The organism is Micromonospora matsumotoense (assembly GCF_050951065.1).
Taxonomy (GTDB): Bacteria; Actinomycetota; Actinomycetes; order Mycobacteriales; family Micromonosporaceae; genus Micromonospora; species Micromonospora matsumotoensis.
Genome location: NZ_CP192025.1, coordinates 6578062 through 6804960, shown reverse-complemented (window position 1 = coordinate 6804960; position 226899 = coordinate 6578062). Strand labels below are relative to the sequence as shown.

Below are 226899 nucleotides of genomic sequence, written 5' to 3'. Positions count from 1 at the left end.
GGCGTAGCCACCGCCGGGCATCGCGGAGAGGATCTCCGCCCCGGGGGCGACCAGGTCCGGCTTGGCGGCCCCGCCGGTGGCGGGACCCCGACTGGAGAATTCGGTGACGCGCCGGTCCCGGCCCACCGCGCCCACCGTCAGCACGTCCGGGTACGGCGCTGGCGGGTCGACGATCGACCCGCAGTCCGGGCCGGTGTTCCCGGCGGCGGCCACCACCAGAATGCCTGCGGCCGTCAGCGCGGCGGTCGCCGGGCGCAGCGCACCCGGGTCGCAGCCCTCGACCGGCGGACATCCCCACGAGTTCGTGAGCACGTCCGGGGCCCGCTCCGGCCGACCGTCGGTGAACGGGTCACCGCCGGCCGGGAACGGGGCCAACATGAACTGGAGGCAGTCCAGGTAGTGCGCCGGACTGCCCAGGTTGCGGTCGAGGTTGACGCAGCCCACCCACTGCGCGCCGGGGGCCACCCCGATGCCGTCGCGCCCCACCGCGCTGGCCGTGGTGTGGGTGCCGTGGCCGCCGGAGTCGGTCGGGGAGCGGGTGTGGTCCCACGGGTCGTACCAGGAGTCGTCGCCGCCCCGGAAGCCGGCGGCCAGCGTCGGATGGGTGCCGTCGACCCCGGAGTCCGAGCTGCCGATCACCACCCCGGACCCGGTGACGTCCAGCTCCGACCAGACCCGGTCGGCGCCCAGCATCCGGATGTTCCACTCCGGGCCGGTCGGTGCAGGCCGGTCACCCCCGCTGACCGGTGCCGGTGCGGGCAACGGTCGGAGCCGCTGGCTGACCAGCACCCGGGCCACCTCCGGCCGAGCGGAGAGCCAGGCCCGCACCGCCGGCCCGCCGTCGGTCTCGATCGCGTTGACCAGGTAGTACGGCGTCGGATCGAGACGTAGTCGGGTCAGGTCCCGGCGCAACGCGCCCTGGGTGCGCTCGGCGGTGGCCACCAGCCGGCGGTAGACCTCGGCGGTCCGGGCGTCCCGGCCGGCCCGACCGGGCGTACCGGCGGGGATGCCGGAGAGGTCGGCCTGCTCGCGGAGCACCACCAGCAGCCGCTCGCCGTACAGGCCGGGTTGGCCGGCGGCCACGTCCACCACGCCGACGGTGAGCAGCAGGACGGCCGCGCTGGACGCGGCGACCAGCCGGCTCGGGGTGCGCCCGCGTGGCCGGCCGAGCAGCACCCCGTACCCGATGGCCAGGACGACAGCGACGGCGAGCCCGACGCCGGACGCGACCGCGACCCAGTACGGGACGTCGCGGGTGGTGGCCAGCAGGATCGAGATCTCCTCCGGGTCGGTGAGGGCCAACGGGCCGAACACCGCCAGGCCGACCAGCCAGCGGACCGGCGCGGAGCCGGCCGGTGCGCCGGCCCGGCGGGCCGCCACCTGGCACGCGCCCAGCACGAAACCGACCGGCGGGACGAACAGCAACGCGGGGAGCTGGGCACCGGAGTAGCCGGCGCCCGCGACGACCAGCAGCAGGACCACCCCGGCGACCAGGCCGCCGACCAGCACGGTACGGGCGGCCCGGGGTGGCCCGTCGCCGGTGAAGGGAGACCAGAACCGGTCGCCCAACAGCGCCCCGGCCAGCAGGCCGACCGCCGTCGCGGCGAGCGCGGCGAGCACCGTTTCCAGCAGGCCGCCCAGCGCGCCGAACCGGACCCACGGCAGCAGCAGGGCCAGTCCGGCCGCGATCGCCAGCAGGGTGACCGCCCGGGGCCGACGGGCACCGTCCGCCGCTGCGGGCGGGGTTGTGGTGGTGGCGGGCGGGGATGTGGTGGCGGTGGCGGGCGGGCCGGACAGCCGGGTGGTCAGCAGCGCGAGCAGGGTCGCCGTGCCGGCCAGCGCGGCGAGGTACAGCTCGTGGTGCACCTGGGGAAGCGCCCGTAGGGAACCGAGGGCGATCAGGGCGAGCGCGGCACCGAGCCAACCCCGGCCGGTGGCCCGCACCCGGGGCGAGCGGGGAAGCAGGGCCAGCAACAGCGCGGGAAGACCGACCGTCACGGCAGTGGCCAGGCTGAGCGCCGGCCAGAGCCACGCCTGCCGGTCCCATCCCGCGGCCACCTGCAACTGCTCGACCGACCAGCCGACCGCCTGGAGCAGCACGGCCAGCACGACCGTCCAGCCGCCGGCCAGCGCGGCGGCCACCACCGGCCATGGGCTCGACGGGCGGCCGGCGCTCGGCGGGAAGCCGTAGCCCGGCGGAGGTGGTGTGTCGGCCAGCATCCGGAAACAGTACGACGCAGCCGGCCAGCTCGATGCAGGTGCCGGTCCGACGGCCCGCCGCGCCCTGTCGTCCTCGCCCCGTCGTGTCCTGCCCTGCCCTGTCTGCCCTGCCCCGCTCCCGGGAACGGTGACGTGCGCTTGCCTTCCTCCTCGCGCCAGCTGGCTCCCGCCACCGCCACCGCCACCGCTGCCCTGCTGCCCCTCATGAGCCCGCCGCGCCGTAGCGGAGAGTGATGGCGGCGGGGGTATGGGCTTACCCCTTCGGAGCCTTTGCTCTGCTGCCATGGGCGCGACGGTTACTGATCGTGCGTGGTGCGTGGAGAGCAGCAGAGCAAAGGCTCCGTGGGGGGGATATGGAGAGCGGGTGGGGATACGGAATTCGGGCTGGTGGAAGGGGTGGAGGGTGGGATGGGAGGTCGCAGGCCCGGTCGGGGACCTGATTACGGAGGGTCATTGTCCCGCTGCGGATGCCCGTTGCGGAGCGTTGCCGGATGGGCGGTGCGGATCTCGGCGGGCTCCGGGCTTGCTGCCGGTGGGACCGGGCGGGTTACGGTGGACGGGTGCGTGACCCCAATGTGACCCGATCCGCCGCCGGTCAACTCTCGCCGGAGCGCCGTGCTGCGGACCTGCGCCGGCTCCGGGCCGAGCGGTTCGACGTGCTGGTCATCGGCGGTGGGGCTACCGGTGCCGGTGCCGCGCTGGACGCCGCCTCCCGAGGCCTCAAGGTCGCCCTGGTCGAGGCCCGCGACTTCGCCGCCGGCACCTCCAGCCGATCCAGCAAGCTGATCCACGGCGGCCTGCGCTACCTGGAGCAGTTGGAGTTCCACCTGGTCCACGAGGCGCTGACCGAGCGGGGGTTGCTCGCCACCCGGCTCGCCCCGCACCTGGTGCGGCCGGTCCCGTTCCTGATTCCGCTCCCCGCCGGCCGGGGACTGCGCGACCTGCCGGCCCGGCTGTTCCGCCGCTCCTACTACGGGGCCGGGGTGGCCGCCTACGACGCCTTCGCCGGGCTCTTCGGCACCGGCCGGGGGATGCCGCTGCACCGGCACCTGACCCGTGAGGGCGCCCGCCGGATCTTCCCCAGCCTGCGGGCCGACGCGCTGGCCGGGGCGATCCGCTACTACGACGGCCAGGTCGACGACGCCCGACTGGTGGTGACCCTGGCCCGCACCGCCGCCAGCCTCGGTGCCACCGTGGTGAGCAGCGCCCGCGCCGTCGGGCTGGTGCGGCAGGCCCGGGAGGTCACCGGGGTCCGGGTCCGCGACCTGGAGGCGCCCCCCGGCTCCCCGGACGCCGAGTTCGAGGTACGCGCCCGCACCGTCATCGCCGCCACCGGCGTGTGGAGCGACGACATGTCCCGGATGCTCAACGACGTCGGGCTGCGCCCCGGCATCCGGGTCCGGGCGTCCAAGGGGGTGCACCTGGTGGTGCCCCGCTCGGCGATCACCGGCGAGACCGGGCTGATCGTGCGTACCGCGACCAGTGTGCTCTTCGTCATCCCTTGGGGCGGGCACTGGATCATCGGGACCACCGACACCGACTGGCGGCTGGACCGCTCCCACCCGGCCGCCTCCGCCCGCGACATCCAGTACCTGCTCGACCAGGTCAACCTGGTGCTGGACCGGCCGCTGTCCGGTGCGGACATCGAGGGCGTCTATGCCGGGCTGCGCCCGCTGCTGGCCGGCGAGGCCGACTCCACCTCCAAGCTCTCCCGGGAGCACGCGGTCTTCGAACCGATGCTCGGACTGCTGCTGGTGGCGGGCGGCAAGTACACGACCTACCGGGTGATGGCCACCGACGTGGTCGACCGGGCCGCCCACCGGCTCGGGGGCGTACGCCCCTCGCGCACTGCCGACCTGCCACTGCTCGGCGCCGACGGGTACGCCTCGATGTGGCGGGACCGGGCCGACCTGGCCCGCCGGCACGGGGTGCCGGTCGGCGTGGTCGAGCACCTGCTGGAGCGGTACGGCACGCTCACCCTGGAGTTGCTGGCGCTGATCGCCGCCGACCCGCTGCTCGCCTCACCACTGGCCGGCGCACCCGAGTACCTGGCGGCCGAGGTGACCTACGCCACCCGGGCCGAGGGGGCGCTGCACCTGGAGGACGTGCTGACCCGGCGTACCCGGATCTCCTTCGAGACGACCCACCGGGGCCTCGACTCGGCCGGGCACACGGCGGAGTTGATGGGCGCGGTGCTCGGCTGGGACGCGGCCACCCGGGACCGGGAGATCGCGCACTACCGGGCCCGGGTCGAGGCGGAGCGGGAGTCTCAGCTGATGCCGGACGACGCGACCGCCGACGCGGCCCGGTTGGGTGCGCCCGACGTCCGGGGTTTCGCCGCCGACCGGGGCGTCGACGGCGTCGAGGGTGGCCACGTCGAACTCCCGACGTCCACCCGCTGACCGATCCCGGGCGGCGACACCCGTCGATCGCGGGCCGGCGGTGGGCGGTCCCACCCGCTGGCGGCGGGCCGGTCGGCCGGTTCCGGGCGGCACCCGGGTGGGATAGGTTCCGGCGCGTGGTTCCCCCTCAGTGGTCACGTGCGCTCATCGTCCCCGCCGTTGCCGCCCTGACGGTTAGCCTGGCCGGCTGCGCGATGGTCGACCGGGACGGCGGGTCCACAGCGGACGGCAGGGGCGGGACGACATCCCCGGGGGTGACCGCCAACCGGGTCAGCCTGGTGCAGAAGCTCGGCGACGACGGTCCACTGCGGTCCCTCACCGTCGAGCCGGACGGCCGGTGGGAGTGCGACGACTGCGCCGGTGACGGGGTCACCTCGACCGGTTCCCTGGACGCCGAGCAGGTGCAGCGGTTGCAGAGGCTGCTCGCCGACCCCCGGCTGGCCCAGGAGACCGACCAGGTCCGCAAATACCGGGCGACCTGCATCGACGCGCTGACGTCCAGCCTGCTCACCACGACCGGCCTGATCACCTCGCAGGACTGCCCCGGTGAGGAGCGACCGGCGGTGGCCGGGGAGATCCTGCTCCTGCTCACCCAGGCCACCCCGGCCGAACCCACCCGCTGACCCGCCTCCGCCTCCGCCTCCGCCCCCGACCCCGCCGCGCCGCCCGGTCCGCCGCCGGCCGGCCCGGCGGGTCGGTTCAGAGCACCTTGCCCGGGTTGAGCAGCCCGGTCGGGTCGAGCGCCGTCTTGATCGCCTGGTGCACCCGGACGCCGACCGGGCCGATCTCCCAGGCCAGCCAGTCCCGCTTGAGCAGCCCGACCCCGTGCTCACCGGTGCAGGTGCCGCCCAGGTCCAGGCCGAGCCGGATGATCTCGTCGAAGGCCCGTCGGCCCCGCTCCAGGCTCGCCGGGTCGGCCCGGTCCACCACGATGTTCGGGTGCAGGTTGCCGTCACCGGCGTGGCCGACCACCCCGATCGGCACCTCGCACTCGGCGGCGATCCGGGCCACCCCGTCCAGCAGGGTGGCGAGCGCCCCCCGGGGCACCGCCACGTCGTCGATGATCAGGCCGCCGTTGCCGTCCGGGTAGGTGTCGGCGGCGAACTTCTCCATCGCCGGGTGGGCCAGCCGACGGGCCTGGAGCAGCGCCGCCGCCTCCACCGCGTCGGTGGCCGCGTAGACCTCCTCGGCGCCGGCCGCCGTGCAGACCTCGGCGATCCGGTCCAGGTCCGCCGCCGCCCGGGCGCCGGTGTCGGCGGCGGCGAGCAGCAGCGCCTGGGCGTCGGTGCGCAACCCCATCGGCCGGTACGCCTCGATCGCCCGCAGGTGTGTCCGGTCGAGCAACTCCAGCAGGCTCGGGGTGAGCCCCCGGGCGGCGATCCCGGCCACTGCCGTACCCGCCTCGGCGGTCGAGCCGAAGACCGCCACCATGGTCAGCGACTCCTCGGGCACCGGCCGCAGCGACACGGTGACCTCGGTGATCACACCGAGGGTGCCCTCCGCGCCGACGAAGAGCCGGGTCAGGTCGTACCCGGCCACCCCCTTGGCGGTACGCCGGCCGGTGCGCAGCACCTCGCCGGAGGCGAGCACCACCTCCAGCCCGAGGACGTACTCGGTGGTCACCCCGTACTTGACGCAGCACATGCCGCCGGCGTTGGTGGAGACGTTGCCGCCGATCGTGGAGGACTCCCAGGAACCCGGGTCCGGCGGGTAGTACAGACCCTGCGCCCGGACCGCCCCGGCCAACGTGGCGTTCACCACGCCCGGCTGCACCACGGCGATCCGGGCCACCGGGTCGATCTCCCGGATCGCGGTCATCGCCACGGTGCTCAGCACCACCGCGCCGTCCACCGCGTTCGCCGCGCCGGCCAGCCCGGTCCGCGCCCCCTGCGGCACCACCGGTACGCCGTGCCGGGCCGCCGCCCGGACCACCGCCACCACCTGCGCCGTGTCCCGGGGGCGGACGACCACCAGTGGCGTACCGGCGGCGCAGAGGTCCGCCTCGTCGCGCCGGTGCAACCGGAGCAGATCCGGATCGGTGAGGACGGCCTCGTCGCCGAGGGCCGCCCGCAGGTCGTCGAGGAGGGGGGAGCCAGCCATGCGGCCGAGGCTAACCCCCGGCTAGATTGGCCGCCATGCTCTACCTGGACCGGCCCGCCTGGCCGTGGCGCGGTCGGCTCTGGTCACACCTGATCAGCGACGTCTCCCCGGCCGAACTGCACGCCTTCGCGGAGACGCTCGGGGTGCCCCGGCGGGGTTTCGACCGGGACCACTACGACATCCCCGCCGACCGGTTCCCCGCAGCCGTGTGGCTCGGTGCCCGGGTGGTGTCCAGCCGGGAGATCGTCCGCCTGCTGCACGCCTCCGGCCTGCGCCGCCCCAAACACCTCGCCCGCCCCTGATCCGGGACGGGCGGCAGTCAGCGCAGGGACGCCAACTCCCGGGTGAGGTTGGCGCGGGCGGGCGACTCCCAGCGGGCGGCCAGCGGGGGCAGCCGGAACAGGGCGGGCAGGGCGAGCAGCCCGTCGAGGACCCTCGCCCGGCCGGTGCGGAAGTCCGGCTCGGGCACGTGCGCGTACTCGGCGCGGATCGCGGCGGCGTACCCGTCGTACACCTCGGGGGGTGTGGCCAGGATCGCCAGGTCGGCGTCGCAGAGCAGCGCGCCGTCGCGGTCGCCGGGGACGACCCGGTGCCCGGCGGTGAGCAGCACCAGCCGACGGACCTCGGCCACCGTGGCGGCCGGCACCCCGAGCCCGGTGAGCAGGGTGCCGGCCAGCGTGGCGCTGGCCCGTTCGTTGGCGTCCCCGGCGGCGCGCGGGTCATAGACGGCGTCGTGCGTCCAAGCGGCGAGCGCGACCCGCTCCGGCCGGTCGGCGAGGTCAGCGTGCCGTTCCACCAGGTCCAGCACCGTCCGCAGGTGGCGTTCCGTGTGGTAGCGCCGGTGCGGTTCCCGCCAGCGGGCCAGCAGGTCGCCTCCGGCGGCGGTCAGCGCCGGGCCGTCGGTGGCCCCGGCGACCCGCGCCGCCGTCCGCCAGCGGTCGATCAGCTCGGTCACCCGGACGATTCTGCCGCACCTGGGCAGGGGATGAACCGGCGCGGCGTGGGTAGTCCCCGCCATGGCCGTGGCCCGGGACCGACGACCGTCGCTGCTGCGTCGCGCCGGGCTACGCGACGGCGGGACCGACGTCGACTCCATCCGGATCGCCGAGGCGATGGACTACCTGCGCCACCGGGGCCGGGCGACCCTGCACGACCGGCTGCACCAGGTGCACCTGGCGTTGGGCCTGGCCGTGCAGGCGGGCCTCGCCGCCGCCCTGGCCTGGATCGTGTCGCACCACCTGCTGGACAACCCGCAACCGGTCTTCGCACCGATCTCGGCGGTCGGCACCCTGGCCGCCTCGGTCGGCCAGCGGCTGCGCCGGACCGTGGAGCTGATCGCCGGGGTGGCGGTCGGGGTGTTCCTCGGTGACGGGCTGATCTATTTCCTCGGCACCGGCGGTTGGCAGCTCGGGCTGGTGGTGACCTCGGCCATCCTGCTCACCACGTTCTTCGGGGCGAGCGTGGCGGTGGTGATCCAGGCCGCCGCGACCGCCGTGCTGATCGTCACCCTCAGCCCGTCCACCGAGGATCTGGAGCTGCCCCGGTTCGTCGACGCGTTCGTCGGCGGCGGCGTCGCGCTGCTGGTCACGGCGATCCTGTTGCCGCTCAACCCGCTCCGGGTGATCAACCGGGCGGCCCGGCCTGCGCTGGACCTGCTCTCCGGCCAGCTCGACGTCTGCGCCGAGGCACTGCGGGACCGGGACCGGGCCGCCGCCCAGCGGGCGCTGGACCGGCTCCGGGAGAACAAGCAGGAGTTGGCCACCTTCACCGAGGCGATCGAGGGGGCGAAGGAGACCAGCACGCTCTCCCCGGCCCGATGGCACCGGCGCAGCGAACTGACCCACTACGCCGAGGCGGCCGACCCGATCGACCGGGCGATGCGCAACAGCGGCACCCTGATCCGGCGTTCGGTCACCATGATCGAGGACGACGAGCCGGTGCCGGAGCCGATGCCGGACGCGGTGGCCCACCTGGCCGAGGCGGTGCGGCTGCTGCGGCACGAGTTCGCCGTCGGCGCGGAGCCGGAACAGGCGCGTGAGCGATCGCTGCGCGCGGTCAGCGAGGCCGGCCGGGCGTACGCCCAGGGGGTCGGCTTCTCCGGCAGCGTGGTGATCGCGCAGGTGCGCACCACAGCGAGTGATCTGATGGTCGCCTCCGGCATCGAGCAGGAGGAGGCCAACCGGCTGGTCCGGCAGGCCTTCGGCGAGCAGGACAGATCCGACGGGAGCCCGGCCGAGCAGGATGTCGCCCCGAAACCCCCGACCGCCCCACCGCTCGGCTGACCCGGCCGGGGAGCGCGGCGGCCCGTCGGGGGGACGCGGATCAGCCGGCCCGTCCGCCCCCGGAGAGAGCCCGGCCGAACAGGCCGGGGATGACTACGCTGATCCACATGGCCGACACCCCGCCCGGCGGGCCCCCGCCGCCGCCCGCGCCCGCCGTACCGTCGTCGGACGCCGCCGCGCCCCGGATGCCGCTGCGCCGCCTCGGCTGGCGGCGGGTGCTGGCGCTGGCCGGGGTGGTGCTGCTGATCGCGGCGTGCGCGGTCTACATGCTCTACACGCTCGGCTCCAACCTGGGTCTGGACGCGCTGTTGGTCGGGGTGACCGCGGCGATCCTGCCGGTGCCGGTGCTGGTGGCCTGCTTCCTCTGGCTCGACCGGTACGAGCCCGAACCGCTGAAATACCTGATCTTCTGCTTCGCCTGGGGCGCGTTCGTCTCGACCGCCGCGTCGCTGACCGTCAACAACACCTTCGCCGCCCTGTTCAAGGACTGGGGGGTGTCGTCGTCGCTGACCGGGGTGCTGGTGGCCCCGTTCATCGAGGAGTTGACCAAGGCGCTCGGCCCGATCCTGCTGTTGATCTTCCGCCGCCGGGAGTGGTCCGGGATCACCGACGGCCTGGTCTACTGCGGGCTCTCCGCGGTCGGGTTCGCCATGGTGGAGAACATCCTCTATCTGGGCGGCCTCGGCTACGCCTCGGGTGTCGACCAGTGGGGGCCGGCCACCGGCGTCCGCAACGTCATCGTCATCTTCATCTCGCGGATCCTCTTCTTCGGCTTCGCCCACCCGTTGTTCACCTCGATGACCGGGGTGGGGCTGGGCATCGCCGCCCGGACCGCCGACCGGCGGATCCGGGTGCTCGCCCCGGTCGCCGGCTTGCTGCTGGCGATGATGCTGCACGGCACCTGGAACCTGATCCCGACGCTGGTGCAGGCCACCGGCCAGGCGGTGATCTTCTTCTACGGCATGGTCGCGGTGATGGTGCCGATCTTCTTCGGCATGGTCGGCTTCGCGGTCTGGTTGCGGGCCTGGGAGGGGCGGCTCACCGAGCGGACCCTGCCGGACTACGTCCGGGCCGGCTGGCTGAGCCCACCCGAGGTGGCCGCCCTGGGCAGCCTGGGCCGCCGGCACGCCGCCCGGACCTGGGCCCGGCGGGTCGGCGGGGACGCCGGGCTGCGCGCGATGCGTGGCTACCAGTTCGCCGCGACCCGGCTGGCCCTGCTGCGCGACGGGATGCGGCGTGGGCTGGACCGCAAGCCGGCGGAGCGGGAGCGCACCCTGCGGGAGGAGCGGCAGTTGCTGGACACGATCGCGGCGTACCGGTCCTTCTTCGTCGGCCGGGACCCGCAGACGCCGGTGGGCGTCTGGGACGGTGAGCGCTACCACCTGCGGTTCCCGGACGGCACCCAGCGGGTGGTCGACGCCCCGGACTCGCCGGTGGTGCCGATCCCGGTGGTGCTGGCCCCACCGCCGCCCCCGGCCTACCCGGCCGGCTACGGCCCGCCCGGTTGGTACGGCCCCCGACCGGCCGCCCCGTGGCCGCCCGGCCGGCACTGATCGGCGAACTCCGGTCGCGTCCGACCGGCAGATCCCGCCAGCGCTGAGGTTCCGGATGGACGATTTCCCGGGCTGAGAGAGGCATCCGGTAGGCCGCCCTCGCGACCACGGTGACGGGGCGATGCGCCCTGACCGTGGAGAGACGGGCGTGCTCTGCGGTCGGCAGATGCACCGCCGCGCCGGTGCATCTGCCGACCCCGCCGCGACCGGGTGCGTGCGGGTGCGGCGGGGTCGCAGATGGTGAAGGAATCTGCATTTCGCTGAATGCCCTCGGCTGTTACGAAAACCCACCACACCGGATGAATCGGTCGAATACGCTACAACTCGCCCGTAGGTGACCTTGTGTCACTGATAGGTGGCTCTAGGTATTCGGGCGGCTCTCTGGAGGGGTTCATGAGTAACAACCGACGGCTGCGGCGAGGACTGAAGCGTGGCCGCGCCGCTTCAGGGCTGAGTTCTGCCCTGATGGTGGTCGGGATGACGGGCGGACCCGCAGTCGCGGCGCCACCCACGGAGACCACATCGTCCGCGCAGGGTGTACTCATCGGCACGGCCGGTCCGCTAGGGCAGCACGGCGGGTGGCCGTCGTCCCGGTCGGCGGTCCGCCTGGACGGTGGCGGACCCGATGATTCGTGGGACAGCTACCCGAGCGGGCCACCGGACTGCGGTCCGCAGGGCTGGCAGGGTCCGTGGGGTGGGCACGACGGCGGCAAGGGGCACTACCCACCTGGCCCCAAGAAGGGCCCCCAGGGGCCACAGGGTGCCCAAGGCCCCCAGGGCGATGCGGGTGCCCCAGGCACGCAGGGCGCGACCGGCGCGCAGGGTGCCCAGGGGGTGACCGGTGCCCAGGGCGCTACCGGGGCGCAGGGTTTCCAGGGTGCGCCGGGCGTGCAAGGCGCGCAGGGTGACACCGGTGCTCAGGGAGTTCAGGGTGAGACCGGTGCCCAAGGGGCACAGGGCACGCAGGGTCAGACGGGCGCTCAGGGACTCCAGGGTGCTCAGGGCGACGCAGGCGCGCAGGGTTCGACCGGTGCCCAGGGGCCTCAAGGCGCGCAGGGTGACGTAGGGGCGCAGGGTGTGCAAGGCGACACCGGGGCGCAGGGTGCGCAGGGTGCGACCGGCGCGCAGGGCGTGCAGGGTTTCCAGGGTGCTCAGGGCGACGCGGGTACGCAGGGTGCGCAGGGTGTTCCCGGCGAGACGGGTACTCAGGGGCCGCAGGGTGTCCCGGGTGCGACCGGTGCGCAGGGTTTCCAGGGTGCTCAGGGCGACGCGGGCGCGCAGGGCACGCAGGGTGCGCAGGGCGATGCCGGCGTGCAGGGTGCGCAGGGCGATGCGGGCGTGCAGGGGCCGCAGGGTGCGCAGGGCGATGCGGGCGTGCAGGGGCCGCAGGGTGTCGCGGGTGCGGCAGGCGTTCAGGGTGCGCAGGGTTTCCAGGGTGCTCAGGGTGACGCGGGCGCGCAGGGTGCCGCAGGCGTGCAGGGGCCGCAGGGCACGCAGGGCGATGCGGGCGTGCAGGGTGCGCAGGGCGATGCGGGCGTGCAGGGGCCGCAGGGTGTCGCGGGTGCGGCAGGCGTTCAGGGTGCGCAGGGTTTCCAGGGTGCGCAGGGCGATGCGGGCGCGCAGGGTGCCGCAGGCGTGCAGGGGCCGCAGGGCGCGCAGGGCGATGCTGGCGTGCAGGGGCCGCAGGGTGTCGCGGGTGCGGCAGGCGTTCAGGGTGCGCAGGGTTTCCAGGGTGCTCAGGGTGACGCGGGCGCGCAGGGTGCCGCAGGCGTGCAGGGGCCGCAGGGCACGCAGGGCGATGCGGGCGTGCAGGGTGCGCAGGGCGATGCGGGCGTGCAGGGGCCGCAGGGTGTCGCGGGTGCGGCAGGCGTTCAGGGTGCGCAGGGTTTCCAGGGTGCGCAGGGCGATGCGGGCGCGCAGGGCGCCGCAGGCGTGCAGGGGCCGCAGGGCACGCAGGGCGATGCTGGCGTGCAGGGTGCGCAGGGTGCGCAGGGCGATGCTGGCGTGCAGGGGCCGCAGGGTGTCGCGGGTGCGGCAGGCGTTCAGGGCGCGCAGGGTTTCCAGGGTGCGCAGGGCGACGCCGGCGCGCAGGGTGCCATCGGTCCACAGGGCATTCAGGGCGTACAAGGTGCCCAGGGTGACGTGGGACCTCAGGGACCTCAGGGACCTCAGGGCGCGGGCGTGCAGGGTGCTCAGGGCGCTCAGGGCGCGCAGGGAACGGCGGGCAACGGAATCCAGGCGGCCTACATTCAGGGCCCGCTGACCGTGATCGCGGACACCCCCGTTGATTTCGGGTGTGTGCCCGGAGACATCGCTGTCGGCACCGGATACCAGCTCTCGGGTGCGGGCGTGAATCCGGTGCTGATCCAGCCGCTCTCGATCAGCGGCTACCAGTTCACTTTCACCGGCGGTGGTGCCGACATCTGGGTGTCCTGCATCTCGCCCGCCACGCCGTTGGCGTTCGCCCCTGCGGCCGACAGGTCGGATCGGGCAACGGCGAAGAACAGTGGCCGTACCAGCCGGCCGAACCGCCCCAGTACCGTCAAGGAGGAGAAATGAGCACGCGTCAGATACTCGGTTCACTTGCCTGTGGTGCGGTCTTGCTTGTCGGAGTCCCGGCGTGCAGCGCTAAACCCGCCGACAAGCCGCAGGCCAGCAGTTCCGGCAGCAGCGACAGTACGAACGGCGGTTCCCACACCGGATCCACGCCGGCGGATCTCCTGAAGCTCGGTGTCGAGCAGGGCCAGGCCGGTGACTACGACACGGCGAAGGCCAGCTTCGAGAAGGTGCTGGCCGACGAGGCCGACAACAAGTTCGCCTGGTTCAACCTCGGCTTCATCGCACAGTCGCGCAACCAGGCCGACGAGGCGATCAGCAACTACGACAAGGCGTTGGCGGCCGACGGCGACTACAAGCCGGCCCTCTACAACAAGGCCATCGTTCTGGAGGGCAAGGCGCCGACGACGTCGATGGAGATCTACCGCAAGGTCGTGTCCATCGACGACAAGGCGTCGACCGCCTACCTCCGACTGGGCTTGCTGCTGTCCAAGTCCGGTGACGAAGCGGCGGCGCGGGACGCCTTCAAGGCGGCCATCCGGCTGGACAAGGGACTCACCTCTGCCGTCCCGGCGAAGTACCGGCCCGCCCCGACGGGCAGGTGACCGACCCGATGCACACACCGCGTGTAACGGTCTTCACCGGAAGCAACCGCACCCGCTTCATCGACGAGTGCTTCCGGTCACTGGTGGCGCAGACCTTCACCGACTGGGAATGGGTGGTCATTCTCAACCAGGGGTCCCGGTGGCGGCCCGAGGCGCACGACGATCGCATCCGGCTCGTCGTCCAGGACGACCTCAACGGTGTGGGTGCCGTGAAGGCATTCGCCTGCGCCGAGGCTGCCGGGGACATCCTGGTCGAACTCGACGACGACGATCTGCTCAGCAGCGACTGCCTGCAGGAAATCGTCGACGCCTTCGACTCCCACCCGGAGGTGGGGTTCGTCTACAGCGACACCGCCCAGATCCAGGAGGACGGTGGCCGCTGCGAGGACCGTTTCGCGAGTTCGTTCGGCTGGCGGCACTACGACGAGAAGGTGGACGGCCGCGAGGTGCTGGTCTGTCGGGCGTTGCCGCCGACGCCACACAACGTGAGCTACATCTGGTACGCACCGAACCACGTGCGGGCCTTCCGCCGGGACATCTACGAGAAGGTCGGCGGATACGACGAGTCGCTCGACGTCGCGGACGACGCCGACCTCATGGCGCGGATCTACCAGGTGAGCGAGTTCCACCACATTCAGAAATGCCTCTACCTGCAGCGCATGCACGCCAAGAACACGCAGCGTATTCCGGAGTTCAACGCCCGCATTCAGCAGCGGACGGTGGAGATCTACGACCGGAACATCCAACAGAACGCGTTGGCCTGGTCGCGGCGGCAGGGACTTATGGCGCTCGACCTGGGTGCCGCGCACAACAAGCCGGAGGGCTATCTCGGTCTGGACTACCACGACGGGCCGGGCGTCGACCTGGTCTGCGATGTGACGAAGGGAGTCGATCTGCCGGACGGCAGCGTCGGGGTCATCAGGGCCGTGGACTTCCTGGAGCACATTCCGGACAAGATCGCACTCTTCAACGAGTTGTACCGGCTGCTCGCTCCGAACGGGATGCTGTTGTCGCTGACCCCCAGCACCGACGGGCGAGGCGCCTACCAGGACCCGACGCACGTGGCGTTCTACAACGAGAACTCTTTCTGGTATTTCACGGACGCCAACTACTCTCGTTTCGTGCCGGAGATCCGGTGCCGATTCCAGGCGTCGCGGTTGGTCACGTACTTCCCCAGCGAATGGCACCAGACGCACCACATCCCGTACGTCTCGGCGAATCTCATCGCGATCAAGGACGATGTGCTGCGCAATGGCGGGCTGCTGAACATCTGACCAGTGCGAGGCGCAGCCGCGTCCCGCGTGGGCGTTCGGATCGTGCCCGGCCGGGACCGGTCAGGTCATCAGGGTGGTGAGGAAGTCACCGAGGCCCTGGGCCATCGCCATCAGGGCCGCCCCGATCCCCTTGAACAGTTGCGCCGCCCCGTCCGGGCGGAACGCCATGAAGTAGATCAGGAAGGCGACACTGCCCCAGAGCAGCACCTTCTTCACGAGAATCGGCATCGTCCCTCCCCAGGGCACCTGGACGTGCCTGGCTTCCCGCCAGGAAGCCGGACAAACCGGGAGGCTGGACAAACCGGGGGGCCGGGTAGGTTGGCGGGCCAGGGGCCGGGCAAACCCGCGGACGGGGATGCGTGCCGGACGCCGGGTGAACCAGCGGGACAGGCGGGTGATGCCCGACGGCGAGTACGCCTACAGGTAGAGGCCGGTGCTGCCGGTGGGCTCGCTCTCCACCCGCTCGGCGGCGACAGCGTGCACGTCGCGCTCGCGCAACAGCACGTACCCCCGACCGTGCAGTTCGACCTCGGAGCGGTCGTCGGGGTCGAAGAGCACCCGGTCGCCGGCCACCACGGCGCGGACGTGCGGGCCGACTCCCACGGCGGTGGCCCAGGCCAGTCTCTTGCCGACGGCGGCGGTGGCCGGGATGACGATGCCGGCGGTGGAACGGCGTTCGCCCTCGCTGCCGTCCACCTTCACCAGCACCCGGTCGTGCAGCAGGCGGATCGGCAGGCCGGTGTCGAGGTTCGGGTCGACGGTCACGCCAAGACGCTACCGTGTGCTCCGGTGGCGTCCACCCGGTGGTTGAGCCGATGCGGCACGGGCGGGTTGAGCTGGTGCCGCGCGGGGCATTGAGTGGCGGAACTGTCCTACGCTGGCGGGTTCCCGGACGTACCCTGTCCGGGCCGTCGCCCCGGGCAACCCGGTGTGTCGTTCTTCAGCAGGAGGTGCGCTTGAGCCGCTTCGAGCGGGTACGCGGCCGGCTCCGTCGCGCGTACGAGTCCGGGCGGGAGTCGGTCCGCGCGGGGCGTGCCGATCCGGCCGATGCGCCCGAGGGAACCGGAGTGGCCACCCCCGCGTCGCCCGGCCCGGTGGCGGCCCCGTCGGCGACGGTGGTCGGCGCCGAGCCTCCGGCGGCCCTGTACCACTCCACCTCCAGCCGCGATGACGCCGACGTGCCGCACGCCCTGCGGATCGCTGCCGCCTGGTCGTGGCGGTTGATCGTGATCGGTGCGGTCACCTGGACGCTGTTGAAGATCGTCGGGGCGATCAGCATCGTGATCATCCCGCTGCTGGTGGCGCTGCTGCTCTCCGCGCTGCTCGCCCCGGCGGTGGGCTGGCTGCTGCGCGTCCGGGCCCCCCGCTCGCTGGCCACCGCCGTGGTGATGGTCGGCGGCCTGGTCGCGGTGTTCGGCACGCTGACCCTGGTGGTCAACGAGTTCATCCAGGGGGTGCCGGAGCTGAGCGAGAAGTCGTCGCAGGGGGTACGGCAGATCCAGGACTGGCTCAAGACCGGCCCGTTGCACCTGTCCGACAGCCAGCTCAACCGGTACATCGAAGAGGCGCAGGGCTGGATCAACGGCAACACCGAGAAGTTCACCAGCGGTGCCCTCGCCACCGCCACCACCCTGGCCGAGCTGCTCACCGGCGCGGTCCTGGTGCTCTTCGCCACCTTCTTCTTCCTGCGTGACGGCAACCGGATCTGGCGGTTCCTGGTCCGCCTGCTGCCGGTCGCCGCCCGGTGGAAGGTCGACGACGCCGGTCGGGCCTCCTGGGCCACGCTCGGCGCCTATGTGCGGGCCACCGTGCTGGTGGCGTTCATCGATGCGGTGGGCATCGGCATCTTCCTGGTCGTCTTCGACGTCCCGTTCGCCTTCCCGCTGGCCGCCCTGGTGTTCCTCGGCGCGTTCATCCCGATCGTCGGCGCGTTCCTCTCCGGGGTGGTGGCGGTGCTGGTGGCGCTGGTCGACAGCGGCCCGGTGACCGCCCTGATCATCCTGGGCGTGGTGATCGGTGTGCAGCAGGTCGAGGGACACCTGCTCCAGCCGTTGATCATGGGTCGGGCGGTGGCCATCCACCCGCTCGCGGTGATCATCGGAATCGCCGCCGGTGTGGTGCTCGCCGGCATCACCGGCGCGCTGGTCGCGGTGCCGCTGATCGCCGTGCTCAACACCGCCGTACGCCGGCTGGCCGCCCGCAGCGTGCCGGACACCCCACCGGACGCCGTGGTGGTCGCCTCCGAGGCCCCCTGACCGGGGCCGGTCCGATCCGACCCCTGGTCAGGCCGGTCGTCCGACAGCCGAGAAGCCGCCCGTTCCCCCTCCGGGAGCGGGCGGCTTCCGCGTGGTCAGACCTTGGCGAGGCGTTCCAGGGCGCCCTGGGCCACCTCGGGCCGGGTGGTGTACCAGAACGGCGGCAGCGAGCGGCGCAGGAACGGGCCGTAGCCGCGCGCCGTCTCCAGCCGCGAGTCGAGGACCGCCACCACCCCCCGGTCGCCGGTGGCCCGGATCAGCCGACCCACGCCCTGGGCCAGCCGGACCGCGGCGATCGGCACGCTGACCGCCGAGAAGCCGGAACCACCGCCCGCGTCCACCGCCGCCGCCCGCGCCGCCGCCAGCGGCTCGTCGGGACGCGGGAAGGGCAGCCGGTCGATCACCACGAGTTGGCACGAGTCACCCGGCACGTCCACCCCCTGCCAGAGCGACATCACCCCGAACAGGCAGCTCGACCGCTCCTCCCGGAACCGGCGTACCAGCAGCGGCAGCGCCTCCTCGCCCTGGAGCAGCACCGGCAGGTCGGTGCGGGCCCGGACCAGCTCCGCGGCCTGCTGCGCGGCCCGTCGGGAGGAGAACAGCCCGAGGGTACGACCACCGAGTGCGCCGACCAGGGTCAGCAACTCCTCGCCGGCCGCCTCGGGCAGCCCGGAGACGCTGGGGCGGGGCAGGTGCGCGGCGACGTACAGGATGCCCTGCCGTGCGTAGTCGAACGGTGAGCCGACGTCGAGGGACGACCAGCCCGGCCCCGAGGTGGCCGGTACGACGCCGGTGGCCGCCCGGCTGCCCGGTGCGGTCGCCACCGGACCGGCACCCGGTGCCCCGCCCGGTACGACGCCGGTCGACCGGCCGGCGGCGGCGGTGGCCAACGCGGCGGCGGCCGGGGACGGCGGGGCGGGCGGCGGCGCGTCCAGACCGAGGGCCCGGGCCACCGTGTCGAACCGGCCGCCCAGCGCCAGGGTCGCCGAGGTGGCGACCACGGTGCGCTCGTCGTACAGGTGGGTGGACAGGGTGCCGGCGACCGACAGCGGCGCGACCACCAGCGCCCGGCGGCTGCCGTTGTCCGGCTTCTCCACCCAGGCCACGTCGTGGTCGGCCTCCTCCAGCAGCCGCTGCGCGGTGGTCGACAGCTCGTCCAGCGCCGCCTTGGCCTGCTGCTTGCGGACCGGGTCCGGGTCGTCGGCCTTGACGTCGCCGATCGCGTCGAGCGCGGCCCGGGTGGCCGCGTCGAGCAGGGTGCACGCCTCGCGCAACGGGCCGGGCAGACCGCCGGTGAGCCGACCGGCCGGGGCCTCGGCCAGCCCGACGGCGAGCGCGTCACCGGCCTCGGTGAGCCGGTCGGCGACGTCCGGCCGCAGCAGCGGCCGGGCCCGCCGGGCGGACCGGTCGATCAGCTCCGGGACCAGCTCGGCCTGCGCGGCCGAGGAGACCCGGTCGGCCAGCTCGTGCGCCTCGTCGACGATCAGCAGCTTGTGCGGCGGGACGATGTGCCGGCCGGCCAGCATGTCCACCGCGAGCAGACTGTGGTTGGTGACCACCACGTCGGCCTCCCGGGCGCGGGCCCGGGACGCCTCGGCGAAGCACTCCTGGCCGAACGGGCAGCGGGACGCCCCCACGCACTCGCGGGCGGGCATCGACACCAGCCGCCATGCCTGGTCGTCGACGCCCGGGTCCAGCTCGTCCCGGTCGCCGGTGTCGGTCTTCTCGGCCCAGTCGCGCAGCCGTTGGATCTGCTTGCCCATCCGGCCGGCCTCACCGAGCCACTTCGTCCCGCCGCCCGGCCGGGCGGCAGGGGCGTCGAAGAGGGTGTCCTCCGGCTCGTCCTCGGTGGAGTTGTCCAACCGGGCCAGGCAGAGGTAGTGGTGCCGACCCTTGAGCACGGCGAAGGTGGGGCGGCGGCCGAGCAGCGGCTCGACCGCGTCGGCGAGCCGGGGCAGGTCATGCTCGACCAGCTGGGACTGCAACGCCAGGGTGGCAGTGGAGACCACCACCGGCCCGTCCACGGTCAACGCCGGGGCCAGGTAGGCAAGCGACTTGCCGGTGCCGGTGCCCGCCTGCACCAGCAGGTGCTCGCGGGCGGCGACGCTGTGCTCGATCGCCTCGGTCATCTGCTGCTGGCCCGGCCGGGTCGCGCCGCCGGGGACCGCGCCGACCGCCGCCGCGAGCAGGTCGGTGCCGCTCGGCCGGCCACCGCGCCGTCGGCCGGAGCGGGCCGACGGGGTGCTGGGGCCGGCGGCGGTACGGGGCGGAGTCACCGTGCGACGGTACCCGCAGCCGCCGACAGTGGACGCGCCGCTGCCCCCCGCGTGGCGCGGTCACCGTCCGGATTGTCGCCACCCCGGACCGTTCAACTCCCTGCGGCGACGAGTGGGCGGAATCGGCTAGGGTGCGACTCATGCCGAGCGACGTGGTCCGTGTGATCTACCGCAAGTACGACGGCAGCGCCCATCGCGACTACCCGGCCCGTCGGTTGGCCGAGGACGACCTCGGGGTGTGGCTGGGGGTGACCGAGGGCACCGCGTCGGTCTACCACGGCCGGCCCTCGGTGGAGCAGATTCCCTTCGTCCTGCTGGTGCCGCACCGGGCCTGGTGGACGGGCATGTTCAACCCGCCGCCGCGGACCAGCGAGGTCTACTGCGACATCGCCACCCCGGCCCGCTGGGAGGGTGACGACACCGTGCACTTGATCGACCTCGACCTGGACGTGGTGCGCCGCCGGAGCACCGGCCTGGTGGAGTTGCGCGACGAGGACGAGTTCGCCGAGCACCGGGTCCGGTTCGGCTATCCGGACGAGGTGGTGGCGCAGGCGCAGGCGGCGGCGGCTCGGCTGCTCACCGCCCTCGGCGACGGCACCGAGCCGTTCGCCTCCGCCTACCGCAAGTGGTTGGCCCTGGTGGTCTGACCCGGCGGCCGGTGGTGACCCGGCTGGTCCGACCGACGGGAGCGGCCCGGCCCCGGTAGGCGTGGTGCGGCCTGGGCGGGTCGGCGTGGTCCGGCCGGTGGGTGCGGTCGCGGCGGGGCGGGACCGGTCACCAGCGGGGCGGCCAGGTGGCGTCGGGGGCGAGGTCGGGCAGCAGGTGGAGCTTGTCCGGGTTGAGCTGGTGGAACAGCCCGCTGATCCGGCCGTCGTGCACGGCGAACCCGGTGACCATCCGCAGCAGCCGGCCGTCGGGTGCGGCGGTCTCCAGGTGCAGGCCGAGCACCCCGTCCACCAGCACCGGTGCGGCCCGCAGGTGCTGGCCGTACCGGCCGGCCCGGGTGAAGAGGCCGAGCAGGAAGCGGGCCACCGGGTCGACGCCGACGATCGGTCGCCGGGCCGTCGGGAAGTGCCCGCCGCCGTCGCCGATCAGCACCACGTCCGGGGCGAGCACCCGGACCAGCGCGTCGAGGTCGCCGGACTCGGTCGCGGCGGCGAACGCGGCCAGCACCCTGCGCTGCTCGGCCGGGTCGGCGGTATGCCGGGGCACGTCGGTGGCGGTGACCACCCGGCGGGCCCGGGAGGCGTGCTGGCGGGCCGCCTCGGGGGTGCTCGCCAGCACCTCGGCGATCCGGGCGAACGGCACCGCGAACACGTCGTGCAGGACGAAGGCGACCCGTTGCTCGGGGCTGAGCCGTTCCAGGACGACCAGCAGGGCGGTGCCGAGCAGGTCGCGCCGGACCGCCCGGTCGGCCGGGTCGGGGGCGAAGCCGTCCGGTGCCGGCACGCCGCCGTCCCACGGCGTGACCACCGGCTCCGGCAGCCACTGCCCCGGGTACGTCTCGCGACGGACCCGGGCCGAGCGGAGCACGTCGAGGCAGATCCGGGCGCAGGTGGTGGTGAGCCAGCCGCCCAGGTGCCGGATTTCGGCCCGGCGCTGCGGATCGGCGAGCGCCCCGGCGTAGCGCAGCCAGGTCTCCTGGACGGCGTCCTCCGCCTCGCTGCGGCTGCCGAGCATCCGGTGGGCCACCGCGGTCAGCCGCCCGCGTTCCGCCTCGAACTCCGCCACCAGGTCCACCGTCACCACAAACCTCCCCGGGGTACGACCGGATTCTCCCCACCCACCGGACGTCCCGCCACCGGCAAAGGTGACAGCCCGGTGCCGGCTCGGCGGGCGGGCGGTGCGGCGGTGGGCGAGGATCGGGGGATGCGCACAGACGAGGAGACGGAGATCGTCGTACCCGAGGGTGCGACGGTGCGGGAGTTGTTGCGGGTGTCCCCGGGTGGTAAGCCGATCGACCTGGGGGCGGTCGATCCCCGGTCCACCCCGGGACTGCCGGCGGCGGCGGGCGGCGGGAAGGACCGCAAGCCGTGGGCCCGCCGGCAGGTCGAGCTGATCGGTGCGGGGTTGGCCCGGCAGCAGGAGATGCTCTTCGCCACCGCCAAGGCGGCCGGTGGGCCGGACGCGCCCACCTCGGCCCCGACCGGTGGCGGGTCGAAGCTGCGGCCGGGGCGGCCGGGGCGGCTGCTGCTGGTGCTCCAGGCGATGGACTGCGGGGGCAAGGACGGCACCGTGAAGCGGGTGGCCGGCGCGATGAACCCGCTCGGCCTGCACATCCGCTCGTTCGGCCCGCCGACCCGGCAGGAGTTGCGGCACGACTTCCTGTGGCGGATCCGCCGGGCGTTGCCCCCACCCGGGTACGTCGGGGTCTTCAACCGTTCGCACTACGAGGACGTGCTGGTGGCCCGGGTCGACGCGCTGGTGCCGGAGGAGACCTGGCGGGCCCGGTACGACCGGATCAACGCGTTCGAGCGGGAGCTGACCGACGGGGGCGTGACCCTGGTGAAGGTGATGCTGCACATCTCCCCGGACGAGCAGGCGCGGCGGTTGTCGGAGCGGTTGACCGACCCGACGAAGCACTGGAAGTACCAGCCGAGCGATCTCGACTCCCGGGCCCGCTGGGACGACTACCAGGCCGCGTACGCGGAGGCGCTGGGGCGGTGCGACACGGACGCCGCGCCCTGGTTCCTGGTGCCGGCGGACCGCAAGTGGTACCGGGACTGGGCGGTGGCGCACCTGCTGCGGGAGACGTTCGAGGGTCTTGATCTCGGGTATCCGGCTGCCGGTTTCGACGTGGAACGGGAGCGCCAGCGGTTGTCGAGTGGCGGCGGTGACGGCCGAGGTTAACAACAGATGAACGACCGGTGAATCGGGTCTGACCAGGGGTGGGCCGGCGGAGACCCACTCCGGTGCGGTACCTAGCATGCATCAGCGGACGCCCCCTGGGGCGGCGGCCACCCTTCCACCGACACGACGAGGTCCGTGCTGTGAAGTTTTCCTTCCGTCCCACCGAGGGCGCTTTCTACGAGCTCTTCACCAGGGCCGCGCAGAACCTGGTGAAGGGCACGGAGCTGCTCAACGAGCTGGCCCTGCCCGGCGTCGACGTCCAGTCGGTCAGCGAGCGGCTGACCGAGGTCGAGCACGACAGCGACCAGATCACCCACGATCTCTACAAGAAGATCAACTCCACCTTCATCACCCCGTTCGACCGGGAGGACATCTACCGGCTGGGCTCGCTGCTCGACGACGTGATGGACCACCTGGAGGCGGTCGGCAACCTGCTCTACCTCTACGGCCTCACCAAGCTCCCGTCGCTCCCGCGCGAGCTGCACGAGCTGGTCAACGTGCTCGACCTCCAGGCGAAGCTGACGGCGGAGGCGATGCCCCGGCTGAAGTCGATGAAGGATCTCGAGGACTACTGGATCGAGTGCAACCGGCTGGAGAACGACGGTGACCAGGCGTACCGGATGCTGCTGGTCCGGCTCTTCTCCGGCGAGTACGACGCGCTGACCGTGCTGAAGATGAAGGAGGTCGCCGACGAGCTGGAGGCCGCCTGCGACGCCTTCGAGCACGTGGCGAACACCGTCGAGACCATCGCGGTCAAGGAGTCCTGAGCCTGTGAGTCCCGAACTCATCGCCGTGCTGGCGGTGATCGCGGTGGCCCTGGCGTTCGACTACACCAACGGCTTCCACGACGCCGCCAACGCGATCGCGACAAGCGTCTCCACCCGGGCGCTGACCCCCCGGATCGCCCTGGGCCTCGCCGCGGTCGGCAACTTCGTCGGCGCGCACTTCGGCGCCGGCGTGGCCAAGACCGTCGGCGACGGCCTGGTCACCCTGCCCACCGGGGTGGGCAGCCTCGGAGTGGTCTTCGCCGGGGTGCTCGGCGCGATCGCCTGGAACCTGATCACCTGGTACTTCGGCCTGCCGTCGTCGTCCTCGCACGCCCTCTTCGGTGGGCTGGTCGGGGCGACCCTGCTCTCCGCCGGCGGCGTCGTGCAGTGGGTCACCATCGGCGAGAAGGTCATCCTGCCGATGATCCTGTCGCCGATCGTCGGCCTCACCCTCGGCTATCTGCTGATGCTGGCCATCCTGTGGGCGTTCCGTAAGGGGCAGCCGGGCAGGCTCAACCGGGGCTTCCGCTGGGCGCAGACCGCCTCGGCGGCGGCCATGTCGGTCGGCCACGGCATGCAGGACGCCGCGAAGACCATGGGCATCGTGGTGCTGGCCCTCTACACCGGCGGTTTCCAGGACGACAAGACGCACATCCCGGGCTGGGTCTTCTGGACCTCGGCGACCATGCTGGCGCTCGGCACGTACGCCGGTGGATGGCGGATCATCCGGACCCTCGGTCGAAAGATCATCGATCTGGGGCCGCCGGAGGGCTTCGCCGCCGAGACCGTGGCCAGCGCGGTGCTCTACTTCAACGCCCTGGTGCTCAAGGCCCCGATCTCCACCACCCACACGATCACCTCGGCGATCATGGGGGTGGGCGCCACCAAGCGGCTCTCCGCGGTCCGCTGGAACGTGGCCGGCAACATCGTGCTCGCCTGGGTCATCACCTTCCCGGCCGCCGCGCTGATCGCCTGCCTGACCTACCTGGTGGTCCGTCCGCTGTTCTGACCGTTGCGGGAAGGTGACCCGAGGGGTACCTGACCTGGTCGGGAGGGGCACCCCGTCACCGCACCGCGCGGTGCCGGGGTGCCCCTCCCGCTGTCTGTTCAGGCGTAGTCGACTCCGATCCGGGCCCGGATGTCGTCCAGCAGGGCCATCACCTCCAGGGTGACGGCGTGCGGCACGAGCGGGCTCTCGGTCAGCCCGGCCGCCAGACAGCGCTGCACCTCGGCGGCCTCGTACTGGTAACCGCCGCCGGCCGGGTCGTCGGTGAGCGTCTCCGGCTCGGCGTCGGTGCGGTGCAGCACCGCGGAGCCGGGGCGGAAGAACGGCTCGGGCAGCTCGATCCGGCCGGTGGTGCCGGTGATCGCGGCGGTCAGCGGGGTCGCCCCGACCATGCCGCAGCCCAGCGTGGCGACCGCGCCCGAGTCGTACCCGAGGACGATGCCGGTGTTCTCGTCCACCCCCTCCGGGCTCAGCTTGGCCCAGGCCTGCACGTGCTGCGGCACACCGAGCAGCAGGTGGGCCAGGCTCACCGGATAGACGCCCAGGTCCAGCAGCGCGCCGCCGCCCAGGGCCGGATTACGCATCCGGTGCTCCGGCGGGAACGGCCCGGCCACCCCGAAGTCCGCCCGGACGCTGGTCACCTCGCCGATCGCCCCGCCCCGGACCAGCTCCACCAGGCGCAGGATCAGCGGGTTGCACCGCATCCACATGGCCTCCATCAGGAAGACCCCCCGGGCCCGCGCCAGCTCGACCAGCTCGGTGCTGGTGGCCAGGTCGAGGGTGAACGGCTTCTCCAACAGCACCGCCCGGCCGGCCTCCAGGCAGACCCGGGCGGCCTCGTGGTGGGCGGCGTGCGGGGTGGCCACGTAGATCGCGTCCAGCCCGTCGTCGGCGGACAGCTCGGCCCAGGAGCCGTACGCCCGCTCGGCACCGTACCGGGTGGCGAACGCCTCGGCGCTCTCCGTCGTACGTGAGCCGACCGCGACCAGTTCGGCCCCCGGCACCAGCCGTAGGTCCTCGGCGAACCGGCCGGCGATGTGGCCGGTGGACAGAATCCCCCAACGTGTCATGCGCTCACGCTAACCCGCCGCCCCCTGTTCCCTGCCCACGTGCCCCGCCACCCCCGCTGCCCGCCCCCTGCCCACCGCCCGCTGCCTGTCCCCTGCCCACCGCCCGTTGCCCGTCACCTGCTCTGCCCACCGCCCGCTGCCCGTCCGCTTCCTGCCGGCCGCCTGCCGGCGGTTGTCGGCGGAGGGGGTGGGTCCGTCCGGCGGGACTAGGCTCGGCGCATGACGATCGACAGTTCCGGTTTCCCCGCCCCGCCGGCGCTGGTCGAGCACGCCCGCCGGTTCCACGCCGAGGGCGGCACCCCAGCCCCGCCCCGGGTCGCGGCCACCGTGCTGCTGCTCCGCCCGGCCGGCACCGACTTCGAGGTGTACGTCATCCGCCGGGTCGCCGCGATGGCCTTCGGCGGGGTGTACGCCTTCCCCGGCGGTGGTGTCGATCCGTCGGACTCGGAGGCGCACCTGGACTGGGCCGGTCCCGACCCGGCGGCCTGGGCGGGACGGCTGGGTGTCACGCCCGACGCCGCCCAGGCGGTGGTGTGCGCCGCCGCACGGGAGGTCTTCGAGGAGGCCGGCGTGCTGCTGGCCGGCCCCGGCGGCGGCACGGTGGGGGATGCTGTCGGCGGCGCGGTGGTGGGTGACGTCAGCGGCGACGACTGGGAAAGTGCACGGCAGGATCTGGAGGCACGTCGTCGGGGTTTCGCCGGGCTGCTCGCCGAGCGGCAGCTCACCCTCCGGTCCGACCTGCTGCTGCCGTGGAGCCGGTGGATCACCCCGGAGTTCGAGCCGCGCCGCTTCGACACGTACTTCTTCGTCGCCCTGCTGCCGGAGGGGCAGCGGACCCGGGACGTGTCCGGCGAGGCCGACCACACCATGTGGGTCCGCCCGGTGGACGCGCTGGCCCGCGCGCGGGCCGGTGAGCTGACCATGCTCCCGCCCACCCTGGTCACCCTGACCGAGGTGGCCGCCGCCGGTGACCTGGCCGGTGCCGGTGCGCTGGCTGCGGTGGCCCGCGCCTCGGCCACCCGGGACGCGGCCACCCCGGTGACCCCCCGCCTGCACGTTCCGGAGAACGGCACCCCCCACTTCACCCTCACCTGACCCGCGTTCACGCGGCCCGCCCCGGCCCGCGCAGGGGCGGGGCAGGGGTCAGCCGAAGCGGCCGGTGATGTAGTCCTCGGTCTTCTTCTGGCTGGGGTTGCTGAAGATCTTCTGGGTGTTGTCGTACTCGATGAGCCGGCCGGGGTCGCCGGTCTTCTCGATCGAGAAGAAGGCGGTGCGGTCGGAGACCCGGGCGGCCTGCTGCATGTTGTGGGTGACGATGATGATGGTGAACTTGTCCTTGAGCTGGAACATCAGGTCCTCGATGGCGAGCGTCGAGATCGGGTCCAGCGCCGAGCAGGGCTCGTCCATCAGCACCACCTGCGGCTCGACGGCGATGGTCCGGGCGATGCAGAGCCGCTGCTGCTGACCGCCGGACAGACCCGCGCCGGGCTTGCCGAGGCGGTCCTTGACCTCGTCCCACAGGTTCGCCGAGCGCAGCGCACGCTCGGCCGCCTCGTCCAGGATGGACTTCTTGCGGACCCCGTTGAGCCGCAGCCCGGCCACCACGTTCTCGAAGATGCTCATGGTGGGGAACGGGTTGGGGCGCTGGAAGACCATGCCGATCATGCGGCGGACGGCGGTCACGTCGACGTCCCGGTGGTAGACGTCCTGGCCGTCGATGGTCAGGCTGCCCTCGACCCGGGCGCCCGGCAGCACCTCGTGCATCCGGTTGATCGAGCGCAGGAAGGTCGACTTGCCGCAGCCGGACGGGCCGATCAGGGCGGTGACCGTCTTCGGCTCGACCGTCAGGTTGATGTTCTCGATCGCCTTGAAACCGCCGTAGTAGGCGGTCACGTCGGTGGCGTCGATGCGCTTGGCCATGGTGGTACCTCCGGGGTTCATCGGCCGAGCCGGTTGCGGCGGGCCAGCAGCTTCGCGGCGACGGTGAGGACGAGCACGAGGACGACCAGGGTCAACGCCGCCGTCCAGGCCCGTGCCGGCGAGTACTTCGAGGCCTCGCCGGCCTGCTGGTAGACGAAGAGGGCCAGCGAGGACTGGTTGTTCTCGAACGGGTTGAAGTTGATCGCCGCACCACCGCCGGCGACGAGCAGCACCGGGGCGGTCTCCCCGGCGGCTCGCGCGATGGAGAGCATGATGCCGGTGACGATGCCGGGCAGCGCGGTGGGCAGCACCACCCGCAGGATGGTCTTCCACTTCGGTACGCCCAGGGCGTACGCCCCCTCGCGCAGCGGCGGGGGGACCAGGCGCAGCATCTCCTCGGTGGAGCGGACCACCGTCGGCAGCATCAGCACGCTCAACGCGAGCGCGGCGGCGAAGCCGGAGAAGCTGGGCCGGCCGTCGTTGAACCACGGCGACACGATCAGCACCCAGAAGGCCAGCACGAACAGGCCGGTGACGATGGACGGGATGCCGGTCATCACGTCGACGAAGAACCGGATGGCGAAGGCGAACCGGCCGCGCCCGTACTCGACGATGTAGATCGCGCAGAGCACGCCGAGCGGGACGGTGATCGCGGTGGCGATGCCGACCTGCTGCAGGGTGCCGACGATGGCGTGGTACGCGCCGCCGTTGGCGTCGCGGGCCCCGATGTTGTTCATCGAGCTGCCGAAGAAGTCGCCGTCGAGCCGGGCGGTGCCCTTGCTGGCCAGCGTCCACACCACCGAGGCCAGCGGCAGCACGGCCAGCACCAGGGCGGAGTGGATCAGGGCGCTCCAGACCCGGTTACGGGCCGACCGGCGGCCCTCCACCGCGTTGGCGGCGGTGAACAGCCCGGCCAGATAGAGCAGTACGCCGAACACCACGACCAGGACCGGGCCGCCGAGGTCGACGCCGTAGACGATGCCGGCGGAGACCAGCAGGGCCAGCACCGCCAGGGCGGGGGCGGCGTACCCGGGTAGTCGCCTGGCCCGCAGGCTGTCCGGCTGGGCCGGCGGGCGGGAACGGCGGGGGGTGAGCGTCGTGGTCATGCGGCCGACTCCGTGAACTCGCGGCGGCGGTAGATGATCGCCCGCGCGGTGATGTTGACGATCAGCGTGATCGCAAAGAGCACCAGGCCGGAGGCGATGAGCGCGCCCCGACCGGTCTCGTTGGCCTCCGCGAACCGGTTGGCGATGTTCGCGGCGATGCTGTTGCCGCCGTTGGCGAGGATGTTGAACGAGATAGCGTACGTCGAGCCGAGGGTCAGCGCGAGCGCGATGGTCTCGCCGAGCGCCCGCCCGAGGCCGAGCATGACGGCGGCGATGATGCCCGGCCGGCCGTACGGCAGCACCGCCGTACGCAGCATCTCCCAGCGGGTGGCCCCCAGCGCGATGGCGGCCTCCTCGTTGGCGGTCGGGGTTTGGAGGAACACCTCGCGGGAGAGCGAGGTGATGATCGGCAGCACCATGATCGCCAGGACCAGCGAGCCGAGCAGGATCGAGTTGCCGTACGGGCCGTCGCCGAAGATCGGGATCCAGCCGAAGTACGTGTGCAGCCAGGCCGACAGGTCGGCGACCGGCCCGACGAAGTAGTCCCGCCCCCACAGGCCGAACACCACGCTCGGCACGGCGGCCAGCAGGTCGATCACGAAGCCCAGGGCGGTGCCGAGCCGACGCGGCGCGTAGTGGGACAGGTAGAGGGCGATGCCCAGCGCCACCGGCACCGCGATCAGCAGCGCCAACAGGGCGGTGAGCAGGGTGCCGAAGGCGAGCGCGCCGATGCCGAACGTGGCGGGATCGTCGTTGGGGAACCAGCCCTCGAAGGTCCAGAAGTTCGCACTGTTGGCCCGCAGCGCCGGGACGGCCTTGGCGATCAGGAAGACCGCGATGGCCGCGATGATGACCAGCACGGTGACGCCGGCGGCCAGGGTCAGGCCACGGAACGCCCGTTCCGCGCCGAACGCGCGGGCCCGGGGCAGCCCGCCGCCTCCGCCCAGGCCATGGTCGTCATCGGGGGTACGGAGGCTGACTGGTGCCTCGGCAACACGCGCCGAGGCACCGGCGGACCGCTCGTGACCCTGGGTCACGGGATGCCCGCCGGTGCCGGCGTGTGCCGAGCGGTGAGGGGTTTCACCCATCTGCTCGCTCGCTTCGACTTGAGGAGGTGTTGTCGCTCGGACGGTCAGCCGAGGTTCTTGACCGCAGCCTCGACCTTGGTACGGACCGAGTCGGGCAGCGGGGCGTAGCCCAGCTCCACCAGCTCGGCCTGGCCCTCGGTGCTGGCGGCGTGGCCCAGCAGGCCCTTGATCAGCGGCAGCTTGTCGGCGGCGGTGCCCTTGCTGCACACGATCTCGTAGGTCACCAGGACGATCGGGTACGCCCCGGCCTCCTTGGTGGCGTAGTCGATCGACATCTTGAGGTCGTCGCCCTGGCCCTCGATCTTGGCCCCGGCGATGGTCTTGCCGGCCGACTCGGCGGTCAGCTCGGTGTACTCGCCGGCGCCGTTCTGCACCTTGGCCTTCTTCAGACCGGAGTTCTCGGCGTACGACCACTCGACGTAGCTGATCGTGCCCTCGGTGCTCTTGACCTTGGCGGCGACGCCGTCGGACTTGGGGGCGCCGAGCCCGCCGGGGGCCTTCCACGCCTTGTTGTTGCCGAAGGTCCAGTCCGTCGCGGCGGTCTTGGACAGGTACTTGGTGAAGTTGTCGGTGGTGCCCGACTCGTCCGAGCGGTGCACCGTCTGGATCGCGGCGGCGGGCAGCTTGGCGTCCGGGTTGTCGGCCTTGATGGCCGGGTCGTCCCACTTGGTGACCTTGCCGGCGAAGATCTGCGCCAGGGTGGCCGGCTTGAGCTGGAGGTTGTCCAGGCCGCCGACGTTGTAGACGACCGAGACCGGGCCGATCACCATCGGCAGGTTGAGCGCCGCGCCACCGGTGCACTTGGCGTCGGCCTGCGGCTGCTCCTCCGGCTTGAGGGCGGAGTCGGAGCCGGCGAAGTCGGCGGTGCCGGCGATGAACGCCTGGACGCCCGCGCCCGAACCGGTGGACTCGTAGTTGATCGTGGTGCCGCCGCACTTCTGCTGGTAGGCCTTGATCCACTCAGCCATGGCGTTCTTCTGCGCGGAGGATCCCTGCGCGTTCAGGGTGCCCTTGCCACAGTCGGCCGCGCTGGCCGAACCGGAGGCGGAGGCGCTGGCCGGCTCGTTGTTGTCCGAGCCGCAGGCGCTGAGGCCGAGGACCGCGGTAAGAGCGAGGCAGGCAATGGCGCCGTGCCGCTGGAGCTTCACCTGAGGGGTTTCCCTTCACGTCTTTGGTCAGGTCGCCCGGATTGGGGCCCGAGTGCCGGCGCTGACCGGCTGACACGAAAGCTAGAAGTGCCAGGTAGACGGTTCGCCGGTCGGAAGTGAACGGGGCATGAACAGCCCCGGCCGGAAAGGTGACCGCTGCCTGAGGGAGGGTTGTCCGTTAGGTGAACTGCCGTCCCAGTATCCGCATTGATGCGATATATCCGGGCAGCCGTTATCCTGGCGTGGCCCCGCCGTTACCGCACGGAGACCGCCGGTCGCCCCGGCGGAGCCGGCCGGCCGGTAGGTCGGGGCGGAGCAGGGTCACGGCCCGTCGTGATCAGTCCGGCCGTTGCCGGGGGAGTCGATCAGCCCGGCCATGGCCGGGGGAGTCTCAGCCCAGGTGGTAGTTGACGTGCCCGCACCAGCGGGCGAAGCCGAGCCGTTCATAGAGCGAAACGGCGGCGGTGTTCGACTCGTCGACATAGAGCATCACCCGGTCCAGCCCGCGCTGGTCCCGCAGGTACGCCAGCCCGGCGGTGGTGAGGGCCCGCCCCAGACCGCCACCGTGCGCGTCCGGGTCCACCCCCACCACGTAGACCTCGCCGATCCGGGCCGCGCCCGGCCGTTCGTGCACCTTGGTCCAGTGGAAACCGCGCAGCCGTCCGCCCGGGGAGTCGACGGCGAGCAGGAAACCGGCCGGGTCGAACCACGGCTCGGCCAGTCGGGCCCGCAGGTCGTCGGCGGTCCACCGGCCCTGCTCCGGGTGCTCGGCGAAGGCGCGGGCGTTGACGGCGAGCCAGGCGTCGTCGTCCTCGCCGGGGCGGAAGGAGCGCAGCGTCACCCCGTCGGGCAGGCGGGGCGGCGAGACCGGGTCGGTCAGCGACCGACGCAACTGCCAGAGCACCCGGGCCCGCGTGAGGCCCAGGTCGACCGCGAGCGCCGCGGCGGACGGGTGATCACCGTGCGCCCAGGCCCGCACCGGGCCGGGAGCCGCCGCGAGTACGCCCCGGGCCAGCGCCCGTCCGGTGCCCCGCCGCCGGAAACCCGGGCGCACCACCAACTCCACCCCGACGCCGGACGTCGGGTCGGTGGTGTCCAGGTGGGCGTACCCGGTCAGGGTGCCGTCGGTGGCGCGGGCCGTCAGGTGCCGGGCCGACGCCTGCGGGTCGCGCAGCCGCAGCAGGGTGTGCTCGTCGAAGGGGTCGGCACCGTCGGTGTCGCCCGCGAACCGGGCCAGGGCCAGCACCTCGGTCACCTCGGCCGGGGTGAGCCGGTCGCTCTGGGCCAACCGGTCGGTCGTCGACTCGCCGCTGCTCATCCCGTCACCGTAGTCGGCTCCGCGCGCTCGTCCAGCCCGCCCGGTCCTGTCCGCCCCCGACCTGCCCGGTTCTGTCGGCCCTCCGACCTGCCCGGTCCTGTTCGTCCCCGGCCCGTCCGGTCTGCCGGCCGGCGACGGCGCTGCGGGCCCCGGTCGGCTCAGTTGGCCCCGTTGACCGGCAACGCCTCCAGCCGGAATCGGCTGACGAGTTCGGGCAGGAGCCGGCGCAGCGCGTCCACGGTGCCCTGCCGGTCGCCACCGGCGTCGTGCATGAGCACGATCGCGCCCGGCCCGGTGTCCCGGGTGACCGTCGTGGTGATCTTCGCGGCACCGGGGACCTGCCAGTCGTTGGGATCGACGGTCCAGTGCAGCGGGGTCATCCCCAGCCCCTCGGCGACCGACACCACCGGGTACGTCCAAGCCCCGCCGGGCTGCCGGAAGTAGCTGATCCGGGCGTCCGGCACGGCGGCGTGGATGGCGTCGTTGGTCCGGATCAGGTCGGCCCGGATCAGGGCGGGGGAGCGCTTGCCGAGCAGCACGTCGTGGTGCCACGAGTGGTTGCAGAGGGTGTGCCCGTCGGCCACGATCGCCTGGACCAGGTCCGGGTGGTCCTGGGCGTTCTCGCCGACCACGCAGAACGTCGCCTTGACCCCGTACGCGCGCAGCACCTCCAGCACCTGCGGGGTGTACGTCGGGTCGGGTCCGTCGTCGAAGGTCAGCGCGACCTCGGGAGTACCGGTGCTGGCGTGGCTGCCGAACGGGCCGTCACCGTCGCTGGCCGGCTGCGGGGCGTCCGGGTCGGCCCCGGTGGTGGGGGTGCCCCCGTCGGGGCGGGTGCCGTCCGGATCGGTGTGCGGGGCGGCCGGGTCGGCGGGTTGCTCGCCGTACTGGGCGCCGTCGATCTGCGCCGACGCGCCGATCGGTTGCCGGGGTGTGGCCGGGGTCATGCTGCGCCCGAGCGCGTACGCGGACCCGAGCAGGGCGGCCAGCACCAGGGTGACGACGCCGACGGTCCCGCTGGTCGACCGGGTGCGCATCAGCGTCCCCACCGGTCCGGATCGCGGGACGGCCCTCTCGTCGCCCCCGTGGTCAGTGCACGCACCGTCGCCCCTTTCACGCCTGCTGATTCCGGCAGTAAGACTAAAGCCGGCAACAGGTGCAAAAGGGGCGTATCGGAAATAGTCCTTCTAGGGTGCGGTGCTGTCGATCGGGATCAGACCGGCAGCGGCGCGGGCTCGGACTCCGGCAGCGACCGGGACGACGGCGGGACCACGAACTTGTAGCCCACCTGGCGGACCGTACCGATCATCGACTCGTACTCCGAGCCGAGCTTGGCCCGCAGCCGTCGGACGTGCACGTCCACCGTGCGGGTGCCGCCGAAGTAGTCGTAGCCCCAGACCTCGCGGAGCAACTGGTCCCGGGTGAACACCCGGCCCGGGTGCTGGGCCAGGAACTTCAGCAGCTCGAACTCCTTGTAGGTGAGGTCGAGCGGCCGGCCCTTGAGCTTGGCCGCGTAGGTGTCCGGGTCGATGTTCAGTTCGCCGGCCCGGATCGAACCGCCGGCCCCGGAGGTGGCGTTGCTCAGCCGGCCCACCGCGAGCCGCAGCCGGGCCTCCACCTCGGCGGGGCCCGCTCCGGCCAGGATCACGTCGTCCACGCCCCAGTCGGCGTTCAGGGCGATCAGGCCGGCCTCGGTGACCACCGCGACCAGCGGCACGCCCAGGCCGGTGGCGTGCAGCATCCGACAGGTGGCCCTGGCCTCACTCAACTCAGACCGGGCGTCGACCAGCACCGCGTCCGGGCTGGGCCCGGAAACCAGGGTGCGGACGTCACGCGGCGCGGTACGCACCGAATGCGGCAACAGGTCGAGTGCCGGCAGCACCGCCGAGGGCTCACCTGCACGCGCGGTCACCAGCAGCAGGAGCTCCACACGATCACCTCCGTCCCGGCGGCTCAATGGCCGCACGCGACCAGCTGCCCCGCCGGTGGGCGGGGCGCTGAGAACTTGCGTGGGTCCCGGCGTCGCTGACGGGCGGGTAACGGCTTGAGCGTAACCGATTGCTCCGTCGTCACCTCGGCGTCCTTTCCTGTTTGTCGGATCTGCCCGTGATCACCACCCAGGTTTTAACGTGACCGAAACCGTGATCCCCGCCGGGAGCCCACGTGATCCCCGCCGAAGCCCGTCGGTCTGGCACGATCGGGGCGTGTTTCCCTCCACCTCGCCCGAGACCGGCCGTGACCCGTGGGCCGACGGCGCCCCCGACGGGCCCGCCGGCCCGGCAGGCGGACCCGCACCCGAGCCCCGCCCCGCCCCGGCCGACGACGCCGGGAACCGACGCGAGCGCGGCCCGCGCCGGTTCCGCAAGGGCGGTCAGCCGCGCCGCAGCGAGGATGACGACGTCGAGCCGGACGAGGAGCCGATCGAGCCGGTCGAGGTGCGCCGGCCGCTCTCGCTGACCGTCGCCGGCTTCGCCGCGCTACTCGGCGTCGGCCTGGTGCTCGGTGCGCAGACCGCCGGCCCCGGACACCGGCTGCCGTTCGCGATCATCGTGTTCGGCGTCCAACTGCTCTTCGTGCTGGCCTGGACGATGGCCATGCGCCCGCCCGCGCTGCTGCTGGTCGCGCTGACCAGCGGCGTGGTCGCCGCGGCGGCGGACGTCGCCGCCGTGCAGACCGACGTCGCCGGGTTGGCCCCGCTCGGGTTCGTGGCGCTGGGCGGCTTCCTGCTCGGCGTGCTCGGTCAGCTCGTCCGCCGGGTGGACCGGGTCCGGGTGACCGACTCGCTCGGCACCACGTTGCTGATCGTGGTGGGCGTGGTGGCGTTCGCCACCCTGATTACGCTCAGCCGGATTCCCGCCGGCACCCAGGCGATCACCGTCTGCCTGGTCGCCACCGGCGTCGCGCTCACCGTGGCCCGGCTCACCGACGCCGTGCTGGCCTGGCCCCGGCTGGCGCCGCAGGTGCCCCGGGGCGCCGCCGGGGTGGTCGTCGGCGCGATGGTCGGCACCCTCACCAGCGCCCTGCTCGGCAGCTACCTGGTGGGCTTCACGCCGACCAGCGCCGCGCTGATCGGGCTGGTCACCGCGGCCACCGCCGTGCTGGCCGACCTCGCCGTCGGCTACGCCGAGGCAGGCCGGTTGATGGCCGGCGAACCGCCCACCATGTGGATCGCCCGGCACATGCAGGGTCCGCTGGGCGGCTTCGCGTTGGCCGCTCCGGCGGCGTACGCCATGTGTGTGCTCTTCCTCTGACGGCGGCGGGACGCGCGACGGCGATTGGGCGCGACGGCGCTCGGGTAGTAGCGGTGCGCCGCGACGGCGGCATCGATGACGGCACGTCGCGTGACCGCGACGGCGACGGATGGAGACGGGCGTGGCGCAGACGTACGAGGAGCGGCCCCGGCGGCGCGGGCGCAGGTGGCTCGTCGTACTGGTCGTCCTGGTGCTGATCCTGGGCGGGCTGCTGGTGGTGGCCGACCGGGTGGCGGCCGGCCTGGCCGAGCGGGCCATTGCCGACCAGGTGCAGCAGGAGGTCGCCAAGCAGAATGCCAGCTCCGCCCCACCCCAGGTGGACGTGGGTGGCTTCCCGTTCCTCACCCAGGTGGTCGACGGCCGGTACGAGCGGATCTCCATCGTGCTGACCGACGTGCAGGGTTCCGTGGAGGGCAACGCGGTCAGCCTGCCCCGGCTCGACGTGGACGCCCGCAACGTGCGCGCCTCGCTGGACACCATCCGCTCGGGGCAGGGTGAGGTGGTGGCCGAGACGGTGGCCGGCACCGGCACGGTCACCTACGACAGCCTGGCCAAGCTGCTGGACCGGCCGGGGCTCAAGCTCGGCGAGCAGAACGGCAAGCTGGCCGTCACCGCGCCGGTCGACATCCTCGGCCAGAAGCTCACCGTCACCGGCACCGCCGACGTGACGGTGGCCGACAACGGCAAGGTGGCCCTGAAGTTCAGCGACCTGAACGCCCAGGGGCTGCCGGCGGTGCCGCTGGCCCGGACCCTGCTGAACAACTACGCCCGGGGCATCTCGGTCGACGTGCCCCTGCCGGCGCTGCCGTTCCAGCTCAACGTGCGCAAGGTCGAGCCGCGCCCGGAGGGGCTGACGGTGACCGCCGACGCGAAGGACGTCCCGATCAACTCGGCGAGCTGACTCGCCGCTCAGTTCTGGGCGCGGCCCGGCCCCGGGGCTCCCCGGCAGGCCGGGCGGTGTCCCGTATGTTGGTCGGCCCCTGGCACTCTCCGGGACGGCTGGTAGGCTCCGACACCATGGGGACGCACCTCACCAAACGGCGCGCGGTCGACCTGTGCCGCGTGGCCACCTGCCTGTGTCGCTCCGTCATCTGACGGCGGGGCTGTCTCCGGCCGCCCAGCGGCCATTGCGCCCGGGGTTCCACTGACCTCCGGTGCCCACCCTCCGAAACGCCCGGCAGCGGCGCCGTCGCTCAAACCCGTGATCCGTTCCTCTATGGGTCCCGCGCGTGGTGCGACATCACCGGTCTCCACCAACGCGCTGGCTCACCACCCATCATCACCAGGGAGTGATCTGATGAGTCGCGACACCGCACTCGTCTCGGCCGAATGGGCCGAGAAGAACCTCGACGCTCCGGGCGTCGTCTTCGTCGAGGTCGACGAGGACACCTCGGCCTATGACACCGGCCACATCGCCGGCGCCATCAAGCTCGACTGGAAGACCGACCTCCAGGACCAGGTCCGCCGGGACTTCGTCAACAAGACCCAGTTCGAGGCGCTGCTCTCCGAGCGGGGCATCGGCAACGACGACGTCGTGGTCCTCTACGGCGGCAACAACAACTGGTTCGCCGCCTACGCGTACTGGTACTTCAAGCTCTACGGCCACCGCGACGTGAAGCTGCTCGACGGCGGTCGCAAGAAGTGGGAGCTGGACGCCCGCCCGCTGGTCAACGACGCGGTGACCCGCCCGGCCACCCAGTACGTCGCGAGCGAGCCGGACACCTCGATCCGGGCGTTCCGCGACGAGGTCGTCGCCGCCATCGGCACCAAGAACCTGGTCGACGTGCGCAGCCCCGACGAGTTCGCCGGCCGGTTGCTGGCCCCCGCCCACCTGCCGCAGGAGCAGGCGCAGCGGGCCGGGCACATCCCGACCGCGATCAGCGTGCCGTGGTCCAAGGCGGCCAACGAGGACGGCACCTTCAAGTCCGACGACGAGCTGCGCAAGATCTACGCCGACGCCGGGCTGGACGACGGCAAGGAGACCATCGCCTACTGCCGGATCGGCGAGCGCTCCTCGCACAGCTGGTTCGTCCTGCAGGAGCTGCTCGGCCACCCCAACGTCAAGAACTACGACGGTTCCTGGACCGAGTACGGCTCGCTGGTCGGCGTGCCGGTGGCGCTCGGCGACGAGCCCGGGGAGGCCTGAGCCATGACTGCTCCCACCGCCGCCGGTTGCGCCGCGCCGGACCAGTCCGCGCCCCTGCCGGCCAGCCTGGACCTGGAGAAGGAAACCGTCATCACCGGCCAGGTGCTGGCCGAGTCGGGCGAGCCCGTAGCAGGCGCGTACGTCCGGCTGCTCGACTCGACCGGTGAGTTCACCGCCGAGGTGGTCACCTCCCCGACCGGGCAGTTCCGGTTCTTCGCCGCGCCGGGCAACTGGACCCTGCGGGCGCTGTCCCGGCACGGCAACGGCGACACCGCCGTGACCGCCAACCGGGGCATCAACGAGGTCTCCGTCACGGTGGCCTGACCCACGCATCGATCGGCCCGGGGCCGGTCACCCCACCCAGGGTGACCGGCCCCGAGCCGTCGCACCCGCTCTCGTCCCCGTCGCACCCGCTCGGCCGGCAAGCCCGGCCGCCCGGCCGCTCGCCGCCTGCGGCCTGCGGCCCGCAGCGAGGAGTGTGCGCCTACAGCAGGCGGAGTAGCGACCCTCTGGTTGACCGGTGCTGACCGGGTCCGGCCAAAGTGCCATGATCAACTCATTGTCAGCGATGTAGCGGTATCTGCCCGCTCTGATGCCGCTACTTAGCCGAAAATGGCGAGCCCCAGCTGTTGGGCCCATCGAGTCCCCACCGGCCGAGCCCTGCGGAGCCCCAGCTGCCGATCCCGGCCGGGCCCTGTGGACACGACGGGGGTTGCCACCCGGCGGGACCCGGTGGGGACTGTTTCCTCGGCGACGGGTATGCCTGTCCGTCATGAATATGACGGGCAGGCATACAGCGTTCGGGACATAGTGTGTGCCCCCGAGGCAGCCGAGAGAGGAGCACGGCTCCCCGGACTCCTGCCGGCCGACCCGCCATGAGACAGCCGAAAGGGGGCAGCGCGCCCCGGGCGGGTGCCGGGTCAGGAATGACTCCGGGTCAGTCCGCTGACCTGCGGACACGGCCATGTGGGCGCGGCGGTCCGCGGACACGGTCGTGTATGGGCGCCGGTCGGTGGGCGCACGGCGGTGGGTGGGCGCGCGGCGGTGGGTGGGCGCGACGGTGGGTGGGCGCGACGGTGGGTGGGCGCGACGGTGGCCGCCGACCCGGGCGGGGTCGACGGCCACCGTCGGTGCTGCTATCCGGTCAGAGGCCGGATGCCCGTGCGCCCGCACAGGTCGACGTCGGGGCCAGGCGGAAGTCGAGCGTGCCGACGATGCCTGCTTCCACGACGGCCCGCTGGACCTGAGGAACCCAGCTGTCCTTCGCCACGATCACCTCGTACTTGCCCTTCGGCAGCCACCAGGCGTAGCGGCCCTGGCCGTCGGCGGTGAGCGTGGTGCCGGTGGTCGAGCCGACCAGGTTCAGCCGGATCGTGGCCGGGACGCCGACGGTCTGACCGCCGCAGGTCACCCCGGTCACCGTGCCCTGGATCTTGCCCCAGTTGTTCGGCGGCGAGACGTTCATCTCGACCCCGACCGACGACACCGGGTACGGGGTGTCGGAGGTGATCCCCAGCTCACCCGAGTATGCCCCGGGCTGGAGCACCCCGGCCGCCGCCGTGGCGGTCAGCGTGACGGTGACCGTCTGGGACGCGCCCGGCGCCAGCGTGAAGCTGGTCGGTGCGGTGGACAGCCACGGCAGGTCACTGGCGTCCGCGCAGCCTTCCAGCCCGCCGAGCCGCTCGCTGTCCGCCGAGCCGACGAACGAACTGGGCGAACCACCGATCTTGTACGCCCCACAGGCGGCGGCACCCCGGTACCGGTTGAACTGGGCGTTCGGCAGGTTCCGCCAGGCCCCGGCGACCGGGTCGAAGCCGACCGTCCGGTTGGTCACCGACGTCGAGCCGCCGGTCACGCCGCCGGCCAGCACCAGCATGCCGCCGGCCGACGCGTACTGGGAGCCCCACAGGTCGACCGGGAGGTTCGGCAGCGGGCTCCAGGTGTCCGAAGCCGGGTCGTACCGCCAGGCGTCGGTGTACTCGTCGTCGGCGACGCCGCCGGCGCAGTACACCTGTGCACCGATCCCGCCGCAGGACAGCCAGGAGACCGGGTGCGGGTAGGCCGCGCCGGTGCGGAACGTCCCGGTACGCGGGTCGAACACCACCAGCTTGTTGGACTCCGTGCAGGTGCCGTCGACGCAGCCGCCGACCAGGTACACCTTGCCGCCCGCCACAGCGGTGCCGGCTGCGGCGGCAGGGGCCGGGTTGACCGCCCCGGCCAGGGTGCTCCACGAACCGCTGGCCGGGTCGAAGACGTCCACCGAGGGCTCGGTGCCCTCGCTGGCGCCCCAGCCGCCGATCACGTACAGCTTGCCGCTGATGCCCACGGCGGACGGCTTGGACCGGGCGTGCGGCAGGTCGGGCAGCGCGGTCCAGACGCCGGTGGCCGGCTCGAACACCCAGGCCTTGCGCTCGTTGCCGGTGTCGCCACCGCCGCCGACCGAGTAGACCTTGCCGTCCAGGTTGGCCGCCGCGTTGTCATAGATCGCGGCGGGCAGGTTGGTGATCCGGGTCCAGGCGTCGTCGGCCTGCGGCGCGGCGTCGGAGTTCCCGCCGCCGTAACGGGCACCGGTACGGGCGGTGCTGATCCCCTTGACCACCTGCTCCCGCAGCGGAGCGCCGCCGGTGGCGAGCACCTCGAACCCGCCACCGCGTTCCAGCAGCTCCACGGTGGCCGGGGCGGTGCCGGTGTTGCGTACCGTCACCTTGGCGTTGCGGGTGCTGCCGTACGGCTGGTGGGCCTCGATCGTGGTGGTGCTGACGGTGAGCCGCCCCGCGGTCAGGGCGAAGTCGGCCCGGCGGGTGCTGTCCGCCACCACCGTCACCGGCTGGGTGACCGCCGAGTACGGCGGCCGGGAAGCGGTGAACGGGTGGGCGCCGGTCAGCCCCGAGAAGAGGTGGTAGAAGCCGTCCGGCAGGTTCGGGTCGTCCGGAGTGGCCGCCGAGACGGTCGTGTCGGTGGGCCGGTCGACGCTGGTGACCGTCACCCCGTTGACCGCCGCGCCGGTGTTGCGGTCGGTGGTGTTGCCGACCACCAGCCCACCCGGGACGGGCGTGCAGTCCCGGTTGACCAGCTGGACGTCGTCCACCTGCCACCACCAGGCGTAGGTCCCCTTGAACCGGAAGCGCACCAGCGCCCCGGTCGCGCCGGCCGCCGGGGTCAGCGGCACCTCCTCGACCCGGGGGCCCCGCCGGCTGGCGGTCTGGTGCCAGACGTTCGTCCAGCTCGCCCCGGCGTCGGTGGAGACGTCCACGTCGGCGGTGTCACTGATCCCGACCGCCCGCCAGTCACTGCGGAACCGCAGCAGCGGCGCGGCGGAGGCGGACAGGTCGACCGGCGGGGCGATCAGGTCGGTGTCCTGGGTGTTGCCGGTGCCGAGCTTGTCGCTGTCGACGATCGCGAACCCGCCGGTGCCGCCGGTCAGGTTGCCCCGCGCGCCCGGGTCGTTGAAGACCCAGCCGCCCTTCTCGGTGCGGTTGCGCACCGACCAGCCCTCCGGCGCGGTGGTGCCGTCGAAACTCTGCGTCAGCAGCGGCGCGCTGAGGCTGCCGGTGTAACCGGCGGCGACACAGGCCGCCTCGACCGGGACCGGAATGTCCGCGGTGGTGGCCGTCGACCCGACGGTCAGGTCCTTGGTCACCGTGCGGTAGCCCGGGTACTTCGCGGTGACGGTGAGCTTGTAGTCGGTGTTGCCGGCCACGGTGAAGGAGTACCGGCCGGTCACCGGGTCGGTGAAGACCGGAGCGCCGGGGCGGCCGGCGACCTCGATGCTGGCGTACAACGGCCAGCCGTGCCCGGAGCCGTCGGTGACCCGGCCGGAGACGGTGACCGTCGGCGTCGCCGTCAGGGCGAAGTCACGGGTGACCGCGCCGTCCTCCGGGACGGTTACGGTGCCGGTCGCGGTGCGGAAGCCGTACGCGGACACGGTCAGGGTGATCTCGCCCGCCGGCACGGTCAGCGTGTAACGGCCGTCCGTGCCGGTGGTGACGCTGCGCTCGCCGTCGGAGACGGTGGCACCGGCGACGGGGCCGCCACCCGCCGCGTCGGTGACCAGGCCGCTGACCCGGCCGACCGGCCCGCGTGGGGCCTGCCGCACCGCCTCGTACGCGTTGAGCCGCCCCTCGCCGAAGACGTTGTTGTCGGCGGCGGTGCCCCCGCAGGTGGTCGCGTTGACGTCCGTCGCGGTCCGGTCGAGCAGCGTCTCGGTGGCGGCGACGTTCCCGCGCAGGCTGGGCGCGGCCGACCAGACCAGGGCGACCGTGCCGGCCACGTGCGGGGCGGCCATCGAGGTGCCGCTGAACGACGCGTACCCGTTGCCCGGCACGCTGGAACGCACGTTGCTGCCGGGCGCGGCGATGTTCGGCTTCAGCCCGGAGGGGTCGGTGGCGTTGCCCCGACCGGAGAAGTCGGAGATGGTGTTGTTCACGTCGTACGAGCCGACCGCGTACGCGTTGGGGTTGTCGCCGGGGGAACCGGCGCTGCCACAGGCCGGGCCGTCGTTGCCGGAGGAGAAGACCGGGAACATCCCGGCGGCCCGCCAGGCCGCCACGGTCTGCTGGTACCAGGGGTCGCCGCCGTCGCCGCCCCAGGAGTTGTTGACGATGTCGGGGCGCAGGTCGGGGCGGGGATTCTGTCCGTTGAGGTCGGTCGGGGCGAGCACCCACTGACCGGCGGCCAACAGCGAGGCGTCCGAGCAGTTGTTGGACTCGCAGCCCTTGGCGGCGATCCACTTCGCACCGGGGGCGACACCCACCTGGTTGCTGGCCCCGTCGGTGCCGACCATCGTGCCCATGGTGTGGGTGCCGTGGTCGTTGTTGTCGCAGGGCACGTCCTGCGGGCAGATCCCGGCCGGGTCGTACCAGTCGTAGTTGTGGTCGAAGGTGCCGCCACCGAGGTTGCCCCGGTACGACCCGACCAGCGCGGGGTGGTCGAACTGCACACCGCTGTCGATGTTGGCGACCACCAGGCCCTCCCCCCGGTCGCCGAACTCGTCCCAGACCCGGGGGGCACCGATGTTGGTCAGCCCCCACTCGGCGGCGTTGGTGCCGGCGCGGGCGGCGGTGCTGCGGACCGGGCGGACCAGCGGGTAGCTGCGGGTCGGGGCGATCCGGGCGACCTCCGGGCGGGCGGCGACGACGTCCAGCAGCGCCCGGTCCCCGGTCACCCGCAGCGCGTTGGCGATCCAGTACGCGGTGTAGGTGGCCTTCCGCTCGTCGAGCACCGTGCGCAGCTCGCGCTGGGTCCGCTCGGCGGTGGTGGTGAGCAACCGGTGCACCTCGTCGGCGCGGGCGTCCGCGCTGCGCAGCCGGGCCGCCTCGGCGAGCGGGGCCTGCTCACGCAGGTAGACCAGGAAGGTCTCGGTGCCGTCGGCGAGCCCGTCGAGGACCTGCTGGTCCACGGTGGCCCGGGGCGCGGCCGGCGCGGCCGCGGCGGGCAGTGCGGGCTGGATGGTGAGCCCCAACAGTCCGGCCGCGAGCGCGGCCACCAATCGCCACCGGGACGGTCGTCCGGTCGGTCGTCTGCGCACAGTTCCTCCCCACGTCTTCGGGCCCGATCGGTTCGGACCCGGCCGCGTGTGCCGGGGTCGCGGCCACGCGGAGCGGCTGAGGAGGTGGCCGGTGGTGGGTGCTGGTGGGCCGGCCCCCCACGGCCGCTGTGCATCATGCTCAGCCGGGGAACCAAGCTGATCAATGGATCGGGTCGGTCAGTATTCGGTCAGTAACCAGGCGCCACGCTGACCATTAGGCTGACACCAGCCGCGCCGGCACCTGTCGTGGGCAGACGGGACCGCCGGGAGCGGGCGGCAGGTGCGGTCCTGGGGAGGACGTGTGACCGGTGTCGACATCCCGTTCGTGGTCTGTGTCAGCGCCGACGTCTCGGTCCGGGAGCGGGTGGTCCGGCAGCTCGACGACGTGGGGCCGGTGGTGATCTGCGCGGACCTGGCCGAGCTGCGCGCGATGCTCTTCCCGACCCCGGCGGCGCCCGCCGCGCCGCCCACCGGGGCGACCCCGGTGCGCTGCGGCGACCTGGTCGTCGACCCGGCCGGTCACCTGGTCACCTGGCAGGGGGAGCCGTTGGCGCTGACCCGGCTGGAGCGGGAGCTGCTGGCCCGGCTGGCCGGCGACCCGGGGGCGGTGTGGAGCTACGAACGGATCTTCGGCTCGGTCTGGGGCGGGGCCTGGCTGGGCGACGCGGCGATCCTGCACTCGGCGGTCAAGCGGCTGCGCCGCAAGCTGGGCGCGGTGCCGGGCTGCCCGCAGGTGCAGACCGTGCGCGGCGTCGGCTACCGGCTCGCCGTACCGCCCGGCCAGCCGGCGGTGGGGCCGTGACACGATGATCCGGTGAGTGGTGCCGTCCATCCGGGGTACGCCCCACCGTCCGGTCCGTCCGCGCCGCGCCGCCGGTGGCGTTGGCTGCTGGCGGTGACCGTGGCCTGGGCGGTGCTGTTGGGCGTGCTCACCTGGTGGTCGGCCCGGCACGACGCGCCGACCGTGCGGGAGCAGCGCACCGTCGCCGAGGCCGGTCCGGTCGTGGACCGGGCCCTCGGTCAACTCGTCGCGGCGGTCGGGGACGGCGCCTGGGCGCTGACCGGGCCGCAGGTCGAACGGGGTTGCCGGATCACCCCGATGTCCGCCGGGGCGACCCTGAGCCGGGGGTTGGACGTGCTGGTCGCCGAGGGCGGCGAGCGGGCGTTGCTGGACCGGGTCGCCGACCGGCTGCCGGCCGACTGGCGGGCCGGCGTGCGGTCCGGCTCGTCGGGGCCCCGGCTACGGGCCGACGCGGGGGAGTTCATCACCGTGCAGGGCCGGGTCACCAGCGGCGGACGGGTCCGGTTGACCGCCGACACCGGTTGCCGCCCGATCGGCGCCGGCTACCCGCAACCCCCGGCCGCCCCGGCCGATCCGACGCTGGACGCCGCGCTGAGGGCCCTGGGCCGTGCGGCGCAGTCCGCCCCGCAGCCGGTCACCGCCCCCTGCCCGGGTGGCGGCACCGCCCGTACCGTCGCCGTCTCGGCCGGGGCCGTGCCGGTCGCGCTGACCGGCCTGCGCCCGTTGGCCGCCGGCCCCCCGGTGGTCGACCTCCCCGAGGTGTACGCCTACCGCAGCGGCCCGACCACCGTGCTGGCCGACGGTACCGGCGCGCAGCTCCGCCTCTCCGCCTCCACCGGCTGCCCCGCCTGACCTGCCCTGCCCTGCTCTGCTGCCCCCTGCCCCGCCTGACCCGCCCTGCTCTGCTGCCCCCTGCTCTGTGCCTGCCCGGCTGCCCCGCCTGATCCAGCTGGCGTTGCGTCCGCCTGGCCCGCCGGCCCGCCCGGTTGCCGGGTCAGTGGTGGTGTTCGTGGTCGTGCGGGGTGCGGCTGCGGCCCAGGGCGTCGACCCGACCCCACCGGCCCGGGATGTCCAGCAGCTCGACCCGGCCCATCCCCTCCGGCACCAGCGGGTCGATGATCAGGTGTTCGCCCTGCGGTTCCAGGCCGAGCATCACCCGCAACAGCAGCAGGGGCGTGCCGGCCGACCAGGCCTGCGGGCTGCACGCCGTCGGGTACTGCACCGGATAGTCGGTGAGGTGGCGTTCGAAGCCGGCGAACGCCTCGGGCAGCCGCCCGTCGAAGTAACGGGAGGCGCTGATCATCGACTCGCAGATCCGTCCGGCCTCCTCGCGGAAGCCGTAGCGGCTCAGGCCCCAGGCGATGAAGGCGTTGTCGAACGGCCACACCGTGCCGACGTGGTATCCGATCGGGTTGTAGCGGCCCTCGTCGGTGGCCAGGGTGCGGACCCCCCAGCCGGAGAAGAGCCGGGGGCCGAGCAGGTGCTCGGCGACCAGGGCGGCGCGGGGCTCGTCGACGATGCCGCTCCACAGCAGGTGGCCGATGTTGGAGGCGAGCGAGTCGACGTGCCGGCCGTCCGGGTCCAGGGCGAGGGCGAAGTGGTTCTTCTCGGGAATCCAGAAATCCCGGTTGAAGCGCTCCTTGAGCGCCGCCGCCTCCCGCTCCAACCGGTCGGCGTACTCCGGGTCGTTCCAGAACAGCCGGGCCATCCGCGCGCCGCGCCGCTTGGCGTCGTAGGCGTACCCCTGGATCTCGCAGGTGGCGCGGGGGAAGCCGGGCAGCCGGCCGTCGGCGTAGGAGATGGCGTCCCACGAGTCCTTCCAGCACTGGTTCTCCAGACCGGTCTCCGGATTGCGGCTGCGGTACCAGACGTAGCCGGTGCCGAGCAGGTCGCCATAGGTGTCGATCCAGTGCAGCGCGGCCCGGACGGGCAACTCCAGCTGCTTGACCAGCGCGACGTCCCCGGTCCAGCGCTCGTACTCGTCGAGCAGGATGACGAAGAGCGGGGTCGAGTCGGCCGCCCCGTAGTAGGGGGAGTGCGGCTGCTCCTCGAAGCCGGCGGTCTCGCCGTACCGCAGCTCGTGCAGGATCTTGCCGGGTTCCTCGTCGCGGAAGTCGTCGAGCCGGTAACCCTGGAGCCCGGCCAGCATCAGGATCGTCGGCGGGACCAGTTCCGGCAGGAAGGGCAGCACCTGCAACGAGGTGAGCATGCTGTCCCGCCCGAACAGGGTCATGAACCACGGCAGCCCGGCGGCCAGCAGCCGGACGCCCAGCGTGATCGACTCGTACCGGAGCGCCGCCAGGTCGTGCAGACTCTGCCGGTACGCCCCGGCGAGCGGCTCGCAGTCGCAGCCGAGTTGCGGGGCCCGACCGACCAGGTCCTCCTGCTCGTCACGGATGACGGCCGGGCCGCGCGCGGCGCCCAACGCGGTGATCGCCCGGACGTCCTCGCCCCGGGCGCCGTGGATGATCGGCGTCGCGGTCACGCAGGTGCTCCACTCGGAGTGCGGCGCGACGGTGATCGACCAGGTCATCCCGTTCGGGTCGACGTGGGCGTCGGCGCTGCTGGTGATCATCGCTTCCCGGTGGAAGGCCTCCCGGCGGTAGGTCAGCCGCAGCTCGTTCTCGCCGGCCTGGGCGCTGGTCCGACCCTTCTTGGGCCGCTGGTGCTTGATCTCGAAGAGATCGGCGAAGTCGGAGCCCATCTCCAGCCGCAACTGGAACCGCATCTCCCGGCCGGAGTGGTTGAGCACGGTGAGGTCCTCGGTGAAGGTGCCGCCGATCGACCGGCTCCGGATGATCGACACCTTGGCGTCGAGGTAGTGCGTCGGCTCACCGGGGACGAGGAAGAACCGGGTCTGGTAGGAGTGCGCGTCGTCGACCGAGAGGGCGTGCAGGCGTTCGCCGTCGAGGGTGAGCAGCCAGGTGGAGAGGAACCGGGTGTCGAAGGAGAACATCCCGGTGGGGAAGTCGAACGAGGGTTCGACGTCCCCGCTGCGGTCGCAGACCAGGAAGGTGTTGCCGTCGAGGATGCTCACCCGCTGCTGCATCAGGCCCGCCCGGTCTGCTCACGGGCGGTCTCCCGGGGGTCGCGTACGCCGGGCGGGGTGGGGAAGAACTGCCGGAAGACCAGGAACAGCATCACGTTCCCGCTGAACGTGGATTCGTTGCGCAGCACCGCCGAGATGCTCTGGGCGGTGCCGGTGGCCAGCCGTTCGAAGAGGTCGGCGCTGCTGCTCCACACCGCGTCCGCCGGGCCCCGGGCCCGGTCCACCACGGCCCTGCCGGGGCTGAGCCGTACCAGCCAGTGGTCGGTGCGGTGGTCGGTGGTCAGATCGATCTGGAGCGTGCCGGTGACGGGGGCGCGCAGGATCGCCGGGGCGCGCGCCGGCAGGGATGCGAAGAACTCCTCCGTCGCCTGGCTCACCCTCGAATGGTAGGCAGCAAAACGACAATTAGGTTCAGGATCGGCAGCGCGCGCACCACGGGCGAACCGCGTCGGCCGAACGGTGGACAGCCGGGGCGGTCGGCAGACCGGGTGGGGGTCAGCAGGCCGGCGGATCGGTGATCCGGTGCGGTCGGCAGGCCGGTGGCCTCGCGGGGCCGGTCCGGGGTGTGGCGCGCGGCGCGGGTGGGCCGGTGGGGCCAGCAGGCGGGGTGGTCAGTAGACCAGCGCCTGGGCACCCTCGGCCATCGCCTCCTCGACGAAGACGGCCGCGCCGGCGATCCGGACGCCGGGCAGCACGTCGTCCGGGCCGATGTCCCGGCGGGCGACGCACTGCGTGCAGGCGGTGACCTGGCCGGTGGACAGGATGATGCCCAGCAGGTCGGCCAGCGGCGCGGAGTGCGGCAGCGCGAACTGCTCGGCCCGGCCGGGCACGGCGAACCAGGCGGACTCGCCGGTCAGCCAGAGCGACACCGGTACCCCGGCGGCGGCGGCCGTGGCAGCCACCGTGAACGCCTGCGCGCACCGCTCCGGGGCGTCCGCTCCGGCGGTGGCCTTGACGACGAGAGTGCGGCCCATGGGACCCAGCATAGGATGACCATGATGGTTACCGAGATCGGGTTCGTCAGCCTGCTGGTCGCCGGCCTGGGCGCGCTCGCCGGTGGCCTGGTCTACCTGGCCGTACGCCTGTCGAGAGGTAAATGGTGAGCGCGAGGAGTGAGCCGGTCTTGCGAGCCCCGCAGTCGCGAACGAAGGTGGCCCGGTGAGCGCGAGGAGTGAGCCGGTCTTGCGAGCCCCGCAGTCGCGAACGAAGGTGGCCCGGTGAGCGCGAGGAGTGAGCCGGGGTTGCGAGCCCCGCAGTCGCGAACGAAGGTGGCCCGGTGAGCGAGAATCCCCTTCAGCCGCCGTGGTTGAATGCGCCGCCGGTCGAGGAGTACCCGTACCAGGAGAGCCACGACCTGCGGGTCGGCCCGAAACTGCACCCGGCGCTGGACGGCCTGCTGCCGTACGTCGGGGTGTGGCGGGGGCGCGGTCGGGGCGGGTTCCCCACCATCGAGGACTTCGACTACGCCCAGGAGATCCGGATCAGCCACGACGGCCGGCCGTTCCTGTTCTACGAGTCCCGGGCCTGGCTGCTCGACGAGGAGAGCCGTCCGATCCGTCCGGCCGGGCGTGAGGTGGGCTGGTGGCGTCCGGTGCTGGACGGCGAGCGGGTCACCGACGAGCTGGAAGCCCTGATGACCACCCCGACCGGGATCATGGAGCTGCACATCGGCAAGCGCACGGGTACCCAGATCGAGTTCGCCACCGACGCGGTGGTGCGGACCGCCACCGCCAAGGAGGTGACGGCGGGCGCCCGGCTCTTCGGCATCGTCGAGGGGGCGCTGCTCTATGCCCAGGAGATGGCCGGCGTGGGCCACAGTCTCTCCCCGCACCTGTCGGCCCGCCTGATCCGGGTCGCCGGCTGACCCCCGCCGGGCTGAGCCGTCCGGGTGCCGGGCCGATCCGGCCCGCCGCCGGCTGAGCCGTCGGGCGGCTGGTTGATCGACTCCGTTGAGCCGATGTTGCGGTGTCCGCTCGTGGGGGATACCGCAACGTCGGCCCCATCGTGTCGATCATGCGTGGTCCTGTCGGTCCTGCGGGGCCGTGTCGGTCAGGCGAAGCCCAGCAGCTCCTGGAGGCGGGGGGTGTGCGGGGCGGGTGGGCGGGGGGTGGCGTCCAACGACCTGACCTCGACCAGACCGCGTACCGACGAGGTCAGCCAGACTCCGGTGGCGGCGTGCAATCCGGCCGGGGTGACCATCCGTTCGGCCCGCTCCAGGCCCAGCTCGGCGGCGTGGTCGAGCAGCCAGCCGCAGGTGGTGCCGGGCAGGATGCCGGTACGCGCGGCCGGGACGGTGCACAGGGTGTCGCCGTCGGACCAGACGACGTTCGCGCCGGGCGCCTCCAGCACGTAGCCGTCGGTGGAGACCCAGAGCACGTCGTCCACCCCGTTGCGCGCGGCCCAGCGGCGGGCGGCGCTGTTGGTCGCGTACGAGATCGATTTGATGCCGACCGGGAGCCAGGGCAGTTCGGGGCGACCCGTCGCCGGCACCCCGAGGGGCAGGGTGGCGACGGTGACCCCGTCGCGGCGGAGCCGCTTCGCGGCGGTCGGCACCTCGGCCAGGGTGGCGTACACGCTGGGCAGCCCGCCCCCCTCCGGCCCCCGCGTGCAGACCAGCCGCAACGCGCCCTCGACCTCGGTGGGCCACCCGGCGGCGATGCCGTCCAGCAGCTCCACCAGCGCCTCGTCCGGGGGGAGCGGGAGTTCCAGGGCGGCGGCCCCGACCCGCAGCCGGGCCAGGTGGGCGGCGGGCAGCCAGGGGCGTCCGCCGCGCAGGTGCATGGTCTCGAAGAGCCCGTCCCCGCGCAGCACACCCAGGTCGTTCCCGCGCAGCACCGGCTCGGCCGCAGGGACGACACCCCGGCCGAGCACGGCGACCCTCGATGCCACCATGACCGCCGAGCCTAGCGGCGCGTCCCGGAACCGACGGCGGCGCGACGCGGGCGGGCGGTGATCGGCGGCGGCCGAACTATGATCGGACGGTGTCCGAATCCTCCCTGGCGGAAATGCTCCGCTCGCGTGGGCTGCGACTGACGGCGCAGCGCCAACTGGTCCTGCAGGCCGTGCTCGACCTCGGGCACGCCACACCGGAACAGGTGCACACGGCCGTCCGGGAGGTCGCCGCCGGGGTCAACATCACCACCATCTACCGGACGTTGGAGCTGCTGGAACGGCTCGGTCTGGTGACCCACACCCACCTGTCGCACGGCTCGCCGACCTATCACGCGGCGGGGGAGCACCAGCACATCCACCTGGTCTGTCGGGAGTGCGGCGCGGTGGACGAGATCGACCCGGAGCTGATGCGCCCACTGGCCGACCGGCTCGCCACGGAGCGCAGCTTCCAGGTGGACATCGGGCACGTGGCGCTCTTCGGCGTCTGCGGCAACTGTGAGGACGGGGAACCGACATGATCGACATCGCGGGAGCGGTGGCCGTCGAGGCGATCGACGAGGCCAGCCGGGACCAGCCGGACGCCGAGCACCGGGCGGCCGGGGTCCGGGGTGTCGCCGCGCACTACGGCGACCCGATGCGCGAGCAGCGCACCCTGGCCACCGGGGTCGGCCTGGTGGACCGCTCGCACCGGGGCGTCATCGCCGTCACCGGCCCGGAGCGGATCGGCTGGCTGCACACCCTGACCAGCCAGCACCTTGCCGCGCTCGGCCCCGGCCAGGGCACCGAGCTGCTGGTGCTCAGCCCGCACGGGCACGTCGAGCAGCACGCGATGGTCGCCGAGGACGGCGTGACCACCTGGCTGGACACCGAGCCGGGGATGACCGCCGGCCTGCTGACGTACCTGGAGAAGATGCGGTTCTTCAGCCAGGTCGAACCGCGCGACGCCACCGCCGACCACGCGCTGCTGTCGCTGGTCGGGCCGCAGGCCACCGACGCCGTCGCGGCGCTCGGCGTCACCGGTCTGACCGCACCCGAGGTGCTCGCGGTGCCGGGTCCGAAGTTCCGCTCCGGCGAGCTGCCCCCCCGCCCCACCGTCGGGTACGACGTGCAGCCGCTGACCGGTGGCGGATGGGCCCGACGGGTGCCGCTCGGGGTGGACCTGCTGGTGCCCCGGTCGGCCCTGGACCAGGTCGTCGCCGCGCTGCGCGACCACGGGGTCCCCCCGGCCGGGCTGTGGGCGTACGAGGCGGTGCGGGTGGCCGCCCGGCAGGCCCGGGTCGGGGTGGACACCGACCACCGGACGATCCCCGCCGAGGCGGGTCTGATCGCCCCGGCGGTGCACCTGGACAAGGGTTGCTACCGGGGGCAGGAGACCGTCGCCCGGGTGCACAACCTGGGTAGGCCGCCGCGTCGGCTCGTCCTGCTGCACCTGGACGGGGTGACCACCGACCACCTGCCGGCGGCCGGCACCCCGGTCACCCTGGACGGCCGGACGGTCGGCTTCGTCGGCACCGCCGTGCACCATTTCGAGCTGGGTCAGGTCGCGCTGGCCGTGGTCAAGCGCAACCTCGCCGACGACGCCCGGCTGTCGGTGGGCGACAGCGCCGCCGCAATCGACCCGGAGTAGCCGGGCCGGAAGCAAGGATGGCTCATCATCGCCCGGTGGGCGGGAATTTCTTCGCGCTTTCCTCTTTCAGCGTGCGGTTCTTCCTGCCATGGCGGGGCCGCGCCATCGACCTCGGGCGGTCGGGGCGGCTACCATCGCCGGCATGACGACAGGGACGTTGATCACGGTGGCCCCGACCGGCGCGGAGTCGGCCAAGGCGCAGGTGCCGGCGTTGCCGGTCACCCTCGACGAGTTGCTGCTCACCGCCAAGGAGTGCGAGGCGCTCGGTGCCTCCGTGATCCACGTCCACATCCGCGACGACCAGGCCCGGCCCACCCTCGACCAGGGGCGGCTGCGGGAGACCGTGGCGGCGCTGCGCGACGGCACCGACCTGATCGTGCAGCTCTCCTCCGGCGGGGCGGTCACCGATCCGGAGGCCGATCGGCTGGCCGTGTTGGACGCGGCACCGGACATGGCCTCCTGCACCATGGGCACGGTCAACTTCGGCGACGACGTCTTCCTCAACCGGTGGGAGTTCATCGTCGATCTGCACACCCGGATGCAGGAGCGCGGCATCCTCCCCGAGTACGAGATCTTCGACCTCGGTCACCTCAGCGCCCTGCAACGCCTGCTCGACCGGCACGGCCTGCCGCACGGCGGGCACGTGCACGTCGACTTCGTGATGGGGGTCCCGGGCGGCATGCCGGGCACCACCGCCACCCTGGTCGCCGCCCAGCAGATGCTGCGTGACCTGCCGGCGGGCACCACCTTCTCGGCCACCGGTGTCGGCCGCAGCTCCATCGCGGTGATGCTGGCCGCGCTCTCCACCGGCGGGCACCTGCGGGTCGGCATGGAGGACACCGTGACGTACGCCAAGGGCCGCCCGGTGGAGTCCAACATGCAGCTGGTCGCCCGTGCGGTTGGTTTCGCGCAACTCGCCCAGCGCCCGCCGCTGACCACCACCGAGGCCCGACGGCTGCTCGGCCGCTAGCCCGGTGGGCAGCGCGGCCGGGGCGGGGACGGCGTCGGTTCGGCCAATGGTCCGGGTCCGTCTCGGCGGCCCGCTCCGGTCCCGGTCGGCGCGGCGCGGTAAGCCACGCCCGGCCCGGCACTCCTGTACGCCCGTGGCTGACGTTGCAGGTCACCCGGGTGTCGGGCGCTCCGACCCCCGTCGGTACCTTCGCCAGGTGTCCAAGACGTACGAGGGTGGCGAGCCGCTCGCCGAGGTGGTCCGGTCCGGGTTCGTGGAGGGTCTGCACCGTGGCTCGGTGGTGGTGCTCGACGCCGCCGGTGCGCCGGTGGCCGGTGCGGGGGACGGCGTGTCGCCGATCTTTCCCCGGTCGGCCAGCAAGCCGTTGCAGGCGCTCGGGATGCTCCGGGCCGGACTCGCGTTGACCGACCCCGCCGACGTCGCGCTGGTCTCGGCCAGCCACGCCGGCGAGGAGTTCCACCTGGCCCGGGTCGCGGCGCTGCTGGGCTCCGCCGGCCTCGACCCGGGAGCGCTGCACTGCCCGCCCGACCTGCCGTTCGGTGTGGCGGCCCGGGAGTCTGTGCTGCGGGCCGGTGGTGGCCCGAGCCGCCTGGCGATGAACTGCTCCGGCAAGCATGCCGGGATGCTGTTGACCTGCCTCGCGGCCGGCTGGCCGTGGGACGGGTACTGGCGGCCGGAGCACCCGTTGCAGCAGCGGCTGACCGCCACGATCGAGGAGTTCACCGGCGAGCGGGCGGCGGCGGTCGGCGTGGACGGTTGCGGGGCGCCGGTGCTGGCGGTCTCGCTGACCGGGCTGGCGCGGGCGTACCTGCGGCTGGTGGCCGCCGAGCCCGGTTCACTGCCGCGCACGGTGGCGGACGCGATGCGGGCGTACCCGGAGGTGGTCGGCGGCACCGTGGCGGACGACACCCGGCTGATGCGGGGCGTACCCGGGATGGTGGCCAAGATCGGCGCGGAGGGGGTGATCGCCGCAGCGCTGCCCGACGTCGGCGCGGTGGTCCTCAAGATCGACGACGGTGCCACCCGCGCCCGGATGCCGGTGCTGGTCTCGGCGCTGCGCCGGCTCGGCGTGCGGGCCCCCGTCCTCACCGAGTACGCCGAATTCCCCCTGCTGGGTGGGGCCCTTCCGGTCGGCGGCGTCCGTCCCGTCTGGTGAAGTCTGCGCGACCAGGACCGTCGGCCCGGTGCCCTCTCCGCCGGGTGGGGTGGCGGCGGGCCGGCCGGAGCGGGCGATGCCGGGATGGTCAGGGCAGGAAGGCGCGGAGGGCCTCGGCGACCGGGGCGGGGCGTTCCAGGGGGACCAGGTGTGCGGCGTCGGGGATGTCGGGCAGGCGGACGGCCCGGGGAGCCTCGGCGGCGATCCGGTCGGCCAGCCGGATGATGTCCGGGATGTCGACGGCGCCGGCGGTGACGAGAACCGGCACCTGCAACTCGTCGAGGCGGCCGATGGCGGGTGGGTCGAGATCGACGACGTCCACCGCGCTCAACGCCTGCTCGGCGGCGAGGGCCCGCCGGTCCAACTCCTCGGCGAAGGCGATGAACGCCGGGTCGAGATCCTCCGGGCGGCGGTGCGGACCGACCACCCAGAACCGGACCTCACCGGCCGCGCTCGCCGCCAGGTCCTCTTGGTCGACCTCGCCGACCAGCCGGTCCCACAGTTGCTCGGTGTCCTCCGACCACTCGTGCCCGGAGACGGCGGTGCCGAACAGCGCCAGGGCCGACACCCGCTGCGGGTACGCCAGTGCGGTGTCGATCGCCACCGCCCCGCCGAACGAGCAGCCGACCAGGGCGGCCTGGGCGATGTCGAGCGCGTCCAGCGCACCCACCACGTCGTCGTGATGGGCGAACGACTCGGGCGGAAGCGCGGAGTCGCCGTAGCTCCGTAGGTCCAGGGCGATCATCCGGTGCCGGTCGGTGAGGGCGTCGGACACCGCGCGCCACATTCGCCGATCGGCGATTCCTGCGTGCAGCAGGAGCGCCGGGGTGCCGCTGCCGGCCTCGTCGTAGGCGAGGGTGGTGCCGTTGACGGCGATCTTCTTGGTCACGCCGTGCAAGCTACGACCGGACATCCCTGGCCGCAACGCACTTTGTAACGTTGCTAACTCTGGCTAGCGTTTTGCTTGCTGGAGCTAGCAGCGCGGACTACCGTGGATTCATGGCCGCATCCAAGGATCTACCCGACGTCGGCGGATTCATCCGTGACCTGCGGCGGAACGCCAAGATCTCGCTCCGCCAGCTCGCCGAGCAGGCAGGGGTGAGCAACCCCTACCTCAGTCAGATCGAGCGGGGCCTGCGTAAGCCCAGTGCCGAGGTGCTCCAGCAGCTCGCCAGCGCGTTACGGGTCTCCACCCCGGCCATGTACCTGCGGGCCGGGCTGCTCGACGACAAGGAGGGTCAGGGGGTGCTCGCCGCCATCGCGGTCGACTCCGACCTGACGATGGCCCAGAAGCAGTCGCTCACCCAGATCTACGAGACCTTCCGCCGGGAGAACACCCGGCTGACCGAGGCCACCGCCGGTCGACCCGCCCCGCCGGAACCCGCCACCGACGAGGCGCTCGCGACCGACGAGCCCGCCGTCACGGAGCGTCCCGTTGCGGACCAGGTGGGCACCGATCGGTCCGCCGTCACGGATCAGCCGGTCGTCACCGATCAGCCGGTCGTCACGGATCGGACCGCCGCTTCGGCGGACCGGCCGAGCGCCGGCACCGGACCGACCGCGCCGGCTCCGAGCGTGCCGACGGAGGCGGCGGCGACGGTCACGTCGGCCGCCACCGGACCGGTCACCCCGGAGGGCACGCCGACCGAGGCCGTCCTCGAATCGGTCGCCGTCACCGAGGCGGGCACCGCTCCCGCCCCCGCGACCGGCGGGGCGGCCACCAGGACCGCGACCGGCGATGCGCGCACCGCACCCGCCACCGGCACCCGTGACCGCTTGGCGGATGCCGCGTCCACGACCAGCAACAGCAAGGCCGCCGGAGCGGCCGAGGAGGAGTTGTCATGACCCAGCCGAAGACCAACCGCATTCCGGCCCCGCTCTACGCCGCCGCTGGCGCCGGGGAACTGGCCTTCCAGCAGCTGCGCAAGCTCCCGACCGTGGTGAGCGAGCTGGGCAACCGGGTCGTCGCCGACGGCACCAAGGTCGCCGCCGAGTGGGGCGGCCGAGCCGTCGTCACCGGAGTCGAGCTGCGGCAGAAGGCCACCGAGACCTTCCGGACGGCCAACCTGACCGCGACCGGCCTGCGTGACAAGGCCACCCCGGCCGAGCTGAACCTGGACAAGCTGCGCGCCGAGCTGGATCTGGAGAAGCTGCGGACCGAGCTGGACCTGGACAAGCTGCGCGGTGCCGCCACCCGCAACGCCGCCGTGGTGCTCGCCGGGGCGCAGGCGGCCCAGGAACGGGCGCTGGCCGCGTACGGCGCGTTGATCGCCCGTGGTGAGCGGGTGGTCGGTGCCGGGGTGCTGGAGGCCGCCGAGACCGTCAACGCCGACATCGAGGCGACCGACGCCACCGTCCCGGCCGGGGCGCAGGCCGTGGCCACCCAGGACCGGACCCCGACCCCGGCGGACGTGGCGCAGGTCGCCCCGGACCACACGCCGACCCCGGCGGACGTGGCCGAGGTCGTCGAGGCCAAGCCGGCCGCCGCCAAGGTCACCCGGACCCGGGTCACCAAGGCCACGACCAAGCCGGCGGCGACCAAGCCGGCCGCTGCCAAGCCGGCGGCGGGCAAGGCCGCTGCCAAGCCCGCCGCCACCGAGCCGGCGGCGAAGCAGCCGAAGACCACGAAGCGGACCCGCCCGGCCGCCGAGTGACCGTTGCCGACACCGGCCCCGGGGGCGTCCTGACGGACGTTTCCGGGGCCGTCGGCATATGCTGGCCGGCATGGCCATCGCCGCGCCGATCTTCGTGTTCCACCTCGTCTACGTGATCGATCTGATCCTGCTCGTGTTCGCCCTGGCTGTGCAGGGCATCTCGCTGGTGCACGCGTTCACCCAGCGCTCGGACGCCTTTCCCGCCATCGGCACCCTCCCCAAGGGTGGCTGGATCGCCATCCTGGCCGTCTGCATGCTGCTCACCCTGCTCGGTTTCGGCGCGCTGAGCATCTTCGGCCTGATCGGCATCGCCGCCGGCCTGATCTACCTGCTGGACGTCCGGGTCGGGCTGCGCGACCTGCACGACGGCAAAGGGTTCTGGTGAGGGGTTTCCGCTGGCCGCCACCGCCGGACGGCGGGCCCCGCACCTGGGGTCCCGGGCCCGGCGCACCGCGTACCGGGCGACCCGCCCTGCCGGAACCGGAGACCGAACTGGTCGCCACCCCGCACGACGTACAGCTGGAACGGCTGGTCACCGGCGTCGGTGACCCGGTCACCGTGTTCGCCCACGGGTTCGGCAACGGCATCGCCACCACCCGTCCGTTCGGCAGCGCGGTCACCGGCCGGCGGGTCTTCTTCCAGTTCCGGGGGCACGGCCGCTCCGACGCGCCGCCCGGCCCGTGGAGCTACCTCGACCTGGCCCGTGACCTGCGGGCGGTGGCGGATCTCAGCGGCGCCGGCCGGGCGTTCGGGGCCAGCCTCGGCGCGGGCGCGCTCTGCCGGCTGCTCGTCGAGAGCCCGGACCGCTTCGAGAAGCTGGTCTTCCTGCTGCCCGCCGTCCTCGACCGGCCGCGTGGCCCGATCGCCCAGCAACGACTGAGCGACCTGCTCGACGCGGTGGCCGGCGGCGACGCCTCGGCCGTGGCGGACGTGGTCGCCCTGGAGCTGCCGCCGTCGGTACGCAACACCCCGGCCGGTTGGGCGTACCTGCGTCAACGACTCGACCAGTTGCTCCGCGACGGCCTCGCCCCCGGCCTGGCCGACCTGCCGGAACAGTCCCCGCTGCCGGACGCCACCGCCCTGGCCGGGGTGACCGCGCCGGCCCTGGTGATCGGCTGCGTCGGGGACGACCTGCACCCCACCCACATCGCCGCCGAGTTGGCCGCCGCGCTGCCCCACGCCACCCTGCACGTCTACGACCGCCCCGGGTTCGCCTGGACCGATCGCGCCGACCTGCGGGAACGGATCTCCAGCTTCCTCAACGACTGACGTCGTGCCCCGGCGTCGGCAGGTGCGCGGCGCGGACGTCGCGTAACCAACGCTCCACCGGTGCCTCGTCCGGCCGGTCGGGCAGCGGGGTGCGGAGCCGGGCGAAGTCCCGTTCCGCCTCGGCGACCAGCAGCTCCGCCTCGGCCAGCGCACCGCCCGCGACCCGTTCGCCGAACGCCCGGAACCACGCCGGGTCCGCCAGCCTGATCTCCAGCACGCCGGTGGCGTAGAGGGTCCGCCCCTGGTGCAGCAGCCGGGCCAGGTGCCGGGCATGTTTGGCCGAGCGCCGCCGACCGCCCACCGTCGAGTCGCGGGTGGTCAGCTTGCGGAACTGCTGACTCGCATACCCGAGGTAGGCGTCGCGGACGCGCGGTGCGCTGAGGAACGCCGACCGGATGGCGATCAGGCGGTCACCGAGGTCCGTGCGGGTCTCGTAGCAGTCGGCGGGCAGCCAGATCAGCTCGGTGGCGGTCGGGTTGCCGCTCAGCGCCAGCCGGGCGTACTTGCCGGCCTCGTGCAGGGTGACGTCCGGGTCGGTGCTGACCACCGACTCCCGGGGTGGCCGCAGGCCGTGGAAGGCCACCGTCGGGGCGGCGAAGACACCGATCCGGTCCACGTCGGAGCCGGGGCCGGCCAGCCCGTAGGCGACCGAGCCGACGATCCCGGAGAGCAACAGGTGCATGTCGGGAGCATGCCGGACGGAACCGTTGCGCGAAACCGGACTTCGGTTGTCAGGTATCGCTGACACCCTCGACGGTATGACGACGACACCGCTGGAAGGAAAGGTCGCGCTGGTGGCCGGCGCGACCCGGGGCGCGGGCCGGCAGATCGCGGTCCAGCTCGGCGCGGCCGGGGCGACGGTCTACGCCACCGGGCGCAGCAGCCGGGCCGGCCGCTCCGAGCTGGACCGCCCGGAGACCATCGAGGAGACCGCCGAGCTGGTCACCGCCGCCGGAGGCACCGGCATCGCGGTACGGGTCGACCACCTGGTGCCCGACCAGGTGCGTGACCTGGTGGCCCGGATCGACACCGAGCAGGGCCGGCTCGACGTGCTGGTCAACGACGTATGGGGCGCCGATCCGCTGATCACCTGGGAGAAGCCGGTCTGGGAGCAGCCCCTGGACGCCGGGCTCCGTACCCTGCGGCTGGCGGTGGACACCCACATCATCACCAGCCACTTCGCGCTGCCGCTGCTGATCCGCCGTCCCGGCGGCCTGGTCGTCGAGATCGGCGACGGCACCCGGGCGTACAACGACACGCACTACCGGCTGTCGGTCTTCTACGACCTGGCGAAGGTGTCGGTGACCCGGCTCGCGTACAGCTGGGGGCACGAGCTGGAACCGCACGGGTGCACCGCCGTGGCGCTCACCCCCGGCTGGATCCGCTCCGAGGCGATGCTGGAGCACTTCGGGGTGACCGAGCAGACCTGGCGCGACGGCGCGGCGAAGGACCCGCACTTCCTCATCTCGGAGACCCCGGCCTTCGTCGGGCGGGCGGTCGCCGCACTGGCCGCCGCCGAGGACCGGGCCCGCTGGAACCAGGCGTCCGTCTCGGCCGGTGAACTGGCCCAGGTGTACGGCTTCACCGACCTCGACGGCAGCCGGCCGGACGCCTTCCGCTATCTCACCGACGTGGTCGAGACGGACCGGCCCGCCGACGTCACCGGCTACCGCTGACGACTCGTCGGCCCGGTCGCCCGCCCGGGTGCCGTCAGCGGGGCGGGTGGTCCGGGCCGACGCCGTAGCGGGCGGCCGTGCGGGCCGCCGCGTCGGCGAGCAGGGCACGCAGTTGCGGTGGGTCGAGCACCTCCACCTCGGGGCCGAGGCCGAGCAGTTGCGGGTACGCCACCTCGACGGACTCGACGGGCAGCCGGGTCACCACCCAGCCCTGCCCGTCGGGTGTGCCGGCGGCGGCCACCGCCTCCTCGTACGCGAAGGGGGTGTCGGCGAGGAAGCGGAGCCGGCGCAGACCGGCGGGGCTGACCCGGACGGTGATCCGTGCGGCGAGCATCTCCCGCAGGAACGCCTCGGCCTGCTCCCGCCAGTAGCCGCCCAGGTCGAAGCCGTCGTCCCGGGTGAAGGTCGCCGGGTCGGCGACGACGTCGCGCACCCGGTCCACCCGGTAGGTGCGCATCGTGTCGCCGACCCGGCCCACGAGATACCAGGTGCCGCTCTTGAGCACCAGCCCGTACGCCTCGACCCGGCGGGTCACCTCCCGGTCGCCGCGCCGGTACCGCAGCGCGACCACCCCGTCCCGCCACACCGCCCGGGCCAGCTCGGTCAGCCAGCGGGGTGGGGTGGACTCGCGGAACCAGCCCGGCACGTCCAGGTGGAACCGCTGGCCGGTCCGTGCCGGGGCGTCGCGCAGGCTCGGTGGCAACGCGGCGAGCACCTTCAGCTCGGCGGACGCCACCGCGTCGGCCAACCCCAGGTCACCGGCGGGGCCGGGCAGGCCGGTGAGGAAGAGCGCCTCCGCCTCGTCCCGGGTCAGCCCGGTCAGCCGGGTCCGGTAGCCGCCGAGCAGCCGGTAACCCCCGGCCCGCCCCCGGTCGGCATAGACCGGCACCCCGGCGGCGGAGAGCGCCACCACGTCCCGGTAGACGGTCCGTTCGGAAACCTCCAGCTCACGGGAGAGTTCGGCGGCGGTCATCGTCTCGCGGGACTGCAACAGCAGCACCAGGGAGATCAACCGGGAGGCGCGCACCCCCGCATCCTGCCGGCCCGACCGGCCGACCGGCACCACCGGGTGCCCGGTGGGGGTGGTCTCCGGCCAGTAGGCTCTGCGGTCGTGAACGGACCCCGTACCATCGCCGCGCCGGTCACCGGCGTCGCCCGCCGCTTCTTCGGCGGTGTGGGCCTGCTCGTGCGTGGCCTCGGCCTCTATGTACGCAGCCCGGGGCTGATGCTGCTCGGCGTGGTGCCGGCGCTGCTGTCCGCCGTGCTCTTCGTCACCGCGTTCGCCACCCTGGTCTACTTCGTGGACGAGTTGGCGGCGTGGGTGACCCCGTTCGCCGACGACTGGTCGGGCACTGCGCGCAGCCTGGTCCGGGTGATCGCCGGGCTGGCCTTCCTCGGGCTGGGCGGGCTGCTCACCGTGGTCGGCTTCACCGCGGTCACCCTGGTCATCGGGGACCCGTTCTACGAGAAGATCTCCGAGCGGGTGGAGGACCGGCTCGGTGGCACCCCGGGCGCGGTGGAGGTGCCGTTCGGGGCGTCGTTGCGGCGCAGCATCGTCGACTCGCTGCGGCTGGTCGGGCTCTCGGTGCTGTTCGGCATCCCGCTCTTCGCGGCCGGTTTCATCCCGGTGGTCGGGCAGACCGTGGTGCCGGTGATCGGCGCGGCGGTGGGTGGCTGGCTGCTCGCCGTGGAGCTGGTCGGGGCGCCGTTCTCCCGGCGCGGGCTGCGGCTGCCGGACCGCCGGGCCAGGTTGAAGGCGGACCGGGCCACCTCGCTCGGCTTCGGCGTGGCGGTCTTCCTCTGCTTCCTGATCCCGCTGGGCGCGGTGCTGGTCATGCCGGCCGCCGTGGCCGGGGCCGCGCTGCTCGCCCGCCGGTCGCTGGGCCAGCACATCGACGAGGGCTGAGCCGGCGGTCGGCCGACGGCGTGACCATGGTGGGCGGCCCGCCGTCGCGGGCGGGCCTCTCAGCGCAGTTCGTGCAGGCAGGACCAGCCGGACGCCACCGGTCGGTAGCCGAGGCGGAGGTTGATCGCCAGCATCGGCGCGTTGGCCTCGTCGTTCGAGGTGTAGGCCGTCTGTACCCCGCGGCCGGCGGCCCGGTGCAGTGCGGCCTGTTTGGTCAGCCGGGCCAGCCCCCGGCCCCGGTATTCCGGCCGGGTCGCGGTGAAGTCGGACCACATCCGGTCGCCGTCCCGCTTGACCAGGCTGAGCGCGACCAACGCGCCGTCCATCTCGGCGACCGTGCTGGCGTCCCGGTCCAGACCCGGGTTGTCCCAGGACGCGAACCGCCAGTAGGAGTAGCTGGTCGCGTCCACCGGCACGTCCCCCGGCTCGTCCGTGGCGGCGGCCACGTCGAGAAGATAGATCTGGTACGGATCGAGTCCGGTGATCGGGAGCAGGCGAACCCCGGTGGGTGGCTCGGGCATCGGCGGAGCCGGGTGGAGGTCGAGCGCCGAGTAGCGCAGCTCCCGGCTCGGGATGAACCCGTGCCGACGGGCGTACGGCAGCGAGTCGGTCTGCGCCCAGGTCCGCACCCGGCGGGCGCGGAGGGACCTCAGGTGTGCCAGGGCGGTGGTGAGCAGCGCCGTTCCGGTGCCCCGGCCCCGATGCTCCGGGTGCACGTGCAGGGTGGAGATCTCCCCGAAGTCCGGCTCCGAGGTCTCGACGTTCCGGTATGCCGAGGCCCAGCCGACGACCTGCCCGTCCGTCTCGGCGACCCAGGCGGCCCAGTCCTCGCCGTCCGGTGGTTGGGCGATCATCTGTCGGGTCGACGCGACGCCCCGCACCAGGTACGGATGGACCAGCGACCGCAGCGCCACCACCCCCGGCGCGTCGTCCGGTCGAGCGGTACGGATCAGCACCCGCGCCACCCCGCCCCCGGTCGCCGCACTCCGGCGTCGGGCGGCATGCTGGTGGGACGACACGATGGGGCAAGGTCAGACATGCCCGCGAGCGTAGGCACCCGTCGAACCGGCTGCCACAGCTTTTCGCCCCTCGCCGCCGCAATCCAACTCTGAGTGACATCGGCCCGTGCTGCCCGCCAGGCGGGTGCACCCGTGCCTGGGGGCCGGCCCCGGCCCCGGGAGCAGGAGCGACGGGGTCAGGACCAGCAAGGTCAGGCGGACTGCCGGATCACCAGCTCCGTCGGCAACACCACCGCCCGCTCGACCTCCGCGCCATCGGCGAGGGCCAGCAGCAGCCGGGTCATCTTCCGGCCCAGCTCGACGATCGGCTGCCGCACGGTGGTCAGCGGCGGCTCGGTGTAGGCGGCCGTCTCGATGTCGTCGAAGCCGATCACCGCGACGTCCTCCGGCACCCGCCGTCCCGCCTCGTGCAGCGTTCGTAGGGCGGCGTGCGCCATCAGGTCGGAGGCGGCGAAGACCGCGTCCAGATCGGGGTACGCGGCGAGCAGCCGACGCATCGCCGTGGTCCCCGACTCGCGGGTGAAGTCGCCGTACTCGATCATCTGCGGCAGGCCGGCGGCGACCACGGTGTCCCGGTAGCCGGCGAGCCGTTCGATGCCGGCGACCATGTCCTGCGGGCCGGCGATGGTGGCGATCCGGCGGCGACCGTTGCTGATCAGGTAACGGGTCGCCGCGGCCACCCCGCCGATGTGGTCCACGTCGATGTAGGGCACGTCGGCCGCGTCCAGCGGTCGGCCGCTGCACACCACCGGTATCCCCAGCCGGGCGAGCCGACCGGGCAGCGGGTCCTCCCCGTGCAGCGAGGCGAAGAGCACCCCGTCGACGTGCCGGCCGGTGGTGTACCGGGTGACCCGGTCGTGCCCGGCGGGCGAGCCGGCCAGCATCAGCACCAACTGCTTGTCGGCCGCCTCCAACTCCTGGGCCGCGCCCCGGATGAGCCCGGGGAAGACCTGGTCGTCGGAGAAGACCCGGGTGGCGACCTCCGGCAGCACCAGGGCGATCGAGTCGGTCCGCTGGGTGACCAGGCTGCGGGCGGCCAGGTTCGGCACGTACCCCAGCTCGGCCACCGCCCGACGGACCGCCTCCTGGATCGGCTCGGCGACCGTGGTGGAGCCGTTCACCACCCGGGACACCGTCGCCCGGGACACGCCGGCCTGTCGGGCGACCGCCTCCAGGGTGGGCCGCTGTGCCGCCGTCATACCCGTTACCACCGCCTCGTCACAGCCCGTTCCGGGAGATCACCTCCTGGTACCACCGGGCGCTCGACTTCGGGGTGCGCCGCTGGTTCAGGTAGTCGACGTGGACGATCCCGAACCGCTTCCGATAGCCCTCGGCCCACTCGAAGTTGTCCAGCAACGACCATACGAGATAGCCGCGCAGGTCGACTCCGCGGGAGATGGCCTCGTGCGCGGCCCGCAGGTGCCCGTCCAGGTAGGCGATCCGGTCGTTGTCGGCGATCCGGCCCGACCCCTCGGGTGCCAGGCTGGCGGCGTCGTCCGGGAACGCGCCACCGTTCTCGGTGATCATCAGCGGCAGCCCGGGGTAGTCGGTGCCGATCCGCACCAGCAACCGGGTCAGCCCGGCCGGCTCGATCTGCCAGCCCATGTCGCTCACCGGGCCGGTGGCCGGCAGGAACTCCACCGCCCCCTCGGTGCCCGGGTAGGCGCTGCTGCCACCCCCGTCCGGGCGGCCCGCGACATAGGTCGGCGAGTAGTAGTTGATCCCGAGCAGGTCCAGCGGCGCGGCGATGATCTTCTCATCGCCGTCCCGGACGAACGTGGGCTCGACCGTCCGGGCGACGTGTTCGAGCACGTCGGCCGGGTAGCCGGCCCCGGTCAGCGGGTCCAGGAAGATCCGGTTCTGGAGGCCGTCGACGAGGCGTACCGCGGCGGCGTCGGCGGCGCTGCCCGGGTCGGCCGGCGCGACGTCCGCCGGGTTGAGGGTGATCCCGACGGTCTGCGCGCCCGCCGCCCGCAGCGCCCGCGCCGCCAGCCCGTGCCCCAGCAACAGATGGTGTACGGCCCGGAAGGCCGCCCCGGCGTCCTGCTCGCCGGGAGCGTGCACCCCGTTGCCGTAACCGAGGTACGCCGAGCACCACGGCTCGTTGAGCGTCGTCCAGGTGCGCACCCGGTCGCCGAGCCGGGAGTGCACCGCGAGGGCGTAGTCGGCGAAGTGCTCGGCGGTCTCCCGGCTGGCCCAGCCACCCCGGTCCTGCAACGCCTGGGGCAGGTCCCAGTGGTAGAGCGTGATGATCGGGTCGATGCCCCGGTCGAGCAGCGCATCGGTCAACCGGTCGTAGAAGTCCAGCCCGCGCGGGTTGACCGGGCCGGTGCCGTCCGGCCTGATCCGGGGCCAGGCCACCGAGAACCGGTACGCGGCCAGCCCCAGCTCCGCCATCAGCGCCACGTCGTCGGTGTACCGGTGGTAGTGGTCGCAGGCGACGTCACCGGTGTGCCCGGCGAACACCTTGCCCGGCGTCCGGCTGAAGGTGTCCCAGATGGATTCGCCGCGACCGTCGTCGCGGGCCGCGCCCTCGATCTGGTACGCGGCGGTCGCCGCGCCCCACACGAAGTTCTCGGGGAACCGAAGCTCGCTCACGCGGCATTCTCCTTCTTCGCGACTGCGGGGCTCGCAGGATCGGCGCTCACGCTTTGACCGCACCTTCCATGATGCCGCCGATGATCTGGCGGCCGCACACGACGAACACCAGCAGCAACGGCAGCGTGGCGATCGCCGTGCCGGTGAACACCTGCGACATGTCCTGGTAGTAACCGTCGGAGAGGGCCCGCAGCGACAACTGCACGGTCGGGTTCTCCGGATCGTTGAGCACAGCGTACGGCCAGAGGAAGTCGTTCCAGGTGGTCATGAACGTGAGCAGGCCGAGTACGGCGGCGGCGGGCCGCAGTGCGGGCAGCACCACGTTCCAGTAGATCCGCAGCGTGTGGCAGCCGTCGACCCGGGCCGCCTCGATCAGCTCGGTGCTGACCGCCTGGGCCGCGTACTGGCGCATCATGAACACGCCGAACCCGGTGACCAGGGCCGGGACGATCACCGCCGGCAGCCGGTCGTTCCAGTTCAGCTTGGTCATCAGCAGATAGAGCGGGATCACCCCGAGCTGGGTGGGCACCATCATGGTGGCGACGATGACCATCAGCAGCGCGTTGCGTCCCCGGAACCGCAGCTTGGCGAAGGCGAATCCGGCCAGGGTGGAGAAGAGCACCACCGAGAAGGTGACGCTGACCGCGACGATCGTGGAGTTGACCAGGCCGGTGAGGAAATGCGCGTCGGGGTTGGCGAAGAGTCGGGAGATGTTCGTGCCGAGGTTGCCGCCCGGGGTGAGCGGCGGCGGCACCTGGCCCATCGCGTCGCTGCTGCGGCTGGCCACCACGAACATCCAGTAGATCGGGAAGATCGACAGCAGGGCGGTGAGCGCCAGCGCCGGGTAGGTGAGCCGGCCGGCCGACCAGATCCGGGTCATCGGTCCCCCTTGCGCGCGCCGCCACCGAGCCGGCGCAGGATCAGTACGTTGATCGCGGCGACCACCGCGATCAGGGCGAAGAGCAGCCAGGCGACGGCCGAGCCGTAGCCGAAGTTGTAGTGCGGGGCGAAGGCGTTCTCGAACATGTACATGGTCACCGTCTGGGACTCCCGCAACGGGCCGCCCCGGATCGCGTTGGTGCCGGAGTTGAACAGCCGGGGTTCGGTGAACAGTTGCAGCCCACCGATGGTGGAGATGATCACCGCAAAGATGATCGTGGGCTTGAGCAGTGGCACGGTGATCGACCAGAACTGCCGGGCCCGGCCGGCCCCGTCGATGGAGGCGGACTCGTACAGGTCGCGCGGGATGGCCTGCATGGCGGCCAGGAAGATCAGCGCGTTGTAGCCGGTCCACCGCCAGTCGACCATGGCGGAGATCGCCGTCCAGGCGGCGAAGCGGTTGGCCTTCCAGTCGATCGCGTCGATGCCGACCAGGTCGAGCAGCCAGTTGATCATGCCGAACTCGCGGCCGAAGAGCACCGCGAAGACGATCGCCACCGCCGCCGTCGAGGTGACGTTCGGCACCAGCACCGCCATCCGCCAGGTGGTCCGCGCCCGCAGCCGCCGGTTGAGCAGGTTGGCCAGCCACAGGGCGGCGAGCAGTTGCGGCACCGTGGAGATGACGAAGATGCCGAGGGTGTTCACCACCGAGTGCCAGAAGTCGGCGTCGGCCAGCAGTTGGGTGTAGTTCTGCGTGCCGATGAAGGTCGGGTCCACCCCCAGCAGGTCCCAGTCGTGCAGCGACACCCAGAACGTGTAGACCAGCGGATAGGCCCCGAAGATCGCGAAGAGCAGAAAGAACGGCGTCACGTACAGATAGGGGGAGTACCTGACGTCGAGCCGGGCCAGCCGGTGCTCCCGTGCCGGCCCCCTGCCCCGGGCCTTGGCCGCCCCCGGCGGCCGACCCTCAACCTGAACAACCATCTCCCGCGTGCTCCCTCTCTCCCTGACCCGCCCGACCTCTGTCCGCCCGCCCTGTCCCGCGCGACCGGCCCGCCCGCGCCCGCCCTGTCCCGCGCGACCGGCCCGCCCGCGCCCGCCCTGTCCCGCGCGACCGGCCCGCCCGCGCCGCGAGCCGCTGTCCGCCCCGCCGCCCGCCCGGATCGCGCGGCGCGGTGGGAGCGGGTAGCGGCCCGCCGGGGGCGATGGTGCGGTGTCCCGGTGTGGTGACCCCGCCACATCGCCCCCACGCGGTCGGGGAGGGTTACTTGGCGGCGGCCTTGCGGGCGTTGTCGGTGGCGTCGGTCCAGCCCTGGGCGGGGTTGCGCTGGCCCAGTTCGACGGTGCGGACGGCGTTCTCCACTTCGGTCCGGACGGCCTGGTTCTTGGGGCCCATGTAGACCGGCTTGAGGCTCTTGGCGCCGGCGGCGAAGATCTTGCCGACCGGGGCGTCGGAGAAGTACGCGTTCGTCGAGTTGACGATCGCCGGGTCGGCCAGCGCCTGCGGGGACGACGGCAGCGGCCCCTTCTCCTGGAACGCGCCGATCTGGCCCTTGGTGCTGGTCAGGAACTTGGCCAACGCGATCGCCTCGGCCTGGTGCCGGCTCTGCTTCGGCACCGCCAGGTAGGAGCCACCCCAGTTGCCGCCGCTGCCGGGCACCTGGGCGATGTCCCACTTGCCCTTGGCGTCCGGGCCGGCGTTGCCCTCGATCACCCCGGTCATCCAGGCCGGGCAGGCGATGGTGGCGAACTTCGCCTGCTTGAAGGCCGACACCCACTCCTCGGACCACGCCCCGTACCGGCCGGAGAGTCCGGAGTCGATGATGTCGACGGTGGTGTCGTACGCCTGGCGTACCGCCGGGTTGCTGTCGACCACCAGCTTGTCGGTGGTGTCGTAGTAGCTGTAGCCGGTGGTGTTGCCGGCGGTCTGCAACAGGATGGTGTTGAAGGTGTTGGTGGCGGCGTCCAGGAAGGCCGCGCCGGTGTTCTTCGCCGTGAACTGCTCGCCGACCCGTACGTAGTCCTGCCAGGTGGGCCAGAGCTTGGACACGGCGTCCCGGTCGACGGGCAGGCCGGCGGCGGCGAAGAGGTCCTTGCGGTAGCAGATCGCCATCCCGCCGACGTCGGTGCCGAGCCCGATGAGCTGCTTGCCGTCGGCGGTCAGCCCGCCGTTCCACTTCCACTCCAGGAAGTTGCCCTTGAGGTCGGCGGCGCCGTGGTCGAGCAGGTTGACGAAGTTCTGCGGGTTGGCCTTGTACTCGACCAGCAGCCCCTCCTCGATGGCGACCACGTCACCGGCGCCCTTGCCGGCGGCGAGCCACTGGGTGAGCTTGGGGGAGTACTCGTCGAGGTTGCCGCCGGTGCCCCGCTCCACGATCTTGACGCCGGGGTGGTCGGCCTCGTACTGCCGGTAGAGCTTCTCGTAGCCGAACTGGCCGAACACGTCGACGGTCAGCGTGACCGGCCCGCCGTCGGCGGCTTCGTCGCCGCCGCCGCAGGCGGTGGTGGAGAGCAGCGCGCTGGTGGCCACCAGGGCGATCGCCGCGAGGCGGCGGCGGGAAAAGACACCCATGGGTCGGACCCCTCTCAGGTCGGGTGGTGGTGGGGTGTGGACCTGCGTATGAGCGGGCCGCGAGGGTCGCCGGCCCGGATTCGATCTCGATGAGAGAGCGCTCTCACGACAGGGTGGTAGGTCGATGGGCTCCTGTCAAGAGAGCGCTCTCTTGGATCTTCGCCGGAACTCCGGGAGCGGCCGTCCCACCGGCAACGCCGGGAGGGGTCGCGTCCCGCCCCGGGAACGCCGGGAGCGGCCGTCCCCGGTGGGACGGCCGCTCTCGATGTGCGGTAGCGGTGGTGCGCGGACCTCAGCCCACGCGCAGGCCCTCCAGGAGGGAACGGTCCCCCGCCACCCCGAGGGTGTCGAAGCTGACCCGGCCCCAGAGTGCCAGCAGCAGGTCGCTGGCCGAGCCGGTGACCTGCACCCGGGCGTGGTGGTCGTCGTGCCCGAAGACCGTCGCGGTGTCCAGCAGGGCCACCCCCTCGCCGCGCATCCGCAGGTACCAGTCCTGGGCGGCGTCGGTCGCGGTCAGGTGCACCACCCCCTGCCACTGCCCCCGGTTGCGCCGACGACCGGACGGCAGCCAGGTGTCCAGCACCTCGCTCACCCCGTCGGCGGCGAGCTTCGTCTCGATCGGGTCACCGGCGGCGATGGCGAGTTGGGCGTCCCACCGGTGCACCGCCGTCTCGTGCGCCATCCGGCGCGACCAGAAAACCGTCTTCTTCGGCTGCGGCGCCCAGTTCCACGCCGGTGCCTCCGGGTCGAGCGCGTCGAAGAGGGTCATCAGCCGGTCGTACTCGTGCTGCCAGAGCTGGAGCGGGGTCAGCCCGGCGGGCAGGTCGACGGTGTCGTCGCGGCTGGCCGGCTGCGCGGTGTCGCCGGTGCCGGCGACGGAGTGCACCCAGTGGTAGAGGCCGGCGAGGTGCAGGGTCAGGTCCGCCACCGTCCACCCCGGGCAGGACAGCACAGGTGTCTCCGGCGGGGCCTCGGCCACGGCTGCGGCGAATGCCGGGCCGTCGACCCGGAGCGCTCCGGTCCAGAAGTCCTTCGTGGCGTGCAGTCTGCTCATCGCAATCCTCCCCGGGGTGACCCGGCGACCAGTGGGTGCCGTGGCTACCCCTCAGCCTAGGGTGAAAGGCGTGTCAGACGTCTACGCCAAACCGACAACGAGCGCCGAACCCGCCGATCCGGCCGTCCTGGCGGGCTACACCACCCTGCGTCTCGGTGGGCCCGCCGCCCGGTTGGAGACCGCCACCAGCGCCGACGAGATCGTCCGCCGGGTCCGCGAGGCGCACCGCCGCGACGAACCGGTGCTGGTCCTGGCCGGTGGCAGCAACGTGGTCGTCGGGGACGCCGGCTTCCCCGGCACCGTCGTGCTGGTCCGGTCGCGGGGGTTCACCGTGGTCGCCGAGGACACCGACACCGTCACCGTACGGGTCGAAGCCGGCGAGCCCTGGGACGACCTGGTCGCCGCCACCGTCGGTAACGGCTGGTCCGGTCTGGAGTGCCTCTCCGGCATCCCCGGCTCGGCCGGTGCCACCCCGATCCAGAACGTCGGCGCGTACGGGCAGGAGGTCGCCGAGCGGATCACCGGCGTCCAGGTGTACGACCGCGCCGAGGACCGGCTGACCACCGTCGCCGCGGCGGACTGCGGGTTCGCCTACCGGGGGAGCATCTTCAAGTACAGCGACCGCTGGGTGGTGCTCTCCGTCGACTTCCGGCTGGACCGCTCACCGCTGTCCGGGCCGGTCCGCTACACCGAGCTGGCCCGCGCGCTCGGGGTCGAGGTCGGTGACCGGGTGCCGCTGGCCGCCGCCCGGGACGCCGTGCTGACGCTGCGCGCCGGCAAGGGCATGGTGCTCGACGCCACCGACCCGGACACCTGGTCGGTCGGCTCGTTCTTCACCAACCCGGTGCTCGACCGGGCGGCGTACGAGCTGCTGCGCGAGCGCGCCGCCGACTTCGGCGAACCACCCTCCTGGCCCTGCCCGGGCGACCTGGTGAAGGTGAGCGCCGCCTGGCTGATCGACAAGGCCGGCTTCGCCAAGGGGCATCCCGGACCCGGTGGCACCGCCATCTCCGGCAAGCACACGCTGGCCCTGACCAATCACAGCGGCACCGCCCGTACCGCCGACCTGATCGCCCTCGCCCGCGAGATCCGCGACGGCGTGCACACCCGCTTCGCCGTCCCCCTCCACCCCGAACCCGTCCTCATCACCTGCACCATCTGACCCACCCCCACCCCCCACCAGGCCCCCGCCTCGCCGTGCCCCGTCCCGCCCCGCCCCGCCCCGCCGTGCCCCGTCTCGCCCGCCCGGTGATCAAGAGGTTTACGTCATCCTCGGCCACTTCCATGACGTAAACCTCTTGATCACCGCGCTCACCCCGCCCAGACCCGGCGCACTGGCCGAGCTGGGGCGGGGTTGGTGGCGTGATCAAGAGGTTTACGTCAGTTTTCGGCGGGATGTTGACCTGAACCTCTTGATCACCGGGGCGGGGCAGGGCGGGGGCAGGGGCAGGGCGGGCAGGGGCGGGGTGAAGTGGGGTGGGGTTGGGTGGGGAGCTAAGGGTGGGGGTGGAGGGGCGGGTGGGTCAGGTGGGGGCGATGGTTTGCCAGGGGAGGGTCAGCTCGCCGTGACGCCAGCGGGGTGGGCCGTCGAGGATGGGCCAGCCGGTGGAGCTGAGGGCGGTGACGGCGGCCAGCCAGCGTTGGCGGGGGCCGAACGGGGCGTAGCCGGCGGCGGAGTGCCAGGCGTCGTCCAGGGCGCGCAGCAGGGCGTGGATGCGTTCCCCGGGGACGTTGCGGTGGATCAGCGCCTTCGGCAGGCGTTCGGCCAACTGGGCCGGGCGCTCCAGGGTGGCCAGTCGGGCGGCCAGGGTGAGGGTGTGGGGGCCGTCCGCGTCGATCAGCAGCCAGCCGCCCAGCCGGCCCAACTCGTCGCACGTCCCCTCGACCAGCACCCCGCCCGGGGCGAGCCGGTCGGTGACCGTCCGCCAGGCGTCGGCGACCTCGCTCTCGTCGTACTGGCGTAGCACGTTGAACGCCCGGACCAGGATGGGACGCAATCCGGCCAGCTCGAAGCCGCCCCGGGCGAAGGTCAGCCCCGGGGGATCGGCGGCGGGCGCGGCGGCGGCCACCCGTACCGGATCGATCTCCAGCCCGACCACCCGGACGTCGGCGCGGACCCGGGTGGCCAACCGGCCTCGCAGCTCGACGGCGGTGACCGGGGTGGCGCCGTAACCGAGGTCCACCACCAGCGGGTCGGCTGCTGCCCGCAACCGGTCGCCGCAGGTCTCGACGAGCCAGTTGTCGACCCGGCGGAGCCGGTTCGGGTTCGTCGTCCCCCGGGTCACCACCCCCAACGGCCGGTGCCGGTCGCGGTCAGCCACAGCCGGCCACCGCCCACTCCGGCCGGCGGCACCAGCCGTGCCGGATCATCGCCCGACCCGGTCGGGTAGGCCGGGTCGGGTCACTGGCTGACCCGGTGCACCTTGTGCTGGGCGGCCTGGGCCAGCGGGCGGACCACCAACCGGTCCACGTTGACGTGGTGCGGGAGGGTGGCGCACCAGGTGATGCACTCGGCGACGTCCTCGGCCACCAGCGGCTGCGCCACCCCGGTGTAGGTGGCGTCGGCCTTTGCGGCGTCCCCGCCGAACCGGTTCAGGCTGAACTCGTCCGTCCGTACCATCCCGGGATCGATCTCGACGACCCGGACCGGCCGGCCGCACAGCTCCAGCCGCAGGGTGCCCGCCACGGCGGTCTGCGCGTGCTTGGCCGCACTGTAGCCGCCGCCGCCCTCGTACACGGTGAAGCCGGCGGTGGACGAGACCACCACGATGGTCCCGGCGCCGGAGCGCTCCAGGGCCGGCAGCAGGGCCTGGGTGACCCGGAGCGTGCCGAGCACGTTCACGTCGTACATCCACTGCCAGTCGGCCACCGAGCCGCTCTCCACCGGGTCCAGGCCGCGCGCGCCACCGGCGTTGTTGACCAGCACGGTGACCGGTCCGGGGGCGTCGGCGGCGGCCCGGGCCAGCCCGGCCACCGACTCGTCCGAGGTGACGTCGCAGGCCACAGCGGTGGCGCTGCCACCGGCCGCGGTGATGTCGGCGACCAGACCGGCGAGCCGGTCGGCGCGGCGGGCGGCGACGAGCACGTGGAAACCGGCGGCGGCGAGCCGGCGGGCGGTGGCCGCGCCGATCCCGCTGGACGCCCCGGTGACGATCGCGACAGAGGTCATCCGGCCATTCTCACCCCGACCGCGCGGCCGGGGCCCGGGGCCCCGGTGATGAGGTCCGTCACCCCGGCGACCCGGGGCGACGCATTTCCGAAGCCCGATGGGGAAGATGACACCCGGCGTTCGGGTTGACCGAGGAGCGCCGGTCGTGCGGGACGGCAGCAACCGTGACAGAGGGAGCGGACGTGGCGGATCAGCACACCGGCGTCGGTCGGCAGCGAGGCGCCCTGCCGTGGCCCCGGCCCCGCCGGATCGCCACCCTGTCGGTGCACACCTCGCCGCTGCACCAACCGGGCACCGGCGACGCGGGCGGCATGAACGTCTACATCCTGGAGGTCGCCCGTCGGCTCGCCGAGGCCAACGTCGAGGTGGAGATCTTCACCCGGGCCACCTCGGGTGACCTGCCCCCGGTGGTGGAGATGGCACCCGGCGTACACGTCCGGCACGTCACCTCGGGCCCGCTGGAGGGGCTGACCAAGGAGGAATTGCCCGGCCAGCTCTGCGCCTTCACCGCCGGGGTGCTGCGCGCCGAGGCGGCCCGCCCGCCCGGTCACTACGACCTGATCCACTCGCACTACTGGCTCTCCGGGCAGGTCGGCTGGCTGGCCAAGGAGCGCTGGGGGGTGCCGCTGGTGCACACCGCGCACACCCTGGCCAAGGTGAAGAACGCCCAACTCGCCGCCGGTGACCGGCCGGAGCCGAAGGCCCGGGTGATCGGTGAGGAGCAGGTGGTCGCCGAGGCCGACCGGCTGGTGGCGAACACCCGGGTGGAGGCGACCGACCTGATCGACCGCTACGCCGCCGACCCAGCCCGGGTCGCGGTCGTCGAACCCGGGGTGGACCTGGACCGGTTCCGCCCCGCCGCCGGGGACCGGGCCGCGGCGACCCGCGCCGCCCGCCATCGGCTGGGCCTGCCCACCAACGGGTACGTCGTCGCGTTCGTCGGCCGGATCCAGCCGCTGAAGGCACCCGACGTGCTGGTCCGCGCGGTCGCCGCGTTGCGCGAGCGGGACCCGGAACTCGCCGAAGAGGTGACCGTGGTGATCTGCGGTGGCCCGAGCGGCAGCGGCCTGGACCGGCCCACCTCGTTGATCGAGCTGGCCGGCTCGCTGGGTGTCGCCGACCGGGTCCGCTTCCTGCCGCCGCGCACCGGGGACGACCTGCCCGCTCTCTACCGGGCCGCCGACCTGGTGGCGGTGCCCTCACACAACGAGTCCTTCGGCCTGGTGGCCCTGGAGGCGCAGGCCTGCGGCACCCCGGTGGTCGCCGCCGCCGTCGGTGGCCTGGTCACCGCCGTTCGGGACCAGGTCAGCGGCGTGCTCGTGCACGGCCACGACCCGACCGACTGGGCCCGTGCGCTGGCCCGGCTGCTCCCGGACCGGTCGGCCCGGGAGGCGTTGGGCCGGGGCGCCGCCCGGCACGCCCGGAGCTTCTCCTGGGAGCGCACGGTCTCCGGCCTGCTCGCCGTCTACGGCGAGGCGGTCACCGGGCACCGGGAGCGGTTGGCGGCCCGGCTGGCCGAGGGGCCGGCGCTCACCGGCTCCTGGTGACCGGGTTGCCGGCCCAGCGTCATCCGGTGGGCCCGTCACCCCGGCCGTAGAGTGGGTCCGATGAGCGCGAAGAGCGAGCTGGCGGCCCTGATCGAGTCGTTCTGCACCGAGCGGGAGCTGGAGTGGGAGGCCACCGGCGAGGGTTCGTACGCGGTCACCCTGCCCGGCACCCACAAGCTCAAGACGATCTGCAACCTGATCGTCGGCGAGCACGCGCTGCGGGTCGAGGCGTTCGTGATGCGCCAGCCCGACGAGCGGCGCGAGGAGCTGTGGGCGTGGCTGCTGCAGCGCAACGCCCGGATGTACGGCGTCGCGTTCTCGATCGACGCGGTCGGGGACGTCTATCTCACCGGCCGGGTCAACCCGGCCGGTGTCGACGCCGACGAGTTGGACCGCCTGTTCGGGGCGGTGCTCAGCTATGCCGACGAGTCCTTCGACACCATGTTGGAGATCGGTTTCGGCAGTTCCATCCGCCGGGAGTGGGAGTGGCGGGTCAAGCGGGGCGAGTCGACCGCGAACCTCGCCGCCTTCGCTCACCTGTTCACCCCGTCCGCCGGAGGTTCGGACCGGTCCTGACGGGTATGCCGCACCGCTGCGGTGCGGCAGTGTGGGACCCGCCGCAGGCCGAGGACGGACCGTCGAGGAGCGTGTCATGGCTCAGCGGAACAGCTCAGGTCGCGGCGCGACGGCGACCAGGACCACGCGTCAGGCCGGCAACCAGACCCCGAACACGCCGGGCATCTCCGAGTCGGAGATCTCCCGGATGAGGGTCGACGACATCCGGGGTCAGTTGCGCCGCCGGGGAGTCTCCGGGATCTCCGCGCTACGCAAGCCGGAACTGGTGAAGACGCTCGCGCGGACGTTGCGCTCGGAGGGCCGGGCCGGTGGCGCCGCCCGCCGCGGCACCGGCCCGTCCGGCCGGGCACCCGCCAGGAAGACCGGTGCCGGTCAGGGCACCTCGGCCCGGCGGGGTACGTCGGCACGGGCCAAGGCGGCTCCGGCCCCGGCACGCAAGGCCACCTCCACCTCCACCGCCGCCCGGCGGCCGGCGGCCTCGTCCTCCCGGACGAAGGCGGCTCCCTCCCGGGCGAAGGCAACGCCGACCGTACGGGCGAAGGCGACCGTCCCGTCCCGGACGAAGACGTCGGCGTCCTCCCGGGCGAAGGCGACGGCGGCGTCCCGGTCGGGACGGGCCGCCCTGTCGCGGCCGGGAGCGAAGGCGGCACCGGCAACAGCCGCCACCCGCGCATCGGGCGTCCGGACCGGGCGCTCCACCTCCCGGTCGGTACGGTCCTCGCAGCTCATCTCGTCCCCGGCGGACCGGCCGGAACGTCCCGGGCGCAGCCTGGTCACCACCAATCACGAGGTGATCCGGAACTGGGCTGCGGCCCGGGGGGCCAAGCCGGCCACCATCGTCGGCACCGAGCGGGACGGCCGGCCGGGTGTGCTCACCTTCGACCTGCCGGGTTACCGGGAGAGCCGGCAGATGCGGGTGGTCAGCTGGGACGACTGGTTCCGGACGTTCGACAGCCGCAAGCTGAACCTGATCTTCCAGGAGCAGTTGCGGGACGGCCGGCAGAGCAACTTCTTCCGGACCGAATCACCCGATCGGGAAGACGGCTGAGGGGTTTGTGGGAATGGCTGCCGGGTAGCCGCATGTTGGCAGTCACGAGGCCCGGAACGGCATCACCGCAGCTCGGACGGCCGGTGTTGTGACCGGCGGAACAGTGCTCGCGGGTTGAATCCGGAATCCGGGCGAACTAACTTTATTGCACCGCGTCACGCTCGGAAACGTTCGGGGGAGCGGCGGATCGATCAGATCCGTGCACCGGGCGAGGCGCACATCGGGTGGAGCACACCGTTGGGGGACGGTGCCACCCGGGAACCGGCGGCGCGAGCGGGCGACGCTTACGGGGGTGAGGGTCGCCCGCCGCCGCCGGGCAGGCGGTACGAGCGCCCACCGCGACTTTCGGTCGTGGTGGGCGCTCTGCCGTTGCCGGTCCTTCCGTGGGCGCGCTGCGCCGGGCCCGTGTGGGCAGGTGGCGCCGAGCCGTGCGCCGGGTGGACGGGCGTCGTACTCAGGCGGGGGTGCGGGCCGGGACCGGCTCGGCGGGTGCGGTCGCGGCGGCCTCGGCCGACTGGGGCGGCGGCGGCTGGACGGCGGTGACCGGCACGGTCGGCGCGGTGGGACGGGTCAGTTGGCTCGCCCGGCGTTCCCGGGCCGGCCCGGAGAGCAGGTGGGCGACCGCGGTCGCCGCGCCGATCGCGGCGCAGCCCAGCCAGAGCGTGCCGTTGCCGACATGCTCCCGGACCACCCCGCCGAGCACCGGGGCGACCGCGCCGGCCACCTGCCAGGAGAGCGAGAAGACGCCCTGGTAGCGGCCCCGTAGCTCGGCCGGGGAGAGTTCGGCGATCAGGGTGGCGTTGGACGGGGAGTTGAGCATCTCGCCGAGCGTCCAGATCAGCACGGTGAGACCGAAGAACCAGGCGGCGTCGGCGAACGCGGTCAGCCCGAAACCGACGCCCATCACCACCGAGGCGAGGGCCAGCACGTGCGACCGGCTCCGCCCCCGGATCAGCCGGGGGACGAAGAGTTGGCCCGCCACGATCAGCACCCCGTTGAGCGCGATCACCGAACCGTAGGTGGCCGGGGACAGCCCGGCGTCACCCATCGCGATCGGCAGCATCGAGATGTGCTGGAGGAAGACCAGCGCACCGAACAGGTTGAGCACCACGAATCCCAGGAACACCCGGTCGGCGGCGATGGTGCGCAGCGCGCCCGCCCGGGGCGGCCCACCCGTCGCACCCTTGACGGCGCCGGTCGTCGGAGCGCGTCGGGTCTCGCCGACCCGGACAAAGATGATCAGCGCGGTGGCCAGGGTGGTGACCGCGTCGACCACGAAGAGCAGCAGGTAGCCGGCCTCGGCGGCGAGCCCGGCGAGCACGGCGGCGCAGGCGAAGCCCAGGTTGATCGCCCAGTAGTTGAGCGAGAACGCCCGCAGCCGGTCCCGTTCCGGCACCACGTCGACCATCATGGCTCCGAAGGCCGGCCTCGCCGCCTCGGCGAACATGCCGAGCAGCAGCGCGCCCACCGCCACCGTCCAGAGCGGCCGGGCGAAGCCGAGGGCCAGCATCATGGTGGCCGCGCCCAGGTGGGCGGTGAGCAGGGTGGGCCGCCGTCCCCACCGGTCGGCCAGGGTGCCGCCGACGGTGGTGCCCACCGCCCCACCGACCCCCCACAGGCCGATCACCAGGCCGGCCTGGGCGGCGGAGAAGTCGCGCGCCTGGGTCAGGTAGATGGCGAGGAAGATCAGCACGAACGATCCGAGCCGGTTGATCAGGGTGCCGGTCCAGAGGTACCAGAAGGTCCTCGGTAGTCCACCGGTGGTGTCCCGGAACCATCCCCGTACCGTCCGCACGTCCGCGCCCCCGCTCAGGTAATGACCGCTGCCCTTGAAGCGCCTTACAACCTAGTTCCGGGGTCCGACACCGGTCACCCGTTTTTCCACGTGGTGGTCGTCACCACCACTGCCCGCGTGTCCCCGCGCCGGGTGCGGCAGGATGATCGGCATGACTGCGAGCGAGGGACCCACCGTCGGGACGCTGGTCCTGCTGCGGCACGGCGAGAGCGACTGGAACGCGAAGAACCTCTTCACCGGCTGGGTCGACGTCGACCTGACGGCCAAGGGTGAGGCGGAGGCGCGTCGCGGCGGCGAGTTGCTGCGGGAGCATGGCCTGCTGCCGGACGTGGTGCACACCAGCGTGATGCGCCGGGCGATCCGCACCGCCGAGCTGGCGCTGAACGCCGCCGACCGGCACTGGATCGCGGTGCGCCGGTCGTGGCGGCTCAACGAGCGGCACTACGGCGCCCTGCAGGGCAAGAACAAGAAGCAGACCCTGGACGAGTACGGCGAGGAGCAGTTCATGCTCTGGCGTCGCTCGTACGACACCCCGCCGCCGCCGATCGCCGCCGACGACGAGTTCTCCCAGGTCGGCGACCCGCGTTACGCGCTGCTGCCGACCGAGCTGATGCCGCGTACCGAGTGCCTGCAGGACGTGGTGCAGCGGATGCTCCCGTACTGGTACGACTCGATCGTGCCGGACATCCTCGCCGGCCGGACGGTGCTGGTGGCCGCGCACGGCAACTCGCTGCGCGCCCTGGTCAAGCACCTCGACCAGATCTCGGACACCGCGATCGCCAAGCTGAACATCCCCACCGGCATCCCGCTGCGCTACGACCTCGACCCGCAGCTGCGCCCGATCACCCTGGGCGGGGCCTACCTCGACCCGACCGCCGCCAAGGAGGCCGCCGCCGCGGTCGCCAACCAGGGCCGCTGAGCCGCACGGAAGGGCTCCCCGGCAGCGGATGAACCCGCTGCCGGGGAGCCCTTCCTCGGTATCGGCCCGGTCGGGCCCGCGGCCGGGCTGCATCGGCCCGGCGCGCTGTCGCCCGTCCCGGCCGGCGGGCGTGCGCTACCGGCGTCCTCCGTGCGCCCCCGGCCGTCCTCCGGTGCGCTACCGGACCACCCGGTCCGGCGGGCGCCACCGGCCGACCGCAGGTCCCGGGCGTGCTGCCGGCCGCCGGTTTCAGCCTGCGGCGGGGACGGTCTCGCCGGTGATCAGGTAGACCACCCGCTCGCCGGCGTTCACCGCGTGGTCGGCGAACCGTTCGTAGAACCGGCCGAGCAGGGTGGCGTCGATGGCGGTCTCCACCCCGTACGGCCACCCGTCGCCGAGCAGCACGCCGAACAGGCTCTTGTGCAGGTCGTCCATCACGTCGTCGTCGCGGTCCAACTCGGCGGCGATGTCGGCGTCGGGGCTGGCCAGCACCTTGCCGATCTTCTCGGCCATCCGGTCGGCGACCGACGCCATGTCGGTGAAGACCGGACGCAGCTCGGCCGGTACGGCCGGGGACGGGTGCCGCCGCAGCGCGGTCTTCGCCACATGGTCGGCCAGGTCGCCCATCCGCTCCAGGTCGGCCGCGACGTGCAGGGCGGTGATCATCGCGCGCAGGTCGGAGGCGACCGGCGCCTGTCGGGCGAGCAGGTCACAGACCCGCTCCTCGACGTGTTGGTAGAGGTCGTCGATCTCGGCGTCCCGCGCGATCACGGCCTCGGACGCCTCGCGGTCGGCGGTGAGCAGGCCGCGGGTGGCCTGGCGCATCGCGGCGCGCACCCCCTCCGCCATGTCCACCAGCAGTTGGCTGACAATCTGCAGGTCGGCCCGGAACTCGTCGCGCATCGTCACTTCCTGGGGTCGGTGCCGTCGGCAGCCCGAAGGATCGCCGACGTACGGGTTGAGCAGGTGCGCGACCCACCGTAGGCCGGGGCGACGGACCGCAGATGAACCCGGGTGAACGACGCGGGGCCCGGGAGTGAATTTCTCCCAAAGCGAGTGTGGTTCGTCCTGTTATGGGCGATAGCCAGGTGAACAATGACCCTACGATCGCCGGGTGGAATGGGCGGTGGCGATCGTGGTGGCCCTGGGGACCGGACTGGTCGCCGGGCTGCTGCTGTCGCGACCCGTCCACGACTGGCGGCGTCGTGCGGCGTCGTCCGGGAGCGAGGGCTCCCGTTGGAACCTGGGGAGGCGTGCGATTCCCGACGACCAGTCCGGCGGGCTGACCGGGCTCGGCCGCAAGACCATCGACTCGCTCCGCGCCGGTGTCGTGGTGCTCGGCCCGGACGACGTGCCGGTGCTGGTGAACCCGGCCGCCCGGGCGATGGGACTGCTCCGTACCGGCGCCACTCCCGGCTCCATCGCCGCCCATCCGTTGATCCGTACCCTCGCCGGGCAGGTCCGGCGGACCGGGGTGCGGCGCGAGATCGAGCTGGACCTGCCCCGGGGCCGCGACAACGCCGGGGAGAACCCGCTCGGCGTGCACCTGCGGGCGATGGGCATCGGCGGCGGGTACATCGCCGTCGAAGCCGCCGACGTCACCGAGTCGCACCGGCTGGCCCGGGTGCGGCGGGACTTCGTGGCCAACGTCAGCCACGAGCTGAAGACCCCGATCGGGGCGTTGCAGCTGCTCGCCGAGGCGCTCGTCGACGCCACCGAACCGGCCGACGGGGCACCCGACCTCTCCGAGGACATGCTGGCCGCCCGCCGGTTCGCCGAGCGCATCCAGCACGAGTCGACCCGGCTCGGCCGGCTGGTCCAGGAGCTGCTGGAGCTGACCCGGCTCCAGGGCGCCGAGCCGCAACCCGCGCCGGAGCCCGTCGCGGTCGACTGGGTGATCGCCGAGGTGCTCGACCGGACCCGCACCTCGGCCGCCGCGCGCCGCGTCCAGGTGGTCACCGACGGGCAGCGGGGGTTGACCGCGTACGGCAGCGACAGTCAGCTCGCCACCGCCGTGTCCAACCTGGTGGAGAACGCGATCACGTACTCCGGCGAGGACACCACCGTCCGGGTCACCACCCGGGCGGACGACGACCACGTCATGGTCTCCGTCACCGACCAGGGCATCGGCATCGCCCCCACCGACGTCGACCGGATCTTCGAGCGGTTCTACCGGGCCGACCAGGCCCGGTCCCGCGCCACCGGTGGCACCGGCCTCGGCCTGGCCATCGTCAAACACATCGCCAGCAACCATGGCGGCCGGGTGGAGGTGGCGAGCACTCTGGGAGGGGGTTCGACATTCACCCTCCGGCTACCCGCCGGCCCGCCGGACGCCCTGGAGACGATACTGCCGTCGGCTGGGATCGAGCCCGGCCCGGCCGAACTGCGCCGGGCCTGACCGTAGGAAAGGAAACACCCCGTTGAGCCGCGTACTGGTGGTCGAGGACGAGGAGTCGTTCTCCGACGCCTTGTCGTACATGCTCCGCAAGGAGGGTTTCGAGGTCTCCGTCGCCGCGACGGGCACCTCCGCCCTCACCGAGTTCGACCGGACCGGCGCGGACATCGTGCTGCTCGACCTGATGCTCCCGGAGATGTCCGGGACGGAGGTCTGCCGGCAGTTGCGACAGCGCTCGCACGTGCCGATCATCATGGTGACCGCCCGGGACAGCGAGATCGACAAGGTGGTCGGGCTGGAGATCGGCGCCGACGACTACGTCACCAAGCCGTACTCGCCCCGGGAGCTGGTGGCCCGGATCCGGGCGGTGCTGCGCCGGCAGAGCCCCGAGGTGACCGAGTCGGGTGCGCCGACGCTGGCCGCCGGCCCGGTCCGGATGGACATCGAACGGCACGTGGTGACCGTCGACGGGACGACCGTGCAGCTCCCGCTCAAGGAGTTCGAGCTGCTGGAGCTGCTGCTGCGCAACGCCGGCCGGGTGCTCACCCGGGGGCAGCTCATCGACCGGGTCTGGGGCGCCGACTACGTCGGTGACACCAAGACCCTGGACGTGCACGTCAAGCGGCTGCGTTCCAAGATCGAACCGGAGCCGTCGGCACCCCGGTTCATCGTCACCGTGCGCGGGCTGGGCTACAAGTTCGAGCCGTAGGCCGGCGGCGCACGGCGCTCACCCCTGCGGGCTGGCCGGGTGCGGGGCGATCTGGCCCTGACCCAGCCGGGCCGCGCACAGCTCGGCCAGCCTCGCGTACGCGGGCGCGCCGATCAGCGCGGTCAGCTCCGGGCCGTACGACAGGTACATCGCCTCGGTGCCGACGTGCGCGTCGGTGGAGGAGGTGCACCACCAGTCCAGGTCGTGCCCGCCGGAGCCCCAGCCCCGCCGGTCGAACTCGGCCAGCGTCGAGACCAGCACCTTGGTGTCGTCGGGCCGGGTGATCCACTCCTGGTCGCGACGGATCGGCAGTTGCCAGCAGACGTCCGGCTTGTATTCCAGCGGGTGCACCCCGTCGCGCAGCGCCTGGCCGTGCAGGGCGCACCCGCCCCCACCGGGGAAGTCGGCGTCGTTGAGGAACACGCACGGGGCGTCCTCGCCCCGGGTGGCGGTACGCCGGGCCGGGTTCTTGCCGTCGACGGTGTCGGTCTCGGTCCAGTTCTTCGTACCCCGGCGGAAGTGCTGCCAGGTCTGCGGGGTGAGCCGCTTGACGGCCGCCCGGACCCGCTTCTCGTCGTCGGCGTCGGTGAAGAACGCGCCGTGCGAGCAGCAACCGTCGGTGGCCCGGCCGGCGACGATGCCGTGGCAGCCCCGGCCGAAGACGCACGTCCAACGGGACAGCAGCCAGGTGAGGTCGGCGCGGACCAGGTGCCGCCCGTCGGCCGGGTCGACGAACTCGATCCACTCCCGGGGGAAGTCCAGCCCCACCTCCCGGCTGCGCGGGTCGCCGGGGTCGTCCACCAGCACGTGCAGCTCCACCTGGCTCGTCACCCGGACCAGCGTACGCGCGCGCGGTGCGGCCGGCCGGCGTGCCGCCGAAACACGGTGGCCCTAGGGTCTTTCTCATGCGGCTGGGTGTGCTCGACGTCGGTTCCAACACGGTTCATCTGCTGGTGGTCGACGCCCACCACGGCGCGCACCCGTGGGCGGCGCACTCCGAGAAGGTGGTGCTGCGGCTGGCCGAGCAGATCGGCCCGGACGGCGCGCTCACCCGGGCCGGCGCGGACGGGCTGGTCGGGGCGGTCGGCGCGGCGCGCGCGTCGGCCACCGCGCTGGCCGCCGACGACCTGCTGGCCTTCGCGACCAGCGCGGTGCGCGACGCCACCAACGCCGCCGAGGTGCTGACCCGGGTCCGCGAGGAGACCGGCGTACGGCTGGAGGTGCTCTCCGGTGCGGACGAGGCGCGGGCGACGTTCCTCGCGGTCCGGCGGTGGTTCGGCTGGTCGGCGGGGCGGCTGCTGGCGATGGACATCGGCGGCGGGTCGTTGGAGCTGGCGGCCGGCATCGACGAGGACCCGGAGGTGGCGGTGTCGCTGCCGCTGGGGGCCGGCCGGTTGAGCCGGGACCGGCTGCACGTCGACCCGTCGGGGTCGACGCCGCCGACCGCCGAGGCCGTGGAGGAGCTGCGGGAGTACGTCGACGCGCAGCTCGACCCGGTGGTGGAGAAGCTGGCCGGGGTGGGCTGGGACCGCCCGGTGGCCAGCTCCAAGACGTTCCGGACGCTGGCCCGGCTGGCCGGGGCGGCCCCCTCCTCGGCGGGCCTGTGGGCCCGGCGCGGCCTCACCCGGACCGGGGTGCGGCAGGTGCTGGGGTTCGTCCGGCACATCCCACCGGCCAAGCTCTCCGAGCTGGAGGGGGTGAGCGCCGGCCGGGCCCACCAACTGCTGGCCGGCGCGGTGGTGGCCGAGGCGGTGCTGCGCCGGTTCGACGTGCCGGCGGTGGACATCTGCCCGTGGGCGCTGCGTGAGGGCGTCATCCTCAGACGGTTGGATCAGCTGGAACCGATGTGACGTACGCCGGTCGTTGCGCGGCTTTTGCGGTTACTCGTCCGGAACTGTGGTGGCGGACCGGGCTACCCTCGGGGATGTGACTTCCCGCGTCCCGGTGCTTCTGTCCAGTTCCTCGGTCTTTCCTGAACGGACCGCGGCGGCGTTCCAACTCGCCGCGGCACTCGGCTACGACGGGGTCGAGGTGATGGTCTGGACCGACGCCGTCAGCCAGGACGCGGGCGCGCTGCGCGGTCTCGCCGCGCACTACGGCGTCCCGGTGCTGTCGGTGCACGCCCCCTGCCTGCTGGTCACCCAGCGGGTGTGGAGCCCCGACCCGTGGGAGCGGCTGCGCCGGGCCGCCGAGCTGGCCGACACGCTGGAGGCGCCGACGGTGGTGGTGCACCCGCCGTTCACCTGGCAGCGTGACTACGCCCGGACCTTCGCTGACGGGCTGGACACCGTCGCCGCCCGGTTCGACGGGGTGCATTTCGCGGTGGAGAACATGTACCCGGTACGAATGGCCGGGCGGCAGTTCGTCCCGTATGCGCCCGGCTGGGACCCGACGGAGGTCGGCTACCGCGCCTACACCCTCGACCTGTCGCACAGTGCCGCGTCGCACAGCGACCCGCTGGCGATGGCCGACCGGATGGGTGCCGGCCTGGCCCACGTCCACCTCGGTGACGGCACCGGCGAGGGGCGTGACGAGCACCTGGTGCCCGGCCGGGGCACCCAACCCTGCGCCGCACTGCTCCGCTCCCTGGCCGGGCGCGGCTTCACCGGCTCGGTGGCGGTGGAGGTGACCACCCGGGGCGCCAAGAGCCGCGCCGTCCGCGAGGCCGACCTGCGCGAGTCCCTCGCCTTCGCCCGCGCCCACCTCACCGCCCCCACCCCCCTCAACGCCTGACCCCCGGCCCGCGCTCGCCCCGGCTCAGCCCCCGCTCGCCCCGGTCCCGGCTCCCGTCTCGGCTCGCCCCGGTGATCAAGAGGTTTGCGTCATGTTCGGGCGCAGATTTGACGTAAACCTCTTGATCAACTCGTCCGGGGCGGGGCGGGGTGGGGCGGGGCGGGGCGGGGAGCGGGGGGTTAGGGGACTGGGGTGAGGGTGGGGGATTCGGTGGCGGCGCGTTTGCGGGCGCGGTGGGCGGCGACGTGGGAGCGGGTGGCGCAGCGCTCCGAGCAGAACCGGCGGCAGCAGTTGGACGAGGTGTCCAGGTAGACGTTGCCGCAGCGCTCGTCGGCGCAGACCCCGAACCGGGCGCTGCCGTACTCGCAGAGCCACACCGACAGGCCCCACGCCGCGCCGGCCAGGTATTCCGCGCTGACCGAGGCACCCCGGCTGGTCACGTGCATGTGCCAGTCGCTGGAGTCGTGACCCGAGATGCGCGGCTGCACCGGGAACGCCTCCAGCATGGCGTTCAGTTCGGCCACCGCCTGGGTGTCGCGCCCCGAGGTGCCGTACTCGAAGACGTCCCGCAGCCGCTTCTGGGCCCGCCGGAAGATCGCCAGGTCCCGATCGGCGACCTCGTCGCGCATCCACGCGTTGTCGTCCGGAAAGAGGGCCCGCAGGTCGTCGAGGTCGTCCAGGTGGGCGTTGACGAGGTCAACGCCGGTCCTGGCGTACGCGTCGAAGTTCACCCGACCAACGGTAGACGACTCACGGGGCACGCGGCGCGTCGATGTAGTGCGGCAGGAAGCGCGCGTAACCGTCAGTGATCAGACTTTCGCTCTCCCGGATGCCGACCCCGGCCGACTCGCCGTCGACGATCCAGCTGCCCAGCACCATCCGACCCCCGTCGAACTGCGGCAACGGCCGGAATTCCTGATAGCAGAAGCCCTCGTCGCCATAGATCCCCGGATTGCTGATCTCCGTGTCGCCGGTGACGATGCGTACCGAGCCGCCCTCCCGGCCGAGCAGTGGCTTCGCCACGTACTCCGCCATCCCGCGCGGCGAGTCCAGATAGGCCGGGAGCAGGTACTCGTGCCCCGGATACAGCTCCCAGAGCACGGCCAGCAGCGCCTTGTTCGACAGCAGCAGTTTCCAGGCCGGCTCGATCCAGGTGGTCGGGGTGCCCGGGTCGAGCGCCGGCCGGCCGTACGGCTCAGCCAGCATCCACTCCCACGGGTAGAGCTTGAAGCAGGTGGTGACCGGCTGGTCGGCGGCGTCGACGAAGCGCCGGCCGTCCCACCCGACGTGCTGGATCGGCAGCAGCGTCACGTCCAGTCCGGCCTGCCGGGCCGTCTCGGCCAGGTAGCCGGCGGTGATCTGGTCCTCGCCGGACTCCTCCTCGTTGGACCAGCACACGTGCACCCGCCGGTCGTGCAGCCCGGCGCCGATCTTGGCCCACGCCCCGACCAGCCGTTCGTGCAGGCTGTTCCACTGGTCGGCGTCGGGGCGGGTCTCCTCCAGCCAGTACCACTGGACGATGCTCGCCTCGACCAGGGCGGTCGGGGTGTCGGCGTTGTACTCCAGCAGTTTCGGCGGCCACGAGCCGTCGTAGGCGAGGTCGAACCGGCCGTACAGGGTGGGTGGGCGTTCGTGCAGCGACCGGGCCACCGCCTGCGCCGCCCAGGCCGGGATGCCGAACTCGGCGTACCGGCCACGGGCCACCACGTGTTCGGCGGCGGCCACCGACATCCGGTGCAGCTCCTCGGTCGCCTCCTCCAGCCGCAGCACCTCGTCGAGGTCGAAGGCGTACGCGGCGGACTCGTCCCAGTACGACATGATCTCGCCGTCGGGCAGCTCGGTGTCGACGTACACCAGGCCCTGGGTGCGGATCACCGAGTCGAAGTCCGGGCGGGGGGTGACCCGCTCCCGGCGCACCGTCAGCCGCCGCAGGAGGCGAGATGGGTGCCGAAGCCGCCGCGGTCCGGCAGCGCGCCGGCCACCGGGTCGGGTGCCGCGGCCCGGGGATCGATGCCGACGGTCGGCACCTGCATGGCGAGTGCCACGGTGTCCCCGCCGCCGACCGGCCCGAGGGCGCAGTCGTCATCGTCGTCGTCGGAGGTGAGGTTGCAGCCGGAGAGGGCCAGCGCCAACGCGGTGAGCGCGCCGAGCTGCACGGAGGCCGACCGCAGCCGGCGGCGGGGGTGTCGTTCCACGCTCATGGTTGTAACTGATCCACGCCACCGGCGCGCCCCCGGACCGGGGCCCGTGATGCGGTTGGAACCTCCCGGTGCGGTCCGGCCGCCGCCGGGCGCGGTCACACCCCCGGGCGATACGCTCGGCTCATGCTCCGTTCCGTCATTCTTGCCGCCTCCCGGTCATCCCAGGTCGAGCGGCTCGTCGCGACGGCCCCGCTCACCCGGGACGTCGTCCGCCGGTTCGTCGCCGGCACCGGCACCGACGACGCGTTGCGCGCGACCCGCGAACTCGTCGCCGACGGCCTCACGGTCACCCTCGACAACCTCGGCGAGGACACCGTCACCCCCGACCAGGCCACCGCCACCCGGGACGAGTACCTCGCCCTGCTGCGGGCGCTCGCCGCCGCCGGGCTCACCCCGGCCGCCGAGGTGAGCGTGAAACTCTCCGCCCTCGGCCAACGCTTCGACGCGCAGCTGGCGTACGACAACGTGCGGGCGATCTGCGTGGCGGCCGACCAGGCGGGCACCACGGTCACCCTGGACATGGAGGACCACACCACCACCGACTCGACCCTGGACACGCTGGTCAAGCTGCGCAAGGACCACCCGTCGACCGGGGCGGTGCTCCAGGCCTACCTGCGGCGGACCGAGTCGGACTGCCGGGAACTGGCCGGCGTCGGCTCCCGGGTACGGCTGTGCAAGGGCGCATACGCCGAGCCGGAGTCGGTGGCCTACCAGTCGGCCCGCGAGGTGGACAAGTCGTACGTGCGCTGCCTCAACGTGCTGATGTCCGGGGCCGGCTACCCGATGCTGGCCACCCACGACCCGCGCCTGATCGCCATCGGCGAGGACCGGGCCCGCTGGTTCGACCGGGGGCCGGACGAGTTCGAGTTCCAGATGCTGTACGGCATCCGTCCCGAGGAGCAGGCCCGGCTGGCCGGCGAGGGCTACACGGTGCGCACCTACCTGCCGTACGGGGAGGACTGGTACGGCTACCTGATGCGCCGTCTCGCCGAGCGTCCCGCGAACCTGGTCTTCTTCGGCCGGGCCCTGGCCTCCAAGAAGTGAGCCGCTCGGGGGCGACCCCGACGCAGTGAACCGACGGGTGCCGGTCGCGCCGGGCCGGGGCGGGTCGCCGCGCGGGTGACTCTGGAGGGATCGCCCCGATTCGTCGTACTCTTCGCCGGTGACCGAGGACGCCCCGCGCCGTCGCCCACGGTGGCCGCGGCGGACGGCGCTCGCGGTGGCCCTGTCCCTGCTCGTCTGCGGTCTGCCGGCGGTGCTGCTGGCCGACGCCGCCGAGCGCGGTGCCGACCGTCCGGCGGCGGCCCGTCCGGCGGCCGGCCGGGCCGACCCGGCGGACCCGGTCGACCAGGCTGGCCAGGCCGCCCCGGCCGGCCGGGCGGCCCACCTCGGCCGGGACCTCGCGGCCCAGCTCGACCGGCAGGCCGTGGCCCTGCGGCGCGGTGACCGCGCCGGCTTCCTGGCGATCGCCGACCGGCCCGCCCGCCCCGACCTGGCCCGCCGGTACGCGGCCCTGCGGGCGCTGCGGGTGACGGTGTGGCGGGCCGAGCCGGAGGGGCCGCCCACCGCCGTCGCCGGGCAGCCCGGCCGGTGGCGGCAACCGGTCACCTTCCGCTACTGCCTCGTCGTGCCGGACTGCCGGCCCGACCCGGTGCGGGTCCAGACCCGGTGGCGCGAGTCGGGGGACACCCCCGTCCTGGTCGCCGTCGAGGAGTCCCGGGCGGGGCGGACCGGACCGCGTCCCTGGGAGGTCAGCGAGCTGGTCACCGCCGTCGGCCCCCGGACCGTGGTGGCCACCACGCCGGCCTACCGGGGTCGGCTGCCGGGGCTGCTGGCCGGGGCCGAGGCGGCGGCGCAGGTCGCCGACCGGTTCGCGGTCGCGGGTCCGCCCCCGGACCGGTACCGGATCTTCTACGCCGGCCGGGCCGAGTGGCGTCGCTGGTACGGCGGCGGCCGACCCCGGTGGACCGCCGGGTACGCGGTGACCGTCGGCGACGGGCGGCACGAGGTGGTGCTCAACGCCGCCGCGCTCACCGCCAGCGGCCCCGACGAGCTGCTCCGGCACGAGCTGACCCATGCCGCCTCGCTGCCTGCGGCGGGCTGGCGGGGCGGGACGACCTGGTGGCTGGTGGAGGGGTTGGCCGAGTACGCCGCCACCGACCACGCCCCGGTCGACCGCTACGAGGGGCTGGACGAGGTGCACCGGTTCGTCACCGGCGGCTGGGACGGTCGGCTCGCCGCCCTCGCCCCGGCCGACGACGCCCCGGCCGACCGGGCGGGTGCCGCCTACGGCATCGGCTACCTGGCCGTCCGGCACCTCGTCGACCGGTACGGCGAGCAGCGCGTCCGGGACTTCTTCCGGGCGGCGCTGTCCGGGGGCCGTGCCGTCGAGGAGGCGTCCGCGCAGGTCTTCGGCGAGCCGTGGCAACCGTTGCACGACGAGTGCGTCGCCTACGTCCGGGCCCGGGCCTGACCGGCGTCCGGGGGGAGAACGTCAGGTCACGACCGGGTGAACGGGGCTCCGGGCACTATCAGTTGTGGGAAGGGATCGCGCAGGTCACAGCCGCCCCGCTACCGTACTGGTAACACGCGCGTTGCCGGCCCGTACGGGAGCTCCGTCGGGTGGCGCGCGCCGGGCATGGGATGGGTCGGGTGAGCCATGGCCGGGTCGCAGTCCTCCGACGGTCGGCTGTCGGACGTCAGGTTCCTCACGGTCGCCGAGGTCGCCGCAGTGATGCGGGTGTCCAAGATGACGGTCTATCGCCTGGTGCACAGCGGTGAACTCACCGCCGTGCGGGTGGGCCGCTCGTTCCGGGTGCCCGAGCACGCCGTGCACGACTATCTGCGTGGGGCGTTCCAGGAGACCGCCTGACCTCGCCGATCGCGACGTAACGGGCATCGACGGGGGCGCGTTGGTCCTGCTGACGCTCTCCGGCTACCCTGGAGCCGATCCTGACCGTGCGCCGGTGCGCCCCGCCGCCACCAGACTGGTCCAGGTCCGTTGTCCGCAGAGCGGCCACCGGCGTCACCATCTCGACGCCGGGAGTCCGCGCCGAACGTTGCATTGAAAGGCTGTCGTATGGGCTCGGTGGTCAAGAAGCGCCGCAAGCGCATGGCTAAGAAGAAGCACCGCAAGCTGCTGCGCAAGACCCGCGTCCAGCGTCGCCGTCTCGGCAAGTGACCGACGCCGGGTCACCACCCGGCGTCCGGCACCACTTGCCAACTGTCGACCCCCGGAGGCTCAGGTGATCAGGCCGCGGACATCCCGGCTCGATCCCACCTGCCGGTCAGGGCGTGCGCGATGACCCCCGGTGGCACCCCAGGTGCTCCGGGGGTCGTCGTCGTCACCGGGGTCGGTCGCTACCTGGGGGCGCACGTCGCCGCCCGGCTCGCCGCCGACCCGCGCATCGAACGGGTGATCGGCGTCGACCCGGCCGCCCCCGGCCCCGAGTTCACCGACCTGCTCGGTCGGGTGGAACGCATCCGGCTGGACCTCGACTCCCTCGGGGGGCTGCTGGCCGACCTCGACGTCGACGCCGTGGTCCACCTGGCCCTGGCCACCGCCCCCGACCCGCAGCAGGGCGGCCGGTCGGGGATGAAGGAACAGAACGTCATCGGCACCATGCAGTTGCTCGCCGCCTGCCAGCGGGCGCCCCGGCTGCGCAAGCTGGTGGTCCGCTCGTCGACCGCCGCCTACGGCGCGTCCTTCCGCGACCCGGCGGTCTTCACCGAGGAGACCGAGCCCCGCGAGGTGCCGCGCGGCGGTTTCGGCCGCGACATCCTCGACATCGAGGGGTACGTGCGGGGCTTCCGCCGCCGTCGGCCCGACGTGACCGCGACGGTGCTGCGCTTCGCCCCGTTCATCGGCTCGACCGCCGACACCACGCTCACCCGCTACCTCTCCCAGCCGGTGGTGCCCACCGTCTTCGGCCGCGATCCGCGGCTCCAGTTCGTGCACTTCGACGACGCCCTCGAAGTGCTGCACCGGTCCATCGCCGAGGACCATCCGGGCACGTACAACGTCGCCGGGCCGGGGGTGCTCTCGCTGTCCCAGGCGATCCGCCGGGCCGGCCGGGTGGCCGTGCCGGTGTGGGAGCCGGGGCTGTCCGGGGCTGCCGCGGTCGCCCGTAACCTCGGCTTCGGCCGCTACGGCCTCGACCAGGTCGACCTGATCGTGCACGGCCGGGTGGTCGACACCAGCCGACTGAGCCGGGAGTACGGCTTCACCCCGCGCTCCACCGCCGTCGCGTTCGACGACTTCATCCGCGCCCACCACGGTGGTGTCGTGGTCAGCCGGGACCAGCTCGCCGCGGCCGAGCAGTTGGTGCTGGAGAGCATCCGTCAGGTCCGTTCCGCCGTCCGGGAACGTACGTGACCGAGCAGAACGGCCACCGTCGGCTCACCACGCCACCCGTACCCGCCCCGTCGTCCCGCAACGGGGCGCGACCCGATCCGGCTGTCCCCGATCCCACTGTCCCCGATCCGGCTGTCGCTGACCGGGTGCGGCCCGCTCCGGCCGTCGCCGGCCCCTCGGTGGCGGACCGGTCCGGTGACCAGTGGGACCGTCGGGTCGCCTCCGGCCTGGCGTTCCTGCGCCGCCGCCTCTCCGGCCAGTACGAGGTGGACGAGTTCGGGTTCGACCAGGAGCTGACCGGGGCGATCTTCCACCCGCTGCTGCGGCTGCTCTACCGCGACTGGTTCCGCACCGAGGTGACCGGCCTGGAGCACGTGCCCACCGACGGGGCCGGCCTGGTGGTCGGCAACCACTCCGGCACGGTGGCCCTGGACGCGCTGATCCTCTCCGCCGCCCTGCACGACCAGCATCCCGCCCGCCGCTACCTGCGGTTGCTCGGCGCGGACCTGGTCTTCCGGATGCCGGTGGTCTCCGAGTTGGCCCGCAAGACCGGCGGCACGGTGGCCTGCAACCTGGACGCCGAGCGACTGCTCGGCAACGGCGAGCTGGTGGGGGTCTTCCCGGAGGGTTTCAAGGGCATCGGCAAGCTCTACTCCGACCGCTACAAGCTGCAACGCTTCGGCCGGGGCGGCTTCGTCTCGGCGGCGCTGCGCACCGGCACCCCGATCGTTCCGGTCGCCATCGTCGGCGGCGAGGAGATCTATCCGATGCTGGCCGACATCAAGCCGCTGGCCCGGCTGCTCAAGCTGCCCTACTTCCCGGTCACGCCGACGTTCCCCCTGCTGGGGCCGCTGGGCATGGTGCCGTTGCCGAGCAAGTGGCTGATCGAGTTCTGCCCGCCGATCCCGACCGCCCACCTGACCGACTCGGCGGACGACCCGCTGGTCGTGTTCAACCTCGCCGACCAGGTCCGCGAGACCATCCAGCAGACCCTGCACCAGCTGCTGGAACGCCGCCCCGACCCGTTCGGCCCCTGACCGGCCCCCGGTCGGCACCTGCCCGGGCAGCCGGTCGGCCCCTGACCGGCCCCCGGTTTCCCCGACCCTGCGGTGCGGTGACGCTGGCGCTGTGGTGACGTCGGCGGTGTGGCGATCCGGGCCGGGCTGCGGCCTGAGGCGGCCCGGGTCAGGCCGGGCGTCGGCGTCGGTGCAGCACCCGGCCGGCGGAGACCGCGCCGGCCAACAGCCCGAGCGCAGCCGTCGACGGTACGGCGATCCGGGCGGCCCGGCGGCCGGTGCGGAAGTCACGAACCTCCCAGCCCCGTTCCCGGGCGGTCCGCAGCAATGCGCCGTCCGGGTTGACCGCCACGGCCCGGCCCACCGCGTCGAGCATCGGCAGGTCGTTGCGGGAGTCGCTGTAGGCGGCGCAGCGGGCCAGGTCCAGTCCTTCGACCGTAGCGAGCTGGGTGACCGCGTCGGCCTTGGCCGGCCCGTGCATCAGCTCACCCACCAGCCGGCCGGTGTAGGTGCCGTCGACCACCTCGGCGACCGTGCCGATCGCGCCGGTCAGACCGAGCCGGGCGGCGATCACCCGGCCGATCTCCACCGGCGCGGCGCTGACCAACCAGACCCGCTGGCCGGCGTCGAGGTGGTGCTGGGCGAGCCGACGGGTGCCGGCCCAGATCCTCGGTGCCATCAACTCGTCGAAGATCTCCTCGGCCAGCCGTTCGACGTCACCGACCCGCCAGCCCTGGACGAACGCGAGGGCGGCCTGTCTGGCCTGCGACACGTCGCCGGCGTGCTCGGTGGCCAGCAACCGGAACCGGGCCTGCTGCCAGGCGAACCGGGCCAGGTCACCGGTGGTGAAGTAGCGGCGGGCGGCGAGCCCACGGGCGAACCAGTAGATCGATGCGCCCTGCATCATGGTGTTGTCGATGTCGAAGAACGCGGCGGCGCGGGAGTCCGCCGGTGCGGGCCCGGGCGCCGGCGTCGCGTCCGCCCAGCCGGCGGTGTGCCCGTGGACGTCGGTGCTGACAGTGACTTTTCGGGTCCTGGCCATCGCACCTCACTCCCGCGCCGACGAGTCGGCCTCCGTCGACGAGCCTAGTCGGGCCCGGGTACCGGCCGGCCGGTCCACGCAGGAACTGTGGCGTGCGGCTCCGCCGCCGCTCAGCGGCCGATCGGGCAGCCGGCCGGGATGGGGCCGAGGGCGTCGCTGCCGACCGGGGTGGGCAGTGTGCAGGCGATCGCGGCGCGCAGCGCGTCGGAGCGCTTGCGGATCGCGTCGAGCAGGGCGAGGGACTGCCGGGTGCGTTCCCGCTCGGCGGAGCCGGCCCCGTCGAGCAGGCCAGCTACCGCCCGGCGCTGCCCGCTGACGAAGGTGTTCACCGCGTCCAGCGCCGCCGGATCGGTGTGCTGCGCGGCCCCGGTGGTGAGCAGCCGTACGCCCTGCCGGGTGTCGGCGTCCATGTCGTCGAGCACCGCGCTGAATCCGGTCGCGTCGTCGCGGAGCGTGGCTGCCTCGTCGAGCCGGGTCCGGGCGAAGTCGAGGAAGAGTTGCCCCCGGCCGAGGTCCGAGTCGGCCAGGGCGAGCTGGGCCCGTTCGGTGGAGCGCTTCATGCCGTAGAGGGCGTCGCCCGGTACCGCGTTCTCGCTGGCGGCGGAGATGCCGGAAACGGCGACCGCCCCGGCCGCGATGCCGACCAGGATGGCGCCCCGGGCCCGGGCCCGGCGGGCGGTCGCCCCACCCAGCAGCGAACTCCGGCCGGTGGCCTGCGGCGCGGAGTCGACAGCCGGGCCGGCGGCGTGCTCCCGCTCGGCGGCGGCCACCAGCATGGCCCGCAGGCCGGCGCGGAACTCGACGTCCACCTGGACGTCGGGTCGTTCGGCGACGAGTCGCTGCCCGACCGCCACGAGCCTGGCGAGCTGGTCGTCGGCGCGGGACCTGACGTGATGGCGTCGACCGCCGTTGGCCTCGTCGAGAAGCTGGGCGAAGCGTACGGCCCGACGACGGGAGAAAAGGTCGCTGTCCACCGCAGGCACCCCCTATCGCTGGTCACGGCCGGTCGGCCGCGGTGGTTCCCAGCGACCGGCGGCGGCGTGCACCGTCGTACCAGGGTCGTGGTCGGCGGCGCTGCTCCGGATCGGGACGGATCCGGGGGCGCCGGGACAACCACCGGCCGCACCCGGAGAAACGCTCCGTGCCGGGCACCGGTTACGGGGCGGCCGGTAGCGAAATCACGAAGAGTGATCGTTACCGCAGGTCAGGGCTGGAAACCGTCCGGTAGCAGACGGGCCAACGCGCGGACCGCGCGGTACTGCAACGCCTTGATCGCTCCCTCGTTCTTGCCCATCGCCCGGGCCGTCTCCGCCACCGAGAGGCCCTGGAGGAAGCGGAGCACGATGCACTCCTGCTGTTCCGGGTTGAGCCGGGTGACGGCGGTGAGCAGGGCGACGTTGGTGATGTGTTCGACCACCGCCGCCTCGGGGCTGCCCTCCGGCCCGCGGTCCTCCCGGTCCGCGTCGAGCACGTCGCCGGTGGTCACCTCCAGCCGGTAGCGGCCGGACTTGAAGTGGTCGGCGACCAGGTTGCGGGCGATGGTGACCAGCCAGGCGCCCAGGTCACGGCCCTGCCAGGTGAAGCTGCCGATCCGCTTGAGGGCGCGCAGGAAGGTGTCCGAGGTGAGGTCCTCCGCCAGTTGGCGGTTACCGACCCGGAAGTAGACGAACCGGAAGACCGTGTCCAGGTACCGGTCGTAGATCAGCCCGAAGGCCTCGGACTCGCCGGCCTGCGCCCGCTCGACCAGCGTCCAGACCTCGGTGGCCGGGTCGGACGGGTCGGGCCGGCTCGGAAAGCCGGTCGGCGGGCTGCCGGCGGGCGTCGCCGCGATGCCGGGCGGGGCGGCGGCCGGGGCCGTCGGCAGCACGGTGGGGTCGGTCGTGACGGCCGGGATCAGGGCGGTGTCGTCGGCCGGGACCGCCGGGATGACGGCGGTGTCGTCGGCCGGGACCACCGGGATCACGGCGGTCTCCCCGGCGGCCGGATCGGCGACGGCGGGGGGGTCGCCGACCCGTCGGCTCTGCGTCGGCATGGTGGGTGGCCGGGCGGGTGAGGTCACCCGGCCGGCCGGGGTGGCGTTGCCGCCGGGTGCGGCGGGCCGGGGCGCGGCCTCGTTGTGGTGCGGACGCTGGTGTACCCGGCGGGACGCCGCCTCCGGGCGGGCCGGGTCCAACCGTTCGTTGACCGAGGCCCGGGGCACCGGCCCGGTCAGTCCGGTGGGACGATCCTGGTAGCCGAAGGCGGTCATCGGGCCTCCCGGGGGCGCGACACGGCCGGGCTCGGACGGCGGCGAGCAGCCGCCGCGCCGGGTCTGTCCCTGCCGGACAGGGCCGTGTGGTGGGGTGCCGACGCGCGGCAGATCCCCTTGAGGTGCTGGTCCAATGCGCGCACAGGCACGGGGGCCTCCTCGGGCTGAGGGGTGTCGACTCACGGCAAATGGGGTGAGCCGACCCGAGTGATGATAGGGCCAACGTCACCCGCGTGTGCCAAGTCCGTTACACAGAGCCAAAGTATTTGCCCGGCCCGCAGACCGGTGGCGGACCGGTTGTCCGTCGTGGTCGGTTGACTTTCACGTCACGACTTGTTTCGGGATGGAAATTCCAGGTCAGCGCGGGGGTGGCCGGTCGGTGGCGGAGTGGCCCAGATCTCCGGCGGCCAGCGTCACCCGGCCCGTCCGGCGGCGGTCTGGACGCGGACCGACCGCCCTGGTCGAGCGGTCCGGTTGACGCTGCGTGACCGTACGGTGTGTGCGCCTGGCCGGGCGGCCGACGGCGTGTCAGACTCAGCCACCGCGCGGCGACGGGCGGACGACCGGCTCCGCCGTCCAGGGTGTGCCGCCCCCGGGGGCGGGTGAGACTGGGCGGGCCTGCCCGGCGCGTGTCGTCGGGCGTCCGGCACCCGGTGCGCCGTGGTACGTCCACCGCGCGCATCCCCGTCGCGGCCGAGCCCGGCCGCCCGTACCCGGAGGTCCCGATGTCCACTGCCGCCCGGCTCGCTCTGATCACCCGGCCCGGTTGCCACCTGTGCGAGGACGCCAAGGCCGCGCTGGAGCGGGTGGTGGCGGTCACCGGCGACAGCTGGGTGGAGAAGGACGTCACCGGCGACGTCGAGTTGGAGCGCGAGTACGGCGACCGGCTGCCGGTGGTGCTGCTCGACGGCAAGGAACACGGCTACTGGCGGGTGGAGGAGGAGCGGTTGCTGCGTGACCTGACCACTCCTCAGCTCTAGGGTGGCGAGGATCACGGTGGGTCAGCAACCGCGCGCGATTGGTGAGGGAAGTCGCGATTGCGGCATAATCGCGCGGCGGCAGCACTGGCCTGCCGGATCGATCTTGCGGGATGGGGGGAGCTGGTGGAGGGGCGCCGCGATTCAGCAAGATCGCGATTTGTGCACGTCTTCACAAGCGCCTACTCTGTAGTTTCGACGCGCCCTGCTAGCACGGCCGGCTCACCCGGCCACCGGCGGGGGTCCCCCAACGGGCGGGCACCGGAGCCGGCCGAGGATCGCACCGCACGGAGTCTCATGAGTCAGCACCGTCACCCTGGCGCGCCCGACCGCGCCGGTGCCGTACCGGCGCTCCCGGACCTCCCGGAGGCGACCGTCGCGCGGCTCCCCGAGTATCTCCGCGCCCTGCACAACCTCGCCGACGCTGGGCACGAGACGGTCTCCAGCGAGGGCCTGGCCGGGGCGGCCGGGGTCAACTCGGCCAAGCTCCGCAAGGATCTCTCCCACCTCGGCTCGTACGGCACCCGGGGGGTCGGCTACGACCTCGCCCTGCTGATCGACCAGATCGAGTTCGTGCTCGGGCTCACCCAGCGGCGGGCCGTCGCCCTGGTCGGGGTGGGTAATCTCGGTCACGCCCTGGCCGGCTACGACGGCTTCGCCGGCCGGGGTTTCCGGATCGCTGCCCTGTTCGACGCCGACGCGTCCCGGGTCGGCGAGATGATCAACGGATTGGTCGTCCGGCACGTCGACGAGCTGCCCCGGGTCGCCGCCGAGGAGGCCATCTCGATCGGCGTGATCGCCACTCCCGCCCCGGCCGCCCAGGCGGTGGCCGAGCAACTGGTCGCCGTCGGCGTCACGAGCATCCTCAACTTCGCGCCGTGCGTACTCTCGGTGCCGGACGGGGTCGACGTGCGCAAGGTCGACCTCGCCATCGAGCTTCAGATCCTGTCCTTCCACGAGCACCGCAAGGCGTCGCTGACCGCGCTGCCCGCCGCCGGCGGCTCCGCCCTCACCGCCCTGCCCGGCGGGCTCGCGACCCCCGACACCCAGGAGGCGATCGGCACGTGAAGCTGCTCGTCGTCGGCGCGTCCTACCGCACCGCTCCCGTGGCCACCCTGGAGCAGTTGGCGGTAGCCCCCGCCGACCTCACCCGAACCCTGGACCGCCTGGTCGCCCAGCCGTACGTCGCCGAGGCGGTGCTCGTCTCCACCTGCAACCGGGTGGAGGTGTACGCCGCCGTGTCCGGTTTCCACGGCGGCCTCGGCGACATCTGCGCCGTCCTCGCCGAGCAGGCCGGCGCCCCGCCCGCCGTGTTCGCCAACCACCTCTACGTGCACTACGACTCGGCCGCCGTCGACCACGTCTTCCGGGTCGCCGCCGGGCTGGACTCCATGGTGGTCGGCGAGGCGCAGATCCTCGGCCAGCTCCGGGACGCCTACCACTGGGCCTCCGGCGCGGACACCGCCGGGCGGCTGCTGCACGAGCTGATGCAGCAGGCGCTGCGGGTCGGCAAGCGGGCCCACGCCGAGACCAACATCGACCGGGCCGGGCAGAGCGTCGTCACCGCCGCCCTGGACCTCACCGCCGAACTTCTCGACGGCGACCTCGCCGGCCGGCCGGCCCTGGTGGTCGGCGCGGGCGCGATGGGCGCGCTGAGCGTGGCGACGCTGTCCCGCCGGGACGCCGGCCCGCTCACCGTGACCAACCGGGGCATCGACCGGGCCGTCCGGCTGGCCGAGTCGTACGGCGCGAACGCCGTTCCGATCGCCGGACTCGTCCCCGCGCTCTCCACAGTGGACATCGTAGTGGCCGCCACCGCGGCCACCGAACCGGTCCTCACCGTCGACGTGGTGACCGGTGCGCTCGCCCGCCGGGACCCCGACCGGGGGCCACTGGTCCTGCTCGACCTCGCCGTACCCCGTGATGTGGCACCCGAGGTGGCCGGGCTGCCCGGCGTCGAGGTGATCGACATCGACCGGATGGCCGCACTGCTCGCCGACGGCCCGGCCGCCGCCGACGCCGCCGAGGTAGGCCGGATCGTGGCCGCCGAGGTCGAGGCGTTCCTGAGCTGGCTGCGCGGGGCCGACGTGGCGCCCACCGTCGCCGCCCTGCGCGGACGCGCCGACGACGTGGTCACCGCCGAGCTGCGTCGACTCACCCAGCGTCGCCCGGACTTCAGCGACGAGCAGCGCGCCGAGGTCGCCCGGACCGTGCACCGGGTGGTGCAGCGGCTGCTGCACCAGCCCACCGTCAAGGTCCGCCAGCTCGCCGCCGAGCCGGGCGGCGACCAGTACGCCGCGCTGCTGCGTGAACTGTTCGACCTGCAGGTGCCGCAGACCTCGCCGGTCGACTCGGTGCCCGACGTGGTCGAGACCGTCGACGGCCGCGGTTCGTTCGAGGTCGCCGACGTGCCGACGACCGATACCGACCAGCCGCCCACCGGAGGTGAGCGATGAGTACCCCCCTGCGCCTCGGCACCCGGGGCAGCGCCCTGGCGATGGCCCAGTCCGGCCACGTCGCCGAGGCGATCACCGCGGCGACCGGCCGCGCCGTCGAGCTGGTCGAGGTGGTCACCGTCGGTGACCGTTCGTCCGCGCCGGTGCAGCGGCTCGGCGTCGGCGTCTTCGTCTCGGCGCTGCGCGACGCGTTGACCGCCCGCACCATCGACCTCGCCGTGCACTCCTACAAGGATCTGCCCACCGCCGGGGCGAGCGGGCTGCACATCGCGGCGGTGCCGCCCCGGCAGGACCCGCGTGACGCGCTGGTCGCCACCGGCGGCCGTACCCTCGCGGAGTTGCCGCCCGGGGCCGTGGTCGGCACCGGCGCGCTGCGCCGCATCGCCCAGTTGCACGCCCTCGGCCTGCAATTGGAGGTCGCCCCGATCCGGGGCAACGTCGACACCCGGCTCGGCCGGGTACTCGGCCCGGACGCCGACCTCGACGCGGTCGTCCTGGCCCGGGCCGGGCTGGCCCGGCTGGGCCGGACCGACGTGATCACCGAAACGCTCGACCCGATGCTGATGCTGCCCGCGCCCGCCCAGGGCGCGCTGGCCGTGGAGTGCCGGGCCGACGACTCCGACCTGGTCGAGCTGCTCGCCGTGCTCGACCACGCGCCGTCCCGGGCCGCGGTCATCGCGGAACGGGCGCTGCTGGCCACCCTGGAGGCCGGGTGCTCCGCCCCGGTCGCCGCCTACGCCGAACTCGCCGAAGGCGACGCCGGTGACGAGATTTACCTGCGCGGGGCGGTGATCAGCCCGGACGGTTCCCGAGACATCCGGCTGTCCCGCACCGGAACGCCCGCCGACGCGGCGGAGATCGGCAAGGCACTCGCCGCCGAACTCCTCGAACTCGGCGCCGACTCGATCCTCGGCCACGAAGGAAGCACCGGCCCGGGGACCCAGCAATTTGGGAGCACAGAATGACCCGCACCCGTAAGCCCGTCGGCCGCATCGCGTTCGTCGGCGCCGGTCCCGGTGACCCGGGCCTGCTGACCCGCCGGGCCCACGATGCCCTGATCGACGCCGACCAGGTGGTGTACGACCGGGGAGTCCCCGACTCGTTGCTCGACGTCGTACGCGCCCAGGCCCGGTCAGACGCCCAGTTCAGCCCCGCCGAAGGCGTGCCGGGCGACGTGGCGAAGATGCTCATCAGCGCGGCCCGCTCCGGGCTCAACGCGGTGCACCTGGTCGCCGGGGACCCGTTCGGCCACGATTCGGTGGTCAAGGAGGTGCAGGCGGTCGCGCGTACCGCCGCGCACTTCGAGGTGGTGCCGGGCGTCGGCCAGGCCGAGGGCGTCGCCACCTACGCCGGGGTGCCACTGCCCGGGGTACGCACCGCCGCCGACGTCGAGGACGTCGGCACGCTGGACTTCGACGCGCTCGCCGCCGCCGTCGGCCGGGGGTCGCTGGCCCTGGCGGTCGACGCCGGTGACCTAGCCGCCGTGCGGGACGGCCTGCTGGCCGCCGGGGTGGACGGCACCACCGGGGTCGGGGTGACCGGTGACGGCACCGGCGAGACGCAGTACACCACCACGTCGAGCGTGGACTCGTTCGTCGCAGCGGCGCTCGGATTCACCGGCCGGGTGGTGCTCACCGTCGGCGAGGGCGTCGGCCAGCGGGACCGGCTGAGCTGGTGGGAGAACCGCCCGCTGTACGGCTGGAAGGTGCTGGTCCCCCGGACCAAGGAACAGGCCGGGGCGATGAGCGCCCGGCTGCGCGCGTACGGGGCGATCCCGTGCGAGGTGCCGACGATCGCGGTCGAGCCGCCGCGTACCCCGGCCCAGATGGAGCGGGCGGTCAAGGGGCTGGTCGACGGCCGGTACGCCTGGGTGATCTTCACTTCGGTGAACGCGGTCCGGGCCGTCTGGGAGAAGTTCGCCGAGCACGGACTGGACGCCCGGCACTTCGGCGGCGTCAAGATCGCCTGTATCGGTGAGGCCACCGCCGACGCGGTGCGCGCCTTCGGCATCCAGCCGGAGCTGGTGCCCGCCGGGGAGCAGTCCTCCGAAGGGCTGCTGGCCGAGTTCTCCCCGCACGACGAGATCCTCGACCCGGTCGGCCGGGTGCTGCTGCCGCGCGCCGACATCGCCACCGAGACGCTCGCCGCCGGGCTCACCGAGCGCGGCTGGGAGGTCGACGACGTGACCGCGTACCGCACGGTCCGGGCCGCTCCGCCGCCCGCCGAGATCCGGGACGCGATCAAGTCGGGCGGGTTCGACGCGGTGCTCTTCACGTCCTCCTCCACGGTGCGCAACCTCGTCGGTATCGCCGGGAAGCCGCACGCGCGTACCGTTGTTGCCGTCATCGGGCCCAAGACGGCGGAGACCGCGACGGAGTTCGGCCTGCGGGTCGACGTGCAGCCGCCGCACGCCTCGGTGCCCGACCTGGTCGAGGCGCTCGCCGCCTACGCCGTCGAACTGCGCGAGAAGCTCGCCGCCATGCCGGCGAAGCAGCGTCGGGGTTCGAAGGTGCAGGGGCCGACCGCGCTCAGGTTCCGCTAGTCGTACTGGGAGGCCCCTCATGCCGTACCCCGAGATCCGGCCCCGCCGGCTGCGCCGTAACGCGGCCGTGCGGCGGCTGGTCTCCGAGACCCGCGTCGACCCGGCCGAGCTGGTCGTGCCGATGTTCGTCAAGGAGGGGCTGACCGGGCCACGGGCCATCGCGTCGCTCCCGGGGGTGCTCCAGCACTCCCGGGACTCGCTGCGCAAGGCGGCCGTGGAGGCGGTCCAGGCCGGGGTCGGCGGGATCATGCTGTTCGGGGTGCCCGAGCGACGGGACCCGACCGGTTCCGGCGGCATCGACCCGAACGGCATCCTGAACGTCGCGATCCGTGACGTGGTGGCCGAGGTCGGCGACGCCACCGTGGTGATGAGTGACCTGTGTCTGGACGAGTTCACCTCGCACGGGCACTGCGGGCTGCTCACCCCCGACGGTGGGGTGGACAACGACGCGACCCTGACCGCGTACGCCGAGATGGCGGTGGCCCAGGCGGACGCCGGGGTCGGCATGGTCGGCCCGTCCGGGATGATGGACGGCCAGGTGGGCGTGGTCCGCCGGGCCCTCGACGCCGCCGGTCACGCCGACGTGGCGGTGCTGGCGTACGCGGCGAAGTACGCCTCCGCCTTCTACGGCCCGTTCCGCGACGCCGTCGAGTCGGCGCTCGACGGCGACCGGCGCACCTACCAGCAGGACCCGGCGAACCTGCGGGAGTCGCTGCGCGAGGTCGCGCTGGACGTGGCCGAGGGCGCCGACCTGGTGATGGTGAAGCCCGCCCTGCCCTACCTCGACGTGGTGGCGGCGGTCCGGGCCGCCGTGGACGTCCCGGTCGCCGCCTACCAGGTCTCCGGCGAGTACGCGATGGTCGAGGCGGCTGCCGCGAACGGCTGGATCGACCGCGAGCGGGTGATGCTGGAGACGCTCACCTCGATCCGGCGGGCCGGTGCGCAGGTCATCCTCACCTACTGGGCGGTCGAGGCTGCTGCTCTGCTGCGCCAGCGCTACTGACCCGGACGCGCGCTGCCCCGACCTTGGGCCCGCAGCCCGTCCTGAGCGCTGTCACCGGCCCTCGTTCGCGCCACCCGCCCGGGTCGCCACCGTCATACGTCACCATCGTCCGCCGCCGCCGCCGCCGCTGACGGCCGGCTGCCACCGGTCGGGCTGCCACCGGTCGGGCTGCCACCGGTCGGGCTGCCACCGGTCGGGCTGACCCTCGACCGTGTCGTCCGCCGTCCGGTTCCGGCACAGGGTGGGCTGGCCCTTGACCGCCTGTCCGGTTCCGGCACGGGGCGGCTGCCCCCTTACCGCCTCGCCCGCCTGCCGGTTCCGGCACGGGATGGTTGCCTCTACCGCCTCGTCTGCCTGCCCCGTTCCGGCAGGGGTGGCTGGCCCTCGTCGGCGTCGCCCGTCCGGCTTCGACACGGCTTCGGTCACTCTCCGCACTCTTTCGCCCGACCATCCCTACCCTCTCTCGCACGCTTTGCTCTGCTGCCCTCCGCGCGACGCTTGCTCTGGGTGTCCGTCGCTGATGGGGCAGCAGAGCAAAGCGCCGGCAAGGGAGTGGGGCCGGGCCGACGATGGAGTGTTGTTTTCGCAGGTGAGGCGGACTTTGCGGATCTTGATGGTGTCGGCGGGGCTGACTTCCGGATTACGCTCAGTAACCGAGGTGATCTGAGCGGAACAGTCACTCGCTGTAGTCGAGGTGGCTGGTCGTGGGGGAGGGTTTTCCACAGGGGGCGGCGTTGTCCACAGGTGACGAGGGCGGGGTTGCCGCGGTGCCCGGCCGAGCGCGACGGTGGCGACATGACCGACTCCGTCGCGCCGCACCGACCCGCCGCCCATCCCACCCCGGCCGCTCATGCGGCCCCTGCCGCCTATGCCAACCCGGCCGCTGATGCCGCCCCGGACGTCGGTTCTGTTTCGGCTTCCGGGGCCATTCCGGCGTCTGCCTGCGGCCCGGCCCCTGTGCGTGCGGCGTCCGGGGACGCGCCGGGTCGTGCGGGGGCAGAGGGGCGGTCGGCGGGGCGATGGGAGGACGAGCCGCCCACCTTCCTCAGCAAGCCGTACGACCTGCCCTGGCCGGCGGCCGGCATCGTGCGGGCGGTCCGTCGTCGCGCGGATGCCAGTCAACGGGAACTGGCCCGCTGGGCGGGGGTGCACCACGGCACGGTGGGTCGGATCGAGGCGGGTGCGCTCACGCCGAGCATCGCCCTGCTGCGCCGGATCATCGCGGCGGCCGGTTTCCGGCTGGCCGTGGTCGACGAGTTCGGCCGGGTGCTCACCCCGATGCGGGACCGCGACGACGCACGCGACGGTGCGGAGCGCCGCTACCCCTCGCACCTGGACACGATTCTCGACCCGGAACCCGGTGAGTGGTGGGCGGACGTCTACGGGCTGGCCCGGCCGCCGGAGACGTTCTACCGCAACCGGGCCGTCCGGGACGCGATGCGCCGCCGGAGCCAGTGGGAGGTGCGGGTGGCGAAGTACCGCAACGTGCCACCACCGCCCCGGGTGGTGGGCCCGCAATGGTGACGGCCCGCCGATCCGGCGGGAAGCCGGACCGACGGGCCGTCGGGGGTACGGGATCGTCAGTCGTCGTCGGTGATGGTGCCGGTCGCCAACAGGTCGGCGAACCGCAGGTTCAGCGGGCCGGCCACCGCGAACGCGATCTTCTCGTCCGCCTCCCGCTTGCGGTCACCGCGCACGGTCACCGGGAACGCCAGGGAGGTCTGCCCGGCGGGCAGGGTCCGGCAGCCGACGTACGGGTCGAAGTCCAGCACGACGGTCGCGGTCAGTCCCACCGTGGCGGCGCAGAGCGTCGTCGGCTGGGACAGCGGCCGGGACACGGTGACCTGGAACGTCATCGTGCTGGTGCCCCGGTCGCCCTCCACCACGGACGTGTCGGCAACCCGCAGCGACGGCTGGCTGCGGAACCGGGCCACCTGCGGGTCGTGGTCGCTGGCCCCACGGGTGCCGTCCCCGGTGAACTCGGCCGGCCAGTCCGCGTTGACGTGCGCCGCCCGGATCTGCACCAGGTCGTCGTGCAGCGCGTCGTTGACGAACAGGTTGTCCAGCGTCTGCGCCGACCCCTGGAAGCTGTACGAGTACGCCGCCGACGGCACGTCGGCCACCAGGTCGTCCCAGAGGTTGTGCAGGCCGGCCCGGTAGAGCGGCCCGAGCTGGTCCGACGGGGTCGGGTCGGCACCGGTCGCGATCGGGTCGTCCGGGCGGGGGAAGACGTTCAGGTCCCCGCCGTACACCACCCGGGCGTTCGGGTCGGCCGCCTCGATCGCGGTGACGATCGCGGCCCCGTACCCGGCCTGCTCGGTGCGCTGCCCGACCCGGGTGTCCGGCCCCGACGAGTAGTGGTTGCTCAGCGCGTACAGCAGGGAGGACTCCGACCCGCCGGGCGTCGCCCGCACCACGAACTTGCCGAGCTGCGGGGCCCGGGTGAAGACGTTGTTGCCGTCCTTGCCGGTCGAGGTGTCGGTGTCGGCCGGCAGCACCGCGTTGAGCGCCTTCGGGTTCTGCACATCCGCGTTGGACGCCAGCCCCGCCGACCGGTACTGCACGGTGGGAGCGGCACCCAGCAGCGGATCGGTGGCGGTCGCCCCGGCCAGCGACAACCGGTCCGTGCGGTAGAGGAACGCCGAGGTGATGCCCCGGGCGTCCGCGCCGGTGCGGTCGTACGCCGCCAGGTAGGCGGGACCACCGGCGGCCCGGATCGCCAGCGCCAGGTCCTGGAGGGTGTCCGGGGCACCATCGGCGTTGTCGGTGGTGCCGCAGACCAGGGTGCCCCCGGAGACCGCGCAGATGTCCTGGTCCTCGGCCTCCTGCACCAGGATCAGATCCGGGGCGTGCAGGTCGGTGCGGATCTGGGCGGCCAACTCGGTCAGGTGCTCCCGGTAGTCGGCCTCGCCCGCCGGCACGTAGTCGAACGGCGGGGACACCCCCGGGCAGCCCGAGTTGCCGGTGAAGTCGCAACCGTCGAACGGGTCGTCGCGGAAGTCGTACAGGTTCTCCACGTTGTAGGTCGCCACCGCGACCTCCCGGGAGCGGTCCGCGGGGCGGGGCGGGTTGTTCTTCGCCGGGTCGACCCCGGCGGTCAGGGCGAGCGACTCCGGCTGCACGCTGAACTTGCTGAAGCCGTACGACACCGCGCCGAACGCGTCGGCGGTCAGGGTGTCGAAGGTGCGGGCCGGCGGGAGCAGCGCCGTCGAGTCACCGGCGGTGGCCTTCACGCCGCCGCCGCCGAGCAGGATGCGCTGCCCGTTGCCGTTGTCGAAGAGTTGCCCCGGCACGTCGTCCAGCGGGTGGGTGTCCCGGAACACCCGGCGGGCGTACGGGTCGGCCCGCTTCAACAGCGGATCCGCGCGGTCCACCACCCACACCTCGGAGTCGGCGGTGGAGCCGAACACGTCCCGGGGACCGGTGACGCCGGAGCCGCTGCGGACCCGCAGGCGGGCCCCCTCGTGCCGCTCCCAGAACCGGTCCGCCGCCGCAGCGTCGGCCGGCGGCACCGCGTCGTCCACCGTCACGGCGGTGTTCACGTCCAGCCCGGTGTCGAGCCGGCGGACCAGCGAGGCACCGGAGAGCTGGGTCTGGTCGAAGTACTCCGACACCCGGCCGCGCAGCAGCACCTCGTCGCCGACGGTCGGCGCGTAGCCGCCGATCAGCGTGGTGAACGCGCCCATGAAGACGAAGACGCCGTCCGAGCTGAGCGGGTCACCGTCCTCGGTGCCGGTACGGCTCTGCAGGTAGAAGCCGTACTGGTCGGCGCCGGCCGAGGTGCGGGTCAGCGACTTCTGGGTGATCACGCCGCGCACGTCGTACAGCAGCGGGCTGGTGCCGGTGCCGGTGGGCGGGGCGAGCGGCGAGCGGTCGGTGCGCGGGTTCTCGTCGTCGCGGGTCGGGCCCTGCACCTGGCCCACCGACAGCACCCCGTTGGCCTGCACGGTGAGCAGGCAGGTGGCGGTGCCGCCGTCGGCGTCCGTCGCGGTCACGGTGACCGCGTACGTGCCGCCGGGCAGGCCGGTGGCGGTGACCGTCGCGGTCGCCGTGCCACCCGACGCGGTCGCGGGGGTGAACGCGGTACGGCTGATCGAGCCGCTCGCCGGGGCCGGGCTGACCGAGGTGACCGCCAGGTCGACGATCGTGTCGTCCGGGTCGGTGCCGGTCACCACCCGGCTGCCGGTCGCGCCGGCCTCGATGGTCAACGCGCCGCCGCAGGTCAGCACGGCCGGCTGATCCACCGGTCCGCCGCCGTCGCGCGTGTGCGCGCCCAGCCCGTCGAAGGTGTCGGTGGCGAACCCGGCCCACTGGGTGGCCGGGTCGAACGCGTCCGACGGGTCGGTGTCCCCGGCGGAGATCGACGGCAGCCGGCGCAGCGTGTTGTCGGCGGTGCTGGTCAGCCCGCTGCCCCACTCGGTTCCCGGGTCGACGCCCACCTGCCCGATCGCGTCGAGCACGGTCCCACCCCGGCGCAGCACGATCGCGTCGTCGCCGTTGAACAGGCTCGCGCCGGTGGTCTGGTCGGCCTGGGCGAGGATCGCCGGGCCGGCCGAGGCGGCGGCGAAGACGAAGACGTCCCCGGCGGCGACGGTGCCGGTGAGGGCGATGGTGGTGGCCGTGGTGGCCCCGTTGAAATAGAGCTGGAGCTGGTAGCCGCCGGCGGTCAGGTCGACCGGTGCGCCGGTCCCGTTGTACAGCTCGATCGCCTTGTTGTTCGACGATCCTTCGACGTACTCGGAGATGAACAGGTCGGTGGGCGCGGCGGTGGCCGCGGTGGGAGCGATGCCGAGCACCGGTACGGCGACGACGGCGACGGTGGCGAGCGCGGCGAATCTGCGGCGCAGGCGCATGGGGCCTCCACGATGGGTGGACGGGAACCAACGCACGTTAAGGTGCGCCGCTGTCCGCCGTCCATCCCTGCGACGGCGATGTGGTGAATTCGCGACAGTGCCCGCCCGGTGCCGCCCAGCACCGCCCGGTGCGGCCGCCCGCCGGCTGTCGTCCGCTGCTGCGGGGTGCCGTGCCGCCGGTCGCTGCTCAGCGCTGGGCGTCGAACCGGTGTACCAGCTCGGCGACGTCCACGCTGTATTCGCACCAGTCCCGGTCGGTCTGGTAGCCCAGCTCGGCGTTCACCTTGAGCATCGCCTCGTTGGCCTGGGCGTTCCAGGTCTGCACCTCGGCCAGCTCCGGCTCGGCGGAACGCAGCTCCAGCAGCATCCGCGCCTTGATCGCCCGGTCGATGCCGTATCCCTGGTGGTCGCGCACCACGATGGTGTCGTACTGGTCGGCGCGGGTGGGGTGCTGGACCGGCACCACCACCTCGGTCAGGCCGGCCACCGCGCCCGTCCGCTGCTGGAGGGCGAGCACGATGTACGGCTTCATGCCCCGGCGGTGCAGGGTGTCGAGGCTGTCCCGCAGCCGCTGCGGGTCGTACGAGCTGGGGCGCAGTTCGCCGTCGTCGACATCGCGCACCTCGGCCTTCGCCCGCGCGTACGCCTCGATCAGGTCGTCGGACGGCCCGCCCGGGTAGAACTCCAGGTGGTAGCCCGGGTCGACGCCGGCAGCCATCTCGGTGAGCGCCGTCCAGTCGACCGTGGCCAGTTCGAGCACGCTGCGGGTCTCGACGTACTCCAGGGCGAAGCCCAGCGACGAGTAGAAGCCGATCGCCGGGGTGTCCCCGACGACCTCCACCCCGATCGACTGGAAGCCCTCCTGGTAGACCCGACGGGCGGCGGTCAGCACCAGCTCCCGGCCCAGCCCGTTGCGGCGCACCGCCGGGTGCACCAGCACCTCCAGGACGCCGATGTCACCGAGCAGCAGCACGTGCACGTGCCCGAGGATCTGCCCGGGACCGCCCCCGGCCGGTGGATCGGCCTCCGCCACCCAGGAGATGCGTCGTTCGCCGGGCATCACCTCGGAGAGGTACTCCCGCAGGGAATCCTCCCGCCACGGCGGGTCCTGCGGGAGATCGGCGGCGAGGACCGCGTTCAGCGTGTCCAGCACGGAGCCGATCTCGGCGGACGACGCGGTTCGGGGATCCCACTCGCGCACCATCACGCGTCTAGCTTGCCGTCAACGGCTTCTCGGGGGAAGTGTCCGGTCCGGTAATGTATGCGAACGATCACCTCACGTACGGCTTGCGCGTCCGTATTCGTGGGCCTTGTCGAAGACGTCCTGCGCGTACCGGCGTACATCGTTGTAGGAGAGGATGCCCCCCCACCAGTCGCCGGGGATGGTCATGTTCCGGCCGCCCTGGCACAGGTAGTTGCCGGCGGCGAGCGCGGTGTCGTCCAGGTCGTGCGGGTCCTTGCGGCCGTCGTTGTCGGCGTCCGCGCCGACCTGCTCCCAGGTGGTGGGGATGAACTGCATCGGCCCGATCGCCCGGTCGTAGACGGTGTCCCGGTCGAACAGCCCGCCGTCGGTGTCCCGGATCAGGGACCGTCCGCCCTTGCCGTCGAGCGGGTCACCGATGATCTCCGGTACGGCCCGGCCGTCGGGCCCGAGCGTTGCGCCGTTGGCCTGCCCGTGCCGGGACTCGACGTAGCCGATGGCGGCGAGCGTCGTCCAGCTCAGCTGGCAGCTCCGGTTCGTCTGGGCGAGCACCAGTTCGGCGTAGCCGTACGCCTGCATGGCGATCGGGGAGATGCCCACCTTGGTGCCGGTGACCCGGGCCCAGTCGCCCAGCGCGTCGGCGGGGCGACCGGCGGCGGTGGGGGCGGTCGGTGCGACCCCGCCCGGTGGGAAGCTGCCCGGCGGCAGTCCGGGGACGATCCCGCCCGGGAGCAGCGGAACCCCGGTGGTCGCGGTGACCGACGGGAGCCCGGGGCCGGTGGTGGCGGTGTCGTCCACCGCGACCGGTCGGGGTGCCCGGACCGCGTTCGGCACCACCACCGCGCCGACGGCGGCGGTCGCCGCGACCAGTGCGAACAGGAACAGGGCGGGCAGGGTCAGCCGGCCGCTCGGACGACGGGACCAGGCCCGGGTGGCCCGGGTCGCGGCTCCCACCGCCTGCCGGGGTGGCGGCAGCCGGACGGCGTGCGCGAACGGAATCCTCCGCCGCCGACCCGCCACTGTGTCGGCCTTCGTGGTGGGCTCCGCACCGCCGTCAGCGTCGGCCTTCGCAGTCGGCCCGGCCTTCTCTCCCGCATCCGTCTTCGGCGCAGGCCCGGCCTCGTCGCCGGGGCCGGTCGTCGTGGTCGGCTCCGCCCCGGACGTCGCCGGGTCCGGTCGGACCTCGGAGGCCGGGGGACGACCTGCGGCGGAGTCCACCGCCGAGGCGACGGCGGCCGGAACGGCCGGGTCGGCCGGCGGGCTGGCGGGGTCACGGCGGGGTCGGCGGGGCCGGGGGATCCAGCCGCGACGCGGAGCGGGGGGCACATCCTCGGGCGGGGTCGCTGCGCGCAGGGCTCGTACCGTCGAATCTTCGCCGCTCACCACTGTTTGAGTATCACCCATGTCGGCCAGGGAGTCAGGTCCGGTCGTAGGGTGGGGGCATGCCCCGGTACGAGTTCCGCTGCCGCGCCTGCGGCGACACCTTCGAGGTCAGTCGACCGATGGCCGAGGCCGGTGCGCCGGCCGGCTGTCCTCAGGGCCACGCCGACACGGTCAAGCTCCTCTCCACCGTGGCGGTCACCGGCCGTGGTGGCGGCTCCGCGACCGGTGGCGCCCCGGCGGGTCCCGCCTCCGGTGGCGGTTGTTGCGGTGGTGGCTGCGGCTGCTGACCGGACGGGCTGTCGACCAGGCGGGTTGCTGACCCAGCCGGCTGTCGACCGGGCCGGACGCGGCCCGATGTAACGGTGCGGCGCGATGATGCGCCGAGATCATTGACCCCTTGGGTCCGATATCGCCCAACCGTTCTCACGATGCGTGACCGGTTGACCATAGGGCAGCATGAACCCGACGTCAGGGGCGGAGGTGCCACGCATGTCGCCACGGATCCACCTCCCGAGCGGTTGGGTGACCTTCGTGTTCACGGACATCGAAGGGTCGACCCGGCTGGCCCAACTGCTCGGGTCGGACTATCGCCCGGTGCTCTGGGAGCATCGTCGGCTGCTGCGCGACACCCTGGCCGAGACCGACGGCGCGGAGTTGCTGACCGAGGGGGACTCGTTCTTCCTGGCCTTCCCGGACGCGTCGGCGGCGCTGACCGCCTGCCTGACCGCGCAGCGGGCGCTGTCCACCCACGACTGGCCGAACCCGGAGGCCGCCCCGAAGGTACGGATGGGGCTGCACACCGGCTACGCGGAACCCAGCGACGGTGAGTACGCCAGCCCCGAGGTGCACCGGGCCGCCCGGGTGGCGGCCGCCGCACACGGTGGACAGGTGCTCTGTTCGGCGTCGACCGCACGGCTGGCCGAGCCGTTGCCCGACGGGGCCAGCCTGATCGACCTGGGCCTGCACCGGCTCCGGGGCTTCGACGACCGGGAACGGCTGTTCCAACTCGTCGCGCCGGGGCTGGGGCGGCAGTTCCCCCGCCCGCGTACCGCCGAGGCGTTGGCGCACAACCTGCCCACCCAGGTCACCTCGTTCGTCGGCCGGGAGACCGAGCGGGTCGAGCTGGATCTGCTGATCCGCCGGCACCGGCTGGTCACGGTGGTCGGCGCGGGCGGCGCCGGTAAGACCCGACTCGCCGTCGAGGTGGCATCCGGCCAGGTGGAGGCGTACCCGGACGGGGTGTGGTTCGTCGACATCGCCACGGTCACCGACCCGGGGCTGGTGGCGTTCGCGATCGCCGCCGTGCTCGGGCCGCGCCCGGAACCGGGCCGCCCGATCCTGGACACCCTGGTGGAGTACGCGGCCGTCCGGCGGATGCTGGTGGTGCTCGACACCTGTGACGCCCAGCCGGCGGCCTGCGCCGAGGTGATCTCCCGACTACTCGCCGGTGGCAGCGGGGTGCGGGTGCTGGCCACCAGTCGGGAGGCGTTCGGTCTCCCCGGTGAGGTGGTGTGGCGGATTCCGCCGCTGGCGGTCGACCCGCAGCCGGGGCGGACCGAGAGCGATGCGGTGGCGCTGCTGCTGGACCGCACGGCGGCCGCCCGGGGTGGTCGCCCGCCGGAGTGGACGGAGGCCGCCGACCTGCGCCGGGTGGTGCAGCGGCTGGACGGGCTGCCGTTGGCGATCGAGTTGGCCGCAGCCCGGTTGCGGGTGCTCTCCGCCGGCCAGTTGGCCGCCCGGTTGGACGACATGCTGGGCACCCTCGACGCCGGGAGGGACGTCACGGAACCACCCGCCGAGCGGGGCTGGGCGGGCAACCAGCAGGACACCGTCGACCTGGTCGCCGCCGCCTTCGGACAGACGCCGCCGAGCCCGGCGCACCGGGCGGTGCAGCGGTCCGCCACCGAGCGGCACCTCACCATGCAGGCCACGGTCACCTGGTCGTACCGGACGTTGGGGCCCCGCGCGGCCCGGTTGCTGCGCTGGTTGGCGGTGTTCGCCGGGCCGGTGGATCTGGCCACGGTGGAGTGGCTGCTCGCCGAGGACCCGCTCGACCCGCTGTCGGTGCTGGTGGACAAGTCGATGGTGCTGGCCGAGCCGCACGCCTCCGGCAGCACCTACCGGATGCTCGACCCGATCCGGGCGTACGCGGCGCGGCGGCTGGTCGAGACCGGCGAGGAGCAGGGCGCCCGGGACCGGCACGTGGCCTGGGCCCAGCACGCGCTGCACCGGGCGCACCTGGGGGAGGACGGCCGCCCGGTCACCCTGTCGCTCTACGCGGTGGACCCACTCGCCCGTGAGTTGCGGGCGGCGCTGCGCTGGTCGGCCACCGGGGGCAGCGCCCGGGCCGGGCTGCGGCTGGCCGGTGGGCTGGACCAGTGGTGGCGGGAGCGGGGGCTGTCCCGGGAGGCCCGGCTGTGGCTGTTCCGGCTGTACGGGCGGATCGCCGAGACCGGCGAGGCGATCCCCGAGGCGGAGTTGGCGGCGGCGTACCACCTGCATTCGCTGCACGCGGGGGCGGACGGCGAGTTCGCCGAGGAGCTGCGGTTCTCGCAGCGGGCTGAGGCGGCGGCCCGGCAGGCCGGCGACGCGGGGCTGCTGGCCCGGGTGCTCGCCGGGCGGGCCGCACCGCTGGTCGACATGGGGCAGTTCGCCGAGGCGGAGCGGGTCTGCCGGGAGGTCATCGACTGGGCGGGCGAGCTGGAGGTCAGCGGGGACGCGCTGCTGGCCGTCTACAACCTGGCCGAGCTGCTGTGGCGGCGGGGCGCGTTGGCGGAGGCGGCGGAGCTGCTCGGGGCGGCCCGGCCGGTGGAGGCGGCCCGCCCGGTGGAGCGGGGTTGCCGATCGGTGGACATGCTGCTGGGCATGGTGGCGCTGGCCCGGCGTGACCTGGTGGCCGCGCACGACCATCTGCTGGTGGCGCTGCGGGCCCGGATGGGCCACGGCTACCACGGGCGGGCCTGCGACACGGTGAACGCGGTGGCGGTGCGGTGCGCGCTGGGTGGGGAGCCGGTGACGGCGGCCCGGCTCTTCGGCGCGGCCCAGGCCACCCGGGCCCGGTTACGGGGCACTCCGGGCATCTTCGCCTCGTACTGGCACGAGCGGCAGGCGGAGCTGCGGCGCGCCCTCGGCGACGCGGCCTTCGACGCCGCCTACGGCGAGGGTGGTGAGCTGGGCCTGGAGGAGGCGGCGGCGTTGGCGTTCGCGGTGGAGCACCCGGATCTGGCAGCGGACTCGGTCCGGTTCCGGGCCACCGGCGCGGTGACGCCCCGACCGACCGGCACGGCCACGCCCCGACCGGCCAGTGCGGTCACCCCTCGACCGGTGGGCCGCCGCGATGCGGAACGTCGGGAGGAGTGGGCCTGACCCGCCGCACCGACCGGTGGTGCGGAAGCGACACCGCGGGCCGCCGGTGGATGTGGTGCGCGCGGCATGGCGGGCGCGGGCGCCCGGCGACGCGGTCCGCGCCGCCGGACGCCCGGATGCGGGTGGGTCGGGGCGCCGGTGGGTCAGGGCGCGGGTGGGTCAGCCGCGTACGGCGGCGGCCCGCTCGGCGTCGGCCTTCATCCGGGCGGCCCGGTCGAGGTCGGCCTGCGAGACGGCGGCGACCGAGCCGAAGATGCTGACCGCCTGGTAGTACGTCCAGGCCAGGCTGGTGCAGGCCGGGCGGACGACGGAGTTGTAGGTGGCGCAGACCCGCTTCAGGTCCTCGTAGAAGGCGCTGTCCAGGCGGGTCTTGTTGGCGGAGAAGATCCCCATCGCCTTGTGGTTGCGGTAGCCGAAGTCGTGCCGGTAGCAGGACAGGTTGAAGGTGAACCCGAGCGGGTTGTCCGGGCTGGACGAGCAGTAGTCGGTGGACCAGTCGAAGCCGTAGTCCGCCCAGGCGGCCTGGTTGAGGCGGCCGGAGTTCCACGCGTTGTAGCTGCTGGCGCTGGTCTGGGTCCAACTGCTCAGCACGCTGAGCTTCTGTGCGGTGCTCACCGCGGCGGACGCGGGTGAGCCGACGCCGAGCACGCTGAGCAGTGCGAGCGTGCCGGCGGCGAGGGCGGTGGCGAGACGACGGGACACGGTTTCCTCCGCGGGATGGGCGGTACGGTGCGTCACCGGCTGGTTACCGGAATCCGATCAGTCTCGATCAATATCCCGTCGGTGGGATGTGGTGGAGGCGACGTATTGATGGCATACGTCGAAACAGACGAATGCCCCGGGTGCCGTGGCACCCGGGGCGTCCGAGGTCGATCAGCGCACCACCCGGGCCGACGAGGCGGCGCTCTCGTTCCACAGCCGGTCCAGCGCGGTCACCTGGTAGGTGTACGTCCGGCCCGGCTCAGCGGTGCCGTCCACCCAGGACTGCGGCTGCCCCGGGGTGGCCCGGACCGTGCCGACCAGGTGTGCCGCGTCGGCCCGGTCGCACCCGTCGACCCGGCCGGGCCCGTCGAACCGGTAGACCGCGTACGACGTGGCGGTGCCGAGCGGGCCCTTCCCGTCGGCCGGCTGCCGCCAGCGCAGTCGTACCCCCTCGGTGGTCCGCTCGGCCCGGGTGAGTGCCGGGCGCAGCAGCGGCTTCGCCGGCAGGTGCGCCATGGTCGGCACCAGCGCCGGACGGGAGTAGTGCGCGGCGGCGTAGCTGCTCGTCGCGCCGAGCCGGTCGGCCCGCACCTGCACGGCGGAGAAGTGCACGTTGCCGAGCACCTCCGGGTAGGCCCGGTTGAGCGTCAGGTGGTCCGACAGTTCCTGCGGGTTCATCCAGTACGTGCCGTAGGCCGGGTCGCCGCTCTTGTAGTCCGCCTGGCCGATGTAGAGCTGCACCCGGGTGCCGCGTACCGTCTGCGCCCACCAGGGCACCAGCCGGGCGTAGTCGGCGGCCGGATACTGGCCGATGTACCAGTAGAGCTGCGGCACGATGTAGTCGATCCACTCCTGCTTGACCCACCTGCGGGTGTCGGCGGAGATGATGTCGTACGACTGGCTGCCGGTGGTGTCCGAGCCGTCCGGGTCGGCGCTGGCGTTGCGCCAGATGCCGAACGGGCTCACCCCGAACTTCACCCACGGCTTGGCCGCCTTGATCCTGGTGCCCATCTCCTGGATCAGCAGGTCGATGTTGTCCCGCCGCCAGGCGGCCCGGTCGGTGAACCCCCGGTGGTACGCGGCGAACGTCGCGTCGTCCGGCACCGGGTAGGTGCCACTCGGGTACGGGTAGAAGTAGTCGTCGAAGTGCACGCCGTCGATGTCGTACCGCCCGACGGCGTCCAGCATCGCGGTCTGGACGAACTCGCGGACCTGCGGGACGCCGGGGTCGTAGTAGAGCCGGCTGCCGGCGACCCCGGCCGGCGGGTAGGCGAAGGTCCACTCCGGGTGCTGCCGGGCCGGGTGGTCCGGGGCGAGTTGCCCGAGGTCCGCGCCCGCCCCGCCGGGTGCCGGCATGGAGATCCGGTACGGGTTGAACCAGGCGTGGAACTCCAGGTTCCGCCGGTGCGACTCGGCGACCAGGAAGGCCAACGGATCCCAGCCCGGGTCCTGCCCGCGTACCCCGGTCAGGTACTCCGACCACGGCTCGTGCGGCGACGGCCAGAACGCGTCGGCGGTCGGCCGGACCTGGACCACCACCGCGTTGTGGTGCAGCCGCTGCGCCAGGTCGAGCCAGCCCCGGTATTCCGCCTGCTGGGCGGCGACCCGGTCCGACCCGGTCCGGGAGCCCGCACTCGGCCAGTCGATGTTCACCACCGACGAGATCCACATCGCCCGGAACTGCCGCTTCGGCACCGCCGGATCGACCTCGCAGACACCACCAGTTCCGGTGCCAGCGAGCCCGGCCCCGCCGGTGAAGCTGGCCCCGGCCGCGGTGGCCGCCCCGGCCGACCCACTCCAGGAGAGCCCTCCAAGCAGTGCCACCACCAGCCCGACCACACCGATCCGAGTCACTCTCATGCCGATATCCCTTCAACAGGTCCCCGGTGGCCCCCACCGCTCCCCACGAGAAAGAGATACACGTCAACCCACCCCCAGTCACCCCCTCCACCCCCGGGCCCCCGGGTCACCCCCTCCCAACCCCCGTGATCAAGAGGTTTGCGTCAGCTTTCGCGCGGCGGATGACGCAAACCTCTTGATCACCGGGCCGGGGCGGGCCGGGCCGGGGCGGGGGTGGGGTGGGGTGGGGGTGGGGTGACCGAAAGTGGTTGTGGGGGGACTGGGGGTTGATGGTGGGTGGGTGGGGGAGGGGTGATTGGCGGGGGGTCGGGGTGGGTAGCAACGCGCGGCACCGGTCGTCAGCAGGGCGATCGCGGTGGTGGGAGGGGTGAGTACGGTGTCTGTGCTGCGAACCAAACCGATCAAGGATGTGGTTGCCCAGGGCGACGCCGACGGCAGCGACGGCAGCCCCGGCCTGAAACGTCGACTCGGTGCCCGCGACCTCACCGGCTTCGGCATCGGCATCGTGATCGGCACCGGCATCTTCACCCTCACCGGCATCGAGGCACGCGACAGCGCCGGGCCGGGCGTGGTGATCTCGTTCGCCATCGCCGGGGTGGTCGCCCTGCTCGCGGCCCTCTGCTACGCCGAGCTGGCGTCCAGCGTGCCGACCGCCGGCAGCGCCTACACCTACGCGTACGCCACGATGGGCGAGATCGTCGCGTGGATCATCGGGTGGGACCTGCTGCTGGAGTTCGCGCTCGGCGCGGCGGTGGTGGCCCGGGGCTGGTCGGGTTACCTGGCCGAGCTGTTCGGCCTGCCGAGCACCTGGTTCGCCGAAGAGGGCAGCGTGGTCAATCTCGGTGCCATCGGCATCGTGCTGCTGCTCGGCGTGGTCGCCATCATCGGCATCCGCGAGTCCGCCCGGATCACCAACATCCTGGTCCTGGTGAAGGTCGCCATCTGCGTCTTCGTCGTGGTCGCCGGGCTGTTCTTCGTCAAGGCCGCCAACCTCAGCCCGTTCATCCCGCCGGCCGAGCCGGCCGGCGCCGGTGACGACGGGATCAAGCAGCCGGTCGTCCAGGCGTTCTTCGGGCTGGAGCCGTCCGTCTTCGGTTTCGTCGGGGTGCTCAGCGCCGCCGCCGTGGTCTTCTTCGCGTACACCGGGTTCGAGGCGGTGGCGAACCTGGGTGAGGAGACCAGGCGGCCCAAGCGGGACCTGACCCTGGGGCTCTTCGGCACCCTGCTGATCTCCACCGCGCTCTACATCGGCGTCTCGTTGGTCGTGGTCGGCATGGTGCCGTACGGCGAGATCGACCGGGGCGCCCCGATCGCCGCAGCCTTCAACGCGGTCGGTGCGAGCTGGGCCGGGGTGCTGGTCTCCATCGCCGCCGTCGCCGGCCTGACCAGCGTGATCCTGGTCGACCTGGTGGCCATGGGTCGGATCGGGTTCGCCATCTCCCGGGACGGGCTGATCCCGCCCGCCGTCGCCAAGATCCACCCGCGCTGGGGGACCCCGTACCGGATCTCCGCCGTGATGACGGTGGCGGTGGCGCTGCTCGCCGGATTCCTGCCGCTGTCCGCGCTGGCCGACCTGGTCAGCATCGGCGCGCTCTGCGCGTTCATGATCGTCGCCATCGCGGTGCCGATCCTGCGCCGCAGGCGCCCCGACCTGGAGCGGCCGTTCCGGGTCCCGTTCTCTCCGGTGCTGCCGATCTTCACCGCGCTGGCCTGCTTCTATCTGACGCTCAACCTGTCGATCGAGACCTGGATCAGGTTCCTCATCTGGATGGCGCTCGGCGGGATCATCTACTTCGGCTACGGCTACCGCCGCAACCGCCTGGCCACCGGCGAAGCCGAGGGCCGCGCCAAGGAGCCCGCTTCGGCCTGACCGCCCGGTCGGCTGCCGGCCACACCGTTCCCGCCGCCCGTACCCGGCCGGCGCGCACCCGGCCACACCGCACCCGGCCGGCCCGCACCCGGCCGGCCCGCACCCGGCCCCGACGCACCCGGCGGGCGTTACCTTGGCCCGCTGCACCTGGCCGACCCGGCCCCGGACGCACCCGCGTCCCGACAGGGTGGGTGCGCCCGGGGCCGGGTCGGCTGATCAGGGCTGCGGCGCGAAGCGCAGCACGTTCCAGGAGACCGCCGGCAGGCGTACGGAGCAGCGATCGCCGTCGACGTCGGCGGTGGGCAGTTCCCGGGCCGTCACCCGGTCGGGCTCGGCCTCGGTGTTGACCGCGTCCGGGTCGTCCCCGGCGGCGAGGCTGAGGTGTTGCACCGGGTGCAGCCCGGACAGGCCCCGCAGGTCGAGGTCCAGCGGGAGGTCCGCGGTGCCCCGGTTGACCGCGAACACGGTCAGCTCGCCGGACTCCTCGTCGTGCAGCGCGACGGTGTCCAGCACCGGCACGTCGCCGTACCGCTTCGTCTCGTAGCGCGGGGAGACCGGCTCGGTACGCAGCACGGTGCCCCGGGCGTAGCGGGCCGTCAGCGCGAACGGGTGGAAGATGCTCTGCCGCCAGGCCGGCCCGCCGGTGCGGGTACGGATCGGGGCGATGACGTTGGCCAACTGCGCCTGGGCGGCGACGCCGACCCGGTCGGCGTGCCGGAGCAGGGTGATCAGCAGGCTCCCGACCACCACCGCGTCGACGGCGGTGTAGTCGTCCTCGAGCAGCGCGGGTGCCTCGACCCAGCCGCGCCCGTCCAGGTCGCCCTGGACGCGGGACTGGTACCAGACGTTCCACTCGTCGAAGGAGATCTTGAGCTTGCGGGTCTGGCGCAGTCGGGCGGCCACGTGGTCGGCGGTGGCGACCACCTCGGTGATGAACTGGTCCATGTCGACGGCCGAGGCCAGGATGCTGGCCCGGTCGCCGTCGGTCGGGTCGTAGTAGGAGTGCGCGGAGATGAAATCGACGTGCTCGTAGGTGTGTTCCAGCACGGTCGCCTCCCAGGAGGCGAAGGTGGGCATGCCCCGACCGGAGCTGCCGCAGGCGACCAGGCTGATCGAGGGGTCGATCAGCTTCATCGCCCGCGCGGTCTCGGCGGCGAGCCGGCCGTACTCCTCGGCGGTCTTGTGGCCGACCTGCCACGGTCCGTCCAGTTCGTTGCCGAGGCACCACAGCCGGACCCCGTACGGCTGCTCCGCGCCGTGTGCGCGGCGCAGGTCGGACAGCTGGGTGCCGCCCGGGTGGTTGGCGTACTCCAGCAGGTCGCACGCCTCCTGGACGCCCCGGGTGCCGAGGTTGACCGCCATCATCGGCTCGACCTCGGCGGCGGCGGCCCAGGTCATGAACTCGTCGAGGCCGAACGCGTTGGTCTCGACGGTCTTCCAGGCCAGGTCCAGCCGGCGGGGGCGGTCGCCGACCGGGCCGACGCCGTCCTCCCAGCGGTAGCCGGAGACGAAGTTGCCGCCGGGGTAGCGGACCGTCGAGACGCCCAGCTCCCGGGTCAGCGCCAGCACGTCGCGGCGCAGGCCGAGCGGGTCGGCCTCGGGGTGGCCGGGCTCGTAGATCCCGCCGTACACGCAGCGGCCCAGGTGTTCGACGAAGGAGCCGAAGAGCCGTCGATCCACGGGGCCGATCGTGAAGGCCGGATCGATCGTCAACCGAGCTGTACGCACCGGGGGTGCCACCTTTCCTCGACCTGCTCCGTGACTGCGGTCACGCCCTACCCCCGCATTACTACAACGTTGTAACCAACGTTGTAAAGGGCTTGTCACGCGATACAGTCCTGAGTCGAAGGCGGGGAGGTGGCCGATCGTGCGGCACAGACTGAAGGACGTGGCCGAACGGGCCGGGGTGTCGGTCAAGACCGTGTCGAACGTGGTCAACGGCTATCAGCACGTGCGACCGGACACCCGGGCCCGGGTCGAGGCGGCCATCGCCGAACTCCGCTACCGGCCCAACCTGTCCGCCCGCAACCTGCGCAAGGGCCGCACCGGCGTGATCGCCCTCGCCGTGCCGGAACTGGACATCCCGTACTTCGCCGAACTCGCCCGGCACGTGGTCGCCGCCGCCGTCGACCACGGCTGGACCGTGCTCATCCACCCGACCGGTGGCGGCCCCGAGCAGGAACGCGTCGCCGCCGCCGGCATCGGCGACCACATGATCGACGGCCTGATCTTCAGCCCGCTGTCCCTCGACGCCGAGGACCTCACCGGCCTGGACGGCATGCCGATGGTGCTGCTCGGCGAACGGGTGGACCACGGCCTCGCCGACCACGTGGTGATCGACAACGTGACCGCCGCCCGGGAGATGACCACCCACCTGATCGGCCTCGGCCGCCGCCGGATCGCCGCCATCGGCTCACCACGCACCCCCGAGGGGGCCGGTGCCCGCCTCCGGTTGGCCGGCTACACCGCCGCCCTGACCGAGGCCGGCCTCGGGTACGACGAGAGCCTGGTCGTCCCCACCCCGGCCTGGCACCGCGCCGACGGGGCCGCCGCCATGCGCCACCTGCTCGACTCCGGGGCCCGCCCCGACGCGGTCTTCTGCTTCAACGACACCCTCGCCCTCGGTGCGCTGCGCGCCCTGCACGAGGCCGGCCGCCGGGTCCCCGGCGACGTCGCCGTCGCCGGCTTCGACGACATCGAGGACGGGCGGTTCAGCGTCCCCACCCTGACCACGGTCGCCCCGGACAAGGAACGGCTCGCCCGGCTCGCCGTCGACCTGCTCGCCGGCCGGCTGGCCGGCGACCGGGACGCGCCGCCACGGGAACTCACCGCCCCGCACCGGCTGACCCCCCGCGAGAGCACCGCCTGACCCACCTGCCGGCCCGTCAGCCCGCCGCCGCGCGGCCGGTCAGTCGAAGAAGCGGGCCAGGTGGGCCGGGGCGACGGGTGGGGCGTCGACGGGCAGCGGGGTGAGGTCGGCGAAGATGGACGCCCCGTCGCAGCCGGCGTGCAGCGGATGCCAACGCGGGGTGCCCGGCGGGCGCTGACCGCAGACCCCCTTGATCGTCTGCACGTCCAACAGCCGCACGTGGGTCGGGTCGGCCACCGCGTTGACATGCCCCCACCAGGGGCTCATCACGTGCAGCACGCCGCCCGGCCGGAGCACCCGGTGACACTCGTCCAGCAGCGGCAGGAAGTCGATCAGGTGCTCCAGGATGTGCACGGTGAAGATGACGTCGACGGAGCCGTCGGCCAGCGGCAGCGACCCGGACAGGTCCGCCACCGCGTCCACCCCGGGTGCCGGGAAGATGTCCAGCCCCAGGTTCGTCGGGTACTGCTTCTGGCCGCCGCAGCCCAGGTCCACCACCACCGGGTCCCGGCCACCGACGCGCACCCGCCCCCACACGCCGTACACCCCGGCCAGCCGGCCGACCAGCTCACGGACCAGCCGCAACTGATCCGGTTCGGCCACCTCCCCGCTCAGGTGGGCGACCCCCCGGTCGAACCGCACCTCGACCGGGAGCCCGCGCAACCGCTCGTCGTGGCGGGCCTGCTCGACCCAGGCCGCATCGAGGAACCCGTCGAGCGCCCGCAGCCGTTCGGCCGAGGGCGGTGCCTGCGCCAACGCGACCATGGCCACCTCCCGCCGGCCGTTACCCGCTCTCCGGCCCGGCACACCACCCGATCCGGTCGGTTACCGGCAACTGCCGCCCGCTCTGCTGCCCATCGCGGGCCGGTGGGACCACCACGGCCGTCCAGCCCGGTGACGGCCTTGGGCGCGGAACGCGTACCCCTCCGGTCAGCCGCCGGCGCGGCGGGTGGGCCGGCCGACGGCCCGGATGCGCTGCCGGGGCGTGTCGGCCGACTTGGGTCGCTTGAGGTGGTAGCGGTGCAACTCGTTGTGGCCCGCCAGGGACGGGTCCTCGCTCATCCCGACGAGTTCCCAACCCTGGTCACCGGCCCGGTTCAGGTGGGCCAGCGCGGTGTCGCCGTAGGCGGTCACGTCGGCCATCGAGCCGTCCGGGCCGTACCAGGAGAAGACGACCTCCCAGCTGAGGTCGGAGGCGGTCGGCTGGCGACGGCGGACCAGCAGCGCGTACTCCCATCTGAGCATGACCCATTGTCACCCCGCCGCTACCGGACGGTGCGGATCAGTCCTCGGCGATCCGCCCGGCGTCGACCCGCAGCCGCCGGTCGACGCTGACCGCTTCGAGCATCCGCCGGTCGTGGGTGACCAGCAGCAACGTCCCCGGGTAGCCGGCCAGCGCCGACTCCAGTTGCTCGATGGCCGCCAGGTCGAGGTGGTTGGTCGGCTCGTCGAGCACCAGCAGGTTGACCCCCCGGCCCTGGAGCAGCGCCAGCGCCGCCCGGGTCCGCTCGCCCGGCGACAGCGTCGCCGCCGGCCGCAGCACGTGCGCGGCCCGCAGGCCGAACTTGGCCAGCAGCGTCCGCGCATCCGCCGGCGTCATCTCGGGTACGGCGGCACCGAACGCCTCCAGCAGCGGCTGGTCGCCGAGGAACAGCCCTCGGGCCTGGTCGACCTCGCCGACCACCACCCCCGGGCCGAGCGCGGCGTGACCGGCGTCGAGCGGCAGCCGACCCAGCAGCGCACCGAGCAGGGTGGTCTTGCCGGAGCCGTTCGCCCCGGTGATCGCCACCCGGTCGGCCCAGTCGACCTGGAGGGTGACCGGGCCGAGGGTGAAGTCGCCCCGGCGGACCACCGCGTCGCGCAGCGAGGCCACCACCGCACCGGCCCGGGGTGCGGCGGCGATCTCCATCCGCAGCTCCCACTCCTTGCGCGGCTCCTCGACCACGTCGAGGCGTTCGATCAGCCGCTCGGTCTGCTTGGCCTTGGCCGCCTGCTTCTCGGTCGCCTCGGTCCGGAACTTCCGGCCGATCTTGTCGTTGTCCGGGGCCTTGCGGCGGGCGTTCTTCACCCCCTTCTCCATCCAGGCGCGCTGGGTGCGGGCGCGGGCCTCCAGCGAGGCGCGGGTGTCGGCGTACTCCTCGAAATCGGCGCGGGCGTGCCGGCGGGCCACCTCCCGCTCCTCCAGATAGGCGCCGTAGCCGCCGCCGTAGTGCCGGGTCTGCTGCTGCACGAGGTCCAGCTCCAGCACCCGGGTCACCGTCCGGGTCAGGAACTCCCGGTCGTGGCTGACCAGCACCGTGCCGGCGCGCAGCCCGGTGACGAACCGTTCCAGCCGGTCCAGGCCGGCCAGGTCCAGGTCGTTGGTGGGCTCGTCGAGCAGGAAGACGTCATACCGGCTGAGCAGCAGGGAGGCCAGGCCGGCGCGGGCCGCCTGGCCGCCGGAGAGCGCGGTCATCGGGTGGTCCAGGTCGACCGTCAGCCCCAGCTCGGCGGCGACCTGGGCGGCGCGTTCCTCCAGGTCCGCCCCGCCGAGTTCGAGCCACCGCTCCAGTGCCCCGGCGTACGCGTCGTCGGCCCCGGCCGTGCCTTCGGTGAGCGCCTCGGTGGCCGCGTCCAGCGCCGCCTGCGCGCCGGTGACTCCGGTCCGGCGGGCCAGGAAGTCGCGGACCGTCTCGCCCGCCCGCCGCTCCGGCTCCTGCGGCAGGTATCCCACCGAGGCCCCCGGCGGACTCAACGAGACGTTGCCCTCTTCCACGCCCTGCAACCCGGCGAGCGTCCGCAGCAACGTCGACTTTCCCGCTCCGTTGACCCCCACCAGTCCGACCACGTCGCCGGGGGCGACCACCAGGTCGAGGTCACTGAAGAGCATCCGCTCCCCGTGCCCGGCGGCAAGTCCTTTGACGATCATCGTGGCGCTCATGAGGCCCCGAGCCTATCGCCCGCCCATCCGGGCGAGGACGCCGCGCGGCGCGGCCCACGCCTGCCCAGGCTCCTGGCTGCGCGTCGCGGACCTCGCAGCGGGCCGACAGCCTGGCCGGATCGCCGGCTGGCGGGACCGGCGCGGTCCTCGCACGGCGGCTATGGCGACAACAACTCTCGACAAACCCATGCGGCCCTCGCGGTCGGTCGGCCCCCGGCCGCCCGCTGTCGGTCGGGTCGCCCGCCCCCGGTTGGCGAAAGGTGGGGCAGCGGCGGGATGAGCGGGGCGGGTGGGGCAAGGTGAGGGTGTGGGATTGACGCTGGCGGTGGACTGCGGTGGCGGAGGCATCAAGGGATCGGTGCTGGACGGGGGTGGCAACCTGCGGGCACCGGTGCTCCGGGTGGACACCCCCTACCCGCTGCCGCCCGAGTTGTTCGTCAAGACGCTGGTGGAGCTGGCCGGGCGGCTGCCCCGGGCGGACCGGATCACGGTGGGGATGCCGGGCATGATCCGGCACGGGGTCGTGGTGGCTACCCCGCACTACGTGACCCGGTCCGGGCCGCGCAGCCGGGTCGACCCGGATCTGCTCACCGAGTGGTCCGGGTACGACGCCCGCCGGGCGGTCACCGAGGCGTTCGGGATGCCCGCGCTGGTGCTCAACGACGCCGAGGTGCACGGCGCCGGGGTGGTCGCGGGCACCGGCTGCGAACTGGTGCTGACCCTCGGCACCGGGCTGGGCAGCGCGCTCTTCGACGGCGGGCGGCTCGCCCCGCACCTGGAGCTGTCGCACGCCCCGGTCCGCTGGGGCACCACCTACGACACGTACGTCGGGGAGCCGGAGCGGCGGCGGCTCGGCGACGCCTTCTGGTCCCGACGGATCCGGCAGGTGGTGGACGGGCTGCGGCCGGTGTTCCGCTGGGACCGGCTCTATCTCGGCGGCGGCAACTCGCGGCTGATCCGCCCCGAGCAGGTGGCCCGGATGGGCGACGACGTGGTGATCGTGCCCAACACGGCCGGAATCGTCGGTGGGGTCCGGGCCTGGCAGTTGACCGGCGAACGGGACGACCCGACCTCCTGAGCCACAAGTCCACCCCCAGGAACACTCGCGGTACGCCCGGTGTTGTGCCAGCGTCGGAGCAATGGCGACGTGACGCGAGGGGGTGGGTCGGGATGGATCTTCTGGCGGAGTACCGACGGGCGACCATGTACTTCGAGATGGGTGACCCGAGCGGAGCGGTCCGGCTGCTGGAACCGATCGTGGCGGCCGAGCCCGGCAACTCCTCCGTACGTCAGCTGCTGGCCCGGGCGTACTTCCAGACCGCCCAGCTCGGCCGCGCCGAGGAGCAGCTGCGGGAGCTGGTCGACCGGGACCCCAGCGACCACTACGCCCACCACGTGCTGGGCCGGACGCTGGAGCGGCTCAACCGCTACCCGGACGCGCTGCGGCACCTGCGCATCGCGGCGGCCATGCACTCGACCAACGACGACTACGTGACCGCGCTGCGCCGGGTGGAGAGCCGGGTCGGCAACGGTCGCTGAGTCCCTGACCACGCCGGGCCGGGGAGGGGTTCTACCCTTCCCCCGGCCCGGTTTCGCGTCTGGTCCAGGCTACTCTCGCGCCGTGCCACGCCACCTCTACGGGGCAGGCGAGATCACGACGCGGCTCGGCGTCAGCCGGCAACGAGCGCGCCAGATCATCGACCGGCCCGACTTCCCCAAGCCGTACGACCGGCTCGGGATGGGTGCTGTGTGGCTCAAGGCAGAGGTCGAAGCGTGGATTCGGGAACACCGCCCCCACCTCGGCGAGGCAGACGACGAGGAACAGCCCGCCTGAGTACGGCCGCCTGTCACCTGCACGGTGACCATGACGAGGACCGCCGCTGTGACGACGTGCTACGCCTGTGCCCCGACGAAGCCTGAGCTTCGCCCCGACCCGTGCCGGCCTACGATGGGCCTGCCATGAGGGCTGCGCAGGTGGGGGAGGCGGGATGAAGCTCAAGCTGGACCTGCACGAGATCTTCAACAAGGGCCACGACATCGACCGTGCCCTGCGCGGGATCATGGACGAGGCGGTGGCGAAGAAGGCCACCCTGGTCGAGATCATCCCTGGTAAGGGCTCCGGCCAGCTCAAGAAGAAGGTGCTGCGCTTCCTCGACCAGAAGGACGTCAAGCAGCTCTACCACCGGGTCGAGAAGGACTCCAAGAACTTCGGCCGCCTCTTCGTCCACTTCCGCTGGAAGTAGCGGCTTCATGCCCTCTGACCTGGATCCAGAGGGGTCGGAAGCAAGATCATGCCGTTTCCGGGCCGTCTGCGGGCTCCAAAGGGTCGTCGTCCTCCTGGTCCTCAACCTAGCCATGTCGATGGCTCGCCGGGTGCGGTCCTCGCTCGTTGGCAACAGGTGCGTGTAGGTCCGGAGGGTGAATCCCTGGTCCGCGTGGCCGAGGTGCGCCGAGAGGGCCTTGATGCTCTCCCCGACGTCCAGGAGCACCGAGGCGTAGGTGTGGCCGGAGCACGTGCATCCCGTTGTGCCTGTCGTCCGGTGCGCCCGTCGCCCTGATCGCGGGCTTCCAGGCACCCGAGTTCAAAGCGGCCCGCTTCGCAGGCCGCTCGCGCCGCCGACAAGGGGCCGACCCAGAGGGGTCGCCGCTCGGGACCCCGCCGCCCAGGCGCATGCACCGGCGGCACCCCGGCGGTTCCAGCCCCGCCGGCGACGCGACATGCGAAGAAGCCCCGGGCCGCCATGGTCGATGGCAGTTCCGGGGCCTCATGGATTCGAGGCATGGGTAGTGCCTCCGGCGGGGCGCTCAGGCACTCTGGGATGGTGGCACCATCCCGACAACCTCCGTCCGGGCAGAGCCGAGCAAGTGGGGCCTGGTCGGTCAAGGTTGTCTAGACGTAGGGTGCTCCACCTTGACCGGCCAGGCCCCACCCACTCCACGGTGTGCGGACGAAGGCCGACGGATGGCCGGGAGGCGAAGGGGGCAGTCGCCGTGTGATGGCAGGCTTGACGCTTTAACCATGATGGACACATGCCTCGCCGTCTTCAGCAGAAGCGTGCACCACTCAGGAACGCTGGCTGCCCGGCTCAAGTGGATGCGGGTCCCCAGCGAAGCGAGTTTCTCGCGCAAGTGCTAGGGCCGGTTCTAGCAGGAATCCCAATCCTGATGGCCGGAGCGAAGGTGCTGCTGATGGCAAACGGGAACGATGCGACGTTGGGCGCCCTGCTGTCGACGTTGAATATCTCCGCTCTGCTGCTCTCGACATATCTAACTAGTTTCCCGCTGTTGCTTATAGCGCTTCCGGGAGCTTTTCTGGTCTACAAGTATGGCGTCCGGGGCGACTCGGCGGCGGTCGAAGGTAGGCGTCGGCATGGGTTAATGATGCTTCCCTTGGTCGGAGTCAGTTTTCTACTTACGCCTACTTCGGTCGACTACCTTCTCCAGCAGTTCGCCGTCGCAGCTGTCTTTCTCATGCTGGCATTCTCGCGCCTGTTCTTGGAGGTTGCTGAATGGCCGCTTCCGCAAATGGGCCCCTTGGACCTAAATGCTCTAAAGTCCTGGCTGGCAAAGCATATGGAGGTCGTCGCAGTTGCGTATGTGACGTTCGTGTTGGTGGCTGCTCCCCTGCTGGTCAATCCTCTTCGAGAAATGTGGTTACCGGCAGCAAAAATTGAGGTGGAGGGGTACGGTGCCGGTACCGGCTGGATCCTGGCTGAAGATGATCACACCACGCAAATTCTGTGGGCAGACAGCACGGTGGTGAGATTTCCGTCAGCTCAGCTTAAGAAGGTTGAGTTTTGCCGCCGAGGGCAGAGCGGGGGCAGGGTGGAAGGGCGGCCTCTAGTGCTCGTGCTGTTTTCGAGAAATCCGGGGAAGCAGCTCGATTGCCCATAGGCAATGGACCCGTCACTGAAGTGCTTCCATAGCTGCGTGCAACTTGGTTCATGCCTCGTGTTGGTCGGTATGCTCGGATGCGTGAATTCCGACGCCGGCTCGCCCCATCGTTGGGTAGTCGAACTCTGCTCCGGTGGGTGATGGGCTGGCGGCCGATATGTGCAGCGAAGAAGACGGGCGTCTTAACTTCGTAATTCTGTCCAAGGCCGCGCTGGCCGAGCAGCGGTACGTCAGAGTGTTGGGCATGCGCCGATCGATGCCGAGAGCGTGGTCGTGCTGATAGCGAGGATTCCGGTCGATGTCGTAGTCGGTGTACGCGGTGGTAAGCCGTGGCCGCCGGTGCGCCAGGGAAGTAAAGTAACCGACCGGACCAAGAGGGCCGCTCGTACGCTGGCTGAACGCGTCTGCCGGGCCGCCTTGCCGGCAGTCACACCGAAGAGGTCGCTGTACCGAAGGCTCGGGCAAGATCATGCCGTTCGCAGGCCGTCAGAATGGGGCTAATGCTGACCATGGTTGACCACTCATGCCAGGTATAGCGGCAGGCCAGAGCCGCAGTCATGCCATTTGATCGACTGTGGCTCCGACCTGGATCAATTCTGCTGGAAATGACGGGTCCTAGAAGGACCGGTATACCTCTCTGCGGTGGGCGATTCGCACGACTGCGATCAGAACCTGGTCGTCCAGGATCAGGTAGACGATCCGAAAATCACCTACCCGGATCCGCCACTTGGTATCGCCACCGGACAGTTTCACGCAGCCAGCGGGCCGAGGGTCAACTGCCAGCTGATCGATCGCGGCACCGATGCGGACCTGGGTGGAGCGGTCGAGCTTGGCCAGTTCGCGCGCCGCAGCATTGGTGAGCTCCACCTTTCACATCACAGGTCGAGCTCCCGCTTGACCGCGCTCCACGGCTGCGTCGACTCACCAGCACGCATCGACGCCAGTGCGTCGTCGCATGCCTGGGCGTCCTCCTCGTTGATCACCTGTTCCATGATCTCGTCAAGCTGCGCGAGCTGCTCGCGAGCCCAGGTCCGCAGCGCGGGCGTCCGGTTCGGGTTCCCGGCCACCGTTTCCAGGTACTGCCCGATCTTCTCAAGACCCTGCGGATCGAGCGACGTCGGTGGCCCCATCGCTGCCACCCGCTGCCCCTGGCGAGTCAGGTAGACGACGTTTCCTTCCTCGGCCGCCTCGACAGCTTCAGGCGGCGGACCGGCATGAGGCGGAACCTCATATTCGAACGCGTGTGCGGCGGCCATGAAGCTCATGGTAGCGCTGGACGGTCTCGGAGCCGGACAATCAGCTGAGGCGGTGTCGGCCCCAACTCGTCAAAGGTGAGCAGGTCGGGCGGGTGGCCCCGATCCCACATCAGCACTGTCAGAGGTCCAGGACGGCGACCGTCTCCCCGTCGCTCTGCTCGCCGGTCGGCCGGAAGCCCAGCTTGAGATAGAAGTCCTCCGGCCCACCCTCCCGGGGCACCCAGGTGACGTACGCCCGGTCGCCGCCCCGGGCACGGATCTCCGCGCACACCGCCTCGACGGCGAACCGCCCGTAACCCTTCCCCTGGGCATCGGCCGCGATGTTGAGCCGCCAGAGGCCGGACCGGATGTCATCGGGGTTGTCGCCCCACGCGTAGTCGAGGAAGGCCATCAGGAAGCCGACCAGCCGGTCGCCGTCGAAGATCAGCCTCGGCCAGGCGATGTCCGGGAAGACGTACGCCTCGGCCAGCGACTTGACCACCGGCCCGACCAGATCCTCCTGATCCGGGCGCACCGACAGCCCGAGCGCCGCCTCGTAGTTCTCCGGGGTGACCTTCTCCAGCCGCATGCTGCGGACCGTAGTCCGCCCCGCCGGCCCCGGCGACCGGTTATCCGGGCCATCCGGGGCACCCCACCCTGTTCAGGCTGCCGACAGTTTCCGTACGACGTACTGGTTGAGGCTCATTCCGTCCTCTGCGGCGTGGGTGGCCAGCTCGCGGTGCAGGCTTTCGCCGACGCGCACGTTGAACTTGCCCGAATAGCTCCGTTCGGCAAACGGCTCCGGTACTTCCTCGCCCTGCTCTTCCATGTCCGCGACCACCTCACGCAGCAGGTTCTGGAGCCCTTGCAGGGCGTCGATCTGGGAGGGAGCCAGCCAGGACAGCGAGGGAAACTCGGCACAGGTGGCGACGAACTCGTTGTCCTGGGCCGACCACGTGACGCGGCAGGTGTAGTGGCTCACCTCGGGACCAACGTTCTGCATCACATGGCCTCCTTCTTCTCGATCGCCTTGAGGACCTGCCGTACCTGGTAGGCCTTGGCCTTGCCCTTGTCGTTCTGAATGTTCACGCGTGGGTCTCCGGCCCAGGGCATCTTGAACACCGCGTGAGAGGTGCCGTCCTGCCGGGGCTCTCCGAAGTAGTGCTCGCACACCCGCTTGAGATCGTTGTAGGAGACGCCCTGCGGGTTGGTCCGCATCGCTTCCATGATCCGAGTCACTGAGGGCACACGTTCGATGGTACTACCAGTAGCGCTACAGGCCAATGCGTCAGAACGGATACGTGCGGGCCACCGCCAGCATCTCCGAGGTGTGCGACCCCACCACCCCCACCCCCGCCGGCCTGGGCCGGAAGCCCGGCAACGCGTCCAACCCGTCACTGGCGTCCATCGCCCGCAGCGATACCTGCCCCGCCCGGGGCCGCATGGTCAGGGTGATCTCGACCCCCTCGGCAGGCGGGGCGTGGAACACGATCCCGAAACCCCACCGGTCGAGCGACGCCTCCTCGACGGTCGGCTGCCGCCCGACCGGCACCTCCCGACCGGCCACCTCCGCCCGGGTCACCTCGGCGGTGGTCGCGTCCACGTGCAGGGTGGTCAGCCGGACCGTGCGCTGGGGGAGCAGCCGCAACCGCAGGGTGCGCAGCCCACCGGCGGTGGTGTCCGCCAGCACCTGCACCGTCGGCGCGGGCAGGTTCGCCGCCGGTGCCGGGCCGGTACGCAGGTCGGTCCCGCCCAGGCCGGGGAAGCCGGCGAGCGCGGCCGGCCCGTCGACGTACCCGTCGGTCCAGGGCTGCGGGTCCGCCTCCCGGCTGATCCACCGGGCGGTGCCGGTGCCGGCGTCGAGGGCGTACATCAGGTGGGTGGGGACGGGGTGGGCGGCGTCGAAACGGTCGACTGCCAGGCCGACCCCGGCGAACACCGTGGCGGCGAGCGCGGCGGCGACGGCCGGCAGCGCGCCGAGGCGGCGGGCACGGGCGGCGACCAGGCCGCGCTGGCCGCCGGCCGCCGGGTGCAGCAGGTCGAGCACCGGCAGCGCGGCCAGCCCCAGCAGCACCGCGAACAGCGCCGCCACCCCACCCATCGCCATCCCCAGCGCGGGGAAGAGCAGCACCACCGTGGGCAGCAGGATCACCACGGCGACCGCCCCGGCCAGGGTCACCGCGACCACCGGCCACGGGCCGTCGATCCGGGTGCGCAGCGCCACCAGGCCGGCGAGCGCGCCGGCCAGCGCCGGCAGGGTGGCCAGGTACGCCCCACCGGGCACCAGCGCGGCCAGCACCACCCCGAGCAGGGCCAGCCAGCCGAGCCCGCCGACGGCCAGCGCCGCCGGGCCGGCCCAGCGGCGGGCCAGCGCGTACCAGGCGAGCAGGATCGTGGCGGCGAGCGCGACCACCGCCAACCGGTACCAGACCGGCCGGTACGGGTCGAGCAGTTCGGCGTAGCCGGGGCGCAGCGCGGTGATCCCCGCCCAGAGCAGTTGGGCGGCGACCGGGGCGGCCACGATCGGCACCACCGCCAGCCCGAAACCGGCGACCAGGCGACCGGTCCCGGCCCGGCCGGTGCGCCGGACCAGCCAACCCAGGGCGAGCGCCCCGAGCACCGCCAGGGCGGCCAGCGGCCAGGTCAGCCAGCCGGGGTAGCGGACCAGCCCGCCCGGCACCGGGAAGTAGGTGGCGTCGTGCCCGGCGCGCAGCGCCGTCAGGTCGGCGCGGCCGAACTCCCGGGCCAGCCCGAGCGCGTTGTCGCCGTGCATCTGGAGGCTGCCCCGATCCATCGCCGCCGGGGTGTCCAGCGGGGTGTGGTAGATCGCGCCCCCGTCGATGTAGGCCGAGTTCAGCCCGACGAAGTCGTGGTCGAGGAAGGCCGTGAAGTCGGTGTCGTTGGGCAGCGCCCGATAGATCTCCACGGCGAACGAGGTGCCCACCGGGTGCGGGGCGCCCCGGCCGAAGGCGGCCACCAACTCGGCGTTGTTCCGGGACGTCTCGAACATGATCACCGGCCCGGTGGAACCCCGGGCCTCCAGGTTGAGCACCACCCCGCCGCCGGCGGCGAGCGGGTGGCTGGCCGCGAACGCCGCCGCGCCGCACAGGCACGCCTCCTCGGCGTCGGTCAGCACGAACAGGACGTCGTTGCGGGGGCGGGGGCCGGCGGTCAGCGCGCGGGCCACCTCCAGCACGGTGGAGGTGCCGGCCGCGTCGTCGTTGCCACCCGGGCCGGTCTGCACCGAGTCGTAGTGCGCCACCAGGAAGACCCGGCCGGTGGAGGCGGTGCCGGGCAGCCGGGCCACCACGTTGCGCACCCGGGCGACGGTGGCCCCGCCGGCCGCCCCGCTGAGCTGCCCGGCCTCCGGGGCGACGGTGTCCTGCACCTCGGTCTGCAGGCCCAGCCCGCGCAGCGCCCCGACCAGGTGCTCGCGGACCTGGTCGTTGGCGGCACTGCCGGCGGGGTGCGGCCGGGCCGCCACCGTCTGCACGGTCCGGTAGGCCCTCCCGGCGCTGAACTCGTCGGCCGGGGCGTCGGTCGGCCGGGGCGTCGGGGTGGCCAGCGTGACCAGCATGACCGCGCCCACCGCGACCAGCGCCGACAGGGCGGCCAGGGCGGCGAGCGGACGACGCCGGGGCCGGGTCAGCGCCCGGTCGGCGGCGGAGGCGGGGGGTACGCCCACGGGGACTCCTCGGAGGTGGTGCGGGGGTGGTGCACCATCCTGCCCCGGCGGGCAGCGCCCGGGGCGTACCGGGACCGAACCGTGACGCGGGCCGCTGACCGGACGCTCACCTGGTGACGGCCTTGCCCGGGTACGCCCGGACCGGGCGGACCGTGTTGTGTGCGACCGTTGTCTAATACAGGATCAGCAGGGCACTCGGAAGGAGCCCGACATCACCAGCGAACTCCCGCGTCTCGCGGCGGTGACCCGGTCGCACCGGGGGCCTGGCCTGGCCGGGCCCTCCGTCGCGCCGTACCCGCACGGCGGGCTCGGGTCCCACGCCAACCTGCCGCCGGGTGAACGGCTGCGGGTGCTGCTGGTCGAGGACGACGAGGGCGACGCCTTCCTGGTCGGTGAGCTGCTTGCCGAGACCAACTCGATGATCGACCTGCTGGTCGCCACCAGCCTCAGCGAGGCCCGCCAGCGCATCGCCGGGGTCGACTGCGTCCTGCTCGACCTCGGGCTGCCCGACGCGCAGGGCCTGGACGGGCTGCGCCGGGTGCTGGAGATGTCCAGCGGCGCGGCGGTCTGTGTGCTGACCGGTCGCTCCGACGAGCACCTGGGCATCGTCGCGGTCGCCGAGGGTGCCCAGGACTACCTGGTCAAGGGGCAGGTCGACGGGGTGCTGCTGACCCGCGCCCTGCGGTACGCGGTGGAGCGCAAGCGGGCCGACGTGAACGCCCGCCGGCTGCGCGAGGTCGAGCTGCGCCAGGCCGAGTCGGCCCGGCTGGAACGGGGCCTGCTGCCCCAGCCGCTGATGACCACCGACGAGGTGGCGGTGCACACCTTCTACCGGCCGGGCCGGCACGCGGCGCTGATCGGCGGGGACTTCTTCGACGTGGTGCAGACCCGCCCCGACCGGGTGGACCTGATCGTCGGCGACGTCTGCGGGCACGGGGTGGACGAGGCCGCCCTCGGTGTCGAGTTGCGGGTCGCCTGGCGGGCGCTGATCCTCGCCCGGGTGCCCGACGACGAGGTGCTGCCCGCCCTGGAGCAGGTGCTGATGAGCGAGCGCCGGCTCCAGGAGATCTTCGCGACCGTCGCCACCGTCCGGCTCGACCTCGCCGCCAACCGGGCCACCGTCCGGCTGGCCGGTCACCCGCCGCCGCTGCTGCTCGCCGGCGGTAGGGTCGCGCCCGTCCCGGCCCGCGGGGGTCTGCTGCTCGGCGTACGACCCCGCCGCCCCGTTGCGTTCGATCTGGAGTTCGACACCGATGACTGGTCCCTGTTGATGTACACCGACGGCCTGATCGAGGGACGGGTGGGTGACGGCGACGACCGGTTGGACGTCGACGGGCTGACCGGTCTGCTCCAGGAGCGCGCCAACCACGCCGTGCCGCTGTCCGAGCTGCCCGCCTGGCTGGTCGGCCGGGCCGAGCAGATCAACGGGGGGCCGCTCGCCGACGACGTCGCCATGCTGCTGGTCAGCCGGGGCGGTGGCCGGTGAACACGTACCGCCGGGGGTGGACCCTGCGTCGTCGGGTGCTGGCGCTGCTGGCCGTGGTCGGCGTGCTGCTGGTCGGGCTGGCCGTGGCCGAGGCGGTGGTGGCGGCGAAGAACCGCGCCTACACCGACGCCCTGCTCACCCGCACGGGCCCGCTGCGGGTGCAGGGGCAGGAGCTGCTCAACGCGCTGCTCGACCAGGAGACCGGCATCCGCGGGTACGCGGTGAGCGGCAACCGCGCCGACCTGGCCCCGTACGAGCAGGGGGTGCAGCAGGAGCGCGACGTGGCCGCCACCATCACCACCCTCAGCCGCGACTATCCGGCGGTCACCGACGCGCTGCGGACCGCCCAGCAGCAGGCGGACGCGTGGCGGCGGGCGGTGGCCGAGCCGGTGATCGCGACGACCGGGAGCAGCGGCACGGCCGCCGGTCAGGCGTTGATCACCGCCCAGGCGCGGCAGCAGTTCGACGAGATCCGGACGTCGGTGGGTGACCTCCAGACGGCGATCCTGGCCGAGCGGGAGAAGGGCGCCCGGGACATCGAGCGGACCGGCAACATGCTGGTGATGCTGCTGATCGTCGCGGCGGTCGTGGTCGTGTTCGCCGGCACCCTGATGCTGCTCTCCCTGGAGCGGATGGTGATCCGGCCGCTGACCGGCCTGGCCGAGCAGGTGCGGGAGGTCGCCGAGGGTGACTACCAGCACCACATCGCCGGGACGGGGCCGCCGGAGTTCCGCCGGCTCGCCGACGACGTGGACGTGATGCGGCAGAAGATCGCCAAGGACCTGGCGGAGGTGCGGGCCGCCCGGGAGAACATCGAGTGGGTCAACAGCCAGTTGCAGAAGCAGGCCGAGGAGCTGACCCGCTCCAACCGTGACCTGGAGCAGTTCGCCTACGTCGCCTCGCACGACCTCCAGGAGCCGCTGCGCAAGGTGGCCAGCTTCTGCCAGCTGCTCCAGCGCCGGTACGCGGGGCAGCTCGACGAGCGGGCCGACCAGTACATCGCGTTCGCGGTGGACGGCGCACAGCGGATGCAACGCCTGATCAACGACCTGTTGGCGTTCTCCCGGATCGGCCGGCTCACCACCGGGTTCGTCGACGTCGACCTCAACCGGGTGATGGGCGACGTGGCCAGCCAGACCGAGCCGGGCCGCCAGTACGCCGACGCCGAGCTGACCTGGGGTGAGCTGCCGGTGATCCGGGGCGAGGAGCCGCTGCTCACCAATCTGCTGGTCAACCTGGTCAGCAACTCGGTGAAGTTCCGCCGCCCGGACGTCACGCCCAAGGTGCGGGTCTCGGCCCGGCTGGTCGATGCCGAGTGGGAGATCACCTGCCAGGACAACGGCATCGGCATCGAGCCCGAGTTCGCCGACAAGATCTTTGTGATCTTCCAGCGGCTGCACGCCAAGGACGCCTACCCGGGCACCGGCATCGGCCTGGCCATCGTCAAGAAGATCGTCGAGTACCACGGCGGTCGGGTCTGGGTGGACACCGACCAGGCCGAGGGGACTGCGATCCGGTTCACCCTCCCGGCCCGGCCGGAGGACGTCGAGGCGGCGAAGGCGGCAGCCGAGGTGGGCCCGGCGGCCGATGAGGAGGCGACGGCGACGCCCGACGGGGACGCCACGGCGACGACGTCCGACGACGACGCCGCGTCCCTGCCGGCCGGGGAGACGCCCGTCCCGGCCGAGGACCCCGAGCCGGCGGACCGACCGACCCCGGTCGGCCGGCAGCCGGGCGGCACGCAGGACGAGGACCCACCCGGCGGGCCGCCGGGGCAAGGCACCACGGGTGGTACGAAGGAGAGGGTGGGATGACCGCGCCGGCGGACGGCAAGAGCCCGATCGAGGTCCTGCTGGTCGAGGACGATCCGGGTGACGTGCTGATGACCCAGGAGGCGTTCGAGGAGCACAAGCTCCGCAACCGGCTGACCGTCGTCTCCGACGGTGCCGAGGCGCTGGCCTACCTGCGGCGCGAGGGCCGGTACGCGGACGCGGTGAGCCCGGACCTGATCCTGCTCGACCTGAACCTGCCCCGCCGGGACGGCCGGGAGGTGCTGGAGGAGATCAAGAACGACGAGGAACTGCGCCGCATCCCGGTGGTGGTGCTCACCACCTCCCAGGCCGACGAGGACATCCTGCGCAGCTACCAGCTGCACGCCAACGCCTACGTGACCAAGCCGGTGGACTTCGAGCGCTTCATCGCGGTGGTCCGGCAGATCGACGAGTTCTTCGTCAGCGTGGTCAAGCTGCCGCCTCGTGGCTGACCAACTGCTCGACGACGTCGACACGCTGCTGCGGGAGACCGCGGCGGACGTGGTGTTGCCGCTGTTCCGCCGGCTGGACGCCGCCGACGTCACCGAGAAGGCACCCGGTGACCTGGTCACCGTCGCCGACCAGCGGGCCGAGGAGCGGATCTCGGCCGAGCTGCGCCGGTTGCTGCCGGGGTCGTTGGTCGTCGGCGAGGAGGCGGTGGCCGAGGACGGGTCGTTGCTGCGCCACCTGCGCGACGGCGGCGACGTGTGGGTGGTCGACCCGGTCGACGGCACGGGCAACTTCGCCGCCGGCCGCCGGCCGTTCGCCCTGATGGTGGCCCTACTCAGCGGGGGCGAGCCGGCCGCGTCCTGGGTGTTCGACCCGCTGGCCGGGGCGATGGCCGTGGCCCGTGCCGGCGACGGCACCCGGCTGGACGGCCGGCCGGTGCGGGCCGGTGCCGCCGTCGCGCCCGAGCGGCTGCGGGGCACCGCGATGGTCCAGTACCTGCCGCAGGCCACCCGGGACCGGGTGGCGGCGGGCGAGAGCCGGATCGGGGAGCTGCTTCCCGGTCAGCACTGCGCCGGCCGGGAGTACCTCGACCTGCTCACCGGTGACCAGCAGTTCGTCATGTTCTGGCGGACCCTGCCCTGGGACCATGCGCCCGGTGCGCTGCTGGTCCGCGAGGCGGGCGGGGTGGCCCGCCGGTTCGACGGCACCGAGTACCACCCGGCCGACGACGGCCGGGGGCTGCTGGTCGCCGCCGACGAGCAGACCTGGCACGAGGTCCGGGCCGCCCTGCTCGGCGACTGACCGCCGGCCGCCTGCGGCTTTGTGGGCGCCGGACGGTGGGCCGTCCTGCCGGCGTGGCGGGTCGGTGGGCGTCGGACGGGTGGGCCGTCCTGCCGGCCCAGCGGGTCGGTGAGGGCGGGCGGTGGACCGTCCTGCGGGCAGGGGAGGGATCGACGAGGTGGACCCTCGGCGACCGGCCCGACACGCCCCGTCGAGCGTTGCTGTCCGGTGTCGTCACGGGCCTGGTCACCGGGCGTGATTGCGGTAGTGTGACCGGCGGTCTCCGCCCCCAGGCCGCCAACCGGGGCCGGCGGGACCGCCGCCGTACCGGCTCTGTGGGCGGGCGTCGGCGGCAGAGGGAAGGACACCTCCGTGCCCAGGACCAGCCTGACCCGGCCACGCGTGCGTCGGCCGTTGACCGTGCTGCTCGCCGCGCTGGCGCTGCTGCTCGGTGTCGGCGCGGTGCCCGCCTCGGCGGAGCCCGGCGAGGGCGGCACCAAGCAGCTCAAGGATGCGCTGACGGCGGCCGCGAAGGGGCACATCGAGGCCAAGGCCAAGCTGGACAGCTCCAAGCGGCGGCAGACCGTGCTGACCGCCGAGCTGAAGGTGATCGAGGGCCGGCTGGGTGAGCTGACCGCCCAGGTGGGCGAGGTGGCCGCGCAGTCGTACCGGGTGGGCCGGTTGACGCCGACGTCGATGCTGCTCAACACGGCCAGCCCGGAGGCGTTCCTCAAGCGTGCCGCCGACCTCGACCTGATGGCCCAGCGGGACAGCAAGCAGATCCGTGCGCTCGCCGAGGCTCGGCACAACGCCACCCAGGCCACCCTCGCCATCAACGCCGAGGTCCGCGAGCAGCAGAAGCAGCTCGCCACGCTGGCGAAGAAGAAGCGGGAGGCGGAGCGCGCCCTGGCCACCGTCAGCTCGGGCAGCAGCGCCGGCTTCAGCGGCGGGTCGAGTTCGGCGAAGCCGGCCCCGCGCAACTCCGACGGGTCGTGGCCGGGCGAGTCGTGTTCGGTGAACGACCCGACCACCTCCGGCTGCATCACCCCGCGCACCCTGCACGCCATGCAGCAGGCCAAGGCGGCCGGTTACAAGCGGTTCGTGTCCTGCCACCGCAGCGGCGGGGGCGGCGAGCACCCCAAGGGCCGGGCCTGCGACTTCTCCGCCGCCACCAGCGGCTTCAAGGACGAGACGGCCACCGGCGGGGACAAGGCATACGGCGACAGCCTGGCCAACTACTTCAAGAACAACGCCGGCCGGCTCGGCGTGCTCTACGTGATCTGGTATCGGCAGATCTGGTTGCCGAACACCGGCTGGCAGGCGTACAGCGGCTCCGGCAGCCCGGCCGCCGACCACACAAACCATGTTCACCTTTCGATGTACTGACGGTCCGGCCCAGGAACGGGACGTAGCATCGCGACGGTGAGCAGCTCATCGTCCGACGTCGTGACCGCTCCGACGCCCTCCGCGCCGGCCCCGTCCCGCGCCCTGCCCAACGGGCTCGCCGCGTTCCTGGTGTTCTTCGCCAGCGGCGCGGTGCTGGTGCTGGAGACGGTCTCGTTGCGCCTGGTCGGCCCGTACGTCGGGGTGACCCTCCAGGTGACCAGCTCGGTGATCGGCATCGCGTTGGCCGCCATCGCGTACGGGGCGTGGACGGGGGGCTGGCTTGCCGACCGTCGGGACCCGCGCGGGCTGCTCGCCCCGGCGCTGATCCTGGCCGGCATCGCCGCCGCCGTCACCCTGCCCGTGGTGCGGTACGCCGGTGAGCTGCTGCGCGGCGGGGCGGTCAGCGGCATCCTGCTGCTCACCGCGCTGGCCGTGTTCGTGCCGGCGGCGCTGCTGTCGGCGGTCACCCCGCTGGTGGTGAAGCTGCAACTGGCCGACCTGCGGCGCACCGGGCAGGTCGTCGGGCGGCTCTCCGGCATCGGCACCCTCGGCGGCATCACCGCCACCCTGGTCACCGGGTTCGTGCTGGTGGCGGCGCTGCCCAGCACCGTCATCCTGATCGGGCTGGCGGCGGCGCTCGGCGTGGCCGGTCTGGCGCTCGGGGTCTACCTGCGTCGGCAGGAGGCCACGGGGCTGCCCGGTCCGGCCCGGATGAAGGCCACCCTGGCGGTGCTCGGGCTGGTCGCGGCGGGGCTGAGCGCGGTCGCGCCGAACCCGTGCGACGTGGAGACCGCGTACCACTGCGCCCGGGTGGAGCGTGATCCGTCCCGGGACGGTGGGCGCACGCTCTATCTCAACTCGGCCCAGCACTCGTACGTCGACCTGAACGACCCGACCCACCTGGAGTACGAGTACACCCAGTGGATCGGCGCGGTCGCCGACGTGTCCGCCCCGAAGGGGCAGCGGCTGGACGCGCTGCACCTGGGCGGGGGCGGGTTCACCATGCCCCGTTACCTGAGCGCCACCCGGCCGGGCACCGACAACGTGGTCTTCGAGATCGACGGCGAGCTGGTCGAGCTGGACCGGCGGGAGCTGGGCGTCCGTACCGGGCCGGGGCTGCGGGCCGAGGTGGGGGACGCCCGGATGCTGGTCGGCGGGGAGCCGGCGAACAGCCGTGACCTGGTGGTCGGGGACGCGTTCGGGCACCTGGTGGTGCCCTGGCACCTGGCCACCCGGGAGATGGCGGCGGAGGTCGACCGGGTGCTGCGCCCCGGCGGGATCTACGTGCAGAACGTCATCGACTATCCGCCGGGCCGGTTCATCCGTTCGGAGCTGGCGACGGTGGCCGCCGAGTTCGACCATGTGGCGCTGGTCGCGCCGCCGGAGGCGATCGCCGGGCAACAGGGCAGCAACTTCCTCATCGTCGCCTCGGACGCGCCGCTGCCGCTGGACGCGCTGCGGACCCGGCTGGGCGCCGTGGCGAAGATCCCGGACATGGTCGCCGGCAGCGAGGTGACCCGGTTCGTCGACGGGGCGCTGGTGTTGACCGACGACTACGCCCCGGTGGACCAACTGCTCGCGACCGCCTGATCGGGTGACTTTCCTGACCGATTACGACCATCGAGGTGTAGGTCGGGCCGTCCCGGGCAACTCGGTCGACCATGGGTGCAGGAGTCCGGAACGCCGCACAGCTCCTCGGTGACCGGTACCGGCTGATCGAGCAGCTCGGCGCGGGTGGCATGTCCGTGGTGTGGCGCGGCTACGACCAGGTGCTCGGCCGTCAGGTCGCGGTGAAGGTGCTGGCCTCCCGGCTGGCCACCGACCGGGCCTTCCGGCACCGGATCAGGATCGAGGCGCAGGCCGCCGCGCGACTCTGCCACCCCAACATCACCAACGTGTACGACTACGGCGAGTCCGAGCAGGTCGGGCTGACCGTGCCGTACGTGGTGATGGAGCTGGTGGACGGCGGTCCACTGACCGCGCGGCTCGGCCGCGACGGGCAACTGCCCTGGCGGGAGGCGGTGACCATCGGTGCCGAGGTGACCTCGGCGCTGGCCACCGCGCACGCCCGGGGGGTGGTGCACCGGGACGTCACCCCGGGCAACGTGATGTTGACCGCGACCGGGGTGAAGGTGGTCGACTTCGGCATCTCGGCGCTGGTCGGGGAGAGCGAGAAGGGGCCGGACGGCACCCTGCTCGGCACCCCCGCCTACCTCGCCCCGGAGCGCCTGGACAACGGCCAGGTCTCCCCGGCCACCGACGTGTACGCCGTCGGGCTGCTGCTCTACCGGATGCTCACCGGACGGCTGCCCTGGCAGGCCAGCACCACCACCCAGATGCTGCGGGCGCACATGTACCACGACCCGGAGCCGATGCCCCCGGTACGGGGGCTCCCCGACGAGGTGGTCGAGCTGGTCGGCCGCTGCCTGGCCAAGCGCCCCGAGGACCGGCCGGCGACCCCGGAGGTGGCCCGTACCCTCGCCGGGGCGGCCGGGATGGTCGCGGCCGTGCCGGTGTCCCCGGCCCCCGGCCGGGTCGACCCGGCCCTGCTCGCCAACGCCGGGACCACGATCCTGCCCTGGTCGGCCGACACCGACGCGTTGCCCTTCTCGGGCCGGACCCGCAGTCGCCGCGCCGCCACCCGTCGCCGTCGGATCGAGGCCGGGGTGGCCGCCGCGAGCCTCGTCGCGGTGACCGCGGCGATCTGGGGGGTGACCTCGCGCAGCCCGGCCAGCGGCGGCGTCGACCGGCCCACCGAGGCCCGGATGGGGTTGACCGAGCCCATTCCCTGCGAGGTCGAGTACGCGCTGCGCAGCGACTCCGGCAAGGATTTCGCCGCCCAGCTCACGCTGACCAACACCGGTCCCCGGGAGCTGCGGGACTGGACGATGAGTTTCGCCTTCCCCGGCCAGCAGACCGTCACCCGGGCCACCCCCGAGGTCCACCAGGAGGGGCGCACGGTCCGGGTCACCCCGGCGGCCGGCCGGGCCGCGCTGGCCCCGGGCGCGTCGGAGAAGGTCTCGTTGACCGGCCGGTACACCGGCGGCAACCCGCTGCCGCTGGAGTTCACCGTCGGCGATTCGAGCTGCGGGGTGCGGGTCTCCGGGGTGGCCGGCAGCGCCCCGGTGGTGAAGCCGCCGACGGTGAAGAAGCCGGCGGCCAAGAAGCCGGCGAAGTCGTCCGGCAGGACCTCGGGCAAGGGCGGTTCCGGCGCGGCCGGCCCGGCGAAGCCCAAGCCGAAGGCCGAGCAGCCCGGCAAGGGCCCGGGAGCGGGCAAGGGGCCGGGTGCCGCCGGGGGGAAAGCGGGGAAGTGATCAGCGTAGGGCGGCGAACTGCTGCACCTGGGCGATCCCGCCCTCGACGACCAGGATGCTGCCCGACCCGAGCACGGTGCCCGGCTCGGCGTACCGGAAGGGTTCCCCGGCCGGTTTCGCGCCGACCACCATCACCCCGTACCGCTCCTGGAGGGCCAGCTCACCGAGGCGGTGGCCGACCAACGGCGGGGGCACCGGCACCTTGGCGATGGCGAAGTCGTCGCCGAACTCCATGAAGTCGAGCATCCGGCTGACGATCAGGTGGGCCACCCGCTCCCCGGTCTCCGCCTCGGGAAAGACCACGTGGTGGGCGCCGACCGAGGCCAGGATCTTGGCGTGCTTCCGGGAGGTCGCCCGGGCCCAGATCTGCGGTACGCCCACCTCGGTCAACGCCAGCACGGTGAGCACACTGGCCTCCACCGAGGCGCCGATGGCGACCACCACCCGGCGGAAGTCGCCGATGCCGAGCTGCCGCAGCGCCTGTTCCTCGGTGGCGTCGGCCTGGACCACCCGGTCCAGCGACGCCGACCAGCGTTGCACCTGCGCGGCGTCGCGGTCCACGGCCAGCACCTCGTGGCCGAGTCGGGCCAACGCCCCGGCCAGGTGACAGCCGAACCGGCCCAGCCCGATCACGGCGATGTCGCCGCTGTCCTCGTCCCTAGCCGACAACGGGTTGCTCCTTCGGGTAGCGGTAGAGCCGACGTCGGGTGTTCAACGCGATCGCCGAGCCGAGGGTGAGCGGCCCGACCCGGCCGATGTACATCAGCACGGTCAGCAGCAGCTGCCCCGACCCGGGCAACTGCTCGGCCAGTCCGACGGTGAGCCCGGTGGTGCTGAACGCGGAGGTGACCTCGAACAGCGTGTCGTTGAACCGGACGCCGGTGGTGAGCACGGTCAGGCCGAGCGTGCCGACGGTCACCAGCGCGACGCTGAGCAGCGCCACGGTCAACGCCTGGCGCTGACTGGGCGCGGCGATCCGGCGGCGGCCCACGATGACGTCGGGTTCGCCGCGCAGCTCGGCCCAGATGACGAATCCGAGCAGAAAGAACGTGGAGACCTTGATGCCACCGGCGGTGCTGGCGCTGCCACCGCCGATGAACATCAGGGCGATGATCAGGGGATAGCTCTCCTCGCGCAACGCCGCCACGTTGATCACATCGAAGCCGCCGGTGCGGCTGAGCGCGATCTGGCTGAACGAGGCGAGCACCTTGCCGGGGGTGTCGTAGGTGCCGATGGTGAACGGGTTGGCCCACTCGGCGGCGAGCAGACCGACGAAGCCGGTGGCCAGCAGCACCCCGCTGCCCCAGATGGTCAACTTGGTGGCGACCGACCAGCGGACCGGTCGACGCCACTGCCGGAACGCCTCGAACAGGGCGGGGAAGCCCAGCCCGCCGACGATCGCGCCGAGGGCCAGCGGCAGCGACACCCACGGGTCGCGGGCGAAGGCGATCAGACCCTCGGAGTAGAGGCTGAAACCGCCGTTGTTGAACGCCTGGACCGAGTGGAACACCCCGGACCACAGCGCCCGGCCCGGGGGATAGTGGTAGGTCAGCCAGAGCCGCCCGGTGACCACCATGGTCATCACCAGTTCGCAGCCGAACACCGTGCCGGCGATGTGCATCAGCAGGCGGCGGATGTCGCCGGTGCCGTAGTCGGTGGACTCGGCCTGCACCAGCAGCCGGTTGCGCAGCCCGAGCTGGCGGGTGACGGCCAGGCTGACCAGGGCCGCGCCGGTGAGGATGCCGAGGCCGCCGGCCTGGGTGAGCACGGTGATCATCACCAGCCCGAACCCGTTCCAGTAGTTCGGGGTGTCGGTGACGTTCATGCCGGTCACCGAGACCGCCGAGGTGGCGGTGAAGAGCGCGGTGACCAGCGGGGTGTAGCGGTGCGCGCTGGTCGCCCAGGGCAGCATCAGCAGGCCGGTGCCGATCGCGATCGCCACCAGGAAACCGAACGGCACCAGCCGGACGGGGTGACGAAGGAACCGGCGCACCAGACAATCCTGTCGATTACGACGGGATCGGGTCGGTGAATCGCGTATCCCGCAGGGTTCACCTGGCGGCCAGTCGACGACCAACTGGCGGTCAGCCGCGACCGGTCTGCTGAGGGCGCCCCATCGGCACCTGCCGGGCGTCCCGCGCCTGGGCCGGGGTGCCCCTCGACGAAGGAGACCGCGTTGCGACGTACCCTTTCCGCCCTCGGTGTGGCCGGCGCGCTGCTCGCCGTGGCCGTCGCCGTTCCGGTGGCCGTGCCCGGCGCGGCCTCGGCCCGCGAGGACGACGCGGACCGCGCCGACCGCGCCGACCGGGCCACCCACCGGCCCGTGGTGATCGGCCACCGGGGCGCCAGCGGCTACCGCCCGGAGCACACCCTGGAGGCGTACCGGCTGGCGATCCGGCTGGGGGCCGACTACATCGAGCCGGACCTGGTCTCCACCCGGGACCGGGTGCTGGTCGCCCGGCACGAGAACGAGATCTCCGGTACGACCGACGTGGCGGCCCGCCCGGAGTTCGCCGGCCGCAAGGCCACGAAGACCATCGACGGGGTGCCGGTCACCGGCTGGTTCACCGAGGACTTCACCCTGGCCGAGCTGAAGACCCTGCGGGCCAAGGAGCGGCTGCCCCAGGTGCGGGTGGCGAACACCGCGTTCGACGGCCGGTTCGAGGTGCCCACCTTCCAGGAGGTGCTGGACCTGGCCCGCGCCGAGTCCAAGGCGCGGGGCCGCACCATCGGCGTCTACCCGGAGACCAAGCACCCCAGCTACTTCGCCTCGATCGGGCTGCCGCTGGAGGAGCCGCTGGTCGCGGTGCTGCGCCGCAACAAGCTGACCCACCGCAACGACCCGGTCTTCATCCAGTCCTTCGAGACCGGCAACCTGCGCAAGCTCGACCGGATGATCGACGTGCCGCTGGTCCAGCTCCTCGACGCCACCGGCCAGCCGTACGACCTCACCGCCGCCGGTGACCCGCGCACCTACCGTGACCTGGCCACCGCCGCCGGCCTGCGCGGGATCGCCCAGTACGCCGACGGGGTCGGCCTGAACAAGAACCTGATCGTCCCCCGGGACGCCACCGGCAAGCTGCTCGCCCCGACCACGGTGATCCGCGACGCGCACCGGCACAAGCTGGTGGTGCACGCCTGGACGTTCCGTGCCGAGAACCAGTTCCTCCCGGTCGACTTCCGGATCGGCACCGACCCGAACGCCCGGGGCGACATCACCGCCGAGTACGAACTCTTCCTCGGCCTCGGCCTGGACGGCGTCTTCGCCGACCAGCCCGACACCGCCGTCGCCGCCCGCGCCGGCCTGTCCACCCGCTGACCACCCGCTGACCGTCCGTCCCCGGTCGGGTCTGGTGGGGCGCTTGATCAACTCAATGTCGCCGATGTAGCGGTGTCCCGTCGCCCGGGACACCGCTACATCGGCCCACAGGAGTGGATCAAGACGCCGACTTCGCCCAGGCACGATCCCGGACCGGCCAGGAGTCGTTCGGCCGCGTACACATGGTCTCGCTGGCACGTGGTGACGGCCGGAACCTACAGTCGGGGCATGGGCATCGACGGGTCGCCCCCGGCAGGAACTCCCGGTCGGGTATGCGTGCGTGCCGTCTACCCCGGCAGCTTCAACCCCTTCACCCCGGGGCATCTGGACGTGGTGAACCGGGCACGCACCCTCTTCGACGAGGTGGTCGTGCTCGTCGCGGTCAACAGCAGCAAGAATCCGGGTGTCGACGAAGAGCAGCGGGCCGCCGCCGTCCGGGCGAGCCTGCCGGCGGCATGGACCTCCGTCGCCGTCGCCGCCTGGCGCGGGTTGACCGCCGAGTACTGCCTTCGCCACGGGGCGGGAGTGATCGTCCGGGGTGTGCGGAACACCACCGACCTGCAGGTCGAATGCCGGCTCGCCGCGATGAACCAGTCGCTGGGCGTCCCCACCGTCTTCCTGCCCGCCCAGCCCGAACTGGCGGCGATGTCGTCGACCGCCGTGCGCACGCTGGGGGAGCGACTACCTCGATCGGGGTAGCACGGACGTCGGGTGGTCCAGGTTGTCAGATTGTGGAGAGTTGTTGTCGCCTGGGCCTGGGCCGCAACAACTCTCCACAATCCACCGACTGAGCCGGTGGAGGCCCGCTCGGGCGGTCAACGGGTGCGGGGTGGCGCGGATGCGCGGTGGGTCAGGTCGTCGTGCAACGCCTGGAGCCGGTCCCGGCAGCGCAGGACCAGGCCGGCGATCTCGTCGAAGGTCGCCGCGTCGACACGGTTACCGTCGAACCACAGCGCGCGTACGGCCGTCCGGCTCTGCACGAGGTACGTCGCGGCAGCCTCGACCAGCCCGACGAACTCGGCACGGTGGTCCGGGGAGGCCAGTTGGGCGCGGCGTCGCGCCACCTGCAACGGCTCGCCGGGAGCGGTGAAGATGGCGGCGAGGTCACCGTCGTCGGCCTGACCTGCACCGATGCCGGCGAGCAGGTATTCCAGCTCGGTCGCGGCCAACGTCAGCCTGCCGACGGCCAGGACCGTCTCCTCGGAGAGTCGCCGCATCGGCCCACCCTAACGGACCGGCCCCCACGTCGATCCCGACCAGCCGGGGCAGCCCGAGAAGCCCCGACCGACCGGGCGGGGTTACTGCGTCGAGGGCTGGGCGACGTAGGTGCCACGACCGGGCTGCCCGGTGATCAGCTCGCGGTCGTGCAGCAGCGAGAGCGCCCGCGAGGCGGTGTTCATGTGTACCTGGTACGCCTCGGCAAGCTCGCGGGTGGAGGGCAGTTTGTCGCCCGGCTTGAGTTCACCGCTCTTGATCTTCGCGGTGAGGTCGTTGGCGATCTGACGGTATGGGGCTTCAGCTGTGGGCATGGTGAGACTCCGGTTGGTTCGGCATCTCCGATCATGCCCGGCCTACACCAGTTACTGCAACAAGCTGTCGTGTCGCCACAACAAAGGGTCGACCTACACAAACATTTTGGGTATGTTGTGGATGTCCGGTTCCGGTTGGTTCGGCAAACCTCGGGGGCGGACACCCAGGGTTGGCTCCGGGGCCGTACCGCCGAACAAGGCTGCGGTCCCGAGGCCGGTGACCCGGTCCGCGTCCCCTATCGGCGGGCCGGGTCACCTTCCACTGCACCGAATGGAACGCGACCCGGAAGGTGACCCATGCGCACCCTGTTGTCCCTGCTCCGCCGCCCGTGGCGCGGCCTTCCCCTCCACCGCCCGTGGCGCGGCCTTACCCGCCCCCGGTGTCATCGCCTGGAACCTCGTCCGCACCGTCGCCGGGCGGGACGACGCTGGTCGGAGCGCCCGCCGAACGGTGGTTGGTACCGCTCGCAGGCGTGTCGGCCGCTGACCGCCCGACAGGTCGAGGAACGACAGTTCGGCCTGGTCAAGCGGGGGCTAGACCCGGTGGAGGTGCACGCCTTCCTGCACCGGGTGGCCGCCGACCTGGCGGCGGCCCGGCGCGACCTGGCCCTGACCAGGGAGGAGAACCAACGGATCAAGCGCGCGTTGCGCTCCTGGCGGACCCACTTCACGTCGGACGTGCGGTGGTGACCCGGACAGGCTTCGCTGTCGAGCAGCACGGGCGTGCGGTGGTGAGCCGGACAGGCTGCACTGTCGGTCAGCCGGGCGTGCAGTGGTGACCCGGGAACGGTTCGTCGTCCACCTGCCGGTGGCCGCCGACGATCTGGTCGCCGCCCAGGGACTTGCCCGGGCGATCACCCGGGCACTCGGCTTCCTGTCCGACGTCGACCGGGGCGGCACCACCGTGTCCCGCGAAGACGCCCAGTCCGTACGCCACTGGGTCTACTGCGACCGACCACTGCCACCCGGCCGGCGCTGCACACGCCCAGCCGACCACCACGACGACTGCGCGCCCGAAACCCACCGCCCCTCCCACCCGGCACCCCGGGGTGACCGCCCGCCCGCCCCGGTGATCAAGAAGTTTGCGTCACCCTGAGCGCGGATCATGACGTAAACCTCTTGATCAACTGCGTGAGAGGTCGGGGTGTCCGGCCGGGGTGGTAGGAATGGCGGGTGGAGGTGCGGGAGCGGGTGGAGCAGGATCGGGTGGCGGTGCGGGAGCGGGCCGAGGGGGTGCTGCGGCGGCTGGCCGGCGCGCACGCCCGGCTGCGTGAGGACCAGTGGCGGGCCATCGAGGCGCTGGTGGTGGACCAGCGGCGGGTGCTCTGCGTGCAGCGCACCGGGTGGGGCAAGTCGGCGGTCTACTTCGTGGCCACCGCACTACTGCGCGAGCGCGGCGAGCACGGCCCGACGGTCATCGTCTCGCCGCTGCTGGCGCTGATGCGCAACCAGGTGGAGGCGGCGGCCCGCGCCGGCATCCGGGCCCGCACCATCAACTCGGCCAACCTCGACGAGTGGGACGAGATCACCGCCGAGATCCACGCGGGGGCGGTCGACGTGCTGCTGATCAGCCCCGAGCGGCTCAACAACCCCGACTTCCGGGACACCGTCCTGCCGAGGCTGGCCGCCACCACCGGTCTGCTGGTGGTGGACGAGGCGCACTGCGTCTCCGACTGGGGGCACGACTTCCGCCCCGACTACCGCCGGCTGCGTACCTTCCTGGGTAACCTGCCCGAGCGGACCCCGGTGCTCGCCACCACCGCCACCGCCAACGAGCGGGTGACCCGGGACGTCGCCGAGCAACTCGGCACCGAACCCACCCCACCCCCTGCCGACCGCGCCACATCCTCCGCCGACCGCGCCGCGTCGCCCGCCGGAACTCGCGCCGACCGCGTCGCCTCGCCCGCCGATCCTGCCGCGTCGCCCGCCGACGCCGGTGGGCGACGGGCCGACGTGCTGGTGCTGCGGGGCACCCTGGACCGGGAGTCGCTGCGGCTGGGCGTGCTCGACCTGCCCAGCCCGGCGCACCGGCTGGCCTGGCTCGCCGACCACCTGGACGCGCTGCCCGGCTCCGGGATCATCTACACGCTCACCGTCGCGGCAGCCACCGAGACCGCCGACTTCCTGCGCGGGCGCGGCTGGTCGGTGGCCTCCTACACCGGCCAGGCCGAGGACGCCGACCGTCGCGCTGCCGAACAGGACCTGCTCGACAACAAGATCAAGGCGCTGGTGGCGACCAGCGCGCTCGGGATGGGGTTCGACAAGCCCGATCTCGGTTTCGTGGTGCACCTCGGTGCGCCGCCCTCGCCGATCGCCTACTACCAGCAGGTCGGCCGCGCCGGTCGCGCCGTCGAACACGCCGAGGTGCTGCTGCTGCCCGGTGTCGAGGACGCCGCCATCTGGCGCTACTTCGCCTCGCTCGCCTTCCCGCCCGAGGACCAGGTGCGCACCGTGCTGGCCGCCCTGCACACCGACCGGCCGCTCTCCACCCAGGCCCTGGAACCCATCGTCGACCTGCGCCGGACCCGCCTCGAACTGATGCTCAAGGTGCTCGACGTCGACGGCGCGGTCCGCCGGGTCCGTGGCGGCTGGCTCGCCACCGGCGAGCCCTGGACCTATGACGAGGCCCGGCTGCGTCGCGTCGCCCAGGCCCGCACCGCCGAGCAGCAGGCAATGCGCGAGTACGCCAGCACGCCCGGCTGCCGGATGCGTTACCTGCGGGACTGCCTGGACGACAGCGGGGCGGACGACTGCGGCCGGTGTGACCGCTGTGCCGCGCCACTGTTCACCGCCGACGTCTCCGACCCCGCGTTGACCGCCGCGCAGACCTTCCTCGGCCGCCCCGGGGTGCAGATCGCCCCCAAGAAGCTCTGGCCGACCGGCCTCGACGCGGTCGGCGTACCGCTGAAGGGGCGGATTCCGCCGACGGAGCAGGCACTGCCCGGTCGGGCGGTGGGGCGGCTGTCCGACCTGGGTTGGGGTGGCCGGCTGCGCGCCCTGGTCGGCCCGGACACGGCCGACGGCCCGGTCCCCGACGACGTGGCGGCGGCCGTGGTGGAGGTGCTGAAGGCGTGGGCCCACGGCGACGACCCGTGGCCGCGCCGCCCGGCCGGCGTGGTCGCCGTCGGTTCCCGCAGCCATCCGACCCTGGTCGCCTCGCTCGCCGAGCGGATCGCCACGGTCGGTCGGCTCCCGCTGCTCGGCCTGGTCACCCCCACCGGCCCGGCCGGCGTCGGCGGGCCGCGCGGCAACAGCGCCCAGCGGGTACGCACCCTGCACGACGCCTTCACCGTCCCCGACGAGGTGGCCGGGGCGCTGGCCGGGCTGGACGGCCCGGTGTTGCTCGTCGACGACCTGGTCGACTCCGGCTGGACGATGACGATGGCAACCCGCCTGCTGCGCCGGGCCGGTGCCCCCGACGTCCTCCCCCTGGCCCTCGCCGTCGCCGGCTGATCCGGCCCGGGTCGATCGTGGCGGCGAGCGGCCACGGCAGGCGGTGGACAACCGGCCGACCCGGCTCGGGTCGATCGCGGCGGCAGGCGGTCCACCGCAGGTGACCGACATCCGGCTGACCCGGCCGACAGCGGTGGGCCGATCCGAGTCGTGGGCCGACCGGTGGGTGGCGGGCCGACGGGAATTAGTTCCCCGGCCGACCGTAGTGCGACCGTCGCCACGGTGTCCGGCCGTCGCCCCGGTGCCGACGGGGTCGACGGTACGGTGGGCGGATGGCCGACCAGCGATCCGTCACCCGGCCCGCCGGCCCGGCAGGTAGCGGCGGACCGGCCACCGACCAGGGCACCCCGGAGCCGGTGGACCGGGATGGACGGGGCCTCGGCGGGAGCACCCCGGAGCCGGTGAACCGGGAAGGACCGGGCGTCGACGGGAGCGCCGTGGAGCCCGGCGGATGGGTGCTGTCCGCAGGCGGGACCTCGGCCGGGGACGGGGCGTCGGCGGTCGGACCGGACCGGGCCACGCTGCGGTTGGCGCTGGTGGTGGGTGGCCTGGTGCTCGCCGTCCTGCTCGGCTTCGGGCTCGGCCGGGCCAACGGGAGGACCACCGACCGCACGGCGGCGACCGCCGGCACCGCCGCCGGTGACCACACCCATGCTCCGGGCACCGGGGCGCACCAGCACGACGGCACCGCCGGGCTTTCCGGCGGCGACGCGGCCACCGGCCTGTCGGTCACCTCCGGCGGCTACACGCTCACCCCGTCGGGCGGGGAGTTCGTCGCCGGGCGGGCGGGTGAACTGCGGTTCCAGATCCGGGACGCCCAGCGACGGCCGGTCACCCGGTTCGCGATCGTGCACGACAAGCCGATGCACCTGGTCGTGGTCCGCCGTGACCTCAGCGGCTTCCAGCACCTGCACCCGACGATGGCCGCCGACGGCACCTGGTCGATCCCGCTGACCCTGCCGCAGCCGGGCGTCTGGCGGGCGTACACGGACTTCACCGCGCTCGCCGACGACGGCCAGCAGACCCCGGCCACGCTGGGCGTGGACCTGGTCGCTCCGGGGGACTACACGCCCCGCCCGCTGCCGGCCCCGGCCACCCGCGCGACCGTGGCCGGGTTCACCGTCGACTACGAGGGCACGGCGCAGGTGGGTGCCGCCGTACCGCTGCGGTTCCGGGTCCGGGACGGGGCGGGACAGCCGGCGACCCTGGAGCGCTACCTCGGCGCGTACGGGCATCTGGTGGCCCTGCGCGAGGGCGACCTGGGCTACCTGCACGTGCACCCGGGACCCGGGCCGGCCACCGACACGGTGACGTTCTGGCTGACCGCGCCCGGCCCCGGCAGTTACCGGATGTACCTGGACTTCCAGGTGGCGGGCGTGGTGCGGACCGCCGAGTTCACGCTCACGGTCCGCTGACCCCGTCCACCGGCACGCCCGGCCCAGCGCGGCGCTGCCGATCCCGCGTGCTCACCCGGCCCGGCGAAGCGGCTCAGCCGGAGCGGCTCACCCGGCCCGACGAAGGGGGCCAGCCGAAGGGGGCCAGCTGAAAAAGCTCAGCCGGAGAGGGGCAGCCGCCGGGGCTCAGCCGCAGGGGCCCAACTGGAGGGGGTCAACCGGAGGGGGTCAGCCGCAGGGGGTCAGCTGGCCCGGCGGACCGGGCGGCGGGCCAGGTAGCGGAGCAGGTCGCGGATGTGGTGCTTCTCCTCGGCCGGCACCGTCGGATCGGCCAGCCGGTCGAGGATCACCCGGACGTCCGCCTCCACCGGGCCGTCGTCGGCGCGGCGGCGGGGGGTGGGCCCCGAGTCGGGCAGGCCGAGGGCCCGGAAGGCCGCCGCGACCGGCAGGTCGAGGGCGGCGCAGAAACCGCGCACCTTGGCCAGTTCGGGATAGTCCTGCCAGTCGCCGGCGAGCCAACGGAAGACGGTGGACCGACCGACCCCGGTGTGGGCAGCGAGGTCGCTCACCGTCCAACCCCGCTCGTCACGGGCGTCGTCGATGGCCCGTCGCACGAAACGCGCGAACGCCATCTGTGGTGAAACCTCTGTCGAACCCATGCCGGTGAGATCGTCCCCTTCCGGTGGGAGTCGGGTGTCCGGTGCGCCCTTCGAGGGTAGTACCACGGGACGTCGTGACAATTGCCCGACCGTCCGTCCGTTCCGACGACTAGGCCGTCGGAGAGTTGCGGAGCAGGTGGTGGCCCCGGTGGCCGGCGGGCGCGAGCGGCGGCAGTTGTCACCGACTCATGAAAATCTGCGGTTCACGATTCGTTCCGTACCACCGAGGAGGAGCCGCATGGCCGAGCCCGACCGTCCGGTGCCGCATCGTCCGGGTGCGGTCAGCCTCTTCTTCGTCGCCAAGGCGGGGGTCTTCGCCCTGGGCTTCTGGAGCTGGCTGCTGGTGCTGGTGTTGACCGGTGACGGGGCGACCGGGGCGCACGTCCTGGCCGCCGCCGGTGCCGTCACCACCACGCTGGTGGGGGTGGTGCTCGGCGTGCGGCTGGCCCTGCAACGCAGCGCCGCCGTCCGGCACGCCGAACTCAAGCGGCTCCTGGTCGACATCTCCTGGAACGCCTTCGCCGCCGCCGGCAACGCCGAGACGTCCGGCACGGTGGTGCCGTTCCCCACCTCGCCCGGCGAGGACGAGCGTGGGGCGCGCGAGCGGGTCTTGTCGGTCTTCGACCGGGGGACGGGGGAGCGACCCGGCAGGCGGCGGCGCTGAGCCCGGTTCACACCCCGTCGGGCGGCGTGGGCCGGTCGTCCAGCAGGGTCGACAGGCGCGGGGTGACCTGCCACTGGTCGACCAGTTGCTGGTATTCGGCCCGCTGCTGCTCGCCGCCGGTGCCGCCGTCACTGGCGGTGCGGTCGGCCCCGGCGGCGGCCCCCACGCCAGGGCTGTTGACCCCGGTAGCGGCCCCCGCGCCGGTGCTGTTGGCCCCGGTAGCGACCCCCGCGCCGGTACGGCGGGCGCGGATCAGCAGGTTACGGGGGGTGTGCCGGGAGTCGACGAACTCGACCACCTCGGCCCGGTAGCCGTGCGCCCGCAGCAGTCCGGCCCGCAGCGCGTCGGTGAGCACGTCGGCGAAGCGCTCCCGCAGGATGCCCTGCCGGGTCAGCAGCTCGTACGGGGCCGGCGTCGGCCGGGTACGCAGCTGTGCCGCCAGGTCGTGGTGGCAGCACGGCGCGGCGAGGATCCACCGGGCGTCCCAGCGCACCGCCCGGGCCAGCGCCTCGTCGGTGGCGGTGTCGCAGGCGTGCAGTGCGAGCACCAGGTCGGGGGCGGGCTCCACCACCGCGTCGGCGATGGTGCCGGCCACGAAGGAGACCCGGTCGGCCCAGCCGAGGCGGGTCGCCAGTTCGGTGTTGCGCTGCCGCTGATCCTCCCGGACGTCCACCCCGACCAGTTCCACGTCCAGCCCGCGACCGGTCAGGTACCGGTAGGCGGCGAAGGTCAGGTAGGCGTTGCCGCAGCCCAGGTCGACCACCCGCAGTCGTCCGGTGAGATCGTCGGGGAGGGTGGCGGCCAGCGCACGGAGGAAGGCGTCGACCTGCCGCCGCTTGGCGGCGTTGCCGCCGATCGCCGCGAAGATCGGGTCACCCGGATCGAGCAGGTACTCCTTCACCCGGTCGTGCCCCTCCGGCCCGGTCACCGGGCGGCTGGCGGCGGCCCGGTGCACCTGGGCCTCGCCGGACTTGGTCACCCGCAGCTGGAGGGTCGCCCCGGTGGTCTCCACGTGCCAGTTGCCGAACGGCTCGGCGAGCAGCGCGTCGACCGCCGCGTCGGCCTCCGCGCCCGGCGACACGTTCCGGGTGTACGGCCGGACGCCGTCGGACGTGGAGATCTGCAACCGGGGGCCGCTCTTGAGGGCCACCGGGCGTAGCTCGGCGCGGACCAGGGAGGGGCGCTGCCCACGGCGTCGGCCGGCGGCGACGGCACGGGTCAGGGCGGGGTCGAGCAGCAACGCCCGGACCTCGGTCAGGGCGGCGTCCAACGATTCCGGCATCGGTCCATCATCCTTTCCGCCCGGTCGGTGCCGCACTCGGGCCGACCCGGGATGTCCCGCCCCGCACCGGCGCCCCGCACCGGCGGCATCTCGCGGCAAACCCGGAGTCGCTCTGCTCCTCACCCGCGCAGACTCGGAGTGGTCTCAAGATCAGATTGCAGTTTTGTAGACGACACGCCGATGCGAGTACGCGAAATCGCAATCTGATCATGGTGCCCCCGCACCAACCGGAGTCCGGGGATGACCTGGGTCTGCTCGTCTCCGGGACCGAACGGAGGCTGACGGCCTGGCTACGGGCTGGGTTCGGCCCGGCCTCGGGGCCGGGATGGTGGTGACGCTGGTCTGCACGGCCGACCCGCTGACGCCCGCACGCTGGTCCGCACCGCTGACGCCCCGCACCGGGCGGAAACGCGACATCCCCCGGGCCGTCCGTACGGGCCGGGGGATGTCGGTGGTGCCAGTCAGTCGGCGCTGGCCTCGGCCGGCGTGTCCGTGCCGGTGCCGCCGCCACGGCGACGCCGACGGCGACGCGGCCGGGTCGACTCGCCGTCGCCGGCCGGTCCGGAGGCTGCGGCGGCCGGCTCGGTGTCCGCGCCCGCCGGGATGTCGGTGGACTCCCCGCCGGTCACCGCGGTCGCCTCGCCCACGACCACCTCGCCGGCCCGACGGCGACGCCGGTGGCGCGGGGTACGGGTGCCTTCCTCGGCGGACTCCACGGGCGTCTCGGTGGCGTCCGGCGCGTCGGTGTCGGGGCGGCCCCGCCGCCGCTCGCCGCGACCGCTCGTCGTGCCCCGGCCACCGCTGTCACCGCGACCGCCGCTGTCACCACGGCCCCGGCCCTCACCACGTCGGGGGCCCCGGCTGCCGGTCTCGCCCCGGCGGGAACGGCCGCCCAGGTCCTCTTCGACCTCGGCGGAGAGCCCGGCCCGGGTCCGCTCGGCGGTCGGCAGGGTCCCGGTCATCTCGGACGAGATGTCCAGGTCGGTGTAGAGGTGCGGGGAGGTGTGGTAGGTCTCCGGCGGCTCCGGCATGTCCAGGCCGAGCGTCTTGTCGATGATCCGCCACCGGGGCATGTCGTCCCAGTCGACGAAGGTGACCGCGACACCGGTAGCCCCGGCCCGACCGGTACGACCGATCCGGTGGGTGTAGGTGTCCTGGTCTTCGGGGCAGTCGTAGTTGATGACGTGGGTGACGCCGCTGACGTCGATGCCCCGGGCGGCCACGTCGGTGGCGACCAGAGTGTCGATCTTGCCGGCCCGGAACGCGCGCAGCGCCCGCTCCCGCGCGCCCTGGCCGAGGTCGCCGTGTACCGCGGCCACCGCGAAGCCGCGGAAGTCGAGATCCTCGGCGACCCGGTCGGCGGCCCGCTTGGTACGGGTGAAGATCATGGTGAGCCCGCGCCCCTCGGCCTGGAGGATCCGCGCCACGATCTCGATCTTGTTCATCGAGTGGGTGCGGTACGCCAGCTGCTGGGTCTGCGGCGACGGGCCGGTCTCGGCGGTGTGCCCGGCGTGGATCGTCACCGGCCGGCGCAGGAACCGCCGGGAGAGGGTGACGATCGGGTCCGGCATGGTGGCCGAGAAGAGCATGGTCTGCCGGTCCTCCGGCAGCATCGCCAGGATCTTCTCGACGTCGTCGAGGAAGCCCAGGTCGAGCATCCGGTCGGCCTCGTCGAGCACGAGCGCGCGGACCCGGTCCAGCCGCAGGTGCTTCTGCTTCTGCAGGTCCATCAGCCGGCCGGGGGTGCCGACCAGGATCTCCACGCCCTTGCGCAGTGCGTCGATCTGCGGCTCGTACGCCACGCCGCCGTAGATCGGCAGCACCCGCACGCCCCGGGTCCGCCCGGCGGCGGCGAGGTCCTTGGCGACCTGGATGCCCAGTTCACGGGTGGGTACGACGACCAGCGCCTGGGGCACGCCGTCGCTGCCCTCGCCCGGCGCCAGGACCCGATCCAGCAGCGGCACGCCGAAGCCGAGGGTCTTACCGGTGCCCGTCGGCGCCTGGCCGATCATGTCGGTGCCGCGCAGCGCGATCGGGATCGCGTACTCCTGGATCGCGAAGGCGCGGGTGATGCCCGCCGCGGCCAGGGCCTCGACGGTCTCGGGCCGCGCGCCGAGCGCGGCGAACGTGGGGGCCTCCGGGCGGACCGGGGCGGTGGGGACCAGTTCCTGGCCCTCCAGTTGGTCGAGAATCTGTTCGCTCATCTGGATCTGGGGGTGCCCTCTCGTGGTGCGCCCCGTTTTGTCCTCAGGGCGCGTTCGGTATGACGCGGGCCACGCGATCGGCGGCGGAGAATCGCCGCGCCGGACCGGGCCGCACGCGCGCCGTGGGCAGGACTTCGATCAGATCGGCGCCCACGGCAACTACCTCATCCTACCCGAGCAGGTAGGCACACACCCCTGACCTGGACGGCCAGCTTTTCGCCGGGGGTGGAAATTGTGACCTGAGTCACTGTTAAGTCACCGGTGGTGGCGCTGGCCGGCGCGCGGACCCGGGACGGTGACCGGCATCGACACGGTCGGTGATCCGCTACCCGCCGGGTCCGGCCTGCGGCGGGATCACCCGCCGCAGGGGCCGGACCGGTTCAGCGAACGGTGAACCCGACGGAGCGGGGGGACGCCTCGGCGATCTCGACGTAGGCGACCTTGCCGACCGGCACGATGACCCGTCGACCCTTCTCGTCGGTCAGGGACAGCGTCCCCTCGACCTTGGCGAAGGCGTCGGTCACGATCTGCTCGATCTCGGCCGGCGACTGCGCGCTCTCCAGAACCAGCTCGCGCGGCGCGTACTGCACGCCGATCTTGACCTCCACTGTGCCTCCTCAGGTGGGCGAGATAGCCGCCGATTCGAAGGCTATCCGATCTCGGGGCGGGATGTTCAGGCCGACTCACCCTGGAGCGGGAAGCTCGCGATGCCCCGCCAGGACAACGCCGCGACCAGCGCCTCGGCCTCGGCCTTCGGCACCTGCCGGCCACCGGCCAGCCAGAACTGGGCGGCGGTCTCGGCCGCGCCGACCAGGCCGGAGGCGAGCAGCTCGGCATGCGCCCGGCTGACGCCGGTGTCCGAGATGATGGTGTCGGTGATCGCCGCGATACAGCCCTGCTCCACCCGCTCCACCCGCTGCCGGACCGCCGGATCGTTGCGCAGGTCCGACTCGAAGACGAGCCGGAACGCCTCGCTCTCGTGGTCGACGAAGTCGAAGTAGGCGCGCACCGACGCGCCGACCCGCTCCTTGTTGTCGTTGGTGCCGCGCATCGCGTCGTGCACTTTGGCGACGATGGCGTCACAGTGCGTGTCGAGCAGCGCCAGGTAGAGATCCATCTTTCCCGGGAAGTGCTGGTACAGCACCGGCTTGGAAACCCCCGCCCGCTCGGCGATGTCGTCCATCGCGGCGGCGTGGTACCCCTGGGCCACGAACACCTCCTGAGCCGCCGCGAGTAGCTGCTTACGGCGTGCTGAGCGGGGCAGCCGGGTGGGCCGGCCGGCAGTCTGGGCACCGTTCCCCACAGCGGTCATGGGAACCTCCGAGTTTCGTCATCCAGCCGGCACTTTCACCCCGTACCGGTCAGGGCACTCACCCCGGCCCCGGAATTGGCCCGCCGCTGTAACTTATCGCCACTGTCACCACACGGTAGCCTCAGCGGGGGCGACCAAGGAGCGCGCGGTGAGTGAATCAGGGCAACCCGGTGCCGCCACCCCGGGAGAGCATGACGACGGTACGGGTCAGCAGGACGACCTGGCCCGTTCCGTCAGTGGGTGGGCACCTGCGACCGGGTGGTCCGGCGGAACCGACGCCCCGGGATACCGGGAGTCGGCATCACCGTGGCACCGGCCCGACCCCACCGCCGGCTGGGGTGGTCAGCCGTCCCGACACGGTGACCTGCCTGCGCCGTTCCCCACTCCACCGGCCGGCGAGGACGCCCACCGCAACGGTCGGGCCCACCGCAATGGTCACGACTCGGCACCGGATTTCCCGGCCCCCCTGCGTCGTCCGGTGAGCGCCCCGCCCGGCGGGCCCGGTCACCCCGCCGACGACCCTGGGTTCACCGGCGGTGACCGACTGGTCGTGCCGGCCCAGCGGCCGGCGTCCCCCTCCGAGCCGCCGCACGATCCGGAGGCCGCCCGGCACTCCTCGGACGATCCCGCCGCACCCCGGCGCGGCCCCTGGCCCGGCAGCGGCCTTCCCACCTCGGCCCCGCCGGCCGTGCAGGTCCCCCCGGTGGGCACCGCTGCCTCCGGGTTCGAGGTGCCCCCCGGTTTCCACGCCCCCGAGCGGGGCGAGGCCGGGTCGCCCCCGACCGACGGCCCCCGCGACTGGAGCAGCCGCTTCCCCACCGAGGGCGGGCCGCGCGGGGCCGACCGCTTCGCCCCCGCGGAGCCGGCCGTCGACCGCTTCGCCCCCCCGGAGCCGACCGCCGGCGCCGATCCTCGTGGTGCCGATGCCGAGTCCCGTGGCTCCGATCCCCGTGGCTCCGATCCCCGTGCCGCCGATCCCCGTGCCGCCGATCCCCGTGGCTCCGATCCCCGTGGCTCCGAGTCCCGTGGTGCCGAGTCCCGTGGTGCCGATCCTCGTGGTGCTGAGCAGCACGGTGCCGAACAGCACGGCGGGGAGCAGTCCTCCGCCGGGCGTCGATCGGGCGTCGGACCGGACGAGCCGGACTGGTCCGGCCCGAGCTGGAACCGGCCGAGCTGGGGCGGCACCTGGGCGCCCTCCTGGTCGCGGGACGAGGAGCCGGCCGTCGGCCGCCCGACCCGCACCGAACGGGCGGCGGAGTGGTCGGCCGAGCCCGCCCGCCCCTACGAGCCGGTGCGTGCCGAGCCCGCCCGCCCGTACCAGCCGGTGCGTGCCGAGCCCGCCCGCCCGTACGAGCCGGTGCGGTCGGAGGTGCCCCGCCCGTACGAGCTGACCCGCTCCGAGCCGGTCACCCCACCGGCGCTGCCGGAGCCCACGCCGCCGGTGGTGGCCCGGCCCGGTCGGGATCAGCCGACCGTCGCACCGGTCGTCGACCGGTCCGCCCCGGGTCGCCCCGGCACCGACCACCCCGAGCCCGACTGGTCCGACCGCACCGGTCGCGACCGTGAACAGCCCGAGCGGGACTGGCCCGAGCGCGCCGACCTGCCCGAGCGGGACTCCTCGGACCGCCCCGACCGGTCCGGACGGGACTTCTCCGACCAGTCCGGACGGGACTTCTCCGACCGGTCCGCGCGGGACTATGCCGACCGTACGAACCGGTCCGGGCCGGACTGGGCGGACCATGGCGGTCGGGCAGAGCGGCCCGAGCGGGGCTGGTCCGATCCGGTGCAGCGGGAGTGGCCCGACCGCACCGAGCGGGAGTGGCCCGATCGCACCGAGCGGGACCAGTCGGACCGGGACCGGCCCGATCAGTCCGGCCGGGACTGGCCGGGTCGGGTGGAGCGGCCCGATCGTGACCGGTCGGCGGGTGAGCTGCCCCCGACCGGGCGGTCGCGTACGCCGGACCGGCCGGCCGAGCGGCCCCCCTGGGCCGTGGGCCCACCCGCCGATGCGCCCCCCGTCATGCCACCCGCGCCGCGCGACGCGCCGCCCGGTCCGCCACCTCCTGCCCACGACGCGTTCGCCGGCCTGCCACGGGACGAGCCGCCCGGTATGCCGCCCGTCCCTCGCGACGAGCCGCGCGGCGTGCCGCCCCTGTCGCGTACCGAACCTCTCGGGCCGCCGGCCGGCCCCGGCGGGGAACGGGGCACCGGTCTGCCGCCCGCCGCTCGCGCCGATCAGCCGTTCCGACTCCCTCGGGACGAACCGGCCACCCGGCCGGCCACCTCGCCCGGTCGCGCCGATCAGCCGTTCCGACTCCGGTCGGTGCCGACCGAGCCGGCCGCCCCCACTGATCTTCCCGGCCACCCGCCGGAGCCCCCCGTCTCCGCCGTCGGTGCCCCCGCCACGAGCGGGCCACGCCGCCTGGACCGGATTCCCCCCGCGCCCGTCCCGACGAGCGCACCCCCCTACGCGGCGCGCCGATCCGCCCCTGACCCGCTGACCACGACCGAGCCGGTGGTGGACGAGCGGAAGCCGGACCGGGGCATGGCGGTGCTGCCGCAGCGCGTCCCCGCCGAGCCGGACGTGCCCGTCGTGCCGGAGCCGCCAGCCGTGGAGCCCCCCGCAGAGACCCCGGAGCTCGCCCGAATCGCCACCCACCTGCGTCGGGACGACGAGCCCGCCCCGCTGCGGGAACGCCCCGAGGGCTTCGACGTCAACGCGATCCTGGACGCCGTACGGGAGGTGGCCGGGGTGCGGGACGCGGCGCTGCGTCGTACCCCGGCCGGGGCGCACAGCCTGCGACTCGACCTGTCCGACGGGGCGGACCCGGCGGAGGTGAGCCGGCTGGTGGCCCGCCTGCTCCAGGAGCGGATGGGCCTCGCCGCGGCACCGCAGAACCTGCCCGGAGAGCCGAGTGCCCCGGTGCCGCCGCCACTGCGCCGGCGTACCGGTGAGCCGCGCCCGGGTGCCGGTGAGCCGCGCCCGGGTGACCCCCGGGGCCGCGACGAGTTCAGCCAGGCCGACCGGGGGGACCCGAACCGGGGCGGTGCCCCGACCGGCCGGGCCCGCGCCGTCGAGCCGCCCGCCGCCGTGTCGCCGGTGGCCCCGCCGTCCGCCGTGGTGCCGCCCGTTGCTCCGCCGCCGCCGGTCGAGGAGCGCCCGACCGGTGATCCCGCCGGGTCGGTGGGGGAGCCGCCCGCCCGGCCCGGCCCGGAGCGACCGGCCACCGGGGTCCGTGCCGACGGGGCGGTCTGGGACGGCGAGGAGCAGCCCGCCGAGCAGTCACCGACCGTGTCCGGGGTGCCCCGGCGACGTCGGCAGCCCACCCACCGGGGTCGGGCCAGCGTGGAGGAGGCCACCCCGGGGGCGCTGCTGCCACCCACCGGCAGCCCGGCCACCCTCAACGCGTCGTACTCCGGCGGGCAGATGACCACGACGGAGACCGCGCCTTCGCGACCGTTGGACACCGGCGGCGTGCCGGGGCCCCGGGTGGTGATCGACCACGTCCAGGTGAGCACCTTCGGCCTGGACGCCAACGTCGAGGTACGCCTGCTCACCGCCGGTGAGCCGGCGGCCGGGCACGCCACCGGGCCGGCCGTGGACGGCTACGTGCTGCGGCTGTGCGCGGTGGCCGCCGCGGCGGCCGTGGACGAGTTGCTGCGCCACGCCGAGCGCACCGCCGAGCGGGGACGCTGCTTCGTCGAGCACGCCGCCGTGGTGCCGTTCGGCAACTGCGAGGTGGCGACCGTGGTGGTGCTGCTGGTCTGCGACGGCTGGGTGGAGCAGTTGGCGGGTTCGGCGCTGGTCGCCGGTGACCCGCGTCAGGCGGTGGTCCGGGCGACCCTGGCGGCGGTCAACCGTCGCCTCGAAGCACTGCTCGCCTGACCTGGCACGTTGTCGGCGAGGGGGTGGGGCGGTAACACTGCCGGTATGAAGCGCGCCGCCCTCTGGCCCGAGGAGCACCTGCCCCCGCACCGGCTGCCCCCACCCTGGCCCGGCCGGCCGGTACGCCTCGACGGCACGGTCACCTACGTCCGGGACACCCCGGCCACCGGGCCGGACGCGGAACCGGCGCTGTACGTGCACGGGCTGGGCGGTTCGTCGCAGAACTGGACGGACCTCGCCGGCCTGCTCGCCGACCGCCTCGACGGGCAGGCGATCGACCTGCCCGGCTTCGGGCGCAGCGAGCCGGGGCTGAGGTACACCATCCCGTCCTTCGCCGACCGGGTGGTGCGCTGGATCGAGCACTCCGGCCGGGGCCCGGTGCACCTGTTCGGCAACTCGCTGGGCGGGGCGGTCGCGGTGCACGTCGCCGGTCGCCGGCCGGACCTGGTGCGGACCCTGACGCTGATCTCGCCGGCCCTGCCGTTCCTCAATTTCGGTCGCTCGTTGCAGGGGCGGATGCTGCCGCTGCTGGCCATCCCGCGCGGGGAGCGGCTGGCCGCCTGGCGGCTCGCCCAACTCGCCCCGGAGGTGATGGCCCGGCAGGCGATGGAGGCGTGCGTGGCCGACCTGAGCCGGATCAGCGAGCAGCGTCGGCAGGAGGCGCTGGAGGAGATCCGGGTCCGCTACGAGGCGACCCACTACGCCGCCGCGTACGTCCGGACGTTCCGGGGGCTGGTCGCGAGCTTCCTGCGGTCGTACCTGCCGGGGCCGGGGTCGCTGTGGCGGATCGCCGCCGCGATCGAGGCGCCCACCCTGGTGGTGGGCGGCATGAAGGACCGGCTGGTGGACGTCCGGGTGGCGCCGCAGACCGCCCGGATCATCCCGGACAGCCGGCTGATGATGCTGGCCGGCGTCGGGCACGTGGCGCAGCTGGAGGTGCCGCGTACGGTGGCCCGCGCCGTGCTGCACCTGCTCGCCGAGGCGGCGGAGACCCCACCGCCCGCGCCACCGGCCACCGGTGTCGACGGACCGCCCACGACCGGTGTCGACGGACCGCCCACCGCAGGTAGCGTCGTGCCACCGGCCGGCGGGGGCGACGCGCCGGAGTGCGATGGTGACGCGGCGTGGCGGCCCGGGGTGGCATCCTGACCCGGATGTCTGCGCTCCTGCGCCACGGTCCGCGATGGTCCCGTGGCATCCGCCGCCCCCGGACGGCCCTGCGCCGCCCGTCCGTCGTCACCGGCCGGTCGCGTCCGGCGGTGCTGGCGACCGTGCTGCTGTTGGTGGTGGTCTCCGGCGGGCTGGCGGTCACCACGGGGGCCCGGCCGGGTGCCGGTCGGCCGGTCACCCACCCGGTGGCGACCTCCGTCGGGCCGCCCGGTGCCGCGTTCTCCACCGGCTACGCGTCGGGAGCCGCCGAGGCCACGGGCCCGGTCGTCGAACTCGGGCGGGCCGGGGTCGCCGACGTCTCCGGGCTGCTCGGTCCGTCGACTGCTGCCGGGCCCGTGCCGCCGTTCACGATGCCGTCGGCGGAGCAGCCCGGCGGGGTGGTCCCGACCACGACCGTGCCGCCGTTGGCGTTGTCCGGGCCGGTCCCGGCGGCCGGCCGGGGCACCTTCGGGTACGACGACCGGGCCGGGGCGACGCTCGGCCGGTCCGGTGTGCTGCGCCGGTACCGGGTGGCCGTGGAGAACGGCTCCGGCGAGGACGTCCGGGACTTCTCCGACCAGGTGCAGGCGGCGCTGACCGGGCCGGGCAGTTGGGTGGACGGTGGGCAGTTGCGGCTGCGGCGGGTGCCGGGAGACGCGCCGTACGACTTCACGGTCCAGTTGGCGACCCGGAGCACGGCGGGTCGGCTGTGCCGGGCCGGGGGCGTCGACATCCGGGTCGGTGGGGTGCCGTACACGTCGTGCCGCGCGCCGGGGCGGGTGATTATCAACCTGGACCGGTGGCGGATGTCGGTGCCGCACTTCGTCCGGGCCGGGGTGCCGCTGGCGCTCTACCGGACGTATGTGGTGAACCACGAGGTGGGGCACCAGTTGGGGCACCGCCACGAGGGGTGCCCGGGGGCGGGTCGACCGGCACCGGTGATGCAGCAGCAGTCGTTGTTCCTGCGCGGCTGCACGGCGAACCCGTGGCCCTACCTGGACGGGCGTCGGTACACCGGCCCGGCGCTCTGACCCGTCGGCGGTGGGGGCGTTCCGGGGGATGTGAAACATGCTCTCGTAATATGTGGCAATAACGCAGATATGACCGATTAGTCTGCCATGCTGAACGGGTGAGCACCCCGACCGACTCCGCCGCGCACCCGGAGCCGCCGGCCGCCGGCCGGCCCGACCCGCGCGCCACCGACCCGCACGCCATGCTGCGGCACACCGACCCGCACGCCGGGCACCGGTACGGCGGATCGCGCCACGCCGCAGCGGGGCACGGCGGGTCGGCACGCGAGCCGTACCGCAGCCGCCGGTTGCGCCGTCGCCGCCGGGCCGCGCTGCTCGGCCTGGCCCTGCTCGGCGCGGGCGGGTTCGTCGGGCTCTACCCGGACGACCCGGCGGGCACCCCGGCGCCGGTCGCCGGACGACTGGCCGACGGGGCCGGCGGCGGACGGCCCACCGACGGGCCGGGCGGCGGGCGACCGGACGGCGACCCGACCACCACCGGCTACCCGCGCAGCGGACCCGGCCGCTTCACCGCCGCCGACGGCCGCTCCGAGGTGTACGGCTCCGACGGCCCGCTGTACCGCTACCGGATCGAGGTGGAGCAGGGCACCGGCCAGGACGTGGACGCGTTCGCCGCCGCCGTGGACGACACCCTGGGCGACCCCCACAGTTGGATCGGCTCCGGCGAACTGCGGTTCCGGCGGGTCCCGGAGGTCGCCGCCGCCGACTTCACGATCTATCTGGCCACCCCGGCCACCTCCGAGCGGATGTGCGCCGAGGGTGGGCTGGACACCGAGGGCTACACCTCCTGCCGGCTACCCGGACGGGTGATCATCAACCTGGCCCGCTGGATGGACGCCGTGCCGGACTACGGTGCCCCGCTGTCGGTCTACCGGACGTACGTGGTGAACCACGAGGTGGGACACGAACTCGGCGAGGAGCACCAGGCCTGCCCCGGCCCCGGCGAGCCGGCCCCGGTGATGCAGCAGCAGACGTACGGGCTGGACGGCTGCGTGGCCAACGCCTGGCCGTACGTCGACGGCTCCCGCTACTCCGGCGAGCTGATCCCCGGCAGCTGAGTTATTCCCCTCCCGTATGTCGGACGGGGTGTCACTGCTCATGGCCGGGCGGTGGTCGTCCGAGCGACAATGGCTCGGTTCGCCACCAGCCGATCACCGGGGAGTCCACCGTGTCGTTGCCCCCGCTCGTCGAACCCGCCGCCGAGCTGACCGTTGACGAGATCCGCCGTTACTCCCGTCACCTGATCATTCCGGATGTCGGGGTGCAGGGGCAGCGGCGGCTGAAGAACGCCCGGGTGCTCTGCGTCGGTGCCGGCGGCCTCGGCTCGCCGGCCCTGATGTACCTGGCCGCCGCCGGGGTCGGGACGCTCGGCATCATCGACTTCGACACCGTCGACGAGTCCAACCTCCAGCGCCAGATCATCCACGGCGTCTCCGACATCGGCCGGTCCAAGGCCGAGTCTGCCGCCGCGTCGATCCGCGAGATCAACCCGCTGGTCCAGGTGGAGATCCACAACACCGCCCTGGACCGGGAGAACGTCCGGGAGATCTTCGCCCAGTACGACCTGATCGTCGACGGCACCGACAACTTCGCCACCCGCTACATGGTCAACGACGCGGCGGTGCTGCTCGGCAAGCCGTACGTCTGGGGGTCGATCTACCGGTTCGACGGTCAGGCGTCGGTCTTCTGGGCCGAGCACGGTCCCTGCTACCGCTGCCTCTACCCGGAGCCCCCGCCGCCCGGCATGGTGCCGTCCTGCGCCGAGGGCGGCGTGCTCGGTGTGCTCTGCGCGTCGATCGGCTCGATCCAGGTCAACGAGGCGATCAAGCTGCTCGCCGGGATCGGTGAGCCGCTGGTCGGCCGGCTGATGGTCTATGACGCGCTGGAGATGGAATACCGCCGGATCAAGATCCGCAAGGACCCGAACTGCGTGCTCTGCGGGGAGAACCCCACGGTCACCGACCTGCTGGAGGACTACGAGGACTTCTGCGGCGCGGTCTCCGAGGAGGCCCAGGAGGCGATCGTCGACTCGACCATCACCGCCACCGAGCTGAAGGAGTGGCAGGACGCCGGCAAGGACATCTTCCTGGTCGACGTCCGGGAGCCCGCCGAGTACGAGATCGTCCGGATTCCCGGCTCCACCCTGATCCCCAAGGGCGAGATCATCTCCGGCGAGGCGCTGGCGAAGCTCCCGCAGGACCGGCAGGTCGTGCTGCACTGCAAGTCCGGGATCCGCTCGGCCGAGGCGCTCGCCGCGCTGAAGGCGGCCGGGTTCCGTGACGCGGTGCACGTCCAGGGCGGGGTGCTCTCCTGGATCAAGCAGATCGATCCCTCGCTGCCCGCGTACTGACCGGTGGTCGGGGCCGGGGCGGCGACGAACCGCCCCCGGCCCCGACCGATTCCCCGAGGCGGGATCGCGTCCGCGCCGGTAGCGTCTGCGCCGTGGTGGACTTGGATGCGGCGATCGGTTTCGTCGTGGCGCATGGCGACGCGGTGGATCGTGCCCGGCTGTCCCGGCTGCGCACCGGTGCGCCCGTACCCCCCGACCTGCTCGACGCGGCCGAGGTCGGGCAGACCGTCGACGGCGGCTGGCCGGCGCTTCTCGGCGGCGACGTGCCGTCCATCGACGCCACCTGTTTCCGCCTGGCCGAGCTGGACGATCTCGGCGCGCTCGGTCGTCCGGCCGCCCGGCGCTCCCTGGACTGGCTGGCCGCCCGGCAACTGCCCGACGGCGGCTGGGACGAGGACCCGAGGCTGGCCGGCAGCGCCCCCGAGTGGGCCACCCCGGGCGACCCGGAGGCCCGGCTCTACCTCTCCGCCAACGCCGCGTTCTGGCTCAGCGTGGCCGGCCGGGACGCCCGCGCCGCAGGCCCGCTGGACCAGCGGGTCGGCGGGGCGTACGCCGGGGTGGTGCAGGCGGCGGCGCAGGCCCTGGCCGGGCAACTCGCCCCGGACGGCAGCTGGCCGTCCTTCCTCGCCGCCGGTTGGCTGAGCGCGGCGGTGCTGCACCGCCAGCAGCTCTACTACGAGTCGGCCCGGATCCAGGCGGTGCTGGCCGAACGGATGCCGCAGCTGTCCCCGGCCGACGTGGCCGCGCTGGCCGCCACGTTGCGTCGGGTGGAGGTGGGCGAGGAGCAGTGGGTGCTGGTGTCGGCCCGCAGGCGGCTCGCCGAGACCCAGCGCAGCGACGGCGGCTGGAGCAGCGACGACGGCCACCAGTTCGACGTGCACACCACGCTCACCGCGATCCGCGCCTGCCGCCCGGTCGGGCCGGTCGCCCCGTCCGGCTCACCGATCGCCCCGCCCGGCTCACCGGTCGTGCGCCGGGCCCGCGTGGTCCCGCCGACCGACGACGAGCCCGGCACCTGGTGACCCCGGGTCCGCAGCGCCCGGCTGCGGGCCACCGGCCCCGGGCGTGACCGTGCCCGGTCGCCCGTTCCCGGATGTCGCGGTTCCGCTCGGGCCGGGCGGGGCGGGGTGGTCCGCTCAGCGCAGGTGGCCGTCCCCGGTCACCACGTACTTGGTGGAGGTCAGCTCGGGCAGCCCCATCGGCCCCCGGGCGTGCAACTTCTGGGTGGAGATGCCGATCTCCGCGCCGAAGCCGAACTCGCCGCCGTCGGTGAACCGGGTCGAGGCGTTGACCATCACCGCCGCCGCGTCGACCCGGGCCACGAACTCCCGGGCGGCGGACTGCGAGTCGGTCACGATCGCCTCGGTGTGGCCGGTGCCGTAGCGGCGGATGTGCGCGACCGCCGCGTCGAGCGAGTCGACCACGGCGACGGAGATGTCGGCCGAGAGGTACTCGGTGGCGAAGTCCTCGTCGGTGGCCGCCACCACGGCGGCGGAGTGGGCGGCGACCTCGGGGGAGCCGTGCACGGTCACCCCGGCCTCGGCGAACGCGGCCAGCACGACCGGCAGGAACCCGTCGGCGACATCGGCGTGCACCAGCAGCGACTCGGCGGTGTTGCAGGTGGAGAGGCGCTGGGTCTTGGCGTTCAGGACGATCGCCACCGCCTTGGCCTGGTCGGCGGCGGCGTCCACGTAGACGTGGCAGTTGCCCACCCCGGTCTCGATCACCGGCACCGTCGACTCCTCGACCACGGTGCGGATCAGCGACGCGCCGCCGCGCGGGATCAGCACGTCGACCAGGCCCCGGGCCCGCATCAACTCCTTGACCGAGTCGCGGCTGGTGGCGTCGAGCAGCTGCACCGCGTCGGCCGGCAGGCCGGCCCCGTCCACCGCGTCGCGCAGCACCGCCACCAGCGCCGCGTTGGAGTGCGCGGCCGACGACGACCCGCGCAGCAGCGCCGCGTTGCCGGACTTCAGGCAGATGCCGGCGGCGTCCACCGTCACGTTCGGCCGGGCCTCGTAGATGATCCCGACCACCCCGAACGGCACCCGGACCTGCCGCAGCTCCAGCCCGTTGGGCAGGGTCGAACCCCGGACCACCTCGCCCACCGGGTCGGGCAGCGCGGCCATCTCACGCAACGCGTCGGCGATGCCGGCCACCCGGCCCGCGTCGAGGGCGAGCCGGTCCAGCACGGCCGCGCTCAGCCCCGCCTCCCGCCCGGCCGCCAGGTCCGCCGCGTTCGCGGTGAGGATCTCCGGCGTACGCGCCACCAGCGCGTCGGCCATCGCGTGCAGCGCGGCATCCTTGACCGTACGGGTGGCGACGGCGAGGGCCTCCGCCGCGTCCCGGGCCCGCCGGGCCTGCTCGACGACGCTCATTGCGCACTCCTTGGGTGTCCGGAGGTGCCCCCGCGCAGGGCCACCTGTGTCACAGCAGCACCAGGTCGTCGCGGTGCACGACCTCGCGTTCGTACGCCGGGCCGAGCGCCGCGGCGAGTTCCCCGGTGGACCGGCCGAGCAGGCCGGGCAGCTCCACCGCGTCGTAGTTGACCAGCCCCCGGGCGACCGACGTGCCGTCGACGTCGACCAGGTCCACCGGGTCCCCGGCGGTGAAGGTGCCGTCCACGGCGGTGATCCCGGCCGGCAGCAGCGACTTGCGCCGACCGACCACGGCCTGCACCGCGCCCGGGTCGAGGTGCAGCCGCCCCCGGGGCGCGGTGGCGTGCGCCAGCCAGAACAGCCGGGCCGCCGGGCGTCGTCGGGCCGGGTGGAAGAACGTGCCGACCGGGCCGCCGGTCAGGGCTTCGCCGGCCAGCGGGGCGGCGGTCAGCACCACCGGGATGCCGAAGCCGGTGGCGATCCGGGCGGCCTCCACCTTGGTGACCATGCCGCCGGTGCCGACCCCGGCCCGCCCGGCCCCGCCGATGTCGACGCCGGCCAGGTCGGCCTCGCCGCGTACCTCGGTGATCCGGGTGCTGCCAGGTCGGGTCGGGTTGCCGGTCCAGAGCGCGTCGACGTCGGAGAGTAGAAGCAGCAGGTCGGCGTCGACCAGGGCGGCGACCAGGGCGGCCAGCCGGTCGTTGTCGCCGAACCGGATCTCCTCGGTGGCGACCGTGTCGTTCTCGTTGACGATCGGCACCGCCCGCAGGTCGAGCAGCTTGCGCAGGGTCCGGTACGCGTTGCGGTAGTGCGCCCGCCGGGTCACGTCGTCGACGGTGAGCAGGACCTGCCCGACGGTGAGCCGGTGCCGGGCGAAGCCGGCCGCGTACCGGCCGATCAGCAGGCCCTGGCCGACGCTGGCGGCGGCCTGCTGGGTGGCCAGGTCACGCGGGCGGCGGGGGAGCCCGAGCGGGGCGAGCCCGGCGGCGATCGCCCCGGAGGAGACCAGCACCACCTCGCGGCCGGCGGCGGCGAGCGCGGCGAGGGCGTCCACCAGGGTGTCCACCCGGGTCTCGTCCAGGCCACCGGTGGCGGTGGTCAGCGAAGACGAACCGATCTTGACGACGATCCGTCGGGCCTGGGTGACTGCTTCACGCACCCGCCCATTCTGCGTGGTCGGTCCCGGCGGACCCCGCCGCGTTCCCATATCCTGGCCGGTCGTGACGCCTGAGGAGTACGTGGAGGCGGTGCTCGCGCTGGTCGAGCGGATTCCGCCGGGTCGGGTGATGTCCTACGGGGCGATCGCCGACGCGCTGGCCGAGCGGTCCGGGCGGGCCTCGGCCCGGCTGGTCGGCTCGATCATGGCCCGGCACGGCGGCGGAGTGCCCTGGCACCGGGTGGTGAACGCGGCGGGCCGGTTGCCACCCGGGCACGAGGTGCGGGCGCGGGCGCTGCTGCGCGCCGAGGGCTGCCCGCTGCGGGGTGCCGGGGTGGATCTGGATGCCGCCAAATGGTGGCCGGATGAGGGGCGGTGACCAGGCGGTAACGTGAGTAACATTCGGCCGCATGGACGCGCCACCGGCCGAGCCCGGCTCCCCACCGGCCGAGCCCGGCTCCCCACCGGCCGAGCCCGGCTCTCCGCCCGCCGGCCCGCCCGCGCCGCCCGCCGGGGTGTCCCGGACGGACGTCGGCGGGTCCGTGCCGGCCGCCCGGGTGCCCACCTCGGACGGCGGCCCGTCCCGGCCTGCCGGCCGTCCCGGCCCCGACCCGTTGCCGCGTCGGGTGCACGCGGGTTATGCGCTCGGCTCGTTGGCCACCGGGGCGTTCGGCACGGTGCCCGGCCTGCTGCTGCTGCCCTACCTGACCGACACGCTCGGGGTGGCCGCCGGGCTGGCCGCCCTGCTGGTGCTGCTGCCGAAGGCGTGGGACGTGCTGGTCAACCCGGTCGCCGGGCGGATCTCCGACCGGACCCGCTCCCGGTGGGGGCCGCGCCGGCCGTGGCTGCTCGGTGCCGGGCTCGCCCTGGCGGTGCTCTTCGCCGCCATCTTCGCCGCCCCCTTCGGCGTCGGGCCGGCCGCCGGGGCGTACGTGGCCGTCGCGTTCCTCGCCACCGCCACCGCGTTCGCCTTCTTCCAGGTCCCGTACGTGGCGATGCCGGCCGAGCTGACCGACGACGCGGCGGAGCGTACCCGGCTGATGGGCTGGCGGGTCGCGGTGCTGGCGCTGGCCATCCTGATCTCCGGCGCGGTGGCCCCGATGGTGGTGACCGCCGGCGGCGAGGGGGTGGCCGGGCACCGCTGGATGGGGGTGTTCGTCGCCGTGTTGATCGCGCTCGGCGCGCTCGGCGCGTTCCTCGGCACCCGGTCGGCGGCGACCGGCACGGTGACCGCCACCGAACCGACGCTGCGCGCCCAGCTCGCGGTGGTCGCCGCCGACCGGCCGTTCCGGGCGCTGCTGCTCTGCTTCGTCGTCCAGTCCGCCGGGGTGGCGACCGTGCTGGCCGGGGTCAGCTACTTCGCGGCCCAGATCCTGCGGGACCCGACCACCGGCCCCACCGTGCTGTTCGCCTGCTTCGTCGGGCCGGCGCTGCTGGTGATGCCGCTGTGGACCCGGCTCGGCGCGCGACTGGGCAAGAAGACCGCGCTGGTCGCCGCCTCGCTGCTGCTGGCCGCCGGGGCGGCGGCCCTGGTGGCCGCGCCGGTGCTGCCCGCCGCCGCCGTCTACGCGGTGGTCGCGCTCCTCGGCGTCGGGTACGCCGGGCAGCAGGTCTTCGCGCTGGCCCTGCTGCCCGACTGCGTGGCCGCCTCGACCGCGCGCACCGGCCGACGTCAGGCGGGGGTGTTCACCGGCCTGTGGACCGCCGGGGAGACCTTCGGACTGGCCCTCGGCCCGGGGATCTACGGCCTGGTCCTGGCCCTGTCCGGCTACGTCTCCTCGGCCACCGGCACCGCCGCCGCGCAGACCTCCACCGCCCGGCTGGGCGTGCTGCTCGGCTTCACCCTCATCCCGGCCCTGCTGATCGCCCCGGCCACGCTGCTGCTGCGCCCGCACCGCTACCTGCCGCCTGCCGGCCCCGCCGCGCCCGACGGCCGGGCGGGCGCCGAGGTTACCCACGCCACCGGAAAGGGCACCACGCTTCCATGATCGACGAGAACGGGGTGCCTGCGGAGCGGGTGCTGGACGAGATCAGGCAGCTCCGGGCGCAGGACCGCCCGGTGCACGGCGGCCGGCTGTTCGCCTACGTGTACGACCCCGGGGTCGCCGGGCTGGACGCGCTGGCCGGTGCGGCCCACGCCACGAGCGCCCACGTCAACGGGCTCGACCCGACCGCCTTCCCGTCCCTGCTGGCCATGGAGAACTGGCTGGTCGGGGCGACCGGCGGGCTGCTCGGCGGTGGGCCGGGCAGCGCCGCGCCGGACGTGGTGGGCAGCGTCACCAGCGGCGGCACCGAGTCGCTGATCCTGGCCGTCAAGGCGGCCCGGGACGCCCACCCGGAGCTGACCGCGCCCCGGATCGTGGTGCCGGCCAGCGGGCACGCCGCCTTCGCCAAGGCCGCCCACCTGCTCCGGGTCACCCTGGACACGGTCGGAGTCGACCCGGCCACCCTGCGCCCGTCGGTGGCCGACGTGGCCGCCGCGATCCGCCCGGAGACGGTGCTGGTGGCCTGCTCCGCCCCGTCGTACGCGCACGGGGTGATCGACCCGGTGGCCGGCATCGCCGAGGTCGCGGCGGCGGCCGGGGTGCGCTGCCACGTGGACGCCTGCTTCGGCGGCTGGACCCTGCCCTACCTGCGGCGCCTGGGCGTGCCGGTGCCGCCGTTCGACTTCACCGTCGACGGGGTCACCTCGATCTCCGTCGACCTGCACAAGTACGCGTACGCCCCGAAGGGGGTGTCGGTGCTGCTGCACCGGGATGCGACGCTGCGTGCCCCGCAGTACTTCGCGTACGCCGACTGGCCCGGCTACACCATGGTCAACCCGGTGCTCGCCTCCACCCGCTCGGGTGGGCCGATCGCCGCGGCGTACGCCACCCTGCGGCACCTCGGCGACGACGGCTACCTGCGGCTCGCCGCCGCCACCCGGGATGCGGTCGGCTGCCTGGCCACTGCCGTCCGTGGGGTCGACGGGCTGCGGCTGATGGCCGAGCCGGAGTCGACAGTGGTCTGCTTCACCAGCACCGACCCGGCGCTCGACCTGTTCGTCCTGGTCGACGAGCTGACCGCCCGGGGCTGGCACACCCAACCCCAGCTCCGGTACGCCGACCTGCCCGCCAGCGTGCACCTCACGGTGACCGCCTCGGTGGCGCCCCGGGTGGCCGAGTTCGGCCCGGACCTGGCCGCCGCGGTGGCCGCCGCCCGCCGGGCCGGGCCGGTCGAGTTGCCGGCCGAACTGCTCGCCCTGGCCGGGTCGTTGACCCCGGCGGCGCTCACCCCGGAACTGATCGGCGGGCTCGCCGCCGGGTTGGGGCTGGGTGCGGGGCCGCCGGACCGGATGGCGATGGTGAACACCCTGCTCGACGCCGCCCCCGCCGCGCTGCGGGAACGCCTGCTGGTGGAGTTCGTCGGCCTGCTGCAACGCCCTACCTGGTGACCGTCCCGGGGGCTGTCTCGGCAGCCCCCGGAACGCCCCGGGCCCTGCCCACCCCCGGGCCCTGCCCACCCCAGGGCCCTGCCCACCCCAGGGCCCTGCCCACCCCAGGGCCCTGCCCACGGGCGGGCCCTGCCCACGGGCGGGCCTGCCCGCCTGGGGCCCTGCCCCGGGGTGGCCGGCCCCGACCAGCCGGCCGGGCACGACGACCGTGCCCGGCCGGCTGGTCACCGGTAGGGCAGCGGGGTGACGTTGTCGTACTCGACCACCTCCGCGACGACCTGGTTCTCGGCGTCCAACGCCTTCGCGGTCAGCTCGGCCGTGCCCGCCCCGAGCGGGTCGTCGGGCACCACCCGCAGCCCCAGGGACAGCGGAACTCCGCCCCCGGTGCCAGGCCGCCCAGATCGCAGCGCACCGGCCCGCCGGCCGTCCCCGGGGCGGTCCGGCAGGCCTTCCAGCCGTCGCCGTCCGGGCGCAGCGCCGCCGGCAGGTCGAACCGGAGCGCCACGGAGCGGGCCGGGGCGGAGCCCACGTTGCGGACCCGCACCGTCGTGCCGCCGGCACGGGAGCCGTCCGGCGCGACGCCGAGCACCAGGTCGGTGGCGGTGACCACGAGATTCACCTCGTGCGGGTCGACCGGGAAGGTGGTCGGTCCGGAGACCTGGCGGAAGGACCCGCCGTCCCAGCGGTAACCGCGCCACTGCCGTTGCGACCACTCACCGGCCCAACCACCGCCCGGGTAGATGTCCCCGACCTGCACCCGGACCACCCCGTCGCCGCGTACCTGCACCCCGATCAGCCACTGGGGCCGCTCCCGGGCGCTGAGGACCACCCGCCCGACGGTGACGACCCGGCCGGTGGAGTCCCGGTCGAAGGCCACCACCTGCTGCCAGCCGTGGGTGCCGAAGACGCACTGGACCACCGCCACCGTCTCCTGCCCTCTGCCTGCGCACCGGGTTGCGTCCGCCGGCTGTGGTTGACTGTCCATTGGGAGACAGCGCAGCGGCCACGGCGACGTAACGGTCGCCGCCCGGCCGGACGAGGAGGCGGTCGTGCAGTTGCCGGCAGTGCTCGGCGAGCCGATCCGGTTCGTCCTCAACTGGGGGCGGCGTTACTCGCTCTGGGTGTTCAACTTCGGCCTGGCCTGCTGCGCGATCGAGTTCATCGCCACCAGCATGGGCCGGCACGACTTCATCCGGCTCGGCGTCATCCCGTTCGCCCACGGGCCCCGGCAGGCCGACCTGATGGTGGTCTCCGGCACGGTGACCGACAAGATGGCCCCGGCGATCAAGCGGCTGTACGACCAGATGCCCGAGCCGAAGTACGTCATCTCCTTCGGGGCCTGCTCCAACTGCGGTGGCCCGTACTGGGACTCGTACTCGGTGACCAAGGGCGTCGACCAGCTCATCCCGGTCGACGTCTACGTGCCCGGCTGCCCGCCCCGGCCGGAGGCGCTGCTGCACGGCATCCTCCGCCTCCAGGAGAAGATCGCCGCCGAGCAGTCCGGCATCGGCGGCGTCGACCGTACCGACCCCCTCGCCCCCCTGGCGGACGTCACCCCCTCCGACGGCAACCCCCCACGCCCGGTCGAGTCCCTGACCGCCCCCCCGATCCACCGCCCCCCCACCCCCTGACCCCCCGCCCCACCCACTCCCCGCGCCCCGCGCTGCCCCGTGCTCCCGCGCTGCTGCTCCCGTGCTCCCGCGCCCCGCGCTGCTCCCGTTGATCAAGAGCTTTACGTCACCTCCACACCAAAACCTGACCCAAACCTCTTGATCACCACCCTCAACCCCGCCGGAGCAGGCAGGCCGAGCGGTGCGGCTGCCGCTCGGCTCGGTGATCAAGAAGTTTGGGTCAGTTCTTCGCGGGATTTTGACGCAAAGCTCTTGATCAACGAGGGCCCGGCCGGCGGGGGCCGGCCGGCGGGGCCGGCCGGCGGGGGCCGGCCGGCGGGGGTGGCGGGGCAGTGGGCGGGGGAGGGTGGGTCGGCGGGGGGCAACTGGTGGGGTGGTGGGTGGGGGTTAGCGTGCGGGCATGAACGACTCTGCGGACAAGCGGTCCGCCTTCATCGTCGACGTGTTGACCGATGAGTTCGGCGCGTCGATGGCGCTCGATCCGGCGGCGTTCCGTCGCAAGTTCCGCAAGATGGCGGCGTCGCCGTTCTCCTTCTACCGGGGCAGCGCCGCGCTGTTCTACGCAGACCAGCGCGGCGACTTCGCCGACGACGCGTTCCTCGACGAGCGGACCAGCCGGGTGTGGATCCACGGCGACCTGCACGCCGAGAACTTCGGCACCTACATGAACGGCTCCGGGCACCTGGTGTTCAACGTCAACGACTTCGACGAGGCGTACGTCGGGCCGTTCTCCTGGGACCTCAAGCGGCTCGCGGCCAGCGTGGCGTTGCTCGGCTACGCCAAGGCCCTGTCCGACCAGGCGATCGGCGACCTGGTCACCGGGTTCGCCCGGTCGTACCTGACCGAGCTGCGGGCCATCGCCGCCGGTGGGGACGACGCGATCGGGTCGATCACCCTGGACAACGCCGACGGGGTGCTGCGCCGGGTGCTCCAGGAGGCCCGCCTCAACACCCGGGTCGACCTGTTGGCCGCGCAGACCACCGTCGACAACTACGAGCGGCGGTTCTCCCTCGGCGACGGGGTCTACGAGATCGACGGGGAGACCCGGGAGCGGGTCTGCGCCGCGTTCACCGCGTACCTGAAGACGTTGCCCGAGGCGACGGCCCGGCTGCGTCCGGTCGCCACCCAGATCAAGGACGTGGTGCTGCGCAAGGGCGTGGGCATCGGTTCGGCCGGGCTGCCGTCGTACAACCTGTTGCTGGAGGGGCACACCGAGGCCCTGGAGAACGACGTGGTCATCTACATGAAGCAGGCGCAGGTGCCGGCGGTGGCCCGGCACATCGACGACGAGCGGGTCCGGGGCTACTTCCGGCACCAGGGCCACCGGACGGCCGAGTCGCAACGGGCGTTGCAGGCGCACGCCGACCCGTGGTTGGGCTTCACCGAGCTGGACGGGGTCGGTCAGCTCGTCGCCGAGGTCTCCCCGTACGCCGCCGACCTGGACTGGTCGGACGTCAACGAGCCCGAGGAACTGGCCGGGGTGCTCGCCGACCTGGGCCGGGCGGTGGCCCGGATGCACTCGGTCGCCGACGACGAGTCCAGCCACGACCTGGTCGACTACTCCACCGAGGAGGCGATCGTCGCGGCGATCGGCGACGACACCGACGGCTTCGTCGGGCACCTGGTCGAGTTCGCCCACGCGTACGGGGTCCGGGCCCGCACCGATCACCAGCTCTTCGTCGACCTGTTCCGCAACGGCCGGCTCCCCGGCATCTGAGCAGCCCGGTCCGAGGTCGACCTGGCCGTCGTCGGTGGCGGGGCGCCGGGTGCGCCGGTCGGCCGCGGCGGGCGGGGTTCACTGGCCGAACTCCAGCACCACCTTGATGTCCTCGTCGGCGTGGGCGTACGCCTGGGCGTACGCCGACACCGGCACCCGGCGGGTGATCATCGCGTTCAGCCAGGACTGGTCGGCTTGGGCGAGCGCCTGGGCGGCCAGCTCCCAGTGCCGCCGGTTGGCGTTGACCGAGCCGAACACCACGTTGTTCTCCAGCACCAGCGCCCGGTTGAGCGCCCCGGCGTCGAAGTCGATGGTCCGGCCCCCGCTGGACACCCCGGTCAGGCAGACGATCCCGGCCGGGCCGACCTTGCACATGGCGTCCAGCACCACCGTCGGCGCACCGGTGCACTCGACCACCACGTCCGGCTCGAAGTCCAGCTCGTTCACCGGCACCGTGTGGTACGTCGCGCCGAGCGCCCGGACCAGGTCCGGCTTCGGCCCGGTGGTGCTGCGGTCCAGCACGTGCACCGACAACCCCCGTTGGACGGCCAGCAGGGCCGCCAGCAGCCCGATCGGCCCGGCGCCGGTGACCAGGACGGTCTGCGGCTTCCACTCGGCGCGGGTGCCGATCCGCGCGATGTGGTCCCACGCCTTCGCCACCACGCTGGCCGGTTCCAGCAGCATGCCGACCGGGGCGAGGACCGGGTCGAGCCCGACGGCGAACTTGGGTTGCACCCGCCACCGGTCCCGGGCGAAGCCGGGCAGCCCCTTGATCCCGTGCTCGGTGTACCGACCGTTGCGGCACATGTCCCACTCGTCGACCGCGCAGTTGGGGCAGGGCACCGGATCCGGGTGCCGGACGACGCCGGCCACCAGGTCACCGGCCTGCAGGGTGCCCGACGGGTCCTCCAGGACCCGCCCGAGCGACTCGTGACCGAGCACCAGCTCCCGCTGACCGGGCGGGGCCTCGCCGTAGTCCCCGGCGGTGATCTCCTGGTCGGTGCCGCAGATGCCGACGGCGAGCGCCTCGACCAGGATGGCGCCCTCCTCGGCCGCCGGCTCGGGCCAGTCCTGCACCAGTCGCAGCGAGTCGCGGACCCCGGGAGTCACCGTCACAGCGCGCACGGCCCCATCTTTCCCCGTCCCGTCCCGCCCCGCCCGGCAAAGCGACAGATGCCCGCCCCCGGTCCCGCACCCGGCAACGCGACAGATGCCCCACCCCGGCCCCGCCGGCTACGCGGCAGCCGCCCCACCCGGGAGCACCCCGCGATGCGGTGGACGACCCCTTCGGGGCGCGGCGGACGGCCGTCCGTTCACCTCATCCAGGTGTCCGCCGGGCGCGTACGACCGGGCGGGCGGACCCGGGGCCGGGGCGACGGCCATAGGATCAACCGCATGACTCCGGAAGAGGTCGGTCGGCGGGTGGTCGCGCTGCTCACGCCGGTCGAGGCGACCGCGTCGGTGTCCGGCGGGCAGGCCCACGCCCGGGCCACCGTCGACGTACCCCCGGCGGCCTGGGCGGACACCCTCCGCGCGGTACGCGACGACGCCGAGCTGGCCTGCGACTTCTTCGACTGGCTCTCCGCCGTGGACGAGCTGGCCGGCGGCTTCGACATCGTGGTCCACCTGTGGTCGACCCGGCACCGGCACGGGGTGCTGCTGCGGACCCGGGTGCCGAGGGCGACGCCGACGGTGACGTCGGTGGTCGACGTCTTCCCGGGGGCGGCCTGGCACGAGCGGGAGACCCACGAGATGTTCGGCATCGACTTCGCCGGCCACCGGGGGTTGACCCCGCTGCTGCTTCCGCCCGAGTTCGAGGGGCATCCGTTGCGCAAGGAGTTCGTGCTCGCCTCCCGGGTGGCGAAACCGTGGCCGGGGGCGAAGGAGCCGGGCGAGTCCGAGGCCGGCGGCGGTCGCCGCGTGGTCCGCCCACCCGGGGTGCCCGCCCCGGGGGAGTGGGGTGTGGTGCCGGCCCCGGCCGGCCCGGTGACCGTGGGCGACGGGCCGCGCGGCGCCTCCGCCCGCCCGCCCCGGGAGCGTCCGGCCCGGCCGGCGCGCGGTGACCAGGGCGGCGACGAGGGGGGTACGGCCTGATGCCGACCTGGTTGGAGCTGGTGATCCGGATCGGCGGGGTGCTGGTCGCGTTCCTGACCCTGCCGCTGATCGTCGGCCAGGCCGAGCACAAGGTGATGGCGCACATGCAGGGCCGGCTCGGTCCGATGTACGCCGGAGGCTTCCACGGCTGGGCGCAGCTCGTCGCCGACGGGATCAAGTTCGTCCAGAAGGAGGACATCACCCCACGCGAGGCGGACCGGGCGGTGTTCCGGCTGGCCCCGGTGGTGGCCCTGGTGCCCTACCTGCTGGTGCTGCTGGTGATCCCGCTCGGCCCGAACGACCTGGTCGGGCAGCCGCTGGACATCGGCCTGTTCTTCGTCCTGGCGGTGGTCGGGGTCGGCGTGGTGGCGGTGCTGATGTCGGCGTGGGCGTCGGCCAACAAGTACAGCCTGCTCGGTGGGCTGCGCGGGGCGGCCCAACTGCTCGGTTACGAGCTGCCGCTGGTGCTGGCCGCCGCCTCGGTGGCGATGGCGGCGGGGACGTTGAGTCTCGGCGGGATCGTCGAGGCGTGGCAGCCGTGGTGGCTGTTCTGGCAGGCGCCCGCGATGATCGTCTTCTTCGTGGCCGGGCTGGCCGAGATCCGGCGGCCCCCGTTCGACATGCCGGTCGCCGACTCCGAGCTGGTCTTCGGCTACATGACCGAGTACACCGGGCTGCGGTTCGCGTTCTTCCTGCTCGCCGAGTACGTCGGGATCGTGGTGATCGCCGCGCTGACCACCGTGCTCTTCCTCGGTGGGTGGCAGGGCCCGTTCGCCGACGCCCAGCTCGGGTGGCTGTGGACCCTGCTGAAGGTGTTCGCCGTCTCGTTCGTGATCATCTGGCTGCGGGTGTCGTTCCCCCGGCTGCGGGAGGACCAGCTCCAGCGGCTGTGCTGGCTGGTCCTGGTGCCGGCGGCGCTGGCCCAGTTGGTCCTCACCGCCGCCGTACGCCTCTCGCTGCACTGAGCGGGGCGTTCGGGTCGGCCCACGGGATACCCCCGGGTGGCCCGTCCACCCGGGGCCGCACCACACCGACGCGGCCCGGAGGGGCCCCGGAACACTCCCGGGGCCCCTCCGGCACGCTCACGGCGCGGCGTAGAGCAGGCGGTTCGGGGAGCCGACCCCCGGGTTGATCACCTTGCCGGTGCTGGCGGCGGCGATCAACGCGCTCTTGGCGGTGGCCAGGGTCGCCGCCGGGTTGGTCTGCCGGTAGCGGGCCAGCCACCCGGTGACGTGCGGGGCCGCCATCGAGGTGCCGGACCAGCCGCTGGCCACGGCGGTGTTCGAGGCGATGCCGGCGGAGGTGATGTCCACCCCCGGGGCGAAGATGTCGACGCAGGTCCCGTAGCTGGAGAACGAGGCCCGGTTGTCGCTGATGTCGGTCGCCGCGACGGTGATTCCCCGGGTGGAGCGGGGGCCGTTGGTGCAGGCGTCGGTGTTGAAGTTGTTGGCGATGAACACCGGGTACACCCCGTGGTCGATCAGGTTCTCGATCGAGGTGTTGGCGGAGGTGCCGTAGCCCTGGAGGCTGAAGTTCGCCACCGAGGTGGTCGCGTGGTGGGTGGCCAGCCAGTCGACGCCCTCGATCAGGTCGGTGCTCCACCCGGAGTTGTCGCACTGGAGCACCCGGACCGCCCGGAGGGTCACCGACTTGGCGACCCCGTAGGTGGTTCCGCCGATGGTGCCGGCGACGTGCGTGCCGTGGCCGTGGCAGTCGTTGGTGCCGTTGCCGTCGCCGACCGCGTCGTAGACCCCCGCGGCCCGGGTGCCGAAGTCGACGTGGGTGGCCCGGATGCCGGAGTCGACGATGTAGGCGGTCACCCCGGAGCCGGTCGAGGTGTAGCCGAAGCTGTTGCTCAGCGGCAGGTTGCGCTGGTCGATGCGGTCCAGCCCCCACGACGGCGGGTTGCTCTGCACGGCCTGGATGGAGATGCCGCCGGCCTGGCTGCGGTCGGCCCGGGCCGTCATCGGGCCGGTCCGGTCCGGGGTGGTGCTGGTCAGGCCACCCTGGATGCGGGTGTCCCGCTCCACGTACTGCACGGCCGGATCGTTGCGGACGGCGGCGAGCGCGGCCGGCGGCAGCACGGCGGCGTACCCGTCGAGAACCTGGGTGTAGCGGGTCAGCACCGTGCCGCCGGCCCGCTCGGCGGCGGCGGCCGACTGGCCGGTCCGGGCGAGGCGGGCGGTGCGGTCGGTGCCGGTCGGCTTGTCGGAGAGCACGACGATGTACCGGTCCGGCGCGGCCTCCGCGCTGCCGGCCAGCAGCGGCGCGGGCGCGGCCCGTCCCGGGCCGGGGGTGCCCGGTGCCGCGACGGCGGCGTTGGTGGTGGTGGCGAGCGCGCCGACGAGAACACCGGCGAGTACGCCCAGACGTGCGGTCCTGCTACCCAGCTTGCGCAAGGCTCGATCCTCCTCAAGAGGGGAGTCCGTAGTGGACAGGCGGCCCGCCGGCGGGAATCGCATCGACGGACGTCCCCTAGTCGAACAGGTCATATTGACCACCGTGTTAACTCTTGAGCACCGAAGGTGAATGTGCGACAGCTCTCAGTGGTCGGATTCGGTGGTCCGGCGACCGGCCGGAACGGCGGTGGCGCGGTGACCTGCCGGGCCGCCGTGGCTTCGCGTGCAGGTGGGTGACAGCAGCGCGCCCCCACCCGGCGGGCCGGGCGGGGGCGCGTGGTCGGGACGGTGGGTCAGCCGATCGGGGTGTGCTCCGGCGGCACCTGCTCGCCGGGCGGCGGGGGCGGCGGGGGAGTGCCGTCGCCGAACGGTCGACCGCCCAGCGCCTCCCGCCCGTGCGGGCTGAGCCAGTTGACCAGGTCCGGGCCGAGCGGCACCACCCCGGTCGGGTTGATGTCCCGGTGCACCTCGTAGTAGTGCCGCTTGATGTGGTCGAAGTCGATGGTGTCGCCGAACCCGGGGGTGGCGAACAGGTCCCGCGCGTACGCCCACAGCACCGGCATCTCGCTCAGCTTCTGCCGGTTGCACTTGAAGTGGCCGTGATAGACCGGGTCGAAGCGGACCAGCGTGGTGAACAGCCGCACGTCGGCCTCGGTGATGGTGTCCCCGACCAGGTAACGCTGGTTGGCCAGCCGGTCGCTGAGCCAGTCCAGCCGGTCGAACAACCGCCGGTACGCCTTCTCGTACGCCTCCTGCGAGCCGGCGAAGCCGCACCGGTAGACCCCGTTGTTGACGTCGGCGAAGACCACCGCGTTGACCTCGTCGATCTCGGCGCGCAGCGCTTCCGGGTAGAGCTGCGCAGCGCCCTCACGGTGGTACGCCGTCCACTCGGTGGACAGGTCCAGGGTCATCTGCGCGTAGTCGTTGGTGACCACCTGCCCGGTCGGCACATCGACGATCGCCGGCACGGTGATGCCCCGCTCGTAGCCGGGGAACCGGGCGAAGAACGCGTCGGCCAGCCGTTCGATGCCGAGCACCGGGTCCCGCCCGTCCGGGTCCAGGTCGAACGTCCAGCTCCGGGCGTCGTGGGTCGGCCCGGCCACCGCCATCGGCAGCGCCTCCTCCAGCCCGAGCAGCCGCCGTACGATGATCATGCGGTTGGCCCACGGGCAGGCCCGGCTGACCACCAGCCGGTAGCGGCCCGGCTCGACCGGGTAACCGTCCCGCCCGTCGGCGGTGATCCGGGTGGCGATGTAGCGCTGGTCCCGGGTGAATTCACCCCCCGGCTCGACGTACTTGCCGCCGGTCGTCGTGCCTGCCTCGTCGCCCACGTCGCCCCCTGAGTCTGCGTCGTTCGTGTCTGAGCCCCATCCTGACTGATCCCCGCGCCGTCGGCCTCCGGCGCGCTGGTCCCGACCCCTGGGCACTACCCGGAGTGCTGGTACCGGCACCCGCCCCGCCCCGCCTCCGGTGTCGGTGCCCGGATGCCGAGGCGCGCCGGGGTCGGCCGGTCTGTCGGGTGGAGTGGGCGGCGGGAGCGTCGTCGGCCCGACGGGTGGGCTGGTTACGCTGCCCGGATGATCGACGTTGCGGCGGTGGCCCGGCGGTTCGTGGCCGACGTGTGGAACGCCGGCCACGAGGAGTCGGTGTACGAGCTGGTGGCCGAGGAGTGCCCGGGGCTGGGCGGCACCGGCCCGGCCGCGCTGTTGGCCTGGCACCGGGAGCGTCGGGCCGCCTTCCCCGACCTGCGCTACAAGCTGGTGGACGTGGTGGCGACCGGGGACCGGGTGGCGCTGCGCTGGCGGGCCGCCGGCACCCAGGCGGGACAGTTCGGCCCGGTGCCGCCGACCGGGCAGGTGGTCAGCTATTCCGGGGCGACGTTCCTGCGCTTCGACACCGCCGGGCGGATCGTCGACGTGTGGAGCGTCAACGAGCTGTTCCAACTGCTGCAACAGTTGGGTGTGGAGATGCTGCCGCCGCTCACCGACGCCGGGGCGTGATCCGGGCGATCGACAGGTTCACCGGGAACGGCTCCCCGGTGTCGACGAACTTCGTCCACCGCCCGGTCTCGACGTAGACCTCGTTCACCGCGTCGATCTTGTAGGTGTGCACGACCAGGCCGTCGTCCTCCACCTCGATCCGCCAGTAGAACGGGATGCCGGCCTGCGCGTACAGGGTCGGTTTGAGCACCCGGTCGATGGAGCGGGTGCTGGGGGAGACGATCTCGACGGCCAGCACCACCTCGTGCGCCTCGTAGCGGGACGGTTCGCGGGCGGCGGCGGTGGACGTGGTCACCAGCACGTCGGGGATGAAGGAGCGGGTCCGGTTGATCCGCACCTCCACGGCCTGGGTCACGTCGTAGTCGTCGGGGCACTCCTCTTCGAGCGCGACGCCAAGTCGCATCGCGATGGTCTGGTGGATGCGAGTGGGGGAGGGGGACACGATCAGCACTCCATCGAGAAGTTCGCGGCGGTGGCCGTCCTCGGGCAGCGCGTCCAGATCGTCGGTCGTCCAGCCGCCCTCGGGCGGATAGTCGTTCTGCAACGCGGCAGTCATCGGTCGGTCCTTCCCGGTGCGTCGTTCTCCCCGCCTGTCAGGGTAACGCCGGCAAACGCCGGGTGGTGGTCGCGCACGCCGGGGCCACAGGGCAGGATGACCCCATGAGCGAGCGCAGCGAGGCGATGTCGTGAGCGAGCGCAGCGGCATTCCCGGCGAGGGGCTGGTGAAGGGGCTGGCGGTCACGTTGAAGACGATGACCCGCCGGTCGACCACCCAGCAGTACCCGGACGTCGCCCCCGAGCTGCCACCCCGCTCCCGGGGCGTGATCGCGCTGCTGACCGAGAACTGCACGGTCTGCATGCTCTGCGCCCGGGAGTGCCCCGACTGGTGCATCTACATCGACTCGCACAAGGAGGAAGTGGCGGTGGCCGGCGCGGCCCGCCCCCGCCAGCGCAACGTCCTCGACAAGTTCGACATCGACTTCTCGCTCTGCATGTACTGCGGCATCTGCATCGAGGTCTGCCCGTTCGACGCCCTCTACTGGTCGCCGGAGTTCGAGTACGCCGAGTACGACATCAAGGACCTGCTGCACGACAAGGACCACCTCGGCCAGTGGATGGCCACCGTGCCGCCGCCGCCCGCGCACGACCCGCACGGTGAGCCGGCGAAGGAGGAGACCACCGCCGCGCGCAAGGCCGCCGCCCCGACCAGCTCCGCCGCCCGCCCCACCGTGGTACGCCCCGAGCCCGCCCCCGCCGCCCCCCGCACCGCCCCCGAGCCCGGCCCCGCGCCCGCTCAGAGCCCGGAGCCCGGCCCCGCCCCCGAGCCCGGTTCTGCCGGCGACGGAGGTGCCCCCCGGTGACCGGTGCGGACGTGCTGCTGCTCGCCCTGGGCGCGGTGGCGGTCGGGTCGGGGGTGCTGGTGGTCGCCACGAAGCACCTGGTCCGGGCCGGCCTCTATCTGGTGCTCTGCCTGGGCGCGCTGGCCGGCGACTACCTGGTGCTCACCGCCGAGCTGGTCGCCTGGGTGCAGGTGTTGATCTACGTGGGCGCGGTGGTGGTGCTGTTGCTGTTCGCGGTGATGCTGACCCGGGCCCCGATCGGGGCCTCCGACGACCTGGACCGGCCGGGCTGGCCGGCTGCGCTGATCGGCGGCGGCGTCGGGCTGGGTCTGGCCGCGCTGCTGGTCGACGCGTTCCGCTGGTCGACGGCGGAGCTGCCGGCGGCGGGCACCGCCGAGGGCATCGGCGAGCAGGTGTTCCGCTCCTGGGTGCTGCCGTTCGAGGTGCTGTCGGTGCTGCTGCTGGCCGCCCTGGTCGGCGCGATCATCCTGTCCCGCCCGGACATCGGCCGCCGCCCCGACACCGCCGCGTCGTCGTCGCGAATGAAGGTGGTCCGGTGAGGCCGGTCATCCCGTACGTCACCGCCGCGCTGCTGTTCGGCCTCGGCGTCTACGGCGTGCTGCGGCGGCGCAACGCGGTGCTGGTGCTGATGGCGGTGGAGTTGATGCTCAACGCGGTCAACCTGATCCTGGTCACCGCCGACACCACCGTGCGGGCGGTGCTGCCGCACTCCGGGCAGGTCTTCGCGCTCTTCGTGATCGTGCTGGCCGCCGCCGAGATCGGGGTCGGGCTGGCCATCGTGCTCCAGCTCTACCGGCTGCGGGCCAGTGTCACCGTGGACGACGTGCCGCTGACCGAGCCGACCGACGACCGGCTGGGCGGCGGCCGGGCAGGGGTCGGGTCGGGCGGCGACGCGGGCACCGGGTCGGCCGGGGGCCGGGCGGAGGTCGGCCGGTGACCGGGGTGCTCGGGGCGGCGCTGCCGGCCGTACCCCTGGTTGCCGGGTTGCTCGGGTTGCTGCTGCCGCCGGCGTCGAAGGGCGCGACCGGCGGGCGGGACGTGGCCCGGCGGGCGGCGATCGGGCTGGGGGTGGCCGGCGCTGCCGGCGCGTTGCTGGTCGCGGTGCTGCTGCTGGTCCGGGTCGGCGACCCGGTCGAGACCAGCACCAGCTGGATCGACCTCGGTGGGCTGCGGGTCACCCTCGGGGTCCGGCTGGACGGCGTCGCCGCGCTGGTCGCGGTCGCGGTGTCGGCGGTGGCGCTGGCGGTGCAGGTCTACTCGGTGGCCTACCTGCGGCGCGGCCCGCACGACGACGTCGAGGTGGACCACCGCTATCCGCCCTACGCCGCGCAGATCAGCCTGTTCACCGCCGCGATGCTGCTGGTGGTGGTCAGCGGGGACCTGATCCTGCTGCTGGTCGGCTGGGAGGTGATGGGCCTCTGCTCCTATCTGCTGATCGCGCACGACCGCCGGCTGCCCGAGGCGCCGGCCGCCGCGATGAAGGCGTTCCTGGTCACCCGGGTGGGTGACGTCGGTTTCCTGCTCGGCATCGCGCTGCTCGGCGTCTCGGCCGGCAGCTTCCGGATCGCCGACGTGCTCGCCCACGACCATGCCACCGGCACGCTGACCGCCGCCTGCCTGCTGCTGCTCGCCGGGGTGGCCGGCAAGAGCGCCCAGTTCCCGCTGCACACCTGGCTGCCGGACGCGATGGCCGGCCCGACCCCGATCTCCGCGCTGATCCACGCCGCGACGATGGTCGCCGCCGGGGTGTACGCGGTGACCCGGCTCTACCCGCTGTTCACCCGGGCCCCGGTGGCGCTGGCGGTGCTCGGGGTGCTGGCCTCGATCACCCTGCTGCTCGGCGCGCTCGCCGCCACCGCCCAGGACGACCTGAAACGGGTGCTCGCCTGGTCGACGGTCTCCCAGCTCGGCTATATGACCGGCGCGCTCGCCGTCGGCGCCCCGGCCGCCGCGCTGTTCCACCTGCTCACCCACGCCGCGTTCAAGGCGCTGCTGTTCCTCGCCGCCGGTGCGGTGATCCACGCCGTCGGCACCACCCTGCTGTCCCGGATGGGTGGGTTGCGCCGCAGCATGCCGGTCACCTTCTGGTGCACCCTGGTCGGCCTCGGCGCGCTGGCCGGGGTGCCACCGCTGTCCGGCTTCTGGAGCAAGGACGGGGTGCTCGCCGCCGCCGAGTCGGCCGCGCTCGACGGCACCGGTCCCGCCCCGGCCTGGGTGGGCTGGCTGGTCTGGCTGACCGGGCTGCTCGGGGTGCTGCTGACCGCCGCGTACGCCACCCGCCTGCTGCTGCGCGCCTTCTTCGGCGCGCCCCGGCTGCCGCTGCTGCACCCGCACGACCCGCCGGCCCTGATGCGCTGGCCGGTGCTGCTGCTGGCCGTCCCGGCGGCACTGCTCGGGCTGGCGGCGTTCTGGCCGCCGTTCGCCGACCGGCTGCGGGGCACCGCCGCCGACGTCGAACTGTTCCACCTGGCCCCGGCGGTGCTGCTGCCGCTCGTGCTCCTGCTGGCCGGGGCGGGCCTGGCCTGGGCCGGCTGGCGACGGGACCCGGCCGCCGACCCGGCCCGCGCGCTGGGTCCGCTGCGCCCGGTGTTCGCCCGGGCCTTCCGCCTCGACGACCTCCAGCACACCCTCGTGGTACGCCCCACGACGGCGCTCGCCCGGGTGACGCGCACCGGCGACGAGGTGGGGGTGGACGGGCTGGTCGAGGGGATCGGCCGGGGCACCTCCACGCTCGGTGCCGGGCTGGCCGCGCTGCACCGGGCGGCACTGCCCCGGGCGACGGCGGCGGTGCTGGCCGGCGCCCTGCTGATCGGCCTGGCCGCCGCCCTGATCGGAGTCTCCTCATGAGCGCGAGGAGTGCAGCGCGGCGGAGCCCCGCAGTCGCGAGTGAAAGGCCGATCCGGTGAGCGCGAGGAGTGCAGCGCAGCGGAGCCCCGCAGTCGCGAGCGAAAGGCCAATCCGGTGAGCTTGGGGCAGGTGTTGCTGGTCGCGGTGCTGGCGCTGCCGGCGGTGGGGGCGGCGCTGGTCGCCGTGCTGCCCGGGGAGCGGGCGGCCCGGCTGCTGGGTACGGCGGTCGCCGGGCTGACCCTGGTCGGGGCGGTGCTGCTGGTGCTCGGCGACCACGGCTGGTTCGGCTACGGCCCGGCCCCCGCCGTGCAGCCGTGGCACCAGGTCGACCTGCCCTGGGTGCCCGGCCTCGACCTGCGCTTCCACCTCGGGGTGGACGGCATCTCCTGGCCGCTGGTGGTGCTCACCGCACTGCTCACCCTGCTCTGCTGCGGTTACACCGTGCGCCGGGTGCCCGAGGGCCGGGGCAGCGGCCGGGCCCTGGTGGCGCTGCTGCTGGTGGTCGAGGTGGGCATCCTCGGCACCTTCCTCGCGCTCGACCTGGTGCTCTTCTTCGTCTTCTTCGAGGTCGTCCTGCTGCCGATGTACGCGATCATCGCCGGCTGGGGCGGCACCGGCGTCGACCTGCCGGCGCGCGACGCGGCCCGGGCGGCGGCCCGCAAGTTCGCTCTCTACACGCTCTTCGGCTCGGTGCTGCTGCTGGTCGGCGTGTTCGTGGTGGTGGCCGCCGCCGGCACCGCCGACATCGTGGCGCTGACCGGTGGGGCGGGACTGTCCCGGGGCACCCAGTTGGCCGCGTTCACCCTGCTCGGGCTGGCGTTCGCGGTGAAGGCCCCGCTCTGGCCACTGCACTCCTGGCTGCCCGATGCGCACACCCAGGCCCCCACCGTCGGCAGCGTCATCCTTGCCGGGGTGCTGCTCAAGATGGGCACGTACGGCCTGATCCGGGTCGCGGTCGGGGTGGCCCCGGAGGGCGCCCGCTGGGCCGCGCCGGTCCTCGGGGTGCTGGCCGTCGCGGCGATCCTGGTCGGCTCGCTGGTCTGCCTGGCCCAGGAGGACCTGAAGCGGCTGATCGCCTACTCCAGCGTCGGGCACATGGGGTTCGTGCTGCTCGGGGTGGCGACGCTGACCGCCACCGGCATCCAGGCGGCGCTGATCGGCAACGTGGCGCACGGGGTGATCACCGGGCTGCTGTTCTTCCTCGCCGGGGCGGTCAAGGACCGGGCCCACACCGGGGCGCTGGCCGAGCTGTCCGGGCTGCGGGAGACCGCGCCCCGACTGGCCGGCCTGCTCGGCTTCGCGGCGGTCGCCTCGCTCGGCCTGCCCGGGTTGGCGGGTTTCTGGGGTGAGGCGTTCGCCGTGATCGCCGCCGTCGAGCGGGGCGGGCCGCTGTGGACCACGCTGGCGGTGCTGGCGGCGGTCGGCGGGGCGCTCACCGCCGCGTACTTCCTGCGGTTGCTGCGCCGGGTCACCCACGGCCGGCCGAGCCCGGTCGTCGGCCGGTTCACCCCCGGCCTGGCCGGGGTGGAGCTGACCGCCTGGGTCCCGCTGGTCCTGCTCGCCCTCGCCGTCGGCCTGGTGCCGACCCTGGTGCTCGGCTACGCCACCGGCCCGGTGGACGCCCTGGTGGCGGTGCTCCGGTGAGCGCGAGGAGTGCAGCGCAGCGGAGCCCCGCAGTCGCGAACGGAAGGTCGGTTCGGTGAGTCCCGCAGTCGCGAACGGAGGTGGGTACCGGTGAGTCTGGTGCAGAGCGTCGACAACGTGGCGTTGCTGCCGGCGTACCTGGCGGCCGGCACCGCCGTACTCGTGCTGCTGGCGGATCTGCTGGTCGGCCGGGCGGGCGCGACGGTGGCCGTGGCCTGCGCGGGCGTCGTCGCCACCGGGGTCGGCGCGGTGGTGGTCGGCGCGGCCGGCACCCGGCGGACGTTCTGTGTGGGTGCCGACTGCTCGTGGGTGTTCGACGGCCGGGCGGCTCTGATCGCCGGGGTCTTCGCCCTGCTCACCCTGGGCGTGCTCGGGCTCTCGGGTCCACTGCTGCGGGGCGGCCCGACGCCGGTCGGTGAGTACTGCTTCCTGCTGGCCTGCGCGATGACCGGTGGGGTGGTGCTGGGCGCGGCCGGCGACCTGATCACCCTGATCGTCGCCCTGGAGACCCTGACCCTGCCGTTGTACGTGCTGGTGGGCCTGCGCCGGGGCAGCCTGGCCAGCGCCGAGGCGGCGGTCACCTTCTTCGTGGTGAGCGTGGTGGCCACCACGGTCACCCTGCTCGGCGCGGCCCTGCTCTATGCGGCGACCGGCGGCCTGCACCTGGACCGGCTCGGCGGGCTGCTGGCCGATGCGCCCGACCTGCCGTTGATCCCGGCGGCGGTGGCGCTGGTGGTGCTCGGGCTGGCCTTCAAGGTCGCCGCGGTGCCGTTCCACGCCTGGGCCCCGGCCACCTATGACGGGGCGCCGCTGCCGGTGGCGGCCTATCTGTCCACCGCGTCGAAGCTGGGCGGGGTGGTGGCTCTGCTGGCGGTGGTGCAACGGGCGCTGCCGGCCGAGGTGACCGGCCCGGTGCTGGCCCTGCTGGCGGTGCTCACCATGACCGTGGGCAACCTGGTGGCGCTGCGCCAGCGGCGTACCGTCCGGTTGCTCGCCTGGTCGTCGGTGGCCCAGGCGGGCTACATCCTGGCTCCGCTGGGGGTGCTGGCGTTGACCGCCGGCCGGGCCGACGACGTCCGGGCCGGCGCGTACGCCGCCGCGGTGGCGTACGCGGTCTTCTTCGTGGTGGTGGAGTTGGCGGCGTTCGCGGCGCTGGTGGCGTTGCGTCCGGCGGGTGCGGACGGTGGCACGGTGGCGGACCTGCGCGGGGCGGCCCGGCGGCGGCCCTGGGCCGGGGCGGCGTTCGCGTTGGCCCTGGTCGGGCTGGCCGGCCTGCCACCCGGGCTGGCGGGGTTGTTCGCCAAGGTGACAGTGGTCCGGGCGGTGCTGGACGGCGGTGCCGGCTGGCTGGCCCTGGTGGTGGCGCTGAACGCGGTCATCGGCCTGGCCTACTACCTGCGCCTCGCCGCCACTCTTTATGCCGATCCGACCCCGTTGCCGACCGACCCGGCCCCCGCCGGTGAGCCGACCACGCCGACCCTCGGCGCGGTGCCCGGTCGGGCGGCCTGGCCGGTCACCGTGGCGCTGGCCGGGGCGACCGCGCTGGCCGTGGTGATCGGCTTCGCCCCCCAACTGGTGCTGGACCTCGCCTCCCGCTGAGTCGGCAGCGAAGCGGCAACCCGGCGCGTCGGGCGGCCCCTGACCTGGTGTCCCGGGTCGTCACCGGTGTCCGGTCCGTTCAGCGGGTTTCCAGCTTCTGTCAGTCAACTGCCAGTCATGAGCTGGATGGTTGACGGGTACCGGTGACGTTGTACCGGTCAGCGGGTCCCGCGCGACCCGCGCACCGAAGGAGCGATCGTGCATCACAACCGTCTGAAGACCGCAGCGCTGCTGGGCCTGCTGACCTCGCTGATCCTCGCGGTCGGCTACTGGTTCGGTGGGAGCGGCGGCCTCGTCATCGCCGTCGTCGTCTCGTTGCTGATGAACGGTGTGACCTACTTCTGGTCCGACAAGCTGGCATTGCGCTCGATGAAGGCGCAACCGGTCAGCGAGGCCCAGTTCCCCGAGCTGTACCGGATGGTCCGTGAGCTGGCCACCGAGGCCGGGCAGCCGATGCCCCGGCTGTACGTCAGCCCCACCGCGCAGCCCAACGCGTTCGCGACCGGTCGTAACCCGGCCAACGCGGCGGTCTGCGTCACCCACGGGATCACCGAGATCCTCGACTACCGCGAGCTGCGCGGGGTGATCGGTCACGAGCTGTCCCACGTCTACAACCGGGACATCCTGATCTCCAGCGTGGCGGCCGGGCTGGCCGGCATCATCACCATGCTGGCGAACCTGGCGTTCTTCATCCCGCTGGGCGGGAGCAACGACGAGGACGGCCCGAACCCGGCGGTGCTGCTGCTCACCATCATCCTCGGCCCGATCGCGGCCACCGTGATCCAGTTGGCGATCAGCCGGAGCCGGGAGTTCCAGGCGGACGCCTCGGGCGCGCAGCTCACCCGGGACCCGTTGGCCCTGGCCAGCGCCCTCCGCAAGATCCACGTGGGGACCCAGGCCCGGCCGCTGCCCGCGCAGGGCCAGCTGACCAGCACCGCCCACCTGATGATCGACAACCCGTTCAAGCGGGGTGGCGGCATCGCCGCGCTCTTCTCCACCCACCCCCGGATGGAGGAGCGGGTGGCCCGGCTGGAGCAGATGGCCCGCAACTCCGGCCCGGTGCAGTTCCAGCGCTGACCCCGAGCGAGACCCGACCCGCGCCCGCGCCCGCGTCCCCGTCCCGGACGCGGGCGTGGTCGTCTGCGTCAGTGGTCCGGCGCGGTGCCTCCGCCGCGAGCCGGGCCGCCGGAGCCGTCAGTGCGGGGAACCGGTCGGTTGCGGGCCGGCGTCGGCCGGCAACTGGTCGGGGCGGGTCAGCAGCACCACGACCAGCAGCAGCACCCCGGCCAGCAGGTAGGCGACGGCGGGTCCGAACAGCGCGGCGGCCGAGCCGAGCAGGAAGATCCCGCAGCCGGCGACGACGATGTTGGCGGCCACGATGGTCGCCTCCACCTGCCCCATCCGTTCCACCGGGGCCAGCCGGGCAAAGGTGGCCTGCGCGCCGATCAGCCAACCGCCGCCCGCGCCGATCAGCGCGTTGGCGCAGGCCAGCGCCCAGACCGGGGCGTGCGTGGCGACCAGCAGGGCGGCCAGCAGCAGCGCCCCGGCCAGGGCGGCGGCCACGGTGACCTGCCCGGTCAACCGGCCCAGCCAGGTGCCCCGGCCCAGCACCAGCACGAAGATCGCGCCGCCCAGCGCCGAGGAGGCCAGCACCACGGGCCGCCAGGCCCCGTCGGCGAGGTCCGGGGTGAGGGTCTCGGGCAGCGCGCCGGAGACCACCGTGGCGAGGGTGAGCAGGGCGACGCCGCGCAGCACCGGGTGCCCGGCGATGGTCCGGATGCCGGCGGTGGCCGGTGGGCGTGGCCCGCGCCGCCGCTGCTGCCCGGTCGGCAGCCCGGCCAGCACCAGCGCCGCGACCAGGAACGAGACCAGGTCGATCAGGAGCGCCACCCGGGGGCCGAGCGCCACGGTGATGCTCGCCCCGGCGACCAGGCCGATCACCTGGCCGGCCTGGTTGGCGAAGGCGGACAGGCCGAACAGCGGCAGCCGCAGCGGGGCGTCCACCGCCTCGGCGGCGACCGCCACGTTGACGCTGGAGTAGGCGGCCCGGACCGCGCCGAGCAGCCCCGCCGCGATGATCGCCGGCACCGGCCGGGGCACCGCGAGGGGGACCGCGATCAGCACCGCGCCGGCCACCGAGAGCCAGACCAGCAGGGTACGGCGGGCCGGCACGTCCAGCCAGCCGCTGAACACCGTGGCGACCAGCAGGGCGGGCAGGGCACGGGCGGCGTACACGGCGGCCGGCCCGAGGACCGACTGCGTCTGGTCGTACGCGAGCAGCAGCAGCGCGGCCAGCCCCACGAAGTCGCCCAGCTCGGAGATGCCCCGGGCGGTGACCAGTCGGGATGCCACCGGGTGGCGGAACAGGGCCCGGTAACCGGGTGTCGGCGAGAGCCGCTCGTCGGCGTCGGTCATCAGGTCGGCCGGACCTCCTACGGCGTCGGGGGGGCGATCCAGCGGTGTATGTATCTGGGTCGATCAGCAAGTTACCCCCTCACCGCCACCGGGTGAGTGACCCCGGGTGTGAGTGAATCGACCATTCCCGGAGCGACCTGCGGCGTTAGGGTCTACAGGGTTCTGAGTCGTTACGTGATCGTCTCCTGGGAGGTGCCACCGTGGCCGCACTGCGCCAGTACCTGGGCGTCTGGCGGATTCCCGGCGCACCGCTACTGCTGCTCCTCGGTGTCGTCGGTCGCCTCGGCATCGGGATGACCCCGCTGGCGCTGCTCCTGGTCGTGGAGCAGGTCACCGGCCGGTACTCCCTCGCCGCCGTGGCCGGCGGCATCTACGCCCTGTCCGGTGCCGCGCTCAGCCCGGTCGCCGGCCGGATCGCCGACCGGGTCGGCCCCACCCCGGTGCTGCTGGTCACCGCCGTGGCGCACCCGCTGGCCCTGTTGGGGCTGCTCGGGGCGAGCCGCGCCGATGATGCCGACGTACGCCTGATCTATCTGGCGGCAGGGCTGGCCGGGGCCACCTACCCGCCGCTGACCGCCGCGATCCGGGGCGCCTGGAACGACCTGACTGGCCCGGCGACCGGCCGTTACCCGCTGCGCAACACGGCACTGGCCGCCGAGACGTCGCTGTTCGAGGTCGTCTTCGTGCTCGGCCCGCTGCTGGTGGCCGCCTTCGTCCTGCTGGCCGATGCCGCCGCCGCACTGTTCGGCGCGGCGGTGGTGACCCTGGTCGGCACCGGCGGGGTGGCGCTGGGCCGGGTGATGCGCGCCTGGCGGCCCCACTCGCGTGAGCACCACGCCCGGGGCCTCGGCCCGCTGCGGGTGGGTGGCTTCCCGGCGCTGCTGGTCTGCGTGGCGAGCCTCGGCATCGCGTTCGGCGCGGCCGGGGTGATCGTGCCGGCGTTCGCCGGCAACCAGCCCACCGACGACCCACAGAGCCTGGCCGGCCTGCTGCTCGCCGTCTGGGGGGTGGGCAGCGCCGTGGGTGGTTTCTGGTTCGGGGTACGCCGCCCGGCGGCCAACATGACCCGCCAGTTCGCCTGGTTGCTCGCGGCGGTGGCCGGCACCCTGGCGATCTTCGCGGTGATGCCCGGCCCGGTGTCGCTCGGCATCGCCCTGGTGATCGGCGGGGCCACCATCGCCCCCGCGCTGACCCTGGAGAACACCCTGGTCGGGCGGATCACCCCGACCGGCATGCTGAACGAGGCGTACACCTGGGTGGTGACCATGTCGGTGGCGGCGAGCGCGGCCGGCGGCGCGGTCGCCGGCCTGATCGTCGACCACGCCGGCGGGGTGCCCTGGGCGTTCCTCTTCGCCGCCGGGGCGGTCGGCGTCGGAGCCGCCGTCGCGGCACTGCCCGGCGGCCCGATCGCCCGCGCCGAAGCCGCCGCCACCCGCGCCGAACACCCCGTCACCGTCTGACGGTGCCCCTTTGGGGGTACGCGCCTCGCGCCGTTCCCTGGTGGTACGCACCCCTGTGTCTTTCGGGCGCGCGTCGGGCGGCCGTCCCCGTCGGGGGACGACCGCCCGGGTGGGTGGTGCCTGCCTACCGGGTCAGCGGTAGTTGGTGAACTGGAGGGCCACCCCGAAGTCCTCGCCCTTGAGCAGCGTGATGACGGCCTGGAGGTCGTCCTTCTTCTTGCCGGTGACCCGGAGCTGGTCGCCCTGGATCTGCGCCTGGACGCCCTTCGGGCCCTCGTCGCGGATCTTCTTGCTGATCGCCTTGGCCTTCTCGGACTCGATGCCCTGGATCACCTTGGCGTCGATCTTGAAGATCTTGCCCGAGGACCGGGGGTCGCCCGCGTCCAGTGACTTCAACGAGATGTTCCGCTTGACCAGCTTCTCCTTGAACACGTCGAGCGCGGCGGCGACCCGCTCCTCGGTCTCCGCCTGGAGGCTGATCGCCTCCTCTCCCGACCAGGAGATCTCGGCGCCGGTGCCACGGAAGTCGAACCGCTGGGCAAGCTCCTTCTCCGTCTGGCGAAGGGCGTTGTCGACCTCCTGCCGGTCGACCTTGCTCACGATGTCGAACGACGGGTTCGCTGCCATGCTGATGCTCCTGCTGTCCGGCGGTCTGTCAGGGTCGTCGCGGCGCTGACCAGCCCCACGACCCTCTGACGGTACCCGGTTGCCATGACCCCGGGGGTGACCGCTATTCTTGCTCCGCTGCCGCGTTGCGACGCGGTGGTGTGCCCTGGCGGGTTGCCCGAGCGGCCAATGGGAGCGGACTGTAAATCCGTCGCGAAAGCTACAGAGGTTCGAATCCTCTACCCGCCACCAGGTGCACCAACGGCCCCTGACCAGCAGAAATGCTGATCGGGGGCCGTTGTCGTTGATCTAGCGGAGTCCGGCTGAGTCCAGCCGTTGACGACTGGTTGTGGGCAGATGGTGGGCGGGTCGATCTTGCCGCTGAGGGCTCCTCTGAGGACGTGACTGCTGGTGCCGCTGGTGCTTCAGGGCTGGCGCGGGCCGTGCGGGTAGCGACCGGCTGAGGGCTTCGCGTTGGGGCTGTAGTTGGCCGCGGGAGGTGGGCCGGGGGCAAGCCAGTCCCGGCGTTGGACTGGTGCGGCAGTCGGAAGCCCCGACCCTCGACCAGGTCGACTCGTTCGGCTTCCGTACCGCCTGGCCGTGATCGTGCTGCTCTTGGGGGCGGCGGTCCGGCGGTAGTCGGTGGCTCTCCGCCCCGGCGCCGAAGGCGGCCGGGGCGGCTTGCCGCCGGCCGGGTTACCGCCCCGCGTCGCGCGGAGCGCGGCGCCTTGATCCAGAACAGAAGAAATCGGCAGTGGAGCCGCTTGCCGCTTGCCTCAGACAGGTCACGAACGCTCAAGCATGCATCCCCTGAGAGCCATGCCGCTGCATCCGCTCCAGGTAGTCGTGTGCGGAGATCCGTAGCGTCATGCCGGCGAAGTCGACCCAGGTGGGCCCTCACCACGCTAGCCACTGCGGTTAGGGTAACGAGGTCAATCCTCCCCGGCAGCTTTGGAGCCGCCTTGTCTAGGTTCAGCACCGATAACCTGCGAGCGCTTGCCAGAGCGGTACGTGAGCTCGACCCGGACGGCCAGTATGTCAAGCTCGACGTCGATGTCCGCCAGGTTTACTACTCCTCCACGATCAAGCAGCATGAGGCGATCCGTGACTACGTTGGGGACGAAGAGCCCGCTCGTGCATACTTTGTTGCATGGCTCTGTACCCGAGGGAGCTATCCGCCCGAGGCAATTGAGTTAGAAAGGCGCTATAGCTTCGGACGGGACAGTCACTTCGAGCTTGACATCAGAGTCTCGCGTCCCGGCAAACCAGATGCAGCCTATGCGCTTATCGAGATGAAGGCGCCATCTGACTTCGGGGACGAGGCTGATAGTCGGATTAGCGGCCAACTCTTCGCGCCCGGCGGCCGTGAGCCAGAAGCGACAATCCTTTCCCTAGCAACTGTCGAGGTGGGGGGCGACGGGCAGCCTGCAATCAGGACGGTCACAATCGCTTACGATCCCCTACTTACCTACGAAAGATGGGAAGCGGCGGGCCGCCCGCATGTTGATGACTTTCCCATTAACTACGATGAGCCCACGCAAGAGCCGCTAAGTCCCGGCGGCCCACGCGCCTTGCGGGCTAGTATCGATCGTGCTGAGCTTGACCGACTTCGAAAGCAACTGCATGATCGCCTATGGGGTGGTTCTCGGGACGATAATCAGATCTACTCGTGGTTGGTGCGGCTCTTCCTGACAAAGATTCACGATGAGAAGGTCACGAACGTAGGAGAGCCTTACAAATTCCAAGTACTCCATCAGGGGAGCCGGAAAGAACAGGCAGAGCAGACTCTAGCGAGAATAAATGGGCGCTACGTCGAAGCGTATCAGAGGTATATTCGCCGCGATGGGCAGCGCGTTGAGCTTCTTGAAGAGTCCCTGTTCTCTCCGCAAGAGACCCAATGGGTTGTCGAACTTCTTCAAGGTATCTCACTGACCGAGGCAGGCCGGTCAAGTGGCGACTTGCTGGGTGCCTTCTTCGAAGGAATTACGAGAGAAGGCTTCAAGCAAAGCAAGGGCCTCTTCTTTACGCATTACAACATCGCCGTGTTTATGCTCGAAGTCCTGGAAGTGGGCCAACTGGCCGAGGCGAAACTCGCCAGTGCTGCCCATCCCAATGAGAGATTGCCGTACATCATCGATCCCTCTTGTGGTAGTGGGACCTTCCTTCTTGCGGCTATGCGTACGATTACCCGGCACATACTTCAACGATCAACCTTCCTTGACCGAAATACCGATGTAAGAGAGCAACTCTCCCTTAAATTTCCCTCGGAGGCGCCCAACACGTGGGCGAAAGACTTTATTTATGGCATCGAGAAGCGCGAGGACCTGGCGATCTCTACAAAGGTCAACATGGTCCTTCACCGAGACGGCCATACCCACGTGTTCAACGACGATGGCTTGGCACCTCTGAACTCCATCGCCTCTAGGCATGGTGAACAGAAATTCCGATCAAATCCCGACCCGGATGGCGTCTATGACAAGCCACTTGCCGAGAGCTTCGACGTTGTGGTCACCAATCCTCCCTTCAGCATCACTCTAGACGCGAACGTTAGAGCCGATCTCTCAAACGCTTTTAGGCTGGCGCAAGACCGGAATAGCGAAAATCTGTTCCTTGAAAGGTGGTATCAGCTACTCAGGCCGGGAGGGCGCCTAGGTGCGGTTCTCCCCGAGAGCTTCTTTTCGACAACGGAAAACCTTGCGGCCCGGCTCTTTTTGTTCGAGCGCTTCCATGTTCGCGCAGTTGTGACGTTGCCATCGCACTCCTTCCAGCCTTGGACGCCGACCCGTACGAGTCTCCTCTTCGCCCAAAAGAAGACTGCCAAGGAGGAAAGAGATTGGACTGAAGCCTTCACTCGCCACAGTGTCACCTTGAAAGCGGCTCAGACCTCCGCAACAGTATCGGCGAAGTCAATCGTCAAGCCTGGCAAGCGAGCGCAGGGCCAAATCGTAAGCCATCGGCTGGCAGTGGACGCGGCGCTCACAGAGTTGGAAGTTGGCCAGTTGCTTGAGGAGCATGGCACGGTCGCCTGGGCTGCCGAAGCGCTCGCCGCAACTTCCTCCATCAACACGGATGTACTGGCTTTCCGCCGTACAGTGGCAGAGATTGGAGCGCCAGACTACACGGGGATTATCGTTGGTGAGGTCGGTTATCGGCGAACCAAGCGCGCCGAGAATGATCGGCGTAACGACTTGTTCCGCGCCGTTATGGCGGACAGTGGCGGCAACCCAGTAGTGGACGAAGAGGGAAAGGCCGTCGCGCTAAGGAACCTCAACGACGCTGCAGACGGATGGGCTGTCGTAATCGGCGTCGGAGGCGACGATGCCTTGTCTGTTCTTAGGGCGGAGAAGCTATGGCGCTAATGAAACTCCCGGTGACAGCGGAGGGTATTGCGCTGTCCGGGGGTGCCCGTCTCGATCCGAGGTTCCATTACCTTCGGCGGGCGGTTGCACCGTTGATGGACGGGCTTGAGAAGAGCGTCCGCCTCGGCAGCATGGCGAGTTTTTCCAACGGCCTAAACCTCCCGCGATCGGCCTATTCTGACGATTTAGGCGATACTGACGCCCTATACGCGTCCGTCGCGGCTCTTTCGTCCTCGACGCTTCGGGTGTCGAACTGTGTTCCGTTAAGAACAGTCGGCGACCGTATCGCTGGAACCAGGATTGACTATAAGTCGGCGGGTGTCCAGCCAGATGAGATCCTTGTTACCCGCTCTGGCACGCCCGGCATTGCATGGTCCGGTACGCAGGCGGTTGGCGGAGCGGCGATAATCCCATCGGGATTCGTTATTCGTCTCAGGGTTGATCCAAAAGTGGATCCCAACTACCTGGCCGCCGTCCTAAGTCATCCAGGTTGGCGGCTGCTTACAGCGGCCCTGGCGGCGGGAAAGCGGCAGGATAACCTGAGTCAGGAGCAGTTAGTTGACGTTCGCATTCCTATTGTCGGAGGCGATGTGCAGGAGGGGATCGCGTGCCGATACGAGGAAGCGCTTCGGCAGGTCGAGGAGATTTATCGGAGTGAAGAGGATTTTGCGCAGGTCTGTGATGAGGTTCTCTCTAGGTGTGCAGGGCTGACGCTCTCGCCTTCTGTGCGAAACCCAGTTCAGCAGTCCCGAATTGCGTTGGCTGATGTCGCTGGCACTAGAGGGCTTCGCCTCGATAACCGATGGCATGGCCCTGAGAATTCGGCCGTACGGTCGTCCCTTTCTGCAGTTCCTGTATTTCGGCTGGGTTCGCTCCTACTAAGTGGGCCTAGTAAGGGCAGGCAACCCACCTGGACGGCTGAGGAGGAAGCTGACGAAGACACTCCTCGGGCGATCGCTACTGCGACAATCCAAGCCGGCACGATTAACTGGGAAAGCGCTAAGCTGACAACCGAGAGGTCGGTTAGCCTATTCCCAATCAATGACGGCGACTTGCTCGTGGCCATGGACGGGGATGGCTCCTTAGGGAAGGCGGCCGTTTACCGTGGTGATTTGCCTGCAACGGTCGACTCGCACATTTCCCGTTCCAGGGTCAGAGGTGGCGAGGAGATCGCCGATGCGGTCAGCTGTTATCTGAACAGTACTTGGGGGAAGGTTCAGACTACGAGTTTGATGACCGGTGCAACGGGTCAGACCCAGCTGAGCCCCACCGATCTTAGAGATGTTGCGATTCCGGTGGCGGTCATTGACCGGGCAGCGGTAGTTGCCGGCGCGTACCGGGAAGCTTTGCGGCAGTATGAGCCCATTGTCCGGCGCGCTCGGAGAATCCTCTGCGAAGCATCCGCAGATCTGACCCGGCGGCTCTTGGCCGAGGGTGTTCTGAGGTCAGGCGAGAAGGTGGCGAAATTTGAGGACCCCTCGTACCTGCTTAGCACCTTCGACCTGTTGTATACGCGGGCTTGGCGATAGAGGCGATGCTTAGGCATAACTGACGGAAGTGGCCTGTGCGCGTCTGGCGTTGCCCGCTGCGCGGGGGCCAGTGTGGCGCCTTGAAGGGGGCGCATGGCGCGCTGTAGCGAAGTCCTGGCAGCCTGTTCCCTATTGGCCGGTCCCGGGTACCCGATATGCTCTGATTACCTCCTCTACCTTGCCTCCGTCTCGTATGACGCTCTCTTGTACGACTAACAACTCCTAACTCAATGAGGTTGGGCGTTACTGGACGGACGTGAGGATCGTTCTGTCTGAACGTGGGGAGGGGTGCGCAGCCGCCGTGGATCGTCTCGGACGAGTTGTGGGCCGAGGTCGAAGCTCTGTTGCCACCGCGTCCGCCTCGCCGGTACCGCTGTCCCGGGCGGAAGCCCCTGGATGACCGCAAGGTGCTCTGCGGGATCCTGTTCGTGCTCTACACCGCGATTCCATGGGAGTACCTGCCTCAGGAACTCGGCTTCGGCTCGGGGATGACGTGTTGGCGCAGGTTACGGGACTGGAACGACGCCGGTGTCTGGCAGCGGTTGCACGAGGTTCTGCTCGGTAAGCTCCGCGCCAGCGGGCAGCTCGACCTGTCTCGGGCGGTGATCGACGGTTCCCACGTCCGGGCGCTCAAGGGCGGCCCAAAACCGGTCCGAGTCCGGTCGACCGCCGCAAGCCGGGCTCGAAACACCACGTCATCACCGACGCGGGCGGCATTCCCCTCGCAGCGAGCCTGACCGGTGGCAACCGCCACGACGTCACCCAGCTCATGCCTCTGGTCGACAGGGTCTCCCGCATCAGGGGCATCCGTGGACGGTCCCGGCAGCGACCACAGTGGCTGTACGCCGACCGTGGCTACGACTACGACTGCTACCGCCGCCAGCTTCGGGCGAGGGGCATCACCCCTGGGCTGGTCGGGCCTGAAAGTGGGTTATCCGATTTCGGTGGGACGTCTCCTGGTCAGGGTGACTCCGGCGAGGACCAGGGCGATACCGGCCACGATCGCGGTCGTGACGGCCTCGCGGAGGATCACCCAGCCGAGGATCACGGCGACGACGGGCAACAGGTAGGTGACCACCGACGCGGCGGTCGGCCCCTCGTCGTCGATGATGCGGTAGTTCAGGACGTAGGCGGCCCCGGTGCCGAGCACCCCGAGGACGAGCAGGCTCGCCACCGCGTCGAGCCGCCACACCGGCGACTCCAGGCCGGCGAACGGCAGCGCCGGGACCAGCAGAACGGTGGCCGCGCCGAGCTGAGCCGCCGACAGCATGAGCGGCGGGATTCCGCGCCCGGTCAGGAACCGACCCATGTAGACGTAGCCGAGTCCATAGCTGGCGGCTGCGGCGAGGCAGGAGAGGCCACCCCAGCTGGCGATCTCGCTCGCGGATTCCCACGGCGAGAAGATGACCACGACGCCGAGGAACCCGAGGGCGAACCCGGCGGCCTTCTGCACGGTGACGGCCCGGTCGACGCCGACGAGGAACGCCAGCAGCAACGTCCACAGCGGTGTGGTCGCGTTCAGCACCCCGGCCACGTTCGACCCGATCGTCTCCTCCGCGATGCTGAACAACAGGTACGGCACGGCGTTGGCGACCAGGGCCGCGACGAACAGGTGACCCCACAACCGCCCCTGCCTCGGAAAGCGAAGTCCCCGGGACAGCGCGATCGGGGTCAGGACCAGGAAGCCGAGCAGGAGCCGGGCGAACACGATCTGCACCGGGTTGAAGCCCCGCAACGCGAGTTTGATCCAGAGGAAGCCGGAACCCCACAGCAGCGCGAGACCGGCCACCCGGGCGATTCCTGCCCGGGAGACCCGCTGGCGGTCAGTCCTCAACGGGCTTCCCGTAGTTCAGGCCGTTCACGTCGGCGGGGATGACGGGCCGCGTAATGAGGGTGTCCGCGAACTTGTGGTGCCGTGCAGAAGCCTGAAGCGGCAACCGTGCGATCGAGGACCATTCGTACATCTGCCGGTCTCGGTGCATGTCGATGACGTCGACGTGGGTGATCCGGACGGCGGCGGGCCGGGGCTCGGTCGCCTTGACGGCCTGGATGTAGGGCGCGGCCGGACCATCGGTGGTCAGGTAGGCGACGCTGACGTGCGGGCGGTACCGGCGAGGATCTTCGGGGACGTTCTCGTCGCCGAGCACGTGACCGAGGGCAGCCCGGGTGGTGGCGCGAAGCTCCTGGACGGTATCGGCGGGCGTTGCCGGCATGACGATGGCCTCGTCCGCGACGATGGCCTCACCGAACTCGACAGCGACCGGACCCAGGCGGGCGAGCTGCTTCCCGGCCTCCTCGATGATCGCGGCCAGTGTGTCGTCGGCAACCTCGTCGGTGAAGCCGATGCCCTGCATGGTGAGGTGCAGCCACTGATCCGGAATGAGAGTCAGGGAAGGTACCGCAGTCAGTGCCGACCGGTAACAGTCAGCCAGCCGGTACAGCCCGGGTTGGTCCTCGAAGGTGAGGTGGAAGGCGTAGAAGCGCCGGCCGACGCGCCAGCCGGGTCGCCACCACCAGTGGTCACGGACCCGATCGGCGTGCTGCCCGGGCGGGAGGTCTGCGAGCGCCACGGCCAACTCCTCTCAGAGACGCTGGGACAACAGGTACGGCACGGCATTGGCGACCAGGGTCACCCCGCACAGGTGACACCTCAGCAGTACGAGACCGGCACCCGGGCGACACCAGCCCGGGAGAGGTGTTGACGCTCAGTCTTCGACAGGCATGTCGTAGTCCAGGCCGTTCACGTCGGCGCGCATGACGAACCGGGTCACCTCGAAGGCTCGTCCGTCACCGTCAAGGCTGGTGTGCAGCAACTCGATCACGGGCACACCCGGCGGCATCGAGAGCCCCTTCACCTCTTCGGGCGTCGGCATCCGGGCACTGACCTCCTCGCGGATACGCGCGATCGGGTAACCGAGGTCCTCGAACCGCTGGTAGATGCTGCCTCGGCCGAGCTTCTTCTCACTCGCCAGCGGTGATCCCTCGACCACCGCTGTCGGGATGTAGGTCACCCCGACCTGCATGGGCTCGTCGTCGGCGAAGTACCAGTTCTCTCGCCGGATGACCTCCTGGCCGGCGTCGAGCCCCAGCCGTTGGGCGACGTCGGCGGGCGGCTGCACGGTGGTCACCGACCGGCACTCCGTGTGCGGGGTGCGCCCCTGCCGCTCCACCTCGATGCGGAACGGCGAAAGCCCGGTCTCGTTCCGCGCCCGGCGGGAGTACCGGTCCCGACCCATCCTCATCAGCGGACGCCGCAGCCGCACGAACACGCCTCGGCCGTGCTGGGCCTGGGCGAGGCCCTCGGCCTGCAAGATGCCCAATGCCTCTCGGGCGGTGTTGCGGGCCGTGGCGTATCTGGCCGCCAGGTCACGTTCGGAAGGTAGTTGGTCGCCGTCGCCGAGGTCACCGCGCATGATCGCGGCCCGTAGCTCCTCGGCGATGCGGCGGCTCGGAGGCTGCCGCTCCTGTTGGTCACTCATCGGATCACCACTCCTCAAGGTGATACCCAGGCTAGCGCAACTGGCTCAAGCCAGCTATTGACAGCCTGCAGCCCTTCATCGAAGCTGGCTTAAGCCAGTTGGCACCGATGACGTTCCTGTCGTGAGCAGGTCGTCGGCCTGGAGTCACGCCGTTCGGAGGGCCAAGCCGTGGTGCTGGCAGCTAAGCAACCCGGGGTCGTCGCCCCGGTTACCTGTGGAGGTGTGATGCCCGGCACTCATCGTCGATGCGGTGGGTTCTCGTCCTGGCGGTCCCGACGGCGTCCACCATCGCGACCTGTCCGCAGCGACGCCCCGCCCAGCACGCCCGCTGGTTCCGCCCTCGCCGCGCCGTGGTGGTCGGTCGGGGTGACCCGCGAGTTGCCCACGCTGCGGTGTGCCCCGCTGCTGGCGGTGGGCCAGGCGTGTCGGGGCAACGGCGGGCGGTGGCAGCGATGACCCGTACCAACAAGCCGGTCACCACCCACCCGCCGTGGTGTACCCCCGAGCGCTGCGGCTACCTGGTCCCGCCGGTGATGCCGCACATGGCTCGCCGGCATCGTGGCCTGATGCTCCGGGTCGGTGAGAGTCGGGCGAGTGGCCTCGTCGTCACGTACCTGATCAGCGCGGAAGTCCCGGGTGCGCCGCTCGTCGGGGTGCACGCGAACTGCCGGGCCGGCAACGCCTGGGCCGAGTTGTCCCTGCCCCAGGCCGCCGAACTGGTCGCGCAGCTGAGCGGCCTGCTGACCCAGGTGGCCGACCAGGGCGACGCGGACCGGGACGAACCCGGCCAGCAGGGGGTCGGCGATGAGTGAGGGTGGTCGGCCGGTCGTCTGTCCGGTGTGGTGCCGGGGGTGCGGGCCGAACGATCCGATGCACCGGGGGTTCCTCGCCACCGTGGGGCGGGAGCGGACCGGCTGGGTGAGCCTGCAACTGCTCGTCGACCGGTTCGTCCGGCGCGAGGCGGCGATCAAGCTCGACGCGACCCGGTACGGCGCGACCCAGGCCGTGCTGTTGTCGCTCGGGCAGGTCGACCGGCTCATCGAGGAGCTGACCCAGGCGCGTCGGCTGATGCGGGCACCGGTCGGGCGGTCGGGGCCGGCGGGGGAGGGGCGGTGAGCGGCGGCCGCCCGCAGGGGCGCGTGCCGGGAGCGTCGGCGAGGATCGCGGCATGTCCGACGACCGCTACATGCGTATCCACAGCCCCGAGTTCCAGGCGATGGCCGCGAGGGTGCTGCGGGCCACCGAGTTGACCTCCCGGCTGAACGTCCTGCCCTTCGAGGACGAAGCTGGCCGGGCGGAGCTGTTGGCGCAGCTCCTCGGCCGGCCGCTGCCGGCGCGGGTCACCATCTATCCGCCGTTCTACACCGATCACGGCCTCAACCTGGAGATCGCGGAGCGGGTGTTCATCAACCAGAACTGCACGTTCCTCGACTATGCCGGCATCCGGCTCGGCGCGGGCGTCATGATCGGCCCGAAGGCCACCTTCATCACCCTCGGCCATCCGGTCGACCCCGCGCAGCGGCGGGAGTGGCTGACCGGAGCGCCCATCGACGTGGCGGAGAACGTCTGGATCGGGGCCGGCGCGACGATCCTCCCCGGCGTCCGCATCGGCCGCGACGCCGTGGTGGCGGCCGGCGCGGTGGTCGCCGACGACATCCCGCCCGCCACCCTGGTCACCGGCCCCAAAGCGACGGTACGCCGCCAGTGGTGACCCCCGCCCGCCTCGGGGCCCTCGCCCGTCTCACCGTTGGGCCGATGTAGCGGTATCGGGGCAGGGTGGATACCGCTACATCGGCCCAATTGAGTCGATCATGCGCCCCTGCCCCGTCGGCCGGGTCGCGCCGGCTCCGGTGTGGCCTCGTGGCCGGGCATCCCGGGGGTACGCCGGCGCTGCTTCATCTCCGCCTCGTAGAGGTGCCGCCGGCCGCCGGCCAGCTTCTCCCGGGCGTACCGCTCGATCTCCTGGAACGTGGCGTAGTAGCCGTCGTCGAACTCCTCCACGATCTGGAACGTCCACCGGCCGGGCAGCACGTTGCGCCCCAACAGCTCGTGTGCGACCCGGTCGGCCACCTCGTCGTGCCCGGCCGCGCGCAGCAACTCCACCACCCGGTCCAGGGTGAGATCCGCGCCGCCGACGAGCTGGTGCGCGGAATAGAGGTGCCCGCGTACCCGGTGGATCGTCTCCAACGCCTCACTCAACTTGCCCAACGCCTCGACCGTCGCGTCGTCGACTCCCGCCGGCCGCGCGTGCTCCTCGTCCACCGCACCGTCCTGACCTGCCATAACCCCCGACATACCCCCACACCGCCCCAGGTATCCCATCCCTGCGCGGTCGACCGTTCTTCTCAGTCCGCCAGTCGGAACGCCAGCTGCGTCTTCCACGTGCTCCGGTCCGGGTCGTCGTCCGGGCCGAGGTGGTAGATCTCCAGCCGGCAGCCCCAGCGCTCACCCGCCCCGGTGTCGCTGACGTCCCAGCGCAACCCGTTGCGCTCCGCCCACTCCAGGAACGCCCCGGTCACCGCGACCAGTTCGTCGGGGTCGCCGACGTGGGTGGTGGTGAGGTAGCGGCCGGCCGGCAGCACGCCGGTCTCCATGGGCGTCTCGACCGCGATCTGCGCGTCGGCCGGGACCGGCACGCCCGCCTCGACCTCCAGCTCCCGCGCCATGTCGATCACGTGGTAACGCAGGAAGTCCGGGCCGGCCGGGGTGATCTCCCGCGCCGTCAGCCAGTCGGCCAGGTCGGACAGGGCGCCGGCGGCGTCGCCGATGGTCTCCATGGTCACCGGGCGTCTGATCCCCACGTAGGGCTGGGCCGCGCGTTCCTCGATCACCGGCGTCACCGGCGGCTGCGATGTCATGGATTCACGACACCATCGCGGTACGACAATGTCGGTCCGACCGCCTCTGGCGGGTGTTTCGCCTGCTCGCGCCAGCTCGCCACCGTACGCGTGTTTTGTCGTTGATCTGATGCGGAGTCCGTCGACTCCCGACAGGCCGCTTCCGTACCCGACGAAATGAGCTATGGTGATCGATGTGGCGGTTCCGGGAGCAGTCGTCGCGACCCTCGAATGCGACGGTCGCCCTGCCGCCCGGACGACGGCCCCGCGCCGTTAAAGATCGGGTTTGCGTCGATAGTGACATTGGGCAATTCGTGGAGGCTGCTACCCGTCCTGGTGCCGCTGATCTGGCACGGGGAGGTGACGGCGGTGGGCCGAACGGCGGAACCTCTCCGCTGCTCGGACCAGCGCCGCTCTCCCCGCTTTTCTGGGTACCCGAGGTGTGGCACGATCGTGGAACCTCCACCATCCCCCGTGAACACTCTCTCGACAGGAGCAATCATGTCTGGTCGAAGGCTGGGCCGGCTGTTTGGCTCGCTCCTCGTGCTCGCCACCATCCTGGGTGGACTCGCCGTCACCGGCGTCCAGACCATCGACGGCGGCGCGCAAATGGCGGACGTCGTCTGGACGATGGGCGGCGCGCGCTAAGCCCCCGCGTCGTCCCCGCTCCCGGTGTCCTGGGGGTGACGTCTCTCAGGGAGAGGGTGGCGCATGGCCAGCCGAGATCAGCGGCGTAAGTCCACCGAACGCGCCTGGTTCATCACCGCCCCCCTGGCCCTGCTGGCCATCGTCTTCAGCACCGCGATCGGTGTCCTGCGCCCCGAGTTCGGGGAGTGGGGCCTGGCGTTCGTTCTCTTCGTGGCGATGACGGGGATCAGCATCCCGGTCCTCAACGTCATAGTCCGGCGACAGTCGGTCGGGGTGACGTTGACCGAGGTGCCCCTCGTCGTCGCGCTCTTCTTCCTGCCACCGCTGACGGTGGTGCTGATCTACACGCTCTCCGTGCTGATCTGGAGCGCGTCGCACCGGTTCGCCCCGGCCAAGCTGTGGTTCAACGTCGCGAAGGCGGCGGCGGCCACCTCGCTGGCCGGGCTGCTCCTGCTGGCCCTGCCCCCGATCAACGGGGTCGGGCCGGGCACCTGGGTCAGCCTGTTCCTGGCGGTCAACACCATCACCCTGGTCAGCCTGCTCTCGGTGGCCGGGGTGCACGTGCTGCTCCAGGGCTGGCAGGCCGGCCGGGAGGCGCTGCGTACCGCGCCGTCGGTCTTCCTCACCACCTCGATCAACGCCTCGGTCGGCCTGCTCGTCCTGATCGCGTTGAAGACCACCTGGTGGTCGGTGCTGCTGCTGGCCGCGTTGTTCGCGGCGTTGTTCCAGGTCTACCGCTCCTACTCGCAGTTCTTCCGACAGCACCGCACCCTCACCGGCATGTACGACCTGACCCGGTTGCTCACCAACAGCGCCGAGGGGGCGCTCGCCGACATCCTGCTCGACCGGGTGCGGGGCCTGATGCAGGCCGAGTACGCCACCCTCTGGCTGCCCGCCCAGCGCCGGCACCCGGAGGTGCTGCTGACCGCCCGGGTCGACACCCCGGGCCTGCTCGACTTCGCACCCACCCCGACGGTCTTCCGGGAGCAGGCCCGTGAGCTGGGCAAGACGCTGTCCATCGGCCGACTGCTCGGCGACGACACCGCGCTGCGCCGCGAGGTCGGCGCCCAGCAGGTCAAGGACGCGATCGTGGTGCCGCTGCGCTCCGGTCAGGCGGTGATCGGCACCCTGGAGGTCACCAACCGGCTCAGCGACATCGGCCACTTCACCACGAGTGACATCCCCGTCTTCGAGACCGTGGCCGCGCACGCCGCCGTCGCCCTGGAGAATTCCCGGCTGGTCGACCGGCTGCGGCACGACGCCTACCACGACGCGCTGACCGGGCTGCCGAACCGGCGACGGATCACCGCCGCGCTGGCCGAGGCGGTCAAGATCCGGGCCCCCGGCGAGGTGGTCGCCGTGCTGCTCTTCGACGTGGACGGGCTGCGGCAGGTCAACGAGTCACTGGGGCACGCGGCGGGCGACAAGGTCCTCGTCGAGGTGGCCCAGCGGCTGCGCGCGTGCGCCCCGTCGTCCGCCCTGGTGGGCCGGGCCGGTGGGGACGAGTTCCTGGTGACGCTCCGGCTGGAGAACGCCGAGGCGGCCCTGGAGTTGGCCGCCCAGCTCCGCGAGCAGATCCGCGACGAGATGGTCTTCGACGCGCTCACCCTCGACGTGGACACCGCCGTCGGGGTGACCGTGCATCCGGATCACGGCAGTGACGCCGCCGTACTCCTGCAACGGGTCGACCTGGCGGCCACCGCGGCCAAGGCGGTGCCGGGCAGCGTGCAGCTGTTCAACCCGGCGCTGGAGTCGCGGTCGCTGCGCCGGCTCGGGCTCGCCGGCGACCTGCGCCGCGCCCTCGACGAGGGGGAGCTGGAGGTCTACTTCCAGCCGAAGGTCACCCTGCGGGACCGCCGGCTGCTCGGGGTGGAGTGCCTGGCCCGCTGGGAGCACCCGGCGCACGGCACGGTCTCCCCGGAGGACTTCGTCGCGGTGGCCGAGCACACCGGGCAGCTGGGTCGGCTCACCGAGTTCGTCCTCCGCGAGGGGTTGCGCCGCAGCCGGGACTGGAGCCACACCGGGCAGCCGCTCGCGGTGGCGGTCAACATCGCCGCCCGCTCGCTGATCGACCGGCACTTCCCGGACCGGGTGGGGGAGCTGCTGGCCGAGTACGGCGTCCCGCCGCAGCTGCTGACCGTCGAGATCCCGGAGGCGGCGGTGCTGGACGGCACCGAGCGGCCGATCCCCACCCTGCGCCGGCTGCGGGACCTCGGCGTCCGGCTGGCGGTCGACGACTTCGGCACCGGCAACTCGTCGTTGGCCCAGCTGCGTCGGCTGCCGGTGCACGAGGTGAAGGTGGACCGGTCGTTCGTGCAGGGGATGGCGACCGACCCGGGGGACCTGGCGATCGTCAACGCGGTGGTGTCGCTGTCCCAGCAGTTCGGGCTGTCCGTGGTGGCCGAGGGGGTGGAGAGCGAGCTGACCCTCGAACTGCTCCAGGACATCGGCTGCGAGATCGGGCAGGGCTTCCTGTTCAGCCGGCCGCTGCCGTACGAGCGGCTGGAGGCCTGGTTCGGCGCCCAGGTGGACCAGGAGGCGACCGACCCGGGCGAGCTGCCGAGACTCCGCGTCGTGCCCTGAGCTGGGTCGACGCGGTATCGGGGGATCCCATTTCACCCCCGGCGCGGTGCCGTGTAATGTATCCCCTGCGCGACGCCCTCCGGGGTGATCGGGTAGGCCCCCTTAGCTCAGTCGGCAGAGCGTCTCCATGGTAAGGAGAAGGTCTACGGTTCGATTCCGTAAGGGGGCTCAGAGGGTCCGGTTGGACCCGCCTCGGCGGTGTAGCTCAGATGGCAGAGCAAGCGGCTCATAATCGCTGTGTCGCCGGTTCAATTCCGGCCACCGCTACTCTCGTCCTCCGGGCTTATCCCCGGTGGTGAGTGGGACGGGCGCCATAGGCGCCCACTTTGCATGTCCAGGCATCGTCCGCGTAGGCTGATGCGCTGTAGTTGATATCCGTAGCGAGGAAGGCACTCCGCCGTGGCGAAGGCGACCGATGTCCGGCCGAAGATCACTCTGGCGTGTGTGGAGTGCAAGGAGCGCAACTACATCACGCGCAAGAACCGTCGTAACGACCCGGACCGCATCGAGCTGAAGAAGTTCTGCCCCCGGGACGGCAAGCACACCGCCCACCGCGAAACCCGCTGACTCTCGGCCGGCCACCTGGCCGGCCCGGTCCGCAGCGACCACCCCGGACGCCGATCCGCACGGATGGCGCGGCCTGAGAGCCGCCTGCCCGTACGGGTCGGCGTTCGTGCGTCCCGTGTAGGTTCGGCGGCATGTCCCTGGACCCGTCCTTCGTCGGCCGGACGTATCCGCCGACCGCCCCCTACCAGGTGGGCCGAGAAAAGATCCGCGAGTTCGCCACCGCCATCGGGGCCACCGAACCGGCCTACCACGACTCGGCGGCGGCCCGTGCCCTCGGCCACCCGGACGTGGTCGCCCCGCCCACCTTCCCGGTCCTGATCACCATGGCCGCCAGCCAGCAGATCGTCGACGACCCGGCACTCGGGGTCGACTACAGCCGGGTGGTCCACGGCGACCAGCGCTTCGCGTACACCCGGCCGGTGGTGGCCGGGGACGAGCTGGTCTGCGTGAACACCATCGAGGAGATCAGCAACCGGGGTGGGCACGCCTTCCTGACCACCCGCACCGACGTGACCACCTCGGCCGGTGAGCCGGTGGTCGCCGTCTGGTCCAAGCTCGTCGTACGTGGGGAGTCCTGACGTGGAACTGTCGACCCGGACGTTCCGGGTGACCCGGGCGGACCTGGTCCGCTACGCGGGCGCCTCGGGCGACTTCAACCCGATCCACTGGAACGACCGGACCGCCACGACGGTGGGCCTGCCCGGGGTGATCGCGCACGGCATGTTCACCATGGCGCTGGTCGGCCGGGCGGTCACCGAGTGGGCGGGCACACCCGACGCGGTGGTCGAGTTCGGGGTGCGGTTCACCCGGCCGGTGGTCGTTCCGGACGACGACGAGGGCACCGAGATCACCGTGGACGCGGTGGTCAAGGAGGTCACCGAGGCGGGGCTGACCAGGCTCGATGTGACCGCCCGGTGCGGTGACGAGAAGATCCTCTCGCAGGCGCGGGCGATCGTCCGGACGACCGGCTGACGGCCTCCGGAAACGTACGGGGCGGGACCGGTTGGGAAAGTCGGGGCGCTACCCGTACACTGGTCCGCCGTGGGGCAAGTGACCTCTGCCCGGCCGTGCAGGTCGGGTGGAGCGAGCGTTGCCGCACAGGGGTGTAGCTCAATTGGCAGAGCAGCGGTCTCCAAAACCGCAGGCTGCAGGTTCAAGTCCTGTCACCCCTGCGCCTCAGGCCTGACCGTTCCCGTGGGTCGCGCCGCCGCAAGGCGGCGTCCGGCCCGTGGTGGTGGCATCGGCGGGGTGGTTCCGAGGCGACTCGGATCCTCTTCGTCCGGTCCGCCGGCCGCGGCCCGTCGCGGGACGGTTGGTCCGGCCGGCGTGACCAGCGCGCCGCGTACGCCTCCCGGCGTACGAACCGACATCCCGCGACGGAGGGCGAAGTGGCCGAGAGCAAGCGGCGCGGCGAGGACGCCGGCGACGACGGTCGGCGCGACGAGCGCGACGAGGTCGTCGACGAGGTGACCGCCGACAACGACGCCCCCGACGACGACGACGCCATCGACGACGACGCCACCGACGCGGACGAGCCGGTATCCCGGGGCGGCACCGTGACCCGGTCGCGGACCCGCGCGGGTGCTGCCGACAGCAAGCCGAAGACCCGGTCCGAGACCGACCGGGTGGGGCCGTTCGCGCGCATCGCGCGTTTCTTCCGCGAGGTCGTCGCCGAACTGCGTAAGGTCATCTGGCCGACCCGCAAGGAACTGCTGACCTACACGGCCGTGGTGGTCACCTTCGTCGCGGTCATGCTGACGATCGTGGGCCTTCTCGACTTCGCCTTCGCGAAGGGCGTGCTGTGGGTCTTTGGCAGCCCCAGCTGACCGGCAGACTGAGCCGATAGTGACGGAAGTGAGCAAGCGTGCCTGAGTACGACGAGACCGCCGAGACCACGGACGACCAGTCCACGGTCGCGACGGCGGCGAGTGACGAGTCGGTCGAGGCCGCCAGCGAGCCGGAATTCCCGACCACGGAGCCGGAGCCGGAGCCGGACTACGACCCGGTCGCCGAGCTGCGCCAGAAGCTGCGCTACGCGCCCGGCGACTGGTACGTGGTGCACTCGTACGCCGGCTACGAGAACAAGGTCAAGACCAACCTCGAGACCCGGATCACCTCCCTCGACATGGAGGAGTTCATCTACCAGGTCGAGGTGCCGACCCGGGAAGAGGTCGAGGTCAAGAACGGCAAGCGTTCCCAGATCCAGGCCAAGGTCTTCCCCGGCTACATCCTGGTCCGGATGGAGCTGACCGCCGAGTCCTACTCGTGCGTGCGCAACACGCCCGGGGTCACCGGCTTCGTCGGGGCCACCGACCGGGCCGACCGTCCGGCGCCGCTGAGCCTCGACGAGGTGCTCAAGTGGCTGGCTCCGGCGGTGGAGAACGAGCAGAAGAAGGCCAAGCCCGAGATCAGGGTCCTCGACTTCGAGGTGGGCGACTCGGTCACCGTCACCGACGGGGCGTTCGCCTCGCTGCCGGCGACGATCAGCGAGATCAACGCCGATCAGCAGAAGCTCAAGGTGCTGGTGTCGATCTTCGGCCGGGAGACCCCGGTCGAGCTGAACTTCAACCAGGTCGCCAAGATCTGACGACGTTCCTCGTCGCCGGCGGTGGGCAGCAGCCCGCCGCCGGCGACGTCGTTACCCCCGGCGCGGACCTCGGCGCAGAGGGCCACCGGGCGCTGCGCTACTCTTGAACGTCGTCGCTGTGGCACCGCGCTGACCGTGCGCGCCCGTGGCCGGCACCTTTCCCAGTTCCAAGCCCCAGGAAGTGACATGCCTCCGAAGAAGAAGCTCGTCAAGACGTTCACGCTTCAGCTGAAGGCGGGCCAGGCGACGCCGGCTCCGCCGGTGGGCCCCGCGCTCGGTCAGCACGGCGTGAACATCATGGAGTTCTGCAAGTCCTACAACGCGCAGACCGAGGCCCAGCGGGGCGATATCGTCCCCGCCGAGATCAGCGTGTACGAGGACCGGTCGTTCACCTTCGTCCTGAAGACCCCGCCCGCCGCCCGGCTGCTGCTCAAGGCCGCCGGCGTGGACAAGGGCTCCGGCGTGCCGCAGAGCCAGAAGGTCGGCGCGGTGAGCCAGGCCCAGGTGCGCGAGATCGCCGAGAAGAAGATGGTCGACCTCAACGCCAACGACATCGACCAGGCTGCGAAGATCATCGCCGGCACCGCCCGGTCGATGGGCATCGTCGTCAACGACTGACCCCGGTCGGTCCCCAAGATCAGTTCGTGGGAGGGCACGCGTCGACCGCGGCCCGCCAGAGACCACAGGAGTAACCCGAGATGCAGCGCAGCAAGACGTACCGCAAGGCCGCCGAGGCGGTCGACAAGTCGAAGCTCTACACCCCGGCCGAGGCGGTCAAGCTCGCCAAGGACACCACCAGCGCCAAGTTCGACGCCACGGTCGAGGTCGCCATGCGCCTCGGCGTCGACCCCCGCAAGGCGGACCAGATGGTCCGCGGCGTGGTCAACCTGCCGCACGGCACCGGTAAGACCGCCCGCGTGATCGTCTTCGCCGCCGGCGCGAAGGCCGAGGAGGCCGTCGCCGCCGGTGCCGACGAGGTGGGCACGGACGAGCTGGTCGCCCGGATCCAGGGCGGCTGGCTGGACTTCGACGCGGCGATCGCCACCCCGGACCAGATGGCCAAGATCGGCCGGATCGCGCGGATCCTGGGCCCGCGCGGCCTGATGCCGAACCCGAAGACCGGCACGGTGACCATGGACGTCACCAAGGCCGTCTCGGACATCAAGGGCGGCAAGATCACCTTCCGGGTGGACAAGCACTCCAACCTCCACCTGATCATCGGCAAGGCCTCGTTCTCCGAGACCCAGCTGATCGACAACTACGCCGCGGTGCTCGACGAGGTGCTCCGCGCCAAGCCGTCCGCGGCCAAGGGCAAGTACCTCAAGAAGGTCACCCTGGCCACCACCATGGGTCCGGGCGTTCCGATCGACCCGAACGTGGTGAAGAACTTCCAGGAGACCGGCGCCGAGGGCTGAGCCCGGCTTCTCCCGCGAAGGGCCCCGCCACGGATCGTGGCGGGGCCCTTCCGCATGTTCCGCTGTGGCAGGCTCCTCCCATGCGACTGGAGAACGTCCGGCTTCGATACGGCCGGGGTGGCCCGTGGGTGCTGCGTGGCGTCACGGCCCGGCTCGACCCGGGCGAGGTGGCGGTGGCGCTCGGCCGCAACGGGGCCGGCAAGTCGACCCTGCTGCAACTCTGCGCCGGGGTGCTGCGGCCGGTCCGGGGCCGGGTGGTCGACCGGCCCCGCCACGTCGGCTGGGTGCCCGAGCGGTTCCCCGCCGACCAGCCCTTCACGGTGACCCGCTATCTGACCGCCATGGGCCGGGTCGCCGGCCTGGGCCGGGCCGATGCCGATCGGGCCGTCGACCGGTGGACCGACCGGCTGGGCCTGCTCCCGTTCCGCGGGGTCCGCCTCCCCGACCTGTCCAAGGGCACCGCGCAAAAGGTCGGCCTGGCTCAGGCGATGCTGCGCACCCCGGGCCTGCTGGTCCTGGACGAGCCCTGGGAGGGCCTGGACTCCGCCGCCCGGGACCTGGTCCCCGAGTTGATCGACGAGGTGCTGGCCGACGGGGGAGCGGTCCTGGTCAGCGACCACCGGGGCGAGACGGTCCGGCTCCCCGGCGCCCGGCACTGGACGGTGGCCGACGGACTGGTCACCGAGGAGGCGACCACCGGCGATCCGGCCGTCGCCGTGGTCGAGGTCGCCGTGCCGGCCGCGCGGGTGGCCGGCACCGTCGCCCGGTTGCGCGCCGACGGCCACCACGTCCTGCGGGTACGCGAACCCACCGTCCCGCCCGCACCGGCGGCTGCGCCGCCCCCACCCGTTCCGCCCTCGGCTGGCGAGCCGGCGGGTGGTCCGGCGCGCAGTGGTCGTACGGGGGAGGTGGCCCGGTGAGCGCGCTGGTCCGGATGCGGCTGGCCGGCTTCCTGCGTACCGGGCGGGCACTGGCACCCGTGCTGGCCGGCCTGCTCACCCTCGGCGTCCTGTACGGCGGCGGCCCGGCCCGACCGGCCGAGGCGTACGGCGTCAGCGCCGTGGTGCTCTTTCCGGTGCTGGCCTGGCAGGCCAAGATCCTGCTGGACGTCGAACCGGACGTGCAGCGCCGGCTGGCGCGGGTGCTGGTCGGGCCGACCCGGGACCAGGCCGCCGGGCTGCTCGCGGCCATGGTCGCGGGGGTGGGCACGGTCCTGGTGGCGCTGGGCTTCCCCTGGCTGGTCGGCGGGGTGACCGTGCCGGGTCCGGGTGACCTGCCGCTGGCGGCGGTGCTGGCGCTCGGGCTCTGGGCCCACCTGCTCGCCCTGCTGCCGGCGGTGGCGTGGGGCGCCCTGGCCAGCCGGGCGCTGACCCGCACCGCCGGGTACGGCGTCGCGGTGCTCGCGGTGGGCGTGGTCGGCACCCTGGCGCTGGGCCTGCGCGGCTCGGTGGCGCCCTGGCTGGTGCCGCCGGTGCTGGCGACCGCCCGGGCGCTCGCCGGTTCCCTCCCGGCCGGCACCGCCCTGCTGCTCTCCGGCTGGGCGCTCGCCTGGGCCGGGGTGGCGCTGACCGGCTACGCCTGGTGGCGGCGGACCCGCCCCTGAAGGGCGGTGGGGTGGCGTGCGGCGGCCACACCGGACCCCGCCGCCCTGCGGTAAGGGGCGTCGGGGCCCGGTGCCCGGCGGCGATTTGGCGATGGGTGGACGCGTCGCGTAACCTGGGCCGGTAGTTCCACCCAGAGACCGCTGGTCACCGTGCCCCGGCACGGTCGAAGGCTCCGCGATGACGGGCGACCCGCGCAGGGCGGTAAGCGTAATACGGTTCCTCCCCGTGGTCTGCCGACCACGGTGATCGGCCCGGCCCTCGCCCCGCGCGCCCTGCGCCGGGGCTTTTTCGTTGTCGTGACGCCTCCGGTGCCGTCGCAGAGCCTCGTGCTCCTCGACGGCGACCAGCTCCGAGTAACGAGAGAGGAGGGACATGGCGGACAAGCCGATCCGGGCCGACAAGGCCACGGCCGTCGCTGAGCTGACCGAGAGCTTCCGTACCTCGGGCGCTGCGGTGCTCACCGAGTACCGTGGTCTGACGGTTTCCCAGCTCACCCAGCTGCGGCGCTCGCTCGGCAAGGAGACCACCTACACGGTCGCGAAGAACACGCTGGCGAAGCGTGCCGCGACCGAGGCGGGCATCTCCGGCCTCGACGAGCTGTTCACCGGTCCTACCGCGCTGACTTTCGTTTCGGGCGACGTCGTCGAGGCGGCGAAGGGTCTTCGCGACTTCGCGAAGGCCAACCCGAAGCTCGTCATCAAGGGCGGTGTCTTCGAGGGCAAGGCCATTTCCGCGGCCGAGGTCTCGAAGCTCGCCGACCTGGAGTCCCGTGAGGTGCTGCTGGCCAAGCTGGCCGGCGCGATGAAGGGCAACCTGAGCAAGGCCGCGGCCCTGTTCCAGGCACCGCTCTCCAAGGCCGCCCGTGCGGCGGCCGCCCTGGCGGACAAGAAGCGCGAGCAGGAGGGCGCCGAGGCGGCCTGAGGCCCTCCCGGCGCACCACGTTCTTAATTTTCATTGCGAGAAAGGACGCCAGACATGGCGAAGCTCAGCACCGACGAGCTGCTCGACGCGTTCAAGGAGATGACGCTGATCGAGCTCTCTGAGTTCGTGAAGCAGTTCGAGGAGACCTTCGAGGTCACCGCTGCCGCGCCGGTCGCGGTCGCCGCTGCCGGCGGCGCTGCCGCCCCGGCCGAGGCCGAGCCGGAGAAGGACGAGTTCGACGTCGTCCTCGAGGCCGACGGTGGCAAGAAGATCCAGGTCATCAAGGTCGTGCGTGAGCTGACCGGCCTGGGCCTCAAGGAGGCCAAGGACGCGGTCGAGGCCGCCCCGAAGGCGATCCTGGAGAAGGTCAACAAGGAGACCGCCGAGAAGGCCAAGGCCAAGCTCGAGGGCGAAGGCGCCAAGGTCACCCTCAAGTGACCTGAGGTCGACCTCGCGGGTCGACCTCCGCGGCTGTCCGGCTCGGTGAGCCGCAGCACACCGCAACCTGAACGGGCGGTGATCCGACAACGGATCACCGCCCGTCCTGCTTGGTGACTCCGGGTATCAGTGGCGTGAGCAGGGTGTTCGCACCGGCGGTGCGACGCGGCGGGGACGTCGGCGGGTAGCCCGTCCGTGGGAAACCCGGCGAGCAGCCGCGAGGAGGCTCTTGACGCGGCCCCGACCTGCCAGGCACGCTGACACCAGCAAGACCTTCCGCGCTTGCGACGGCCACCTCTTGGGCAATGGCTGCGGCAGCATCAGCAGCCGCTGCACCCGAGCGGCCCGACAGGAACGTCGCGTTCCGAGCGGCCCGGTGCGACCCCGGTTTTCCGGGGCCCCGAGGCACGTTCCGCGACGACCTGCGGGATGGGCTGGACAGCGGTTAGCCTCTCGGCTACACTGCTAGTTTGCGCTGCCTTCCGACTTGGCCCCTGCTCGGAAATGTCCGGTTACGGATATTTCTGGTGGGGTCATTGGAGTGCACGCGTACCAGCCGTTCTGCAGCACCGGTCCTCGGAAGGACGCATCTTGGCAGCTTCCCGCCCTGCGAAGACCAGTCGTACGTCGAGCGCTTTCGCTCCCCGCCGAGTTTCTTTCGGCAGGATCACCGAACACCTCGAGGTCCCCAACCTCCTCGCCATTCAGAACGAGTCCTTCGACTGGCTCGTCGGCAACGAGGCTTGGCAGGGCCGGTCGGCGGACGACCCGCACGCACGCTCGGGTCTCGCGGAAATCCTCGACGAGATCAGTCCCATTGAGGACTTCTCCGGCACCATGTCGCTGTCCTTCTCGGCACCGCGCTTCGACGAGGTCAAGGCCTCGATCGAGGAGTGCAAGGAGAAGGACCTGACCTACTGCGCCCCGCTGTTCGTGACGGCGGAGTTCACCAACAACACCACCGGCGAGATCAAGAGCCAGACGGTGTTCATGGGTGACTTCCCGATGATGACGCCCAAGGGCACCTTCATCATCAACGGCACCGAGCGCGTCGTGGTCAGCCAGCTCGTCCGGTCCCCGGGCGTGTACTTCTCCAAGGAGCCGGACAAGACCTCCGACCGCGACCTCTCCAGCGTCAAGGTCATCCCGAGTCGGGGTGCCTGGCTGGAGTTCGACATCGACAAGCGCGACACGGTCGGCGTCCGCATCGACCGCAAGCGCCGGCAGGCCGTCACGGTCCTGCTCAAGGCCATCGGTTGGTCCGCCGAGCAGATCCGCGAGAAGTTCGGCTGGTCCGAGCTGATGATGACCACGCTCGAGAAGGACCACATCGCCGGCCAGGACGAGGCCCTGCTCGACATCTACCGCAAGCTCCGCCCTGGCGAGCCGCCGACCCGCGAGAACGCCCAGACCCTGCTCGACAACCTCTTCTTCAACCCGAAGCGGTACGACGTCGCCAAGGTCGGGCGCTACAAGTTCAACAAGAAGCTCGAAGTGGCCGTGCCGATCACCACCGGCACGCTGACCGAGGACGACGTCGTCGCCACCGTGGAGTACCTCTGCCGGCTGCACGCCGGTGAGGACGGCTACGAGGCCGACGACATCGACCACTTCGGCAACCGTCGCCTGCGTACCGTGGGCGAGCTGATCCAGAACCAGGTCCGGGTCGGTCTTTCCCGGATGGAGCGGGTCGTCCGCGAGCGGATGACCACCCAGGACGTCGAGGCGATCACGCCGCAGACCCTGATCAACATCCGCCCGGTGGTGGCGGCGATCAAGGAGTTCTTCGGCACGTCGCAGCTGTCCCAGTTCATGGACCAGACCAACCCGCTGGCGGGCCTGACCCACCGGCGTCGGCTGAGCGCGCTCGGCCCGGGTGGTCTGTCCCGTGAGCGGGCCGGCTTCGAGGTCCGGGACGTGCACCCGTCCCACTACGGTCGGATGTGCCCGATCGAGACGCCGGAAGGCCCGAACATCGGCCTGATCGGCGCGCTGTCCACCTTCGCCCGGGTCAACCCGTTCGGCTTCATCGAGACGCCGTACCGGAAGGTCGTCGAGGGTCGGGTCACCGACCAGATCGACTACCTGACCGCGGACGAGGAGGACCGGTTCGTCAAGGCGCAGGCCAACGCGCCGCTGCAGGCGGACGGCACGTTCGCCGAGGACCGGGTGCTGTGTCGCCGTAAGGGTGGCGAGACCGAGGACGTGGTCCCCGGTGCCGTCGACTACATGGACGTGTCGCCGCGGCAGATGACCTCGGTCGCGACCGCGATGATCCCGTTCCTGGAGCACGACGACGCCAACCGCGCGCTGATGGGCGCCAACATGCAGCGTCAGGCGGTGCCGCTGGTCAAGGCGGAGTCGCCGCTGGTCGGGACCGGCATGGAATACCGTGCCGCGGTCGACGCCGGTGACGTGGTGGTGGCCGAGGTCGGTGGCATGATCGAGGATCTCTGCGCCGACTACATCACCATCCACCAGGACGACGGCCACCGCCGGACGTACCTGCTGCACAAGTTCCGCCGCTCCAACGCCGGCTCCTGCGTCAACCAGAAGCCGGTCGTCTTCGAGGGCGACCGCGTCGAGGCCGGCCAGGTCATCGCCGACGGTCCGTGCACCGACGAGGGCGAGATGGCGCTCGGACGCAACCTACTGGTGGCGTTCATGTGCTGGGAGGGTCACAACTACGAGGACGCGATCATCCTGTCGCAGCGCCTCGTGCAGCAGGACGTGCTCACCTCGATCCACATCGAGGAGCACGAGGTCGACGCCCGGGACACCAAGCTCGGCCCGGAGGAGATCACCCGGGACATCCCGAACGTCAGCGAGGAGATGCTCGCCGACCTCGACGAGCGCGGCATCATCCGGATCGGCGCCGAGGTCGTCCCCGGCGACATCCTGGTCGGCAAGGTCACGCCGAAGGGCGAGACCGAGCTGACCCCGGAGGAGCGGCTGCTGCGCGCGATCTTCGGCGAGAAGGCCCGGGAGGTCCGGGACACCTCGCTGAAGGTGCCGCACGGCGAGACCGGCACGGTCATCGGGGTGCGCACGTTCTCCCGCGAGGACGGCGACGAACTGCCGCCGGGCGTCAACGAGCTGGTCCGGGTGTACGTCGCCCAGAAGCGCAAGATCCAGGACGGTGACAAGCTCGCCGGCCGGCACGGCAACAAGGGCGTCATCTCGAAGATCCTGCCGATCGAGGACATGCCGTTCCTGGAGGACGGCACCCCGGTCGACATCGTGCTCAACCCGCTGGGTGTGCCGTCCCGGATGAACATCGGCCAGGTCCTGGAGACCCACCTCGGGTGGGTGGCCAAGACCGGCTGGAGCGTGGACGGCGACGACACCGACTGGAAGCGTCAGCTCCGGTCGATCGAGGCGCACGAGTCCGAGCCGGACACCAACGTGGCCACTCCGGTCTTCGACGGTGCCCGCGAGGAGGAGATCTCCGGTCTGCTCTCGTCGACCCTGCCCAACCGGGACGGCAAGCAGCTGATCGGTTCCTCCGGCAAGGCGCAGCTGTTCGACGGTCGTTCCGGCGAGCCGCTGCCCGACCCGATCGCGGTCGGTTACATCTACATCCTGAAGCTCAACCACCTGGTCGACGACAAGATCCACGCTCGTTCGACCGGTCCGTACTCGATGATCACGCAGCAGCCGCTGGGTGGTAAGGCGCAGTTCGGTGGCCAGCGTTTCGGTGAGATGGAGTGCTGGGCCATGCAGGCGTACGGCGCCGCCTACGCCCTGCAGGAACTGCTGACCATCAAGTCCGACGACGTCCTGGGCCGGGTCAAGGTCTACGAGGCGATCGTCAAGGGCGAGAACATCCCCGAGCCGGGCATCCCGGAGTCGTTCAAGGTGTTGCTCAAGGAGCTCCAGTCGCTGTGCCTGAACGTCGAGGTGCTCAGCAGCGACGGGGTGGCCCTGGAGATGCGCGAGACCGACGACGAGGTGTTCCGGGCCGCGGAGGAGCTGGGCATCGACCTGTCCCGGCGCGAGCCGAGCTCGGTCGAAGAGGTGTAGGTGGTGGCGGTGGGGGCCGGCCGACCCGCTCGGGCGGTCAGGCGTGAGCCCGACGCGAGTCGGTCGGCCCCCACCCCCGCCCGTGATCTAGCTGTACAGACGACGACATAGGGGACATAGTGCTCGACGTCAACTTCTTCGACGAGCTGCGCATCGGCCTCGCGACCGCGGATGACATCCGCCAGTGGTCGCACGGTGAGGTCAAGAAGCCTGAGACGATCAACTACCGCACCCTCAAGCCGGAGAAGGACGGACTCTTCTGCGAGAAGATCTTCGGCCCTCAGCGGGACTGGGAGTGCTACTGCGGTAAGTACAAGCGGGTCCGGTTCAAGGGCATCATCTGCGAGCGCTGCGGCGTCGAGGTGACCCGGTCCAAGGTCCGTCGTGAGCGGATGGGGCACATCGAGCTGGCTGCTCCGGTGACCCACATCTGGTACTTCAAGGGCGTGCCGAGCCGGCTGGGCTACCTGCTGGACCTCGCCCCCAAGGACCTCGAAAAGATCATCTACTTCGCCTCGTACGTCGTGACGAGCGTGGACGCCGAGGCGCGTCACCGTGACCTGTCGACGATCGAGAACGAGATCCTCGCCGAGAAGCGGCAGTCCGAGAACAGCCGTGACTCGGAGATCGAGAAGCGGGCCGCCAAGCTCGAGGCCGACCTGGCCGAGCTGGAGGCCGAGGGTGCCAAGGCGGACGTCCGGCGCAAGGTCAAGGAGGGCGGAGAGCGCGAGATGCGCCAGATCCGCGACCGGGCCCAGCGCGAGATCGACCGCCTCGACGAGGTCCTCGACACCTTCCGCAAGCTCGACTCGAAGCAGTTGGTCACCGACGAGCTGCTCTACCGCGAGCTGCGCGACCGGTTCGGCGAGTACTTCACCGGCGGCATGGGCGCCGAGGCCATCAAGGCGCTGGTCCAGAACATGGACCTCGGCGCCGAGGCCGAGAGCCTGCGCGAGACCATCCGCTCCGGCAAGGGCCAGCGGAAGATCCGCGCGCTCAAGCGGCTGAAGGTCGTCGCGGCGTTCCTGAACACCCGCAACTCGCCGCTCGGCATGGTGCTGGACTGCGTCCCGGTCATCCCGCCGGACCTGCGCCCGATGGTGCAGCTCGACGGTGGCCGCTTCGCGACCTCCGACCTGAACGACCTGTACCGCCGTGTGATCAACCGGAACAACCGGCTCAAGCGCCTGATCGACCTCGGTGCCCCCGAGATCATCGTCAACAACGAGAAGCGGATGCTCCAGGAGGCCGTCGACGCGCTGTTCGACAACGGCCGTCGTGGCCGGCCGGTCACCGGCCCGGGTAACCGCCCGCTCAAGTCGCTGTCCGACATGCTCAAGGGCAAGCAGGGCCGGTTCCGGCAGAACCTGCTCGGCAAGCGCGTCGACTACTCCGGCCGTTCGGTCATCGTGGTCGGCCCCAAGCTCAAGCTGCACCAGTGCGGCCTGCCCAAGCAGATGGCGCTGGAGCTGTTCAAGCCGTTCGTGATGAAGCGGCTGGTCGATCTCAACCACGCGCAGAACATCAAGTCCGCCAAGCGGATGGTCGAGCGTCAGCGCCCGGTCGTGTGGGACGTGCTGGAAGAGGTCATCGGCGAGCACCCGGTGCTGCTCAACCGTGCGCCGACCCTGCACCGCCTGGGCATCCAGGCCTTCGAGCCGCAGCTGGTCGAGGGCAAGGCGATCCAGATCCACCCGCTGGTCTGCACCGCGTTCAACGCCGACTTCGACGGTGACCAGATGGCGGTGCACGTGCCGCTGTCGGCCGAGGCCCAGGCCGAGGCGCGGATCCTGATGCTGTCGTCGAACAACATCCTCAAGCCGGCCGACGGCAAGCCGGTCACCATGCCCACCCAGGACATGGTCATCGGTCTCTACCACCTGACCCACCTGACCCCGGGTGGCACGGGCGAGGGCCGGGCGTTCAGCTCGGACGCCGAGGCGCGGATGGCGTTCGACGCGAGCGAGCTGCACCTGCAGACCCCGGTCAAGATCCGGCTGCGCGGCGTGGTCGGTGTCGACAACGGCGCCGGCGCCGAGCCCTGGGTCGCCCCCGAGGGCTGGGTCGAGGGTGAGGCCCTGACCGTGGAGACCACGCTGGGCCGGGTCCTGTTCAACGAGACGCTGCCGCAGGGCTACCGGTTCGTGAACTACGAGATCCGCAAGGGTCAGCTCTCCGCGATCGTCAACGATCTCGCCGAGCGCTTCCCGAAGGTGGCCCTGGCGGCCACCCTGGACGGCCTCAAGGAGGCCGGCTTCCACTGGGCCACCTGGTCCGGCGTCACCATCGGCATGGAGGACGTCATCGCTCCGCCGCGCAAGCGGGAGATCCTGGAGAAGTACGAGAAGGAAGCCGACCGGATCGACAAGCAGTACCAGCGTGGCCTGATGACCGCCGAGGAGCGTCGCGGCGAGCTGATCGAGATCTGGACCAAGGCGACCAACGAGGTCGCCAAGGAGATGGACACCGCGCTGCCGCAGGAGAACCCGCTGTGGAAGATGATCCACTCGGGTGCCCGCGGTAACCTGCTCCAGCTCCGGCAGATCGCGGCGATCCGTGGTCTGGTGGCCAACCCGAAGGGCGAGATCATCCCGCGGCCGATCAAGGCCAGCTACCGGGAGGGTCTGTCCGTGCTGGAGTACTTCATCTCCACCCACGGTGCCCGTAAGGGTCTGGCCGACACCGCGCTGCGGACGGCCGACTCGGGTTACCTGACCCGTCGTCTGGTGGACGTCTCGCAGGACGTGATCATCCGCGAGGAGGACTGCGGCACCGACCGGGCGATCCCGATGCAGATCGGCGAGCGGCTGGAGGGTGGCCGGCTGGTGGTGCACGAGCACGCCGAGACCAGCGTGCACGCCCGTACCCTGGCCGACGACATCAAGGGGCCGGACGGCACCGTGGTGGCCCACCGGGGTCAGGACATCAACTCCATCGGGGTCGACAAGATCGTCGCCGCCGGGGTGGAGACGGTCCGGGTGCGCAGCGTGCTCACCTGCGAGTCGAAGCTGGGCGTCTGCGGTGCGTGCTACGGCCGCTCGCTGCCGACCGGCAAGACCGTGGACGTCGGCGAGGCGGTCGGCATCATCGCCGCCCAGTCGATCGGTGAGCCGGGCACCCAGCTGACGATGCGTACCTTCCACACCGGTGGTGTCGCGGGTGAGGACATCACCCAGGGTCTGCCGCGTGTGCAGGAGATCTTCGAGGCCCGGGTCCCGAAGGGCAAGGCGCCCATCGCCGACACCCCCGGCCGGATCCGGATCGAGGACGGCGAGCGGTCCCGCAAGATCATCGTGGTGCCCGACGACGGCAGCGAGGAGATCGTCTACGACAAGATCTCCAAGCGGGTCCGGCTGCGGACCCACGACGGCGGTCACGTCGCGGTCGGCGAGAAGCTCACCGAGGGCACCATCGACCCGCACGAGCTGCTGCGGATCATGGGTCCGCGGGCGGTCCAGGTCCACCTGACCAGTGAGGTCCAGGAGGTCTACCGCTCGCAGGGTGTGCTCATCCACGACAAGCACATCGAGATCATCATCCGCCAGATGCTCAAGCGGGTGACGGTCATCGACTCCGGCTCCACGGAGTTCCTGCCGGGTGTGCTGGTCGACCGGGCGCTGTTCGAGTCGGAGAACCGCCGGCTCGTCGGCGAGGGTGGCGAGCCCGCCGCCGGTCGCCCGGTGCTGATGGGTATCACCAAGGCCTCGCTGGCCACCGACTCCTGGCTCTCCGCGGCCTCCTTCCAGGAGACCACCCGGGTGCTGACCGACGCGGCGATCAACTCGCGCAGCGACTCGCTGGTCGGCCTCAAGGAGAACGTGATCATCGGCAAGCTCATCCCGGCGGGTACCGGCATCAGCAAGTACCGCAACGTCCGGGTCGAGCCGACCGAGGAGGCGAAGGCCAAGGTCTACTCGATGACCGGCTACCCGGAGACCGACTACGGCTTCGGGCCGGCCAGCGGCCAGGCGGTTCCGCTGGACGACTTCGACTTCGGGTCGTACCGCTGAGCAACCTCTGACGAAGGCCCCCGGCACCACGCCGGGGGCCTTCGTCGTTTCCGGGGACCGGGGGGATCTCCGCCGGATCCGGGTCCGCCGGGGGAGTGCCCGGGGCGGCCGTCGGCCGGGCATGATGGTGGGCATGACGACCGCTGCGGGGCAGGTGCCGGTGGCGTACCAGCCGCCACGTCATCCGCTCGACCCCGACCCGGTGCGCGCCAGCAAGGCGCGGGCCGTCTTCGCGCTCGGGCTGATCGGGGCGCTGACCGGGCTCTTCGTCGGCGGGGTGGTGCCCGCCACGATCGCCCTCCAGTTGGCGCGGCAGGCCCGCCGGGAGGCGTACGCCTCGGGTGGGTTCCTCACCGGTGCGGCCTGGCTGCGGCGGGGGGAGCGGTTGGCCTGGGCGGGGTTGGTGCTGGTCGCGGTCGCGGTGGTGACACTGGTGGTGATCGGCGTGGTCCGGCTGGCCGGGTCCCCGTACGGGCAGGACTTCGCGCCGAACGTGGACTGACCCGTCGGGGTGATGATCCGGTGGGGGGCACCCGCGGTGCACGGCGGCGGTAGCCTGGCCGGTGTCCGTCGCGTGACGGTGGACCCCACATCGCGACAGGAGGACACCCCGTGACGGAACCGGCGCCGCCGTCGGGAGGCGACCCGGGCGGCCCGCCCGCCGGCTCCCCCGATCCCGGCAACGACGCCGTCGCGGCCCGCCCCGCCGGCACCGACCCGGTCGGCGTGGCCCGATCCCACCCGGGGTCCGTCGAACCGACCCGGTCCGACCACGGGTTCGGGGCATTCGGCCGGCCCGATCCGTGGGCCGCCGGCCCCTGGGGGACACCGTCCGTCCCCGGACCGGTCCATGGCGCCGGCATCCCGCCGGAGGCCGCTCCGATCGGGTACGCCCCGCCGCCGGCCTCCGCCGCCGGGCCGTTCCCCGCAGCGGGCTCCTCGTACCCCGCCGCGTCGCCGTACCCCGCTGCGGGTGGGGCGTATCCGGGGACCGGTGGGGCCTATCCCGGGGCGCACCCGGGGATGTCGTCCGGGTCGTACCCGGGACAGCTGGCGGGTGCGCCGGCCGGGACGGGCTGGCGGACGCCCTCGGGGCACGGACCCGGGGCGCTGCCCCCGCCGCCGCCGGACGCCCCCCGCGTCCCGAGGCGGGTCGACCCGGTCCCCGGCACGCCCTTCGCGGTGGTGCACCTGGACGTCCCGGCGGTCACCTCCGGCCTGGCGGTGGGGTCGCTGATCGCCGGGGTGGCGTCGATCCTGGTGTCGTTCCTGGTGATCTGCTTCGGCGTGGGGGGAGCGCGGCTCGGCGGGGCGTGGGCGGCCGGCGCGTTCACCGTGCCCGGCGCGCTGGCCGGCGCGGCGGCGATCGTCGCCGGTCTGCTGGCCCGCCGCCAGATCCGCCGGGCCGCGCCGCCTCCGGCGGTGCGGTTCACCGGTCGGGGCCTGGCGACGGCCGGGATCAGCTGTGGTGGGGTGGGGCTGGTGCTCAGCCTGCTGGGGCTGGGACTGGCGTTGCTGGTGCAGCTGGCGTGACCCCCGTCGCCCGGGGGCGACGGGCTGCGGCACGCGGCAGCCGGTACACTGGAGGTCCTAGGGGCCCGCCACGGGCGAGCAGACCAGGGCGCACGGCGCGACCGACGGGGATCTGAGACCCGTCGGACCAGCCCGTTTTGACCTGCGAGGCTGTGGTAGGTACTCTTTCCCCTTGCGCCCGGGCATGCCCGGGCGACTCGTGCGTGCGCGGGACCCGGATTGATCCGGAGATCCAGCGGCCGTACGACACAGCCCAGGACCCGGCGTGCGGACGATCACGCGCCGGTGACAGAAACCCGGTGCGCGCGTGAGCGACCGCGCCGGAACCGCGAATCAGGCGACACGCCCGACCGCGGGTGCCGGGACTTCCGTGAGGCGGTCCCGGTCGGAATGTAGGAGAGTCGGCCATCAGGTCGGCTAACGAGCAGACGGCGCGGTCGCGTGAGCGGCCGAAGGGAGCGGAGAAACCCGGTGCCCACCATTCAGCAGCTGGTCCGAAAGGGCCGCCAGGCCAAGACGACCAAGACCAAGACCCCGGCGCTGAAGGGATCCCCTCAGCGGCGCGGTGTGTGCACCCGCGTGTACACCACCACCCCCAAGAAGCCGAACTCGGCGCTCCGCAAGGTCGCTCGTGTCAAGCTCAGCAGCCAGATCGAGGTGACCGCCTACATCCCGGGCGTGGGTCACAACCTGCAGGAGCACTCGATCGTGCTCGTCCGCGGCGGCCGGGTGAAGGACCTCCCCGGCGTGCGTTACAAGATCGTCCGCGGTTCGCTGGACACCCAGGGTGTCCGCAACCGCAAGCAGGCGCGCAGCCGTTACGGCGCGAAGAAGGAGAAGAGCTGACATGCCGCGTAAGGGACCCGCTCCGCGGAAGCCGCTGGTCGCTGACCCGGTGTACAACTCGCCTCTGGTCACCCAGCTGGTCAACAAGATCCTGATGCGCGGTAAGCGTCAGCTCGCCGAGCGCATCGTGTACGCGGCCCTGGAGGGCTGCCGCGAGAAGAGCGGCACCGACCCGGTCGTCACCCTCAAGCGGGCGATGGACAACGTCAAGCCGACCCTCGAGGTGCGCAGCCGCCGTGTCGGTGGCGCCACCTACCAGGTGCCGGTCGAGGTCCGCCCGGCCCGGGCGACCACCCTCGGTCTGCGCTGGCTGGTGACGTACTCCAAGGCCCGTCGTGAGAAGACCATGATCGAGCGGCTGATGAACGAGCTGCTGGACGCGAGCAACGGTCTGGGCGCCGCCGTCAAGCGGCGCGAGGACACCCACAAGATGGCGGAGTCCAACAAGGCCTTCGCGCACTACCGCTGGTAACAGCCTGGTTCCGGCGCCGGACCGGCGCCGGAACCGCCATCGGTCGAGTCGAGACGACGATAAGTAGGGATTGAAGTGGCCGCCGCAGACGCGCTCGCCAACGTACGCAACATCGGCATCATGGCGCACATCGATGCCGGTAAGACCACGACCACCGAGCGGATCCTGTTCTACACCGGTATCACCTACAAGATCGGTGAGGTCCACGAGGGCGCTGCCGTCATGGACTGGATGGAGCAGGAGCAGGAGCGTGGCATCACGATCACCTCTGCTGCTACCAAGTGTGAGTGGAAGGGCCACACGATCCAGATCATCGACACGCCCGGTCACGTCGACTTCACGGTCGAGGTCGAGCGGTCGCTGCGGGTGCTGGACGGTGCGGTCGCGGTCTACGACGGCGTCGCCGGCGTGGAGCCGCAGACGGAGAACGTCTGGCGG

202 protein-coding genes, 4 tRNA genes and 6 pseudogenes (2 of these 212 cut by a window edge) are annotated in these 226899 nt (G+C 72.5%); 130 read left to right on the top strand and 82 right to left on the bottom strand.

What is annotated here, in order from left to right:
* Positions 1 to 2220 carry the 5' portion of a S8 family serine peptidase gene (locus ACQP1S_RS29135; RefSeq protein ID WP_432900972.1) on the bottom strand. 225 nt of this gene lie to the left of the window's left edge, so the window shows 2220 of its 2445 coding nt (coding positions 1-2220); its start codon is at positions 2218 to 2220; the stop codon falls past the left edge of the window.
* Between the two features lie 560 nt (positions 2221 to 2780).
* Between ACQP1S_RS29135 and ACQP1S_RS29130 the strand changes: the two genes are divergently transcribed.
* Positions 2781 to 4622: a glycerol-3-phosphate dehydrogenase/oxidase gene (locus ACQP1S_RS29130; RefSeq protein ID WP_432900969.1), complete on the top strand. Its 1842-nt coding sequence runs from the start codon at positions 2781 to 2783 to the stop codon at positions 4620 to 4622.
* Between the two features lie 254 nt (positions 4623 to 4876).
* Positions 4877 to 5245, top strand: a complete 369-nt coding sequence (locus ACQP1S_RS29125) for a hypothetical protein (RefSeq protein ID WP_432900966.1) — start codon at positions 4877 to 4879, stop codon at positions 5243 to 5245.
* 76 nt (positions 5246 to 5321) lie between these two features.
* Here ACQP1S_RS29125 and ACQP1S_RS29120 read toward each other — a convergent pair whose 3' ends face one another.
* Positions 5322 to 6722 (bottom strand): FAD-binding oxidoreductase, encoded by a 1401-nt coding sequence (locus ACQP1S_RS29120; protein WP_432900964.1) that lies wholly within the window; start codon positions 6720 to 6722, stop codon positions 5322 to 5324.
* A 35-nt stretch (positions 6723 to 6757) separates the two neighbouring features.
* On the opposite strand from ACQP1S_RS29120, the gene ACQP1S_RS29115 reads away from it, so the two are divergent.
* Positions 6758 to 7024, top strand: coding sequence for a DUF4031 domain-containing protein (locus tag ACQP1S_RS29115; RefSeq protein WP_091247425.1), 267 nt, complete (start codon positions 6758 to 6760; stop codon positions 7022 to 7024).
* A gap of 17 nt (positions 7025 to 7041) precedes the next feature.
* Here ACQP1S_RS29115 and ACQP1S_RS29110 read toward each other — a convergent pair whose 3' ends face one another.
* Entirely contained in the window at positions 7042 to 7677 is a 636-nt protein-coding gene (locus tag ACQP1S_RS29110; protein ID WP_432900960.1) for an HD domain-containing protein, read from the bottom strand.
* A gap of 67 nt (positions 7678 to 7744) precedes the next feature.
* Between ACQP1S_RS29110 and ACQP1S_RS29105 the strand changes: the two genes are divergently transcribed.
* The gene (locus ACQP1S_RS29105) at positions 7745 to 9004 is read left to right on the top strand and encodes an FUSC family protein (protein WP_432908419.1); all 1260 of its coding nucleotides are present in this window, start codon (positions 7745 to 7747) and stop codon (positions 9002 to 9004) included.
* A gap of 70 nt (positions 9005 to 9074) precedes the next feature.
* Positions 9075 to 10557, top strand: a pseudogene (locus ACQP1S_RS29100) (PrsW family intramembrane metalloprotease); the annotation flags it as partial.
* 561 nt (positions 10558 to 11118) lie between these two features.
* Here the strand turns inward: ACQP1S_RS29100 and ACQP1S_RS29095 are convergent.
* The gene (locus ACQP1S_RS29095; RefSeq protein WP_432900957.1) at positions 11119 to 12684 is read right to left on the bottom strand and encodes a hypothetical protein; all 1566 of its coding nucleotides are present in this window, start codon (positions 12682 to 12684) and stop codon (positions 11119 to 11121) included.
* A gap of 54 nt (positions 12685 to 12738) precedes the next feature.
* Here ACQP1S_RS29095 and ACQP1S_RS29090 point away from each other — a divergent pair, with 54 nt between their 5' ends.
* The 3 genes from ACQP1S_RS29090 to ACQP1S_RS29080 are packed head-to-tail and all read left to right on the top strand — an operon-like array spanning position 12739 to position 14992.
* Entirely contained in the window at positions 12739 to 13116 is a 378-nt protein-coding gene (locus ACQP1S_RS29090; RefSeq protein WP_363666049.1) for a hypothetical protein, read from the top strand.
* Complete coding sequence (locus tag ACQP1S_RS29085; RefSeq protein WP_432900955.1) at positions 13113 to 13718, top strand: tetratricopeptide repeat protein; 606 nt, start codon at positions 13113 to 13115, stop codon at positions 13716 to 13718. Before ACQP1S_RS29090 ends, ACQP1S_RS29085 begins: the two co-directional genes overlap by 4 nt.
* An 8-nt stretch (positions 13719 to 13726) precedes the next feature.
* Positions 13727 to 14992 (top strand): glycosyltransferase, encoded by a 1266-nt coding sequence (locus tag ACQP1S_RS29080; protein ID WP_432900953.1) that lies wholly within the window; start codon positions 13727 to 13729, stop codon positions 14990 to 14992.
* A 60-nt stretch (positions 14993 to 15052) separates the two neighbouring features.
* Here ACQP1S_RS29080 and ACQP1S_RS29075 read toward each other — a convergent pair whose 3' ends face one another.
* Both ACQP1S_RS29075 and ACQP1S_RS29070 read right to left on the bottom strand, forming a co-directional pair.
* Positions 15053 to 15220, bottom strand: a complete 168-nt coding sequence (locus ACQP1S_RS29075) for a hypothetical protein (protein WP_176738891.1) — start codon at positions 15218 to 15220, stop codon at positions 15053 to 15055.
* Between the two features lie 189 nt (positions 15221 to 15409).
* Entirely contained in the window at positions 15410 to 15757 is a 348-nt protein-coding gene (locus ACQP1S_RS29070) for a GroES family chaperonin (protein ID WP_091242545.1), read from the bottom strand.
* Positions 15758 to 15891: 134 nt separating this feature from the next.
* On the opposite strand from ACQP1S_RS29070, the gene ACQP1S_RS29065 reads away from it, so the two are divergent.
* Positions 15892 to 17247, top strand: a complete 1356-nt coding sequence (locus tag ACQP1S_RS29065; RefSeq protein ID WP_432908417.1) for an AI-2E family transporter — start codon at positions 15892 to 15894, stop codon at positions 17245 to 17247.
* Positions 17248 to 17342: 95 nt separating this feature from the next.
* Here the strand turns inward: ACQP1S_RS29065 and ACQP1S_RS29060 are convergent.
* Together ACQP1S_RS29060 and ACQP1S_RS29055 are read right to left on the bottom strand one after the other, a co-directional pair.
* Positions 17343 to 18029: pseudogene (locus ACQP1S_RS29060) on the bottom strand (ATP-dependent DNA helicase); the annotation flags it as partial.
* 132 nt (positions 18030 to 18161) lie between these two features.
* Positions 18162 to 19523, bottom strand: a pseudogene (locus ACQP1S_RS29055) (ATP-dependent DNA helicase); the annotation flags it as partial.
* A gap of 140 nt (positions 19524 to 19663) precedes the next feature.
* Between ACQP1S_RS29055 and ACQP1S_RS29050 the strand changes: the two are divergent.
* On the top strand, positions 19664 to 20170 hold the full coding sequence (locus ACQP1S_RS29050; protein ID WP_357896743.1) for a DUF402 domain-containing protein: 507 nt from the start codon (positions 19664 to 19666) through the stop codon (positions 20168 to 20170).
* Positions 20171 to 20297: 127 nt separating this feature from the next.
* Here the strand turns inward: ACQP1S_RS29050 and sigJ are convergent, their stop codons facing one another.
* A complete protein-coding gene (gene sigJ, locus ACQP1S_RS29045) occupies positions 20298 to 21269 on the bottom strand; it encodes an RNA polymerase sigma factor SigJ (protein ID WP_432900948.1) in 972 nt (323 codons plus the stop codon).
* 123 nt (positions 21270 to 21392) lie between these two features.
* Between sigJ and ACQP1S_RS29040 the strand changes: the two genes are divergently transcribed.
* The 3 genes from ACQP1S_RS29040 to ACQP1S_RS29030 all read left to right on the top strand — a co-directional run bounded on the left by ACQP1S_RS29040 (position 21393) and on the right by ACQP1S_RS29030 (position 24149).
* Positions 21393 to 22373, top strand: a complete 981-nt coding sequence (locus ACQP1S_RS29040; protein WP_432900946.1) for a PPK2 family polyphosphate kinase — start codon at positions 21393 to 21395, stop codon at positions 22371 to 22373.
* Positions 22374 to 22513: 140 nt separating this feature from the next.
* Entirely contained in the window at positions 22514 to 23140 is a 627-nt protein-coding gene (locus tag ACQP1S_RS29035; RefSeq protein WP_067311399.1) for a DUF47 domain-containing protein, read from the top strand.
* A gap of 4 nt (positions 23141 to 23144) precedes the next feature.
* Positions 23145 to 24149 (top strand): inorganic phosphate transporter, encoded by a 1005-nt coding sequence (locus tag ACQP1S_RS29030; protein WP_363666034.1) that lies wholly within the window; start codon positions 23145 to 23147, stop codon positions 24147 to 24149.
* Between the two features lie 98 nt (positions 24150 to 24247).
* Here ACQP1S_RS29030 and ACQP1S_RS29025 read toward each other — a convergent pair whose 3' ends face one another.
* Complete coding sequence (locus ACQP1S_RS29025; protein ID WP_432900942.1) at positions 24248 to 25216, bottom strand: Gfo/Idh/MocA family protein; 969 nt, start codon at positions 25214 to 25216, stop codon at positions 24248 to 24250.
* Between the two features lie 219 nt (positions 25217 to 25435).
* Between ACQP1S_RS29025 and ACQP1S_RS29020 the strand changes: the two genes are divergently transcribed.
* Positions 25436 to 26311, top strand: a complete 876-nt coding sequence (locus tag ACQP1S_RS29020) for an NUDIX hydrolase (protein WP_432900939.1) — start codon at positions 25436 to 25438, stop codon at positions 26309 to 26311.
* Positions 26312 to 26359: 48 nt separating this feature from the next.
* On the opposite strand, the gene pstB is transcribed toward ACQP1S_RS29020, so the two are convergent.
* From pstB to ACQP1S_RS28985, 7 genes are all read right to left on the bottom strand, one after another.
* Positions 26360 to 27136, bottom strand: coding sequence for a phosphate ABC transporter ATP-binding protein PstB (pstB, locus tag ACQP1S_RS29015; protein ID WP_091242519.1), 777 nt, complete (start codon positions 27134 to 27136; stop codon positions 26360 to 26362).
* A 17-nt stretch (positions 27137 to 27153) separates the two neighbouring features.
* Entirely contained in the window at positions 27154 to 28242 is a 1089-nt protein-coding gene (pstA, locus tag ACQP1S_RS29010; RefSeq protein WP_432900936.1) for a phosphate ABC transporter permease PstA, read from the bottom strand.
* Positions 28239 to 29330 (bottom strand): phosphate ABC transporter permease subunit PstC, encoded by a 1092-nt coding sequence (gene pstC, locus ACQP1S_RS29005; RefSeq protein WP_091242513.1) that lies wholly within the window; start codon positions 29328 to 29330, stop codon positions 28239 to 28241. The genes pstA and pstC overlap by 4 nt, the downstream gene beginning before the upstream one ends.
* Before the next feature lie 44 nt (positions 29331 to 29374).
* Positions 29375 to 30478 (bottom strand): phosphate ABC transporter substrate-binding protein PstS, encoded by a 1104-nt coding sequence (pstS, locus tag ACQP1S_RS29000; protein ID WP_432900933.1) that lies wholly within the window; start codon positions 30476 to 30478, stop codon positions 29375 to 29377.
* A gap of 391 nt (positions 30479 to 30869) precedes the next feature.
* The gene (gene mshD / locus ACQP1S_RS28995) at positions 30870 to 31796 is read right to left on the bottom strand and encodes a mycothiol synthase (protein WP_432900931.1); all 927 of its coding nucleotides are present in this window, start codon (positions 31794 to 31796) and stop codon (positions 30870 to 30872) included.
* Positions 31797 to 31954: 158 nt separating this feature from the next.
* The gene (locus tag ACQP1S_RS28990) at positions 31955 to 32833 is read right to left on the bottom strand and encodes a polysaccharide deacetylase family protein (RefSeq protein ID WP_432900928.1); all 879 of its coding nucleotides are present in this window, start codon (positions 32831 to 32833) and stop codon (positions 31955 to 31957) included.
* Positions 32834 to 33009: 176 nt separating this feature from the next.
* A complete protein-coding gene (locus tag ACQP1S_RS28985) occupies positions 33010 to 33726 on the bottom strand; it encodes a winged helix-turn-helix transcriptional regulator (RefSeq protein WP_088643167.1) in 717 nt (238 codons plus the stop codon).
* A 274-nt stretch (positions 33727 to 34000) separates the two neighbouring features.
* Here ACQP1S_RS28985 and ACQP1S_RS28980 point away from each other — a divergent pair, with 274 nt between their 5' ends.
* The 5 genes from ACQP1S_RS28980 (at position 34001) to ACQP1S_RS28960 (ending at position 37517) form a co-directional block, all read left to right on the top strand.
* Entirely contained in the window at positions 34001 to 35047 is a 1047-nt protein-coding gene (locus tag ACQP1S_RS28980; protein ID WP_432900925.1) for a hypothetical protein, read from the top strand.
* Positions 35048 to 35156: 109 nt separating this feature from the next.
* Positions 35157 to 35948, top strand: coding sequence for an LmeA family phospholipid-binding protein (locus ACQP1S_RS28975; protein WP_432900922.1), 792 nt, complete (start codon positions 35157 to 35159; stop codon positions 35946 to 35948).
* Positions 35949 to 36013: 65 nt separating this feature from the next.
* Positions 36014 to 36142 carry an Ms5788A family Cys-rich leader peptide gene (locus ACQP1S_RS28970; RefSeq protein WP_342670712.1) on the top strand — a complete coding sequence of 43 codons (129 nt, stop codon included), beginning with the start codon at positions 36014 to 36016 and terminating at the stop codon, positions 36140 to 36142.
* A 202-nt stretch (positions 36143 to 36344) separates the two neighbouring features.
* Positions 36345 to 37193, top strand: coding sequence for a sulfurtransferase (locus ACQP1S_RS28965; RefSeq protein ID WP_432900920.1), 849 nt, complete (start codon positions 36345 to 36347; stop codon positions 37191 to 37193).
* 3 nt (positions 37194 to 37196) lie between these two features.
* The gene (locus ACQP1S_RS28960) at positions 37197 to 37517 is read left to right on the top strand and encodes a DUF1416 domain-containing protein (RefSeq protein ID WP_091242495.1); all 321 of its coding nucleotides are present in this window, start codon (positions 37197 to 37199) and stop codon (positions 37515 to 37517) included.
* Positions 37518 to 38337: 820 nt separating this feature from the next.
* Here the strand turns inward: ACQP1S_RS28960 and ACQP1S_RS28955 are convergent.
* On the bottom strand, positions 38338 to 42720 hold the full coding sequence (locus ACQP1S_RS28955; RefSeq protein WP_432900916.1) for a S8 family serine peptidase: 4383 nt from the start codon (positions 42718 to 42720) through the stop codon (positions 38338 to 38340).
* A gap of 301 nt (positions 42721 to 43021) precedes the next feature.
* Here ACQP1S_RS28955 and ACQP1S_RS28950 point away from each other — a divergent pair, with 301 nt between their 5' ends.
* Positions 43022 to 43522, top strand: a complete 501-nt coding sequence (locus ACQP1S_RS28950) for a winged helix-turn-helix domain-containing protein (RefSeq protein ID WP_245722384.1) — start codon at positions 43022 to 43024, stop codon at positions 43520 to 43522.
* 12 nt (positions 43523 to 43534) lie between these two features.
* Positions 43535 to 44374 carry a hypothetical protein gene (locus ACQP1S_RS28945; protein ID WP_432900913.1) on the top strand — a complete coding sequence of 280 codons (840 nt, stop codon included), beginning with the start codon at positions 43535 to 43537 and terminating at the stop codon, positions 44372 to 44374.
* A gap of 142 nt (positions 44375 to 44516) precedes the next feature.
* Here ACQP1S_RS28945 and ACQP1S_RS28940 read toward each other — a convergent pair whose 3' ends face one another.
* The 3 genes from ACQP1S_RS28940 to ACQP1S_RS28930 form a co-directional block, all read right to left on the bottom strand.
* Positions 44517 to 46571 (bottom strand): amylo-alpha-1,6-glucosidase, encoded by a 2055-nt coding sequence (locus ACQP1S_RS28940; RefSeq protein ID WP_432900911.1) that lies wholly within the window; start codon positions 46569 to 46571, stop codon positions 44517 to 44519.
* Positions 46571 to 46948, bottom strand: a complete 378-nt coding sequence (locus ACQP1S_RS28935; protein ID WP_432900909.1) for an SCP2 sterol-binding domain-containing protein — start codon at positions 46946 to 46948, stop codon at positions 46571 to 46573. Before ACQP1S_RS28935 ends, ACQP1S_RS28940 begins: the two co-directional genes overlap by 1 nt.
* 234 nt (positions 46949 to 47182) lie before the next feature.
* Positions 47183 to 47557, bottom strand: coding sequence for a DsrE family protein (locus ACQP1S_RS28930; RefSeq protein WP_091242478.1), 375 nt, complete (start codon positions 47555 to 47557; stop codon positions 47183 to 47185).
* A 12-nt stretch (positions 47558 to 47569) separates the two neighbouring features.
* Here ACQP1S_RS28930 and mtfM point away from each other — a divergent pair, with 12 nt between their 5' ends.
* Both mtfM and ACQP1S_RS28920 read left to right on the top strand, forming a co-directional pair.
* Positions 47570 to 47674 (top strand): small membrane protein MtfM, encoded by a 105-nt coding sequence (gene mtfM / locus ACQP1S_RS28925; RefSeq protein ID WP_067315095.1) that lies wholly within the window; start codon positions 47570 to 47572, stop codon positions 47672 to 47674.
* A 173-nt stretch (positions 47675 to 47847) separates the two neighbouring features.
* Positions 47848 to 48435, top strand: a complete 588-nt coding sequence (locus ACQP1S_RS28920; protein ID WP_091242476.1) for an FABP family protein — start codon at positions 47848 to 47850, stop codon at positions 48433 to 48435.
* A 185-nt stretch (positions 48436 to 48620) separates the two neighbouring features.
* Here the strand turns inward: ACQP1S_RS28920 and ACQP1S_RS28915 are convergent, their stop codons facing one another.
* Positions 48621 to 49463, bottom strand: a complete 843-nt coding sequence (locus ACQP1S_RS28915; protein WP_432900906.1) for an aminotransferase class IV — start codon at positions 49461 to 49463, stop codon at positions 48621 to 48623.
* A 113-nt stretch (positions 49464 to 49576) separates the two neighbouring features.
* On the opposite strand from ACQP1S_RS28915, the gene ACQP1S_RS28910 reads away from it, so the two are divergent.
* From ACQP1S_RS28910 to ACQP1S_RS28895, 4 genes are all read left to right on the top strand, one after another.
* Entirely contained in the window at positions 49577 to 49981 is a 405-nt protein-coding gene (locus ACQP1S_RS28910; RefSeq protein WP_091242469.1) for a Fur family transcriptional regulator, read from the top strand.
* Positions 49978 to 51090 (top strand): YgfZ/GcvT domain-containing protein, encoded by a 1113-nt coding sequence (locus ACQP1S_RS28905; protein WP_091242466.1) that lies wholly within the window; start codon positions 49978 to 49980, stop codon positions 51088 to 51090. The genes ACQP1S_RS28910 and ACQP1S_RS28905 overlap by 4 nt, the downstream gene beginning before the upstream one ends.
* A gap of 142 nt (positions 51091 to 51232) precedes the next feature.
* The gene (locus ACQP1S_RS28900; protein ID WP_432900904.1) at positions 51233 to 52060 is read left to right on the top strand and encodes a 3-keto-5-aminohexanoate cleavage protein; all 828 of its coding nucleotides are present in this window, start codon (positions 51233 to 51235) and stop codon (positions 52058 to 52060) included.
* A 196-nt stretch (positions 52061 to 52256) separates the two neighbouring features.
* Positions 52257 to 53216 (top strand): asparaginase, encoded by a 960-nt coding sequence (locus ACQP1S_RS28895; RefSeq protein WP_091242460.1) that lies wholly within the window; start codon positions 52257 to 52259, stop codon positions 53214 to 53216.
* Positions 53217 to 53304: 88 nt separating this feature from the next.
* Here ACQP1S_RS28895 and ACQP1S_RS28890 read toward each other — a convergent pair whose 3' ends face one another.
* Positions 53305 to 54105 carry an alpha/beta fold hydrolase gene (locus ACQP1S_RS28890; RefSeq protein WP_432900901.1) on the bottom strand — a complete coding sequence of 267 codons (801 nt, stop codon included), beginning with the start codon at positions 54103 to 54105 and terminating at the stop codon, positions 53305 to 53307.
* A gap of 110 nt (positions 54106 to 54215) precedes the next feature.
* On the opposite strand from ACQP1S_RS28890, the pseudogene ACQP1S_RS28885 reads away from it, so the two are divergent.
* The 4 genes and pseudogenes from ACQP1S_RS28885 to ACQP1S_RS28870 form a co-directional block, all read left to right on the top strand.
* Positions 54216 to 54872, top strand: a pseudogene (locus tag ACQP1S_RS28885) (helix-turn-helix domain-containing protein); the annotation flags it as partial.
* 185 nt (positions 54873 to 55057) lie between these two features.
* Positions 55058 to 55870 carry a hypothetical protein gene (locus ACQP1S_RS28880; RefSeq protein ID WP_432900899.1) on the top strand — a complete coding sequence of 271 codons (813 nt, stop codon included), beginning with the start codon at positions 55058 to 55060 and terminating at the stop codon, positions 55868 to 55870.
* Positions 55871 to 55940: 70 nt separating this feature from the next.
* Positions 55941 to 56255, top strand: coding sequence for a DUF2516 family protein (locus ACQP1S_RS28875; protein ID WP_091242743.1), 315 nt, complete (start codon positions 55941 to 55943; stop codon positions 56253 to 56255).
* Positions 56252 to 57139 (top strand): alpha/beta fold hydrolase, encoded by an 888-nt coding sequence (locus tag ACQP1S_RS28870; RefSeq protein ID WP_432900897.1) that lies wholly within the window; start codon positions 56252 to 56254, stop codon positions 57137 to 57139. Before ACQP1S_RS28875 ends, ACQP1S_RS28870 begins: the two co-directional genes overlap by 4 nt.
* On the opposite strand, the gene ACQP1S_RS28865 is transcribed toward ACQP1S_RS28870, so the two are convergent.
* Positions 57129 to 57821, bottom strand: a complete 693-nt coding sequence (locus ACQP1S_RS28865) for a nucleotidyltransferase domain-containing protein (RefSeq protein WP_091242443.1) — start codon at positions 57819 to 57821, stop codon at positions 57129 to 57131. The genes ACQP1S_RS28870 and ACQP1S_RS28865 overlap by 11 nt on opposite strands.
* 76 nt (positions 57822 to 57897) lie before the next feature.
* Between ACQP1S_RS28865 and ACQP1S_RS28860 the strand changes: the two genes are divergently transcribed.
* On the top strand, positions 57898 to 58815 hold the full coding sequence (locus ACQP1S_RS28860; RefSeq protein WP_432900894.1) for an SDR family oxidoreductase: 918 nt from the start codon (positions 57898 to 57900) through the stop codon (positions 58813 to 58815).
* Positions 58816 to 58849: 34 nt separating this feature from the next.
* Here the strand turns inward: ACQP1S_RS28860 and ACQP1S_RS28855 are convergent, their stop codons facing one another.
* Positions 58850 to 59842 carry a helix-turn-helix transcriptional regulator gene (locus ACQP1S_RS28855; protein WP_432900892.1) on the bottom strand — a complete coding sequence of 331 codons (993 nt, stop codon included), beginning with the start codon at positions 59840 to 59842 and terminating at the stop codon, positions 58850 to 58852.
* An 84-nt stretch (positions 59843 to 59926) separates the two neighbouring features.
* Between ACQP1S_RS28855 and ACQP1S_RS28850 the strand changes: the two genes are divergently transcribed.
* Positions 59927 to 60721: an EI24 domain-containing protein gene (locus ACQP1S_RS28850; RefSeq protein ID WP_432900890.1), complete on the top strand. Its 795-nt coding sequence runs from the start codon at positions 59927 to 59929 to the stop codon at positions 60719 to 60721.
* Positions 60722 to 60780: 59 nt separating this feature from the next.
* On the opposite strand, the gene ACQP1S_RS28845 is transcribed toward ACQP1S_RS28850, so the two are convergent.
* The 7 genes from ACQP1S_RS28845 to ACQP1S_RS28815 all read right to left on the bottom strand — a co-directional run bounded on the left by ACQP1S_RS28845 (position 60781) and on the right by ACQP1S_RS28815 (position 68843).
* Complete coding sequence (locus ACQP1S_RS28845; protein WP_432900888.1) at positions 60781 to 61677, bottom strand: GNAT family N-acetyltransferase; 897 nt, start codon at positions 61675 to 61677, stop codon at positions 60781 to 60783.
* Positions 61678 to 61931: 254 nt separating this feature from the next.
* On the bottom strand, positions 61932 to 62939 hold the full coding sequence (locus ACQP1S_RS28840; RefSeq protein WP_091242433.1) for a LacI family DNA-binding transcriptional regulator: 1008 nt from the start codon (positions 62937 to 62939) through the stop codon (positions 61932 to 61934).
* Between the two features lie 19 nt (positions 62940 to 62958).
* Positions 62959 to 64338: a GH1 family beta-glucosidase gene (locus tag ACQP1S_RS28835; protein WP_432900885.1), complete on the bottom strand. Its 1380-nt coding sequence runs from the start codon at positions 64336 to 64338 to the stop codon at positions 62959 to 62961.
* A 46-nt stretch (positions 64339 to 64384) separates the two neighbouring features.
* Positions 64385 to 65218, bottom strand: a complete 834-nt coding sequence (locus ACQP1S_RS28830) for a carbohydrate ABC transporter permease (RefSeq protein ID WP_432900883.1) — start codon at positions 65216 to 65218, stop codon at positions 64385 to 64387.
* Positions 65215 to 66201: a carbohydrate ABC transporter permease gene (locus ACQP1S_RS28825; protein ID WP_432900881.1), complete on the bottom strand. Its 987-nt coding sequence runs from the start codon at positions 66199 to 66201 to the stop codon at positions 65215 to 65217. The genes ACQP1S_RS28830 and ACQP1S_RS28825 overlap by 4 nt, the downstream gene beginning before the upstream one ends.
* Before the next feature lie 280 nt (positions 66202 to 66481).
* On the bottom strand, positions 66482 to 67789 hold the full coding sequence (locus ACQP1S_RS28820; RefSeq protein WP_432900879.1) for an ABC transporter substrate-binding protein: 1308 nt from the start codon (positions 67787 to 67789) through the stop codon (positions 66482 to 66484).
* Positions 67790 to 68081: 292 nt separating this feature from the next.
* Positions 68082 to 68843 carry a maleylpyruvate isomerase family mycothiol-dependent enzyme gene (locus ACQP1S_RS28815; RefSeq protein WP_432900877.1) on the bottom strand — a complete coding sequence of 254 codons (762 nt, stop codon included), beginning with the start codon at positions 68841 to 68843 and terminating at the stop codon, positions 68082 to 68084.
* A gap of 127 nt (positions 68844 to 68970) precedes the next feature.
* Here ACQP1S_RS28815 and ACQP1S_RS28810 point away from each other — a divergent pair, with 127 nt between their 5' ends.
* Entirely contained in the window at positions 68971 to 70005 is a 1035-nt protein-coding gene (locus ACQP1S_RS28810; RefSeq protein ID WP_432908413.1) for a UDP-N-acetylmuramate dehydrogenase, read from the top strand.
* Between the two features lie 361 nt (positions 70006 to 70366).
* Here ACQP1S_RS28810 and ACQP1S_RS28805 read toward each other — a convergent pair whose 3' ends face one another.
* Together ACQP1S_RS28805 and ACQP1S_RS28800 are read right to left on the bottom strand one after the other, a co-directional pair.
* Positions 70367 to 71164, bottom strand: coding sequence for a class I SAM-dependent methyltransferase (locus ACQP1S_RS28805; protein WP_432900875.1), 798 nt, complete (start codon positions 71162 to 71164; stop codon positions 70367 to 70369).
* 80 nt (positions 71165 to 71244) lie between these two features.
* On the bottom strand, positions 71245 to 72012 hold the full coding sequence (locus ACQP1S_RS28800) for an SDR family oxidoreductase (RefSeq protein ID WP_091242407.1): 768 nt from the start codon (positions 72010 to 72012) through the stop codon (positions 71245 to 71247).
* 182 nt (positions 72013 to 72194) lie between these two features.
* On the opposite strand from ACQP1S_RS28800, the gene mshA reads away from it, so the two are divergent.
* The 3 genes from mshA (at position 72195) to ACQP1S_RS28785 (ending at position 75183) form a co-directional block, all read left to right on the top strand.
* A complete protein-coding gene (gene mshA, locus ACQP1S_RS28795) occupies positions 72195 to 73559 on the top strand; it encodes a D-inositol-3-phosphate glycosyltransferase (RefSeq protein ID WP_432900872.1) in 1365 nt (454 codons plus the stop codon).
* A 60-nt stretch (positions 73560 to 73619) separates the two neighbouring features.
* On the top strand, positions 73620 to 74135 hold the full coding sequence (locus ACQP1S_RS28790) for a YbjN domain-containing protein (RefSeq protein WP_357896835.1): 516 nt from the start codon (positions 73620 to 73622) through the stop codon (positions 74133 to 74135).
* A 187-nt stretch (positions 74136 to 74322) separates the two neighbouring features.
* A complete protein-coding gene (locus tag ACQP1S_RS28785; RefSeq protein WP_432908411.1) occupies positions 74323 to 75183 on the top strand; it encodes a hypothetical protein in 861 nt (286 codons plus the stop codon).
* 454 nt (positions 75184 to 75637) lie between these two features.
* On the opposite strand, the gene ACQP1S_RS28780 is transcribed toward ACQP1S_RS28785, so the two are convergent.
* The gene (locus tag ACQP1S_RS28780) at positions 75638 to 76978 is read right to left on the bottom strand and encodes an MDR family MFS transporter (protein WP_432900870.1); all 1341 of its coding nucleotides are present in this window, start codon (positions 76976 to 76978) and stop codon (positions 75638 to 75640) included.
* 151 nt (positions 76979 to 77129) lie between these two features.
* Between ACQP1S_RS28780 and ACQP1S_RS28775 the strand changes: the two genes are divergently transcribed.
* Positions 77130 to 77897 carry a phosphoglyceromutase gene (locus ACQP1S_RS28775; RefSeq protein ID WP_432900868.1) on the top strand — a complete coding sequence of 256 codons (768 nt, stop codon included), beginning with the start codon at positions 77130 to 77132 and terminating at the stop codon, positions 77895 to 77897.
* Between the two features lie 249 nt (positions 77898 to 78146).
* On the opposite strand, the gene phoU is transcribed toward ACQP1S_RS28775, so the two are convergent.
* The gene (gene phoU, locus ACQP1S_RS28770) at positions 78147 to 78800 is read right to left on the bottom strand and encodes a phosphate signaling complex protein PhoU (RefSeq protein WP_091242392.1); all 654 of its coding nucleotides are present in this window, start codon (positions 78798 to 78800) and stop codon (positions 78147 to 78149) included.
* 211 nt (positions 78801 to 79011) lie between these two features.
* Here phoU and ACQP1S_RS28765 point away from each other — a divergent pair, with 211 nt between their 5' ends.
* Entirely contained in the window at positions 79012 to 80295 is a 1284-nt protein-coding gene (locus ACQP1S_RS28765; RefSeq protein ID WP_432900866.1) for a sensor histidine kinase, read from the top strand.
* Positions 80296 to 80317: 22 nt separating this feature from the next.
* Entirely contained in the window at positions 80318 to 81001 is a 684-nt protein-coding gene (locus ACQP1S_RS28760) for a response regulator transcription factor (RefSeq protein ID WP_091242387.1), read from the top strand.
* Between the two features lie 18 nt (positions 81002 to 81019).
* Here ACQP1S_RS28760 and ACQP1S_RS28755 read toward each other — a convergent pair whose 3' ends face one another.
* Entirely contained in the window at positions 81020 to 81832 is an 813-nt protein-coding gene (locus ACQP1S_RS28755) for a hypothetical protein (protein ID WP_432900863.1), read from the bottom strand.
* Positions 81833 to 81906: 74 nt separating this feature from the next.
* Between ACQP1S_RS28755 and ACQP1S_RS28750 the strand changes: the two genes are divergently transcribed.
* Positions 81907 to 82851: a Ppx/GppA phosphatase family protein gene (locus tag ACQP1S_RS28750; RefSeq protein ID WP_432900861.1), complete on the top strand. Its 945-nt coding sequence runs from the start codon at positions 81907 to 81909 to the stop codon at positions 82849 to 82851.
* A gap of 76 nt (positions 82852 to 82927) precedes the next feature.
* Positions 82928 to 83734 (top strand): sugar phosphate isomerase/epimerase family protein, encoded by an 807-nt coding sequence (locus ACQP1S_RS28745; RefSeq protein ID WP_176738889.1) that lies wholly within the window; start codon positions 82928 to 82930, stop codon positions 83732 to 83734.
* A 179-nt stretch (positions 83735 to 83913) separates the two neighbouring features.
* Here the strand turns inward: ACQP1S_RS28745 and ACQP1S_RS28740 are convergent, their stop codons facing one another.
* The 3 genes from ACQP1S_RS28740 to ACQP1S_RS28730 are packed head-to-tail and all read right to left on the bottom strand — an operon-like array spanning position 83914 to position 85935.
* Positions 83914 to 84465, bottom strand: a complete 552-nt coding sequence (locus tag ACQP1S_RS28740; RefSeq protein ID WP_091242372.1) for a CGNR zinc finger domain-containing protein — start codon at positions 84463 to 84465, stop codon at positions 83914 to 83916.
* Positions 84466 to 84484: 19 nt separating this feature from the next.
* Positions 84485 to 85651 (bottom strand): glutathionylspermidine synthase family protein, encoded by a 1167-nt coding sequence (locus tag ACQP1S_RS28735; protein WP_091242369.1) that lies wholly within the window; start codon positions 85649 to 85651, stop codon positions 84485 to 84487.
* 2 nt (positions 85652 to 85653) lie between these two features.
* Positions 85654 to 85935, bottom strand: coding sequence for a hypothetical protein (locus tag ACQP1S_RS28730; protein WP_245722382.1), 282 nt, complete (start codon positions 85933 to 85935; stop codon positions 85654 to 85656).
* Between the two features lie 123 nt (positions 85936 to 86058).
* On the opposite strand from ACQP1S_RS28730, the gene ACQP1S_RS28725 reads away from it, so the two are divergent.
* The 6 genes from ACQP1S_RS28725 to ACQP1S_RS28700 all read left to right on the top strand — a co-directional run bounded on the left by ACQP1S_RS28725 (position 86059) and on the right by ACQP1S_RS28700 (position 91326).
* Positions 86059 to 86979: a proline dehydrogenase family protein gene (locus tag ACQP1S_RS28725; protein ID WP_432900858.1), complete on the top strand. Its 921-nt coding sequence runs from the start codon at positions 86059 to 86061 to the stop codon at positions 86977 to 86979.
* Positions 86980 to 87097: 118 nt separating this feature from the next.
* The gene (locus ACQP1S_RS28720; RefSeq protein ID WP_432900856.1) at positions 87098 to 88408 is read left to right on the top strand and encodes a hypothetical protein; all 1311 of its coding nucleotides are present in this window, start codon (positions 87098 to 87100) and stop codon (positions 88406 to 88408) included.
* A gap of 186 nt (positions 88409 to 88594) precedes the next feature.
* Positions 88595 to 88807: a helix-turn-helix domain-containing protein gene (locus ACQP1S_RS28715; protein WP_091242358.1), complete on the top strand. Its 213-nt coding sequence runs from the start codon at positions 88595 to 88597 to the stop codon at positions 88805 to 88807.
* A 207-nt stretch (positions 88808 to 89014) separates the two neighbouring features.
* Positions 89015 to 89116 carry a 30S ribosomal protein bS22 gene (locus ACQP1S_RS28710; RefSeq protein ID WP_007465623.1) on the top strand — a complete coding sequence of 34 codons (102 nt, stop codon included), beginning with the start codon at positions 89015 to 89017 and terminating at the stop codon, positions 89114 to 89116.
* A gap of 120 nt (positions 89117 to 89236) precedes the next feature.
* On the top strand, positions 89237 to 90310 hold the full coding sequence (locus ACQP1S_RS28705) for an NAD-dependent epimerase/dehydratase family protein (protein ID WP_432900853.1): 1074 nt from the start codon (positions 89237 to 89239) through the stop codon (positions 90308 to 90310).
* Between the two features lie 158 nt (positions 90311 to 90468).
* Positions 90469 to 91326, top strand: coding sequence for a lysophospholipid acyltransferase family protein (locus tag ACQP1S_RS28700; RefSeq protein ID WP_432908408.1), 858 nt, complete (start codon positions 90469 to 90471; stop codon positions 91324 to 91326).
* Positions 91327 to 91474: 148 nt separating this feature from the next.
* Here ACQP1S_RS28700 and ACQP1S_RS28695 read toward each other — a convergent pair whose 3' ends face one another.
* The 3 genes from ACQP1S_RS28695 to ACQP1S_RS28685 all read right to left on the bottom strand — a co-directional run bounded on the left by ACQP1S_RS28695 (position 91475) and on the right by ACQP1S_RS28685 (position 94379).
* Positions 91475 to 92347, bottom strand: coding sequence for an HAD family hydrolase (locus ACQP1S_RS28695; protein ID WP_432900851.1), 873 nt, complete (start codon positions 92345 to 92347; stop codon positions 91475 to 91477).
* A 110-nt stretch (positions 92348 to 92457) separates the two neighbouring features.
* Positions 92458 to 93321: a DUF5667 domain-containing protein gene (locus ACQP1S_RS28690; protein WP_432900849.1), complete on the bottom strand. Its 864-nt coding sequence runs from the start codon at positions 93319 to 93321 to the stop codon at positions 92458 to 92460.
* Positions 93322 to 93551: 230 nt separating this feature from the next.
* The gene (locus tag ACQP1S_RS28685) at positions 93552 to 94379 is read right to left on the bottom strand and encodes an ECF subfamily RNA polymerase sigma factor, BldN family (RefSeq protein ID WP_432908405.1); all 828 of its coding nucleotides are present in this window, start codon (positions 94377 to 94379) and stop codon (positions 93552 to 93554) included.
* Positions 94380 to 95320: 941 nt separating this feature from the next.
* On the opposite strand from ACQP1S_RS28685, the gene ACQP1S_RS28680 reads away from it, so the two are divergent.
* The 7 genes from ACQP1S_RS28680 (at position 95321) to ACQP1S_RS28650 (ending at position 103097) form a co-directional block, all read left to right on the top strand.
* Positions 95321 to 95575, top strand: coding sequence for a glutaredoxin family protein (locus tag ACQP1S_RS28680; RefSeq protein WP_091242727.1), 255 nt, complete (start codon positions 95321 to 95323; stop codon positions 95573 to 95575).
* 294 nt (positions 95576 to 95869) lie between these two features.
* Positions 95870 to 96640 (top strand): redox-sensing transcriptional repressor Rex, encoded by a 771-nt coding sequence (locus tag ACQP1S_RS28675; protein ID WP_091242345.1) that lies wholly within the window; start codon positions 95870 to 95872, stop codon positions 96638 to 96640.
* On the top strand, positions 96637 to 98028 hold the full coding sequence (locus tag ACQP1S_RS28670; RefSeq protein WP_363665924.1) for a glutamyl-tRNA reductase: 1392 nt from the start codon (positions 96637 to 96639) through the stop codon (positions 98026 to 98028). The genes ACQP1S_RS28675 and ACQP1S_RS28670 overlap by 4 nt, the downstream gene beginning before the upstream one ends.
* Positions 98025 to 98993, top strand: coding sequence for a hydroxymethylbilane synthase (hemC, locus tag ACQP1S_RS28665; protein ID WP_091242340.1), 969 nt, complete (start codon positions 98025 to 98027; stop codon positions 98991 to 98993). Before ACQP1S_RS28670 ends, hemC begins: the two co-directional genes overlap by 4 nt.
* Entirely contained in the window at positions 98990 to 100570 is a 1581-nt protein-coding gene (locus ACQP1S_RS28660) for a uroporphyrinogen-III synthase (RefSeq protein ID WP_091242337.1), read from the top strand. Before hemC ends, ACQP1S_RS28660 begins: the two co-directional genes overlap by 4 nt.
* Positions 100571 to 100589: 19 nt before the next feature.
* A complete protein-coding gene (hemB, locus tag ACQP1S_RS28655) occupies positions 100590 to 101573 on the top strand; it encodes a porphobilinogen synthase (protein ID WP_432900846.1) in 984 nt (327 codons plus the stop codon).
* A gap of 957 nt (positions 101574 to 102530) precedes the next feature.
* Entirely contained in the window at positions 102531 to 103097 is a 567-nt protein-coding gene (locus ACQP1S_RS28650) for a helix-turn-helix transcriptional regulator (RefSeq protein WP_432900844.1), read from the top strand.
* A 56-nt stretch (positions 103098 to 103153) separates the two neighbouring features.
* Here the strand turns inward: ACQP1S_RS28650 and ACQP1S_RS28645 are convergent, their stop codons facing one another.
* The 3 genes from ACQP1S_RS28645 to ACQP1S_RS28635 form a co-directional block, all read right to left on the bottom strand.
* Complete coding sequence (locus ACQP1S_RS28645; RefSeq protein ID WP_432900842.1) at positions 103154 to 106426, bottom strand: lamin tail domain-containing protein; 3273 nt, start codon at positions 106424 to 106426, stop codon at positions 103154 to 103156.
* 187 nt (positions 106427 to 106613) lie between these two features.
* A complete protein-coding gene (locus ACQP1S_RS28640) occupies positions 106614 to 107630 on the bottom strand; it encodes a GNAT family N-acetyltransferase (protein ID WP_432908402.1) in 1017 nt (338 codons plus the stop codon).
* A 72-nt stretch (positions 107631 to 107702) separates the two neighbouring features.
* Positions 107703 to 109013, bottom strand: coding sequence for a lytic murein transglycosylase (locus ACQP1S_RS28635; protein ID WP_432900840.1), 1311 nt, complete (start codon positions 109011 to 109013; stop codon positions 107703 to 107705).
* Between the two features lie 56 nt (positions 109014 to 109069).
* On the opposite strand from ACQP1S_RS28635, the gene ACQP1S_RS28630 reads away from it, so the two are divergent.
* Entirely contained in the window at positions 109070 to 109297 is a 228-nt protein-coding gene (locus ACQP1S_RS28630) for an FmdB family zinc ribbon protein (RefSeq protein ID WP_357896884.1), read from the top strand.
* Between the two features lie 202 nt (positions 109298 to 109499).
* Positions 109500 to 112376, top strand: coding sequence for an ATP-binding protein (locus ACQP1S_RS28625; protein WP_432900838.1), 2877 nt, complete (start codon positions 109500 to 109502; stop codon positions 112374 to 112376).
* Between the two features lie 159 nt (positions 112377 to 112535).
* Here the strand turns inward: ACQP1S_RS28625 and ACQP1S_RS28620 are convergent, their stop codons facing one another.
* Positions 112536 to 113078: a phospholipase gene (locus ACQP1S_RS28620; RefSeq protein ID WP_432900836.1), complete on the bottom strand. Its 543-nt coding sequence runs from the start codon at positions 113076 to 113078 to the stop codon at positions 112536 to 112538.
* Positions 113079 to 113249: 171 nt separating this feature from the next.
* The gene (locus ACQP1S_RS28615) at positions 113250 to 114938 is read right to left on the bottom strand and encodes a family 10 glycosylhydrolase (protein WP_432900834.1); all 1689 of its coding nucleotides are present in this window, start codon (positions 114936 to 114938) and stop codon (positions 113250 to 113252) included.
* 376 nt (positions 114939 to 115314) lie between these two features.
* On the opposite strand from ACQP1S_RS28615, the gene ACQP1S_RS28610 reads away from it, so the two are divergent.
* Positions 115315 to 116808, top strand: coding sequence for an amino acid permease (locus ACQP1S_RS28610; protein ID WP_432900832.1), 1494 nt, complete (start codon positions 115315 to 115317; stop codon positions 116806 to 116808).
* A 216-nt stretch (positions 116809 to 117024) separates the two neighbouring features.
* On the opposite strand, the gene ACQP1S_RS28605 is transcribed toward ACQP1S_RS28610, so the two are convergent.
* Positions 117025 to 118536: an alpha-N-arabinofuranosidase gene (locus ACQP1S_RS28605; RefSeq protein ID WP_432900830.1), complete on the bottom strand. Its 1512-nt coding sequence runs from the start codon at positions 118534 to 118536 to the stop codon at positions 117025 to 117027.
* Positions 118537 to 118675: 139 nt separating this feature from the next.
* Here ACQP1S_RS28605 and ACQP1S_RS28600 point away from each other — a divergent pair, with 139 nt between their 5' ends.
* Positions 118676 to 119677: a LacI family DNA-binding transcriptional regulator gene (locus tag ACQP1S_RS28600; protein WP_432900828.1), complete on the top strand. Its 1002-nt coding sequence runs from the start codon at positions 118676 to 118678 to the stop codon at positions 119675 to 119677.
* A gap of 39 nt (positions 119678 to 119716) precedes the next feature.
* On the opposite strand, the gene ACQP1S_RS28595 is transcribed toward ACQP1S_RS28600, so the two are convergent.
* The 3 genes and pseudogenes from ACQP1S_RS28595 to ACQP1S_RS28585 form a co-directional block, all read right to left on the bottom strand.
* Entirely contained in the window at positions 119717 to 120442 is a 726-nt protein-coding gene (locus tag ACQP1S_RS28595) for a methyltransferase domain-containing protein (RefSeq protein ID WP_357778960.1), read from the bottom strand.
* Positions 120443 to 120670: 228 nt separating this feature from the next.
* A pseudogene (locus ACQP1S_RS28590) lies at positions 120671 to 120922 on the bottom strand (hypothetical protein); the annotation flags it as partial.
* 37 nt (positions 120923 to 120959) lie between these two features.
* On the bottom strand, positions 120960 to 122597 hold the full coding sequence (locus ACQP1S_RS28585; protein ID WP_432900826.1) for an ABC-F family ATP-binding cassette domain-containing protein: 1638 nt from the start codon (positions 122595 to 122597) through the stop codon (positions 120960 to 120962).
* Between the two features lie 307 nt (positions 122598 to 122904).
* Here ACQP1S_RS28585 and ACQP1S_RS28580 point away from each other — a divergent pair, with 307 nt between their 5' ends.
* The 5 genes from ACQP1S_RS28580 (at position 122905) to ACQP1S_RS28560 (ending at position 126491) form a co-directional block, all read left to right on the top strand.
* Positions 122905 to 123675, top strand: coding sequence for an ROK family protein (locus ACQP1S_RS28580; RefSeq protein ID WP_432900824.1), 771 nt, complete (start codon positions 122905 to 122907; stop codon positions 123673 to 123675).
* A gap of 92 nt (positions 123676 to 123767) precedes the next feature.
* Entirely contained in the window at positions 123768 to 124136 is a 369-nt protein-coding gene (locus ACQP1S_RS28575) for a tetratricopeptide repeat protein (RefSeq protein ID WP_088644718.1), read from the top strand.
* Between the two features lie 82 nt (positions 124137 to 124218).
* Positions 124219 to 124431 carry a helix-turn-helix transcriptional regulator gene (locus ACQP1S_RS28570; protein WP_091242277.1) on the top strand — a complete coding sequence of 71 codons (213 nt, stop codon included), beginning with the start codon at positions 124219 to 124221 and terminating at the stop codon, positions 124429 to 124431.
* 154 nt (positions 124432 to 124585) lie between these two features.
* Entirely contained in the window at positions 124586 to 124840 is a 255-nt protein-coding gene (locus tag ACQP1S_RS28565) for a Smr/MutS family protein (protein ID WP_091242274.1), read from the top strand.
* A 922-nt stretch (positions 124841 to 125762) separates the two neighbouring features.
* Positions 125763 to 126491 (top strand): hypothetical protein, encoded by a 729-nt coding sequence (locus ACQP1S_RS28560; RefSeq protein WP_432900821.1) that lies wholly within the window; start codon positions 125763 to 125765, stop codon positions 126489 to 126491.
* Positions 126492 to 127106: 615 nt separating this feature from the next.
* Here the strand turns inward: ACQP1S_RS28560 and ACQP1S_RS28555 are convergent.
* From ACQP1S_RS28555 to ACQP1S_RS28530, 6 genes are all read right to left on the bottom strand, one after another.
* Entirely contained in the window at positions 127107 to 127358 is a 252-nt protein-coding gene (locus ACQP1S_RS28555) for a type II toxin-antitoxin system RelE family toxin (protein ID WP_432900819.1), read from the bottom strand.
* Positions 127359 to 127366: 8 nt separating this feature from the next.
* Positions 127367 to 127747 carry a hypothetical protein gene (locus ACQP1S_RS28550; protein WP_363665889.1) on the bottom strand — a complete coding sequence of 127 codons (381 nt, stop codon included), beginning with the start codon at positions 127745 to 127747 and terminating at the stop codon, positions 127367 to 127369.
* Between the two features lie 118 nt (positions 127748 to 127865).
* Entirely contained in the window at positions 127866 to 128315 is a 450-nt protein-coding gene (locus ACQP1S_RS28545) for a GNAT family N-acetyltransferase (protein WP_432900817.1), read from the bottom strand.
* Positions 128316 to 128387: 72 nt separating this feature from the next.
* Positions 128388 to 128729, bottom strand: coding sequence for a type II toxin-antitoxin system HicB family antitoxin (locus ACQP1S_RS28540; protein ID WP_432908399.1), 342 nt, complete (start codon positions 128727 to 128729; stop codon positions 128388 to 128390).
* Positions 128729 to 128944 (bottom strand): toxin HicA, encoded by a 216-nt coding sequence (locus tag ACQP1S_RS28535; RefSeq protein WP_432900815.1) that lies wholly within the window; start codon positions 128942 to 128944, stop codon positions 128729 to 128731. Before ACQP1S_RS28535 ends, ACQP1S_RS28540 begins: the two co-directional genes overlap by 1 nt.
* Before the next feature lie 70 nt (positions 128945 to 129014).
* Complete coding sequence (locus ACQP1S_RS28530; protein WP_432900813.1) at positions 129015 to 131411, bottom strand: M28 family peptidase; 2397 nt, start codon at positions 131409 to 131411, stop codon at positions 129015 to 129017.
* 241 nt (positions 131412 to 131652) lie between these two features.
* Between ACQP1S_RS28530 and ACQP1S_RS28525 the strand changes: the two genes are divergently transcribed.
* From ACQP1S_RS28525 to ACQP1S_RS28495, 7 genes are all read left to right on the top strand, one after another.
* Positions 131653 to 132897, top strand: coding sequence for a PP2C family protein-serine/threonine phosphatase (locus ACQP1S_RS28525; RefSeq protein WP_432900811.1), 1245 nt, complete (start codon positions 131653 to 131655; stop codon positions 132895 to 132897).
* Positions 132894 to 134711: a sensor histidine kinase gene (locus ACQP1S_RS28520; RefSeq protein WP_432900809.1), complete on the top strand. Its 1818-nt coding sequence runs from the start codon at positions 132894 to 132896 to the stop codon at positions 134709 to 134711. The genes ACQP1S_RS28525 and ACQP1S_RS28520 overlap by 4 nt, the downstream gene beginning before the upstream one ends.
* Positions 134708 to 135160: a response regulator gene (locus ACQP1S_RS28515; RefSeq protein WP_432900807.1), complete on the top strand. Its 453-nt coding sequence runs from the start codon at positions 134708 to 134710 to the stop codon at positions 135158 to 135160. The genes ACQP1S_RS28520 and ACQP1S_RS28515 overlap by 4 nt, the downstream gene beginning before the upstream one ends.
* The gene (locus ACQP1S_RS28510) at positions 135153 to 135959 is read left to right on the top strand and encodes an inositol monophosphatase family protein (protein WP_432900805.1); all 807 of its coding nucleotides are present in this window, start codon (positions 135153 to 135155) and stop codon (positions 135957 to 135959) included. The genes ACQP1S_RS28515 and ACQP1S_RS28510 overlap by 8 nt, the downstream gene beginning before the upstream one ends.
* Positions 135960 to 136310: 351 nt before the next feature.
* Positions 136311 to 137324, top strand: coding sequence for a coiled-coil domain-containing protein (locus ACQP1S_RS28505; RefSeq protein WP_091242248.1), 1014 nt, complete (start codon positions 136311 to 136313; stop codon positions 137322 to 137324).
* A 36-nt stretch (positions 137325 to 137360) separates the two neighbouring features.
* A complete protein-coding gene (locus ACQP1S_RS28500) occupies positions 137361 to 138914 on the top strand; it encodes a fused MFS/spermidine synthase (protein WP_091242244.1) in 1554 nt (517 codons plus the stop codon).
* A gap of 71 nt (positions 138915 to 138985) precedes the next feature.
* Complete coding sequence (locus ACQP1S_RS28495; RefSeq protein WP_432900802.1) at positions 138986 to 140638, top strand: protein kinase domain-containing protein; 1653 nt, start codon at positions 138986 to 138988, stop codon at positions 140636 to 140638.
* On the opposite strand, the gene ACQP1S_RS28490 is transcribed toward ACQP1S_RS28495, so the two are convergent.
* Positions 140639 to 141307, bottom strand: a complete 669-nt coding sequence (locus ACQP1S_RS28490; protein WP_432900800.1) for a potassium channel family protein — start codon at positions 141305 to 141307, stop codon at positions 140639 to 140641.
* Positions 141297 to 142631 carry a TrkH family potassium uptake protein gene (locus ACQP1S_RS28485; protein ID WP_432900798.1) on the bottom strand — a complete coding sequence of 445 codons (1335 nt, stop codon included), beginning with the start codon at positions 142629 to 142631 and terminating at the stop codon, positions 141297 to 141299. Before ACQP1S_RS28485 ends, ACQP1S_RS28490 begins: the two co-directional genes overlap by 11 nt.
* Positions 142632 to 142814: 183 nt before the next feature.
* Here ACQP1S_RS28485 and ACQP1S_RS28480 point away from each other — a divergent pair, with 183 nt between their 5' ends.
* Both ACQP1S_RS28480 and coaD read left to right on the top strand, forming a co-directional pair.
* On the top strand, positions 142815 to 143957 hold the full coding sequence (locus tag ACQP1S_RS28480; protein ID WP_432900796.1) for a glycerophosphodiester phosphodiesterase: 1143 nt from the start codon (positions 142815 to 142817) through the stop codon (positions 143955 to 143957).
* Positions 143958 to 144185: 228 nt separating this feature from the next.
* Positions 144186 to 144656: a pantetheine-phosphate adenylyltransferase gene (coaD, locus tag ACQP1S_RS28475; protein WP_432900794.1), complete on the top strand. Its 471-nt coding sequence runs from the start codon at positions 144186 to 144188 to the stop codon at positions 144654 to 144656.
* Between the two features lie 116 nt (positions 144657 to 144772).
* Here the strand turns inward: coaD and ACQP1S_RS28470 are convergent, their stop codons facing one another.
* Positions 144773 to 145174, bottom strand: a complete 402-nt coding sequence (locus tag ACQP1S_RS28470) for a hypothetical protein (RefSeq protein WP_091242227.1) — start codon at positions 145172 to 145174, stop codon at positions 144773 to 144775.
* Positions 145175 to 145255: 81 nt separating this feature from the next.
* The gene (locus ACQP1S_RS28465) at positions 145256 to 145486 is read right to left on the bottom strand and encodes a GntR family transcriptional regulator (RefSeq protein WP_363665858.1); all 231 of its coding nucleotides are present in this window, start codon (positions 145484 to 145486) and stop codon (positions 145256 to 145258) included.
* A 297-nt stretch (positions 145487 to 145783) separates the two neighbouring features.
* Between ACQP1S_RS28465 and ACQP1S_RS28460 the strand changes: the two genes are divergently transcribed.
* From ACQP1S_RS28460 to ACQP1S_RS28445, 4 genes are all read left to right on the top strand, one after another.
* Complete coding sequence (locus ACQP1S_RS28460; protein WP_432900792.1) at positions 145784 to 146176, top strand: DivIVA domain-containing protein; 393 nt, start codon at positions 145784 to 145786, stop codon at positions 146174 to 146176.
* An 85-nt stretch (positions 146177 to 146261) separates the two neighbouring features.
* The gene (locus ACQP1S_RS28455; protein ID WP_432900790.1) at positions 146262 to 146582 is read left to right on the top strand and encodes a hypothetical protein; all 321 of its coding nucleotides are present in this window, start codon (positions 146262 to 146264) and stop codon (positions 146580 to 146582) included.
* Positions 146583 to 146677: 95 nt separating this feature from the next.
* Positions 146678 to 148939: a DEAD/DEAH box helicase gene (locus ACQP1S_RS28450; RefSeq protein ID WP_432908396.1), complete on the top strand. Its 2262-nt coding sequence runs from the start codon at positions 146678 to 146680 to the stop codon at positions 148937 to 148939.
* Between the two features lie 272 nt (positions 148940 to 149211).
* The gene (locus ACQP1S_RS28445; RefSeq protein WP_432900788.1) at positions 149212 to 150354 is read left to right on the top strand and encodes a hypothetical protein; all 1143 of its coding nucleotides are present in this window, start codon (positions 149212 to 149214) and stop codon (positions 150352 to 150354) included.
* 221 nt (positions 150355 to 150575) lie between these two features.
* On the opposite strand, the gene ACQP1S_RS28440 is transcribed toward ACQP1S_RS28445, so the two are convergent.
* Positions 150576 to 150992: a helix-turn-helix domain-containing protein gene (locus ACQP1S_RS28440; RefSeq protein ID WP_432900786.1), complete on the bottom strand. Its 417-nt coding sequence runs from the start codon at positions 150990 to 150992 to the stop codon at positions 150576 to 150578.
* Between the two features lie 238 nt (positions 150993 to 151230).
* Here ACQP1S_RS28440 and ACQP1S_RS28435 point away from each other — a divergent pair, with 238 nt between their 5' ends.
* The gene (locus tag ACQP1S_RS28435; protein WP_432900784.1) at positions 151231 to 151656 is read left to right on the top strand and encodes a hypothetical protein; all 426 of its coding nucleotides are present in this window, start codon (positions 151231 to 151233) and stop codon (positions 151654 to 151656) included.
* A 7-nt stretch (positions 151657 to 151663) separates the two neighbouring features.
* Here the strand turns inward: ACQP1S_RS28435 and ACQP1S_RS28430 are convergent, their stop codons facing one another.
* The 4 genes from ACQP1S_RS28430 to ACQP1S_RS28415 form a co-directional block, all read right to left on the bottom strand.
* Positions 151664 to 152938, bottom strand: a complete 1275-nt coding sequence (locus ACQP1S_RS28430; RefSeq protein ID WP_432900782.1) for a class I SAM-dependent methyltransferase — start codon at positions 152936 to 152938, stop codon at positions 151664 to 151666.
* A 461-nt stretch (positions 152939 to 153399) separates the two neighbouring features.
* A complete protein-coding gene (locus ACQP1S_RS28425; protein WP_432900780.1) occupies positions 153400 to 155142 on the bottom strand; it encodes a DEAD/DEAH box helicase in 1743 nt (580 codons plus the stop codon).
* Positions 155143 to 155522: 380 nt separating this feature from the next.
* Positions 155523 to 155750 carry a DUF3107 domain-containing protein gene (locus ACQP1S_RS28420; protein WP_091242202.1) on the bottom strand — a complete coding sequence of 76 codons (228 nt, stop codon included), beginning with the start codon at positions 155748 to 155750 and terminating at the stop codon, positions 155523 to 155525.
* Between the two features lie 65 nt (positions 155751 to 155815).
* The gene (locus ACQP1S_RS28415) at positions 155816 to 156454 is read right to left on the bottom strand and encodes a TetR/AcrR family transcriptional regulator (protein WP_091242199.1); all 639 of its coding nucleotides are present in this window, start codon (positions 156452 to 156454) and stop codon (positions 155816 to 155818) included.
* Between the two features lie 148 nt (positions 156455 to 156602).
* Between ACQP1S_RS28415 and ACQP1S_RS28410 the strand changes: the two genes are divergently transcribed.
* The 6 genes from ACQP1S_RS28410 to ACQP1S_RS28385 all read left to right on the top strand — a co-directional run bounded on the left by ACQP1S_RS28410 (position 156603) and on the right by ACQP1S_RS28385 (position 165892).
* Positions 156603 to 160340, top strand: a complete 3738-nt coding sequence (locus ACQP1S_RS28410) for a hypothetical protein (RefSeq protein WP_432900778.1) — start codon at positions 156603 to 156605, stop codon at positions 160338 to 160340.
* A gap of 45 nt (positions 160341 to 160385) precedes the next feature.
* Positions 160386 to 161489, top strand: a complete 1104-nt coding sequence (locus ACQP1S_RS28405; protein ID WP_432900776.1) for an alpha/beta fold hydrolase — start codon at positions 160386 to 160388, stop codon at positions 161487 to 161489.
* Positions 161490 to 161494: 5 nt separating this feature from the next.
* Positions 161495 to 162520, top strand: a complete 1026-nt coding sequence (locus tag ACQP1S_RS28400) for a DUF3152 domain-containing protein (protein ID WP_432900774.1) — start codon at positions 161495 to 161497, stop codon at positions 162518 to 162520.
* A 98-nt stretch (positions 162521 to 162618) separates the two neighbouring features.
* A complete protein-coding gene (locus tag ACQP1S_RS28395) occupies positions 162619 to 163578 on the top strand; it encodes a DUF3152 domain-containing protein (protein ID WP_432900772.1) in 960 nt (319 codons plus the stop codon).
* 110 nt (positions 163579 to 163688) lie between these two features.
* The gene (moeZ, locus tag ACQP1S_RS28390) at positions 163689 to 164870 is read left to right on the top strand and encodes an adenylyltransferase/sulfurtransferase MoeZ (protein ID WP_091242191.1); all 1182 of its coding nucleotides are present in this window, start codon (positions 163689 to 163691) and stop codon (positions 164868 to 164870) included.
* Positions 164871 to 164962: 92 nt separating this feature from the next.
* Complete coding sequence (locus ACQP1S_RS28385; protein WP_432900770.1) at positions 164963 to 165892, top strand: squalene--hopene cyclase; 930 nt, start codon at positions 164963 to 164965, stop codon at positions 165890 to 165892.
* Between the two features lie 114 nt (positions 165893 to 166006).
* Here the strand turns inward: ACQP1S_RS28385 and ACQP1S_RS28380 are convergent, their stop codons facing one another.
* Together ACQP1S_RS28380 and proB are read right to left on the bottom strand one after the other, a co-directional pair.
* Positions 166007 to 167248, bottom strand: coding sequence for a glutamate-5-semialdehyde dehydrogenase (locus tag ACQP1S_RS28380; RefSeq protein WP_432900768.1), 1242 nt, complete (start codon positions 167246 to 167248; stop codon positions 166007 to 166009).
* A 49-nt stretch (positions 167249 to 167297) separates the two neighbouring features.
* Complete coding sequence (proB, locus tag ACQP1S_RS28375) at positions 167298 to 168455, bottom strand: glutamate 5-kinase (protein WP_091242182.1); 1158 nt, start codon at positions 168453 to 168455, stop codon at positions 167298 to 167300.
* A gap of 13 nt (positions 168456 to 168468) precedes the next feature.
* On the opposite strand from proB, the gene ACQP1S_RS28370 reads away from it, so the two are divergent.
* The 3 genes from ACQP1S_RS28370 to ACQP1S_RS28360 are packed head-to-tail and all read left to right on the top strand — an operon-like array spanning position 168469 to position 171837.
* A complete protein-coding gene (locus ACQP1S_RS28370; RefSeq protein WP_088644748.1) occupies positions 168469 to 168783 on the top strand; it encodes an MGMT family protein in 315 nt (104 codons plus the stop codon).
* 31 nt (positions 168784 to 168814) lie between these two features.
* Complete coding sequence (locus ACQP1S_RS28365; RefSeq protein ID WP_432900765.1) at positions 168815 to 170392, top strand: MFS transporter; 1578 nt, start codon at positions 168815 to 168817, stop codon at positions 170390 to 170392.
* Positions 170389 to 171837, top strand: a complete 1449-nt coding sequence (locus tag ACQP1S_RS28360; protein ID WP_432900763.1) for a pyridoxal phosphate-dependent decarboxylase family protein — start codon at positions 170389 to 170391, stop codon at positions 171835 to 171837. The genes ACQP1S_RS28365 and ACQP1S_RS28360 overlap by 4 nt, the downstream gene beginning before the upstream one ends.
* A 224-nt stretch (positions 171838 to 172061) precedes the next feature.
* Here the strand turns inward: ACQP1S_RS28360 and ACQP1S_RS28355 are convergent, their stop codons facing one another.
* A complete protein-coding gene (locus ACQP1S_RS28355) occupies positions 172062 to 172184 on the bottom strand; it encodes a hypothetical protein (protein WP_432900761.1) in 123 nt (40 codons plus the stop codon).
* On the bottom strand, positions 172145 to 172762 hold the full coding sequence (locus tag ACQP1S_RS28350; protein ID WP_432900759.1) for a hypothetical protein: 618 nt from the start codon (positions 172760 to 172762) through the stop codon (positions 172145 to 172147). The genes ACQP1S_RS28355 and ACQP1S_RS28350 overlap by 40 nt, the downstream gene beginning before the upstream one ends.
* Before the next feature lie 124 nt (positions 172763 to 172886).
* Between ACQP1S_RS28350 and ACQP1S_RS28345 the strand changes: the two genes are divergently transcribed.
* Both ACQP1S_RS28345 and ACQP1S_RS28340 read left to right on the top strand, forming a co-directional pair.
* Positions 172887 to 173468: an NADH-quinone oxidoreductase subunit B gene (locus tag ACQP1S_RS28345; protein ID WP_091242168.1), complete on the top strand. Its 582-nt coding sequence runs from the start codon at positions 172887 to 172889 to the stop codon at positions 173466 to 173468.
* Positions 173469 to 173868: 400 nt separating this feature from the next.
* Positions 173869 to 175185: a DUF2252 domain-containing protein gene (locus ACQP1S_RS28340; RefSeq protein ID WP_432900757.1), complete on the top strand. Its 1317-nt coding sequence runs from the start codon at positions 173869 to 173871 to the stop codon at positions 175183 to 175185.
* Positions 175186 to 175263: 78 nt separating this feature from the next.
* On the opposite strand, the gene ACQP1S_RS28335 is transcribed toward ACQP1S_RS28340, so the two are convergent.
* Entirely contained in the window at positions 175264 to 176310 is a 1047-nt protein-coding gene (locus ACQP1S_RS28335) for a glucose 1-dehydrogenase (protein WP_432900755.1), read from the bottom strand.
* A gap of 270 nt (positions 176311 to 176580) precedes the next feature.
* Here ACQP1S_RS28335 and ACQP1S_RS28330 point away from each other — a divergent pair, with 270 nt between their 5' ends.
* Together ACQP1S_RS28330 and nuoH are read left to right on the top strand one after the other, a co-directional pair.
* On the top strand, positions 176581 to 177279 hold the full coding sequence (locus ACQP1S_RS28330) for an NADH-quinone oxidoreductase subunit C (RefSeq protein WP_432900753.1): 699 nt from the start codon (positions 176581 to 176583) through the stop codon (positions 177277 to 177279).
* Positions 177279 to 178244 carry an NADH-quinone oxidoreductase subunit NuoH gene (nuoH, locus tag ACQP1S_RS28325; protein WP_432900751.1) on the top strand — a complete coding sequence of 322 codons (966 nt, stop codon included), beginning with the start codon at positions 177279 to 177281 and terminating at the stop codon, positions 178242 to 178244. The genes ACQP1S_RS28330 and nuoH overlap by 1 nt, the downstream gene beginning before the upstream one ends.
* Positions 178245 to 178361: 117 nt before the next feature.
* Here the strand turns inward: nuoH and ACQP1S_RS28320 are convergent, their stop codons facing one another.
* Both ACQP1S_RS28320 and ACQP1S_RS28315 read right to left on the bottom strand, forming a co-directional pair.
* The gene (locus ACQP1S_RS28320; RefSeq protein ID WP_432900749.1) at positions 178362 to 179678 is read right to left on the bottom strand and encodes a S8 family peptidase; all 1317 of its coding nucleotides are present in this window, start codon (positions 179676 to 179678) and stop codon (positions 178362 to 178364) included.
* Between the two features lie 293 nt (positions 179679 to 179971).
* A complete protein-coding gene (locus ACQP1S_RS28315) occupies positions 179972 to 181009 on the bottom strand; it encodes a glutathione S-transferase family protein (protein WP_357778735.1) in 1038 nt (345 codons plus the stop codon).
* Positions 181010 to 181255: 246 nt separating this feature from the next.
* Between ACQP1S_RS28315 and ACQP1S_RS28310 the strand changes: the two genes are divergently transcribed.
* Positions 181256 to 181678, top strand: a complete 423-nt coding sequence (locus tag ACQP1S_RS28310) for an ester cyclase (RefSeq protein ID WP_432900746.1) — start codon at positions 181256 to 181258, stop codon at positions 181676 to 181678.
* Here the strand turns inward: ACQP1S_RS28310 and ACQP1S_RS28305 are convergent.
* On the bottom strand, positions 181659 to 182234 hold the full coding sequence (locus ACQP1S_RS28305) for a Uma2 family endonuclease (protein WP_432900744.1): 576 nt from the start codon (positions 182232 to 182234) through the stop codon (positions 181659 to 181661). The two genes, ACQP1S_RS28310 and ACQP1S_RS28305, sit on opposite strands and share 20 nt — an antisense overlap.
* Before the next feature lie 130 nt (positions 182235 to 182364).
* Between ACQP1S_RS28305 and ACQP1S_RS28300 the strand changes: the two genes are divergently transcribed.
* The 7 genes from ACQP1S_RS28300 to htpX all read left to right on the top strand — a co-directional run bounded on the left by ACQP1S_RS28300 (position 182365) and on the right by htpX (position 190206).
* Positions 182365 to 183039: a NuoI/complex I 23 kDa subunit family protein gene (locus ACQP1S_RS28300; protein ID WP_432900742.1), complete on the top strand. Its 675-nt coding sequence runs from the start codon at positions 182365 to 182367 to the stop codon at positions 183037 to 183039.
* Positions 183036 to 183578 carry an NADH-quinone oxidoreductase subunit J family protein gene (locus tag ACQP1S_RS28295; RefSeq protein ID WP_432900740.1) on the top strand — a complete coding sequence of 181 codons (543 nt, stop codon included), beginning with the start codon at positions 183036 to 183038 and terminating at the stop codon, positions 183576 to 183578. The genes ACQP1S_RS28300 and ACQP1S_RS28295 overlap by 4 nt, the downstream gene beginning before the upstream one ends.
* A complete protein-coding gene (gene nuoK, locus ACQP1S_RS28290) occupies positions 183575 to 183976 on the top strand; it encodes an NADH-quinone oxidoreductase subunit NuoK (RefSeq protein ID WP_432900738.1) in 402 nt (133 codons plus the stop codon). Before ACQP1S_RS28295 ends, nuoK begins: the two co-directional genes overlap by 4 nt.
* Positions 183973 to 185886, top strand: coding sequence for an NADH-quinone oxidoreductase subunit 5 family protein (locus ACQP1S_RS28285; RefSeq protein ID WP_432900736.1), 1914 nt, complete (start codon positions 183973 to 183975; stop codon positions 185884 to 185886). Before nuoK ends, ACQP1S_RS28285 begins: the two co-directional genes overlap by 4 nt.
* A gap of 114 nt (positions 185887 to 186000) precedes the next feature.
* A complete protein-coding gene (locus tag ACQP1S_RS28280) occupies positions 186001 to 187530 on the top strand; it encodes a complex I subunit 4 family protein (RefSeq protein ID WP_432900734.1) in 1530 nt (509 codons plus the stop codon).
* 90 nt (positions 187531 to 187620) lie between these two features.
* Positions 187621 to 189129 carry an NADH-quinone oxidoreductase subunit N gene (locus tag ACQP1S_RS28275; RefSeq protein ID WP_432900732.1) on the top strand — a complete coding sequence of 503 codons (1509 nt, stop codon included), beginning with the start codon at positions 187621 to 187623 and terminating at the stop codon, positions 189127 to 189129.
* 198 nt (positions 189130 to 189327) lie between these two features.
* The gene (gene htpX, locus ACQP1S_RS28270; protein ID WP_357778753.1) at positions 189328 to 190206 is read left to right on the top strand and encodes a zinc metalloprotease HtpX; all 879 of its coding nucleotides are present in this window, start codon (positions 189328 to 189330) and stop codon (positions 190204 to 190206) included.
* Positions 190207 to 190323: 117 nt separating this feature from the next.
* On the opposite strand, the gene ACQP1S_RS28265 is transcribed toward htpX, so the two are convergent.
* Entirely contained in the window at positions 190324 to 191544 is a 1221-nt protein-coding gene (locus ACQP1S_RS28265) for a hypothetical protein (RefSeq protein WP_432900730.1), read from the bottom strand.
* Between the two features lie 200 nt (positions 191545 to 191744).
* Here ACQP1S_RS28265 and ACQP1S_RS28260 point away from each other — a divergent pair, with 200 nt between their 5' ends.
* Entirely contained in the window at positions 191745 to 193004 is a 1260-nt protein-coding gene (locus tag ACQP1S_RS28260; RefSeq protein ID WP_432900728.1) for an MFS transporter, read from the top strand.
* Positions 193005 to 193136: 132 nt separating this feature from the next.
* Here the strand turns inward: ACQP1S_RS28260 and ACQP1S_RS28255 are convergent, their stop codons facing one another.
* Entirely contained in the window at positions 193137 to 193631 is a 495-nt protein-coding gene (locus ACQP1S_RS28255; protein WP_091242112.1) for a YajQ family cyclic di-GMP-binding protein, read from the bottom strand.
* 147 nt (positions 193632 to 193778) lie between these two features.
* Here ACQP1S_RS28255 and ACQP1S_RS28250 point away from each other — a divergent pair.
* From ACQP1S_RS28250 to ACQP1S_RS28235, 4 genes and pseudogenes are all read left to right on the top strand, one after another.
* Positions 193779 to 193862: transfer RNA gene (locus tag ACQP1S_RS28250), tRNA-Tyr, on the top strand.
* 710 nt (positions 193863 to 194572) lie between these two features.
* Complete coding sequence (locus tag ACQP1S_RS28245; RefSeq protein WP_432900726.1) at positions 194573 to 196969, top strand: HsdM family class I SAM-dependent methyltransferase; 2397 nt, start codon at positions 194573 to 194575, stop codon at positions 196967 to 196969.
* Entirely contained in the window at positions 196960 to 198498 is a 1539-nt protein-coding gene (locus ACQP1S_RS28240; protein WP_432900724.1) for a hypothetical protein, read from the top strand. The genes ACQP1S_RS28245 and ACQP1S_RS28240 overlap by 10 nt, the downstream gene beginning before the upstream one ends.
* A 305-nt stretch (positions 198499 to 198803) precedes the next feature.
* Positions 198804 to 199405 (top strand): annotated as a pseudogene (locus tag ACQP1S_RS28235) (IS5 family transposase); the annotation flags it as partial.
* 24 nt (positions 199406 to 199429) lie between these two features.
* On the opposite strand, the gene ACQP1S_RS28230 reads toward ACQP1S_RS28235, so the two are convergent.
* From ACQP1S_RS28230 to ACQP1S_RS28220, 3 genes are all read right to left on the bottom strand, one after another.
* The gene (locus ACQP1S_RS28230) at positions 199430 to 200332 is read right to left on the bottom strand and encodes a DMT family transporter (RefSeq protein ID WP_432900722.1); all 903 of its coding nucleotides are present in this window, start codon (positions 200330 to 200332) and stop codon (positions 199430 to 199432) included.
* Positions 200322 to 201068 (bottom strand): 2'-5' RNA ligase family protein, encoded by a 747-nt coding sequence (locus ACQP1S_RS28225; RefSeq protein ID WP_432900720.1) that lies wholly within the window; start codon positions 201066 to 201068, stop codon positions 200322 to 200324. Before ACQP1S_RS28225 ends, ACQP1S_RS28230 begins: the two co-directional genes overlap by 11 nt.
* A 135-nt stretch (positions 201069 to 201203) precedes the next feature.
* Complete coding sequence (locus ACQP1S_RS28220) at positions 201204 to 201977, bottom strand: GntR family transcriptional regulator (protein ID WP_432900718.1); 774 nt, start codon at positions 201975 to 201977, stop codon at positions 201204 to 201206.
* A gap of 452 nt (positions 201978 to 202429) precedes the next feature.
* On the opposite strand from ACQP1S_RS28220, the gene ACQP1S_RS28215 reads away from it, so the two are divergent.
* The 3 genes from ACQP1S_RS28215 to ACQP1S_RS28205 are packed head-to-tail and all read left to right on the top strand — an operon-like array spanning position 202430 to position 203688.
* On the top strand, positions 202430 to 202789 hold the full coding sequence (locus ACQP1S_RS28215; protein WP_432900716.1) for a hypothetical protein: 360 nt from the start codon (positions 202430 to 202432) through the stop codon (positions 202787 to 202789).
* Between the two features lie 58 nt (positions 202790 to 202847).
* Positions 202848 to 203093: a precorrin-4 C11-methyltransferase gene (locus tag ACQP1S_RS28210; protein WP_363665780.1), complete on the top strand. Its 246-nt coding sequence runs from the start codon at positions 202848 to 202850 to the stop codon at positions 203091 to 203093.
* A gap of 52 nt (positions 203094 to 203145) precedes the next feature.
* Entirely contained in the window at positions 203146 to 203688 is a 543-nt protein-coding gene (locus ACQP1S_RS28205) for a DapH/DapD/GlmU-related protein (protein ID WP_432900714.1), read from the top strand.
* Between the two features lie 98 nt (positions 203689 to 203786).
* Here ACQP1S_RS28205 and ACQP1S_RS28200 read toward each other — a convergent pair whose 3' ends face one another.
* On the bottom strand, positions 203787 to 204272 hold the full coding sequence (locus ACQP1S_RS28200) for a hypothetical protein (protein WP_432900712.1): 486 nt from the start codon (positions 204270 to 204272) through the stop codon (positions 203787 to 203789).
* 50 nt (positions 204273 to 204322) lie between these two features.
* Positions 204323 to 204835, bottom strand: coding sequence for a GyrI-like domain-containing protein (locus ACQP1S_RS28195; protein WP_432900710.1), 513 nt, complete (start codon positions 204833 to 204835; stop codon positions 204323 to 204325).
* A gap of 480 nt (positions 204836 to 205315) precedes the next feature.
* On the opposite strand from ACQP1S_RS28195, the gene ACQP1S_RS28190 reads away from it, so the two are divergent.
* From ACQP1S_RS28190 to fusA, 23 genes are all read left to right on the top strand, one after another.
* On the top strand, positions 205316 to 205462 hold the full coding sequence (locus ACQP1S_RS28190; protein WP_432900708.1) for a hypothetical protein: 147 nt from the start codon (positions 205316 to 205318) through the stop codon (positions 205460 to 205462).
* A gap of 63 nt (positions 205463 to 205525) precedes the next feature.
* A complete protein-coding gene (locus ACQP1S_RS28185; RefSeq protein WP_432900706.1) occupies positions 205526 to 208045 on the top strand; it encodes a putative bifunctional diguanylate cyclase/phosphodiesterase in 2520 nt (839 codons plus the stop codon).
* Between the two features lie 96 nt (positions 208046 to 208141).
* Positions 208142 to 208214 (top strand) — tRNA-Thr (locus ACQP1S_RS28180).
* Between the two features lie 25 nt (positions 208215 to 208239).
* Positions 208240 to 208312, top strand: a tRNA-Met gene (locus ACQP1S_RS28175).
* A 132-nt stretch (positions 208313 to 208444) separates the two neighbouring features.
* The gene (gene rpmG, locus ACQP1S_RS28170; protein WP_091242082.1) at positions 208445 to 208612 is read left to right on the top strand and encodes a 50S ribosomal protein L33; all 168 of its coding nucleotides are present in this window, start codon (positions 208445 to 208447) and stop codon (positions 208610 to 208612) included.
* Positions 208613 to 208743: 131 nt separating this feature from the next.
* Positions 208744 to 209190, top strand: a complete 447-nt coding sequence (locus tag ACQP1S_RS28165) for a MaoC family dehydratase N-terminal domain-containing protein (protein WP_091242079.1) — start codon at positions 208744 to 208746, stop codon at positions 209188 to 209190.
* A 1-nt stretch (position 209191) separates the two neighbouring features.
* Positions 209192 to 209584, top strand: coding sequence for a MaoC family dehydratase (locus tag ACQP1S_RS28160; RefSeq protein WP_432900703.1), 393 nt, complete (start codon positions 209192 to 209194; stop codon positions 209582 to 209584).
* Positions 209585 to 209711: 127 nt separating this feature from the next.
* Positions 209712 to 209784 (top strand) — tRNA-Trp (locus ACQP1S_RS28155).
* 216 nt (positions 209785 to 210000) lie between these two features.
* A complete protein-coding gene (gene secE, locus ACQP1S_RS28150) occupies positions 210001 to 210438 on the top strand; it encodes a preprotein translocase subunit SecE (RefSeq protein ID WP_432900701.1) in 438 nt (145 codons plus the stop codon).
* Positions 210439 to 210476: 38 nt separating this feature from the next.
* Entirely contained in the window at positions 210477 to 211199 is a 723-nt protein-coding gene (gene nusG, locus ACQP1S_RS28145; RefSeq protein ID WP_091242070.1) for a transcription termination/antitermination protein NusG, read from the top strand.
* A gap of 186 nt (positions 211200 to 211385) precedes the next feature.
* Positions 211386 to 211817 carry a 50S ribosomal protein L11 gene (gene rplK, locus ACQP1S_RS28140; protein WP_091242068.1) on the top strand — a complete coding sequence of 144 codons (432 nt, stop codon included), beginning with the start codon at positions 211386 to 211388 and terminating at the stop codon, positions 211815 to 211817.
* Between the two features lie 80 nt (positions 211818 to 211897).
* Entirely contained in the window at positions 211898 to 212614 is a 717-nt protein-coding gene (gene rplA, locus ACQP1S_RS28135) for a 50S ribosomal protein L1 (RefSeq protein ID WP_091242065.1), read from the top strand.
* 80 nt (positions 212615 to 212694) lie between these two features.
* Positions 212695 to 213534 carry an ATP-binding cassette domain-containing protein gene (locus ACQP1S_RS28130; RefSeq protein ID WP_432900698.1) on the top strand — a complete coding sequence of 280 codons (840 nt, stop codon included), beginning with the start codon at positions 212695 to 212697 and terminating at the stop codon, positions 213532 to 213534.
* Positions 213531 to 214217: a hypothetical protein gene (locus ACQP1S_RS28125; RefSeq protein ID WP_432900696.1), complete on the top strand. Its 687-nt coding sequence runs from the start codon at positions 213531 to 213533 to the stop codon at positions 214215 to 214217. Before ACQP1S_RS28130 ends, ACQP1S_RS28125 begins: the two co-directional genes overlap by 4 nt.
* A 373-nt stretch (positions 214218 to 214590) precedes the next feature.
* On the top strand, positions 214591 to 215139 hold the full coding sequence (rplJ, locus tag ACQP1S_RS28120; protein WP_091242053.1) for a 50S ribosomal protein L10: 549 nt from the start codon (positions 214591 to 214593) through the stop codon (positions 215137 to 215139).
* 54 nt (positions 215140 to 215193) lie between these two features.
* Positions 215194 to 215577, top strand: coding sequence for a 50S ribosomal protein L7/L12 (gene rplL / locus ACQP1S_RS28115; RefSeq protein WP_091242050.1), 384 nt, complete (start codon positions 215194 to 215196; stop codon positions 215575 to 215577).
* Positions 215578 to 216168: 591 nt separating this feature from the next.
* Complete coding sequence (locus ACQP1S_RS28110; protein WP_091242047.1) at positions 216169 to 219600, top strand: DNA-directed RNA polymerase subunit beta; 3432 nt, start codon at positions 216169 to 216171, stop codon at positions 219598 to 219600.
* A 119-nt stretch (positions 219601 to 219719) separates the two neighbouring features.
* Entirely contained in the window at positions 219720 to 223610 is a 3891-nt protein-coding gene (locus ACQP1S_RS28105) for a DNA-directed RNA polymerase subunit beta' (RefSeq protein ID WP_432900693.1), read from the top strand.
* 133 nt (positions 223611 to 223743) lie between these two features.
* Positions 223744 to 224112: a hypothetical protein gene (locus tag ACQP1S_RS28100; protein WP_432900691.1), complete on the top strand. Its 369-nt coding sequence runs from the start codon at positions 223744 to 223746 to the stop codon at positions 224110 to 224112.
* Between the two features lie 608 nt (positions 224113 to 224720).
* On the top strand, positions 224721 to 225143 hold the full coding sequence (locus tag ACQP1S_RS28095; protein WP_432908394.1) for a hypothetical protein: 423 nt from the start codon (positions 224721 to 224723) through the stop codon (positions 225141 to 225143).
* A 471-nt stretch (positions 225144 to 225614) separates the two neighbouring features.
* On the top strand, positions 225615 to 225989 hold the full coding sequence (rpsL, locus tag ACQP1S_RS28090; RefSeq protein WP_007465318.1) for a 30S ribosomal protein S12: 375 nt from the start codon (positions 225615 to 225617) through the stop codon (positions 225987 to 225989).
* A 1-nt stretch (position 225990) separates the two neighbouring features.
* Complete coding sequence (gene rpsG, locus ACQP1S_RS28085; RefSeq protein WP_091242043.1) at positions 225991 to 226461, top strand: 30S ribosomal protein S7; 471 nt, start codon at positions 225991 to 225993, stop codon at positions 226459 to 226461.
* A 75-nt stretch (positions 226462 to 226536) separates the two neighbouring features.
* Positions 226537 to 226899, top strand: partial view of an elongation factor G gene (fusA, locus tag ACQP1S_RS28080; protein ID WP_091242039.1) — the beginning only. 1734 nt of this gene lie beyond the right edge of the window; only the first 363 of its 2097 coding nucleotides appear in the window; its start codon is at positions 226537 to 226539; its stop codon lies beyond the right edge, outside the window.

Excerpts from the sequence above, each read along its gene's own strand:
- ACQP1S_RS29120 (WP_432900964.1), bottom strand. The coding sequence starts at position 6,722 with ATGGCTGGCTCCCCCCTCCTCGACGACCTGCGGGCGGCCCTCGGCGAC.
- ACQP1S_RS29115 (WP_091247425.1), top strand. The coding sequence starts at position 6,758 with ATGCTCTACCTGGACCGGCCCGCCTGGCCGTGGCGCGGTCGGCTCTGG.
- ACQP1S_RS29085 (WP_432900955.1), top strand. The coding sequence starts at position 13,113 with ATGAGCACGCGTCAGATACTCGGTTCACTTGCCTGTGGTGCGGTCTTG.
- ACQP1S_RS29080 (WP_432900953.1), top strand. The coding sequence starts at position 13,727 with ATGCACACACCGCGTGTAACGGTCTTCACCGGAAGCAACCGCACCCGC.
- ACQP1S_RS29075 (WP_176738891.1), bottom strand. The coding sequence starts at position 15,220 with ATGCCGATTCTCGTGAAGAAGGTGCTGCTCTGGGGCAGTGTCGCCTTC.
- ACQP1S_RS29050 (WP_357896743.1), top strand. The coding sequence starts at position 19,664 with ATGCCGAGCGACGTGGTCCGTGTGATCTACCGCAAGTACGACGGCAGC.
- ACQP1S_RS29040 (WP_432900946.1), top strand. The coding sequence starts at position 21,393 with ATGCGCACAGACGAGGAGACGGAGATCGTCGTACCCGAGGGTGCGACG.
- ACQP1S_RS29025 (WP_432900942.1), bottom strand. The coding sequence starts at position 25,216 with ATGACACGTTGGGGGATTCTGTCCACCGGCCACATCGCCGGCCGGTTC.
- ACQP1S_RS29020 (WP_432900939.1), top strand. The coding sequence starts at position 25,436 with ATGACGATCGACAGTTCCGGTTTCCCCGCCCCGCCGGCGCTGGTCGAG.
- pstB (WP_091242519.1), bottom strand. The coding sequence starts at position 27,136 with ATGGCCAAGCGCATCGACGCCACCGACGTGACCGCCTACTACGGCGGT.
- pstA (WP_432900936.1), bottom strand. The coding sequence starts at position 28,242 with ATGACCACGACGCTCACCCCCCGCCGTTCCCGCCCGCCGGCCCAGCCG.
- pstC (WP_091242513.1), bottom strand. The coding sequence starts at position 29,330 with ATGGGTGAAACCCCTCACCGCTCGGCACACGCCGGCACCGGCGGGCAT.
- mshD (WP_432900931.1), bottom strand. The coding sequence starts at position 31,796 with ATGAGCAGCGGCGAGTCGACGACCGACCGGTTGGCCCAGAGCGACCGG.
- ACQP1S_RS28990 (WP_432900928.1), bottom strand. The coding sequence starts at position 32,833 with ATGCGCACCCGGTCGACCAGCGGGACCGTCGGCGTCGTCACCCTGGTG.
- ACQP1S_RS28975 (WP_432900922.1), top strand. The coding sequence starts at position 35,157 with ATGGAGACGGGCGTGGCGCAGACGTACGAGGAGCGGCCCCGGCGGCGC.
- ACQP1S_RS28970 (WP_342670712.1), top strand. The coding sequence starts at position 36,014 with ATGTTGGTCGGCCCCTGGCACTCTCCGGGACGGCTGGTAGGCTCCGAC.
- ACQP1S_RS28965 (WP_432900920.1), top strand. The coding sequence starts at position 36,345 with ATGAGTCGCGACACCGCACTCGTCTCGGCCGAATGGGCCGAGAAGAAC.
- ACQP1S_RS28960 (WP_091242495.1), top strand. The coding sequence starts at position 37,197 with ATGACTGCTCCCACCGCCGCCGGTTGCGCCGCGCCGGACCAGTCCGCG.
- ACQP1S_RS28940 (WP_432900911.1), bottom strand. The coding sequence starts at position 46,571 with ATGCAGCAGCGGGTGAGCATCCTCGACGGCAACACCTTCCTGGTCTGC.
- ACQP1S_RS28930 (WP_091242478.1), bottom strand. The coding sequence starts at position 47,557 with ATGCTGGGTCCCATGGGCCGCACTCTCGTCGTCAAGGCCACCGCCGGA.
- mtfM (WP_067315095.1), top strand. The coding sequence starts at position 47,570 with ATGGTTACCGAGATCGGGTTCGTCAGCCTGCTGGTCGCCGGCCTGGGC.
- ACQP1S_RS28915 (WP_432900906.1), bottom strand. The coding sequence starts at position 49,463 with ATGGTGGCATCGAGGGTCGCCGTGCTCGGCCGGGGTGTCGTCCCTGCG.
- ACQP1S_RS28910 (WP_091242469.1), top strand. The coding sequence starts at position 49,577 with ATGCTCCGCTCGCGTGGGCTGCGACTGACGGCGCAGCGCCAACTGGTC.
- ACQP1S_RS28905 (WP_091242466.1), top strand. The coding sequence starts at position 49,978 with ATGATCGACATCGCGGGAGCGGTGGCCGTCGAGGCGATCGACGAGGCC.
- ACQP1S_RS28900 (WP_432900904.1), top strand. The coding sequence starts at position 51,233 with ATGACGACAGGGACGTTGATCACGGTGGCCCCGACCGGCGCGGAGTCG.
- ACQP1S_RS28880 (WP_432900899.1), top strand. The coding sequence starts at position 55,058 with ATGACCCAGCCGAAGACCAACCGCATTCCGGCCCCGCTCTACGCCGCC.
- ACQP1S_RS28875 (WP_091242743.1), top strand. The coding sequence starts at position 55,941 with ATGGCCATCGCCGCGCCGATCTTCGTGTTCCACCTCGTCTACGTGATC.
- ACQP1S_RS28865 (WP_091242443.1), bottom strand. The coding sequence starts at position 57,821 with ATGCACCTGTTGCTCTCCGGGATCGTCGGCTCGGTCGCCTACGGGCTG.
- ACQP1S_RS28860 (WP_432900894.1), top strand. The coding sequence starts at position 57,898 with ATGACGACGACACCGCTGGAAGGAAAGGTCGCGCTGGTGGCCGGCGCG.
- ACQP1S_RS28840 (WP_091242433.1), bottom strand. The coding sequence starts at position 62,939 with ATGACGGCGGCACAGCGGCCCACCCTGGAGGCGGTCGCCCGACAGGCC.
- ACQP1S_RS28830 (WP_432900883.1), bottom strand. The coding sequence starts at position 65,218 with ATGACCCGGATCTGGTCGGCCGGCCGGCTCACCTACCCGGCGCTGGCG.
- ACQP1S_RS28825 (WP_432900881.1), bottom strand. The coding sequence starts at position 66,201 with ATGGTTGTTCAGGTTGAGGGTCGGCCGCCGGGGGCGGCCAAGGCCCGG.
- ACQP1S_RS28820 (WP_432900879.1), bottom strand. The coding sequence starts at position 67,789 with ATGGGTGTCTTTTCCCGCCGCCGCCTCGCGGCGATCGCCCTGGTGGCC.
- ACQP1S_RS28815 (WP_432900877.1), bottom strand. The coding sequence starts at position 68,843 with ATGAGCAGACTGCACGCCACGAAGGACTTCTGGACCGGAGCGCTCCGG.
- ACQP1S_RS28800 (WP_091242407.1), bottom strand. The coding sequence starts at position 72,012 with ATGACCTCTGTCGCGATCGTCACCGGGGCGTCCAGCGGGATCGGCGCG.
- ACQP1S_RS28790 (WP_357896835.1), top strand. The coding sequence starts at position 73,620 with ATGAGCGCGAAGAGCGAGCTGGCGGCCCTGATCGAGTCGTTCTGCACC.
- ACQP1S_RS28785 (WP_432908411.1), top strand. The coding sequence starts at position 74,323 with ATGAGGGTCGACGACATCCGGGGTCAGTTGCGCCGCCGGGGAGTCTCC.
- ACQP1S_RS28775 (WP_432900868.1), top strand. The coding sequence starts at position 77,130 with ATGACTGCGAGCGAGGGACCCACCGTCGGGACGCTGGTCCTGCTGCGG.
- phoU (WP_091242392.1), bottom strand. The coding sequence starts at position 78,800 with ATGCGCGACGAGTTCCGGGCCGACCTGCAGATTGTCAGCCAACTGCTG.
- ACQP1S_RS28750 (WP_432900861.1), top strand. The coding sequence starts at position 81,907 with ATGCGGCTGGGTGTGCTCGACGTCGGTTCCAACACGGTTCATCTGCTG.
- ACQP1S_RS28730 (WP_245722382.1), bottom strand. The coding sequence starts at position 85,935 with ATGAGCGTGGAACGACACCCCCGCCGCCGGCTGCGGTCGGCCTCCGTG.
- ACQP1S_RS28725 (WP_432900858.1), top strand. The coding sequence starts at position 86,059 with ATGCTCCGTTCCGTCATTCTTGCCGCCTCCCGGTCATCCCAGGTCGAG.
- ACQP1S_RS28715 (WP_091242358.1), top strand. The coding sequence starts at position 88,595 with ATGGCCGGGTCGCAGTCCTCCGACGGTCGGCTGTCGGACGTCAGGTTC.
- ACQP1S_RS28710 (WP_007465623.1), top strand. The coding sequence starts at position 89,015 with ATGGGCTCGGTGGTCAAGAAGCGCCGCAAGCGCATGGCTAAGAAGAAG.
- ACQP1S_RS28705 (WP_432900853.1), top strand. The coding sequence starts at position 89,237 with ATGACCCCCGGTGGCACCCCAGGTGCTCCGGGGGTCGTCGTCGTCACC.
- ACQP1S_RS28695 (WP_432900851.1), bottom strand. The coding sequence starts at position 92,347 with ATGGCCAGGACCCGAAAAGTCACTGTCAGCACCGACGTCCACGGGCAC.
- ACQP1S_RS28685 (WP_432908405.1), bottom strand. The coding sequence starts at position 94,379 with ATGCCGACGCAGAGCCGACGGGTCGGCGACCCCCCCGCCGTCGCCGAT.
- ACQP1S_RS28680 (WP_091242727.1), top strand. The coding sequence starts at position 95,321 with ATGTCCACTGCCGCCCGGCTCGCTCTGATCACCCGGCCCGGTTGCCAC.
- ACQP1S_RS28675 (WP_091242345.1), top strand. The coding sequence starts at position 95,870 with ATGAGTCAGCACCGTCACCCTGGCGCGCCCGACCGCGCCGGTGCCGTA.
- hemC (WP_091242340.1), top strand. The coding sequence starts at position 98,025 with ATGAGTACCCCCCTGCGCCTCGGCACCCGGGGCAGCGCCCTGGCGATG.
- ACQP1S_RS28660 (WP_091242337.1), top strand. The coding sequence starts at position 98,990 with ATGACCCGCACCCGTAAGCCCGTCGGCCGCATCGCGTTCGTCGGCGCC.
- hemB (WP_432900846.1), top strand. The coding sequence starts at position 100,590 with ATGCCGTACCCCGAGATCCGGCCCCGCCGGCTGCGCCGTAACGCGGCC.
- ACQP1S_RS28645 (WP_432900842.1), bottom strand. The coding sequence starts at position 106,426 with ATGCGCCTGCGCCGCAGATTCGCCGCGCTCGCCACCGTCGCCGTCGTC.
- ACQP1S_RS28640 (WP_432908402.1), bottom strand. The coding sequence starts at position 107,630 with ATGGTGCGCGAGTGGGATCCCCGAACCGCGTCGTCCGCCGAGATCGGC.
- ACQP1S_RS28630 (WP_357896884.1), top strand. The coding sequence starts at position 109,070 with ATGCCCCGGTACGAGTTCCGCTGCCGCGCCTGCGGCGACACCTTCGAG.
- ACQP1S_RS28625 (WP_432900838.1), top strand. The coding sequence starts at position 109,500 with ATGTCGCCACGGATCCACCTCCCGAGCGGTTGGGTGACCTTCGTGTTC.
- ACQP1S_RS28615 (WP_432900834.1), bottom strand. The coding sequence starts at position 114,938 with ATGAGAGTGACTCGGATCGGTGTGGTCGGGCTGGTGGTGGCACTGCTT.
- ACQP1S_RS28595 (WP_357778960.1), bottom strand. The coding sequence starts at position 120,442 with ATGGTCGCGTTGGCGCAGGCACCGCCCTCGGCCGAACGGCTGCGGGCG.
- ACQP1S_RS28585 (WP_432900826.1), bottom strand. The coding sequence starts at position 122,597 with ATGAGCGCCACGATGATCGTCAAAGGACTTGCCGCCGGGCACGGGGAG.
- ACQP1S_RS28575 (WP_088644718.1), top strand. The coding sequence starts at position 123,768 with ATGGATCTTCTGGCGGAGTACCGACGGGCGACCATGTACTTCGAGATG.
- ACQP1S_RS28565 (WP_091242274.1), top strand. The coding sequence starts at position 124,586 with ATGAAGCTCAAGCTGGACCTGCACGAGATCTTCAACAAGGGCCACGAC.
- ACQP1S_RS28560 (WP_432900821.1), top strand. The coding sequence starts at position 125,763 with ATGGCCGGAGCGAAGGTGCTGCTGATGGCAAACGGGAACGATGCGACG.
- ACQP1S_RS28550 (WP_363665889.1), bottom strand. The coding sequence starts at position 127,747 with ATGGCCGCCGCACACGCGTTCGAATATGAGGTTCCGCCTCATGCCGGT.
- ACQP1S_RS28545 (WP_432900817.1), bottom strand. The coding sequence starts at position 128,315 with ATGCGGCTGGAGAAGGTCACCCCGGAGAACTACGAGGCGGCGCTCGGG.
- ACQP1S_RS28540 (WP_432908399.1), bottom strand. The coding sequence starts at position 128,729 with ATGCAGAACGTTGGTCCCGAGGTGAGCCACTACACCTGCCGCGTCACG.
- ACQP1S_RS28535 (WP_432900815.1), bottom strand. The coding sequence starts at position 128,944 with ATGCGGACCAACCCGCAGGGCGTCTCCTACAACGATCTCAAGCGGGTG.
- ACQP1S_RS28515 (WP_432900807.1), top strand. The coding sequence starts at position 134,708 with ATGACCGCGCCGGCGGACGGCAAGAGCCCGATCGAGGTCCTGCTGGTC.
- ACQP1S_RS28495 (WP_432900802.1), top strand. The coding sequence starts at position 138,986 with ATGGGTGCAGGAGTCCGGAACGCCGCACAGCTCCTCGGTGACCGGTAC.
- coaD (WP_432900794.1), top strand. The coding sequence starts at position 144,186 with ATGGGCATCGACGGGTCGCCCCCGGCAGGAACTCCCGGTCGGGTATGC.
- ACQP1S_RS28470 (WP_091242227.1), bottom strand. The coding sequence starts at position 145,174 with ATGCGGCGACTCTCCGAGGAGACGGTCCTGGCCGTCGGCAGGCTGACG.
- ACQP1S_RS28465 (WP_363665858.1), bottom strand. The coding sequence starts at position 145,486 with ATGCCCACAGCTGAAGCCCCATACCGTCAGATCGCCAACGACCTCACC.
- ACQP1S_RS28460 (WP_432900792.1), top strand. The coding sequence starts at position 145,784 with ATGCGCACCCTGTTGTCCCTGCTCCGCCGCCCGTGGCGCGGCCTTCCC.
- ACQP1S_RS28445 (WP_432900788.1), top strand. The coding sequence starts at position 149,212 with ATGGCCGACCAGCGATCCGTCACCCGGCCCGCCGGCCCGGCAGGTAGC.
- ACQP1S_RS28440 (WP_432900786.1), bottom strand. The coding sequence starts at position 150,992 with ATGGGTTCGACAGAGGTTTCACCACAGATGGCGTTCGCGCGTTTCGTG.
- ACQP1S_RS28435 (WP_432900784.1), top strand. The coding sequence starts at position 151,231 with ATGGCCGAGCCCGACCGTCCGGTGCCGCATCGTCCGGGTGCGGTCAGC.
- ACQP1S_RS28430 (WP_432900782.1), bottom strand. The coding sequence starts at position 152,938 with ATGCCGGAATCGTTGGACGCCGCCCTGACCGAGGTCCGGGCGTTGCTG.
- ACQP1S_RS28425 (WP_432900780.1), bottom strand. The coding sequence starts at position 155,142 with ATGAGCGAACAGATTCTCGACCAACTGGAGGGCCAGGAACTGGTCCCC.
- ACQP1S_RS28415 (WP_091242199.1), bottom strand. The coding sequence starts at position 156,454 with ATGACCGCTGTGGGGAACGGTGCCCAGACTGCCGGCCGGCCCACCCGG.
- ACQP1S_RS28405 (WP_432900776.1), top strand. The coding sequence starts at position 160,386 with ATGAAGCGCGCCGCCCTCTGGCCCGAGGAGCACCTGCCCCCGCACCGG.
- ACQP1S_RS28400 (WP_432900774.1), top strand. The coding sequence starts at position 161,495 with ATGTCTGCGCTCCTGCGCCACGGTCCGCGATGGTCCCGTGGCATCCGC.
- ACQP1S_RS28380 (WP_432900768.1), bottom strand. The coding sequence starts at position 167,248 with ATGAGCGTCGTCGAGCAGGCCCGGCGGGCCCGGGACGCGGCGGAGGCC.
- proB (WP_091242182.1), bottom strand. The coding sequence starts at position 168,455 with ATGGGAACGCGGCGGGGTCCGCCGGGACCGACCACGCAGAATGGGCGG.
- ACQP1S_RS28365 (WP_432900765.1), top strand. The coding sequence starts at position 168,815 with ATGGACGCGCCACCGGCCGAGCCCGGCTCCCCACCGGCCGAGCCCGGC.
- ACQP1S_RS28360 (WP_432900763.1), top strand. The coding sequence starts at position 170,389 with ATGATCGACGAGAACGGGGTGCCTGCGGAGCGGGTGCTGGACGAGATC.
- ACQP1S_RS28340 (WP_432900757.1), top strand. The coding sequence starts at position 173,869 with ATGAACGACTCTGCGGACAAGCGGTCCGCCTTCATCGTCGACGTGTTG.
- ACQP1S_RS28330 (WP_432900753.1), top strand. The coding sequence starts at position 176,581 with ATGACTCCGGAAGAGGTCGGTCGGCGGGTGGTCGCGCTGCTCACGCCG.
- nuoH (WP_432900751.1), top strand. The coding sequence starts at position 177,279 with ATGCCGACCTGGTTGGAGCTGGTGATCCGGATCGGCGGGGTGCTGGTC.
- ACQP1S_RS28310 (WP_432900746.1), top strand. The coding sequence starts at position 181,256 with ATGATCGACGTTGCGGCGGTGGCCCGGCGGTTCGTGGCCGACGTGTGG.
- ACQP1S_RS28305 (WP_432900744.1), bottom strand. The coding sequence starts at position 182,234 with ATGACTGCCGCGTTGCAGAACGACTATCCGCCCGAGGGCGGCTGGACG.
- ACQP1S_RS28265 (WP_432900730.1), bottom strand. The coding sequence starts at position 191,544 with ATGACCGACGCCGACGAGCGGCTCTCGCCGACACCCGGTTACCGGGCC.
- ACQP1S_RS28255 (WP_091242112.1), bottom strand. The coding sequence starts at position 193,631 with ATGGCAGCGAACCCGTCGTTCGACATCGTGAGCAAGGTCGACCGGCAG.
- ACQP1S_RS28240 (WP_432900724.1), top strand. The coding sequence starts at position 196,960 with ATGGCGCTAATGAAACTCCCGGTGACAGCGGAGGGTATTGCGCTGTCC.
- ACQP1S_RS28220 (WP_432900718.1), bottom strand. The coding sequence starts at position 201,977 with ATGAGTGACCAACAGGAGCGGCAGCCTCCGAGCCGCCGCATCGCCGAG.
- ACQP1S_RS28215 (WP_432900716.1), top strand. The coding sequence starts at position 202,430 with ATGACCCGTACCAACAAGCCGGTCACCACCCACCCGCCGTGGTGTACC.
- ACQP1S_RS28210 (WP_363665780.1), top strand. The coding sequence starts at position 202,848 with ATGCACCGGGGGTTCCTCGCCACCGTGGGGCGGGAGCGGACCGGCTGG.
- ACQP1S_RS28205 (WP_432900714.1), top strand. The coding sequence starts at position 203,146 with ATGTCCGACGACCGCTACATGCGTATCCACAGCCCCGAGTTCCAGGCG.
- ACQP1S_RS28200 (WP_432900712.1), bottom strand. The coding sequence starts at position 204,272 with ATGTCGGGGGTTATGGCAGGTCAGGACGGTGCGGTGGACGAGGAGCAC.
- ACQP1S_RS28195 (WP_432900710.1), bottom strand. The coding sequence starts at position 204,835 with ATGACATCGCAGCCGCCGGTGACGCCGGTGATCGAGGAACGCGCGGCC.
- ACQP1S_RS28190 (WP_432900708.1), top strand. The coding sequence starts at position 205,316 with ATGTCTGGTCGAAGGCTGGGCCGGCTGTTTGGCTCGCTCCTCGTGCTC.
- ACQP1S_RS28185 (WP_432900706.1), top strand. The coding sequence starts at position 205,526 with ATGGCCAGCCGAGATCAGCGGCGTAAGTCCACCGAACGCGCCTGGTTC.
- ACQP1S_RS28165 (WP_091242079.1), top strand. The coding sequence starts at position 208,744 with ATGTCCCTGGACCCGTCCTTCGTCGGCCGGACGTATCCGCCGACCGCC.
- rplK (WP_091242068.1), top strand. The coding sequence starts at position 211,386 with ATGCCTCCGAAGAAGAAGCTCGTCAAGACGTTCACGCTTCAGCTGAAG.
- rplA (WP_091242065.1), top strand. The coding sequence starts at position 211,898 with ATGCAGCGCAGCAAGACGTACCGCAAGGCCGCCGAGGCGGTCGACAAG.
- ACQP1S_RS28130 (WP_432900698.1), top strand. The coding sequence starts at position 212,695 with ATGCGACTGGAGAACGTCCGGCTTCGATACGGCCGGGGTGGCCCGTGG.
- rplJ (WP_091242053.1), top strand. The coding sequence starts at position 214,591 with ATGGCGGACAAGCCGATCCGGGCCGACAAGGCCACGGCCGTCGCTGAG.
- rplL (WP_091242050.1), top strand. The coding sequence starts at position 215,194 with ATGGCGAAGCTCAGCACCGACGAGCTGCTCGACGCGTTCAAGGAGATG.
- ACQP1S_RS28100 (WP_432900691.1), top strand. The coding sequence starts at position 223,744 with ATGACGACCGCTGCGGGGCAGGTGCCGGTGGCGTACCAGCCGCCACGT.
- rpsG (WP_091242043.1), top strand. The coding sequence starts at position 225,991 with ATGCCGCGTAAGGGACCCGCTCCGCGGAAGCCGCTGGTCGCTGACCCG.